This window comes from Rhodococcus sp. IEGM 1307 (assembly GCF_030056915.1).
Classification (GTDB): domain Bacteria; phylum Actinomycetota; class Actinomycetes; order Mycobacteriales; family Mycobacteriaceae; genus Rhodococcus_F; species Rhodococcus_F opacus_D.
In genome coordinates this window covers 251,376-461,356 of sequence record NZ_JASHKW010000004.1, presented here as the reverse complement: position 1 = coordinate 461,356, position 209,981 = coordinate 251,376, and the positions used below count along the sequence as shown (strand labels likewise).

Here is a 209,981-nt window from a genome sequence, read left to right as displayed (position 1 = left end):
GTTGCGGGGTGTTCGGGGCCGCCGGTGCGGTCGAGCAGGTTCCGTTTTTCGTCGGCGTCGAGGAGGTCGAGGTCACCGACCCGACTCCCCGCATCGGCAGAAAGGAAGCGGTCGAGAAAGGACAACAAGCGGTCGTGATGACATTTGAGAATGTCGTCGTCGTACAGGCTCGGGTTGGCTTGGAAGTCGATGTGCGTCGTGGTGCCGCCCACGCTCGGGTAGATGTTCACGAAAAGATCGTCGACGAGCCCGGAGGTCAACACGTGCAGCCGGCCGAGGTGCGGGCCCAGCCGGATCTCTCGGTCGGCCGGCATGATGTTGAGAGTCGGACCAAACGAGCGATTGCGGCTGATGTCCCTGCCGAGATCACGGCAGATGTCCTCACGGCGGTACCGCTGCCGCCGCAGCGCCCCGGTCAACTCGAGCTGGGCGGAGTGGATCAGCGCCCCGATCGTCACGTCCGCGCCCACCTCGAGTTGTAGCGGCACGACATTGGCCAACATCCCACCTGAGCGTCGCAGCGGTGCGGTCGTTCGGGCCGAAACCGGCAGACTGAGAACGATGTCCGATCTTCCTGTCATCCGGCACAGGAAGCCGGCAAGAGTAGCGACCAAGACCGTTGCCGCACTCGAGTTGTGCTTCGTTGCGACCGAATCGAGCATTGAGGCTACGTCGTGTGACAAGGCCGCGCTGGCCACTCGCGGATGCGCCTCGACGGGCGCCGACCGCCCTGCCAGGCTCGCAGGTTCCGGCAGTCCCGAGGTCCGTTCCGCCCAGTACCGCCGATCCGCCTCGAAGCGATCCGAGTTCCGGTAGGCAGCATCGATTTCAACGATCTGTGCGAGGTCCAGCACGCGGAGCGGCGGGTCCTCGACACCGGCAACTGCGGCCGTATACAACTCGGCAATACGCTGCATCAGCGTCATGGCGCCGTAACCGTCGAGGGCGATGTGGTGAACGCGTGAGTACCAGTAGTAGTGCCGGTCGCCGACTCGGAGGATCGCCGAGACTGCGAGCGCATCGTGGAGGAGGTCTATCGGGGTGCTGAACTCGCTGCGCATCCACTGCTGCGCGGCGACGCTCGGGTCGTCCTCCGCGCGAAAGTCGATTCGCCGGATTCCGCTGTCGGAAGAATCGTCGACCAGTTGATACAGCTCGCCGTCGTGATCGACCAGGCGTAAGAACCCGGAACCGAACTCCCTGGCCGCCACGCGACTGGTCGCCTCGAGCAAATCGATATCCAACTCGCCGAAGACCTCGACGTACTGCGCGATCGTGATCGGGAGCTCGCCGGCCAGTTGCTGGGCGAACCAGATTCCCTTTTGTGCGGCCGATAAACGGCATGCCTCCGACGGAAGGGCTCCCGAGCGCATTTCAATTCCTGGAATCGGTGGCGGGACGGCGTCCACGACTCTTCTCCGATCTGCTCTTCGCACCAGGAGGCGTGCAAGGGTTGGGCTCGGGCCCGACCTCGGCGTGCTGGAGTTGCATGGATGTCCGCGCGCACGTGGTGTAGGCCGCTTCTCCCGCCTGATCGAAGTGTGTTGCCACGTTGGCGAAGAACTTGTTCTCGTCGAGTAGTGCGAGCACTGTCGTGGAGCGGTCGGGGCGGTGCTCCACGACGAGGCTGCCGCCCGCGTGCAGGAGCCGTGCCGCCGCAACAATCGTTTGCCGGGCGAGCTTCAGCCCATCTGTGCCGCTGACCAAGGCCCGTCGGCGGTACTCGCCGCACTGTGAGGGAAGGTCTTCGTCGTCGGGAATGCACGGTGGACGGGCGAGGACCAGATCGGCCGTTCCGGCAAGGCCGGACAGCAGATTGGGCATGGAGACGGCGGTTTCGTGAAGCACGATCGGGCTCTCGCCGAGGCGGATCTGACGTTCGATGTTGCGTCGCGCCACGTTCAGGGCTGTCGGATCCGCATCCACGGCATGTACACCGGCATCGGCTCGGGCATGCGCGATTGCCAGGGCGATTGCTCCCGAACCGGTGCACAGATCCACGACCACTGGAGTCGTGACATGTGAAATATCGGCGAGGGCCTCGGCAAGTACAAGTTCGGTGTTGGCCCTGGGTGCCGGCACACCGGGGCAGACCCACACTTCTACACCGCCCAGTTCGGCCCGCGAGGGTCGTCGCCTGGCTCGATCGATGGCGTCACTCGAGGTCTGCGGACCGACGCTGTGGGCGAGGGCGGGGGATCTGCCGGCGCTGATCGTGAGGGCCCTGCGCATGGCGGCCGCCTTGACCAGGGTCTCGGTGAACTCTTCGTCGGGGTCGGATAATGCGACGATGGCGCCCCCGATCCCGAAGCTCACTGTCCCGTGCCGGGACACCATGGTTCGGATGACGATGCTGAGGTCGGCGGTGCCGTTGATGGACAGCCAGCCGAGGGCGCCCGAGTACACGCCTCGCGGCCCCTCCTCCAGCCGATCGATGATTTCCATGGTGCGAATCTTCGGTGCTCCGGTCATCGAGCCACCCGGGAAGCAGGCGCGCACGCACCCGACTGCAGTCGCGTCGCTGCGCAGCGTCCCCCGCACCGTCGACACGAGTTGGTGGACCGGTGCGTAGGTTTCGACGTCGAACAATCGCGGTACGTGCACCGAACCGGGGATGCAGACCCGTGAGAGATCGTTGCGCACGAGGTCGACGATCATGAGGTTCTCGGCCCGGTCCTTCTCGCTCGTCAGCAGGTCCTGGCGGAGCGCGTCGTCCGTCGCAGCGGTTGTTCCCCGCGGCCGGGTGCCCTTGATCGGCTTGGACTCCACTACCCGGTCGGCGTCCACGCGCAGAAACCTCTCGGGGGAGGCGCTGAGTATGTCCGCTGCCTCGAACCTCAGGAGTGCTGCGTAGGGCACTGGAGTGATCGATCGGAGGTAGGCGAAGGTTTCGACGGGGTCTATCTCGACATCGATCTGGGCGTGGTTCGTCAAGCACACTTCGTACGTTTCGCCGACGCGAATGTTCTCCAAACAGGTACGGATCTTGTCGAGGTAGGTTTCACGGTTGTGGCGCAGCGTCATGCGCGGGTCTGCCGCCGACCTGATGAGCGGCCGCGCGGGAAGCGCATCGTCGGTCGTGACGGGCAATCGGTTGATTACCTGGGCCGTACGGCGCATCCAGTCGCGGGTTTCGGGTTCGTGGGCCTGCTCGCTGAGCGCCAGCAGGTAGCAGCTGCCGTCGACGTGGTCGATCACGACTGCGCGGTCGGCGAAGACCAGGGCAGCGTCCGGTGTGTCCGCGGAGTGTTGCGCATTGCCGTCGGCTTCGGCCTTCAACTCGTAGCCCAGGTAGCCCACGTAACCCAGATTGAACGAGAACGGCAGGTCCGGCGATGGCGGCACAGCGCGGGCCCGCAACTGTTCGTCGAGATAGTCGAAGAATCGCACGCGTCGTTTGCCGGCCGGAACGCCGGAACGGTGCACCAGGACGGTGCCGTCCGCGACGTCGTACGTGATGTACTCGGCGCGTGGGCCAGAGGCGTCGCCCATGATGGTGAAGCGGGCGTCCGACTCCACTGTGGAGCTGCCGTCGAGCCAAAAACTGTTGGGGCCGTCTGCGAACAGGCGCTCATACACCGTCTGTGGGTCGACTCGCCGATCTATCCGTCGTGTTTCCACCACGTATGGCGACAAGGTCCGCGGCCGACGTCGAGGCTTCGGGGCGGATCCCTTCCGGCGGGTCGGAGTGAGGTCACGGAAGTTGGCGAGGAGTTCATGTCCATGGTCGGTGCAGACCGACTCCGGATGAAATTGCACCCCCCACAGCGGGTGCTGGCGGTGCCTTACCCCCATGAGAATTCCGTCGGATGTCCACGCAGTTGGCTCCAGCTCATCAGGGAGATCTTCGACGGCGAGAGAGTGGTACCGGACGACCGACAGGGGCGAGGGGAGGCCCGCGAACAATTCTCTTCCGTCGTGGAATACCGCTGAGTTGCGACCGTGCCGCGGCTCTGGTGCCACGACGACATGCGCACCGAACAGGTGGCATAAACCCTGATGGCCGAGGCACACTCCTAGCGTCGGAAGCCCACCCTGCAGAATGGCCCGCGAGCTGATGCCGAAGTCGCGTTCGCTTGCTGGACGACCGGGCCCCGGAGAGATCACGATATTGTCGAACTCGGTCAGTTCGATCGCACGCCAGTCGACGTCGTTGCGCACCACCGTCGGCGGGCACCCGTTGACCTCGCTGAGAAAGCTGTAGAGGTTGTAGGTGAAGGAGTCGTAGTTGTCGATCAACAACGTCTTGGTAAACATCGTTTGCCCGGTTCTCGGCGTGTGAGGGATGCGACACTTCGGTGTCACTCGCCGGTGCATCGACGTGAAGAGGTCCCTCGAACTTATTGCAGGAGCTTTCGTCTGAGCGCGCACCACCCGTGGCGTCCTCCTCCAGCACGGGGAAAGCTGGTGTGGTTCATTGACTGGGGCGGCGAATCGGCCGACGTTGTGGGATGAGGCGCCGAGCCATGAAGTCCGCCCGTGCCGGCGATGGTGCGGATGGTTGCCACCAAGACCTCTCGACGTGTCGCCCCCGTTTGGGAGGCTCCGCCGACCTGAGGAAAACTGACCAGCTGCGCCTGAGTGCCGGCGATGCCCGCTCGTGCATTCTTGGTGACGAGCCGGCCGGGGGACAACTGGGTCCTTGTACCGTCGATACGGTGGGCCTGGTGGACATGATCAATCCTTAGGAGGGCTATTTAGCCTGTCTATCAACGCAACCCGCCCAGGCCCCGACACGCCGCGCGATGCGCGCACTCCACCTTAAGTCACGAAAGTCTGTGGATACAAGGGCACCCATCCGGTAGTAATCCACAGAGCAAATGGTCGGTTCTATTCACGGAGTGTGACAGTGTGGCCTAGAGCCTCTAGCCCACGAAAGTGATTGCGTCTCTTGATCTCAGGGTTGATGTGTCGGGTGTAATGATCACGAGGATGGAACGGCCGACCGCGACGATGGCGCGCGCGTTTCCCCGTTTCGCCGGTTGGGGACGGCGCGCCGGGGATTGCATCGGCATGAAGTTTTCTGTACCTCGTGCGCGGTGGTATCGCCTGGCGGCAACTGCCGATCGAGTTCCCTCAGGTCCGGACGGTGTACGCGGTCTTCGCCCGCTCCAGTCGAGCGGCGTGGACCTGGTGGGGGAGTGGGTGAGGAAGCGCCCCTCGAGGGTGACGAGCCTGCAGAGGGCGAACAGGAGTGGGAAGACGCATAGCTACCCGAGGACGAGGGAGGGGAGCAGAACGAGGAGAGAGACCAGACCCGACGAGAGTGAAGAGGCCGCGCAGCCCGAGCAGGAAGAACCGCCAAGTCGCAGTCCGCGCACCCGCGGACATCGAGCAAGCTTTCCGCGACGCTCATTGATAACCGGGGGGGCCTGTCCAGGCGTGTGAGACCAGCCCGGGACTGCCTCGAGCGCGGTCGAGTTGTGGCGCCCGCCCGGTGCAACTCTCGAGACCGTTGAGAGGCGAGATGTAGTATCTCCCATAATTTGCCGATAACGATTGGTACGTCAACTACCTATCTGAACGTGAACTGTCCCAACAGCTTCCGTTCTCGGCGTTGCGCGAGCGTCTCGATAGCGGTCGGCCCATTTCTTGGCTGTTGCCGGTGAGCACTGGAACCGTTCGGAGGCACGGCGCAGCGGCCGATGTTCGTCGACGACGAGTCGGGCGAGGGCGGTGACCACACCGATACCCGAGGCCCTCGCCTACCTGCCACGCCGTTCACAACCTCCCTGGGAACTACATCTAGCGCAGCCGTTCGATCCCGATGAGTGCCATGCAGTCACGCTAGTGGTGCCCACATTCGTCTGCGCAGGCAAGAAGCCGCCGGCACCTGACGGTGTCAGCGGCTTCGCTTCCTTCCCAGGCGCGCTACGCAATGTAGGTCTGACCCGGTCGGGGGGTGACGGTGCCCGCCAGTGCGCCTCTCGGCAAGTGGTCGCTCGAAGCGACAAGTTTTCAATGTGACACCCGGGGCATTGGGGTCGAACACCGTCGAGTGTGTCAACGGTTCGCGGTGCAGCGGTATTCCCTTCCCTGACGGGCGGCTTCGAGAGGTGCGCTTCGGCTCGTCGGCGCGCAGACTGGAACCAGGAGGTCAGGAGGTTGTCATGCGATTATTGCGGGGCCTGCTCGACGTGGTGCTGGGCATTCTCACGGCTGTGCTCGGCACGGTGCTGGGCATTGTCGCGGCGGTCGTGTGGCTGGTCGGTGGGGTGCTCTGTGTGACGGTCATCCTGCTTCCTCTGGGCTTGCCCGTGGTGAGGCTCGCCCGCCGTCTCTTCACCCTCGCCAGGAAGCTGATGCACTTTCCCTGACGCGCAGCGTAAAGAAGATGAACGGTGCCTCACGGCTGAGCCGATCGAAGTGCTCGGGGGAGCGAGCGCGCACCGCCGCACAGGGTCGTGGCTCCGAAACGCGTTCGACGGTGAATCCTGCTGCGGTGAATGCGTCGAACATGGCGTGCAGCGGCCTGTGCCAGAACTTCATGTGGAAGGTCTCGCCGGACTTCACCCATTCCTCGGTGAACTCGTACGTTCCGAGATAGTCGCCCTCCCCGGCAAGCCTGAAGTCGACGAACGGGTGATGGGTCGAGATGACGCCGCACCCGCCTGGCACGAGTACCCGGCGAAACTCGGTCAACGGTCTCGACCAATCGTGGACGTAGTGCATGACCAACGAGGCGACGACGACATCGAAGGTCGATGACCGGATGGGCAACTGCTGGTTGAGGTCCGCCCGGATCAACGGCACGTCGGGCCGAGGCGCGTCCGGGCGATCGCGAGCAGACCCGTGCTGAGATCGACGCCGGTGACGGCAGCACCAGCGGCGGCGAGTGCGCGTGAGAGCGCACCGCTGCCGCACCCCGCATCCAGTACTTTCCGGCCTCCGACGTCTCCGACCAGCGCCAATGTCGCGGGTCGTTCGTGCAGGGCGTTGTACACGTTGTTCTCGATACCGGCGTCATACGCCGACGCGTACGTGTCGTAGTCGTTGAAGGTTGCCTCGATCTGATCATTGCGGATCGGAGTGGCCGCTGCGCCCCCACCGTCGCGGCAACTCTGGTTCCGCCCGGGCATCTCGCAATTCCAGCGGACTGAGACACTTCGCCAGTCCCATCTCGGCGAACGTGTCCGGACTCGGGCGGGACCTCCCGGAAATCGCTGGAACAGCATTGTATTGAAAACCTGCACGTTCTAGAATTGGGGGTATGGCGACGGTCGACTACGACTCGGCGGAGCCGGGCGGATCCGGGACCCGCCGTTACCGCTCTCCGCTGCGTCGGATGCAGGCAGCTCAGACGCGGGCGGTCGTACTGCAGGCCGCCACCCGGCTGTTCGCCGAGCACGGCTGGGTCGGCACCGGCATGAGGGATGTCGCGCGGGCCTCGGCGGTCTCCGTCGAAACGGTCTACACGACGTTCGGATCCAAAGCCCACCTGTTGAAGGCGGCGCTCGAGGTCGCCATCGTCGGCGACGACGCACAGGTGCCGTTGGCCGACCGGCCCGTCTACACGGCGATCGGTACGGGGCGCACGACCGGCGACCGCATCGAGATGGGATCGCGCATGATCGCCAGGATCAACGAGCGCATCTACCGCCTGGCCGTGGCGATCCGTCAGGGGGCGACGGCGGATGCCACGCTCGCAGCGGTGGCAGCCGACCTGGAGGGGCAGCGCAGGCGTTCGGTCGCCGACGTCGCACACCTCATCACGGGCCATCACGCCGATGCTGGTCAGGTCGACGAACTGTGGGTCCAGACCGGCGACCAGGTCTACGCCCTGCTCGTGGACGAATGCGGTTGGAGTCGCGACCGTTACGAGTCATGGTTGATCGACCGCATCGAAGAAATCCTCGACCGCCCGGTGTGACACACGGGCGCTTTTGTTTGGAGTAGGTCATGACAACCGACACTCTGCCTCCTGCCGACACTCGTATCATGCGCATCGTTCACAGCGCACTGCGCCGCGATATCGCCCGCGCCTCTCAGGTGCTGCGCACAACACCTCCGCCCGCGCGGACCCAGCGGGTCGCACTCGCCGATCACCTCGTGTGGATGATGCATTTCCTGCACCTGCACCACAGCGGCGAGGACCGTGGGCTATGGCCGCTGGTCCGCGAGTTGAACCCGGCCGCCGGAGCACTGCTCGACGTGATGGACGCCGACCATGCGCGAATCGGCCCCGAGATGGAGCGGGTCACCGCCGCGGCAGCCGAATACCGTGCGCATCCGGCTGCCCGAGAAGACCTTTCGCGTTCCCTCACCGTTCTCGAACAGGTTCTGCTGCCGCATCTGCAGCGCGAAGAGGACGAGATGATGCCGATCGTCGCCCGCACCCTGACCCGTCGTCAGTGGGACGACGTGGAGCAGCAGGTGTTCATCGCCTCGAAGACCAAGCGGGCGCTGGGCATCGAAGCTCACTGGATCGTCGACGGTGTCGACCGGGAAGATTACGACGTCACCGTCCGCAAAGTCGATCCGGCCACCCGGTTCATGCTGATCCATGCGTTCAAACGACCATATCGGCGGGCGTGCGCCGCCCGGTGGGGCGCCGACCTCGACGTGAGCCCCCGGCTCCACCAGCCACCCCGCACCGACGGCTCGGCAGAATTGTGGATCGACGCCCCGGCTCGGCAGCTGTACGACGCGGTCGCCGACGTCACCCGAATCAGCGAACGCAGCCCCGAGTGCCGCAGCTGCGCGTGGCTACCGGGACGGCCGCCGGGGACCGTGGGCGCCCGATTCCGGGGGCACAACCGTGCACATCACATGCGCTGGTCCCGGGTCTGCGAGGTGACCGCCGCCGAGCCGGGCAGGATGTTCGCATTCCGCACGGTGTCGGATCGGCGCAACCCGCTGTACCACGACTCGACCACGTGGTCATACATCTTCCGAGCGGATGGCGACGGGACCCGGGTGACGCATTCGTATCGGATCGACGTACTGCCGTACCGCCCGCTGCTCTCGCTCTACTCACGCCTGCAGCCACAGCACCGGGACATGCGGCCGCAGATGCGGGAGAATCTGGAGGCGCTGCGGCGGCAGGCGCGCGCCGGTGCGCTTACCGGGTCGCCGCTGCCCCGAACGGCGTGATCTCCTGTCACGTTGGAGTGCTCGCCATTAGAATCAGCGTCGATGTCAGGTGACCGCAGGAAGCGCTGCATTCGTGGGTAGGGCCCGCACACTCGCTCAGGTGTACCGACACTTCGGTGAGGTCGATGCCGCCGAAAGGTCACCGCTGTACGGGCGCGTCGCCGTCGCACTGAGTGAGTCCGACGAGGCGCTGCGCGCCATCGAGGCGGCCCCGGCGCGCAAGCGACACCCCACGGTGATTCTCGCCGCGCTGCACGACCTCGCCCTCGCCGGTCGCGCTCCGGGGCTTGCCTCGGCCTATGCCGCTACGGACGGCGACGCTGCTGCCGACGCGGCGGTCGACACCCTGCTGCGGATGACCGACTCGGTCGTGGCTCTCGCCGTGCGCCGGAAGACGCGGCCCGACGAGACCGGACGCTCCACCGTGCTGTATCCGGCCATTGCCGAGGCGGCGCGCCGGTTCGGCGCGAATGCGGTGGGGCTGATCGACGTGGGCTGTTCGGCTGGGCTCAACCTCAATGTCGACCGTGTGGGCATCACGTACAGCAACGGACAGTCGTTGGGCGACCCGTCCTCTCCCGTGCAGCTGTCGGCTTCGATCGTGGGAGACCGGCCCGTCCCGGCGCGAGTGATGCCCGAGGTCGTCACCCGGATCGGCGTCGACCTCGATCCCGTCGACGTGACCGACGCGGACGAGGCCCGATGGTTGCGCGCCTGCCTGGGGCCGGATCAGCCCGAGCGGATCGCGAGGCTCGACGCGGAGATGGCGTTGGCGGCGACGGCCCCTCCGCTGCTGCTGCAAGGCGACGCCGTCGAGGTGATGCCCGACGCCGTCGCCCGGGTGCCCGCGGACGCCCTGCCTGTCGTCACCACGACGTGGGCGCTGTCGCGCTTCCGGGGCGAGAGTCGCCTGCGCTTCCTGGACCGCCTCGACGAAGCGGCAGCCGGCCGGCCGGTGGCGTGGGTGTCAGTGGAGGGAGTCGGAGTCGCACCGACGATACCCACGCTCGGCGATCGCCACGCCTCTGGGCACAGCCTCATCGGCCTGGCCGTGTTCGACCGGTCGGCTCGGCCCGCCGAGGCTATCGGCCGCTGTTGGTCGCGGGGCCGCGTGCTGGCGTGGCTGGCAGACTCCTGACGAACCGGACATCCCTTGAAACTGAATGATGTTGCCGCTGTGCGGGATTGTCGGGTGTGGGTCGTTTTCTCCCGAGGCCGGCGAATTCACTCGCTGTGATCTGCAGGTGGGGCGTCGGTTGCGTCAGTGTTGCGGTGAGTCAGGCTGTGGTCGGCCAGGGTCGGGCGGGTGTCGGAGGATGCGGATTTTGTGGTTTCGCCGCTGTCGCAGCTGCGCGCTTCGCCGGAGACTTGTTGCTCCCAGTACGCATCCGATCGTGCCCGTGATGCCCACGGAACTCCCATGCGATGTCCTCTCTGTGCGGGTGGCTGGAGGAGATCGCTCTTCCTGTCACGTAGATCACGCGGATGGCGGCTTGTCTCACCATCGCCGAGCCTCACGGGTGTATTTCCTTTGTACGCCTCGGCAGTGAGGTCTGTCGTACCCGGCGGACCGGGTCGGTGACCTGTGCAGCTCGGGTATCGGGCGAGTGGGAAGCATCAGCCGGCGCGCCCTGGCCCACGTTCGTTGCCTTATCCGGACATACGGGGTAGACCTGAGGTACGGAGCCACGGCAGACCAAGGTCGGACCGGAAGAGAAGATTCCACCTCTCGGTCGTGGCGCCCAGCACGAGTTGTAGGCACCCACGCACAAGCACAGCCCACTATCTGGGCTCAGCGCGGTGGGCTTGCGTCAGGCGGGGGGATGTCTGACGCCGAGGCCACATTTCACCCCGCGCAACCATGCAGCTTGGAAACCAGACGTTCGTGCTCGAGGGCGGCGCCCCCTGATCAGGGACGCCGCCCGACGTGTGTTTGTGGTACGACCTGTTCGGGCGGGCGATCGGGGTGCAGCGGAAGCCTGGAAGAGGTGATTCGATGATGGTCGTCTATTCCCGGAGAAGGAGAGCACATGCTGGTGGCATTCAGCGTCAGCCCGATGGGCGGGGACTCCGACAGCGTCGGTGCCGCGGTCGCCGCGGCCGTGCGGGTGGTCCGCGAATCCGGACTGTCCAACGAGACCACGTCGATGTTCACCACCGTCGAGGGTGAGTGGGACGAGGTGATGGCCGTCGTGAAGCGTGCAACGGACGTTCTGCTGGAACAGTTTCCGCGGGTCAGTCTGGTTCTCAAAGCGGATATCCGGCCGGGTCGAAGCGATCAGCTGCGAGCGAAGGTCGAGACGGTGGAGCGCTACCTGACCGACTGAGGCTCGGTCATCCGCCCTCACCATGTTCGCCGGCATAGTGGTGGGCGAGTTCCGTGCCGATCCGGGCCAGCTCGGCCCGGACCGATCGAGGTTCGAGCACCTCGACCATCGAGCCCCAGCCGGCGAGGTTCCGGGCGATGTCCAACGGGGTCGGTGCGGCGAGACGGACCCGGGCGCGACCGTCGTCGTCCTCACCGTCGCGGTGGCAGTGCCGCCCGAAGTGATCGCGCAGGATCGGCACGAACCTGGCGTCGATGAGCACGGTCGCCCACGTCGTCGAACGCCGCTGTTCCACCTCGCCGACCACCTCTTCCCACGCCGCGGCGAGTGTGAAGTCGTCGGGGCGCTCGGCGGGCTGCTCCGTCGATTCGGCGTGGACGATCCGGTCGACCCGGAAGGTCCGCTGTCCCCGTTCGGTCCCGGCCAGGAGATACCAGATGTCGTCCTTGTCGACGAGACCCCACGGGTCGACGAGCCGCTCGGACCGTTGTCGGGCGCTGTTCGTGTACGTCAGGCGCACTTTCCGGCGCCGGATCACGGCGGCCTGCAGCAGGTCGACCATCTCGGGCCTGCGGCGATCGCGTTCGCCCCACCGGGTGGGATCGATCATGGAGGCAGTGGCGGCGGCCTCGGCATCGGCCCGGAAGGTCTGCGGCAGCGCCCGCACGAGTTTGCGCAGCGCGGCCTTGGCCTCGCCCGAGACGGCGGCCGCGGGGCCGACCAGAAGGAACAGCGCCTGCGCCTCCGTCGCGGACAACCCGCTGAGGTCGGTGCGAGCGCCACCCACGAGCGACCACCCGCCGCCACGCCCGGACTGCGGGTACACCGGGATCCCCGCAGCGGACAGCGCTTCCAGGTCGCGGCGAGCAGTCGCGACGGACACCTCCAGTTCGTCCGCCACCTCGGCGGCGGTCACTCGACCCCGGGACTGCATCAGCAGGAGGGTGGCGACGAGTCTGTCAGCGCGCATGTCCTCAGTTTCCCGCAGAAAGTGCTCAATTGGTGAGCACTTTGGGTTGGAGGATGAATGTTGTCACCGACCGAGGAAGGGAATCACCCATGTTGCGAGGACTCACCACCGTCAACTTCTACGCCGACGACCTCACGGCCGCCCAGGCCTGGTACACCGAACTGCTCGGAGTCGAGCCGTATTTCGTGCGCGCGGTGGCGGGGGCACCCGCCTACATCGAGTTCCGGCTCGGCGACTACCAGCACGAACTCGGCATCATCGACAGCCGATTCGCGACGCCCGACCGGTCACGCGGTGTCGAGAACACGATGACCTACTGGCACGTCGACGATCTGGACGCGAGCGTCGAGCGGCTGCTGTCGCTAGGTGCCACCCTGCACGGAAAGCCGATCGAACACGGGCCCGGATTCGTCACCGCATCCGTGGCCGACCCGTTCGGAAACATCCTCGGCGTGATGTTCAACCAGCACTACCTGGACATTCTGGCTGCGAAGGCAGGCGCGTGATGGACACCCACGACGTGAACACCGTCGTCGCTCGCACGACCGCGCAGTGGCGTGCCTGGCTTTCGGAGAACTGCCGGTCCGAGACGGAGGTCTGGCTGATCATCCACCACAAGGACAGCGGAACGCCGAGCGTGCGCTACCACGAGGCGATCGAGCAGGCCCTGTGCTTCGGGTGGATCGACGGCCTGCACCGCAGACGTGACGCCGACAGTTCTGCACTGCGTTTCACGCCGCGGACCCCGCGCAGCACCTGGAGCCGGGTGAACCGGCAGCGCGCGGCGGAGATGATCGAGCAGGGACTGATGACCGAGCACGGTTACGCCGCCATCGATCTGGCCAAGGCCAAGGGGACCTGGGAGAACACGGCGAACGGGGACAGCGCGACCATCCCTGGCGATCTGCAGGAAGCGTTTGGGCGACACGACGCCGCGCGCGCGAACTTCGACAAGTTTCCGCCGTCTTCGACCCGGTTGATCCTGGAGTGGATAGCGTCAGCCAGGAAGCCGGACACGAGGCAGCGGCGGATCGAGCGGACGGTCACGCTGGCGGCGATGAACCTCCGGGCCAATCATCCGGGGGTCCGGGTCCCGGACGGTGTGCGGTAGCCGTCTCGAGACCGGTGTCCCGATCGGAGACAGGGAGAATCGGAGACAGGACGAGGGGAGACACGACATGGACTGGCCGCGCGAACTCGCCGACCAGCTCGGCTGGCACTGGGAGCAGCAGTTGCGTCCCCGGCTGGAGGGACTGTCCGACGAGGAGTATTTCTGGGAACCCGCGCCGGACGGCTGGAGTGTGCGCCCGCGCGGGCAGTCGCAGGCGCCGGTCCAGGCCGGAAGTGGCGCGTTCACCATCGACTTCGCCTTTCCCGAACCGGACCCGCCACCGGTCACCACCATCGCGTGGCGGCTCGGGCATCTCGTCGTCGGCGTCTTCGGGATGCGGATCGCCAGTCACTTCGGCGGGCCGCCCGTCGACTATCAGACGTTCGAGTACGCCGGCACCGCGGCGGAGGCGCTCGCGCAACTCGACGAGAACTATGCGGCCTGGTCTGCAGGTGTCCGGAGCCTCGGCGTCGAGGGGTTCGCCCGGCCGTGCGGCGCCAGCGAGGGAGCGTTCGCGGACTATCCGATGGCGGCGTTGGTGTTGCACATCAACCGGGAGGTCATCCATCACGGCGCCGAGGTGGCGCTGTTGCGCGATCTCTATCTGCGCCGCCCGATTTCCTGACCGGAATCCCGGCCGGCTCCACGGGTTTCACTCCCGGGGCCGACCGGATCTGCCAAGCTCGGGTATGCCACCGACTCGGCGGGTTCTCCTGTTGACGTGCGTCCTCGCTCTCCTGGCCGCGTGCACTGCGAACACCTCGTCCCCCGATTCCTCCTCCGCGGACGCGAGCAACGGTTCTGCCGTCTCGTCGGCCGATCCGGCGCAGGCCGACGCCGTGATGAAGATCGTGCGCGACACCATGGCGGAGAGTCACCTGAAGGCGGTGATCGTGCGTGTCACCGTCGACGGCAAGGAGATCGTCACCCAGGCGCTCGGCGAGTCGATGACCGGAGTGCCCGCCACCACCGACATGCACTTCCGCAACGGCGCGGTCGCCATCTCCTACGTGTCCACGCTGCTGCTCCAGCTCGTCGACGAGAAGAAGGTGAGTCTCGACGACACGGTGTCGAAGTGGCTGCCCGACATTCCGCACGCCGACCGCGTGACCCTCCGCCAGCTCGCCCAGATGACCTCGGGCTACGTCGACTACGTCATCGGCAACACCGAATTCGACCGCGCCCTCTACGCGGCGCCATTCCGTAACTGGACGCCTGAGGAACTCCTGGCATTCGCCACGCCCAAGCCTCTGCTCTACGAACCCGGGACCAACTGGAACTACGCCCACACCAACTACGTCATCCTCGGGTTGGCTCTCGAGAAGATCACCGGTCAGCCGATGACAGACCTCATGCAGGACAAGGTGCTCGGTCTGCTCGGCCTCGACGACACCACGGATCCGGGGACGGCGGCGATCCCCGAACCCGTCCTGCACGCGTTCTCGTCCGAGCGGCGCGAGGCCCTGCAGATCCCGCCCGGTGCACCGTTCTACGAGGAATCCACGTATTGGAATCCGTCCTGGACCATCACCCACGGCGCCGTCCAGACCACGAACATCTACGACCTCCACGACACGGCCGTCGCCATCGGCACGGGTGAACTACTGTCGGCCGAATCCTACGAGGCCATGGTGTCGACGGACCTGCGCGGCAAGACGACCGCGCTGCCCGGCTGCACCACCTGCTTCCCGCAGTCGGAGGACTACACCTACGGGCTCGGACTGCCGATCGTGGGCAACTGGCTGATGCAGAACCCGCTGTTCAGCGGATCCGCGGCGGTCGAGGCCTATCTGCCTTCGCAGAAGATCGCCGTCGCCGTCGCCGTCACGTACGAGCCGGCCGCCTTCGACGACACGGGGGCCTACAAGAACGAGGCCGACAGGCTGTTCCGGAAGATCGGCGCACAACTCGCTCCGACCGACGCGCCGCCGATGGCGGTCGGCTAGCGTTCACCCGCGACGCGGGCGAGGCGACGGACGAGAGTACGCACCACCGGGCCGTAGGTGACCGCGAGTGCGGAGTCGAGAGGTCCGGGAGCGGACATCGTCATCGTGATCCGCGAGCCGGCACCGTGGGGCTCGACGGCGTGATCGAGCGTCATCGGTCCCACCCGCCAGGTCCAGGAACGTCCCGGTGTCTTGGCCGAGATCGATGCGGGAACAGGCACGATCCAGAGCAGTCGCGCCGCTCCGCGCCGGCCGGCCTGAACCTCGGGGGACCCGAGACCCCACGCGCCGCGGAGGTGTGGCGCCCACTCGGGCCAGCGCGAGGGCCGGGAGACGAGCGCCCACGCGACGTCCACCGAGGCGTCGGAATCAGCTGAGAAGGAATGCGGCACGGGGGAGGAATACCCGGTTTCGACCCCGGCAGACACCGCAGATGCGGCTCGGGAAGTGGTCGGAGGTGAACACCGGGTGAATTGGCCCGTGTCGAGTTGCATGTAACTCGGGGTACTGGCCACGCTGGGAGGGAACGGCGAGGGAGGGAGCCGATCATGCTCGTTCGTCTACCCGGGGTGTATCGGCCCCAGCGTGACACCTGGCTGCTCGCCGAGGTGCTGGCGGCCCGGGATCTCGGACCGGGCTCGCGGGTGCTCGATCTCTGCTGTGGCACGGGGGTGTTGAGCGTCGAGGCCTGCGCGGCGGGGGCGGGGTGGGTGACGGCGGTCGACGTGTCGCGCCGGGCCGCGATCAGTACCTGGCTCAACGCCAAACTGCACCGCCGGACGATCCGCGTCGTGCGGGGCGACCTGGTGGACTCCGTCCGGACTCTTCGCTTCGACGTGGTCGTGGCCAACCCGCCCTACGCGCCTGCGACGAACGACGGCAGACCGGGCCGGGTACTCGCGCGGGCCTGGGATGCGGGCGTCGACGGGCGCGCCGTGCTCGATCGGATCTGCAGCGAAACCCCCGACCTTCTCGCTCCCGGCGGCACCCTGCTCCTCGTCCAGTCGACGCTCAACGGGGTGGACAAGACACGGGCGATGCTGGAGGAGCGGGGACTGCGGGTGGACGTGGTCGCGTCGGAGGACGTGCCGTTCGGTCCCGCCCTCTCGTCCCGCACGAGGATGCTGGAGGCGCGGGAGATGATCCGGCCGGGCCAGCGCACCGAGCGCATCGCGGTGCTCACGGCGACCGACCTCCGGTCTTGCGACCCCCCACGCCGACCCGGACTCTGACCGGCATCGAACTGTTCTTGCCACGGCACTGGTGAGTGGTTCACGTGGTTCGTCGCAACCGGGACACAATTGCCGAGGATCGTGTTGTTCGCGCCGTGGCCGTCCTCAGGAACAGCGAGCTGATCGGGCTCACAACCACATCGCCGAGGCTGGTGAGGGACGGCCGGGTGCCGCGTGTAAAGTTTGCCGTTCGACGACGCCCAGCTTTCGAGGACTGCTGAACCACTACATGGCCAAGATCGATCGCAGCCGCACTGCCGCACTGACCCAAGCGCCGACCCTCCACGAGCCGGATGCCGGCGTCCGGCGCACCGTGCTCCCCGGCGGGCTCCGGGTGGTCACCGAATACGTTCCCGGTGTCCGATCCGCGTCCGTCGGCGTCTGGGTGGGTGTCGGATCACGCGACGAGCAGCCCACCGTCGCCGGGGCGGCGCACTTCCTCGAGCACCTCCTGTTCAAGGCCACGCCGTCGCGCAGCGCCCTCGACATCGCGCAGGTGATGGACGGCGTCGGCGGGGAGCTCAACGCGTTCACGTCCAAGGAACACACCTGCTTCTACGCGCACGTGCTCGACGACGACCTGCCCCTCGCGATCGACCTCGTCAGTGACGTCGTCCTGCGGGGCCGCTGCCGGTCCGCCGACGTCGACGTGGAACGCCAGGTGGTCCTCGAAGAGATCTCGATGCGCGACGACGACCCGGAAGACCTCCTCGGCGACGCGTTCCTGACCGCGCTCTACGGCGACCATCCCGTCGGCAGGCCCGTCATCGGCAGCGTCGAATCCATCGAATCGATGACCCGCACCCAACTCCACTCCTTCCACGTGCGGCGCTACACGCCACCGCGCATGGTGGTGGCCGTCGCCGGCAACGTGGAGCACGAACCGACGGTCGAGCTGGTCCGGCGCGCGTTCGCCGGGCACCTCGACTCGGCGTCCGAACCCGCCCCGCGACGCGCAGGCACCCTGCGCCTGCGGACGGGGCCGACCCTCAGCCTGACCAACAGGGACAGCGAACAGGTCCACCTCTCCCTCGGGGTGCGCGCGTTCGGGCGGCACGAGTCACACCGCTGGGCGCTGTCGGTGCTCAACGCCGCGGTCGGTGGCGGTCTCAGTTCCCGGCTCTTCCAGGAGGTGCGGGAGATCCGCGGCCTGGCGTATTCGGTGTACTCGGGCATCGACACGTTCTCCGATACCGGTGCGTTCTCGATCTACGCCGGGTGCCAGCCCGAGAACCTCGGCGAGGTCACCACGGTGATCCGGGAGGTGCTGTCGAACGTGGCCGCCGAGGGCATCACCGACGCCGAGTGCGCCCGCGCCAAGGGATCGCTGCGGGGCGGACTTGTTCTGGGACTGGAGGATTCGGGATCCCGGATGCACCGCATCGGCCGAAGTGAGCTCAACTACGGCAATCACCGCAGCATCACCGAAACCCTGAGCAAGATCGACGCAGTCACCACCGACGAGGTGCGCGACGTCGCGCGAGTGCTGCTGCAACGCCCGTTCGGCGCCGCCGTCGTCGGACCGTATCGTCGCAAGCGTGACCTGCCGGCCTCGGTGCGCGGCATCGTGCGGTAACGAGGATTCGCCGAAACCAGAGGAGAAGCCCGAGATGAAGATCCGTGGAGCGGTACTCGAGGAGATCGGGAGAACCCGCCCGTTCGCCGAGTCGGCGCCGATCTCGATCTCCGAACTCGACCTCGACGAGCCCGGTGAGGGCGAGATCCTCGTCCAGATCGAGGCGGCGGGCCTATGCCATTCCGACCTGTCCGTCGTCGACGGCAACCGGGTGCGCCCGGTCCCGATGCTGCTCGGGCACGAGGCTGCGGGGCGGATCACGCAACTCGGAGCCGGAGTCGACGACGTCACGGTCGGACAGCGCGTCGTGATGACGTTCCTCCCTCGCTGCGGGGAGTGCGAGGGCTGCGCCACCGACGGCCGGATGCCGTGCGTGCCCGGCACCGGTGCCAACAACGACGGAACCCTGCTCGACGGGGGAGCGCGACTGCACCGCGGCGGCGACACCGTGCACCACCACCTCGGGGTGTCCGGATTCGCAACGCACGCGGTCGTCAACCGCCGCTCGGTCGTTCCCGTCGGCGACGACGTCCCCGCCGATGTGGCGGCCGTGCTCGGATGCGCCGTCCTCACCGGCGGAGGTGCCGTCCTCAACGCGGGCGATCCGCAACCCGGCCAGGCCGTGATGGTCGTCGGGCTCGGTGGAGTGGGGATGGCCGCGATCCTGACGGCGGTCTCCCGGGGTGCCGGCGAGGTCATCGGCGTCGATGCCGTTCCCGAGAAGCTGCAGACCGCACGCGAACTCGGCGCGACGGCCGTCTACACCCCGGCGGAGCTCGAGGAAGCCGGTGTCCGGGCACCCATCGTCATCGAGGCGGCCGGCAACGCGCGCGCATTCGAGTCGGCTGTGCGCGCGACCGCTCCCGGTGGCAAGACGATCACCGTCGGTTTGCCGTCCCCCGACGCGCGGTCGTCGATCTCCCCGCTCACCCTGGTGGCCGAGGCCCGCACCATCATCGGCAGCTACCTCGGGTCGGCGGTGCCGTCGCGGGACATCCCGATCTACGAGGACCTCTGGCGCGCCGGGAAGCTTCCGGTGGAGAAGCTCATCTCCTCCCGCATCACGCTCGACGACATCAACCGCGGCATGGACGAACTCGCCGACGGCAAGGCGATCCGGCAGATCATCGTGTTCGACTGACCCGGCGGGCCGGTCGCGGGCAGAATTCTGCCCATGAGGTTTCGCACCACCATCGAGCTCGGCGGCAAGACCGCGACCGGTTTCCGGATCCCCGAGAACGTCGTCGCGGACCTGGGGTCGGGTAAGCGCCCGGCGGTCCGGGTCACGATCGGCGGTCACACCTACCGCACCACGGTCGCGCCGATGGGTGGCGCGTTCATGATTCCGCTCAGTGCCGAGAACAGGGCAGGTGCGGGCGCCGCGGCAGGCGACGAGGTGGACGTCGACGTCGAACTCGACACCGAACCCAGGGTCGTGACGGTTCCGCCCGACTTCGCCGACGCGCTCGACCGGCAACCGGACGCGAGAAGGGCGTTCGACGCACTGTCGTACAGCAACCAGCGGCGCCACGTGCTCTCGATAGAGGGTGCCAAGACGGACGAGACCCGGCAACGCCGGATCGGCAAGGCCGTGGACGCGCTGCGGCAGGGCTGAGGCCAACCGGCAGCAATTTCCGTCAGGCGGAGTCGGCCGGGCGCCCGGTGATGTCCTCGACCGGCAGAGTCGACAGCGCGATCAGCGCGGACACGAATCCCTTGCGGTCGCGCTCCGGCAACCTGGCCAGGAGCCGCTCCTCGCCTCGCCGGATCGCCGCCTGCGCCGAGTCGCGCACGTCGTGCCCGTCCGGGGTCAGCGACAGCAGGCGGGCCCGGCGGTCCGCGGGATCGCGCTGACGGTCGATCAGACCACGGACCTGCAGGTCGTCCAGCACGCCGATGATCCTGGTCTTGTCGGCGCCGATTGCTTCCGCGAGCGCGGCCTGGGTGCGCAGCGGGTGCTCGTCGAGTGCCAGGAGCACGACGTATCCCCACATGGTGAGTCCGTGCTCCGCGAGCACGGGGAGTTCTGCCGCCACCAGCGAACGGTTCAGAGCGGTCGTCATCGCCGCGAGGTCGGGGCGAGTGCGTTCGTGCTGTCCGCTGGTCGGGTCGAGGCTGGGCATATCGCAGAAAATACACCTTGACCAATCATAGGCTGAGGTAGATGATAAGCGGACGCGTATCAATTCGAGTCGAGGACGAGGTGTCGACGATGGATGTGGACGAGGTCCGGCGCTGGGATGTCCGCGCCGTGCAATCGAGTGTGGAGTTCGTGTCGCAGGTGACCCGCGACGATCTGCAGCGCGCGACCCCGTGTGCGCAGTGGACTCTCGGGGAACTGCTGGCCCATATGACCGTGCAGCACCTGGGATTCGCCGCAGCGGCCGCGGGCGGCGGTCCCGACCCGTCGAACTGGCAGCCGCACACGTCGGCGGATCCCGTTGGCGCGTACCGCTCGGCGGCCCACACCGTCATCGAGGCCTTCACAAGGGATGGCGTCGGGGAGCGACAGTTCTGGTTACCGGAGATCAGCACCGAGTTCCCTTTCCCCGCATCCACGGCCGTCGGGTTCCACTTCCTCGACTACGTCGTGCACTCGTGGGACGTCGCCCGGTCACTCGGGCTCGACTTCGCGCCCGAATCCGGCATGGTGGCTGCGGTTCTCCCGATCGCACGACTCGTCCCGGACGGGGCAGACCGGATGCGCGAGGGAGCCGCGTTCGCGCCCGGCCTGCCGACCGACCCCGACTCCGCCGATTTCGACACCGTGCTGTCGCTGCTCGGCCGATCACCGCACTGGCACCCCGAGTACGAGGCCGGCCGCGTCTGACGACGAGACGCAGGTCTCCCGCCCCGCCCCTGCACACCGGCCGGCACCCGGCGATTGCGTAGGCTTTCGGGCGAATCGTTGTGACTGGACGGAGCGTGGAGAAGTGAGCGCAGCAGCACCCATCAGGGTCGGGGTTCTCGGGGCCAAGGGCAAGGTCGGCCGAGCGATCTGCGAGGCGGTGGAGCAGGCACCGGACCTCGAACTCGTCGCGGAGGTCGATCACGGCGACCGGCTGGAGACGTTCGTCGAGGCCGGCACGCAGGTCGTCGTCGACTTCACCCACCCCGACGTGGTGATGGACAACCTGAAGTTCCTCGTGTCCAACGGTATTCATGCCGTCGTGGGCACGACGGGCTTCGACGACGCCCGGCTCGACACGGTGCGGTCGTGGGTGTCGGAGCGGCCCGAGGTCGGGGTCCTGATCGCCCCGAACTTCGCGATCGGTGCCGTTCTCTCCATGCGTTTCGCCGAGGCGGCGGCACGATTCTTCGATTCCGTCGAGGTCATCGAGTTGCATCACCCCAACAAGGCGGACGCGCCGTCCGGCACCGCCTACCGGACCGCCGCGCTCATCTCGGAGGCACGCCGCAAGGCGGGCGTGGGACCGAGCCCCGACGCCACGACCACCGAACTGGACGGTGCCCGCGGCGCCGACGTGGACGGCGTGCGGGTGCATTCCGTGCGGCTGGCAGGTCTCGTCGCCCATCAGGAGGTCATCCTCGGCACACAGGGCGAGACGCTGACCATCCGGCACGACTCGATCGATCGCAATTCCTTCGCCCCTGGCGTCCTGCTCGGGGTACGGGAGATCGGCTCCCGTCCCGGCCTGACCGTCGGTATCGACCCCCTTCTCGACCTGTGAAGGACGGCTCGACCAAGACCGTCGTCACGATCGGACTGCTGGTCGCGGCGCTGGCGTTCTACTTCGTCCTTCTCGGCCAACGCGGGATCGAGCTGATCCAGGACGGCGGAGCGGCCGCGATCGGCCTGGGTGTCGGCGTCCTGATCCTGCCGTTCCTGGGCGCCTGGATCGTCTACGCCACGCTGCGCGCCGGATTCCAGCATCAGCATCTGTCCCGCCGCATCGCCGACGAGGGGCTCGAACTGGATGTCAGCGATCTGCCGAAGCGCCCCTCGGGCCGCATCGACCGGGATGCCGCCGACGCACTGTTCCAGCAGGTCAAATCCGAATGGGAAGCAGACCCGGACAATTGGCGGAACTCGTACCGCCTCGCCCGCGCCTACGACTACGCCGGCGACCGCGGCAGGGCCCGGGAGACGATGAAACGGGCCGTGGAACTCGAACGCGTCGAACGGGAAGGCGAGCCCGGCCGGTAGGAAACGGGCCCGGTCGTACGCTGACGACTGTGAAGTCACTACTCGTCGTCCACCACACGCCGTCGCCGGTGACCCGTGAGTGCCTCGAAGCCGTGCTGAAAGGCGCGCGGGACCCCGACATCGACGGCGTCGAGGTGAAGTCGATCCCCGCTCTCGGCGCGACCGTGCCCGACGTCCTGGCAGCAGACGGGTTCCTGTTCGGGACGTCCGCCAACTTCGGGTACATGTCCGGTGCGCTGAAGCATTTCTTCGACACCGTCTATTACCCGTGCCTCGACGCGGTCGCCGGCCGCCCCTACGGGCTCTGGGTGCACGGCAACAACGACACCGCCGGGGCCGTGACATCGGTGCAGAAGATCGTGACCGGGTTGGCACTCACGCAGGTGGCCGAGATCCTGGAACTGACCGGATCGCTCGACGCGAGCGCACGGGAGCGGTGCTACGAACTCGGCGCGACGGTCGCGGTGACGCTGGCCGAGGACGCCTGACGGTCGCGGCCGGCAACGTGTCGGTGGTTGATGGCAGGCTGCGGGCATGCGTGAGATGACCGCAGCCGCGGCCCGGAGATCGGCGCTCTGGGCGCAGGGGTTCGCCGACCGGAAACCGGCTGGGGCGCCGACACGCAGGCACGTCCGTTCGGTCCTCGACCGAGTGCGGCTGTTCCAGATCGACTCGGTGTCGGTGGCGGTGCGCGCCCACTACGTCCCGCTGTTCAGCCGTCTCGGTGTCTACGACCGCGGGCTGGTCGATTCGGCGGCGTGGTCGCATTCCGCCCGCGCACCCCGGATGCTGGCGGAGTACTGGGCCCACGAGGCAGCGTTCATCCCCGTCGAGGACTGGCCGCTGATGCGCTGGCGGATGCACCGGTACCGGCACGGTCGCTGGTCCGGCGAATCCCGCGTGCTCGATCGCAATCCCACGCTCGCCGCCGACGTGCTCGACGTGATCGGCGCCGTCGGTGCGTGCAGCGCGAGCGACGTGGAAAAACACCTCGAGGTCGACAAGCCGGACCGCAAGGGGCCGTGGTGGGATCGCAGCGACACCAAAGTGGTGTGCGAGCAACTGTTCGCGTCCGGCGCACTGGCGGTGGACAAGCGGGTCGCCTTCACCCGTCACTACGACCTGAGCGAACGTGTGCTGCCGAAAGCGATACTCGCCGAGGAAGTCTCGGAGGACGATGCCGTCCGTGGCCTCGTGCAGCGGTCCGCGCGGGCCCTAGGTGTGGCCACCGAACCCGACCTCCGTGACTATTACCGACTGTCGCCGGCGCAGACCGCCTCGGCCATCGAGGAACTCGTCGAGGACGGGATCCTGGAACGGGTGGGAGTCCGCGGCTGGGATGCGCCGGCACTCGTTCACCGCGACGTGCGGGTTCCCCGGAAGGTGGAGGGTGCGGCGCTGTTGTGCCCGTTCGATCCGCTGGTCTTCTGCCGTCCCCGGACCGAGCGGATATTCGACTTCCGGTACCGCCTCGAGATCTATACCCCCGCGCACAAACGTGTCCACGGGTACTACGTCTTTCCGTTCCTGCTGAACGGTGAACTGGTCGCGAGGGTCGATCTCAAGGCCGACCGTGCGTCGGGAACGCTCGAGGTGCGATCCGCGTTCGTGGAACCCGACCGGAATCCGGGGCATGTGGTGGAGGCGCTGCTCCCGGAACTGCGAAGAATGGCAACGTGGTTGGGTCTGGACGACGTCCGGGTGGACGATCGCGGCAACCTCGGTGCCCTCCTCGCGGCCGCGGCGGTGCGGCCGCGAGGAGAGTGAGGAACTACAGGCTCTCGACGAACTTCGTCAGACCCTTGCTCGCGGTCTCGAGTGCCGTCTTCTGCGCCTTCTTCACGAGGAACCCGGGCAGCGGGATCTTCGGGTCGACCGTCAACTCGAATGTGACCTTGGTGCCTGCGCCGGACTCGGTGAGGACGTACGAGCCGTCCTGGGCATTCTGCTGGCCGCTCTCGACGAGGTGCCACGACACCGTGTCGTCGCCCTCGAACGTGTAGTCGACGACCTGCTCGTCGCTGATCCCGAGGATGGAGACGCTCATCCGGACTCGATGGGGGCGGCCGTCGTCGTGTGTGCTCTCGATGGTGACCGACTTGTGGGCCGAGGACCACTCGGGCAGGCGATCCACCGCAGCGATCGCGGCCATCACCGTGGCCGGATCGGCCTTGATCTCGAATTCCTTGACGCCGGAAACGGCCATGTTCTTCGCTCCTTCGAGCCCGTGGCGACTCTCACCGTGTGGCTGATGCGACGTAATTACATCACCGCCGCCGACGGGCGCGTGGAGTGAGTACGCCGGTGCTCAGAAATTGTCTCTCCCGCTGCGGCGCATCTGGTCCTTGAGCGCGCCCTGGACCGCCTGCGACACCCAGGAATTGAGCGACACCCCGTTCTGGGAGGCGGCCTCCTCGGCCTTCGACTTGATCTGATCCATCAGACGCAGAGTGACGCGGCTGATGTCACCGGTGACGTCATCGAAGGCGGCACCCAGGTCCTCGGCAGTCGTGGTCCCGTCCCCGTCCGGCCCCGGCGCGGTGGGGGTGCGATGCACGTCGACCGCCACCTCGCTGCCGTTCAGACGCACACCGACGCTGCGATTGCCCAGCTCGGACGACACTTCACCCGCGAAATCGGTGAGCGCCGAGAGCAGAAGGAGCCGGGCGGCGGGTTCAATCGCGGCGGCGAGCGCCGACGCGGTCGCCCGCGTCTGCTCGTCGCCGAGTGCGGCTGCCGCGTTCAGGTCGTCTTGCAGCCGGGAGACGTAGTTGCCGAGGTCCATGACGCCATCATGGCGTCATACTTGACGTCAGTCAAGCAGTCGTGACTTCAGCCGGGCGATGTCGCCCTCGGACAACTTCAGCCCCTCCGACACGTAGGCGTCGAAGCTGCCGTAGGTGGCGACGGCCGTGTCGAACGCGATGTCGAGCCACGCCTGGTCGACGCCGTCCAGTCCAGGATGCTCCGGATCGGCTCCGCGGTAGGTGTTGCTGAGCAGATAGTCCGCGGTCACAGCCTCGCGCGGGACCCCGAGGAGGGTGAGCAGTACGGCCGTCGTCCACCCGGTGCGGTCCTTGCCAGCGCTGCAGTGGGTAGATCACGGCGCCGTCGGACGCCGCGATGTCGTGCAGAACCGCCGAGAACGCCTCGTTCGCACCCGGTCCCGTCACGAAGGCGCGGTAGGCGGCGGGCATGTCGACCAGAGTGGTGATCGGTGACTGCCCGAGCACGTCGTACCAGTTCCCGGCTGCGCCGGCCGGAAGCCGATCCGGTGCGAGCGTCCGCTCGTACGTCGTGCGGAGGTCGTCGACGATCGTGACGTTCGAAGCTTCGAGTTGCGCGAGGTCGCGCAGGGTCAGCCTGTCCAGCGCGTCCGTGCGGAACACCAGACCGGAGCGGACGACGGCGCCGTCTGCCGTCGGGTATCCACCGATGTCACGGGCGTTTCGGACGCCCTCGAGCCCGAGCGAGCGCTGCACGGCCGTGTGTTGTGCCGGACTCTCGGCAACCGACGGTCCCGTCGCGGGCGGTCCGGCGAACGCCGGGGGAGCGGCCCCGAGAACCGCTGTCCCGAGAACTGCGATCACGACGGCGCGGCGAGCGCGGCCTGTCCGGTACTGCACAGGAAGTCTCCCTCGCGAATCTGCGGCACCACCGACAGTGTGGGCGAGACGAGACTGACACGCGCGGGTGAACACACGGGAACCGGGCCGTTGCCGGAACGGGGCACGCCGAGCCCCCGATCAACGCTGCGACTAGGGTCGATGCATTCAGGAGGGACTCCCGACCAGGGAGTTCGGTAGGAGGAACAGCGCAGTGCCGCAGACCGTGCCGCTCAGGGTGCAACTCGTCGCGAAGACGGAGTTCTTTCCGCCGGCGGACATTCCGTGGGAGACCGACGCCGACGGCGGCGAAGCGCTGGCAGAGTTCGCGGGACGGGCGTGCTACCAGAGCTGGTCCAAACCCAACCCCCGCACCGCGACGAACGCCGGATATCTGCGCCATCTGCTCGAGGTCGGGCACGAGTCGGTCCTCGAACACGGCACCGTCAGCTTCTACATCACCGGCATCTCCCGGTCCTGCACCCACGAGTTGATCCGGCACCGCCACTTCTCCTACTCGCAGCTGTCGCAGCGCTTCGTGCGGGAGAACGACGGCAATGTCGTCGTCCCTCCCGCGATCGCGGGCGACCCGGAACTCGAGGAGCTGTTCGCTAAGGCCACCGACGCGAGCCGGGCGGCGTACGGCGAACTCCTCGCGGCCCTCGAAACGAAACTGGCGGACACCTCCAGCGTGCCGCTGCGCAACAAGCAGGCGAGGCAGGCCGCGAGGGCCGTCCTGCCCAACGCCACGGAGACCCGCGTGGTGGTCACCGGCAATTACCGGGCGTGGCGGCACTTCGTCTCGATGCGCGCCACCGAGCACGCCGACGTGGAGATTCGCCGCGTCGCGGTCGAGTGCCTGAGGCAGCTGCAGGCGGCCGCGCCGAATGTCTTCGGCGACTTCGAGGTACTGGTCTGGGGCGACGGCACGGAGGTGGCACGGAGCACGTTTTCCGCCGACGCGTGACGGGTGTGCAAAAGTACCTGGGTCACCGGGTAGCCTTCTGACCATGACCTACGGTGATTCCGCTTCTCCCGTCGAGCGTCCGTTCGGCACCGTGTCCACAGCGATGGTGACGCCGTTCACCTCGGACGGAAAGCTGGACGTCGACGCCGGTGTCCGCCTCGCGGCGTACCTCGTCGACAACGGATGCGACTCCCTCGTCCTCGCCGGGACGACCGGTGAGTCGCCGACGACCACCGAGAACGAGAAGCTCGAGCTGCTCCGGGCAGTGATCGACGCGGTGGGCAACCGCGCGAAGATCATCGCCGGCGCGGGCAGCAACGACACCGCGCACAGCGTCGAACTCGCCCGAGACGCCGCCCGCGCGGGCGCGCAGGGCCTCCTCGTCGTCACCCCCTACTACTCGCGTCCGCCGCAAGCCGGACTGTTCGCCCATTTCACCGCCGTCGCCAACGCCACCGACCTTCCGGTCATGCTCTACGACATTCCACCCCGCTCCGTGGTCCCCATCGAGACCGAGACCATCCGGCGCCTCGCCGAGAACCCGCGCATCGTCGCGGTCAAGGACGCCAAGGGCGACCTCAACGCAGGCGCCGAGCTGATCGGCACGACGGACCTCCAGTTCTACTCGGGTGACGATCCACTCAACCTGCCGTGGCTGTCGGTGGGCGCGACGGGATTCGTCAGCGTCATCGGGCACCTCGTGCCCGGCCGGTTGCGCGAACTGCACACGGCGTTCGCGGCCGGTGACATCGCCCGCGCCCGCGCGATCAACCTCAGCCTGATCCCGGTCATCCGCTCGGTGGCGCGTCTCGGCGGCGTCAGCGCGTCGAAGGCGGGTCTGCGCCTGATCGGCCTGGACGTCGGCGAACCCCGGTTGCCGCAGGTGGCACCCACCCACGATCAGCTCGACCTGTTGGCCGCCGATCTGCACGCTGCGGGGGTGCTCGCGTGACCCGACCGCCTCGTCGTCGCAGTGCCAGCCGCCAGGCCGGTCCCCCTTCCCCCACCGCAAGCGAGCCGCCGAAGTCGGCGCCCCCGGCCACCGAGCCTCCGGTTGTCGCCGAGCCGCCGGTTGTCGCCGAGCCGCCGGTTGTCGCCGAGCCGCCGAAGTCGGCGCCCGTCGTCGCCGACCAGCCGTCGGCTCCGAAGTCGGAGCAGGCCAAGTCCGCGCCCGTGAAGACCTCCTCCACGAAGGGCGGCGCCGCCAACAAGTCGTCGTCCCGCTCCGGCAGGCGCGGCGGCGGCAACAAGCGTCAGGACACGCGGCCGGCGTCGGTCGATCCGACAGCCCGGCTCGGTGCACCGCCGAAGGCTCCGTTCAAGGGTCTGCGGGTGGTGGCGCTCGGCGGTATCGGCGAGATCGGTCGCAACATGACCGTCTTCGAGCACCAGGGCAAGCTGCTCATCGTCGACTGCGGTGTGTTGTTCCCGGAAGACCAGCAGCCGGGTGTCGACCTGATCCTCCCGGACTTCCGGCACATCGAGGACCGGATGGACGACGTCGAGGCCGTGGTCCTCACGCACGGCCACGAGGACCACATCGGCGCCATCCCGTTCCTCCTGCGCCTGCGGCCGGATCTGCCCGTGGTGGGTTCGCGGTTCACGCTGGCGCTCGTCGCGGCCAAGTGCCGTGAGCACCGCCAGCGCCCCAACCTCGTCGAGGTCGTCGAGGGGCAGCGCACCGATCACGGTCCGTTCGAGTGTGAGTACTTCGCCGTCAACCACTCGATCCCCGACGCCATCGCCGTCGCGATCCGGACCGACGCCGGAGTCGTGCTGCACACCGGTGACATCAAGCTCGACCAGCTGCCGCTCGACGGCAGGCTCACCGACCTCGCCGGCTTCTCTCGGCTCGGGGACGAGGGTGTCGACCTGTTCCTCGTCGACTCCACCAACGCCGAGGTGCCAGGCTTCGTCACCCCCGAACGTGAGATCGGGGGAGTGCTCGACAACGTCATCGGCAAGGCTAAACAGCGCGTGATCGTGGCCTCCTTCGCCAGCCACGTACACCGCATCCAGCAGGTGGTCGACGTCGCCCACCGGTACAACCGGCGGGTCGCGTTCGTGGGCCGGTCGATGGTCCGCAACATGCAGATCGCGCAGGATCTCGGATACCTGACCGTGCCGGACGGCCTGGTGGTCGACATCGACACCGCGGCCAACCTGCCCGACGATCGGCTCGTTCTCATCTCCACCGGCTCGCAGGGTGAACCGCTGTCGGCGTTGTCGCGGATGGCCCGCGGTGAGCACCGGCAGATCAACATCCGGGCGAACGATCTCGTCGTGCTGGCGTCCTCGCTGATCCCGGGCAACGAGAACTCCGTGTTCGCCGTCGTCAACGGACTCGCCAAGCGCGGCGCCACCGTCGTCACCCAGCAGAGCGCGAAGGTGCACGTCTCCGGTCACGCGTCGGCGGGCGAGCTCCTGTACCTGTACAACGCGGTCCGGCCCACCAACGCCATGCCGGTTCACGGCGAATGGCGTCACCTGCGCGCCAACGCCGCCCTCGCGAAGGCCACCGGCGTGCCGGAGGACCGGATCGTGCTCGCCGAGGACGGCGTGGTGGTCGACATGGTCGACGGTCTCGCCGAGATCGTCGGGCAGGTTCCCGTCGGGCACGTCTACGTCGACGGACTGTCCGTCGGTGACGTCGGCGACTCCACGCTGTCGGACCGGCTGGTCCTCGGTGAGGGTGGATTCATCGCCATCAACGTCGTCATCGACGACCACACGGGTCGTGCGGTCAGCACCCCCGAGGTGTCCGGGCGCGGATTCTCCGACGACCCCACGGCCCTCAAGGATGCGGCTCAGCTGGTCGAGGCGGAACTCCTGCGATTGGCCACCGAGGGCATCAACGACGCTCACCGCATCGCCCAGGCGATCCGGCGCGTCGTCGGCAAATGGGTGGCGGACAAGTACCGTCGCCGGCCGATGATCGTCCCGACCGTCATCGCGGTGCCGTCGGCCGAGGGCAAGTAGTTCTCCGGCAGGTAGATTCGGTCGGGTGACCTTCGCCCGAGATGAACGCCTCGCCCTCGTCGACTCGATGGCCGAATTCGGTCCCGACGCCCCGACCCTCTGCGGGACGTGGACCAACCGGGACCTGGCTGCCCACCTGATCGTGCGCGAACGACGCCTCGACGCTGCCCCCGGCATCGTCGTGGGTCGGCTCGCCGGCTACACGGAACACGTCCAGAACGAGACGGCGAAACGTCCGTGGAGCCGCCTGCTGGACGAGGTCCGGTCGGGTCCGCCGATGTGGTCGCCGATGTACTGGGTGGACGCGCAGGTGAACCTGGGGGAGATGTTCGTCCATCACGAGGACGTGCGCCGCGCCCACGACGGATGGGAACCGCGGGTCCTGCCGGACAAGCGCCAGGACGCGCTGTGGGGTCTCGCCCGCAAGGTCGGAAAGCTCGGCTACCGGCACTCCCCGGTGACGGTGGTGCTCGAGCGGCCGTCCGGAGAGCAGGCCACCGTGCGCAAGGCCGGCGCCGGCCGGGTGATCCTGCGCGGTGAACCGTCGGAACTCGCCCTGCACGCGTTCGGCCGGGATCAGGTACGGATCGAGGCCGATGGTGAGACTGCCGACATCGAGGCCGTGACCTCCCTCGACCGAGGGTTCTGAGGGCATTTCGCCGCAGGTGTCCCTGTGTTACGGGTGTTGCGGATGGTCCGGAAGGTGCCGTAGCGACTAATCTGGGAGCCATGGCAGGTAAGGCGAGCGCCCGCGGTTCGAGCACGACGACGTCCACGGCGAGGACGGGCGTGCGAGGCGGCTCGACCACGTCCAAGCCGAAGTCCCGCACGACCCGGACGGTCAGCACTCCGCGCAAACCCACCTCGCCGCGGGGTGGCGGCTCCCGCGGCGGCGCCCGGAGGCCCGCCGCGAAGAAGCCGTCCACGTCCGGTCCCCTCAAGTCGGTGGGCAGGGGGATCGGTGCCGGCTGGTCGCTGATGGCCAAGGGCGTCGGGGCCACCACCCGCACGGTCGGCAAGGCTGCCGAGATCGAACAGGGCCACCGGCGCGACGGCATCGCGCTCGGATTGATCGCGATCAGCGTCGTGGTCGCCGGCGGAATCTGGTTCTCCGCGGGCGGTCCGGTGGGCGAGTGGATCGAGACCGGAGTCCGTGCCGTGTTTGGTGGGGCGTCCGGGGTCCTGCCCCTGATCGGCGTCGCCGTCGCGGTGATCCTGATGCGGACCGAGCCGAAACCCGAGATCCGGCCGAGACTGGTCCTGGGGTCGCTGCTGGTCGGTCTGCCCGCTCTCGGGCTCTGGCACATCGCGACCGGTTCGCCCACCGACGCCGAGGGCAGGGCCCGCGGCGCCGGTTTCGTCGGGTACGCGGCGGGAGGCCCACTGACGGACGGCCTGACCGTGTGGCTCGCCGCTCCGCTACTGCTGATGGCGGCACTGTTCGGTGTCCTGTTGCTGACCGGAACCACGGTCCGCGAGGTGCCCGGCAAGCTGCAGTCGTACTTCGGCACGTCGTTCGGCCGCGACCACTACGCCGACTACGACAGCGAGTACTACGAAGACGGCGAATACGACCCCACGCTCTTCGACGCCGACGGCTACCCGGTCGACGACTACAAGACCGGGGGCCGGGGTGCCCCGGCCGACAACTACCCCACCGACGAGTACGACGTCAGCGATACCGCGAAGACGGAGGTGCTCGGGCTGTGGGAGACCGAGCCCGCCACGGAACCCGTCCCGGCGCCTGCGCCGGCGCCGAAACCGGCGCGTGCCAAGGCCAAGCCGGTCGTCGCCCCCAAGCCGGAGCCCGAACCGGAGCCGCTGCCCGACGTCGACAAGTTCGTGACCGACCGGGTGGTCGAGGGCGATTACACGCTGCCCCCGACGTCGCTGCTCATCGAGGGCGATCCGCCGAAGAAGCGCAGTTCCGCCAACGACGCGATGATCGAGGCGATCACCGAGGTCCTCGAGCAGTTCAAGATCGATGCGGCCGTCACCGGATTCACCCGCGGCCCGACCGTCACCCGCTACGAGGTGGAGCTCGGACCGGGTGTGAAGGTCGAGAAGATCACCGCGCTCGCCCGCAACATCGCGTACGCCGTCGCCACCGACAACGTGCGCCTGCTCGCGCCGATCCCCGGCAAGTCCGCGGTCGGCATCGAGGTCCCCAACTCCGACCGCGAGATGGTGCGCCTCGCCGACGTGCTCACCGCCCCGAGCACCCGCAAGGACCACCACCCGCTGGTGATCGGTCTCGGCAAGGACATCGAGGGCAACTTCGTCAGCGCCAACCTCGCGAAGATGCCGCACCTGCTCGTGGCCGGTTCCACGGGTTCCGGTAAGTCGAGCTTCGTGAACTCGATGCTGGTGTCGCTGCTGTCCCGTGCGACACCCGACGAAGTGCGGATGATCCTCATCGACCCCAAGATGGTGGAGTTGACGCCCTACGAGGGTATACCGCACCTCATCACGCCCATCATCACTCAGCCGAAGAAGGCCGCGGCCGCGCTGGCCTGGCTGGTGGAGGAGATGGAACAGCGCTACCAGGACATGCAGGCCAACCGGGTCCGCCACATCGACGACTTCAACTCCAAGGTGAAGTCGGGTGAGATCACCGCGCCGCTCGGCAGCGAACGGGTCTACCGGCCGTATCCGTACATCCTCGCCATCGTCGACGAACTCGCGGACCTCATGATGACCGCGCCGCGCGACGTCGAGGACGCGATCGTGCGGATTACCCAGAAGGCGCGCGCCGCCGGTATCCACCTCGTGCTGGCCACACAGAGGCCGTCGGTGGACGTCGTGACCGGTCTGATCAAGACCAATGTGCCGTCACGACTCGCCTTCGCGACGTCGTCCCTGACCGACTCCCGGGTCATCCTGGACCAGCCCGGCGCCGAGAAGCTGATCGGTATGGGTGACGGGCTGTTCCTGCCGATGGGCGCAGGCAAGCCGACCCGCCTGCAGGGCGCGTTCATCACCGACGAAGAGATCTCCGCGGTCGTCGATTTCAGCAAGAACCAGGCGGAGCCGGAGTACACCGACGGCGTCACCGCCGCCAAGGTCGGGGAGAAGAAGGATGTCGATCCCGACATCGGCGACGACATGGACGTGCTGCTGCAGGCGGTGGAACTCGTCGTCTCCAGCCAGTTCGGGTCCACGTCGATGCTGCAGCGCAAGCTGCGTGTCGGTTTCGCCAAGGCCGGCCGCCTGATGGACCTGATGGAGACCAGGGGAGTGGTGGGCCCCAGTGAGGGCTCGAAAGCCCGCGACGTGCTCATCAAGCCCGAGGAACTCGACGGTCTGTTGTGGTCGATCCGCGGCGGCGACCCGAACGAGGCGCCGTCCGATCAGGAGTAGGGCGCGGTGCGCGTGTCCGAAATGGGCGATTCTCGCGCAGTGTGGTTGAATGGTCACCGAATTGGAGGGGAGTATCCCCACCTCTGTGACAGCATCGTCAACACGATCGGCACCGTTGCCGATCCGGGGCTGTCAGTCGCTCGGACACAAGATTCCGGCGGCGGGAGAGACCTCCGGTACCCGCTAGGTCTACCGGAGGTCTGTGTTCATGCATGTGTCACCGCTGGTCTGGGTCATCACCTGTGTGGTGATTCTCGGACTGTTCGTCTTCGACTTCTTCGCGCACGTGCGCACACCGCACGCCCCCACGTTCCGTGAGTCGGCGTTCTGGTCGTCGGTCTACATCGGTATCGCGATCCTGTTCGGCCTGGTCGTGATGTGGTTGTGGGGAAGTCAGTACGGCGGCGAGTATTTCGCCGGTTACGTCACCGAGAAGGCGTTGTCGGTCGACAACCTCTTCGTGTTCGTCATCATCATGGGAACATTCGCGGTGCCGCGGGAGTACCAGCAGAAGGTACTGCTGATCGGCATCGTGATGGCGCTGGTGATGCGCGGCATCTTCATCGGCGTCGGTGCCGCGGCGATCAACGCCTACAGCTGGGTGTTCTACCTGTTCGGTGCGTTCCTCATCTACACCGCGTACACGCTGGTGCGTGATCACGGGCACGAGAAAGAGGTGGAGGAGGAGCGTGACAGCAAGATCGTCGCCGTCGCGAAGAAGATCCTCCCCACCACGGACACCTACGACGGCGACAAGCTCGTCACGCGGATCAACGGCAAGCGCGTCGTGACGCCGCTACTGCTCGCGCTGGTCGCCATCGGATTCACCGACGTGCTGTTCGCGCTCGACTCGATTCCCGCGATCTACGGGCTCACCCAGGAGCCGTACCTGGTCTTCACGGCCAACGCGTTCGCGTTGATGGGTCTGCGTCAGCTGTACTTCCTCATCGGCGGCCTGCTGGACCGCCTGGTGTACCTGTCGTACGGCCTGTCGATCATTCTCGCGTTCATCGGCGTCAAACTCGTGCTGCACGCCCTGCACGAGAACACGCTGGGCTTCATCAACGGCGGCGAGCACGTGGCCGTACCGGAGGTGTCCACGGTGTTCTCGCTCGCCGTGATCATCGGTGTGCTGGCAGTGACCACCGTCGCCAGCCTTCTCAAGACGCGGAACACGACGCCGGCGCAGTAGTTCCGCCGGGCGTCGTACTCGAGGTGTCCGGTGCTCGGCGAGTCAGGAACTGAATTCGCCGAGTACCGGAACCCATTCCACGATCCGCGAGTCCGCCACGAGTCCGTTGCGGGCGAACGGGTCGTGGGTGAAGAGCAGTTCCACAGTCTCCGCGTCGGCGGCGTCGACGATGATGAATGCGCCGCTGCCGTCGGCGAACGGGCCGGACGACACGACGGTCTTCCGCTCGGCGAGCTCACCGAGCCACTCGCGGTGGGCGGGGCGATGCTCGTCGCGTCCTGCGACGGTGTCGGCCGAATATGTGTACTCCACTACGAACAGGGACATGTTCTCGCTCTCTCGGGACGGGTTCGTCGAACAAAAATGGGATCAGGGCACTTCTGTCTCACGCACTGGGATTTCAGAGGGTGAGAAGCATTCGGGTATTGCCGAGGGTGTTCGGCTTGACGTAGCTCAGATCGAGGAATTCGGCGACACCGGTGTCGTACGAGCGGCACATCTCGGCGTAGACCTCGGCGGTCACGGGTGTGCCGTCGATTTCGACGAATCCGTGCTTGCCGAAGAAGTCGACCTCGAACGTGAGAACGAAGAGACGCTCGAGTTCGAGTTCCCGCGCGACCTCGATCAACTTGGCCACCACGTGGTGTCCCGCACCCTGGCCCTTGGCCGACGGATCGACCGCGATCGTGCGTACCTCGCCGAGGTCGGCCCACAGCACGTGCATTGCGCCACAACCGATCACGTTGCCGTCGCGTTCGGCCACCCAGAACTCCTGGACGGATTCGTACAGGGTCACGAGGTTCTTCTCGAGCAGGATCTTGCCGGAGTAGATGTCGATCAGGCGCTTGATCTCGGGTACGTCGGAGGTTCGTGCTCGCCGCACGATCAGCTGATTGTCGGCGGTGTCCGGCGTCCGAGAAGTCATGTCGTGAACATTAGCCAACGGCCGTACCGATATTCTTAGGCACGTGCCGGTACGACCTACGAATCCTCCCCACTCCCCGCTGCGTCCCGGGGTGCAGTTCGACGCTGCGGTGCTGCGATGAGCACGCAGCGCGAGGGTTGGACGGCCGCCGACAAACCGGCGGCCCCGGATCCGTCGGTGGAACCCGCGAGTGAGACGACCGTACCGCTTCTGAACATCGCGAACATCCTGACGATTCTCCGGATCCTGCTGGTCCCGGTCTTCTTGGTCGTGCTGTTCGTCGGCGACGGACACTCGACGACGTGGCGCCTGATCGCCACCGGTGTGTTCGCGGTCGCGGCCATCACCGACCGGATCGACGGGCAACTCGCCCGCAAGTACGGCCTCGTCACCGATTTCGGCAAGCTCGCCGATCCCATCGCGGACAAGGCGCTGATCGGAGCGGCCCTCGTGGGCCTGTCGATTCTCGGAGACCTGCCCTGGTGGGTGACGGCGGTGATCGCCGTCCGGGAACTGGGCATCACGCTGCTCCGGTTTGCGGTCCTGCGCCATGCCGTCATTCCGGCAGGCAGGGGAGGCAAGCTCAAGACTCTCGTGCAGACGATCGCGATCGGCTATTACCTGCTGCCGCTGCCCGAAGGGTTCGAGGTCGCCGGCTGGATTCTCATGGGTGCTGCCGTGTTGCTGACGGTGGTGACCGGGCTGGACTACGTCGTGCAGGCCGTCCGTCTCCGGGCCGGGGTGCACAAGGTCGAGGCGAACGCGAGCACCGGGGCGTGACCGACCCGCTGGTGGACGGCACGCGGGCCGTTGACCTGGTCGCCGTGCTCACCGCCCGCGGCGAGACGGTGGCCACCGCGGAATCGCTCACCGCGGGACTGCTCACCGCGACGATCGCGGGAGTGCCCGGCGCCAGCAACGTCCTCCGCGGCGGGCTCGTCGTCTACGCCACCGACTTGAAGGCCACCCTCGCCGGGGTCGATCCCACCCGACTGGCGGCGGACGGGCCCGTGGCGGCGTCCACGGCACGCGCACTCGCGGAGGGGGCACGCGCCCGCTGCGGCGCCGACTGGGGCGTCGGCCTGACCGGTGTCGCCGGCCCCGACATGCAGGACGGACACCCGGTCGGCACCGTGTTCCTGAGCATTTCCGGCGCGTCCGGCTCGGCCGTCCGCGAGCTCGGATTGACCGGTGACCGGTGGCAGATTCGCAAATCTGCGGTTTCCGCCGCCGTGTCGGGACTCCTCGATCGTGTGCAGGAAACATCCGCAGGCTAAGGTCGGGAACCAATCGGTCCTGTTCGCGCGTTGAGATAGGCGAGACAGGTGACGGATGAAGGAGGAGCGAGATGGCGCTGCTATTGCGTGAGGCAATCGGTGACAGTCTTCGGCGTACGCGCGTTTCGCAGAGCCGGACCCTGCGTGAGGTCTCCAACAGTGCTCGTGTGAGCCTCGGGTACTTGTCCGAGGTCGAACGAGGGCGCAAGGAAGCCTCGAGTGAGCTCCTGGCGGCGATCTGCGACGCGCTGGAGGTTCCACTCTCCGATGTGCTCGTCGACGTCAGCGAATCGCTGTCCGACGGTTCTTCGGCCAAGCGTGCGGACACCGAGCGGCATGCGGTCGAATCCGCGCCCGCCGAGGCTCCCGCCGCGAGCGCACGACCGGGTTCGACGACCATCGCCCGCGACACCCGGGTGGTCATCCCCGCGCCCGCGCAGGCGCTGGCCGCCGCGTAGCAACACCCGTGCCGAACCGATAGATTTCAGTTGACCGCCGATCTCGTGGGCGGTTGGTCAGACAGGCAGTCGGGGCGCAGCCCTTGTTCCGGTGCGTGACGGTCGCGTATCGGGTCGCGCATCGCGCGGCGCAACAGATGGAGGCAGGATCAACCCATGGCTAATCCTTTCGTCAAGGGATGGAAGTACCTGATGGCGCTCTTCAATTCCAAGATCGATGAGAAGGCTGACCCCAAGGTTCAGATTCAGCAGGCGATCGAGGATGCGCAGCGTCAGCACCAGGCTCTGTCGCAGCAGGCCGCGTCTGTCATCGGCAACCAGCGCCAGCTCGAGATGAAGCTCAGCCGCCAGCTCGACGAGGTGGAGAAGCTCAACGCCAACGCCCGTCAGGCCGTCAACCTGGCCGACCAGGCCCAGACCGCGGGCGACACCGAGAAGGCCATCCAGTACACCAACGCCGCCGAGGCGTTCGCCGCCCAGCTCGTCACCGCCGAGCAGGGGGTCGAGGACCTGAAGGCGCTGCACGACCAGTCCCTGCAGGCCGCCGCACAGGCGAAGAAGGCCGTGGAGCAGAACGCGATGGCTTTGCAGGCCAAGGTCGCGGAGCGCACCAAGCTGCTCAGCCAGCTGGAGCAGGCCAAGATGCAGGAACGCGTCAGCGAGTCGCTGCGCTCGATGGACAGCACCCTCTCGGCTCCCGGCAACACGCCCAGCCTCGACGCCGTGCGCGACAAGATCGAGCGCCGCTACGCCGACGCCCTCGGTTCCGCGGAGCTGGCACAGAACTCGGTATCGGGCCGCATGATGGAAGTCCAGCAGGCGAGCATCCAGATGGCCGGACACAGCAGGCTCGAGCAGATCCGGGCCTCGATGAAGGGCGACGCCCTGCCGTCCGGCGGTGCCGCCAACGCTCCGGCGACCCCCGCCAGCCCGAACCTCGACAAGCAGCCGCCGGCAGCGGGCCAGACCGGCGCCGCACAGTAGCCGAACAGTATTCGCATGAGTTCCACCCGACGTGGCCGACCTGGACGCGCAGTCCGGTCGGCCACTGTCGTGTCCGGGCTCGCGGGGATCCAGGGCGCGCTGCGCGACGCCGGTGAGTCCGTCGCGGACGCGGCGCAGAGGTGGCGTGACCCCCGGGAACGGCTGCTGCGGAAGAAGCGGCGCGCCCGGCGCCGCGCGAAGCGCTACGGCATCGTGTCCGGATCCTCGGCCACCGGCGCCGCGGGTCTCGCCCTGATGGCGGCACCGGAGTGGTCGATGCTGATGGCTGGTGGCGGCGCAGTCGTGTTCGCGGTCCCCGCGGTGCTGGCAGTCAGCCGTTACCGCAAGCTCGACGCCGTGACGTTGCCACCGGGCCTGCCTGCCCGTCGGGTGCTTCCGGGGCCGTCCTCGGCCGCCCGGGAACCGATGGAGCGACTCGTGCACAGCGAACGGGCACTGCACGGCATCCTCGGCGTGCTGTCCCGGTCCGGGAGCATCAGCGGCGAGGACATCGAGGACACCCATTCCACGGCCCGCTCGGCGGCCGCAGCCCTCCAGGCGGTCGCCCTCGACATCACGTCCATGGAGGACGCCGCGCGGGGGAGCCGGGCCGCGGCCGCACCGCTTGACCGGGCGATCGCCTCCGCCGCCGCGCAACTCGACGACGGCGTCGACCAGTTCGAAGAACTGGTGGCCGCGGCCGCCGAGGTCGCCGTTCCCGGAACGACGAGTGCCGTCGGCGAACTGGCGTACGAGCGTGCTGAACTGGTGTCGGCGACGGAAAAGCTCGCCGGCCTCGCGGCGGCTCTCGGCGAGATCGACGACATCGTGCGCCGCTACCGCTGATGTCGTCGATCGACCCGACCGGTGACTTCTGACTTCCGGGACATCGTGTGGGGGAGAACCCTGATCTTTCCCTGATCTTTACGCTGACCTGGTGATTTACCCGCTCCGCCGTGCCACGCTGGTGTGCGTACCCGATAAGTGGGGTCGACCAGATGTCGGGCGCAGAAATCGATCGGGGAGACGTGAGTGGAGGAAATCATGTTCTGGAAGATTGTTCTGGCGGTCGCGGCGATCTGGATTGCATTGGCGGTCGTCGGTGCCCTCGTCAAGGGTCTGTTCTGGATTCTCGTGGTCAGCGCCGTGGTGTTCGGCGTGTACCTGTTGATCAAGGCGATGTCCGGATCCGGCGAGAAATCGGACATCACGCGGAGCTGACAGGCATGCTCTACCCATGGAACCGGTACCCGAGGACTGGCATCGTGGGCTCGTCGTCGTCGCGCACCCCGACGACATCGAATACGGCGCTGCGGCGGCTGTAGCGCGCTGGACCGAGCAGGGCAAGGACATCCGCTACGTGCTCGCCACCAGCGGGGAGGCGGGGATCGCGGGCCTGCACCCCACGGAGTCGGGCCCGCTGCGGGAGGCGGAGGAGCGACGTTCCGCGGCCGTGGTGGGGGTGACCGACGTCGAGTTCCTCGGGTACCCCGACGGCACTCTCGTGGAGAGTCTCGCGCTCCGCCGCGATCTCGCGACGGCGATCCGTCGTCATCGCCCGGATCTCGTGGTGACGGCCAACTTCGCGGACACCTGGGGGCCCGGGCAGCTGAACAGTGCGGACCACCGCGCACTCGGCCGTTCCGTTCTCGACGCCACCGCGGATGCCGCGAACGAGTGGATCTTTCCCGAGCTGGGGGAGTCGGGGCTGCCGCCGTGGCGCGGTGTCCGCTGGGTCGCCGTCAACACGATGACACCCACTCACGCGGTGGACGTCACTCACACGGTGGATCGGGCGGTGCTCTCGCTCGCCGAGCACGTCCGCTACCTCGAGGCGCTGAGCGACGTACCGGTGGGGCAGCAGGCGAGGGCACAGGTCGTGATGGTGACCGGGCCGCAACCGGGATTCGACGCCGAACGCGCGGTGGGATTCGAGCTCTACTTCTTCGGCTGAGGCCGTGAGCGAGAACGATCGTGGCGGCGCTCCGGTCCCTCGCACGAGAATCCGACCCGGACGGAACGCCATAATTATCCGAATCATTGCGTGGTTGCCCTCGGCTTTTCTCCGACGCGCAACCTCTCCCTGTCACCTCGCCCTCCGATCCCGACTGCGCTACTCCCATCCCCGAGGCGGAGGCCGGGGTAGGGGTGGGGCGGGCATCGTGTGGGCCTGGTGATGTGTTTCGAGTGCCGGTTCGGTGCCGGCGGGGGATTCATGCGTTACGGTGTTACACACAATGTCTATTCGTAATTCTTCGTCGCGTGACGACACCTCCGCGAGCGTCGAGGACTCCATTCTCGACGCCGCACGCTCGTGCATCCTCGATTTCGGACTGCGCCGCACCACGCTGGCGGAGGTCGCCCGGCGCGCCGGCGTCAGCAGGCCGACCGTCTATCGCCGCTGGTCGGACACCAGGGCCGTGGTCGCCGATCTCATGACCCGTGAGATCGCTGCGGTGATGCCCGAATTCTCCGCTGAGGAATCGGTCCACCGCCAGCTGGTCGACGCCGTGGTCCACGTGTCCACCGAGGTGCGCGACCATCCGCTGTTCGTGAAGATCCTGCGTTCGGATCAGGAACTGTTCACCACCTACGTCCTCGAGCGGCTCGGTACGAGCCAGCGGGCGATCATCGACCAGGTCGCGTTCGCGGTGTCGACGGGTCAGGACCAAGGCTCGATCCGCGCGGGGGACAGCCGTCAGATCGCCACGATGGTGCTGCTCATCGCACAGTCTGCCGTCCAGTCGGCCGTGATGGTGGCCGAGGAACTTCCCGGCGACGCCCTGACGGAGCAACTCCGGCACGCTGTCGGCGCCTATCTGGCACCGGACGCCGCCGACACCCACCCGACAGATCGAGGAGACCGGTGAACCACCCGAACACGCCGCCCGTGAGCCGCTCGTCGGCTCTGAACGCCGCGCGAAGAGCGCGCGAACTCGACCAGCTGTCGGACGGTGCAGTCGTCGACGTGCTGGTGATCGGCGGCGGAGTGACCGGCGTCGGTGTCGCTCTCGATGCGGCGTCACGCGGCCTCGACGTCGTGCTCGTGGAGAAGCGGGACCTCGCGTTCGGGACCAGCCGGTGGAGTTCAAAACTCGCCCATGGCGGGCTGCGGTACCTGGCATCGGGCAACGTCGGTATCGCTCGCGAGAGCGCGGTCGAACGCGGAATCCTCATGACCCGCACCGCCCCCCACCTCGTCCGGGCTCTCCCGCAGCTCGTGCCCGTCCTCGATTCGACGACGCTGTTCGGCAAGTCCCTCGTCCGCACGGGCTTCCTGGCCGGTGACCTGCTGCGTGCAAGTGCTCGCACACCGTCGTCGGTCCTGCCGCGATCACGGACGGTCCGGGCCGACCGGGTGGTCGAACTCGCCCCCGCGGTGCGGCGGGAAGGCCTGCGCGGCGGCCTGATGGCATACGACGGCCAGCTCATCGACGACGCCAGACTCGTGGTGTCCCTCGCGCGCACCGCCGCGCTCCACGGTGCGAAGGTGCTCACCCGGACGGGCGCGTACGACGTCACCGGGACGTCCGCGACCCTGCGCGACGAGCTGACCGGCTCGGAACAATCGATCAGGGCGCGCGCCGTGGTCAACGCGGCGGGCGTGTGGTCGGGTGAGATCGATCCCGCGATCACGTTGCGGCCCAGTCGCGGCACGCATCTGGTGCTCCCGGCCGAGCGGCTCGGGAACCCGACCGCGGCGCTCACGGTTCCGATCCCCGGTGAGACCAATCGCTTCGTCTTCGCGCTGCCCGCACAGCTCGGCCGCGTGTACCTCGGCTTGACCGACGAGGCCGCGCCGGGACCTGTTCCGGACGTTCCGGTGGCGTCGGAGCAGGAGATCGACTTCCTTCTCGACACGGTCAACACCGCGCTCGAGGTTCCGTTGCAGCGCTCGGACGTCCTGGGGACCTTCGCCGGACTGCGACCGCTCCTCGACACCGGGGACGGATCCACCGCGGACCTCTCGCGCAACCACGCCATCCTGCGCTCGGACACGGGTCTCGTCAGTGTGGTCGGCGGCAAGCTGACCACCTACCGCAAGATGGCGGAGGATGCCGTCGACGCCGCGGTCGAGGTGGCAGGACTGGACGCGGGCCCGTGCCGGACACGGGCCCTGCCGCTCGTCGGTGCCGCGACACCCGAAGCGCTGCGGAAGGTCTCGGTCCCACCGGCGCTGCTCGCCCGCTACGGAACGGAGGCGACGCTGATCGCCGCCGCCGACCCCGAACTGCTGGCGCCGATCGCCGAGGGTGTCGACGTGAGCCGCGCCGAGTTCGAGTTCGCGGTGACCCACGAGGGGGCACTCGACGTCGACGACCTGCTCGACCGGCGCACCCGGATCGGACTCGTGCCCGCCGACCGTGCCCGGGCTCGCGGTGCCGCCGAAGCAGTGTTCGAGAAACGGTGACGCCGACCGTGTGACACCCTGTGGTTCGTGCGAGTCGCCGTGGTCGCCGGGCCTGATCCCGGACATGCCTTTCCCGCCCTTGCGTTGTGCCTCGCTTTCATCGAGGCCGGAGACGATCCCGTCCTGTTCACAGGCTCACGGTGGGTCGAGTCCGCACGGGCGGCCGGTGTGCCTGCCGAGTTGCTGAAAGGTCTCGCGCCCCGCCCGACGGACGACGACCTCGATGCGGGAGCGCGCATTCACGCCCGCGCCGCGCACATCTCCACCGAGTTGCTCCCCGACCTGCGCGCGATGGGACCCGACCTCGTCGTCTCGGACATCCTCACCGCCGGCGGGGGTATGGCCGCGGAGCGGCTGGGGATCCCGTGGGTCGAGCTGTCCCCGCATCCGCTGTACGCCGCGTCCAAGGGGTTGCCGCCCATCGGAAGCGGATTGGCTCCGGGCGTGGGAATTCGGGGCAGGCTCCGTGACACGCTCATGCGCACCGCGACGGCGCGGTCGATCCGGCAGGGTGTGCGGCAACGCTCCGAGGCCAGGGTCGGTGTCGGACTGCCTGCGAAGGACCCGGGACCGGTGCGCCGGCTGATCGCGACGCTCCCCGCGCTCGAGGTGCCGAGGCCGGACTGGCCCGCCGAGGCGCACGTGGTCGGACCGCTGCTGTGGGAACCGACGAACGAGGTGATCGAGGCGCCGGACGGCACAGATCCCCTGATCATGGTGGCTCCGTCGACCGCGTTCACCGGCGCGGAGGGCATGCTCGAGACGACGCTGGCGGGGCTCGACGGGGCCGGTGTCCGTGTGATCGCGTCGATACTGGACGGATCGCCGGCCACGGTTCCGCCCTGGGCGAGGGCAGGTCTCGGCCGTCAGGACGCGATGTTGCGCGAGGCCTCGGCCGTCGTCTGCGGTGGCGGACACGGAATGCTGGCGAAGGCCCTGCTCGCAGGGGTTCCGGCGGTGGTGGTTCCCGGCGGCGGCGATCAGTGGGAGCTCGCGAACCGGGCCGCGCGGCAGGGGAGCGCCGTCGTGGTGCGTCCCCCGAGCGCCGAAGCACTCCGCGCGGCGGTCGAACAGGTGCTCTCGAACGGTGCCCACACGGACGCCGCGCGGCGGGCCGCGCGGAGCATCGCGGACGTCGCCGATCCGGTGGCGGTGTGCCGCGACGCGCTGCGGTAAGAGGGCGGCGCGAGGTTCGGCTAGCGTGGATGTGTGCGACTGACCGAATTTCACCAACTCGTCCGCGAAGAGTTCGGGCAGATGCGCGGCGACGCACTACTCGTCGACCACGTGCTGCTCAGTCTCGGGGGCAAGACCGCCGCCGAAGCCATCGAGGACGGCCGGGAACCCCGCGAGGTGTGGCGTGAACTCTGCGTGGAGTTCGACGTCCCGCCGCAGCGCCGGTAGAAATCCGGCGTGTCGAACGGACCGACCGCACATATCGAACACACGTTCCCCTATGCTGGAGATGTTCGGTGGTCACGGTTCTTGTCGGTACCCGGATCTAACCTGACCGCAGATCACTGATGAGACTCGAGGAATGGGGACGACGATGGCACCACAGGCACACGATCGAGACAAGGCGCTCGACCTCGCGCTGGCGCAGATCGACAAGAACTTCGGCAAGGGCTCGGTGATGCGCCTGGGCGAAGGTGTCCGTCAGCCCATCGCCGTCATCCCGACCGGCTCCATCGCGCTGGACGTCGCCCTCGGCATCGGCGGGCTGCCCCGTGGCCGTGTCGTCGAGATCTACGGCCCGGAGTCCTCGGGTAAGACCACCGTGGCTCTGCACGCTGTCGCCAACGCCCAGGCGGCGGGCGGCATCGCCGCGTTCATCGACGCCGAGCACGCGCTCGACCCCGACTACGCCCAGAAGCTCGGCGTCGACACCGATGCGCTGCTGGTGTCGCAGCCCGACACCGGTGAGCAGGCGCTCGAGATCGCAGACATGCTGATCCGCTCCGGCGCCCTCGACATCCTCGTGGTCGACTCCGTGGCCGCTCTGGTCCCGCGCGCCGAGATCGAGGGTGAGATGGGCGACAGCCACGTGGGTCTGCAGGCCCGTCTGATGAGCCAGGCGCTCCGTAAGATGACCGGTGCGCTCAGCAATTCCGGCACCACCGCGATCTTCATCAACCAGCTGCGCGAGAAGATCGGCGTCATGTTCGGTTCCCCCGAAACCACCACCGGTGGTAAGGCATTGAAGTTCTACTCGTCGGTGCGCCTCGACGTGCGGCGGATCGAGACCCTGAAGGACGGCACCGACGCAGTGGGTAACCGTACCCGCGTCAAGGTGGTCAAGAACAAGGTCGCGCCGCCGTTCAAGCAGGCCGAGTTCGACATCCTCTACGGACTGGGAATCAGCAAGGAAGGCTCGCTGATCGACATGGGTGTCGAACACGGGTTCATCCGCAAGTCGGGCTCCTGGTACACCTACGAAGGCGACCAGCTGGGACAGGGCAAGGAGAACGCCCGCAAGTTCCTGTTGGAGAACACCGACATCCGGGACGAGATCGAGAAGAAGATCAAGGAAAAGCTCGGAATCGGCGCCGACGTCACTGCTGCTACGGATGACGCCGCCCCGGTCGAATTCTAAGGCGCCGCCGTGCGTCCGACGGGCGAAGGTGGAACGGAGACGCAGGCCAAGGATTTGTGCCTGCGTCTCTTGACGGACCGTGCCCGGAGTCGAGCGGAGTTATCGGAGCGTCTGGCGAAGAAGGGCTACTCGGCCGAGATCGCTGAGCGTGTGCTGGATCGCCTCACCGAGGTCGGACTCGTCAACGACGCCGACTTCGCCCAGCAGTGGGTGCATTCGCGGCACACGTACTCCGGCAAGGGGAAACGTGCGCTCGCACTGGAACTGCGCCGCAAGGGCATCGGTCAGGAAGACGCCACCGAGGCGCTCGCTCAGATCGACAGCGAAGACGAACGAGCGCGAGCCACCGAACTGGTCGCGAAGAAACTGCGGACGGTGTCCGCGGACGATCGGGACCGGGCGGTCCGCCGGCTGGTGTCGATGCTCGCGCGCCGCGGTTTTCCCCAGGGCATGGCGTTCGAGGTGGTCAAGGAACAACTCGATCGCGCCGGTGCGGAAACCGACGGCCTGTTCGACGAGACCTGACCCGAGACGACAACAACACTGACGAGACGTCGACAACACTGACGAGACGACAACACTGACGAGACGACAACACTGACGAGACGACAACACTGCGGTCGGACGGGAACAGAGTTCGCGTCCGACCGCAGTGTCACGTCACACCCGCGTCAGATCACAACCGCTTGTCGGTGATGTCCATACCCGGAACCGACACCGCCGGAAGCTCGGGAACGGCCCCCCCGGGGCCTCCGCCCTTCTTGCTGGCCCGTAGTCGCTTCTCCACCTTGGTCGCCACCACGGTGAGCGTGTAGTTGAGGATGATCATGATGATCGCCACCACGATCAGGGCGGGCAGGTAGTTGCCGTAGAACGCACCGAGCTGCTGGCCGGACCGCACCACTTCGACGTAGCCGATGAGGTAACCGAGCGCGGAGTCCTTCAACGCCACCACCATCTGCGAGATGATCGCGGGCAGCATCGCCGTGACGGCCTGCGGAAGCAGGATGGTCCGCATGACCTGGCCCTTGCGCATACCCAGTGCCATGGCGGCCTCGCTCTGCCCCTTGGGGAGCGAGTTGATACCTGCCCTGACGATTTCGGCGATCACCGAGCCGTTGTACAGCGTGAGGCCCACGATGACCGCGGCGAGTGCAAGGTATTTCGACTTGAAGACCTCGTACTCGGCGAACAGCTGGTACGAGAAGATCATCAGGATCAGCACGGGGATGGCGCGGAACAATTCGACGATCCCGCCGGCCACCCATCGCACCGGCCGGTGGTCCGACAGGCGTCCGATGCCGAGGATCGCGCCGAGGATCAGTGCTAACAGGATCGATACGGCGGCCGCCACGAGGGTGCCGCGGATGCCGGGGATCAGATACGTCGTCCACGACGTCGATTCGAGGAACGGATCCCATTTCGCCGCTGTCAGCTGACCTTTGTCGTCGAGCGCAGCGTAGACGAGGTAGCCGATTCCCAGCAGTGCGACAGCGACCACGACCGAGATCAGGCGATAGATGTTCTTCGCCTTCGGGCCCGGTGCGTCGTAGAGGACGGTGGCGGAATTGCTCATCGTGCAACCTCGAATCGCTTGCTCAGGTATCCGAAGAGAAGCCCCATCGGCAGGGTCAGGATCACGAAGCCGAGCGCGAAGATGCCACCGACGACGAAGATGGCGGCCTCGTTCTCGATCATTTCCTTCATCAGCAGCGACGCCTCCGCCACGCCGATCACCGAGGCGATCGTCGTGTTCTTGGTCAAGGCGATCAGCACACTGCCGAGTGGGGCGGTGACCGCGCGGAATGCCTGCGGCAACACGATCAACCGCAGATTCTGCGAGAACGTGAGGCCGAGTGACCGGCCCGCCTCCGCCTGGCCGACGTGCACCGTGTTGATACCGGACCGCAGCGACTCACAGACGAAGGCCGCGGTGTAGACGCTGAGGCCGAGCACGGCGAGCCGGAAGTTGTTCTCCTCGAAGAACGTCGGCGACTGCTCGGGGGCGAGCTTGACGCCCATCGTCTGGAAGAGCCCGAAGGAGCAGAAGATGATGATGAGCGTCAGGGGAGTGTTGCGGAAGATCGTCACGTACGCCGTGCCGACGCCACGCGCGACCGGGATCGGTGACACCCGCATCGCCGCGAGGATGGTGCCGAGTATCAGAGCACCGACAGCCGAGAACGCGGTGAGTTGCACCGTCGTCCAGAATGCGTCGATCAGCTGATCGCTGTATTTGCTCAGTAGGTCCACTTACCGTCTCCCCAGGTCACCGGTGGTTGGTGTCGAACCGGGCCGGACGACTCCACGAATGGGAAGTCGTCCGACCCGGATGAGTGAGTTGCTCAGTACCGATCGACGGTCGGCGGGGCGGGGATCGGGTAACCCGACGCACCGACGGTCTCGTTGAACGCGCGCGCCCACGAGCCGTCCGCGATCATCGCGTCGATGGCGTCGTTGATCTTGGCGCGGGTCTCGTCGTCACCCTTGGCCAGTCCGATGCCGTAGCGCTCTTCGGTGAACGGCTCGCCGACCACCTTCAGCTCGCCCGGGTATTGCGCCGCATAGCCGGCGAGGATGATGTCGTCGGTGGTGACGGCGTCGACCGCACCGTTACGCAGCGCCTCGACGCAGGCGGAGTACGTGTCGAACTCCTGCAGCTGCACGTCCTGCGCGTACGTGTCCTTGACCTTCTGCGCCGGGGTGGACCCGGTCACGGAGCACAGCTTCTTCCCGCCGTTGAGCGAATCGGGGCCGGTGATGTCGGTGTTGTCGGACTTCACCAGGAGCGACTGTCCGGCGATGAAGTACGGCCCGGCGAAGTCGACCTTCTCCTTGCGGGCGTCGGTGATCGAGTAGGTGGCGACGATGTAGTCGACCTCACCGTTCTCGATCAGCGTCTCGCGCTGAGCCGACGGGGACTCCTTGAACTCGATGTTCTCGGGCGCGACACCCAGCTTGCCGGCCACGTATTCGGCCACCTCGACGTCGAAGCCGCTGAAGGACCCGTCGGGGTTGCGCAATCCGAGGCCGGGCTGGTCGTACTTGATTCCGACCGTGAGCTTGCCCTCCGACGCGCTCTGGGAGGCGCTCTTCTCTTCACCTCCGCCACAGGCAGATGCGACGACGGCGAGCGCCATGACGCCGATTCCCACGCGAATCGAGCGATTGATCCTCATCGAGTTCCTCCAATTGAAATGACGGGTGTTGCGTGTCGAGCACGGTCGACGAGAGAGCACCGCAGCGGCGCCCTTTCGAGTCAGTGGCTGAGAATCTTGCCGAGAAAGTCCTTCGCGCGCTCGGATTTGGGAGCGGTGAAGAACGTGGCGGGCTCGGCGTCCTCGACGATCTGGCCGTCGGCCATGAAGAGAACCCGGTGGCCGACCTTGCGGGCGAAGCCCATCTCGTGGGTCACCACGAGCATGGTCATGCCTTCCTTGGCCAGCGAGGTCATGACGTCCAGGACCTCATTGACCATTTCCGGGTCGAGTGCGGACGTCGGCTCGTCGAACAGCATGACCTTGGGGTTCATGGCAAGTGCACGTGCGATCGCGACTCGCTGCTGCTGACCGCCGGACAACTGCGCCGGGTACTTGTCCGCCTGGTTGGCGATGCCGACCCGCTCGAGAAGTTCGTAGGCCTTCGCCTTCGCGTCGGCGCCGCTCTTCTTCCGCACCTTGACCGGTGCGAGCATCACGTTGTCGAGGATCGTCTTGTGGGCGAACAGGTTGAACGACTGGAACACCATGCCCACGTCGGCGCGCAGCGCCGCCAGAGCCTTGCCCTCGGCCGGAAGTACCTTGCCGTCCACCGCGATCTCACCGGAGTCGATGGGCTCGAGGCGGTTGATGGTGCGGCACAGCGTCGACTTACCCGAGCCGGACGGTCCGAGCACGATCACGACCTGTCCGCGAGGGACTTCGAGGTCGATCTCCTGGAGGACGTGGAGGGCGCCGAAGTGTTTGTTCACCGATTTCATCGAGATCATGGACGGGGCCGCGCCCGTGGAGGGTGTCGGCGTCGCGTCGTCGGCTTGCGTCATAGTCGATGACCCTATGTGTTGGGAGCGGGAGCACCTGCCATTTGCTCCGAGAATCCTCGGGATGTCACGGAAACTTTACTGTCCGGCTTCGGGCGTGTGTCCGGGCGCACACCGGCCGCGACGAGGCGATTTGGCGCGGGCCGTACCCTGGCATACGTGGACACGATCGACCAGACCCCTCACCGCAGCTACGAGGTGCGCACGTACGGCTGCCAAATGAACGTGCACGACTCCGAGCGGTTGTCGGGGCTCCTCGAGGACGCCGGCTACACGAAGGCGGCCGCGGGGCAGGCACCCGACCTCGTCGTCTTCAACACCTGCGCGGTGCGGGAGAACGCCGACAACAAGTTGTACGGCAACCTGAGCCACCTCGCGCCTGCGAAGGAACAGAACCCCGACATGCAGATCGCGGTCGGCGGGTGCCTGGCGCAGAAGGACCGCGACGTCGTCGTGAAGAAGGCGCCGTGGGTGGACGTCGTGTTCGGCACCCACAACATCGGTTCGCTCCCCGCGTTGCTGGACCGGGCCCGCCACAACCAGCGGGCCGAGGTCGAGATCCTCGACGCGCTGGAGGCATTCCCGTCGACGCTGCCCGCCAAGCGGGAGTCGGCGTACGCCGGCTGGGTGTCCATCTCGGTGGGATGCAACAACACCTGCACGTTCTGCATCGTGCCCGCGCTGCGCGGCAAGGAGGTCGACCGGCGCCCCGGCGACATCCTGGCCGAGGTGCAGGCTCTGGTGAACGAGGGCGTCGTCGAGGTCACCCTGCTCGGGCAGAACGTCAACGCGTACGGCGTGTCGTTCGCGGATCCGGACCAGCCCCGCGACCGCGGCGCGTTCGCCGCGCTGCTGCGCGCATGCGGAGAGATCGACGGTCTCGAGCGAGTGCGCTTCACGTCTCCGCACCCGGCCGAGTTCACCGACGACGTCATCGAGGCGATGGCCGAGACCCCCAACGTGTGTCCCCAGCTGCACATGCCGCTGCAGTCCGGCTCGGACCGCGTGCTGAAGGCGATGCGCCGCTCCTACCGGAAGTCGCGGTTCCTGGGAATCATCGACAAGGTGCGCACCGCGATGCCGCACGCGGCCATCACCACCGACATCATCGTGGGCTTCCCGGGTGAGACCGAGGAAGACTTCCAGGACACACTCGACGTCGTCCGGCAGGCGCGCTTCACCAGCGCCTACACGTTCCAGTACTCCAAGCGGCCGGGCACCCCGGCCGCGGAGATGGACGAGCAGCTGCCCAAGGTCGTCGTCCAGGAACGGTACGAACGTCTCATCGCGTTGCAGGAACAGATCACCCTCGAGGAGAACCAGAAGCTCGTCGGCGCCGAGGTGGAACTGCTCGTCGCCGCCGGGGAGGGTCGCAAGAATGCGGAGACCGCCCGGATGAGCGGGCGCGCCCGCGACGGCCGGCTCGTCCACTTCCGGCCCGAGGGCAACCTCGACGGGACCGTCCGGCCCGGCGACGTCGTCACCGTCGTCGTCAGTGCCGCCGCCCCGCACCACCTCGTCGCCGACACCCCGGTCCTGACCCACCGCCGCACCCGCGCGGGCGACTCCTTCGAGAAGGGCGTGACCCCGAAGACCCCGCCGATCGGCGTGGGACTCGGACTGCCGCAGATCGGTGCGCCCGCACCACTACCCGCCCAGATGGGATGCAACGCATGACCTCCCCGTTCGACGACAAACGGCACGACGGAAACCGGACCGGCGACAACGGTTCGGGCGCCGAGAACGAGCCGATCGAGAGTTACCTGAAGGATTTCGACGCCGCCGAGAAGAAGGTGGCCGGCGAGATCGATCCCGGCGCGCGTGCGCTCGTCGTCGCGGTCGCGGTGGTCGTGCTCCTCGGCTCGCTGACGTTGCCGCACTCCGGCATCGCCAACGGCTGGGAGGTACTGGTGTACGGGGACGACGCCCGCGCGGAGACGATCGCCCTGCCGTCGCGGCTGTTCGTGTGGTTCGAGGTGGTGTTCGGGGTCGTCGTGTCGATGCTGGCGCTCGTCACCCGCCGCTGGGCCCTCGCGTGGGTGGCCCTCGCCGGGACCGCCGTGTCCATCGTGTTCGGCATGCTCGCCATCTGGTCGCGGCAGACACCGGCGCCCGGGGTCGAGGCGGCCGGACCGGGGATCGGCCTGATCATCGGCTGGCTCACCGTCATCGTGCTCACGTTCCACTGGTTGAAGGTGGTCTGGAGCCGGACCGCCCTGCAACTGGCCGCGGAAGAGGAACGCCGCGCCGCTGCCGCCGAAGCGGAGCGACGCGGCGAGTGGAACGTCGGCTGATCGGACCTACTGCCCGCTGACGGCGCCCTCCGCCGCCTCGGCCCATTCGCGCCACTGCTTGGCCTGCGCGAGGGCGCTCTCGGCGTCCTTCGTCTTGCCCGCCGCGGTCGCCTTGGCGGCCTGTTCCTCGAACTGCGTGACCCGCTCCCGGAACTGCGCGGCCCGGGCGAGGGCCTCCGGGTCGGTGCGGCGCCATTCCTCGTCGGCGGCGTCGCGGACACGCTTCTCGATGGCCCGCAGCTTGCCCTCGAGGTCGTGCATCCGCTCGCGGGGCACCTTCCCGATGGCGTCCCACTTCTCCTGCAGGTCGCGGAGCGCCGCCCTCGCCGCGTCGATGTCCTTGGCCGGATCGATGTGGCCGGCGTTCTTCAGCAACTCTTCCTTGGCGACCGCGTTCTCCTCGAACTCGGCGTCGCGTTCGGAGGACGCGGCGTTGCGGGCGGCGAAGAACACGTCCTGAGCGCCCTTGAAGCGCTTCCACAGGTTGTCGTCGGCTTCCCGCGGTGCGCGGCCGGCGGCCTTCCACTCGGCGAGCAGGTCACGGAAAGCTCCGGCCGTGGGGCCCCAGTCAGTGGAGTCGGACAGCGCCTCGGCCCGTGTGACGAGCTCTTCCTTCTTGGTCTTGGCGGCGGCGCGCTCGCGATCGAGTTCGGCGAAATGGGCGCCGCGGCGACGGTTGAACGCCTCCCGCGCCTTCGAGTACCGCTTCCACAGGGCGTCGTCGACCTTCCGGTCGATCCCGCGGATCGTCTTCCACTCGTCCAGGATCTCGCGCAACCGGTCGCCGGCGGCCTTCCACTGCGTGGATTCGGCACCGATCTGTTCCGCCTCGGCGGCCAGTGCTTCCTTGCGTTCGGTGTGAGCCTGCCGCGACAGTTCCTTCTCGTGCTTGGCGTGGGCCGCAGCCTCGTCGGATCCGGCGATGATGACGTCGAGCCGCGCCGCGAGTGAATCGATGTCACCGATCACCGCGGCGGTCGGCAGGGATTCGGCGAGCGCGAGCGCGGCCGCCTTGGTCTTCTTCGCGTCGCCCGCACCGGAACTGAGCCGGGCCTCGAGGAGTGCCACTTCCGTTGCCAGATCGTCGAAGCGCCGACCGAAGTGCGCCAGACCCTCCGCCGCGTCTCCGGCCTGCCACGACCCGATCTGCCGTTCGCCGTCCGCGGTCTTCACCCAGGCGGTGCCGTCGTCGTCCACGCGGCCGAACTTGCTCGGGTCACTGTGGGCGGGGGCGGCGACGGCGGGGGCGGAGAGGGCGTGTGTCGGTGTGGGGTGGGGCTTGGGCGCGCCCGGTTTCGCGGCGGCACCGGGCTTCGGGACGCTGGACTTCGGTGTGTCGTGCTGCTGAGCGGCAGGCTCCACGGCGGGCTTCGCGTCGCTGCTGTCGGTCATCGGTTCCTCATCTCTGCCGCGCGTCACGGCTGCCTGAACGCAATACTGGCTCCATACGACCCGGGGCGGGTGCTGGCTCCATTCAACCCGGTACGGGCCCTGTGGACTATTGAATCAGGTCGGACGGTCCGCGTTGGTACCGATTGACGGCAGCACCCGAATCGGATGTCGGGTCCCCTCGGACGGTCGACTAGCGTGACTGTGTGTTCACCGCCGCAATCCTTGTGCCGTCCCCACCGCTACTGGTACCCGAACTGACCGGGGCGGCCGCTGCGGAGACGGCGCCGTTGCGGGACGCGGTCCAGACGGCGGCGAAGGCGTTGTCCGCGCTCGCCACCGAGTGGGTGGCGGTCGGAGCGGCACCGGCCGCGGTGGAGGTGCGGGCCGACGCCCAGGGCACCTATCGCGGCTACGGCGTCGACGTGCGGGTCGCGCTGCGGCCCGGTCCGGCAGACGATCCCGACCCCGACCTGCCGCTCGCGGCGCTGACGGCTGGGTGGATTCGGGGGACGTGCGCGCCGGACGCCGTCGTCGACGCGCGGATCCTCTCAGCCGACCTGTCCCCGGAACAGTGCGCCGCGTACGGCGCGGAACTGCGCACGCTTCTCGACCGGGACCCGGAGCCGCGGGGGCTGGTGATCGTCGCGGACGGGGCGAACACCCTCACGGCGAAGGCGCCGGGCGCGTTCGACCCGCGCGCGGAAGGCGTGCAGGCCAGGATCGACGCGGCGCTCGACACCGGCGACCGCGACGCGCTGCTGGCCCTCGAACCCGCGGAGTGCGATTCCCTCGGCATCGGCGGGCGCGTCCCGTGGCAGGTGCTCGCCGGCGTGTTCGACGCGCCGCCCGCATCCTGCCGGACGCTGTACAGCGCGGCACCCTACGGAGTCGGCTACCACGTGGGGGAGTGGCGTCCGTGACGTCACCCGTGCCGATCGCCGTCGTCGGACCGACCGCCACCGGAAAGTCGGATCTCGCACTGGACCTGGCCGAACGTCTCGGCGGCGAAATCGTCAACATCGACGCGATGCAGCTGTACCGGGGCATGGACATCGGCACCGCGAAACTCGCCCCGGCCGAGCGCCGCGGAATCCCGCACCACCAACTCGACGTGCTCGACGTGACGGAGACGGCCACCGTCGCGAACTATCAGCAGGCGGCGGTCCGTGATGTGGAGGCGATCGCCGCGCGCGGCGCCGTGCCGGTCATCGTCGGCGGATCGATGATGTACGTGCAGTCGCTGCTCGACGAGTGGACCTTCCCCGCCACCGATGCGTCGGTGCGGGCGCGGTGGGAAGCCGTCCTCGCCGAGAAGGGCGTCGCGGCCGTCCACGCCGAACTCGGCCGGGTGGACCCCGAGGCCGCGGCGTCGATCCTCCCCACCGACGGCAGACGCCTGGTCCGTGCCCTCGAAGTCGTCGAGATCACCGGGAAACCGTTCGCCGCGTCGGCCCCTCGCATCGGCGAACCGCGCTGGGGCACACACATCGTCGGTGTCGAGCGGGACACCGCCGAACTCGACGACCGGATCCGGCTCCGCACCCGGCTCATGTTCGAACGCGGGCTCGTCGACGAGGTCCGCGGGCTCATAGACCTGGGACTGCGCGAGGGCGTCACCGCCCCCCGGGCCATCGGCTACGCGCAGGTCCTCGCGTGGCTCGACGGCGAATACGACCTCGACGAGGCACAGGAACGCACGTTCATCGGCACTCGGCGCTACGTGCGCAGGCAACGGTCGTGGTTCCGCCGCGACACCCGCATCCACTGGGTCGACGGAAGCGACCCCGACCTCGCGGACACCACGATCCGCACCCTCGGCGAGACCCGAACACTGGGAGAACGATGAGCCGCGCACCGTCCGGACGCAACCGTCCGGCCCCGTCCCTGCTGGTGACCACCCGCAACGCCCGCTTCCAGCAGTGGCAGTCCTACCTCACCAACCGCGCCAAACGAACGAAGGCGGGACGCTTCCTGATCCAGGGCGTCCGCCCCCTCAACCTGGCGCTGGAACACGACTGGCCGATCGAATCGCTGCTGCACCGCATCGACGGCCCGCCACTGTCCGACTGGGCGCGGGAACTGCTCGAGACCCGGTCCGTCGAACAGATCGGTGTCAGTGCCGAACTGATGACCGAACTGGGCGAGAAGACCACCACCACCGCGCCGGAACTGATCGCCATTGCGAAGACGCGAACCCCGCGACTGAAGGACCTGCGACTGCAGTCCGTCCCCCTGATCGTCGTGTTCGACCGGCCCGCCTCACCCGGAAATCTGGGCACCCTCGTCCGTTCCGCCAACGCGTTCGGCGCCGACGCGGTCGTCGTCGTCGGCCACGGCGCAGATCCATTCGACCCCCGGAGTGTCCGCGCCTCCACCGGATCCCTCTTTGCGATGCCCGTCGTCACGGTCTCGTCCGTCGACGAGATCCTCGCCTTCCGCGACGCCCGGCGTGCGTCCGGAACCGACCTGCACATCGTCGGCACCGACGAGACCGGCTCCGTCACCATCGACGCCCACGACTTCGGCGGCGGCACCGTGCTCGTGATCGGCAACGAGACCCGCGGGATGAGCGCCGCGTGGCGCGACGCCTGCGACACGGTGGTCAGCATCCCGATCGGAGGCGCCGCGAGTTCCCTCGGCGCCCCCTCCGCCGGCGCCGTCGCCCTCTACGAAATCGCCCGGCAGCGCAAATGAACCGCACCGCGGTCGCGTAAATGAACCGCACCGCGGTCGCACAGATGAACAGCACCTGCTCGACCGTTGGTTAGAGTGGTGCGCATGGATTTCAGCAAGGGACACGGCACCGAGAACGACTTCGTGGTCCTCCCGGATCCCGATGTCCGCATCGACCTGTCGGCCCCGCGGGTGGCGGCGTTGTGCGATCGCAGGCGCGGGCTCGGCGCCGACGGAATCCTGCGCGTCGCGAAGGCCGGTGCGCTGGCCGGCGCCGGTGTGCTCGCCGAACTCCCCGACGGCACGTCGGAGGACGACTGGTTCATGGACTACCGCAACGCCGACGGGTCGATCGCGGAGATGTGTGGCAACGGCGTCCGCGTCTTCGCCCACTACCTCCGGGCGGCGGGGCTCGAGTCCCGCGACGAGTTCGTGGTGGGCAGCCGGGCCGGCGGCAAACCGGTGATCGTGCACTCGGCCGACGGCGCCTTCGGTGAGGTCACCGTCGACATGGGTGTGGTGCGCGATCTGGGAACCAGTGCCGCGACCATCGACGGCAAGGTGTTCAACGGGATCGGCATCGACGTCGGCAACCCGCACCTGGCGTGTGTCGACGCGCACCTCACGGCGGCGTCCCTGTCGGCCCTCGACCTGACGGCTGCACCCGGGTTCGATCCCGGCTTCTTCCCGCACGGCGTCAACGTGGAGATCCTCACCCGCATCGATTCCGGTGCCGTGGACATGCGGGTGCACGAGCGCGGGGTCGGCGAAACCCGGTCGTGCGGCACCGGCACGGTGGCAGCGGCCACCGCCGCGCTGCGCTTCGAGGGGGCCGACTCCGGTGAGGTGAACGTCCGTATTCCCGGTGGTCAGGTCACTGTCGCGGTGTCCGGCGGCCGGGCGACGTTGCGTGGACCGTCCGTCCTGGTGGCGTCCGGGAACCTCGACGACGGCTGGTGGAACGGACTCGCCTGATCGCCCTGCGCGAAATGCACGTGCACACCCTCGACATTCCGTGGGATCATGAGGGTGTATGACGAAAACACATCGCACAGAAGAATCGCCGATCTCCGACTCCACTGAGTTCGCCTACGACGACGGGCGCCCCTCGGTCGGCGAGATGCAACTCGAGGACCGCAGCGCGCTGCGCCGAGTTGCCGGGCTCTCCACCGAGCTCACAGACGTCACCGAGGTCGAATACCGACAGCTGCGCCTCGAACGCGTGGTGCTCGTCGGTGTCTGGACGCAGGGAACCGCGGCGCAGGCCGAATCCAGCATGGCCGAGCTCGCGGCGCTGGCCGAGACCGCCGGGTCCGAGGTCCTCGAGGGCCTCGTCCAGCGGCGGGACAAACCCGACGCTGCCACCTACATCGGCTCCGGTAAGGCCGAGGAACTCCGTGAGGTCGTCCTCTCGACCGGCGCCGACACCGTCATCTGCGACGGTGAACTCACTCCCGCGCAGTTGACCGCGCTGGAGAAGGTCGTCAAGGTCAAGGTCATCGACCGGACGGCCCTCATCCTCGACATCTTCGCTCAGCATGCGACGTCCAGGGAGGGCAAAGCGCAGGTGGCGCTGGCCCAGATGGAATACATGCTGCCCCGACTGCGTGGCTGGGGTGAATCGATGTCCCGGCAGGCGGGTGGTCGCGCCGGCAGCAACGGCGGCGTGGGTCTGCGTGGTCCCGGTGAGACCAAGATCGAGACGGACCGCCGGCGAATCCGGGAGCGGATGGCGAAGCTGCGCCGCGAGATCAAGGGCATGAAGGCCGCCCGCGACACCAAACGCACCAGGCGTCTGCGCAGCGAGACCCCGTCCATCGCGATCGTCGGCTACACCAACGCAGGCAAGTCGAGCCTGCTCAACGCGCTGACCGGGTCCGGGGTGCTGGTGCAGAACGCGCTGTTCGCCACCCTGGATCCCACCACCCGGCGGGCGGCGCTGGACGACGGCCGCGAGTACGTCCTCACCGACACCGTCGGGTTCGTGCGGCACCTGCCGACGCAGCTGATCGAGGCGTTCCGCTCGACGCTGGAGGAAGTCACGGACGCGGATCTGCTGCTGCACGTCGTCGACGGTTCCGATCCGCTGCCCACGGATCAGATCAGGGCCGTCCACGAGGTGATCACCGAGGTGATCCGGGAGAACGACGCCGCAGCGCCGCCGGAGCTCATCGTGGTGAACAAGATCGACGCGGCCGACCCGGTCACGTTGACCCAGTTGCGCGGCCTGCTGCCGGGTGCGTCGTTCGTCTCCGCCCGGACCGGGGAAGGCATCGCCGAGTTGCGCGCGCATCTCAGCGACGTCCTGATCCGCCCGGAGATCGAGGTCAGCGTGCTCCTCCCGTACAACCGGGGAGATCTGATGGCCCGGATCCACTCGGACGGACAGATCCTCGACTCGTCCCACGAAGAGGACGGCACGCGCGTCCATGCGCGGGTGCCCGAAGCGCTGGCGTCGGCACTGGTTCAGTACAACGGCAGTGCCTGACCGTTCACGGTGGTCGCGCTCACGGTGGTCGCTCCGAGTCGCGGTTGCAGTCCTCGCTGCGTGCACACCGCTCGCGGCGGCGGGCACCGGATCGGCCGAGCCGTTCTTCCGCGATCAGACGGCCGTCGATGCATCGGAATTCGGTCCGCTCTGCACTCCCGACGATTCGGCGGCCGGAACCCCGGACGAGGCCTCGCTGGAAGAGTTGTCGGGGCTCGTGTCGGCCGGGGGACTGCTCTATGCGGTCGGTGACAGCGGTTCCGACCGTGCGGTCGCGGTGATGGACGGGAACTGCGCCGTGCAGCGGTGGCTTCCGCTGCCGGTCGATCCGTACGACGTCGAGGACATGGCGTCCGGCCCCGACGGCCGGCTGTGGCTCGCCGACACCGGCGACAACGGACGCCGCCGCGACACGGTGGCACTGATCGCGATGGACCGCGACACCGGTGCGGGAGAACTGCATCGGCTGACGTATCCGGACGGCCCGCACGACGCGGAGACCGCTCTCGTCCAGCGCGACGGCACCCCACTGATCGTCACGAAGGAAGTGTTCGGGGCGGGCAACGTGTACCGGCCTGCCGGGGGCGCCGTCGTGGGCGACCTCGCGAGCCCCGGCCCGACCCCGCTCGAGAAGGTGGGGACGCTGGACGTCGCGGAGACGAACGGCGCCGACGACGCCACCACCGGGAGCGGCACCACGGCGCCGGCCCTGCATTCGACGATGTTCACCGGCGGCGCCGTGTCCGCCGACGGAACCGTGGCCGCCATCCGCAGCTACTCCGACGTGTTCCTGTTCTCCGCCCCGGACGGCGACCTGGCCGCCGCGTTCGCCGCGGGGCCCGTGGTGCGCGCACACGTGCCGCAGCAGCCGCAGGGGGAGTCGATCGCGTTCACCGAGAACGGCGACCTGCTGATCGCCTCCGAGGCGCGGGAGGGGCCCGTTCCGCCGATTCAGGCGTTGCCCGGGGCGGTGTCGAGGGTGCAGGAGCAGGCCCGCGCGCAGACAGCCGCCGACGAGGCGTCGGCGCAGTCGCCGGGAACGGTGTGGGGAATCGGCGTCGCCGGCGGCGCGGTCGTGCTCGTGGTCGTCGCCGGCTTCCTGATCCGCCGCCGTGCCCGATAGGTCTGTTTTGCGAGAAATGTTGCGAGCCTGATTCTTTCGATGACCGACGCGGTGTGAATACTGGCGGGGTGCAGGCCCACGAGTTGTTGTCGCGTATCGCCCACCTGTCGCTCGAGCACGGTCGCGCCCAGGCCGCATCGACCGTTGCCGTGGTGGTGGGCGTCGTCGTGATGCTCGCGGCGTCGCGTTCCGCAAGGGCGCCGATCCTCCGCGCCGCCGCGGTCGCGGTGCCCGTGACCGCGGTGATCGGGGGAGCGGTGTGGGCGAGGTACCGGCCGCTTCCCAATCAGATACCGCCGGCGGGTTACGCATGGATCTGGCTCGCCGTCGGCACCCTCGTACTCGCAGCCACCATCCTGCTCCGGAAACCCGGTGTCCTCCGCGCCGCGGCGGTCGGGGCGGCAGGTGCCGTGGTCGCGGCCGCGGCGGTGGGGCAGGTCAACGCGGAGGTCGGCGTCTTCCCGACCGTCGGTTCGCTGGTGGGACACCGCCCGCCGACGGTCGTCGAGCCGGTGTCGTTCGGTGACGTCCCCGGGTTCGAGAGCGCCGTGCAGTCCGGGACCCCGGCGGACTCGGTGTGGACACGTCCGGTGCGCACACCCGGCTCCGGTGTGGTGACGGAAGTGGAGATCCCCGGCACCGAATCCGGATTCCCGGCCCGGCCGGCCGTGCTGTATCTGCCGCCGGCGTACCTGACCTCACCCCGCGCCGTGCTCCCCGTCATGGTCATGATCGCGGGACAGCCGGGGCGCCCCCAGGACTGGTTCAGCAGCGGACGACTGGGGTCCACGGTGGATGCGTACGCCGCGCGGCACGACGGCCTCGCACCGGTCGTCGTGGTGGTCGACGCACTGGGGTCGCAGGACGCGAATCCGCTCTGCCTGGATTCGGCGCTGGGGAACGCCGCCACCTACGTCGCTCGTGACGTCCCCGCCTGGATCGAGAAGTCTCTGCAGGTGTCGCACGATCCTGCGCAGTGGGCGATCGGCGGATTCTCCTACGGGGGAACCTGTTCGATCCAGCTGGCCGTGAACTATCCGGCGATCTACCCGACGTTTCTCGACTTCCTCGGTCAGGACGAGCCCTCGCTGGGCGATCACGCGGGGACGGTCGCGGCGACGTTCGCCGGCGACGAGCGGGCGTTCGCGGCGGTCAATCCGGTCGACGTGCTGAGGACGCGGCAGTTCCCGGAATTGACCGGGGTGTTCGTCGCCGGGGCGGCGGACGACGAATACCGCCCGCAGCAGCAGCGGATGTTCGCTGCCGCGCGGGCGGCCGGTCTGCACGTGCGGTACTACGAGCTCCCCGGTGGCCACACAGGGGCCACCTGGGGTGCGGCGCTCGAACGGGAGATGGACTGGACCGGCCGTCAGCTGGGCGTCACCGGCTGACGGCCGGATACCGGTCAGGCGTCGAGGTCGGCCGCCACCAGCTGGGCCACCTTCTCGACGGCGTCGGCGTCGTCGCTGGTGACCGTGACGTCGGTGCCCTTGGTGGCGCCGAGCGTCATGATGAGCAGTGCGGAGCCGGCGTCCACGGGTTCGCCGTCCGCCACGGCCAGCGTGACGGGCACACCGGCGGCGGCAACCGCTTCGGCGATGACGGCGGCGGGACGGGCGTGCAGGCCGATGGACGAACCGACGGCGACTGTGGTGCTGGGCATGGGACTCTCTCCTCTGTCGGTGGGGTTGATGCGGGGCGATCTGTTTCTCTTACGCTGCGACGGTCGCAACGTCGGGGTCGAGTTCGGCGTCGGACGCGCCGGGCTTGATGAATTCTTTGGCGCCGACGACGCACAGTGCGGCGACGACGACACCGGCGGCCAGCGCCACCAGGAACCACAGCAGGTTGCCGATGGCGAAGAAGACGAAGATTCCGCCGTGCGGTGCGCTGAGGGTGACGTCGAACGCCATGATCAGGGCGCCGGTGACGGCGCCGCCGGCCATCATCGAGGGAATGACGCGCAGCGGGTCGGCGGCGGCGAACGGAATGGCACCTTCGGAGATGAACGCCGAGCCGAGAAGCCAGGCCGCCTTGCCGTTCTCGCGTTCCGCCTCGCTGAACAGGCTGGGACGCAGGACGGTCGACGCGAGAGCCATCGCCAGCGGCGGGACCATGCCCGCAGCCATGACGGCAGCCATGATCCGCAGCGAGGCGGGATCGTTGACGTTGAGGCCGGCCACCGCGAACGCGTACGCCGCCTTGTTCACCGGGCCACCGAGGTCGAAGCACATCATCAGGCCGAGGATGATGCCGAGGAAGATGACGGAGCTGCCGGACAGACCGTTGAGCCAGTTCGTCAGGCCCGACGTGATCGCGGCGAGCGGACGGCCCAGGACCAGGAACATGAGGGCGCCGACGATCAGAGTCGCGAACAGCGGAATGATCACCACCGGCATCAGGCCGCGCAACCATTGGGGAACCGGGATCCGGCTGATCCACAGCGCGACCACACCGGCGATCAGACCACCGACGAGGCCACCGATGAATCCGGCGCCGACGAAGACCGCGACGGCACCCGCGGTGAAGCCCGGCGCCAGACCGGGCCGGTCGGCGATGGCGAAGGCGATGTAACCGGCCAGAGCGGGCACGAGGAAGCTGAATGCCAGCGAACCCAGTTGGAACAGCACCGCGCCCAGGTACGTCGCCAGGCCACCGTCGGGGAGTTGGCCGAGGGAGTTGCTGAGGACGATGTCCTCCGCGGGACCGGAGATCTCGTACCCGCCGAGCAGGAAGCCGAGGGCGATCAGCAGACCGCCGGCGGCGACGAAGGGGATCATGTAACTGACACCGGTGAGCAGCACCTGACGCAGGTGGGTGCCCCAGCCGATCGATCCGGCCGGCTCGTCCGCCGCGCTGCCGGCACTACCCGCGTCCACGGTGGCCGCGGACGGGTTCATGCCCGCGCGCAGTGCCTCGGTGATCATGGTGTCGGGCTCGTTGATGGCGCGCTTGACTCCCGACGCCACCACCGGCTTGCCCGCGAAGCGTTCCTTGCCCTTCACCCCGACATCGGTGGCGAAGATGACGGCGGACGCGCCCGCGATCACTCCCGGTGCCAGCGGTGTGCTTCCACTCGAACCCTGCGTCTCCACGTGGACGACGACGCCCGCGCGTTCGCCGGCGGCGACGAGGGAGTCGGCCGCCATGTACGTGTGGGCGATGCCGGTGGGGCAGGCCGTGACCGCGACGATGTGCTTCGGTCCCTCTTCGGGCTCGGGTTCCTTCTCCGGGGTGACCGGTTCGGGCTTCGGAGCCGGGGCCGCGGCAGCCGCCGCGGGGGCTGCCGCGGGGGCTGCCGCGGGGGCTGCCGCAGCGGCAGTCGGTGTGGCGGTGGGTGCGGGTGCCAGGACGTCGTTCACCAGGGTGACGATCTCGGCGGGGGTCTTCGCATCACGCAGGGCGCCGACGAAGGCGGGGCGGACCAGTGCCCGCGCGAGCGAGGAGAGCAGCTTCATGTGCTCCGCGCCCGCGCCTTCGGGTGCGGCGATGAGGAACACCAGATCTGCGGGTCCGTCGGGGGCGCCGAAGTCGACCTTCGGGGCGAGCCGGGCGAATCCGAGGGACGCCGCCACAACAGCTTCGGAACGGCAGTGGGGGATCGCGATCCCACCGGGAAGTCCTGTCGCCGATTGTGATTCACGCGCCAGTGCGGCGTCGCGGAGAGCGTCCGCTTCGGTGGCGCGACCGGCGTCGGCCAGACGCCGGGAGAGCGCGGAGATCACGTCCTCCTTGGAGGCTCCGAGGTCGGTGTCCAGGGAGATCAGATCTTCGCTGATGATCTGCGGCCCCGAATCGCGGTCGGGTGTCGAGTGAGACATGGTGTTTCCTTCTGGTTCAGGCCGGATCGGGGGCGGGGGAGCTGAGGGCGGTGACGGTGACGGCGTCGATGTCGACGTGTTCGGGGGTCGGCAGGGTGGTGCCGGGGAGGGCTGCCGCTGCGCTGCCGTAGGCAACGGCGGATCGGAGGCAGTCCGCGGGCGTTGCACCGGACATGTGCGCTGCCAGGTAACCCGCCAGCGACGAGTCGCCGGCGCCGACGGTGCTGCGGGCGACGATCGGTGGTGGCGTGGCCCACCAGGCGCCGGCCTCGGTCACGAGAACCGCACCCGCGGCGCCGAGCGTGGCGAGGACGGCTTCGACCCCGCGGTCCACGAGTTGCCTGCCGGCATGGGCGGTGGCCGTCGGGTCCCCGCGCAGCGCGGACTCCTCGAGCAGCTGCCCGTCGGCGCCCGTGAGCTGCGCGAGTTCCTCGCTGTTCGGTTTCACGAGGTCGGGAGCGGCCGCGGGGAACCGGTCCGCGAGCGCGAGCAGCGGGGCGTCCGACGTGTCGACGGCGACCCTGCACGGCGCCGAGCGCAAAGCCTCGACGAGCGTGGCGTACCAGTCGGTGGGAATGCCCGGGGGAAGCGACCCGGACAGCACCACCCATTCGGCCCGGGACCCGCGCTCGATGATCTCCGACTGCAGATCGGCGAGGGACTCGGCCGACATCGCGACGCCGGGTTCGTTGACCTTGGTGGTGGTGCCGTCCGGTTCGGTGATGGTGATGTTGGTGCGCGCCGGACCGGACGTCGCCACGGTCACGTGCTCGATCCCGTGCTCGGACAGGGCGGTGAGCAGGGGATCGCCCTCGTTGCCGGGGAGTACGGCGACAGCGGCGACGCCGGCCGAGGTGAGTGCGCGGGCGACGTTGACGCCTTTGCCGCCGGGGTCGCTGTGGGTGGCGGCCGCGCGCAGGACGGTTCCTCGTTCGAGGCGCCCCACCAGGTTGACGGTGCGGTCGATGCTCGGATTGGCGGTCAGCGTGACGATCATGCGATCACCACCTCGATTCCCTGGTCGTGGAAGTGGGCTCGGTCTGCGGAACTGATGTCGGCGTCGGTGACGAGGATGTCGACGCTGTGGATGGGGGCGAAGCTCACGAGGTGCTCGCGGCCGACCTTCGACGAGTCGGCGACCACGACGACGTGGTTGGCGCACCGGACCATCGCGCGCTTGACCGCGGCCTCCTCGGTGTCCGGTGTGGACAGGCCGTGGCCGACGCTGAGCGCGTTGGTGCCGATGAACGCGACGTCGACGCGGAGGACATCGAGGATGCGCAGCGCCTCCTCGCCGACGGCGGCCTGCGTGATGCCGCGCACCCGGCCGCCCAGCATGTGGAGCGTCACCGAATTGAGTCCCGCGAGCCGGGCGGCGATCGGCACCGAGTTGGTGATCACGGTGAGGTCCAGATCGGACGGGAGTTCCGGGATGATGCGCCCCGTCGTGGTTCCCGCGTCGAACAGCACGCTGCCACCGGACGGCGGCAGGTAGGTGGCGGCGCGCTTGGCGATCCGGTCCTTCTGCTCGGCGCGGGTGTGATCGCGCTCCGTCATGCCGGGCTCGGTGACGGTGAGGGACCCCGCGGGCACCGCGCCGCCGTGCACGCGGCGGACGTGGCCGAGACGCTCGAGTAGCGCGAGGTCACGTCGCACGGTCTCGGTGGTGACGCCGAACGTGTCGGAGAGGTCCGCGACCGACATGCGTCCCCGCTGCGAGATCAGCGTGGTGACCGCTTGCTGGCGTTCTTCCGGATACACCGTGACCCCGTTCCTGTTCTCGTCGATGAAGTGTTCGGTGACGCGATTCGTTATGGTCTGCATCACACGAAATGTTGTGTCATGTTGTTTTACGCCCGAGTGTGTTGACATGTCAAGAGTTGAGAGTAATCTCCGTCACATAGTCGATTCGCATTTCCGACTGTGCGAAGACAGAACGAACCGGCCAGGAGGATCCGATGACCGAAAACCGTGAAATCGTGCGAGGTACACCGGTGGTACCGGGCATTGCCTACGCGCCGGTGATCTGGCCGGCTCCGCGGCCGGAGGTCGCGCCCGGTTCGGCCCGGATCGACGAGGTGTCGCGCGACGCGGAGAAGGTCCGATTCGAGGAAGCGGCCGCCGTGGTGTCGCAACGACTCCGCGACCGCGCGGCGAGCGTGTCCGGCGCCGCGGCAGAGGTGCTGCAGGCGAACGCGGCGATGGCCGCCGACCGCGGCTGGCTCGGTGCAGCGCAGAAGCTGATCGCCGGTGGAACCCCGGCCGAGGAAGCGGCGGCCGAGGCCACCGAGCAGTTCGCCACCCTGTTCACCAAGATGGGCGGGCTGATGGCCGAACGGGTGACTGACCTGCGCGACATCCGGGACCGCGTGGTGTCCGAACTCCTCGGTCTGCCCGAACCCGGCATCCCCGTGCCCACGACACCGTCGATCCTGTGTGCCCAGGACCTCGCGCCCGCCGACACCGCCGGTCTCGATCCCGAGCTGATCGTCGGACTCGTGACCGTCCTCGGCGGCCCCACCAGCCACACCGCGATCATCTCGCGGCAGCTGGGCATTCCGTGTGTGGTCGCGGTGCGTGACCTCGAATCCGTCGTCGCGGGCACCCCCGTCCTCCTCGACGGCTCGGCCGGCGAACTCGTCGTCGAACCGGACCCCGTGGAGGCCCGCGCCGCCGTGGAACACGGCCGCGCCGAACGGATCCGCATCCAGTCGTGGGAGGGGCCCGGCCGCACGAGCGACGGACATTCCGTGTCGATTCTGGCCAATGTTCAGGACGGGGCCGGTGCGCGGTCGGCCGCCACGACCGCCGCCGAGGGCGTCGGACTGTTCCGCACCGAGTTGTGCTTCCTGGACCGCGATTCCGAGCCCGGCGTCGACGAGCAGGCCGAGATCTACGGCGAGGTGCTCGACGCGTTCGCCGGCCGGAAAGTGGTGATCCGGACGCTCGACGCGGGTTCGGACAAGCCGCTGCGCTTCGCCAACCACGCCGAAGAGGCGAACCCGGCACTCGGGGTCCGCGGAATCCGGATCGCCGAACAGAATCCGGGCATCCTCAGCAGGCAACTCGACGCCGTCGCCGCCGCGGCGAAGCAGACGCAGTCGCAGCCGTGGGTGATGGCGCCGATGATCTCGACTCCCGCCGAGGCCGAATCCTTCGCGGCGGAGGTCCGGGCTCGCGGACTCGTGCCCGGCGTAATGGTCGAGGTACCGGCCGCCGCGCTCCTGGCCGACCGTCTTCTGCGCCACGTCGACTTCCTGTCCATCGGCACGAACGACCTTGCGCAGTACACGATGGCCGCCGACCGGATGTCCTCCGACCTGGCATCGCTCACCGATCCCTGGCAGCCGGCGGTCCTCGCGCTCGTCGCCCGCACGGCCGCGGCGGGCATCGCGGCAGGCAAACCGGTCGGCGTCTGCGGCGAGGCGGCCGCCGACCCGCTGCTCGCCTGCGTGCTGATCGGACTCGGGGTCACGTCGCTGTCCTGCGCGGGTGCCGCCGTATCCGGTGTGGGTGCGAAGGTGGGATCGGTCTCGCTGGACGACTGCCGTCGTGCCGCCGAGGACGTGCTCGCCACGAGCGATCCTGCGGAGGCGCGTGCCGCGGCGGTCCGGGTGCTGGGCGCGTAGCCCCGGTGTGCTGCGGGATCCGGTCCCGAAGGCGCGAAACTCCCAGATCGTGCCTACTATTGGCGAACTGTGACGAAAAGAGAAACCGACGCCCCCGACGGTCCGGCCGGCGGCTCAGCCGGCCCGTCCACCCCCACACGGGCGTTCGGGTGGACGCTGCACGGTGACGGCAGGCGGATCGGTGAGGGCGAGGTGGTCGCTCCCGGCGAGCGTCTCACCTGGCCGCGCACGGTCGGAATCGGGATGCAGCACGTCATCGCGATGTTCGGCGCCACCCTCCTGGTGCCGACCATCACCGGGTTCCCGGTCACGACGACACTGCTGTTCTCGGGTATCGGGACGGCCCTGTTCCTGCTCATCACCCGTGGCCGCATCCCCAGCTATCTCGGATCGTCGTTCGCGTTCATCGCGCCGCTGACGGCGTCGCAGAGTTCGGGTCCCGCCGCGCAACTCGGCGGTGTCGCCGCCGCGGGTCTGTTGCTGCTCGTGGTGGGCATCGCAGTGAAGCTGGCCGGATCGCGAGTCATCGACGCCGTCATGCCCCCGGTCGTCACCGGCGCCGTGGTCGCGTTGATCGGGCTCAATCTCGCACCCACTGCGGTGGATTCGTTCGAATCGCAACCGCTGATCGCCGGGGTGACCCTGCTGGCGATCCTGCTCGTGACCGTGCTCGGTCCGGGACTGCTGGGCCGTCTCGGCATTCTCGTCGGGGTCGTCGTCGGCTGGGTGTTCGCCGCCGTGATCGGCGGGCTCGCCGAGGAGCGGGTGACGGCGCTGCGGGAGGCGGCCTGGTTCGGCGTGCCCGAACTGCGGGGACCGACGTTCGAATGGTCCGTGATCGCGCTGACCCTGCCGGTGGTCATCGTCCTGATCGCCGAGAACGTCGGCCACGTCAAGGCGGTGTCGGCCATGACGGGTCGGTCGCTCGACGACGTCGCCGGCGACGCCCTCGTCGCGGACGGATTGGCCACCACCCTCGCCGGATTCGGCGGCGGCTCCGGAACCACCACGTACGCCGAGAACATCGGAGTCATGGCCGCGACGCGGGTGTACTCCACCGCCGCCTACTGGGTCGCGGCCGCCACCGCCGTGGTTCTCGCGTTCTCACCGAAGTTCGGTGCCCTCGTGTTCACGGTGCCGAACGGTGTCATCGGCGGCGCCACCCTCGTGCTGTACGGACTGATCGGCGTCCTCGGTGTGCGCATCTGGATGGACGCCGAGGTGGACTTCACCGACCCCGTGAACCTCACCGTGGTCGCTGCGGCGCTCGTCGCCGGCATCGGCGACCTGACGCTGACGATCGGATCCGTGGAACTCGGTGGCATCGCGTGGGGTTCGGTCGGCATCCTCGTCGCCTACCCGGTGATGCGCTCGCTCGCGCGGTTCCGCAAGCCCTGACACGGTGACCGGATGGGTCACGAATCCCGATCACCTGGGTCATTCACCACGGTGTTCCTCGCCTCTACCGTCGAACGAGACGTACCCAGATAGTTGATACGAGGAGTCGGCGTGGAGCGCACCCTGTTCGAACCGGAGCACGAACTGTTCCGGGAGTCGTACCGCAAGTTTCTCGCACAGCACGCCGAGCCGAACCACGCCAAGTGGGAAGAGCAGAACATCGTCGACCGCAGCCTGTGGGTCGAGGCCGGCAAGCAGGGCTTCCTCGGCATGGCCGTACCGGAGGAATTCGGCGGCGGCGGCGTGCGCGACTTCCGGTACAACGCGATAATCACCGAGGAGACCACCCGCGGCGGGTACAGCGGCATCGGCTTCACCTTGCACAATGACGTCGTCGCGCCGTACCTGCTCGAACTGAGCAACGCGGAGCAGAAGCAGCGTTGGCTGCCCGGCTTCGCGTCGGGCGAGCTGATCACCGCCATCGCGATGACCGAACCGGGCACCGGCAGCGACCTGCAGGGCATCAAGACGCGCGCCGTGCGCGACGGCGACGACTGGGTCCTCAACGGTTCCAAGACGTTCATCACCAACGGCATCAACGCCGACCTCGTGATCGTCGTCGCGTGTACCGATCCCGACAAGGGGGCGCAGGGATTCAGCCTCCTGGTCGTCGAACGGGAAATGCCGGGCTTCGAACGCGGCCGCAATCTCGACAAGATCGGGATGAAGGCGCAGGACACCGCGGAGCTCAGCTTCACCGACGTCCGCGTTCCCGCCGCCAACCTCCTCGGTGAGGAGGGGATGGGCTTCCTCTACCTGATGAAGAACCTTCCCCAGGAGCGGCTGTCGATCGCCGTGGTGGCCGCGGCCGCAATGGAATCGGCACTCGACATGACGATCCAGTACTGCCGCGACCGGAAGGCGTTCGGCAAGTCGATCGGCAGCTTCCAGAACACCCGCTTCGTGCTCGCCGAACTCGCCACCGAGGCAACGGCCGTCCGAGTGCTCGTCGACAAGTTCATCGAACTGCTCAACGACGAGAAGCTGTCGGTGCAGGAAGCGGCGATGGCCAAGTGGTGGACCACCGAGGCGCAGGTCCGGCTGATCGACCGGTGCCTGCAGCTGCACGGCGGCTACGGATACATGAAGGAGTACCCGATTGCCAAGGCCTACATGGATTCTCGTGTCCAGACCATCTACGGCGGTACCACCGAGATCATGAAGGAAATCATCGGTCGCGGCCTCAATCTCTGACGAGGCGCGACCTGCGTATCCGGGGTGGATGCGAGAAGGCCCCACGGCAATCGCCGTGGGGCCTCCTCGTGTCTCCGCGCGGCGGTGACTAGATCTTGCGCATGACCGTGACGACCTTGCCCAGAATGACCGCGTCATTGCCGGGGATCGGATCGAACAGCGGATTGTGCGGCATCAGCCACACCTCGTTCTCGGTGCGTTTGAACGTCTTGACGGTTGCTTCGCCGTCGATCATCGCTGCCACGATGTCTCCGTTCTCCGCCACGTTCTGCTGACGGACCACTACCCAGTCGCCGTCGCAGATCGCGGCATCGATCATCGATTCGCCGACGACCTTGAGCAGGAACAGTGAGCCCTGGCCCACCAGTTCGCGGGGGAGCGGGAACACGTCCTCGACTGCTTCCTCGGCGAGGATCGGGCCACCGGCCGCGATCCGGCCGAGGACCGGGACGAACGTGGGTTCCGGCAGGGGTGCGCCGTCGGCGCCGGACTTGACCGCGGCCAACCCGACTGCGGCGCTCGCGTTCGCCGCGGCTCCCGCCGCCACCTCGTCGAGGCCGCGCACGTCCACGGCGCGGGGACGATTGGGATCCCGGCGGAGGAAGCCCTTCCGCTCCAGCGTGCGCAGTTGATGAGCGACGGACGACGTGGAGGTGAGCCCCACGGCGTCGCCGATCTCGCGGATGCTCGGCGGATATCCGCGCTCGTTGACGGACGTGCGAATCACCTCGAGGACACGGCGCTGCCGGTCGGTCAACCCGGCGGCGGAGCCACCGCTCACACGTGGAGTCGAACCGTCGGTCGAGCTGTCGTCCTTCATGGCGAGGTGCCTCCGTCTGTATGTGGATCTTCTCGGTATGGGTCGCATGTGACTGCTGTGCCGCGTGACACGAATCTATCCCGCTTTCCTCGGAGTTTCAAACATCTGTTCGACACGTGTCGCGAGAAGTAGAGACATTGTCGGAGTGCCGTGGTAGAAATCGAACATGTGTTCTTTCGAACGCGTGATCGAACGACCGGAGCGATCAGACACCGACCGGGTCGGTAGCGGATACGACAACGGATCTGACGACAACGGATCTGACAACGGATACGAGCAGCGGAGGTACCGATGAGCAACGCAGTTCTCCATCGGCAGGCAGTGCTGAACCGGCAGGCCCTGGAACGGGGTGTCGTCCGGTCCGGGGCCGCACGGTCGTACCGGACCGAGCCGCGCCGCCGGCGCACCGACGGCGAGCTGCGGCGCCCGTCGTCCGGCGCCGTCGCGTACCGGCCCACCCACACCGGTGTCTCCCGTGCCGATCACGCGCGCGGGGCGAACGACGTCGGCTGGCGGATGGTGCTCGCGAGTGTCGTGATCACGGCGGGTGTGTTGTGCGGGCTCGTCGGGGTGGCTCAGCTGGCCACGACCGACGGTGTGAGCAATTCGGCGGCCACGGAGGTCGTGCAGGTGCAGCAGGGGGAGAGCCTGGCAGCGCTCGCGGCGCGGATCTCCCCGGAATTGCCGGTGGCACAGGTGGTCGAGCGGATCATGGAGCTGAACGCCATGTCCAATTCGGCGCTCCACCCGGGCCAGAGTCTGATCGTCCCGTCGTCCTCTACCCGGTGACGGGGGTGGCTCTGCATGTCTGTCCCCCAGGGCGGCCGAGTAGTCTCGGATGCTGTCAGTCCCACCACTTCGTGTGGTCGCGTCGTGATCGTGCATCCGCTGCGTGAATCCGTTTTCGTCGGTTCGCCATCGGGGGAGGCGAACAGTTGCGGCCACGACGGCTACGACGAAGGAATCGCCATGCACTGCCCGTTTTGCCGGCACCCCGATTCACGTGTGGTCGATTCGCGAGAAGCCGACGAAGGACAGGCCATCCGTCGCCGCCGCTCGTGCCCCGAGTGTGGTCGCCGATTCACCACCGTCGAGACGGCCGTGCTGTCGGTGGTCAAGCGCAGTGGTGTCACCGAACCGTTCAGCCGGGAGAAGGTGGTGCGGGGAGTGCGCCGCGCCTGCCAGGGCCGGCAGGTAGACAACGACGCCCTGAATCTTCTTGCCCAGCAGGTCGAGGACGCGGTCCGGGCGTCGGGTTCTGCGGAGATCCCGAGCAACGAGGTGGGCCTCGCCATTCTCGGTCCGCTTCGTGATCTCGACGAGGTGGCGTACCTGCGCTTCGCGTCCGTGTACCGGTCTTTCAGCTCCGCCGAGGACTTCGCCCGCGAGATCAAAGAGCTACGCGAACACCGCGAATCCCGCGACGACGCCTGAGCCGAGGCGTCACCGCACCTTCTCCATGGCCCTGCGCGTCAGCGCACCTTCTCCATTGCACTGATCACGCGCTTCTCGGACACGGGGATCGGTGTCCCGAGTGTTTGAGCGAACAGGCTGACGCGCAGTTCCTCGATCATCCAGTGAATGGCGTCGACTTCGGGTGTGTGCTGTCGTTCTTCCGGCAGGCCGGCGAGCATGCGTTCGTATCCGGCGTACACCCGGTCGAGAACGTCCATCCCCTTCTGGTCGCGCGGTGCGCTCCCGGGAAGAGCTTCGAGACGGGCCGCCGCGGCGGCGAGGTAGCGGGGCAGTTCACGGAGGCGAGTGGCACCGATGTCGGCGACGAATCCGGGAAACAGCAGCGACTGCCGCTGTTCGCGCACGTCGTCGGCGGCCTCACCGGTCGCACGTTCCAGCACGACGGCGAGCCGATGGTCGGCTTCGAGTACCGGCGACACCAGTCGTAGGAGCACCGCCACGTTCCGGGCCATCTCGGCGCGCGCCGTCGCCACGAGGGCGTCGAACTCCTGAGGGGTGCGCACCGGCGTGCCGTGTGCGGCGATCAACTGGTTCGCGGCGGCGTTGCGGCAGTCGTCGATCAGGGCGTCGAGGCTGCCGTCGGGGTTCTGCCCGAGCGCAAGTCGCTGTGCGTTGCTCAGGCCCGATGTGACCGTCTTCGCCTGGGTGGGAACGGCGGCGAGCAGCAGCCGGCGCGTTCCGGCGCGCATTGCGGATCGTTGCGCCGCCGCGGTGCTGAGCACGCGGACGGCGACACCGTCACCCTCCGGGACCAGGGCGGGGTAGCCGGTGACCTTCTGGCCGCCGAGTTCGCGTGTCACGGTGGCCTCGAGCGAACCGAGGGTGGCAGGGGTCCACGTGAGTGCGGGCGGCCGCTCCGAATTCGACGCCGCCTTCGCCACCTCCACCTGGACGCGGGGAGCGAGCGACTTGCGCAGCGACACGAGATCCTTGTCCCGGCCGAGGACGGCACCTTTCTCGTCCACGGCAGCGAACGTCATGTGCAGATGGTCGGGGAGCGCGGTGACGTCGAAGTCCTGGGGATCGATGCGACAGGCGCCGAGCCGCGACAACTCGCGGGCCATCGCCGTGGTGAGCGGTTCGGAGCGGGGTTTCACGGCGGAAAGCGCGGCGCCCGCGAAGTCCGGTGCCGGAACCACCTGTCGGCGAAGGGTCTTTGGGAGCGTCTTGATCAGGGCGGTGACCAGTTCGACGCGCATGCCGGGGACCAGCCAGTCGAAGCCGACCGGGCGCAGGCCCGCCAGCAGCGCAATCGGGATGCGGGCGGTGACGCCGTCGTCCTCGGTGCCGGGCTCGAACTGGTAGGTGAGGGGGAACTGCATGTCGCCCTGACGCCAGGCGTCGGGGTACTCGCCGCCGAGTACTGCTGCGGACTCGGCGTTGACGACCGTCGCCTGGGTGAACGTGAGCAGGTCGGGGTTCTTGCGGCGGGCGACCTTCCACCAGGAGTCGAAATGCCGGGCGGAGACCGCTTCCGGGCCGACGCGCTGGTCGTAGAAGTCGTAGAGGGTGTCGTCGTCCACGAGGATGTCGCGCCTGCGGGCGCGGTGCTCGAGTTCCTCGACGTCTTCGAGGAGTGCGCGGTTGGCGTGGAAGAACTTGTGCTGCGTCTGCCACTCGCCCTGCACCAGAGCGTGGCGGATGAACAGGTCCCGGGACGTCTCGGGGTCGATGGTGCTGTAGGTGACCGCACGCCGGGCGACGAGCGGGATCCCGTACAGCGTCACGCGTTCGTAGGCCATGGCGGCGCCGCGCTTCGACGACCAGTGCGGCTCGGAGTAGGTGCGTTTCACGAGGTGCGGCGCCAGCTTCTCCGCCCACTCGGGTTCGATCCTGGCCGACATGCGTGCCCACAGCCGGGACGTTTCGACCAGTTCGGCGGCCATGACCCATCGCGGGGGCTTCTTGAACAGGCTCGAGCCGGGGAAGACCGCGAATCGGCTTCCGCGGGCCCCGAGGAAGTCTCGCTTGTCACCCTCGCGGAGTCCGATGTGCGACAGCAGTCCCGCGAGGAGGGACTGGTGGATCGCCGCCTCGCCGGCCGGGGTATCGGTGGTGTCCCAGCCCAGCCCACGGGTGATCTGCCGGAGCTGGCCGTGCAGGTCCTGCCATTCGCGGATGCGCAGCCAGTGCAGGAACTCGTTTCGGCACATCTTGCGGAACTGGTTGGACGACAATTCGTTCCGCTGCTCGCGCAGGTATTTCCACAGTTCGAGGAAGGCGAGGAAGTCGGAGTTCTCCACGGTGAACCGGGCGTGCTTCTCGTCCGCTGCCTGCTGGAATTCGGCGGGACGTTCCCGCACGTCCTGGATCGAGAGGGCCGAGACGATGACCAGCACCTCGGACAGGCAGCCGTTCCGGTGTGCCTCGACGAGCATCCGGGCCATGCGCGGATCGACGGGGATCTGCGCGAGTTCGCGTCCGACCGCGGTGAGGACGGGTTGCTCGTTCTGGGCTTTCCGTTCGATCGCCCCGAGTTCCTCGAGCAGGCCGATGCCGTCGCGGACGGCCCGCGGGTCGGGTGGCTGGACGAACGGGAACGCGGCGATGTCGCCGAGGCCGAGCGCCGTCATCTGCAGGATGACGGACGCGAGGTTGGTGCGCAGGATCTCCGGTTCGGTGAACGCGGGCCGCGCCTCGAAGTCCTCTTCCGAGTAGAGGCGGATGCAGATGCCCTCGGCCACACGGCCGCAACGCCCGGAACGCTGGCGGGCGGACGCTTGCGAGATCGGTTCGATGGGGAGGCGCTGCACCTTGGTGCGCACCGAGTAGCGGGAGATGCGGGCGGTTCCCGGGTCCACGACGTACCGGATGCCGGGCACGGTGAGGGAGGTTTCCGCGACGTTCGTCGACAGCACGACCCTCCGCCCGGTGTGGGGGGTGAACACCTTGTGCTGTTCCGCCGCCGACAGCCGGGCGTACAGGGGCACGATCTCGGTGCCGCGCAGTCTACGGTCGCGGAGCGCGTCGGCGGTGTCGCGGATCTCCCGTTCGCCGGAGAGGAAGACCAGGATGTCGCCGTCGCCCTCGCCGGACAATTCTTCGACCGCCTCGCACACCGCGTCGACGGGGTCGCGGTCGAAGGTCTGGTCGCCCACTTCCACGGTGAGTGGGCGGTAACGCATCTCGACGGGGAAGGTGCGTCCGGACACCTCGACGATCGGTGCGGGCACCCCGTCGTCGGTGGCGAAGTGCTGCGCGAAGCGTTCCGGATCGATGGTGGCCGAGGTGATGATCACTTTCAGATCGGGCCGGCGGGGGAGTAGCTGTCGCAGGTATCCGAGGATGAAGTCGATGTTGAGGCTGCGTTCGTGGGCCTCGTCGATGATGAGCGTGTCGTACCGGCGCAGCATCCGGTCGCGCTGGATCTCGGCGAGCAGGATTCCGTCGGTCATCAGTTTCACCAGCGTGCCGTCCGACACCTGGTCGGTGAATCGCACGGTGTAGCCGACGGTCTCACCGAGTTCGCTGCGGAGTTCCTCGGCGATGCGTTCGGCAACCGTCCGCGCCGCGAGACGGCGGGGCTGGGTGTGTCCGATGAGGCCGCGGACGCCGCGGCCGAGTTCGAGGCAGATCTTCGGGATCTGCGTCGTCTTGCCCGAGCCCGTCTCGCCGGCGACGATGACGACCTGGTTCTCGGCGATCGCCTTCGCGATGTCGTCGCGGCGCTGGCTGACGGGTAGCGCGTCGGGGTAGTCGATGACAGGGACGCTGTCGAGTCTTCGTGCGATGCGTCCGCGCGCGGCGGCGATCTCGTCGGACAGGGACGCGAGTGCGTCGGGTGTGCGCGCACGGTCGAGTCGCCGGCGGAGCCGGTGTTCGTCGCGCAGAGTGAGTTCGCCGAGGCTGTTTTTCAGTTCCCGCCGGCTGGGTGCTGTGGTGGACATGCTGGACCCCAGCCTAGCCAACCCGGTTGATCACCCTGTGCCGCGCCCGCCCGTGTGCGAATATCGGCGGATGGGCGCTGCCGTCGTCACGGACCTGCGAGGTCAGAGGATCGTTCGGGTTCTGCGGGCGGTCTTCGCCGTCTACGGTCTGATCGCGTTGCTGTGGATTCCCCTCCGCAGCGCCGGCAGCGACGACTTCTCCCTGGCCAACTACCTCAGCTACTTCACCATCGAGAGCAACATCCTCGCCGCCGTCGTCCTGCTCGTCGGCGCGATCCGGGATCCGCAGTCGCGGGGCTGGCAGCTGTTCCGCGGCGCGACCACGCTGTACATGGTCATCACCGGAATTGTGTACGCGGTGCTGCTGGCGAACATCGACGTCATGCTGCAGGACGCCTGGATCAACACGGCCCTGCACCGTCTGCTGCCGCTCGTGCTGCTGCTCGACTGGGTGGTGGCCCCGTCCCGGGTGCGGATCTCCGAGGCGCAGAGCCTCGGCTGGCTGGTCTTTCCGGCCGTGTATGGCGCCTATTCCCTGATCCGGGGTCCGATCGTCGACTGGTACCCGTATCCGTTCCTGGGCCCCCGACAGCAGGGGTACCTCCAGCTCGCCGTCACGGCGGTCGTGTTGTTGCTGGCAATGGCGTTGATGGCGCTCGCCGTGAACGCGGTGGGACGTCTCGGTGCGCGCCGGCGGTACGGCGAGGACCGGTAGCGGCGAAGCTGCGCGCAGACGATTCGCGCACCGCGCTATCCTCCACACGACAGGCGTCCGCGCGATCATCCGTGACTTCGGCAACGGCTGGGAGACTATGTTCGACGAGTTCGCAGGCGAGAACTTCGACCTGCTCGGCCGCGACCGCGGCAGTGTCGTCGCCGCCGACGACGGTGTGCCCCTCGCGGTGCGCGAGGTGGGTCCGGCGTTCGCCCCCTTGACGGTGGTGTTCGTCCACGGCTTCTGCAACCGGATGACCGGCTGGCACTTCCAGCGGGTTCAGCTCGAGGAGGCGTGGGGCTCGACGATTCGCATGGTGTTCTTCGACCTGCGGGGGCACGGCGACTCCGGGGTGCCGCGGCGCGCCACCTGCACCATTCCGCATCTCGCACAGGACGTCGACGCCGTGATCCGTGCGCTCGTGCCGGAGGGGCCGATCGTGCTGGTAGGCCATTCGATGGGCGGTATGGCGGTCCTGTCGTACGTCGGGCAGCATCCCGATCTGATCGGGTCCCGCGTCGTCGGGGTGGGCCTGATCGCCACCGCGGCGGAGAAGCTGGGTGACGTGGGGCTCGCGCGGACCCTCAACACGCCGGTGGTTGCCGGATTCAGCACCGCGGCCCGGCACCTGCCCCGGGTCGTCCAGAGCGGTCGCGGCGCGAGCAAGAGGGTGCTGGCGCCGATCCTGAGGTCGGCGTCGTTCGGTGACCGCAGCATCAGCCCGGCGATCATGTGGCACTCCGAGCAGATGATCAACGACACGTCCCTCAAGACCCTCGTCGACTTCCTGCCGTCGTTCAAGAATCACGACGAGACGGCGGCGGTGCCGTTGCTCGCACCCATCGAGACGCTGGTGGTGTGCGGCGATCGCGACCTCCTGACCCCCTTCCGGTACTCGAAGGCGATCGCCGGGCATCTGCCCGACGCGGAACTGGTGAAGGTCCCCGGTGCGGGGCACATGGTGCAGTTGGAGCGCGCAGAACTCGTCTCGGACGCGATCGATCGTCTCCTGACCCGTTCGGTCGAAACCCTGCCCACGCCGAGTGCCTGGAGTGAGTGGGTCCGGGTGGCGACGGATTACGTGGACCACGCACGGCACTGGGTCGCCCACGGCGGGCCCGCCGCCTGGTGGCGAGGGCTACGTGGTCGTCCCGTCGTCGGCCCCACGTTCCGGTAGCACGCAGAATTCGTTGCCCTCGGGGTCTGCGAGGACCACCCAGGGAACGTTCGGGTCGTCGCTCAGCCGGCGTGCGCCGAGCGAGAGGAGCCGCCGGACCTCCTCGTCGCGGGTACCGGACGACGGCGCGATGTCGAGGTGCAGGCGGTTTTTCTCGGACTTCGGGTCGTCGACGGGCTGGAACACCAGTGACGGGGACCCCGGTGCGTTCGCTTCGACGTACTCGAGCCCGTACGAGTCCTTCCATCGGCGGGTCGACGGATAGCCCAGGGCGTCGCACCAGAATCGTGACAGTGTTTCCGCGTCACGACAGTCGACGGCGATGGCGATGATTCGGCTGGTCATGGGCTGCGGATACCCGCGCGACGCTGGTCGCACACTGTCGCGGGAACGGCTCGGGCGCGCCTCCGTGGCGTGTCTGTAACCGGCAAACGCGCGACAACACGTGCCACTCGGGCCACAATGGGTGAACGCGAAACCGGCCCGAGGAGACGGGATCACATGGCATCTGCGAGTTCGTCAGCCGAGCAGGAAACCCTCCCACCAGGTGTTCTCCGTCGCGCGATCGCGGCGTCGGCGATGGGTAACGCCACCGAATGGTTCGACTACGGTGTCTACGCGTTCACCGTGTCGTACATCTCGGCAGCGTTCTTTCCAGGCGACACCGGTTCGGCCACCCTGTACGCCCTGCTCGTGTTCGCGGTGTCGTTCGTCGTGCGACCGCTCGGCGGCCTCGTGTGGGGTCCGCTGGGTGACCGGCTCGGACGCCGCCAGGTTCTGGCACTGACGATCATCCTGATGGCGGGTGCGACGTTCTGCGTGGGCCTCGTGCCGGGATACGACGTCATCGGTTTCTGGGCGCCCCTGCTGCTGGTGCTGCTGCGCATGATCCAGGGCTTCTCGACGGGCGGCGAATACGGCGGCGCGGCAACGTTCATGGCCGAGTACTCGCCGGACCGCAGGCGCGGTTTCTGCGGAAGTTTCCTCGAGTTCGGCACGCTCGGCGGGTATGCGCTGGGTGCGATCGTGGTCCTGGCGGTGGAGTTGTTCTCCAGCGATCCGTTCATGTCCACCTGGGGCTGGCGTATCCCGTTCCTGATCGCCGGACCGATGGGTCTGATCGGCCTCTACCTGCGGACCAAGCTCGAGGAGACCCCCGTGTTCCGGGAACTGGACGCGGAGGGCGAGGTGGAGTCGACGCCGACCCACGAGTTCAAGGATCTGGTGACCGAGTACTGGAAGCCGTTGCTGCTGCTCGGAGGCCTCGTCATCGCGTTGAACGTCACCAATTACACCCTGCTCAGTTACATGCCGACATATCTGGAGACACAGATCGGTCTGACGTCCACCGCGTCGCTGTCCCTGTTCATCGTCGGGCAGCTCGTGATGATGGCAGTCATTCCGTTCGCCGGCGGGTTGTCGGACCGGGTCGGCCGCAAACCGTTGTGGTACGGCTCGCTCGTGGGATTGATCGTGCTCGCCGTCCCGATGTACCTGCTGATGCGTCAGGGTTTCGGATGGGCGATCCTCGCGTTCGCGGTACTCGGGTTGCTGTACGTCCTGCAGCTGTCCACGATTTCGGCGACGTTCCCGGCGATGTTTCCGACCCATGTGCGGTTCGCGGGTTTCGCCATCGCCTACAACGTGTCGACGTCTCTGTTCGGCGGCACCGCCCCCGCGGTCAACGAACTGCTCATCGAATGGACCGGCAACACACTCATGCCGGCGTTCTACATGATGGCCGCGTGCGCGATCGGCCTCGTCGCGCTGTACTTCGTGGCCGAGACGGCGGGCGCGTCCATCCGCGGTCGCGGGATTCCGGGAGTCGACACCGAGCCACACCCCACCGCCCTGGCGGAGAAGTGACGCGGCACGATCCTCTGTGGGGCGTCGTGGCATAGTCGCCTTCGGGCGGGGTTTCACGAAGGGATGAGCATGGCGTCGGCACTGTGGCACGGATTCGCGGACATGGGCGCGGTGGAACAGAAGGGCGCCTTCGTGGTGTCCCGCGGCGAGGGCGCCTACATCTGGGACGATCGCGGCAACCGATACCTGGATGCGACAGCAGGTCTGTGGTTCACCAACGTGGGGCACGGCCGTGCGGAGATCGCGGACGCCGTCGCGCAGCAGTTGCGGACCGTGGCCCATTTCTCGAACTTCGGTGACTTCGTCCCCGAGACGACCGCGGCCCTGGCCGATCGTCTCGCGACCATTGCGCCGGTGCCCGGCAGCAAGATCTTCCTCACGTCCGGTGGTTCGGATTCCGTGGACACGGCGGCCAAGCTCGCCCGCCGCTACTGGCACGAGATGGGCAAGCCGTCCAAGACGATCGTGGTCGGCCGCCAGAAGGCCTATCACGGGATGCATGTGGCGGGCACCGCGCTGGCGGGAATCCCCGCCAACCGCGAGGGCTACGGCGAGTTGATGGCCGACGCCGCCACGGTCGCCTGGAACGACGCCAAGAGCCTGCTCGAACTGATCGAGAAGATCGGCGCCGACACGATCGCCGCGTTCTTCTGCGAGCCCGTCATCGGCGCGGGCGGCGTATACCTGCCGCCGGAGGGCTATCTCGCGGAGGTCCGCGACATCTGCCGCGAGCACGACATCCTGTTCGTCGTCGACGAAGTGGTCACGGGATTCGGCCGCATCGGCGGCGAGTGGTTCGCGTCGACGCGATTCGACCTGCAGCCCGACATGATGACTACGGCGAAGGGCCTCACCTCCGGGTACGTCCCGATGGGTGCGGTGTTCATCGCCCCGCGCGTGGCCGAGCCGTTCTTCGCCGGCGGGGTCTGGTGGCGGCACGGCTACACCTACGGTGGGCATGCGGGTGCCGCCGCGGCGGCACTCGCCAACCTCGACATCATCGAGCGCGAGAATCTGCTGGCGGAGTCGAAGCGGCTCGAGTCGTCACTGCACGAGCACCTCGCGCCTCTCGCCGATCATCCGCGCGTCGAGGAAGTACGCAGCGGTCTCGGTGCGGTCGCGGCGGTGCAGCTGGCCGATCCGGCGGAAGCGCTCCCGTTCGTGAACACGTTGCGCGAACACGGGATCTCGGGGCGCGCGGCCGGTCAGGGTGCCATGCAGATCTCGCCGGCGTTCGTGATGACGGACGGGCAGGTCGCTCAGCTCGCGGACGGAATCCGCCGGGCCCTGGGCTGATCGGTCCCGGTGCCCCGCCTGCGGAGGCGGCGCAGGGCACCGGTGACCCGGTCCCGCCAGGTGGGCGGGGTCAGGTCGATCTCCTTCTGCCCGTCGTGCACCGCGTACGCGCGGGTGTAGCGCTCGTGGAGACGCGCCCGGACCTCGTCGGGCGTGTACGCCTTGCGGTGCCGATCCGCGCGCACAGCGACGACCCCGGTCGCGGCGACACCCACCGCACCCGCGAGTCCGAGTAGTTTCCACCATTGCCTGCCGCGCGGTCGCATCCTTCTAGGCTAGGGTCCATGGACGCGCCACGGCACACGGACGCACGACGACACGGCTCCACCATCGACCTCGACACCGCTGTCGAGGTCACGCGCACCGGCGACATCTGGATCTTCCGCGGAGAGTCTCCGGCCGACCGGGCCATTCAGACGCTGACGAACAGTCCGGTCAACCACGTCGGGATGTCGGTGGTCCTCGAGGACCTGCCGCCGCTGATGTGGCACGCCGAGCTGGGACATTCGCTGCAGGACATGTGGACGGGACGCTTTCAGCGCGGTGTGCAACTCCACGACCTGCGCGCCGCGGTCCAGGTGTGGGGTGCGCGGTACGGGCAGCGGGGATGGCTGCGTCAGCTCGCCGAGCCCGCGACGTCGCAGCAGGAGGACGCGTTGCTGCGGACGATCGCACGGCTCGACGGAACCCCGTTCCCGTCCACCGCGAAACTCGCGTCACGGTGGTTCGGCGGGCGCCTGCCCGGGACGGGGCGCCGGCAGGAGAAGTCGGGCGGCCTCGAAAGTGCCTATTGCGCCGAGGTGGTTGCGCAGACGTACGAGGAGATGGGACTGATCAGTGGGCGCAGGCGCACCAACTGGTACGACCCCGGCAAGTTCTGGAGCGGCGACAGGCTTCCCCTCGCTCCCGGCGTGACGCTGGGCCGGGAGATCGAGGTGACTCTGAGCGAAGCCGACCTCACCGCGGGGCGAGGTCGGCGGCCGTCGTCAGAGGGTGCGTGACTTCTCGGGGTGGACTCGTCCGCCGACCTCGATCCAGCCCGCGGGATCGTAGGTGGTGCGCAGTTCGGATCCCTTGCCCTGGGTGATCAGGAGGGCGTGCCGGAGGTGCGCTGTGATCCGGACGGCCGCGGCTCCGGTGGCCTCGTCCTCGGTGATGCCCATGTCCGGGGCGAACATTCGTGACCGGATCGAGTGCTCGACCTTGTCCGTCCAGGCCCACAGATAGTGGTGTCCGGCACCGAACTTCTTCGGGTCCGCAGACTGAACCTCGCGCACGCTGTTCATGGGGTACAGCGAGAACTCGGGCGCCCACTCCGGCCGGGCCCGCACCCAGGTGAAGGCGCCGGAACGGCGGGTGGCGACCGGGCCCGCGGGCACGTCGAGTGTGGTGACCGCGGCGCCGCGCTCGTGCAGCCACCAGGACAGTCCGACCGTGGGGTGTCCGGCGAAGGGCAGTTCGCTGGTGGGGGTGAAGATCTGGGCGCGCGCGTGCTCGTCGCCGGGTCCGGGCACGTCGACGAAGATCGTCTCGCTGTATCCGAGTGCGGCGGCGACCGACTGCCGGTCCTCGGGCGGGACGGCCGAGGAGTCGACGATGCCGAGCGGATTGCCGTGGCGTCCTTTGTCGTCGGTGAACACCCGGACGACGTCTACGTGGATGGGCATTGACGCACCTTATCGCTCGTCGACCTCGAGGAAGTGCCTCGACGGTGGGAGGGGTCGCCACCTGCCCCGGGTCAAGAGGCAGGGGCGATGGACGACGCTAGACTGATAGGTATGGCTGATCAGAGTTATCAACCCACGCTGTCGCAGCTGCGTGCGTTCGTGGCAGTCGCGGAGTACCGCCATTTCGGTACGGCGGCAGCGCGTTTGAGTGTGAGTCAACCCACACTTTCGCAGTCGCTCGCCGCCCTGGAGAACGGGCTCGGGGTGCAGCTCATCGAGCGCAGCACCCGACGCGTTCTCGTCACCATGGCGGGGGAGCGGCTCCTCGGTCAGGCCAAGGTCATCCTCGAGGCCGCGGACGGTTTCGTCGCGACGGCCGCGGGTGTCGGCGACCGGTTGGCCGGACCGCTGCGTATCGGGCTGATCCCCACCGTGGCCCCCTACGTGCTGCCTGCCCTGTTGCCGGCGCTGCGCGAGGAGATGCCCGCCCTCGAGCCTCAGGTCATCGAGGACCAGACGGCGCGACTCCTGGAGGCGTTGCGTGTGGGTGCGCTCGACGTCGCGGTGCTGGCGTTGCCGAGTGGTGTCAGCGGTCTCGTCGATATTCCTTTGTACACAGAAGATTTCGTGATGGTCGTCCCGGAGGGGCACGCGCTGGCGGGGCGCACCGACGTCTCGCCGCAGATGCTGGACGCGCTTCCCCTCCTGCTGCTCGACGAGGGGCACTGCCTACGCGATCAGACCCTCGATCTGTGCCGCTCGGTCGACGCGCACCCGGTGGCGGGCGACACCCGCGCCACGTCGCTGTCGACGGTGGTGCAGTGCGTCGCCGGCGGACTCGGCGTGACCCTGGTGCCGGAATCCGCCGTTCAGGTGGAGACCGGACGGGGACCGCTCGCGACCGCCCGCTTCGCGGCTCCGGCGCCCGGCCGCACGATCGGCCTCGTGTTCCGCTCGTCCAGTGCCCGTGCGGACGGCTACGGGCAACTCGCCGCCCTGCTCACGAAGACGGCGTCGGTCGCCGCGCCCGCCTGACGGTCGGAGCTACGACCGCCGTCGCGGTTTGCCCTTCTTGCCGCCCTTCGTTCCGGAGCCCGACCGGGACGTCCTGGCACCCGCGGCCGGTTTCTGGCGTGCCGTCGCCGCGGCAGGACGCTTCTTCTTCGGCTGAGCCGGCGTCGGGGTGCGGCCCCGGGAGCTGTTGACGGTCCGGCCCCGGACGATGCCGATGAACTCCTCCACCAGTTCGGTGGTCTCGTCCTCGGGCCACGACAGCGCGATCCGTGACTCCGGGCCGTCCGACACCGTCCGGTAGACGAGGTCCTTGCGGTGGTGGAGCCGGGCGAGCGACTGCGGGACGACGAGCAGCCCGATCCCGGCGGCGACCAGTTCGATCGCGTCGGCCGTCGTGGCCGGGCGGTCCTGGGCGGGCAGTCCCGGCACGCTGTCCCAGACGAGGATGTCATCGAGCGGGTGCAGCACGATCTCGTCGGCCAGATCCGCGATCGACACCTCGTCCACCGCCGCCACCACGTGGTCCTTCGGTGCCACGACCACGGGGATCTCGGTATACAGGGGGATGGCGCTGAGACCGGTCCGGTCGATCGGCAGCCGCACCAGGCCCACGTCCGCGCCGCCGCCGCGCAACTGGTCGGGTGCGTCCGCGGCCGCCACCGGCACGAGGGTGAGCGGGACGTCGGGCAGCCGTTCGTTCCAGATCCGCACCCACTTGGTGGGGGTCACGCCCGGGACATACGCGAGCCGGAACGAAGGGGATGCATCCGCGTCTGTCACCCCGTCAGGCTACCGGCCTTGGTCAACGGCACCGCACACGCTCGTTACTCTTGACACCATGACGTCGCACAAGAGCCCCCAGACTATGAAGCCCGCCACCGCGGCGAAGAAGCTGGGTGTGTACCTCGAGGCCACCCCCGCGGAGTTCCAGGAGGGTCTCGTCTCCCGCGACGAGCTGAGTGCACTGCAGAGCGACCCGCCGGAGTGGCTGCTCGAGCTGCGCCGCAGCGGCCCGCACCCGCGGCCGGTGGTCGCGGCGAAGCTGGGGGTGTCCATCGCGGGCCTCGCCCGGGGCGGCGTCACCGAGGCGCTCACCACCGAGCAGATCGACGCGCTCATGGCGGATCGTCCCGAATGGCTGCAGCAGGAACGCGCCACCCAGGCCGAGGTCCGCAAGGAGACCGTCCGCATCAAGGAGAAGAACGCGGCGCGGCGGGATCAGCCCCGCAGGCCGCGTTCCTGACCGCTACCCCTCGACGATGCTGAGCTCGTCGAAGATCACTTCGCCGGCCGCGTCGGACTCGGGAAGGTCGACGACCGCCGTCAACGCCCACCCGTGATCGCCCTGCGGGTCCTCGAGGACCTGCCGCACCCGCCACAGCTCGGGCGCGGTCTCCACCTGGAACAGCTGGGGGCCGCGTGCCGAGGGGCCGGTGCCGAGGGAGTCGTATTCGTCGAAGTACGGCTGGAGCTGGTCCTCCCACTCGTCGGCGTCGATGCCGTCGTCGAGTCCCTCCAGTTCGGCCCACCGCCGCCGCGACGCGAGTTCGATACGCCGGAACATGGCGTTGCGCACCATCACCCGGAATGCTCGCGTATTCGCCGAGATCGGGCGCGGCACATCGGCGCCGAACGCGACCTGCTGGTCGTCTCCCTCGGCGCCGGGGTCGGTGAGGGATTCCCATTCGTCGAGCAGGCTGGAATCGACCTGGCGGATCAGCTCGCCCAGCCACTCGATGAGGTCGTCCAGCTCCTCCGTCCGGGCCTCGGTCGGAACGGTCTGGCGCAGGGCTCGATACGCGTCCGCGAGATACCGCAGTACGAGCCCCTCCGAACGGGCCAGACCGTAGTGGCTGACCATTTCGGCGAACGTCATCGCCCGCTCGACCATGTCGCGCACGACCGACTTGGGCGACAGCGCGAACTCCGTGATCCACGGGTGCCCACCGCGATACATCTCGAACGCTGGGAACAGCAGGTCTGCGAGAGGCTTGGGCCAGGTGACCTCCTCGAGCAGTTCCATGCGTTCCTCGTACTCGATCCCGTCGGCCTTCATCTGCGCGACCGCCTCACCGCGGGCGAAGTGCTGCTGCGCCATGAGGACCTGCCGCGGGTCGTCGAGGGTCGACTCGATCACCGACACCACATCCAGTGCATAGGAATCGGATTCGACGTCGAGGAGTTCGAGGGCGGCCAGGGCGAACGGGGACAGTGGCTGATTGAGCGCGAAGTCCCGCTGGAGTTCCATCGTCAGCCGGGCCATGCGGCCGTCGGCGTCGGGTTCGTCGAGTCTCTGCACCACCCCGGCGTCGATCAGCCCGCGGTACAACGACAACGCCTTGAGGATGTGCTTGCGCTGTGCGGGCCGCGACTCGTGGTTGTCCTCGAGGAGGTGCCGCATGGATTCGAAGCAGTTGCCCGGTCGCGCGATCACGTTGAGCAGCATGGAGTTCGACACGGAGAACCGGGAGACAAGCGGTTCGGGTGACGCGGCGACGAGGCGATCGAACGTGGCCTCGCTCCACGACACGAAGCCGTCCGGCGCCTTCTTGCGCTGCACCTTCCGGCGCTTCTTCGGGTCGTCTCCCGCCTTGGCGAGTGCACGCAGATTCTCGACCTCGTGTTCGGGGGCCTGCACGACCACGGTGCCCAGGGTGTCGTAGCCGGCGCGTCCCGCGCGTCCCGCGATCTGGTGGAACTCGCGGGCACGGAGGTGCCGCGTGCGGGTGCCGTCGAACTTGGTCAGCCCCGTGAGGAGCACGGTGCGGATGGGCACGTTGATTCCTACACCGAGCGTGTCGGTGCCGCAGATGACCTTCAGCAGACCGTCCTGTGCCAGCTTCTCGATGAGGCGGCGGTACTTCGGCAGCATGCCCGCGTGGTGGACGCCGATACCGTGCCGGACGAGGCGCGAGAGGGTCTTGCCGAATCCGGTGGTGAACCGGAAGCCGCCGAGCGCTTCGGCGATGGCGTCCTTCTCCTCGCGCGAACAAAAGTTGACGCTGGTCAGGGCTTGCGCGCGTTCCAGGGCGGCGGCCTGGGTGAAGTGGACCACGTAGACCGGGGCCTGATTGGTGGTCACCAGTTCCTCGATCGTCTCGCTCACGGGTGTCGTGGCGTACGAGAACATGAGGGGAACGGGACGCTCGGTGCCCGCCACCACGGTGGTGGGCCGGCCGGTCCGGCGGGTGAGGTCGGACGAGAAGAAGTCGACCTCACCGAGGGTGGCCGACATGAGCAGAAACTGGGCGTGGGGGAGTTCGACCAGGGGGACCTGCCACGCCCAGCCCCGGTCGGGCTCGGAGTAGAAGTGGAACTCGTCCATCACGACCTGACCGATGTCGGAGTCGGGGCCCTCGCGCAGTGCGAGGTTCGCGACGATCTCGGCGGTCGCGCAGATGATCGGCGCCCGTGAGTTGACGGCGGCGTCGCCGGTCATCATGCCGACGTTCTCCGCGCCGAATACCTCGCACAGAGCGAAGAACTTTTCGCTGACAAGGGCTTTGATCGGGGCCGTGTAGAAGGTGCGCTTGCCGGTGGCCATGGCGTAGAAGTGGGCGCCGACCGCCACCATCGACTTGCCGGATCCGGTGGGCGTCGCCAGGATCACGTTGGCCCCGGACACCAGCTCCATCACGGATTCTTCCTGGGCGGGGTAGAGCGTCAGACCCCGTTCTTCGGTCCAGGAGGTGAAGGCGTCGAAAACGGAATCGGAATCCGCGTTCTCGGGGAGCAGGTCGGAGAGAAGCACTGCTACAGGCTAGCCGGAACGCGGTGCGCCGCTGCCGGGCCTACGTTGCGCTGCGTTCGTCCGATCCCATCGCGTCCAGAACCGCCATCCGGGTGGACGCGCTGCCGGTGATGGTGCTCTCACCGACGCCGGTGACGAGCATCTGCCGCCACTTCGCTTCGTCGAACTGCAGGGGATGAGTGACGGACAGGAACTTCTCGATGGTGCGCAGGAACCGCATCGGGTCGTCGCGGAACGGGAAATGGCCTGCGCCGCGGAAGATCTCGAGGTGTGATCCGGGCATCGCCGCGTGTGCGAGGTGGGCGTGGCTCACCGGGATGACGGCGTCCTGATCGCCCCAGATGAGCTGCACCGGGAGGTTCTCGGTCAGATAACATCGGTCGAGCATGGTGACGACCTGGCCGCGCCAGTCGACGACCGCGCGCAGGGTGCGCAGATACGCCTCGTAGGCGGTGGGGTCGTACAGCTCCGCGAGCACACGTACCAGGTCGGGTGTGTCGTGCAGCATCGCACCGGGACGCAACCGCGTTCCGTTCAGCTGGCTCAACACGTTGCCCACCAGACGCACGGTGGGCATGGCGCCGGGAATGCGCAGCAGTTTCAGCGCCTCGTTGACCACCGGAACCGACGCGAGCCGGAGCAGCGGGTGAACGTCCTTGGTGACGCCGCCGGCCGAGACCAGGACGAGCCGGTCGACCATCTGCGGGAACTGGTAGGAGAACTGCATCGCGACACCGCCGCCGAGGGAGTGGCCGACGACGGTGACCTTGTCGATGCCCAGGGTGGAGAGCAGGTCGCGCATGCCGTTGGCGTACGCCGCGACCGAGTAATCGGCCCGCGGCTTGTCGGAGCGTCCGTGGCCCAGCAGATCGGGGGCGATGACGGTGTAGTTTTTGGCGAGGTGCGGGATAATTTCGGTCCAGGTGGACGAGTTGTCGCCGATGCCGTGGATCAGCAGAAGTGCGGGACCCTCGCCTGCCATGCGGAACGCGCGGCGGTAGCCGTGGATCGTGCGGAACATCATGCGGGTTTCGGCGTTCGGAACGGGCCTGAGCTTACGAATGCGAGTGTCGCTCATGTCGCCTCCTGAACTAGGTGCACTCCCGAATGTTGACAGCTCAATCATCCGCTTCATCTCGACGCTATTGCACCGCTCTCGGCCGAACAACTGGACCGTGCGGTCGCACAGTGTCCGCGTGGCGACCGCACAACAGCTCCTCGGTCACGCCCCGCCCGGTGATCCCCCCTCCTCGTCGGAGTCGCCGCCCTCGCCGTCCTGCAGGGCCTGTTCGGCGAGGAAACGCTCGAATTCTGCACCGAGTTCGTCACCACTCGGCAGGTCTTCTTCGCTGGCCAGGAGCGTGGACTGCTGTTCTTGAGCCGTTACGTACGCATCGTACTGGCGTTCCAGGGCGTGGACGACGGTTTGTACCTCCTCGTTACCCGCGATGTGCTCGTCGACCTGTTCGCGGACGCGTGCGGCGGCCTCGCCGAGCGCGGCCAGCGGCAGGTCCAGGTCGGTGACGTCACTCACATTCTCGAGGAGGGTCTCGGCGGCGCCCGGATAGTCCGTCTGAGCCAGGTAATGGGGGACGTGAACCGAGAACCCGACCGACTCGTGCCCGTGCTGCGCCATCCGCAACTCGATCAGCGAGGACGCGCTGCCGGGAACCTGCAGTTCGCCGGACCAGCGCTGGTGATCCTTGATCAGGTCCTTGTTGGTGGAATGCGCGGTCACCCCGAGCGGGCGGGTGTGCGGGATGGCCATCGGAATGGCATTGATGCCCACGGTCCGGCGCACACCGAGCTGCTCGGCCAGCAGGCGGACCGCCGTGGTGAACCGCTCCCAGCGCAGGTCGGGCTCCATGCCGGCCAGCAGCAGGAACGGGGTGCCCGCCGTGTCCTTCAGCGCATACAGGTTCAGCTCGGGCTGGTCGTAGTCCGAGAAGTGATCGGCCTTGAACGTCATGGTGGGCCGCCGTGAGCGGTAATCGACGAGTTCGTCGACCGCGAAGGAGGCGACCAGCTCGCTCTCCAGGCTCTCCCGGAGATGCGTCGTGGCGAGTTTGACGGCGTGGCCTGCGTCGGAGAAGCCCTCGAGTCCGTGGATCAGTACAGGTCCCTGGCCGTCCGCGGAGGACAGCTGCGGTGCCGGGAACTCCAGCTCGTACATCTTCGACTGTTCGTCCATTACAGACCTCTTCTCCTTCGTGCCTGGCCTCCAGTGTCCCCTATCGTCTCCGGCATCGATACGTCGGACTTTGCTCTCGGAGGTCCTGCTCTGGGGGAACACGGCGTGGGCGACCGATAATTCCCGCCTGCGGCGTTCCGGTGTTCGCCCACAGCGAGATCCCGCGCACGGTCTGTGGCAATGTGAGGAACGGCACGGTCCCAGACGGACGAGATCCTGGAGGTGCGCGATGTCGGCACGGGTACGAAGATGTGCGGACCGGGTTCGACGATCGGCGGTCGCGTCGTGAGCGTGCGCATCGACCGGGTGGTCACCTCCGGCACCTTCAGTCTCGACGGGGGCACCTGGGACGTCGACAACAATGTGTGGATCGTCGGCGACGACACCGAGGTGGTGGTGATCGACGCCGCCCACACCGCCGCCCCGATCGTCGAGGCTGTCGGCGGCAGGCACGTGAGGGCCATCGTCTGCACACACGGCCACAACGACCACGTCACCGTGGCGCCCGAACTGTCCACGGCGCTGGACGCCCCGATCTACCTCCATGCTGCCGACGACGTGTTGTGGCGGCAGACTCACCCCGCCGTCGCCTACACGCCGATCGAGGACGGGCAGCAGATCGCCGTGGCCGGGACCGACGTCCGCGTGCTCCACACGCCCGGCCACTCGCCCGGCTCCTGCTGCCTGTTTCTGCCGGAGGCGGGGGAGTTGTTCAGTGGCGACACCCTGTTCTCGGGCGGTCCGGGAGCCACCGGGCGCTCCTACTCGGACTTCCCGACGATCATCGGGTCCATCCGCGACCGTTTGTTCGCGTTGCCGCCGTCGACGACGGTCCGCACCGGGCACGGCGACGGAACCACCATCGGGACCGAATCCCCGCACCTGGAGGAGTGGATCGCCCGCGGCAGCTGAGCCGCAGCCTCCCCGCTGTCGGCGCGCCGGCGTGGCAGAGTGGCGGAAAAGGCTCCCCGGGGTGGGAGCACCACACATCCGACACGGGAGGTCGACGGTGAGGTCTCGGCGCACAGCGGTACGGACGGCCATGGTTGTCCCGGTGGTCTCGCTGGCCGCGGTGACGATTCTCTCCGGATGTTCCTCGACGGTCGTCGGTGACGCGCAGCCGAGCACGACGATCGCGGCGGGGTCGCCGTCGGGCAAGGGACTGTCGAAGCTTCTGGTGGATCCGGCCGACTTCCCGGCCCGATACGAGGCGATCGTGCTGCCCGCCCAGGCCGTGTCGATGGCGGCACCCGACCTGACGGGCGTACCGCAGGGCGCGGTGGTCGACCCCGCGGACTGCGCGCCGCCCGCGCAGGACTACGGACCGACCGGCACCGTCATGGCGGTGGGCACGGACAACGCGAGCCGTTCGACGATCTCGGTCGAGCTCACCAGAACCGATACGCTCCTCGACGAACTGGCGGCGCAGACGAAGAAGTGCGGTGAGGTCACCGTGACGGACAGTGGGGCCGAGTCCACCGTCACCACCGAGGTCACACCTGCCCCTCCCGTCCGGGCCGACGACACCCTCGCGCTCCGGCGGACTGTCAAGTCCGGTAACGGGAGCGACAAGGTCACCCAGTCGATGGTCACGTTGATCGCGCAGGTGGGCGACGTGCGGGTGTCTGCGACCTTCATGTCGTTCGGCGACGCGAAGGCCGATACCGTCGCGCTCGACGAGTTGTTCACCGCCGCGGTGCAGAAGGTGCAGAACAGCTGAGCGCGCCCTAGCACAGGGGTCCGACGACTTCTCGGTCGCTCGGCGCGTCCGTGCGGCGCGGCGACCCGGTTGTCCACAACCGACGGCCCATCCACAGCCCTCTGTGTTTCCCCAGTTCGCCCGCCCGCGCCGTCGCGTCGACCCGTCAGAGTCTGGTGCATGACGACACCCGCATTCCCGCACGGTTCCGGATTCTCCGACGATCCCGGCGGGGGACCGCCCCCGCACCAGCACACCGTCACGCTGTCCGCCCCGGGCGACCTTCTCGCCTCGGTGCCCGCACTGCTCGGATTCCGGCCTGCCCGGTCGATCGTGGCGGTGTGCCTGTCCGGGGAGCGCAACCCGTCGGTCGGAGCCGTCATGAGACACGACCTCGTCCTCAGCGGCGGCGACGTGCCGACCCCGCCGATGTACGCGGCATTGGGTCAGTTCGCCACCGTCTGCGAGAGGGAGCAGGCCACCGGGGTGCTCCTGGTGCTCGTCGACGACCGCTTCACCGACCCGGCCTCGATCTCCCTGGACGAGCTGTCCGCGATCGTCGAGGAATTCGAGGAACTCCTCGACTTCACGTCGGCCGAACTTCTCGACGTGTTCGTCACGGCGGAGATCGCCGCCGGCCGCGAATGGTTCAGCCTCCTCGGCGGCGGTGGGTGCGGAGTCCAGTCCGATCCGACGTCGTCGCGGGTCGCGCTCGCGCGGGTCGTCGAGGGCAGGGCCATCCGCTCTTCGCGCGAGGAACTGGAAGCCACGATCGAGGTGGGCCCGGTGCTCGAACGGATGCAGATCGCCGCCCTCATCGAACGTGGTCGTCAATCATCGCTTCTGCGAAGGGAATTGGCTGGACGGTCGGCCACGCCGGAGCGTGGTCACCGTCTCGAGCTCGAACTGGTGCTGACGCACGTCGCGCGGGTGTCGTCCGGGGAGCGGCTCCTCGCGCCGGAGTACGCGGAACTCGCGCTCGCACTGGACAATGTCACCGTCCGGGACAGCGCGCTCGCTCTGGCCGTCGGCCCGTACGCCGACGACGCGGAGCAACTGTGGATTCTCCTCGCCCGCAACCTCCCGGACCCGGAACGCGCGAACGCGGCGGCGCTGCTCGGATACAGCGCTTATCTTCGTGGCGACGGGCCGTTCGCCGGCATCGCGCTGGCCGCCGCACTGGACTCGGAGCCGGGGCACGTACTGGCCACCCTGCTCGACGGTGCACTGCACTCAGGACTCCGGCCGACCGAGGTGCGGGGCCTGGCCGACGTCGGTTACGAGCGAGCCGAAGCGATCGGTGTCGTGCTGCCCCGCTAAATCGCGGACCGCGCCGGCGTCACCGACGTGCCGCGTGCGACCGGTCGCCCAGCTCCTGCAGGTAGGCCCAGGCGTCGGCGACGATCTCGTCGAGGTCGGTGTGCTCCGGCCGCCATCCGAGTTCCGCGATCGCCCGATCACTCGACGCCACCAGCACGGCGGGATCGCCTGCCCGGCGCGGTGCGTCCTCGACCGCGATGGGAAGCCCGGTGACCCGCGCGCACGCCGAGATGACTTCGCGCACACTGAAACCCGCACCGCTGCCGAGATTGTAGATGCGGTGCCTGCCCTCGATCGACGACTCCAGTGCCAGCACGTGCGCCTCGGCGAGGTCGAGCACATGGATGTAGTCGCGGATCGCCGTGCCGTCCGGAGTCGGCCAGTCGGTTCCGAAGATCGAGATCTTCTCCCGCTGACCGAGCGCCACCTGGAGCACGAGAGGAATCAAATGCGTTTCGACGACCCGGTTCTCGCCGGCCGACTTGTACGCTCCCGCGACATTGAAGTACCGCAGGCTGGTCGCCGCGAGCGAATGAGCCACCGAATACGACGTGATGGCATGGTCGATCGCGAGTTTCGTCGCCCCGTACGGATTGGTGGGACGGGTTGGATCGGCCTCCGTGATCGGCGAGTGCTCGGGCTCGCCGTAGGTCGCGGCGGTCGACGAGAACACGAGTTTCCGCGTCCCCGAATGCCGCATGGCCTCCAGAAGTTCGAGCGTGGTGACGACGTTGCCGCGCCAGTACTTCTCCGGGTACTGGACGGACTCGCCGACGAGCGACTGCGCCGCGAAGTGCAGGACGCCGTCGAAGCGGGGTGTGCCGCTCGTGCCGAGCACGTCCGACACCACCTCCGCGACGTCGCCCTCGACGAACTCGGCACCGAGCGGCACCGCGTCGGCGTTACCCGTGGACAGGTCGTCGATGATGACGACCTCGTGCCCGCGTTCGAGCAGGACCGTGCTGCAGACGCTGCCGACATAGCCGGCGCCGCCGGTGACCAGAAGTTTCATCGACTATCCCTGAACCTGCTTCACCTGGACGGCGTGTGCCATCTCCTCGGACAGATCGAACCCGCTGTGGCCGGGCACCGTGATGGTGACCGAACCGGGCTTGGTCTCGACGGTGACGCGCGCGTCCGGGACGACACCCGCCTCGCGCAGCTGTCCGATGACGTCCGGATCAGACTGCACGTGCTCAGCGAGACGCCGGACGACGACAGCGGTCGGCTTGCCGGGCGGCACGTCCGTGAGCCGGATGAGCGTCTCGGGGGCGTCCACCGGGCGGTCCAGCCCGAGCAGCGCGAGCCCCGGAATCGGGTTGCCGTACGGCGAGGTAGTGGGGTTGTTGAGCACCTCTACGAGGCGCCGCTCGACTTCCTCGCTCATGACGTGCTCCCACCGGCACGCCTCCGCATGGACCTCTTCCCATTTGAGGCCGATGACATCGACCAGCAGTCGTTCGGCGAGGCGGTGCTTCCGCATCACCGACACCGCGAGTTCGCGGCCCTTCTCCGTCAGTTCCAGGTGGCGGTCACCGGCGACCAGGAGGAGACCGTCACGCTCCATCCGGGCGACGGTCTGGCTGACCGTCGGACCGCTCTGCTCGAGTCGTTCGGCAATACGTGCTCGAAGTGGGACGACGCCCTCTTCTTCCAAGTCATAGATCGTCCGGAGGTACATCTCCGTGGTGTCGACCAGATCCTTCACACTCACACCCCTTCGTCTCGGTTGATTCTACCGGTGATTGCCCGCCACCGGCGCCGTCCGTCCCCGCAGCGCGTCGGTGCCGGTCGTGCCGGGGTCTGCTCGCACCCTCCGCGGGGGACCAGTAGCGTGAGTTCATGACCGCGTCGTTCAGTTCCGGGGAGGATTCGGCTGCACTGGTATCGCACCGTGCAGTCGTGTGGAGTCCGGACTATCTCAGTTATCGGTGGAGTGCGGACCACCCGATGAATCCCACCCGGCTCGAGCTGACCATGTCGCTCGCCCGCAGCCTCGGGATTCTGGAGGGCGTCGAACTGTTGCGGCCCGCCGCCGCCTCGGACGCGGATCTGTTGCGGATCCACACTCCCGCGTACGTCGAAGCAGTCAAACAGGCCGGGCACTCGGCGACGTCGGGCGTGCTCGGTGCGGACGCCCCGCACGGGCTCGGCACCGAGGACAATCCGGTCTTCCCCCAGATGCACGAGGCGAGCGCGATCCTCGCGGGCGGTTCCCTCGCCGCGGCGCAGGAGATCGCAGCGGGACGCACACGCCGGGCCGTGAGCATCGGCGGCGGCATGCACCACGCGATGCCCGACTGGGCCTCCGGCTTCTGTGTGTACAACGATGTCGCCATTGCGATCTCCTGGCTGCTGGACCACGGGTTCGACCGGATCGCCTACATCGACGTCGACGCGCACCACGGTGACGGGGTGCAGCACGCGTTCGCGCACGACCCACGCGTCCTCACGATCTCGCTCCACCAGCATCCGGCGACGCTCTGGCCCAACACGGGATGGTCGAGCGAGGTCGGCGAGGGATCGGGGGAGGGCACCGCCGTCAACCTCCCCGTGCTCCCCGGGACCGTCGATGCGTTGTGGCTGCGCGGTTTCCACGCCGTCGTGCCGGGCGCCCTCGCGTCGTTCCGGCCACAGATCGTGATCAGTCAGTGCGGTGTCGACAGCCACCGCGAAGATCCGCTGGCCGACCTGGCGCTGACGGTCGACGGCCAGCGGGCCGCGTTCCTCGCCATGCGCGATCTCGCCGACCGCTACGCCGAAGGACGCTGGCTCGCCGTCGGCGGCGGCGGTTACGGCCTCGTCCGGGTGGTCCCGCGCGCGTGGACCCACCTCATCGCCGCGGCGCTCGACCGCGAGATCGACACGGGCCGTGCCGTACCCGAGGCCTGGCAGGAACGCGCGCACGCGCTCGCGCCCAGCGTGGACCTGCCGGACACGATGGGCGACGGCGGCGAGGTCGACTACCTGCCCTGGGACGGTCCCGGTGGCACACCGGAAACCGGGGTCCCGTCGATCGACCGCGCCCTGACGCGGATCGACTCGGCCGTCATCGCCACTCGCCGCGCCTGCTTCCCCCTACTCGGACTCGACCCGGAGGATCCCCGTGACTGAGCCGACGCACGGCAGCGAGACCACCGGCGGCGCCGAGGCGTCGAACAGCGCCGAGACGTCGGGTAGCGCCGGGGCGGCGGTCACGACCGAGGCGAAGGGGACCCCCGACGCAGCGCACAACTACCCGCGGCACTGGGTCGCCGACGTGCTCGCGGCGGACGGCGGGGCAGTGGCGTTGCGGCCGATCGTCCCCGAGGACGCGGACAAACTCGTCGCGTTCCACTCGAAGCTCTCCGAACGCACCCGCTATCTCCGGTATTTCGGCCCCTACCCGACCATGTCGCAACGGGACATCGTTCACTTCACCACGGTCGATCACCACGACCGGGTGGCGTTCGTGGTGCTGCTCGGGGACGAGATCATCGCCGTCGGCCGATACGAGCGACTCATCGGTGAGGGGGACGGCAAGTCCGCCGAGGTGGCGTTCGTCGTCGCGGACGCGCATCAGGGCCGCGGACTCGGGCCCATTCTGCTCGAGCATCTCGCCGCGGCGGCCGCGGAGAACGGCCTGACCATGTTCGTCGCCGAGGTCCTCGCGGAGAACCGGAACATGGTGACGGTCTTCCGTGAGGCGGGCTATCAGGTGAGCCGCAGCTTCGAGGGCGGAGTGCTCAAGCTCGAGTTCGCGATCGACCCCACCGAAGCGATGGTGTCCGTGCGCAATTCCCGCGAGCGGGCCGCCGAGGCGCGCAGCATGCGGAACGTGCTCAGTCCACGGTCGGTCGCGGTGATCGGCGCGTCCACCGACCGCGCGAAGGTCGGCAACGCCGTGCTGACCAACCTGCTGCGGGCGGGATTCACCGGCCCGGTGTATCCGGTCAACGCCGAGCACCGTTCGGTCCACGGTGTGCGCGCGTACCCGTCGGTCCGCGACATCCCCGACGAGGTGGATCTCGCCGTCGTCGCGGTACCCGCTGAATCGATCAATGCCGTCCTCGACGACTGCCTGGTCAAGGGGGTGAAGGCCCTCGTCGTCGTGTCTTCGGGATTCAGTGAAACCGGCATGGACGGACGGCAATCCGAACGTCGCCTCGTCCACGCCGCCCGCGCGCACGGGATGCGGCTGATCGGGCCCAACGCGCTCGGCGTGGCCAACAACGACAGCGAAGTCTCGTTGAACGCCACCCTCGCGCCGGTGCTGCCGAGCCCCGGTAACGTCGGATTCTTCTGCCAGTCCGGCGCACTCGGCATCGCCATCCTCGACGAGGCCGCACGGAGCCGCATCGGATTGTCCGCCTTCGTCTCCGCGGGCAACCGCGCCGACGTCTCCGGTAACGACCTCCTGCAGTACTGGGATTCGGATCCGGCCACCGAGGTGGTGCTGCTGTATCTGGAGAGCTTCGGCAATCCCCGCAAGTTCTCGCGCATCGCGCGCCGGGTGGCGCGGAACAAGCCGATCGTCGCGGTCAAGAGTGGCAGGCACGCCGTCCCGCCCGCATTGGCGGCCAGCGGTGGCGAGATGGACGATTCGATCGTCCGTGCCCTCTTCGAGCAGGCCGGTGTGGTGCAGGTCGGGTCGATCTCCCAGCTGTTCGACTGTGCGCTGCTGTTCGGGTATCAGCCGCTGCCCGCGGGCCCCCGGCTCGCCGTGGTCGGAAACTCCACCGCGCTCGGTGTGCTCGCCGCGGATGCGGCGCGCAGTGAGGGTCTGCAGGTCGGCGACCCCGTCGACCTCGGTCCGCAGGCCGGTCCCGAGGAGTTCGCGGCGGCCGTGCGGACGGCGCTCACGTCCTTCGACGTCGATTCGGTGATCGCCGTGTTCGTCCCGCCGGTCGCCGTTCCGGTCGAACCCTATGCCCAGGCGCTGCGGGAGGCGGTGCGGGAAGCCGACAAGCCCGTCCTCACGACGTTCCTCGCGGCGGAGGGTGTGCCCGACGTCCTGGCGGTCCGGGGTGAGGACGGGCACCCGACACGCGGTTCGGTTCCCTCCTATCCCGGTCCGGAGCGCGCGGCGCTGGCGCTGGCGCGCGCGTGGCGGTACTCGGCGTGGAAGAGTAAACCGTCCTCGAAAGTGGTGCGCCCCAACGGGATCGATCCGGAGCGGGCGAAAGCGATGATCGACGGCTGGCTCGCGGCGTCGTCCGGACGCTGGCTGTCGGACTTCGAGGCATCGCAACTCCTCGCGTGCTACGGCGTGAACGTCGTGGAATTCCGTTCCGCCACCACCGAAGACGAGGCCGTGCAGGCCGCCGAGGAGTTGGGATACCCGGTCGCGGTGAAGGCGACGGGGGAGCAGTGGCGGCACCGGCCGGACCTCGGTGGCGTCCGCCTCGATCTGGTCGGACCCGATTCGGTGCGCTGGGCCTACCGCGACCTCGCCGCCGCGTCCGGTGAACCGCTACTCCACGTGCAGCGGATGGCCACCAAGGGAATCGGCTGTGTGGTGGGCGTGCAGGACGACCCGTCGTTCGGTTCGCTCATCTCGTTCGGACTTGCCGGCGTGATCTCCGACCTCCTCGGCGACCGCGCCTACCGGGTGCTGCCCCTCACCGAAGACGCCGCAACGGAACTGATCGACGCACCGAAAGCGGCGCCGCTGCTGTCCGGCTACCGGAGTGCGGTACCGGTGAACAAATCGGCTCTCGTCGACCTCGTGCAGCGGATCTCCGCCCTCGCCGACGACCTCCCGGAGGTACGGGAACTGGCCTGCGAACCCGTGCTCGCGTCGGCCGAAGGCGCGCAGATCACCGATTCGCGCGTGCGGATCGGCCCGGAACCCAGCGTCGCCGACCTCGGCCCCCGCCGCCTGCGCTGACCGGTCACCCGGTCCCGCAGACAGCGCAACGCCGGTGCCGGTCGCGTACGACCGGCACCGGCGCTGATACCGGGTGGGAGACTCTCGTCAGCTGGCGTAGGAGCGCAACCGCTCGGCGCGGTCGCCCTGACGCAGCTTGCCCATCACTTCGCGCTCGATCTGACGGACACGCTCACGGGAGAGCCCGAAGAGCTTGCCGATCTGGTCGAGAGTGCGCGGCTGACCGTCGTCCAGACCGTAACGGAGGCGGATGACCTGCTGCTCACGCTCGTCGAGGGTGGCCAGCACGCTGCGCACGTCGCTGTGCAGGAGACCCGCGATCACGGCGTTCTCCGCCGACGTGGCCTCGGAATCCTCGATGAAGTCGCCCAGGGGAGCTTCCTCGTCGTTACCGACCGGCATGTCGAGGCTCACCGGGTCGCGGCTGTGGTCGAGGAGATCCGCGATCTTGTGCGCCGGGATGCCCGACTCCTCGGCCAGCTCGTCGTCCGTCGCCTCACGCCCGAGCTGCTGATGCAGCTCACGCTTGATACGGGCCAGCTTGTTGACCTGCTCGACGAGGTGCACTGGGAGCCGGATCGTCCGGCTCTGGTCGGCCATGCCGCGGGTGATCGCCTGACGAATCCACCAGGTGGCATACGTCGAGAACTTGAACCCCTTCGCGTAGTCGAACTTCTCCATCGCGCGGATCAGACCCAGGTTGCCCTCCTGGATGAGGTCCAGCAGCGGCATTCCGCGTCCGGTGTACCGCTTCGCGAGCGAGACGACGAGCCGCAGGTTGGCCTCGAGGAGGTGCGCTCGGGCGGACTGTCCTTCACGGACGACCGTCGCGAGGTCGCGCTTCTTGGCGGGGGAGAGTCGCTTCCCGGTCTCCAGGATGTGCGCGGCGTACAGCCCAGCCTCGATTCGCTTGGACAGTTCTACCTCGTCTGCGGCCGTCAGCAGAGCCGTGCGGCCGATTCCGTTCAGGTAGACGCGGACCAGGTCGGCAGCGGGGCTCTGGGCGTCCAGATCGGCAGCGCTGGGGCGAATGCGAGTAGTGGTGCTGGGGCTTGTCATGACTTGCCTCCTCATCGGTGGTGTCTCATATGGATCAACGCACCGAAGGCCTGGGAAAGTTCCCGGCCGGTAATTTGCGAAGAGGCTGTGACCTGCGGGTTCCTCGATTCGGTCCTGAGAAGTTGCTGAGAACACGTATAAGGGGGACGGATCGGGAACCCGACGGCTACGCGGGAAGCACGAGTCCGTGCCGGACGAGGGCGTGCACGAGTGGCACGGCCGACTGCGCGAGGTCCTCGGCGTCGACGCCGTGGGCGGCGGCGAGAAGCTCGATCAGTTCGCCCAGCACGAGGCCGTCACCGCGCATGCCCGCGACGAGCGACGCGACGAGATCGTCGATCTCGTGCTGCCACGCCGGGCCGTTCCCGCGGTGCAACCGGGCGACCACCTGGGTCCATCCCTCGTCGCCGGGCAGGAACACCCGCTCCAGGGCGGTGCTCTCCTCCACGCGGAAACGTGCGGTGAGCACGTCGTGCTCGCGCAGCCACGCCACCCGCTCGAAGTACGCGAGCGCCTCCGCGCCCAAGGGGTCGCTGAAGCCGTGGGTGAGATCCTCCGCCATCAGATCGGTGGGTGCGTCGGTCCGGCGCAGGTAGACGAACCCGAAGCCGACCCCCTCGACGTTCGCGCTCGCGAGGTGATCCAGCCAGTCCTCGGCAATAGTCGCGGTGGCCGGGTCCCGGGTGTCGAGGCCGCCGTCCCGCATCCAGGTGCCGACGTACAGGGCCGGGTCCGCGACATCCCGCTGAACCACCCACGCGTCGATCCCGTGGGCGGGAAGCCAGGAGGCCACCCGGGCCCGCCAGTCCTCGCCCTCGACGTGGATCCACGACGCCAGCAGCGCCGCCGTGCCGCCGGGCGCGAGGTAGTCCGCCACGCGGGAGATCATCAGTTCACTCGCGCCGTCGAGGTCGAGTCCGGAGTCGCGGTAGGTGTGACCCACCCGGGCGCGGCTGACGACGAACGGCGGATTTGCCACCACCTGATCGAACGTGCGGCCCTCGACCGGCTCGAACCACGAGCCGGCGAGCAGTTCCACCTGCTCCTCGTTGAGCGCCGCGGTGACTGCCGCCAGTTCGACGGCACGGACATTCAGGTCCGTGGCCGTGACCGAGTCGGCGTAGGACGTGCCGTGCAGGGCCTGGATGCCGCAGCCGGTCCCGACGTCGAGCAGTGTCCCGACCGGCGCGGTCGGGGTGGCCTGCAGCAGCGACAGCGACGCGTGTCCGACGCCGATGACATGGTCGACGGGAGTCTCGCGGGGGCGGAGGGAGCCGTCGAGGTCGGAGAGCACCCAGCGGTTGCCCCCGCCGATGTCCATCGGACGGAGGTCGAGGGCCGCGCGGACGACGTCGCCGTCGGATTCGAGCAGGCCTGCTGCCACAGCATCCTCGACCGGGAGCGGGGAGAGCGCCGCGGCCACCTCGCCGACGGGACAGTCGTCGGTGAGCAGGAACAGGCGGATCAGGCTGCCGAGTTCGCCGCAGCCGGCGCTGGCGCGGCGCACCGGGACCGGCTCGTTGCGGCTCAACGCCGCATGGACCTCGGGGCCCAGCGCATCGAGCAGGGTGTCCGTGTCGTACCGGTTGCGGCGGAGGGCCTCACGCAGAGAGGGGCAGATCGACAGCAGCTCGTCACGGTTCACCCGTGCATTGTTGCAGCACGCCCGACTGCGTCAGCCCTCGATCGTGTGGTGCGGCGGCGCGGGCAGGGCGGTGGACGGCGACTCGCGGTGGTCGTACCGGCTGGGCTCGTCCTTGCTGCGCGGCGGGCGGTCGTTGGCGATGAGAACCGCGATCCACGGCAGCGGGATCGACACACCGATGATCGCCATCGAGATCCACGGGTTCTCCCAGATGCCGTACGCCACCGCCGCGAAGATCAGCGCGGGGAACCGGAAGGACATGATGAGCAGGTACTTGCGGACACGGGCGCGATGTTGATCCTCGATGGATCGCGCCGCCTCGGTGATGAGAACCGGATTGCTCGGGGAGCCGGCGTCGTGGGACCCACCGAACCCTGCACTTCGTGCCATGACTCCACTGTTCCACTGTCGGGCGGCAAATGCACACAGGGGGTGGGTTCGTCGGCCGGTTGCGGCATTATTGAGGGGTGAGCACTCAAACCAAGGAACGGCCCGACGTCACCACCGACGAGTCGACCGATGACGACACTCCCAAATTCTTCCACTACGTCAAGAAGAACAAGATCGCGGAGAGCGCCGTCATGGGCACTCACGTCGTCGCGTTGTGCGGCGAAGTGTTTCCGGTGACGAAGTCCGCGAAACCGGGATCGCCGGTCTGCCCCGACTGCAAGAAGATCTACGAAGGATTACGCAAGGGCGACTGAGGCTTCACCGGCGCTCGTCGCACACCCGGTGGCTCGGGGGATTCTCGTACCGGGCCGTCGGGCTCGTCGTCGTTCCCGGGCTCCGGCTCGGCCTCATCCGGACGGGCCCGGTCGCCGACGACCTTGATCGGACCGGTGGCGATGCGACGTGTGAGGCTGGTCACCGGACCCGTCGACGGCGAACTCTCGGCCTGTGCGGCGATCCAATCCCGCATCTGGTCGATGCGCGTCGCGCGGGCGGGCCAGAACTCCTGGACGGTGGCGTTGAACTCGGCACCGAGCACCACCGCGAACCCCAGGAAGAACGTGAACAGCAGGAACGCGATCGGCGTGGCCAGCGCCCCGTATGTGTACCCGGTTCCGGCCACCCAGGAGAGGTAGCGGCGCAGGCAGGTGCTCGCTCCGAGGAAGAACACCCCCGCGACGAGCGCGCCGCCGAGCAGCCGGTGCCAGGGCAGCGACCGGGGGAGCGCCACCTTGTACAGCGTCGTCAGGCCGACGATGAGCAACAGACCCACGCCGGGGTAGTAGAACGTGTCGACGATCTCCGTCCCGATCGTGCGCCACGCCTCCGGGAGCACCCTGCCGACGAGCGTCGGACCCAGCGCGACCAGCGGCAGGGTGAAGACGGCGAGGATCAGGAACATCACGTAGAGCAGCAACGCGAACACGCGCTGCCACACCGGGTGCCGCGCCTCCTGCTGGCCGTGGGCCTCGACGATCGAGTCCACGAACGTGGAAATGGCGGACGAGCCGGCCCACAGGGACAGCAGGAAGCTCAGTGACACGATCTCGGGACGTCCGCGTTCGAGTACGTCGCCGACCGTCGGGCGGATGATCTGTTCGACGACGCTGTCGCTGAACACCGTCCCGCTGAAGTTGATGATCTTCGACTGGATGATGTCGACGGTGTCGGGCCCGAACCAGCCGCCGACGTAGCCGAGCATTCCGAGGAGCCCCAGCAGGAGCGGGGGCAGCGACAGCGTCTGCCAGAACGCCGCCGTGGCCGCCTTTCCGAAGATGGAATCGTCCCAGGCCTTGCTCGCTGTGCGACCGATCACGCTCAGTGTGCGACGTAGCGGATGCCACCCGGACCGGGGTGGGTCACCGCCACTCTGCGGCGTTGTCGAGGGTGTTTCGGTCATGATGTTTCCAGCATCCCTGACGACACGCCCGGTTGCCCACCGCTGCTGTCCTCGTGTCGCGACAAATCTGTCACTATCGGATGTCGCGAATGCGGTTCGCGTCGGATCCGGACGCTAGGCTCCTTGACGGACAGCGCCTTCGGGTGTGGACCCGGACATGTCGATCGAATACCGAGGAGTGCGAGCAAACAGTGCCATGCCAGCGGAGGGCAGCCCGTGAGTGCTGAGACAGTGGGCTCCCAGTCGGCGCCGAGAGTGGAAACCGAGGCCGCGCAGATCGTGGGCACCGAGGCCTACCTCGCACAGACGGAACCGGCCAGACCCGCAGGATCCCTGCGTGCCTGGCAGCGTCGTGCGCTGACGAAGTATCTGTCCACCGGACCGCAGGACTTCCTAGCGGTCGCGACGCCGGGCGCCGGTAAGACCACGTTCGCGCTGCGGGTCGCGTCGGAGTTGCTGCGCGATCGCACCGTCGATCAGGTGACCGTGGTCGCGCCGACCGAGCACCTCAAGCACCAGTGGGCCGAGTCCGCCGCGCGCAACGGCATCGCGCTGGACTCGTACTTCTCGAACTCGACCGGGCAGACGTCCAGCGACTACCAGGGTGTCGTGGTGACGTACGCGCAGGTCGCCTCGCACCCGTTCAAACACCGGGTCCGTACCGAGAGCCGCCGCACGCTGGTCATCCTCGACGAGATCCACCACGGTGGTGACGCGAAGAGCTGGGGTGACGCCATCCGGGAGGCGTTCGGTGACGCCACCCGCCGCCTCGCCCTGACCGGTACGCCGTTCCGCAGCGACGACAGTGCGATCCCGTTCGTGACGTACGAGCCCGATCGCGAGGGTCTGATGCGCTCGAAGGCGGATCACTCCTACGGGTACTCGGACGCCCTCGCCGACGGCGTCGTCCGGCCCGTCGTGTTTCTCGCGTACTCCGGCGAGGCACGCTGGAGGAACAACGCGGGCGAGGAGTTCTCCGCGCGACTCGGTGAGCCGCTCAGCGCGGAACAGACGGCCCGGGCGTGGCGAACGGCCCTGGATCCGTCGGGCGACTGGATTCCCGCGGTCCTGCACGCCGCAGACACCCGGCTCGGCCAGCTGCGCACGGGCGGCATGCCCGACGCCGGAGGTCTGGTCATCGCCACCGACCAGACCGTGGCCCGCGCGTACGCGCAGACCCTGAAGGCGGTCACCGGGGAAGACCCGGTCGTGGTGCTCTCCGACGACCCGACGGCGTCCAAGCGGATCGCCGAGTTCGGGGCGAGCACCCAGAAGTGGATGGTCGCCGTCCGCATGGTGTCGGAAGGCGTCGACGTTCCCCGCCTGGCCGTCGGTGTGTACGCCACCAGTGCGTCCACCCCGCTCTATTTCGCGCAGGCGATCGGGCGTTTCGTGCGGTCCCGCCGCAAGGGCGAGACCGCGAGCGTGTTCCTCCCGTCGGTTCCGGTGCTGCTCGATCTGGCCAGCCAGCTCGAGGCGCAGCGCGACCACGTGCTCGGCAAGCCGCACCGGGAGAAGGACGGCTTCGATGACGATCTTCTCGCCGACGCGAACAAGCAGAAGGACGAGCTCGGCGAGGAGGAGAAGGCGTTCACCTCGCTCGGCGCGGACGCTGAGCTCGATCAGGTGATCTACGACGGTTCGTCCTTCGGGACGGCCACGTTCTCGGGTTCGGACGAGGAGGCCGACTACCTGGGTCTGCCCGGGCTGCTTGACGCCGATCAGATGCGCGCGCTGCTGCGTCAGCGTCAGTCGGAGCAGCTGGACAAGGCGGAGCCGGCACCCGCGCCCGTGCACACGCCCGTGCCCCAGGTCGCGGACCGGGTGGCTGCCGCCGGACAGCTCGCGCAGCTGCGCCGGGAACTGAACAGTCTCGTCGCGATGCACCACCACAGGACGGGCAAGCCGCACGGCACCATCCACGGCGAACTGCGCCGCGTCTGCGGGGGACCGCCCACGGCGATCGCCACCGTCGAGCAGCTCACCGAGCGGATCTCGACCCTGCGACAGTGGTGACCGCCGTCACCCGGTGACGCGAACGTGAAGAGACCGGCGAGTGCATCGCACTCGCCGGTCTCTGTGCTGAAGAGGTGAGCCTGGGACGGGTCACCCGGGCTGACGTATCAGATTGCAGCTTCGGCTTCGGACACGATCGTGGCGTTCATCTCGCGAAGGCGGTCTGCGTGCTCGTTGGCGTGGTGACCGCAGAAGAGCAACTCTCCTCCGGTCGGAAGAACCGCGCGAACGCGGGCTCCCGCACCGCACCGGTCGCACCGGTCGGCTGCGGTCAACGGGGGGCTGGTCAGTGTTCCGGGCATGACTCCTCCGTACTGGCTTCGACTGATGCCGAGTGCCTGGGGCCTTGGTCCGCCGCGTCGGGGGTGGCGCGGTGGATCTACTCTGTCAGACGTTTGGGGTTTACGCGTTGTTCCCGTCGGCGTTTCTCAGTGTTGCATCACACACGAAACCCCCCGGAAACGCCCAGTCAGGGACGTGACGAGCGCAGATGTGAACAGACCGCGCGGTCCGAGTTCGCTGACAGCTGATTCGTTTTCGGGCGTGACGCTAGTCTCACCGTGTGAAATCCGAAGACCAGCTGGTCCACATCTGCAGCCGCGGGGAATGGCGCACCGCGGAACGCGAAGGCAGTCGAGTGCCCGCGACGTTCGCCGCGGACGGTTTCGTGCACCTCTCGACGCCGGCCCAGGTGCATCTGCCCGCCAACAGGTTGTTCGCCGGGCGTACGGACCTCGTCCTGCTGAGGCTCGACCCCGCCGCGCTCGGTGCGCCGGTGAAGTGGGAGCCGGGCGTGCCGGCCGATCCGGCGTCGATGCTGTTCCCACACCTGTACGGGACGCTGCCCGTCACGGCGGTCACCGCGGTCGAGGATTACCGCCCCGACGCCGACGGAACGTTCCCGGCCCGGCACTGACGCGAGCCTTGCGCGGTTGGTCACACCGATCGGTCTACCGTGGAGGCATGAACGTTGAAGTGACGCCACTACCGGGTATCGGGGTGCGTAAGGACTTCGAACTCGCCGCCGGTCGCCGCATCGGTGTCATCACCCATCGCGACGGTCGCACCGATCTGATCGTCTCGAAGGCCGACGATCCCGATGCGTGCGCTGCGTCGGTGCCGCTCACCACCGAGGAGGCGGCAGTCCTCAGCAACCTGCTGGGGGCGCCGCAACTGGTGGCGCAGCTGGAGGAGGAGCACCGGGACCTGCCCGGAATCCGCACCAAGCAGCTGTACATCAAGGAGGACTCCCGGTTCGACGGCCGTCCGCTCGGCGACACGGCGATGCGCACCCGCACCGGGGTCTCGATCGTCGCGGTCATGCGGGCCGGTCAGGTGTACCCGTCACCGAAGCCCGACTTCCTGCTCACCTCGGGCGACCTCCTGGTCGCTGTCGGAACCACAGACGGACTGGACGCGTCGGCCAAGCTCCTGGCCAACGGCTGACATTCCCGTGAACACCACCACGCTCGCGCTCATCGAACTGGGCGCGGTGTTCTTCGCGCTCGGATTGCTGGGCCGCCTGGCAGCTCAGTTCGGCATGTCGCCGATCCCGTTCTATCTCCTCGGCGGACTCTGCTTCGGCAGCGGCGGATTCGTCAACCTCGGCGACATCAGCGAGTTCAGTCACTTGGCGGCCGAGATCGGGGTGGTCCTCCTCCTGCTGCTGCTGGGGCTGGAATACACCGCGTCGGAACTCGTCACCGGGCTGCGACGGTCGTGGATGGCCGGGGTCGTGGACGCCGTTCTCAATGCCGCGCCCGGAGCGGTCGTCGCACTGATGCTGGGGTGGGGACCCACCGGCGCGGTTGTGATGGCCGGCGTCACCTACATCTCGTCGTCGGGCATCATCGCGAAGGTGCTGAGCGACCTGGGTCGGCTCGGTAACCGTGAAACGCCGGTCGTGCTCTCGATTCTCGTGTTCGAGGACCTCGCGATGGCCGTGTATCTGCCCATTCTGACGGCGCTGCTCGCCGGCGTCAGTTTCGCCGGTGGACTCGAGGCGGTGGGCATCTCCCTCGTCGTTATCTCGGTCGTCCTCGTGATCGCACTGCGGTACGGCCGCTACGTGTCCGCCCTGCTGGACAGCCCGGACAGCGAGACGCTGCTCCTGAAACTGCTCGGCGCCGCGCTCCTCGTCGCGGGGATCAGTTCGGCGATGCAGGTGTCGGCCGCCGTGGGGGCGTTCCTGCTGGGGATCGCGATCTCCGGTACGACCGCCCACAACGCGAGCCGCGTCCTCGAACCGCTCCGCGATCTGTTCGCCGCGATGTTCTTCGTGGTGTTCGGACTCAACACCGACCCCCGGGCGATTCCACCGGTTCTCGGCTGGGCCGTCCTGCTCGCCGTGGTCACCGCGCTGACGAAGATGGTCACCGGCGCCTGGGCGGCGAAACAGCAGGGCGTCGGGCGGCTGGGCCGGGCCCGGGCGGGGGTCGCGCTGATCGCGCGCGGCGAGTTCTCCATCGTCATCGCAGGCCTGGCATTGTCGGCCGGAGCGGTGGAGAGCGAACTCGTGGCACTCGCCACCGCGTACGTGCTCCTGATGGCCGTCATCGGCCCGGTGGCGGCACGGGTGGTCGAACCGGTGGCAGGGGCCTGGATCCGGGTCCGCACCAGCGCGTAGCGAGACACAGACGACGATGCCCCCGGACTCGCTCGGAGTCCGGGGGCATCGAGGTGTGTTCGTCAGTCCAGGTAGTCGCGCAGCACCTGCGACCGGGACGGGTGGCGCAGCTTCGACATGGTCTTGGACTCGATCTGACGGATGCGCTCACGCGTCACCCCGTAGACCTGCCCGATCTCGTCGAGGGTGCGGGGCTGACCGTCGGTCAGGCCGAAGCGCAGGCGCACGACGCCCGCTTCACGCTCGGAGAGCGTCTCGAGCACCGACTGCAGCTGATCCTGCAGAAGGGTGAACGACACGGCGTCGACGGCGACGACGGCCTCGGAGTCCTCGATGAAGTCGCCGAGCTGGCTGTCGCCCTCGTCGCCGATCGTCTGGTCGAGGGAGATGGGCTCACGAGCGTACTGCTGGATCTCCAGCACCTTCTCGGGCGTGATGTCCATTTCCTTGGCGAGCTCTTCGGGAGTGGGCTCACGGCCCAGGTCCTGCAGGAGTTCACGCTGGATGCGGCCGAGCTTGTTGATGACCTCGACCATGTGCACCGGGATGCGGATGGTGCGGGCCTGGTCGGCCATCGCGCGGGTGATGGCCTGACGGATCCACCACGTGGCGTAGGTCGAGAACTTGTAGCCCTTGGTGTAGTCGAACTTCTCGACGGCACGGATGAGGCCCAGGTTGCCTTCCTGGATCAGGTCGAGGAAGGCCATGCCGCGGCCGGTGTAGCGCTTGGCGAGCGACACGACGAGGCGGAGGTTCGCCTCGAGGAGGTGGTTCTTGGCGCGGTTTCCGTCGCGGCAGATCCAGCTCATGTCCCGGCGCTGGGCGGCGGGGAGCTTCTCGCCGGAATCGGACAGTTCCTGCATGATCTGGGTCGCGTAGAGCCCGGCCTCGATCCGCTTGGCGAGCTCGACCTCCTCTTCGGCGTTGAGGAGGGCGACCTTGCCGATCTGCTTGAGGTAGGCACGGACCGAGTCGGCGGACGCGGTCAGTTCGGCGTCCTTGCGGGCCTGGCGGAGCGCTTCGGACTCCTCCTCGTCCCACACGAAGTCGCCGGAGGCCTTGTCCTTCTCGGACGGCTCCTCGGTCTCCTCGTCCTCGCCGACTGCGACGACCTCGACGACATCGGACTCGACCTCGGCGAGATCGCCCTCGGTGATGTCGATGTCCTCCATGTCGGCGGAGTCTTCGTCGAGGTCTTCGCCGTCCGCACCCTTACCGGCCGTGGCCTTCTTGCCGCCCGCCTTCTTGGCCGCCGCCTTCTTGGCGGGGGCCTTCTTCGCTGCTGCCTTCTTGGCGGGAGCCTTCTTGGCCGCCGGCTTCTTCGCGGGAGCTTCCTCGGCTGCCGGAGCGGTGCCGGTGGCTGCCGCTCCGACTGGTGCTTCCGGTCCTGACTCCGAAGTCGAATCAGCAGTCTGACGTGTATCGGTGGCTGCCACGTACGCCCTTTCGTGACGGTGTCGTGCGGCGTCACGCCAGAGTGGTCATCCGGCGGAGAGGTCTACTGGTTTCGCCGGCGCGCAGCCGGGCTCTTCCATTGTAACGACCCATCCGAATTAGTTACGGAGCGATGCCCGTTTCCACTGCGAGCGCAGCACCGACGATGCCCGCCGTATTCAGCAGCGCAGCAGGTACGACGGGTGTCCTGTTGGTCAGATGCGGGATCCACTTCTCGTTCTTCCGGCTGATTCCGCCGCCGGCGATGAACAGATCCGGCCACAGGAGGTTCTCGAACCGGGTGAGGACGCGGCTCACTTCGCCGGCCCATTCCTTGTACGACAGGTCCTTCTTCTCCTTGACCGAGGACGCCGCCCGGTGCTCGGCTTCCTTGCCGTCCACCTCCATGTGCCCGAACTCGGTGTTGGGAAGCAGGACGCCGTCGTGGAGGATCGCCGAGCCGATGCCGGTGCCGAACGTGAGGAGGATGACGACCCCCTTCGCGTCCTTGCCTGCGCCGAGCGCGTCCTCCCCTATCCCCGCCGCATCCGCGTCGTTGAGGACGGTAACGAGCCGGCCGCCGAGTGCCTCGGAGAACAGCGCGCGGGCGTCCGTCCCGATCCACTTCTTGTCGATGTTGGCGGCGGATCGCGCCACACCGCCGGTGACGACGCTCGGCAGGGTGATACCGACCGGTCCGTCCCATTCTGCCTGGCGGATGATCTCGGCGACGGTCTCCGCGACCGCCTCCGGCGTGGACGGCTGGGGAGTGAGGAGTTTGATGCGGTCCCCGACCAGCTGGCCCGTCTCGAGATCCACGACGCCACCCTTGACGCCACTGCCTCCGACGTCGACACCGAACCCCGTTTTGGTCATGGCGTGTGCTCCTTCGTGTCGACGACGACGTGTTCTCCGGCGCTCTTCTGCTGCTCGTCACACTAGTGTGTCGACGCGTGTTCGGTGGGCGATGACACCAGCCGCGCGAACCGTCAGCGGTGGTGTGAGGCAGCGAAAGTGTGTTCCGATGGGTGGGTGCATGCACCCCAGAGTTCAGAGTCCGCGCCAGGCCATGTCGGCACCGACCCCAGGCGACTGCTCGAGGTCGCCGTGGCGGTGGCCGAGGAAGCCGCCGCCCACGTCCGGGCGCGACGGCCCGAGGTCTTCGGAATCGTCGGGAAGCGAGCGGGATCCGGAGATTCCGTCGCCTCGAAGAGCACCCCGACCGACCCGGTCACGGTGGTCGACACCGAGAGCGAGCAGGTCATCCGCGACCGGCTCGCGGAGCTTCGCCCCGACGACGCGATCCTCGGCGAAGAAGGTGGGGGAGAGGAGGATTCCGTCGCCGAGGTGCGGTGGATCGTGGATCCGATCGACGGCACCGTGAACTTTCTGTACGGCGTCCCCGCGTACGCGGTCTCCGTGGCGGCCCAGATCGACGGGGTGTCCGTCGCCGGGGCCGTGGTCGACGTGGCGGCCCGATCGACCTACGCGGCGGCACGCGGCGGCGGGGCCACCCTCACCGACGCGGACGGGCGGGTGAGCGACCTCCGGTGCAACCCGGTCACCGACGTGTCGATGGCGTTGCTCGCCACCGGATTCGGGTACGGCGCAGCGCGGCGCAAGGCGCAGGGCGCCCTCATCGCGGACATCCTGCCGAGGGTGCGGGACATCCGCCGGATCGGCTCGGCGGCCCTCGATCTGTGCATGGTCGCGGCCGGCCGTGTCGACGCGCATTTCGAACACGGGCTGAGCCCGTGGGACTGGGCCGCGGGGTCGCTGATCGCGACCGAGGCGGGGGCCCGCGTGCGAATCCCTTCCCCGCAGACGTCGAGTGCGGACGGCGACGTGGTGGTGGCCGCGGCCCCCGGCATCGCCGACGCGCTGGACGCGCTGTTCGCCGAGATCGGGGTGGACGCCCCGATCCCGGAACGGTGACCGCCGGTCAGCAGCGGGCGGTGCGCGCCGCCTTCAGCAGGTCGATGTCGAGGGGGGCGGGCTGGCTGCCGGGCGGCGGATCCTTCAGGGACCGCAGGACCTCTTCGGCGTCCGTGTTCGGCGAGATCTTGCGGAAGTAGGTGCCGAGCGCGAGGTCGACCGTGTCGTCGGTGCGGGTGTCCTGGATGAGTTCGGCGCACGGGGCCACCAGCCAGAGCGCGCTGGCGGCCGCGGCACCGTTGGGACCGAACCGCAGCTGACCCTGGCACTGCATGTTCTGGTCGACGTAGACCGGGTCGTTGCCCGCCTGGACGTCGGGTGCGCTCGCGAACCCGTAGTCACTGAGCTGTGCGGCCACCTGCGCCGCCTGGCCGTGCTCGCCGTTGGCGTTGAACACACGCACCTTCGTGGCGGACAGCGCGGCAGGCTCCACGTCCCGCAGGGTCGAACCGTCGACCTTTTCGCCCAGCGCCTGCTGCGGCGGGGCGGCGGGGTCGACGGGTTGCGCGGCCGGCTGCGGAGGGTTGCAGTCGACCGTGGTGGCCAGATCCTCGTCGTCGCCGAGGACGCCGGCCCACACGACGGCCCCGAGCAGGGCGAGGACCGCGAACACCACGAGGATCGGCAGCGCCCGCCGCCGCCGGAACGGACGACCCTTGTCGTCGAGCGGGCTGCCTTCGGTGATCAGTGAAACCACAGTGTGCCTCGACCTCTCCTACGAACTGCGCTTCGTACGTTGCACCCGTACAGCGCACCGATACAGGGCCCGGCCACACGTCGTGGCGCAGGTTCGGCACCTACCTTAGATCCCGGGCACGTCATAACCCCGAACCCGTCCCCGTTGTGGAATGTCACAGCTTGCTGTGGTGTTGGTGACGATTAGCAGACAATTTGCGCGAACGGTCGATTCGGTTACGACTTTTGTACTTCCTTCGGCTACTGTCTGGCGGCCCCAGTCGTTCAAAGCGTGCAGGACGAGGGTCGGCAGAAGATGACAAATGAGGCGTAGATCATGTTTCCGGAGCCTGGTTCCGGGCACGAACCCATCCGCTGCAGCGTTGTGCAGCCGCAGGGTGTGATCTGCGCCGAGGCGGTTTTCGTGTGGACGGTCGACCAGCAATCGGTTCGACGTACCGCACGGGCCGGGATACACCGAAGAGGATGAGGGGAAGGCGACATGGCAACTGACTACGACGCACCGCGGCGAACAGAGTCCGACGAGGTTTCGGAGGATTCGCTGGAGGAACTGAAGGCGCGACGCAACGAGGCTCAGTCGGCTGTTGTCGACGTGGACGAGTCCGACACCGCGGAATCGTTCGAACTGCCCGGCGCGGATCTGTCCGGTGAAGAGCTCTCGGTGCGGGTCGTGCCGAAGCAGGCCGACGAGTTCACGTGTTCGAGCTGTTTCCTGGTGCACCACCGCAGCCGACTCGCCAGCGACGCGGGCGGAGTACTGGTGTGCAGGGACTGCGCAGCCTGAGCGGCGGCGAGTACGAGAGGCGGACGGTGGGAGGCCCACCGTCCGATCAGTCTCCGTCCGTATGCGGGCGGGCACGGTTGACGGCGGACAGCAATTCGGCCGGCCGTCGTGTGCTGATCAACCAGTAGGGGGTCGGGTCCTCGGGGTCGTCGAGCACGATCAGTGCCATCGGCTTGACCCACACCCGGTGTTGCACGAAGGCGGCGGGGTCGAGCTGACGACCGAGCGCCGCACTCTTCGCCGAACCGGGTACCTCGGCGACCCGCGAGATGACATCGAGCGGCAGGTGCGCCTGTCCGACCCGCAGGTGGACACCGTCCGGTTCCTCGACGACCTCGACGCGGAGACGGCTGAGCCAGACGAGTCCCCACACGGGCAGGGGCAGTAGAAGGACGTACGGCAGCCACGCGCGCAGGCCCGGCGCACCCATGTGCACCTCCGCGGCGAGCAGACCGGCGACGAACAAGCCCACTGCCCACCACCAGACGGGCACCCACAGGCGCTCGGAGTACAGCACGGGCGAGGTGTTATCGGTGGGCGCGACTTCGGGCCGGGACGTTTGTGACACCCGACCAGGATAGTCGGTGTCTGAGAGTAGGCTCGGTGCACGTGAGCGACCTATCTCCCGGCCTTTCTCCCGCCGCGACCCCCGCCCTTCCGCCCGTCGCCCTTCAGCGGCTGGACCCCGACATTCAGGTACCGCAGCGTGCGCACGACGGCGACGCCGGTGTCGACCTGTGCAGCACCGTCGACGTGACCATCGAGCCGGGGCGCCGTGTCCTCGTCGGAACCGGCATCGCGATCGCGCTGCCCCTGGGCACGGTCGGGCTGATCCACCCCCGATCCGGGCTGGCCGCGAAGTCGGGTCTGTCGGTGGTCAACACCCCCGGCACCATCGATGCCGGGTACCGCGGCGAGATCAAGGTGTGCCTGATCAATCACGACCTCGAGACCCCGATCGAGATCCGCCGGGGCGACCGGATCGCCCAACTGCTCGTCCAGCGGGTCGAACTGGTGTCGTTCGTCGAGGTCCCGTCGCTCGACGGCACCACCCGCGGCAGTGACGGACATGGGTCGAGCGGAGGCCACGCGAGCCTCGTCGGCAATGCCAGTGAAGGAGCCTGATCATGTTCGGACGTCGTAAGAAGAAGGAAGCCGAGGACGACCGGCCCGGTTTCTTCGAGGACGCCGAGGCCGGCGACGCCGACGCGGATTACGAGGAGGCGGACTACGAGGACGACTACGACGCCGTGACCGAGGTGGACGGCGGTCCGTACGACGCCGACGACCTCGAGTCGGGCGCCGACCTCACCGTCGGTGAGGTGGGAACCCGCCTCGACCTCGGTTCGGTCCTCGTCCCGATGCCGCAGGGCGCCCAGTTGCAGGTCGAGATGGCGCCCGACGGTTCGCCGCAGGCAGTGCATCTCGTCACCCAGCAGGGGCGCATCACCGTGGCGGCGTATGCCGCCCCGAAGTCGCTGGGCCAGTGGCGGGAAGTCGCGGGCGACCTCGCCGAATCGCTGCGCAACGACAACGCGACGGTGAGCGTCGAGAGCGGACCGTGGGGACGCGAGGTCTTCGCCGTCACCCCGAACGCCGACCTGCGCTTCATCGGCGTCGACGGCTACCGGTGGATGGTGCGCTGCGTGGTCGCGGGACCGAGCGGTGGCAACACGGCCGACTCGGAGCTCGTCGCGACCGCCAGGGCGATCCTGCGCGACACGGTCGTGAAGCGGGGCAACGAACCGAACCCGGTGCGGACACCGCTGCCGGTGGTCCTGCCCGAGGCCCTCGCGCAGCAGCTGGCTGCCGCTCACCAGCAGCAGCTGGCGCAGCAGCAGGGTGCTGCTCCGCAGCAGCCCGCGCCGCAGCAGCCGGCTCCGGCGGGTCCGCAGGGCGAGCCGCAGGCGCCCCCCGCGGAGGCCCCGGCGCAGCCGCAGCAGCGTCGCGGCGAATCGGGTTCGGCGATGCAGCAACTCGGTCGCTGAATCCCGGTCCCGGAGATGTGGCGCTCAGATCGTGTGCAGGACCGAATCGAGCGCATCGAGGCTGGCGTAGCCGAGAATCGCCGGGTCGGCGCCGATCTCGTCCAGCGTCACCGTGACGAGGCCCGCGTGCGGTAGTCGTTCGGACCACTCCCGGGCGACCTCGAGGGGATGCACGGCGTCGTCGGTGGCGGCGGCGATCCCCACCGGCACCGTGATGCGCTCGAGGTCGCCCGCGCCGGGGGCGTGGTACTCGGACGCCTCGTCCAGTGCGGCGGGAAGGTGCGGCCACTGCGATCGCCACGATTTCGCCAGTTCCCGGCCCAGCCACGGCGGGCTGGACGCGATCATCTCGGCGGTGACCTGTTCGAGGCCGTCGGCCCGCAGCCGGGCCGCGGTGTACCGGGCGCTGGCGGCGGCGGGAGCGTCCGCGGCGGTCCCGGTCCACGCGGGCAGCGCCGCGAGGACGCCGGCGACGCGATCCGGGTGTGATCCTGCCCACTGCAGCGCCACGGCGGCCCCGATGGACACCCCTCCGACGAGGATGCGTCCGTGCTGCGCGGCCGCGGCGTCGAGCGCGTCGACGTAGCTTCCGACGACTCGCCGGGGATCGGGTTCGACTGCGGCCGTGCGCACTCCACGGCAGGTCAGAGGCTCGGTGAAGGCGCGGGCCACGAAGTCCGCGTCGGATCCCGTACCCGGGAGCACAACGGCCACGCAAGGCCGACTATCAGAGGGCATGTGATGATCCTGCCTCGTCTGTCGCAGCGCTCTTCCGGTGGTGTGGTTGCCGGGAACCAATGGGTCTACAGTGGCGAATACACAGCCCTACGAGCGGCGCGAAGATCTCGCGTCGCACATGCTCCAGGAGCGCGCAATGGCACCCGCCACGGCAGGATATTTTCGTCGGCTGACTCGCAGGCTCACCGAGGACCTCGAGCAGCTGGACGCCGAGGAAATGGCCGAGACGTCTCAGGCGTCCGGCGCACAACGTGCCTGCGACTGCAGCCGCGGCGAAGAGGTCACCATGCTGGGGCGGCTCCGTAGTGTCGAAGCCTGTCCGAAGTCCGGGAACGCCAGCATCGAAGCCGAGTTCTTCGACGGCACGGAACAGATCAAGCTGGTGTGGATCGGCCGGCGGAGGATTCCGGGCATCGAGCCGGGCAAGACCCTGCTGGTTCGCGGACGTGTCGGCGAACGCGACGGCCAGAAGGTGATCTTCAACCCGTATTACGAGTTGCGCGGCGAATCGTAGCGGCCCTCTCGTGTGGCACTCTCGTTGAGTGACCGAAACGAAGCAACAATCCATACTCGAACAGCTCGGTGGGCTCAGCGGGCTGGTCTATTCGACCCTGCCCATCCTGGTTTTCGTTCCGGTCAACGGTGTGTGGGGCCTGGGTCCGGCTATCTGGGCGGCCCTCGGCGTCGCCGTCGCGATTCTCCTCTGGCGCCTCGTCCGCCGCAGCCCCATCCAGCCCGCGGTGTCCGGGTTCGTCGGCGTCGGCATCTCCGCGTTCATCGCGTACCGCACGGGCGATGCCAAGGGATACTTTCTCTTCGGGATCTACACGAGCCTCGCCTACGGGGCGGTGTTCCTGATCTCGATTCTGGTGCGCTGGCCGATCGTCGGCCTGATCTGGGGTTTCCTCAACGGCCACGGCAACCTCTGGCGGCGCCATCGCGGTGCGGTACGTGCCTATGACGTGGCCACCGCAGCCTGGGCGCTGGTGTTCGCGGCCCGGTACCTCGTGCAGTCGCAACTCTACGATTCGGACCAGACGGGCTGGCTCGCGTTCGCGCGCATCGCGATGGGCTGGCCGTTGGCGGGATTGGCTCTCCTGGTGACGATCTGGGCTGTGCGCCGGGCAGACCGGATCGTCGAACCGGCACCGTCGGACGACGCCGGCGAACCGACGGACGACACGGAAGCGGGCGGCCCCCGCGACGAGCCCGGCCGCACCTGAGTGCAGCCCCACGCCGAGGACCGTGTCGGCCCTGACCGGTTGTGCCGGAGACGAAGTCGCCGACCCGATCAGGCCACGAGGTCCTGGTACTCGGGATGCTTCGACACGAACCTCACGACATACGGGCACACCGGGCGCACCCGCAGCCCACGGCGGCGGAGATCGTCCAGGGCCGCACCCACGAGCGTCCGGGCGAGTCCGAGTCCCTCGTACTGCGGATAGATCTCGGTGTGAACGAAAACGTGTACGTCCCCGTCGACTTCGTACTGCTCGATTCCCGCGAGTTCATCGTCGGCGTGGATCTCGTACCGGCTCTGCTGCGGGCTGTCGGTGACGACGATGCTCTCGGGTGTTGCGGTGGTACCCATCGGATCCTCCCGGGTGTCGATCGGTCCCCGCCGGGTCAGGAGAGCCCGACGGCCGCTCGCAGGTCGTCCTCGACGTCCACGGACGCGACGAACAGCAGTTCGTCACCGCCCTCGAGCGGATCGTCCTGCTGCGGCACGATGACCCGTCCGCCGCGGAGAATGGTGACCAGCGCGGCATCGCGGGGCAATTGCAGCTTGCGGACGGGCTTCCCGGCGAGCGGGGTGTTGTCGGGCAGCGTGACCTCGACGAGGTTGGCCTGCCCCTGGCGAAATGTCATCAGCCGCACGAGATCGCCGACCGACACCGCCTCCTCCACCAGCGAGGCGAGCATCCGGGGGGTGGAGACGGCGACGTCGACTCCCCAGGACTCGTCGAACAACCACTCGTTGCGGGGATCGTTGACGCGGGCGACCACACGACTGACCCCGAACTCGGTCTTCGCGAGGAGGCTGAGGACCAGGTTGGCCTTGTCGTCACCGGTGGCCGCGATCACCACCTCGTAGGTTTCGAGGGATGCGGCCTCGAGGCTGCTCAGCTCGCACGCGTCGGCGTGGACCCAGGTCGCCTCGGGCACCGACTCCTGTTCGACGTGCTCGAGCTTGCGTTCGATCAGCATGACGGCGTGTTCGCTGCGGACCAGTTCGCGCGCGATCGAGCGTCCGACTGCGCCGGCTCCTGCGATTGCGACTCTCATCGATTGCTTCCGTTCGGGTGGTCGATCGTGAACATTCTCACTGCCGTCTCAGTTGTCCGAAGGCGGGGGATTGCCCGCGAGCGCGACGGCCTCGGCCACCGTTCCCGACACGGCCGCGATGTACACCTGGTCGTCGGCCTGGAAGACCGTCTTGCGGTCGGGAAGGACGCCGGTGCCGAAGCGGATGATGAACGCGACACGCGAATTCGTCGCCGCCTCGAGTTCGGCGACCGGCCTGCCGATCCAATCCTCGTGCAGGGACAACTCGGTGACCGCGACGGTTCCGGACGGATCGCGCCACTTGGCGGTCTGGCTGTCGCGGGTGAGGGTGTGCAGGAAGCGGTCCGTGGACCACGGGACGGTGGCGACAGTGGGGATCCCGAGCCGCTCGTACACGGCGGCACGCTTGGCGTCGTAGATCCGGGCGACGACGCGCTCCACGCCGAACGTCTCCCGGGCCACGCGTGCGGAAATGATGTTGGAGTTGTCTCCGGACGACACTGCGGCGAATGCCTCTGCGCGCTCGATACCGGACTTGACCAGCACGTCACGGTCGAATCCCATGCCGACGACGGTGCGTCCGGGGAAGTCGGGTTCGAGACGTAGGAATGCGGCAGGGTCGCGATCGATGACCGCGACCTCATGGCCGATCCGGGTCAGCGAGCCAGCGAGGGATGAGCCGACCCGGCCGCATCCCATGATGACCACATACACCTTGTACTCCGTTCATGGGCTCTTACGTCACGTCTCGAGTACGTGCGTACCGAATCGAACCGTACAGTGCCCAGGCGGAAGAGCAACCGAGACAGAGATCGCAATCCGGACACATTGGTGGGTGAGGGTCCAGGTTTTCTGCGGACGGCTTACGCTTTGGCAGTGTCAAAGCTCTCGACCGCCACAAAGCGGCTACTGCTAGGCAGACCCTTCCGGAGCGACAAGCTCGGGCACACGCTGCTTCCCAAGAGGATCGCCCTCCCGGTCTTCGCCTCCGATGCGATGTCGTCGGTGGCCTACGCCCCCGAGGAAATCTTCCTCGTACTATCGGTGGCGGGCATCTCCGCCTACGCGTACACCCCCTGGATCGGACTTGCCGTCGCCGCCGTGATGGCGGTGGTGGTCGCCAGTTACCGGCAGAACGTGCACGCCTACCCGTCGGGCGGCGGCGACTACGAGGTCGCGACCGTCAATCTCGGTCCCAACGCGGGTCTGACCGTGGGCAGCGCCCTGCTGGTGGACTACGTCCTCACGGTCGCGGTCTCCATCTCGTCGGCCGCGTCCAACATCGGTTCGGCGGTGCCGTTCGTGGCCCAGCACAAGGTGCTGTTCGCGGTCGCGGCCATCGTGCTGCTGACTGCCATCAACTTGCGTGGCATCCGTGAATCCGGTGCAGCCTTCGCGATCCCGACATACGCGTTCATCGCCGGCATGGCCCTGATGCTGCTGTGGGGGTTCTTCCAGATCTTCGTCCTCGGCGACGACCTGCGCGCCGAATCGTCCGGATTCGAACTCGAAGCCGAGGACTCCCACCTGTACGGGATCGCGTTCGCGTTCCTGATCGCTCGGGCCTTCTCCTCCGGCTGTGCGGCACTGACCGGTGTCGAGGCGATCAGCAACGGTGTTCCCGCCTTCCAGAAGCCCAAGTCCCGCAACGCGGCCACCACGCTGCTGCTGCTGGGATCGATTGCCATCGTGCTGCTGATGGGCATCATCATCCTGGCCCAGAAGATCGGGATCGTGTACGCGCACAGCCCGGCCGAACAGCTGATCGGCGCCCCCGCCGGGTATCACCAGAAGACTCTGATCGCGCAGATCGCGGAGACGGTGTTCGGCGGTTTCCCCATCGGCTTCTATTTCATCGCGATCGTGACGGCTCTGATCCTCGTGCTGGCCGCCAACACGGCCTTCAACGGGTTCCCCGTGCTCGGCTCGATCCTCGCGCAGGATCGCTACCTGCCCCGTCAGCTGCACACCCGCGGCGACCGCCTGGCGTTCAGCAACGGCATCCTGTTCCTGTCCGGGGCGGCGATCGCGTTCGTCGTCCTGTTCGGCGCCGAGGTGACCAAGCTGATCCAGCTGTACATCGTCGGCGTGTTCGTCTCGTTCGTGCTGAGCCAGACGGGCATGATCCGGCACTGGACCCGGCACCTGAAGACCGAGAACGACCCGGCTCAGCGCCGGCGGATGCACCGCTCCCGGGTGATCAACTCCATCGGCCTCGCCATGACCGGCGCCGTCCTGATCATCGTGCTCATCACGAAGTTCGCGGCAGGCGCCTGGATCGCGATCGTGGCCATGGTCGCCATCTTCGTCGTGATGAAGATGATCCGGAAGCACTACGACAGCGTCGCGCGGGAGCTCGAGGAACAGGAATGGGACGGGGTGCTGCCCAGCCGGACTCACTCCATCGTCCTCGTCTCCAAGCTGCACATGCCGACGATGCGGGCGCTCGCCTATGCCCGGGCCACACGGCCGGACACACTCGAGGCGATCACGGTGAACGTCGACGAACCCGACACCCGGGCGCTCGTGCGCCAGTGGGAGAAGACCGACATCGCGGTGCCGCTCAAGGTGATCGAGTCGCCGTACCGCGAAATCACCAAACCCGTGCTCGACTACGTGCGGCGCGTCCGGAAGGATTCGCCGCGGGACGTCGTCACCGTGTTCATCCCCGAGTACGTGGTGGGGCACTGGTGGGAGCAGATCCTGCACAACCAGAGTGCGCTGCGGCTCAAGAGCCGCCTGCTGTTCCAGCCAGGTGTGATGGTCACCAGCGTTCCGTGGCAACTGAACTCGTCCGAGAAGGCGAAGACACTGAACATCGAATACACGGCCGGGGCGTCACGCCGCGGCTACGAACCCGACGACAAGTGACGGGCGAGAAGCGTTGAGTGAGAACTGGTCGGACCGCCGCTTCGAACTGCGGCTGGGAAATCCCGGGCACGGCGGTTTCGTCGTCGCCCGCCATGAGGGCCGCGTGGTCTTCGTGCGGCACGGACTGCCCGGCGAGCGGGTGATCGCCCTCGTCACCGAGGATCGCGGCGGGTCCTACTGCCGGGCCGACGCGATCGAGATCCTCGACGCGTCCCCGGAGCGGGTCACCCCGGTGTGCCCGGTGTCGGGTCCGGGCGGCGCGGGGTGTTGCGACTTCTCGCACGCGAGCCTGCACGTGCAGCGGGACATGAAGGCGCAGGTCGTGGCCGAGCAGTTGGCGCGGCTCGCACGTGTGCAGCGGGACGTGGACGTCGAGGAACTGCCCGGCACCGGAGACGGCACCGGCTGGCGCACGCGGGTACGGCTCGCCGTCGACCCGGACGGCCGCCCCGGCTATCACCGGCACCGCAGTTCCGGGATCGTCACGGACCTGGCGTGCCCGCAGATCGAGTCGGCCGCCTACGACGGTGTGAGCGAGCACGATTGGAAGCCCGGCAGCGAGGTGCAGATCGTCCTCGACGGCGCGGGGGAGCGGCACGTGGTCGAGATCGCTCCGCCGAAGGTGTCGCGGACCGGCCGCACGAGTCCCGGGCGCCGCGGTGCCATGGCTCGCCGCGCCGCCAGCGGTGCGCCACGCTCCGAGCGGGTGGTCGTCGGATCGGGTCGCCCGGTGGAGCGGGTGCGCGACCGGGAATGGGCGCTGGCCGCCACCGGGTTCTGGCAGGCGCATCGCGGGGCCGCGGAAACGTATTCGGCAGTGGTCGCCGAATGGGCCGGGATGTCCGCGGGCGAGACCGCATGGGACCTGTACGGGGGAGTGGGTGTGTTCGCCGCCGCCCTCGCCGGCGATGCCGGGCCGTCCGGACACGTGGATTCCGTCGAGTCCTCACGCCAGGCCGTGTCGGACGGGAAGGCCGCGCTCTCCGACCTCCCGCAGGTGCGGTTCCACTCCGACCGGGTAGAGCGCGCCGTCTCCGGGCTCGCCTCCCCGCCGCAGGTCGTGGTGCTCGATCCGCCGCGTGCGGGTGCCGGGCGTGACGTGATCGACGCGGTCGCCGCCGCGGGCGCCGAGCGGGTCGTGCACGTGGGATGCGACCCGGCGTCGTTCGCCCGCGACATCGGTCTGTACCTCGCGCAGGGATATCATGTCGACGAGCTGCGCGCGTTCGATGCGTTCCCTCTCACCCATCACGTGGAGTGCATCGCGTTGCTGACGCGCTGACAGCGGCGCATCGTTACCGAACGCAACAAAACGTTATAGTCGGCCCGCAGGTAGTGGGTGTGTGGGACGGGGACTGGATGTCGGTACAGGCAGATACTGCGCAAGCGCTCGTCGATGCGGTGTTCGCACTCGGGCGGTCGTTGCGGGCGGTCGTCTCCGCGAGCGGCGAGACCCCGATCCCGCCCGCGTTGACGAGCGTGCTCTTCGTGCTCGCCGCCCGGGGGGAGTGCCGCCAGAACGAACTGGCCGCCGACCTGTGCGTCAGTCAGTCCTCGCTGAGCAGGCAGATTTCCGAACTGGTCGACGCGGGATACGTGTCGCGCGCCGCCGACCCCCACGACAAGCGTGCCTCCCGCATTCGGGTGTCGCCGAACGGGATGGACATTCTGCGCGAGACCACCGAGCGCCGGGCCGAACGGCTGCGCGGCATGCTCGAAGGCTGGTCCCAGGAACAAGCACTCGCGGCGGTGACGTCGCTGACTCAGCTCAACGACACGTTCGCCGCGTCGGTCCAGCAGCGGGGCCCGCGGGTCTAGACCAGACGCCACCGCACCCGGACGTCGACGCGCGTCGGCTTCTCGCCGCGTTCGACGGCGATCGGGGAGTCGGCCGCCGCGAACGCCTTCGCGACCGGCCGCGGCGGCACGTCCCCGGTGTCGACTTCCGAGATGTCGAGCACCTCGCCCAGTGCACGACGTGACAGCGAGGCATACTGCTCCGCCTTGGCGAGGGCATCGGCCCAGGCCCGGTCCCGAGCGGACGCCGTCAGCGCGGCAGGGTCGGAGAAGTCGAATTCGAGTCCGCCGAGCCGGATGTCGTCGCCACCCGCGCCGACGCAGGCGGCCACCACCTGCGCCGACGACGACGCGGACGCCCCGGCCTCGCGGACGGTGATCTGCAGCGTCGTCGCGGCGGTGTAGCCGGTCACCTCGCTGCCCCGGCCCTCGGTCCACGTGGTCTCGGAGTGCACGGAAAGGCCGGTGGTCGCGAGGTCGGGCCCCGAGACGCCGTACCCGCGCAGGGTGTCCGTGACCGCCGTGGTGGACCGGGCGACGGCCTCGAACGCATCGGCCACCGCGGGACGTGTCGCGGTCACGGTGACGGTGGCGCGCACGAGATCCGGAATCGCCGACACGATTCCGGATCCGCGTACCGTCACCGATCTCTCGGCGTGATCCGTCGCCACCGTCAGGACTTACGGTTGTACAGGCGCATCGTCAGGGGTCCGAAGATCACCACGAACCCGGCGCACCACCCGAACACGATGGCGAGATCCGCCATCTCCACCGTCCCGGCCATCAGCCCGCGAATGGACGTCACCAGCTTGCTGATCGGGTTGACGCCGACGAAGGCCTGCAGCCAGCCCGGCATCGTTGCGGGGTCGACGAAGATGTTGCTGGCAAATGTCAGCGGGAACAGGATGAACATCGACACCCCCATGACCGCCTGCTCGGTACGCATGAGCATCGCGAACATCGTCCAGATCCAGGACAGGCTGAACGAGAACAGCAGCAGCAGGCCGATCGACGCCACCACACCGACGAGCCCGCCGTCCGGGCGGAACCCCAGGACGAGCCCCAGGAGCAGGACGATGATCGAGGCTATCGTGTAGCGGACGACGTCACCGAGCAACGCGCCCACGAGTGGAGACGGACGCCAGATCGGGAGCGACCGAAACCGGTCGAACACCCCCTTCTCGATGTCCTTGTTGAGCGTCAGGCCGGTGTACATGGTGATCATGACGACCGTCTGCACCAGGATGCCCGGCAGCAGGAACTGGACGTAGGCGCTGGTCGAACCGGCCAGCGCACCCCCGAAGAGGTACGTGAACATCAACGTGAACATGATCGGGAACATCGTCACGTCGAACAGTTGCTCGGGGACGTGCTTGATCTTGAGCAGAGCTCGCCAGCCGAACGAGAGCGAGGTGGACCACGCGGTGGGTCTCGCGGGCCTCGGGCCGGGCATCTTCAGGACGTCGGCGACCGCGGTGGCGGTGTCGGTGGTCCGGTCGGTGGTGGAGGTCATGACGCATGCTCCTCGGTGGGTCGGCCGGTGAGGGAGAGGAAGACTTCGTCGAGGCTCGGTTGCCCCAACGCGAATGTGCTGACGGCGATTCCGGCGTCGTCGAGTGCGGGCAGCGCCCGCGCGACCCGGGCCGGGTCGTCGATACGGGCGGTCAGGGCGGCCGGGTCGGCTTCTTCGACGATCGGCACCTCGAGCACGTCCCGCAGCAGCGCCGCCGCGGCGGGACGGGTGGCGATGTCGGTGACCCGCACGTGCAGGGCCCCGGATCCGACGGAGGCCTTCAGTTCGCCGGTGGTGCCCTCCGCGATGACCTTGCCGTGGTCGATGACGGCCACCCGGTCGGCGAGTTGATCGGCCTCGTCGAGGTACTGCGTGGTCAGCAGCACCGTCGTTCCGCCGGCCACCAGCGCGCGGACGATCTCCCACACCTGATTGCGGCTGCGCGGGTCGAGACCGGTGGTGGGCTCGTCGAGAAAGATCATCTCGGGAGTGACGATGATGCTGGCCGCGATGTCGAGCCTGCGGCGCATACCACCGGAGTAGTTCTTCACCTGCCGGTTGCCCGCCTCGTCGAGCCCGAACGCGGTCAGCAACTGTTCGGACCGGGTGCGGGCCGCCGCGCGGGAGTACCCGTACAACCGGCCGAGCAGCAGCAGGTTCTCGCTGCCCGTCAGATCCTCGTCGAGCGAGGCGAACTGTCCGGTGAGGGAGACCTTGCTGCGCACGGCGTCCGGCTCGCTCGCGACGTCGTGGCCCAGCACGGTGGCCGTTCCACCGTCGAGGGGCAGGAGCGTGGCCAGCATCCGGATCGCGGTGGTCTTGCCCGCGCCGTTCGGTCCGAGGACGCCGTACACGCCGCCGAGGGGGACGGCCAGATCCAGGCCGTCGACAGCGTGGGTGGATCCGAACGTCTTGACGAGTCCCGTCGTCTCGATGGCCAGCTTTGTCGCTGTGAGCATTGCACCCTGCTTTCGATTCGAGCGTCGTCGATTCCGAGCCCCAGCCTGTCCGATTTTTCCGGTTCGGGCAATCGGATTTTCCCGTGGGCGATCCTCGATCAGGGCCGAAGCAGCGACCGCAGAATCACGTCGAGTTGCTCATAGGCGCCGGCAGCCAGTCGTTCGAGAAGGGCGAGTTTGAGTCCGGGCTCCGTCGCGGCCATGTCGGCATACCGATCCGCGGGGAGAACGGCGACGGTGACCTCGGAGTCGGCGCACACGTCATTGAGAAAGCGTAGGTCCAGCAGCATAGTCATCTCGCCGAAGGTCATGCCCGTCGACAGGGTCATGATCCGGTACACGGCGCCCCCGGAATCGGTGACCCTCATGCTGACCCGGCCCGAGAGGATCAGGAACAGCCCGCACGCCCGGTCGCCTCGCTGGATGATCTGCTCGTCGCGAGCGAACGTGCGGATGTCGAGGTCGCGGGTGAGTCGCCGCAACTGTTCCGGTCGCAGCCCGGCCAGCACCGGATGGTGCGCGACGTCGATGGTCGCCGGCTGGCGAAGGGCGGCGCAGTGCCGATCGAGGAGGGTGTCCTCGGACCACTGCAATGCGGCTTCGAGGTCGGCGAACACCCGGCCGCCCGCACCGGTGAGATCCGAATGCGTGTAGCCGAGCAGGGCCGCGGGATCGACGAGGGCGACCGCGCAGCCGCGACGGGTGAGTTCGTCGCGCAGACTCTCGAGCATGCGGCGCGCGATGCTGCCGACGTCGTCCACCCGCCGCACGTCGACCACCACGACCTCGAGCTCGTTCTCGACCCCGCCGATCTCGCGCACCGCGGACTCCGCGCCGGCGAAGAGCAGGTCCCCGTGCAACTCGTAGATCCGGCTGCGCTTGCCGACGTCGTCGAGGGCGGCCCGCTCGGCGGGAGTGCGCCGCATCCGCGACGGACTGTCGACGACGGAGTACGTGGCACGGATCGCCGACCGGGCGGCGCGGGTGACGTGCAGGAAGTGCAGCTCCAGGTCGTTCGACAGGGCCCGGCACGCCTCCACCCCGCGCACGCTGTTCCCGTGCGCGTCGAGGCGCGGCGAGTAGACGGCGATGCCGATCTGGCCCGGCAGGACCGCGACGATGCCGCCGCCGACGCCGCTCTTGGCCGGCAACCCCACCTCGTACACCCACTTGCCTGCGGCGTCGTACATGCCGCACGTCGACATCACGCTCAGGACGCGCTCGACGAGGGCCGGTTCGAGAACGGTGTCCCGGGTGACGGGGTTGACGCCGTTGTTCGCCATCGTCGCGGCCATCAGGCTCAGGTCCCGGCACGTCACGTCGATGGAGCACTGGCGGAAGTAGAGATCGACCGCCTCGTCGGGGTCGCCGGTGATGATGTCGAACGAGCGCAGCATGTGGCCGATCGCCCGGTTGCGGTGCCCGGTCCGTGACTCGGACTCGTACACCGACCGGTTGAACGTCAGGTCCCGTCCGGCGTACCGGGAGTACGCGGCCCGGATCCGTTCGAACCTCGAGTCCAGGTCCGGGCCGGCCACCAGCGACGCGGCGGTGATCGCCCCGGCGTTGATCATCGGATTGCGTGGTCGCTCCGTCCGCGGGTCGAGGCTGATCTCGTTGAACGGTTCCCCGGACGGTTCGACGTCGATCTTCTCGGCGACCGCGTCGGACCCGCGGTCGGCCAGCGCCAGGGCGTACGTGAACGGTTTCGAGATGGACTGGATGGTGAAGGGCAGGCGGGTGTCGCCGACCTCGTACACGTAGCCGTCCACGGTGGCGATGCAGATTCCGAACGAGTCGGGGGCGACGGCGGCGAGTTCGGGAATGTAGTCGGCGAGCTCGCCGCTGCGGTTCCCCCGGGTCGCGGCGAAGACTTTCCCGATCAGCGCGTCCACGACGGTGCTCATGAGTCGACCCTAGAGGCTGTTCACGACGCTGTCGGGTGTTCCGCGGGGCCCGTCCGGCGGCACAATTGTGTGAAGCCGGTCACGGTCGTGGCCGGGATGCCCGAGGACGAGCCCGCGATACCGGGCCGCACCGGCCCCTACCGTGTGTCCCGCACTCCGGCGGCTCCGTAGACTGGTTCCACTGTGACGTGACACGAAGCCACGGCAGAGGCACGCAAGGCCGCGTGCATCACGGAGGGAGCGATCTCGTTGGGTGTTCTTGCCCGTATCCAGACGCCTGACGATCTTCGTCAGCTGAATTCGGCGGAGATGAAGCAGCTCGGCGCGGAGATTCGTGAGTTCCTCGTGCAGAAGGTCGCGGCGACCGGTGGTCATCTCGGCCCCAACCTGGGCGTCGTCGAACTGACCCTCGCGTTGCACCGCATCTTCGAGTCGCCCGCCGACCCGATCATCTTCGACACGGGCCACCAGGCGTACGTCCACAAGATCCTCACCGGTCGCAAGGACGATTTCGACTCGCTCCGCAAGCAGGGTGGCCTGTCCGGGTACCCGTGCCGGGCGGAGAGCGATCACGACTGGGTCGAGTCCTCGCACGCATCGGCGTCGCTGTCGTACGCGGACGGCCTCGCGAAGGCCTTCGAACTGACCGGTCAGGACCGCCACGTCGTCGCCGTCGTGGGTGACGGTGCGCTGACCGGCGGCATGTGCTGGGAGGCCCTGAACAACATCGCGGCAGGCAAGGACCGCTCGGTGGTCATCGTCGTCAACGACAACGGCCGTTCCTACGCACCGACCATCGGTGGTCTCGCCGACCACCTCGCCGCCCTCCGCCTCCAGCCGGGATACGAACGCATCCTCGACAGCGGCCGCCGGATGGTGAAGAAACTTCCCTGGGTGGGTCGCACCGCCTACTCGGTCCTCCACGGCATGAAAGCGGGCCTCAAGGACGCCGTCGCCCCGCAGGTGATGTTCACGGACCTGGGCATCAAGTACCTCGGACCGGTCGACGGACACGACGAGGCCGCGCTCGAATCCGCGCTGCGCCGCGCGAAGGCGTTCGGTGGCCCGGTCATCGTCCACGCCGTCACCCGCAAGGGCATGGGTTACGCGCCCGCCGAGAACCACGTCGCCGATCAGATGCACTCGACCGGCGTGATCGACCCGCTCACCGGTAAGGCGACCGGGTCGGCGTCCGCCGACTGGACGTCGGTGTTCTCGGCCGAGCTGATCGATCAGGCGAGTCACCGGCAGGACATCGTGGCGATCACCGCGGCGATGGCGGGCCCCACCGGTCTCGCCGCGTTCGGCGAGAAATACCCCGACCGGATGTTCGACGTCGGGATCGCCGAGCAGCACGCCGTCACGTCGGCGGCCGGCCTCGCCCTGGGCGGCCTGCACCCGGTGGTCGCGGTCTACTCGACGTTCCTCAACCGCGCGTTCGATCAGCTGCTGATGGACGTGGCGTTGCTGAAGCTTCCCGTCACCCTCGTTCTCGACCGCGCGGGTATCACCGGCAACGACGGCGCCAGCCACAACGGCATGTGGGACATGTCGCTGCTCGGCATCGTCCCCGGAATGAAGGTCGCGGCTCCCCGCGACACCGCCACCCTGCGGGAGGAACTGGACGAGGCGCTGGCCGTCGACGACGGTCCGACCGCGCTCCGGTTCCCGAAGGGCACCGTCGGCGACGACGTACCCGCGGTGAGCCGCCTCGACGGCGTCGTCGACATCCTTCGTGCCCCCTCCGGGCGGAACGACGTGCTCGTCGTGTCGGTCGGCGCGTTCGCCGGTCTCGCGCTCGCCGCGGCGGAACGCCTGGAACAGCAGGGCATCTCGGCGACTGTCGTCGACCCGCGGTGGGTCCTGCCGGTCCCGGAGTCGCTGGTGAAGCTCGCCGAGGACTACACGATGGTCGTCACCGTCGAGGACAGCGGACTGCACGGCGGTGTCGGTTCCACCGTGTCCGCCGCGCTGCGGGCGGCGGGGGTCGACGTCCCCTGTCGTGATCTCGGTGTTCCGCAACAGTTCCTCGACCACGCGTCGCGCGCGCAGATCCACGCCGAGCTGGGCCTCACCGCGCAGGACGTCGCCCGGCAGATCACCGGATGGTTCGCCGGCCTCGGGAACCTGCGCCCCGAGCAGCAGAACGGCGTCGTCGCCGACCTCGATGCGCAGCGCGCGGAGAAGCAGCAGGGCTGAGCCGTTGCACAGAAATCCGGCCGAATCACAGTGTGATTCGGCCGGATCCGTATGTGCCTGGGTCAGGTGTGCATCTCCTCGAGCTCCATCCCCTTCGTCTCCCGGACCTTCGACCGGACGAAGAAGAACGACAGCAACGCGAAGAACGCGAACAGCCCGTACAGGAACCACAGCCCCACCGAGCGGGTGAGCGGCGGGAATGCCAGCGTGACCGTGAAGTTCGCGATCCAGTTCGCCGCCGTGCTGATGCCGAGTGCGTAGGCGCGCATGTTGTTGGGGAACATCTCGCCCAGCATCACCCACATGACCGGGCCCCAGGTGGAGGCGAAGAAGATCACGAACAGGTTGGCGCCGATCAGGGCGACCGCCCCCCACGGGCTGGGGAGCACGACGTCGTCGCCGCTGCCCGTCGCCTGGGAGAAGGCGATTGCGGCCATGAGCAGGCTCACGAACATGCCGAGCGAGCCGACCATGAGCAGGATGCGCCTGCCGATCCGGTCGACGAACAGGATGGCGACGAACGTCATGCCCACGTTGATGATCGACGTGATCACCGACGTGGTGAACGACTCGTTCTCGGTGAAGCCCACCGACTTCCAGAGCGTGGTGGAGTAGTAGAAGATCGCGTTGATACCCACGAACTGCTGGAAGATGGCCATGAAGATGCCGACCCAGACGATGGGCTGCAGCCCGAACTTCGGGCCGCGAATGTCGTCGAACGACGCCGTCGATTCGTGGCGGAGGGTCAGCCGGATCTCGGAGACACGCTCGTGCGGGTCGACTTCGCCGGTGATGTTCGCGAGGATGTCGGCCGCTTCCTGATCGAGGTGCTTGCCGACCAGGTAGCGGGGTGACTCGGGAATGAGCAGGGCGAGAATGCCGTACACGACCGCGGGGACCACACCGACGATGAACATCCAGCGCCAGGCCTCGAGGTTCAGCCACAACTCGTTGGAGGCGCCGCCCGCGGCGTTCTGCAGCACCGCGTCCGACAGCAGCGCGGCGAAGATGCCGAGAGTAATGGCCAACTGCTGCAGCGACGCCAACGCGCCGCGGTAGCGGGCCGGCGCGATCTCCGAGATGTACGTGGGCGCAATGACCGACGCGATACCGATGCCGAGACCGCCGAGGACGCGCCACAGCATCAGGTCGGGGACGCTGAACGCGAGACCCGCTCCGAGCGAGGACACGACGAACAGCACCGAACCGAGCAGCATCACTTTCTTGCGGCCCCAGCGGTCCGCGAGGCGACCCGCAAACCATGCGCCCACAGCACATCCGAGCAGTGCGATCGCCACGGCGAAGCCCGTGAAGAACGATCCGAGTTCGAAGTGGCCCTGGATGGAGTCGACGGCACCGTTGATGACCGAGCTGTCGAAACCGAAGAGAAATCCACCGACCGCGGCGGCGACGGTGACGCCGATGACCTTCGCGGTGTGTCTTTCGGACATCTGCGTCATCGCATACCTGCTTTCGGCGAGCGTTCCTGATGCGGGCACAGCGGAAATTTGTGTCTCGAATCACGCTACGCCCGACACCGCCTGTCAGGCGGGAGTTCAGGCACCCGCTTTCGTGGCGGCCTCGCTCAGCTGAGGTGTCAGCTTGTCCAGAACCCACGGGGTCGCGAGAACGCTGGTCTGGCTGAGCCCCGAGATGATCTTCGTGTCCGACAGCGCGACCGCGGTTCCACGCCCGATGGCACCGAGATTCGCGTAGGCCGGGTTCGCGGCCACGGTCGTGTTCTCCGGGACGAACGCGACCACGACGTCGGCGTCGACATCGGAGATGTTCTCCACGGAGATGTCGGCGAAGAACTTGTCCGGATCATTGGCAGCGGCCAGCTTCTGCACACCGGGAGACACGGTGAACCCGAGCTGGGTCAGCACCTGGACGCGGGGATCGGAGGGCATGTAGACGTTGACCGTTGCGGCGTCGGTGTCGAAGTTGATCACCGAGATCGTCTTGCCGGCGAACTCGGGGTGCGCGGCGGCGGTCTGAGCGAGGGTGTCGTCGAGCCCGGCCACCAGCTGCTCCGCCTCGGCGCTCTTGCCGAGTGCCTGTCCGACCAGCGTGGTCTGGTCCTGCCACGTGGTCTGCCACGCCTTGTCCGGGTACGCCACCGTGGGGGCGATTCCCGACAGCTTCTCGTACGTCGCCTGGTCGAAACCTTCGTACGGGGCGAGCACGACATCGGGGGCCAGCGAGGCGACGCCCTCGATGGGGGTGGACGTGGCCGTGTCGAGCAACGTGGTCCGGGACGGATCGAATCGGTCCTGCAGCCAGGGCATCACACCGTTCGCCTCGGCGCCGTACGTGTACTTCGGCATGCCGACCGGTGTCTCGCCGAGCGCGTAGACGACGTCCTGGGCGTTCCATCCGAGCGTGACGATACGTTCGGGTGCCGCGTCGAGGGTGGTCGATCCGAACGTGTTCTCGATGGTGACCGGAAACCCTTCACCGGACGCTTCCGTGGTTCCTCCGTTGTCGCCGGACGAGCACGCGGCGAGGAAGAGGGACGAACTTGCCACGGCGAGTGCGACTGCGATCTGACGTCTGGCGGTGGGTGCGAACACGGCAACGACTCCTTCGGGACGAAAACAGAAGGTAAGCCTAACCTAGACTGGAGTGCTCCCCGGGCGGACGTCGCGACTTCGAATCACCCTGATTGAAACTTCCCGGCCCGGCCCGGCCTGGCGCATTTCCGGGTCGTTGCCGGGTTTTGGCTGGTGAGGCGGCTCGGGCCCGGCGCGGGCCCGGCCGATTCGCGGGGGCGCCCCGAGCGGCGGTTCGCGGCGACTCCGGGCCCCGCCGACTGCCGTTAGCGTTTGTCTTCGTCCAGCTCACACGCACTATCGACGAAGGAAACCATGGTGGTGAATCCGACTCCCCTCCCGACGGCGTCGCGCAGTTCCCGCGCGGACCATGCGCGCAGATTCGCCGACCTGCTCCGGCAGCAGATCCATGCGGACTCCTTCGCCGAGCGCGGATTGCCGTCGGAATCGGAGCTGGCCGCCGAGTTCGGTGTGTCGCGCAATGCGGTACGCGACGGACTGGCACTGCTCAAGCAGGAGGGGCTCATCGACCGGGCCCCGCGGGTGGGAACCCACGTGGCGCAGCGCAAGTACGACCACGGTCTCGACGCCCTCCTCGGGCTGAAGGAGACTCTGAAGGGGCACGGCGACGTCCGCAACGACGTCCGCGCCGCCCTGGAGATCAGCCCGCCACCTGCCGTCGCCCGCCGCCTGCAGCTGGAGCCGGGCGAACCCGCCGTCTACATCGAACGGGTGCGGTACCTCGGCGACCTGCCGCTCAGCCTGGACCTCACCTACCTCGTCCCCGACATCGGAGCCGAAATCCTCGGTCACGACCTCGAAACCAACGACGTGTTCGCGCTGATCGAGGAAGTCTGCGGTCAGCCCCTCGGCTCCGCCGATCTGGCGATCGAATCCGTGAACGCCGACGCCCATTCCGCCGCGAACCTCCAGACGCCCGAGGGTGCGGCGCTCCTGTTGCTCGAACGCCTCACCCGGCTCGTCGACGGACGTCCCGTCGACCTCGAATACATCCGCATGCGCGGTGACCGAATCACCATGCGCAGCAGCCTCGTCCGCCGACCCGACATCACGAACTGGGAGCTCACCTCATGACCTTGGTCAATCAACGAGCAGACGTACCCGTCACCATCGACGAGTCGCTGTGCATCGAGGGCTGCACCCTGTGCGTCGAGATCTGCCCGCTTGATTCGCTGGCCATCAACCCGGAGAACGGCAAGGCCTTCATGCACGTCGACGAATGCTGGTACTGCGGTCCCTGCGCGGCCCGCTGCCCGACCGGCGCGGTCACCGTGAACATGCCGTACCTCCTCCGCTGAGCGAAAGACCACCCAGATGAAGCGACGCTCTTCCACGCTCGCGATCGCCGCCGCGGCACTGACCCTCGTGGCCACGAGTTGCTCCCTCGAACCGTCGGCCGACAACGGTGACGCGGTCACGCTCGTGATCGGGTACCAGTCCAAGACGATCAACACCGTCACCGCCGGAACGCTGCTGCGCGCACAGGGATACCTCGAACAACGCCTGCAGGACGTGACGGAGCAGACCGGGACGAAGTACGCCGTCGAGTGGCAGGACTACGACACCGGTGCGCCGATCACCGCCCAGATGGTGGCCGAGAAGATCGACATCGGATCGATGGGCGACTACCCGATGCTGATCAACGGCTCCCGCACCCAGGCGAACCCGCGCTCGAAGACGGAGATCGTCTCGGTCACCGGCTACAACCCGAACGGCGCACTGAACATGGTGGTGGTGCCGCCGAATTCACCGGCCACCACACTCGGCGACCTGGCCGGCACGAAGGTGTCCGCGAGCGTCGGCTCCGCAGGCCACGGCACCCTCGTCCAGGCCCTCGACCGCGCCGGAATCGACCCGGGCACCGGCGTCGAGGTGCTCAATCAGCAGCCGCAGGTCGGATCCTCGGCCCTGGAATCCGGTCAGGTGGCGGCGCTGTCGCAGTTCGTCGCCTGGCCAGGGCTTCTCGTTTTCCAGGACAAGGCCAAGCTGCTGTACGACGGCGCCGAACTCCGAACCCCGACCCTGCACGGTGTGGTGGCCCGTGAGGCGTACGCGGACGAACACCCCGAGGTTCTCGACGCGTTCCTCCGGGCACAGCTCGACGCCACGCGGTTCGTCCAGACGCAACCGCTCGAGGCGTCGCGGATCGTGGCCGACGCGAGCGGCCTGCCCCAGGAGGTCGTGTACCTGTACAACGGTCCGGGCGGCACCTCGTTCGACACCACGCTCAAGCCGGGCCTGATCGGTGCGCTGAAGAACGATGTGCCGTACCTGAAGTCGATCGGCGACTTCGCCGACCTCGACGTCGACGGCTTCGTGAACGACGCTCCGCTCCGGTCCGCGTTCGAGGCCGACGGGCAGGACTACGACGCCGCGCTTGCGTCCACGGCCAACCCGACGTCGGTCACCGGCACCGATCCCGTGTGCGCCACCGCCCCGGGCGATCCGGCGCTGGCCGGGGAGGTCTGGTTCGACGGCGCCACCGAGACGCAACCGGCCGCGAACCCGACGTGCCTGCTCCGGGCGGTGAAACAGGCCCGGGCCGAGGGCCGCACCGTCCGCGCCGCGTACGTCCCCGACGCCGAACTGGGCACCCGGTGGTTCGCCGACAAATCGGTGTGGGTGCGCGACGGCGACAACTTCCTGCCCTTCACCACCGGTGCCGCGGCAGACCGGTACCTGCGCGCACACCCCACGGGCGCCGTGATCACGTACGACCGCGCGGTCGAGGAGGTGCGGCAGTGACCACACTGCACCAGCCGACGGTCCTGGTCGACACCGAAGTCGCTGCCGAAGAACACGATCCGGCATCGACGCGCCGACGAACCTCGCCGTGGCGGTCACGCCTCGTGCGGATCACGTCCGTGATCGTGGCGATCGTCGCATGGCAGGTGCTGACCGCCAACGACGTGCGGGTGTGGTTGCGGTTCGACACGCTCCCCACCGTCACCGACGTCGTGTCCGCGTTCGGTACCCAGCTGCAGAGCGACCTGTTCTACCTCGACCTCGGGCAGTCGCTGATTCGCATCCTCAGCGGATTCGGACTCGCGACGGTGGTCGGTGTGGCCACCGGAATCGCCCTCGGCAGATCGGAACTGTTCGCCGACGTCCTCGGTCCGCTGACGGAGCTCGCACGTCCGATCCCTGCCATCGCGGTGGTGCCCGTCGCGATCTTGCTGTTCCCCAGCGACGAGGCCGGCATCGTGTTCATCACGTTCGTCGCCGCGTTCTTCCCGATCATGGTGAGCACCCGGCACGCCGTCCGGGCCCTCCCGACATTGTGGGAGGACTCCGTGCGCACGCTCGGGGGCGGACGCTGGGACGTGCTGTCCCGAGTCGTGCTGCCCGGAATCCTGCCGGGCGTCTTCGGTGGACTGTCCGTCGGGATCGGGGTGGCGTGGATCTGTGTGATCTCCGCCGAGATGATCTCCGGCAGGCTCGGAGTCGGGTACCGCACCTGGCAGGCGTACACGATCGTCGACTATCCCGGCGTCTTCGTCGGCATGATCACCATCGGCATCCTCGGATTCGCGACCTCCGGCGCAGTCGAACTGCTCGGCAGGCGCGTCACCCGCTGGCTGCCACGAGGGGAGCGCGCATGACCGCCACCGCAGCAGCGTCCGTGGCCGCCGGCATGGCGCTGGTCCTCGACGACGTCACCCTGTCCTACACGGGGAACCCCGTCATCCGTTCGCTGTCGCTGACCGTGGTTCCCGGCGAGATCCTCGTGCTCACCGGACCTTCGGGGTGCGGCAAGTCCACCGTGCTGCGCGCACTGGCCGGTCTGCTGCCGCCCGATTCGGGCCGCGTCGTCGCCGACGGCGCGGCGGTGGAGTCGACGTCCCGGGACCGGGCCGTCGTCTTCCAGGACAACGCGCTACTCCCGTGGCGCACGGTGCGCTCGAACATCGAGTTGGCCCTCGCACTCCGCGGCGAACCCCGCAAGGGACGCCGTGAGACCGCCGATCGCTGGATCGCGGAGGTGGGTCTGACCGGGTTCGGCGACTTCCTGCCCAAGAACCTGTCCGGCGGCATGCGCCAGCGAGTGCAGTTGGCGCGCGGCCTCGCCGGGGCGCCGCGGGCCGTGATGATGGACGAGCCGTTCGGCGCCCTCGACACCCAGACCCGCGGCGTCATGCAGCGACTGCTCGTCGACACGTGGAGCACCCACCCGACGACCGTGGTGTTCGTGACCCACGACGTGGATGAGGCGGTGCTGCTCGGCGACCGCGTCGCGGTGCTCGGCCGGGCCGGTGAGCCGCTGCGGGCGCTCGTCGACATCCCGCACCCCCGGGACCGCGACCACCTCGACCACCCCGACACCCGTGCCGCGCGCGCCGACGTGCTCGCCGCACTGAACCACACTTCGGAGACCTGATGGACATCCCCGACCTCGCCGACACCGTCCGTCTCGATTGCGACGTGCTCGTGATCGGTGGCGGCACCGCCGGCACGATGGCGGCGCTGACCGCCGCCGAGAACGGCGCGAACGTGCTCCTGCTCGAGAAGGCACACGTGCGCCATTCCGGCGCGCTCGCAATGGGAATGGACGGCGTCAACAACGCCGTCATCCCCGGCAAGGCCGAACCCGAGGACTACGTCGCCGAGATCACCAGAGCCAACGACGGAATCGTCAACCAGCGGACCGTGTACCAGACGGCGACCCGCGGATTCGCGATGGTGCAGCGCCTCGAGAAGTACGGCGTGAAGTTCGAGAAGGACGAGTACGGCGAGTACGCGGTACGCCGGGTGCACCGCTCCGGCTCGTACGTGCTGCCGATGCCCGAGGGCAAGGACGTGAAGAAGGCCCTCTACCGGGTGCTGCGGCAGCGGAAGATGCGGGAGAAGATCCGCATCGAGAACCGCCTGATGCCCGTCCGGGTGCTGACGGAGAACGGCCGTGCCGTCGGGGCCGCGGCACTGAACACCCGCACCGGCGAGTTCGTCGCGGTCGGGGCGAAGGCGGTGATCCTCGCGACCGGTCCGTGTGGCCGGCTCGGGCTCCCTGCGTCGGGGTACCTCTACGGCACGTACGAGAACCCGACCAACGCCGGTGACGGTTACTCGATGGCCTATCACGCGGGAGCCGAACTGAGCGGCATCGAATGCTTCCAGATCAACCCGCTGATCAAGGACTACAACGGTCCGGCGTGCGCGTACGTCGCGAACCCGTTCGGCGGCTACCAGGTGAACGCCGAGGGGGAGCGGTTCGTCGACTCCGACTACTGGTCGGGGCAGATGATGAGCGAGGTCAAGAGCGAGATCGAATCCGCCCGCGGTCCCATCTATCTGAAGGTCAGCCACCTCCCGGAGGAAACCCTCGACACGCTCGAATCGATCCTGCACACCACCGAACGCCCCACCCGCGGCACGTTCCACGCGAACCGCGGCCACGACTACCGCAGCCACGACATCGAGATGCACATCTCCGAGATCGGCTTGTGCAGCGGACATTCCGCGTCCGGGGTGTGGGTGGACGAGCACGGCGCGACCACCGTCCCCGGCCTGTACGCGGCAGGCGACCTCGCGTGCGTCCCCCACAACTACATGATCGGCGCCTTCGTCTACGGCGACCTCGCCGGAGCGCACGCAACCGGCACCCTGCCCGGCGTCGAGGCGCCGACCGCGCTGCCCGCGGAGCAACTGGCCGCCGCGCACGAGCTGATCTACCGGCCGCTGCGCAACCCGGACGGGCCGCCGCAGCCGCAGGTCGAGTACAAGCTGCGCCGCTTCGTCAACGACTATGTCGCGCCGCCGAAGACGGCGACGAAGCTGTCGATCGCCGTCGAGACGTTCGACCGGATGGCGGGGGAGATCGCCGGGATGGGCGCGACCACCCCGCACGAGCTGATGCGCTGCGCGGAGGTCACGTTCATCCGGGACTGCGCGGAAATGGCGTCCCGCAGCTCCCTCACCAGGACCGAAAGTCGATGGGGGCTCTACCACGAACGGGCGGATCTCCCGGAGCAGCGGGACGACGAATGGGGATACCACCTGAATCTGCGGCGCGGCGAGAACGGCGACATGGAATTCCTCAAGCGCCCCGTGGAGCCGTACTTCGTGCCGGTGCCCGGACTCGATTCCCTTCCGCCGGTGGACCGGACGGTCGTACCCGTCGCGCAGCCGCCGCTGGTCGGGGGGCGTGCCCCGGTGGAGGAGCGCTCGCGCATCGCGTCGCCGGTCCGGCAGGAGCCGTCGTCACCGGCCATCGTCGCGGTCCTCGGACTCGACGCGCCGAGTGTCGCCGAACTCGCACCGTATCTGGCCGACGCCGACCCGCAGGTCCGCGTCACGGCCCTCTCGGTGCTGACGGAAGGAACCCCCGACGGATTCGGGGCGGCACTCGTCGACGCCCTCGGTGACGGTGCGGTGACGGTGCGCCGCGCTGCCGCCGACGGCCTGCGCGAACTCGTCGAGGTGCTGCCGTCCGCGGACGGACTGGCCGACCACCTGGGGTCGGGTGACGCCGTGGTCCGGGCCGCCGTGGTCGACGTATTACGCGCGCTGCACGCCGGTTCGGCGGAGCAGTTCCTGACGGCGCTGTCCGACGGCGATCACCACGTCCGGATCGAAGCGGTGCGGGCGCTGGTCTCGCTGGACCGGTGGGAATCGGTGGCAGCGGGGGCACACGACGAGAACCGCGAAGTGCGGATCACCGTCGCGCACGGCCTGGCCACCATCGGGATCGGTGGTGTCGACACCGTGCGCGCACTGGCCGGCGACCGCGACCCGCTGGTGCGCGCTGCCGCGCTCACGGCGTTCGCGAGTCTGGGCTGCGACGGTGACGACGTGACCGTTGCGACGGCGGCGCTACGGGAGTCGGCCTGGCAGATCCGGCAGGGAGCCGCACGGGCACTCGCCGGAGCGGACCCCGAACTCGCGGTGCCCGCGCTGGCGGACGCCCTGACGGATGCGCACCTCGACGTGCGCAAAGCCGCCGTCCTCGCGCTCGGCCGGTGGTCCGGCGACCGCGCCGCCGTCGGCGCGCTGACCACGGCCCTCGAGGACACGGACGCCGACGTGCGGGCGTACGCCCGCCAGGCGCTCGTCGCCGCCCCCTGAACAGGTGAGTGGCAATGTGTGCCGGGGCACACATTGCCACTCACCTCCGGGTCAGACGCTCGCGACGCCCGGCGCCAGGAACCGCTTGCCGTTGACGGCCTCGGACGTGCCGGTGCGGTCCAGGTACGGCGTGATGCCACCGTTCCAGAAGCCGAATCCGCCGCCCAGGATCAGGCAGAGGTCGATGTCCTCGGCCGCGGCGACGACACCCTCGTCGAGCATGATCTGGATCTCTTCGGCGAACGCGCGACGCGTGCGCTCCAGAACCTCTTCGGACGTGGACGCTTTGTCGCCCTGCTTCCACAGTTCGGCGACCTCGGGGTCGACGACCTGCTTGCCGTCGGCACCGTAACTCCACACCGCCGACTTCTTGGCCTCGACCAGCGCCTCGAGTCCGGGGGAGTTGTGGAAGCGCTCGGGGTACGCCTCGGCGAGGGTCTCGCCGGTGTGCAGCGCGACCGCAGGCCCGACGAGGGCCAGCAGGGTGAAGGGGGTCATCGGCATGCCGAGTTCGGCGATGGCGTTGTCGGCCACCTCGAACGGGGTGCCCTCGTCAACCGCGTTCATGACCTCACCGAGGGTGCGGATCAGGAGCCGGTTGAAGACGAACCCGGGCAGGTCGGCGGAGCCGACGGCCGACTTCTTGAGCGCCTTGGCGGTGGCGAATGCCGTTGCCAGGGTGGCGTCGTCGGTCTTCTCGCCCTTGATGACCTCGAGCAGCGGCAGCACGGCGACCGGGTTGAAGAAGTGGAAGCCGACCACCCGCTCTGGGTGCTTCAGGTCCGCGGCCATCTTGGTGATCGACAGCGAGGACGTGTTGGTCGCCAGGATCGTCTCCGGGGCGATGTGCTCCTCGAGTTCCGCGAAGATCTTCTTCTTCAAATCGAGGTTCTCGAACACGGCCTCGATCACGAAGTCGGTCTTCGCGAACGCGGCCTTGTCCAGCGAGCCGGACACGAGACCCTTGAGACGGTTCGCCGCGTCCGGGGACAACCGGCCCTTGCCCTGCAGCTTGTCGATCTCGCCGTGGACGTAGCCCACACCCTTGTCAATGCGTTCCTGGTCGATGTCGGTGAGGATGACCGGCACCTTGAGCTGGCGGACGAACAGCATCGCGAGCTGGCTGGCCATCAGACCGGCACCGACGATGCCGACGCCGGTGACCTTGCGGGCGAGGGACTTGTCCGGTGCGCCTGCGGGACGCTTGGCACGCTTGTTGACCAGGTCGAACGCGTACAGGCCCGCGCGGAGCTCGTCGGCGAGCAGCAGGTCGGCGAGCGCCTCGTCCTCGGCGGCGAAGCCCTTGTCGAGCGACGCGGGATCGGTGAGATCGGTGGTCCGGGCCAGCTCGAGGAGCTCGACGGCCTTGACCGGTCCGGGGGCGTTGTTCTTGGTCTTGCCCTCGACGATCGCCTTCGCGCGGGCGATCGCGTCGTCCCAGCCCTTGCCCCGGTCGATCTCGGGACGCGCCGGGGTGATCTCGCCGGCCAGGACCTGCGCGGCCCAGGCGAACGACTGCTCGAGGAAGTCGGCCGAACCGAACACCGCGTCGACCACGCCGAGTTCGAGGGCCTTCTTCGGGTTGAGCGTCTTGTTCTGGTTCAGCGCGTTCTCGAGCACGACGGTGACGGCGTTCGAGGGGCCGATGAGGTTGGGCAGCAACTGCGTTCCGCCCCAGCCCGGAACCAGTCCGAGGAACGTCTCGGGCAGACCCAGTGCGCCCGCGCTCTCGGATGCGGTGCGGTAGTGGCTGTGCAGCGCGACCTCGAGCCCGCCGCCGAGTGCGACGCCGTTGACGAACGCGAACGTCGGCACCGACGATTCGCGCAGCCGGCGGAACACCTTGTGCCCGAGCCGGCCGAGTTCGAGCGCCTGGTCACGGTTCGTGATGCTCGGAACACCCTTGAGGTCCGCGCCTGCGGCGAAGATGAAGGGCTTACCGGTGATCGCGATCGCGACGGGGTGGGCGGCGAACGCCTCGTCCAGTGCGGCGTCGAGGGCCTTCAGGCCGCCCGGGCCGAACGACGACGGCTTGGTGTGGTCGAAACCGTTGTCGAGGGTGATCAGCGCGACCGGGCCCTCGATGCCGGGTACGGCGACGATCTTGGTGTACGCGTTGGTCACGACCTCGTCGGCGAATGCCGTTGCAATGTCGGTCATCTACTTGACTCCATCGAAGTTCGGGTTCTCCCAGATCACGGTTCCGCCCATGCCCAGACCGATGCACATCGTGGTCAGGCCGTAGCGGACGTCGGGGCGCTGGGCGAATTGGCGGGACAGCTGGGTCATCAGGCGGACACCGGAGGACGCGAGGGGGTGGCCGCACGCGATGGCGCCGCCCCACTGGTTGACTCGCGGATCGTCGTCGGCGATGCCGTAGTGCTCGAGGAACGCGAGGACCTGAACGGCGAAGGCCTCGTTGATCTCGAACAGGCCGATGTCCTCGATCTTCAGGCCGGTACGGGCCAGCAGCTTCTCGGTGGCCGGCACCGGGCCGATGCCCATGACGGCGGGGTCGACGCCCTGGAACGCGAATCCGACCATGCGCATGCCGATCGGCAGTCCGAGTTCGAGCGCGGTGTCCTCACCGGCGAGGAGGGCGGCGGTCGCGCCGTCGTTCAGACCGGCCGCGTTGCCCGCGGTGATGCGGCCCGCGGGACGGAACGGCGTCTTCAGCTTGGCGAGGTCCTCGAGCGTGGTGCCCGGACGCGGCGGCTCGTCCTCGGTGGCCAGGCCCCAGCCCGCGGCGGAGCGGGTGGCGACGGGCACGAGGGTGTCGGCGATGAAGCCGGCCTTGCGGGCGGCCTCGTACTTGTTCTGGCTCGCGACGGCGTACGCGTCGGTGCGGTCCTTGGTGATGGTCGGGAACCGGTCGTGCAGGTTCTCGGCCGTGTTGCCCATGACGAGCGCGCTGGGGTCGACGAGGCGGTCGGCGAGGAACCGGGGGTTCGGGTCTGCGCCCTCGCCCATCGGGTGGCGGCCCATGTGCTCGACGCCGCCCGCGATCACCACGTCGTACTGGCCGAAGCCGATGCCCGACGCGGTGGTGGTGACGGACGTCATGGCGCCGGCGCACATGCGGTCGATCGCGAAACCGGGGACGGTCTCGGGGAGCCCGGCCAGGATCGCGGAGGTGCGGCCGATGGTGAGACCCTGATCGCCCGTCTGCGTGGTCGCGGCGATGGCGACCTCGTCGATACGCGCGGGGTCGAGCTGCGGATTACGGCGAAGCAGCTCGCGGATGGTCTTGACGACGAGGTCGTCCGCGCGGGTCTCCGCGTAGATGCCCTTGGGGCCGGCCTTGCCGAACGGAGTGCGGATGCCGTCGACGAACACGACGTTGCGTTGGGTTGTGGTGGATGGAGCCACGCGAATTCCTCCTGATGGAGCAGTTTGGTTCCGGATCACGGCCAGGCGTCCGGCCTCCAGACCAGCGTACCCCTACCGTTACTCGCGGGTAACTTAATGGGTACCTCATCGGGAATTCACGCGCTCACCGCGCGCGTCGGTGCAGTCGATCAGTCGCCGGAACCCTTCTGCTCGGCGGCGGAGAGCAGCGCGCTCGCCAGCACGGGCACCGTCAGCATCCGCTGCCAGGGGCGGGCACCGCCCGCGGCGAGCACCCGGTCGATCGCCGACTCGACGTCGCCGCCCTCGGGGGCCGACCAGTCCCAGCACAACCTGCGGACGAGTTCCGGGGTCACCAGGTTCTCCACCGGCACCGACACCTCCTCGCCGAGAGCGGCCAGCGCGGCGCGGGCCGCCGTCAGCCGCTCGGCGGCGTCGGGGTCGTGCCGCGCCCACCGGCTCGCCGGCGGCGGTCCCGTGAACGGCGGGGTCTTCGGTGGCAGTTCGGTGTCCGGCAGCGCCCGGGCATCCTCGAGCGCCTGCAGCCAGATCCGGGAGTGCCGCCGCTGACGGGGACCGCCGAAGACGGGCAGCGCCCGGAGTGCCTCGATGCTCCGCGGGTCCTTCGTCGCAGCGTCGATGATCGCCGCATCCGGCAGGACCCGGCTGGGGGAGACGTCGCGTTTGCGGGCGAGGTCCTCGCGGGCCTGCCACAGCGAGCGGGCGGCGGCGAGTTGCCGCTGCGTCTTCAGCGACGTGATGTGCGACGTCCGCCGCCAGCGGTCGGCCTTGGGCTTCGGGGGCCCCGCGAGCCGGATGTGCTCGAATTCCTGTGCAGCCCACTCGCTCTTGCCCTGCCCGTCGAGTTCCGCGGCCATCACGTTCCGCAACTCGACGAGAACCTCGACGTCGAGGGCCGCATAGTTCAACCAGGAATCGGGCAGCGGCCGCTTCGACCAGTCGGCGGCGCCGTGACCCTTCCGCAGTTCGAGGCCCAGCGTCCGCTCGACGATCGCGGCGAGACCGACCCGTTCGAACCCGGCGAGGCGCCCCGCAAGTTCGGTGTCGAACAGTGTCGCCGGAGCCAGACCGATCTCCGCGAGCCCCGGCAGATCCTGGTCCGCGGAGTGCAGGATCCACTCCAGCGGGTTGATCACCTCCGCCAGCGGGGCGAGATCGGCGGCGGTGGGGATCGGGTCGAGGAGCACCGTCCCCGCACCCTCCCGGCGCAACTGCACGAGATACGCCCGCGCCGAATAGCGGAAGCCGGACGCCCGCTCGGCGTCGACGGCCAGCGGCCCGGTGCCCTCGCTCAGCGCGGCCGCGGCCTTCGCGACACCCTCCGCCGTGGTCACGACGTCGGGCACGCCGTCCCGGGGTGCGAGCAGGGGAACGATCTGCCGGCCGGGCTCTTCGGCGGGGCCGGGTGACGAGGCGTCGTCGGTGACTTCGGACATGACAGCTGACTCTACGTCGCTTCGGGATTCCCGCAGCGCACCGGCGGGTTCACGACCGGTTCCCCGCTGCCTCGACGAGCTCGTCCAACGCCGCGGGAAACGCGTCGACGAGGTCCCAGAGGTGGGGTGCGAGTTCCGGGCAGCTCATCAGGCCGACGTCGAGCTGACCGTTCAGCGACATCACCGTGACGTTGAGCCCGGCGCCGTGGAAGATCGGGCCCAGCGGATACATCGCCTTGATCAGCGCACCCAGAAAATACAGCGGGACCGACGGCCCGGGCACGTTGGAGATCACCAGGTTGTGGACCACCGGATGCCGTTCCGCCAGGCCGAGGGTCGAGTAGAGGCGCATGGCGGTGCCGAACACGGCCTGCCCGGCGAACTGGGACCAGTCCTGCAGCAGGCTCGCGCCGAGGGTCTCGTTGTGTTCCTTCGATGTCGAGTTGTGCTCGCCGATCGCGAGCAGGCGTTCGGCCGGATCCTCGATCTGGGTGCCGAGTTGAGTGAACATGCCGGACACCTGGTTGGTGCCCGGCCGGTCCGACTTTCCGTGGACCGAGACCGGGACGATGGCGACCAGCGACTTGTCGGGCAGCTCCCGGCGGTTCTGCAGGTACTTGCGCAGTGCGCCCGAGCACAGTGCGAGCACCACGTCGTTGACCTTGACGTCGAACGCGTCCTTGACCGTCTTGACCTTCTCGAGGTCGAGCTGGGTGAACGCGAGATTGCGGTGACTGGTCAACGTGCCGTTCAGGGACGTGCGCGGCGCGGTGAACGGCGCGGGCATGGCGGCGCCGCGGCGGGCCCGGCCGATCCAGCGGGGCAGCAGTGTCAGGCTCTGCGGGACGATCCTCAGCAGTTTCGCGGGCCGGGACGCGACGGCGAGCAGCCCGCCGACGGCGATGTCGAGTGTGCTGGCCTGCCCCGCGCTCTCGGCGGAGTCGTCGGGGCCGGGGCGTGGTGCGTCCGGTTCGAGGCCGCACAGCTGGGCCATCATGTTGGCGCCGGTGATGCCATCAACCCCGGCGTGGTGCATCTTCGACATGACGGCGACGGAGCCGTCCTCGAGACCCTCGATCACCCACATCTCCCACAGCGGCCGGGCGCGGTCGAGGGGAATGCCTGCGATGTCACCGCACAGCTCGGCCAGCTCGTCGCGGCCGCCGGGCGCGGGGAGCGCGACGCGATGGCAGTGCCGGTCGATGTCGAAGTCGGTGTCCTCGACCCACACGGGGTGGTCGAGGTTGAACTTCGAGTCCTGCAGCTTGCGCCGGAACGAGGGAATCGCCTCGGTGCGCGCGCCGAGTTCCGCCTTGAGCTGGGCGAACGTGTAGCCGCCCGGAACCGTCGACGCGTCGAGGATGATGACTCCGCAGACGTGGAGGAGTTGCGTCGACGTTTCGAGGTAGAGGAAGGACGCGTCGAGACCGCTGAGTCGCTGCATGCACCCGATACTAGAACACGTTCTAGATTGTGGTCCATTGAATCGTGAAAGTGCGAGGTCGACGCCGTGGCCTGACCTACGATTGGCGGCTCCGTCTCGTTCTCGATCCGGCGTCCGCCGGCTGGGGTGGGCGACCGATCGATTAGAACATGTTCTACGGTTGGGGGTATGACCCGAGGCTTCGTTCTCCGGCAGGCCGTCGGCGCCGCACTCGCCGCCAACGCCCTGCGTCCCCTGCCCGGTGCGCCCACGTCGGTGGTCGCGTTCTTCTCGGGGTGGCTCACCACCGAACTCGCGCCGCACCTGCTCGCCGTGACCGCGGCCGACGCCGCCCAGCACGCCGCGCGTCACGGAACACGAACCCGAAGCGACCGTGTCGGCCTCGCGCTGGCCGCCGCATCCGCCGCCGGGCTCGCCGCCGTGATCGCCACCGGCCGGGGCGCCGGAGCGGAAGCCGAATCCGCTCTCGTCGACACGCTCGGCGAGAACTACACCGACCGCGACGCAGCCATCGAACACCCCGGGCGACCGGTGTGGCGCCAACTCCTCAACCCGTTCTGGATGCGCAACAAGGCGGTCACCCGGGTCCGCAACCTCGCGTACGGGCCGGGCGGGCGGCGGGCCCGCCTCGACATCTATCACCGGCAGGATCTGCCGTCGAAGAGCCCGGTCCTCCTGCAGATCCACGGCGGGGGATGGGTGATCGGGAACAAGGATCAACAGGGTCTGCCGCTCATGCTCGAGATGGCCTCGCGGGGGTGGGTGTGCGCGGCCGTCAACTACCCGCTGTCGCCGAAGGCGAAATGGCCCGAACACCTGATCGCGATCAAGCAGGCGCTGGCCTGGCTCCGGGAGCACGTCGAGGAATACGGCGGCAACCCCGACTTCATCGCCGTCACAGGTGGTTCCGCGGGTGGCCACCTCGCCGCCATGGTGGCACTCACCGCGAACGACAGTCACCTGCAGCCGGGCTTCGAGGACGTCGACACATCGGTTCAGGCGTGTGTGCCGTACTACGGGGTCTACGACATCGCCGGCGATACCGGAATCAAGGCCGTCCTCCAGCGCGTGCACTCCGGACTGATGCCGATGGTGCTCGGCAAGCACGCCACGTTCCCCGACGACTACCGGGCCGCGTCCCCGCTCGCGCACCTCCGGGCGGACGCACCGCCGTTCTTCGTGATCCACGGCACGAGCGATTCGCTGATCCCCGTCGCCGAGGCGCGGATCTTCGTCGACGAACTCCGGCAGGTGTCCGACAACCCCGTCGTCTACGCCGAACTGAAGGGCGCGCAGCACGCGTTCGACGTGTTCCCCTCGATCCGCAGCATCTCCGTCACGCAGGCGGTCGGGCGATTCCTGGAATGGTCGCGCAGCGCCACCACCGACGTGCCCGCGGCGGGCACGGAATCGGCCTGACTATTTGCCGCCCAGCGTCCGCAGCTGCGACACCCCGGCGGGCGGCAGACCGGCCGCATACGCCAGAACCTCGCAGAACGCCTCGACGTGCGTCGCCAGTTCGACCGATGTCGCCGTCCACGACGCGCGCAGTTCCAGCTGATGCGCATGCGGGGGACCGGCGATGTCGCCGTAGCGCACCGACGTCGTCGCCGTCACCGTCCCGCCGAGCGCGTTGAGAGGTTCGTGGCGCGACTCGAGTGCGTCGACGAGCCAACTCCACGCCACTTCGGGAAGCAGCGGGTCGGACGCCACGGCGGCGTCGAGATCGGCCTGAATGTAGGCGACCAGCCGCATCGTGCCGTTCCAGGCCTCGTCACCCTCGGGGTCGAACAGGAGGATCAGCCTGCCGAACGCGTCACCCTCGCTCTGTTCGGCGACGACCCCGGTGTCCTCGTGCACGACCTCTGCGCCGACGGCGTAGCTGTACGGCGCGAGCCGTTGCGGGGGCCGGATGGGGCCCAGCTCGATGTCCGCGCGAACCTGCGCGGAATTCATCGCTTCGACCGCGGCGCGGAACTCGGCCGGTTCGGCGGGCGATCCCGAAGTCGTCACAGCTCGGGACGTTAGACCCGGACCCACACATCTCGTCGGAGGCGCGCCGAGCAGGGCCGATCGGCGGCGGAGTCCCGGCATGGCAGCATGAGAGCTGCCGAAATTCGAGCAGGCAGAGAGCGCGAGGACCGATGAGCGGGTTGGAAAGCACCAATGCAGGCATGAGCGAACGGGCGACGTACGCCGCGAGGCGGGTGCTCCCCGACGCGCCCCTCCTGGCGGCCGCGGAAGGCCGTACCCCCGGTCGTCGCCCGGTGTGGTTCATGCGGCAGGCGGGCCGCTCGCTTCCCGAGTACCGCGAGATCCGATCGGGGATCGGGATGCTCGAGTCGTGCTTCGATCCGGCACTCGTCTGCGAGATCACCATGCAGCCGGTGCGCAGGCACGGCGTCGACGCCGCGATCCTGTTCTCCGACATCGTGGTGCCGCTCAAGGCCGCCGGGATCGATCTCGACATCGTCGCCGGCACCGGTCCCGTCGTCGCGAACCCGGTCCGGTCGATCGCCGACGTCGCCGCCCTGCCGCGCCTCGTGCCGGAAGAGGTCGGCGCCGTCGCGCAGGCCGTGCAGCTGCTCACCGCGGAACTCGGCTCGACGCCGCTGATCGGCTTCGCCGGAGCCCCGTTCACCCTCGCCTCGTACCTGGTCGAGGGCGGTCCGAGCCGCAATCACGAGCGCACGAAGGCGCTGATGCACTCCGACCCCCGGACGTGGCACGCGCTGCTCGGCACCCTCGCCGACACCACCATCACCTTCCTGCAGACCCAGCTGCGCGCCGGCGTCGACGCGATCCAGCTGTTCGACTCGTGGGCCGGCGCGCTGTCCCTCGCCGAGTACCGGGAATTCGTGCTGCCCCACTCCGAGCGGGTGTTCGCGGAGGTGGAGAGCGCGAAGGTGCCGCGCATCCATTTCGGTGTCGGAACCGGTGAACTGCTCGGCGCGATGGGCGAAGCGGGCGCCGACGTGGTGGGTGTCGACTGGCGCATCCCCCTGGACGTGGCGGCGCGCCGGGTCGGCCCGGGCAAGGCGCTCCAGGGCAACCTCGACCCCGCGGTGCTGTTCGCGGGACCGGCGGCCGTCGAGAAGCAGGTCCGCCGCATCACCGCGGAAGCGGACGCCGCCCTCGCCGCCGGCGCCACGGGACACATCTTCAACCTCGGGCACGGCGTGCTGCCCGACACCGACCCGGGCGCGCTGACCGCGCTGGTCGAGCTGGTGCACTCCCTGTGACCGGGTCGTCGCCGAACGTTCTCGTCGTCGGCGGCGGCATCTCCGGGCTCGTCGCCGCGTACCGGCTGCGGCAACGGCTCGGCGCCGATGCCCGGATCGTCCTCGCCGACGGCGCGGAGCGGCTCGGCGGCAAGCTGCGCACGGTGGACCTGGCGGGGGAACCCGTCGACGTCGGGGCGGAAGCCTTCATCGCGCGGCGACCGGAACTCCCGGCCCTGCTCGGCGAACTCGGCCTCTCCGACCAGCTGGTGTATCCGGCGGGACTGCGGCCGCTCATCTGGTCCGAGGACGCGCTGCACCCGCTGCCGACCGACACCCTCATGGGGATCCCGGCGGACGGAAACAGCCTGCGCGGTCTTGTCGACGACCGGACGCTCGCGCGCATGGCGGGGGAGCGGACGGTGCCCTTCGACTGGACACCGGGCGCGGACATCGCCGTCGGTGCACTGGTCGGCGACCGGTTCGGCGCGCAGGTGGTCCAGCGGTCGGTGGATCCGCTTCTCGGAGGGGTCTATTCGGGTCTCGCGGACACCATCGGCGTGCGCGCCGCCCTGCCCACTCTCGCGGCGGCGCTCGACCGCGGCGCCACGAGCCTGTCCGCGGCCGTGGCGGACGCCCTCCCTGCCCCGAGCCCCGGGCCCGTGTTCGGGGCGCTGCGCGACGGCTACGGCGTCCTGCTGCGCGCCCTGACGGAGGCCGCGTCGGCGGAGATCGTGCACGAGCGGATCCGGACACTCGGCCGGGACGGCGACGGCTGGTCGGCAGAACCTGTGGGCCGCGTCGACGGGGTCGTCCTCGCCGTGCCCGCCCCGCAACTCGCCGACCTGCTCGCCGGCATCGCCCCCCGCGCGTCGGCGGCCGCCGCGGACATTCCACTGGCCTCCTCGGCGGTCGTCGCGCTGGCGCTGCCGATCCGGGTCGACCTCCCGCAGAACTCCGGGATCCTCGTCGCCACCGACGCCGCGCTCGGCGCGAAAGCGTTCACCCTGTCGAGCCGCAAGTGGCCGCACCTCGCCGAGCGGGAGGTGACTCTCGTCCGGGCCTCGTTCGGACGGTTCGGCGACGCCGCCGTCGTCGACGCACCCGACGACGAGTTGATCGCCGCCGCCCGGCAGGATCTCGCGACCGTCACGGCGGTGACCGCGGAGCCCGTCGCGGTACACGTCCAGCGCTGGCACGGCGGCCTGCCGCAGTACGGTCCCGGCCATCTCGACCGGGTGGCGGTGATCGAGCAGGAAGTCGCAGGTCTGGACGGTCTCGAGGTGTCCGGGGCACTCCTCCACGGGGTCGGTGTTCCCGCGTGTGTGGCCGCTGCGACGACGGCGGCTGCACGGCTCGCCGGGCGAGTGGCACGATAGACCCATGGCACGCCTCGACTTCGACGCATTGAACTCTGAAATCCGCTACCTCATGTTCTCGGTGTTCCAGGTGGAACCCGGTGTACTCGGGGACGACCGGGAAGCTGTGATCAAGGAGGCGCGGATCTTCTTCGAAGGTCAGGCCGACAAGGGTGTCGTGGTGCGCGGGCTCTACGACGTGGCCGGTCTGCGAGCCGACGCCGACTTCATGATCTGGACGCACTCGGCGAGCATCGAAGCCCTCCAGGCCACCTACGCCGACTTCCGCCGCACCACCGCACTGGGCCGCGCGAGCAAGCCTGTGTGGAGCAACGTCGCGTGCCACCGTCCCGCCGAATTCAACAAGAGCCACATTCCGGCGTTCCTGGCCGGTGAGGACCCGGGCAACTACATCTGCGTGTACCCGTTCGTCCGCTCCTACGAGTGGTACCTGCTGCCCGACGAGGAGCGGCGCAAGATGCTCGCCGACCACGGTATGGCGGCCCGCACGTACAAGGACGTCCGCGCCAACACCGTGCCCTCGTTCGCGCTCGGCGACTACGAGTGGATTCTCGCGTTCGAGGCGCCCGAGCTGTACCGCATCGTCGACCTGATGCGCGATCTGCGCGCCACCGAGGCCCGTCTGCACGTCCGCGAGGAGGTGCCCTTCTTCACCGGCCCGCGGGTGGATGTGGAGAAGCTCATCACCGCTCTGCCGTGATCTGACACAGCACAGATGAATGACGCCGACGGAGCGCGCACCGCGCCCCGCTACCAGCACATGTCGCACTGGGGCATGTTCGAGGCCGAGGTCGCCGACGGCGACGTCGTCGCCGCCCACCCGTACACCGGTGACGCGAATCCGTCACCGGTGCTGGGCAACATCGCCGGGTCGGTCCGCAGCAAGGCGCGGATCACCGGCCCGGTGGTGCGCCGCGGGTGGCTCGAGAACGGCCCGGGACCCAGCAGTTCCCGAGGGTCCGACGAGTTCGTGTCGGTCGACTGGGAGGAGCTGACCCAGCGGCTGGCGAACGAACTGCGCAGGGTCGTCGACACGCACGGCAACAGCGCGATCTACGGCGGTTCGTACGGCTGGGCCAGCGCCGGACGGTTCCATCACGCCCAGAGCCAGGTCCACCGGTTCCTGAACACGCTCGGTGGCTACACCCGATCGGTGCACAGCTACTCGCTCGGCGCGACGGGCGTCATCATGCCCCGGGTGGTGGGCACACACTGGAAGATGTTCGCCCGCTCCACGTCCTGGAAGATCATCGCCGAGCACACCGATCTCATGGTGTGCTTCGGCGGCGTCCCCCTCAAGAACACCGGCGTCAATCACGGCGGGACCAGCGACCACCCCACCCGCGACGCACTCGACGCCCTCCGGCGCCGCGGCGGATCCATCGTGTCGTTCAGTCCGCTGCACGACGACGTGCACGGCGCCGCCGAACGACACGCCCCGGTGCCCGGCACCGATGTCGCGATCATGCTCGCCCTGGCATACGTCCTCGCGACGGAAGACCTGCACGACACGGCATTCCTGGGCAGCCACTGCGTCGGCTACGACCGCTTCGAGGACTACCTCCTCGGCCGCTCCGACGGCGTCCCGAAGTCGCCCGCGTGGGCCGAGCAGATCTCGGGTATCGCCGCAGCGGACCTCGTCGCCCTCGCCCGGCGGATGGCGGCGGGCAGGACGATGGTGACCGTCACCTGGTCGCTGCAGAGGGTGCGGCACGGTGAGCAGGCCCCGTGGATGGGGGTCACTCTCGCCGCGATGCTGGGCCAGATCGGCCTACCCGGTGGCGGTTTCGGCCACGGCTACGGTTCCATGAACGAACCCGGGCTGGCCCCCGTCCCGTACCCGCTGCCCACGCTTCCCCAGGGGCTGAACCCCGTCCGCGACTTCATCCCCGTGGCCGCGATCTCGGACATGCTCCTGAACCCGGGCGCACCGTTCGACTACGACGGTCAGCGGCTGACGTACCCGGACATCAAGATGCTGTACTGGGCGGGCGGCAACCCGTTCCACCACCATCAGGACATTCCCCGTCTGCGCCGGGCGCTGGCCCGGCCCGACACGATCGTCGTCCACGACCCCTACTGGACGCCGATGGCCCGGCACGCGGACATCGTCGTCCCATCCACCACGTCGCTCGAGCGGGCCGACCTCAGCTGCACCCGCAACGACCCGCTGCTCGTCGCCATGCACGCCGCCGTCGGGCCCTACGCCGACGCGCGGGACGACTACGACACGTTCGCCGCCGTCGCCCGGAAACTGGGTGTCGGGGAGAAGTTCACCGAGGGCCGCTCGTCCGAGCAGTGGCTCGAGCACCTGTACGGGCAGTGGCGAGACTTCGTCCGCGCGGACGGCGGTCCCGCCCCGAGTTTCGACGACTTCTGGACGCAGGGCCACGTGCGGATGCGGACCGAGGACGACCTGATCCTGTTCGGCGACTTCCGGACCGATCCGGTGAAATTCCCCCTCGCCACCCCGAGCGGGCGGATCGAGATCTTCTCCGCCGACATCGACGGATTCGGCTACGACGACTGTGCCGGACACCCCCGCTGGTACGAGCCCGAGGAATGGCTGGGCGGCCGGCGGGCACGGCAGTTCCCGCTGCACCTGATCGCCAACCAGCCGCGCACCCGCCTGCACAGCCAACTCGACCACGGCGGCACCAGCCAGAAATCGAAGATCCGGGGCCGCGAACCGCTCCGAATCCATCCGGACGACGCCGCCGACCGCGGACTCACCGCCGGCGACGTCGTCCGCGTGTTCAACGACCGCGGCGCCTGCCTCGCCGGTGTGGTGGTGGACGAGGGCGTCCGGCGCGGTGTGGTCCAGCTGTCGACGGGAGCCTGGTACGACCCGCTCGACGCGACCGACCCGGATTCCCTCTGCGTGCACGGGAACCCCAACGTGCTGACCCCGGACGTGGGCACGTCGTCACTGGCCCACGGCTGCACCGGCCAGCACGTGCTCGTCGAGATCGAACGCTACGAGGGTGCGCTTCCGCCTATCCGGGCGTTCGATCCACCGACGATCATTCGCCGGTCGGTTCCAGGGTCAGCGAGATCGAATTGATGCAGTACCGCTGATCGGTGGGGGTGGGGTAGCCCTCGCCCTCGAAGACGTGGCCCAGGTGGCTGTGGCACGTCCCGCACACCACCTCGACGCGGCGCATCCCCAGCGACGTGTCCTCGCGGAGGATGACGGCGTCCGAGTCGGCCGGATCGAAGAACGACGGCCACCCGCAGTGCGATTCGAACTTCTCCGTGCTGCGGAACAGCTCGGCGCCACAGGCCCGGCAGTGGTAGACGCCTTCGGTCTTCGTGTCGGTGTACTCGCCGACGAAGGGGCGTTCGGTACCGGCCTGGCGCAGCACGGCGTACTCCTCGGGAGTCAGTTTCTCGCGCCACTCGCTGTCGGAGAGAGCAACCTTCGGGGCGGATTGCGTGGGATCCTGCTGCTGCGAACTCATGGCTCCACGCTAATACGTTTCGCCGATTCCGGCCGCGACGCCCGCGCGGGACGGGGGCCTACGTCTTGGCGGTGGCCGACTCGACCTGCGGCTGCTCGTCCGGTTCCGGTTCCCGCGGCGGGGTGCCGGAAGCCTTCTCGTGCGGTTCGAGGAGGAACGCCGGGTCGATGCCGCGGTCGAGTCGCCCCTCGCGCCGCGCCGAGACGTAGCGGACGGTCAGCACACCGAAGACGACGAGGAGCATCAGGCTCCACCCCAGCGTGGTCTTCATGTACTCGGCTGTCCGGCCGGCCTCGATGAACCGGCTCGACAGCCAGCTGTCGTAACTCATGAACCCGTACACGGCCAGCCACGCCGGCCAGTTCCGCATCACCGAATTCTTCAGCACCACCGACATCAGGAGCGGGAACAGCATCATCGAGTAGTACATCTGGCCCAGCGAGCCGAGGAGCCACGACGCCGTCAGCAGAACCCCCGACGTGGTGACGACGAAGAACAGCTCGTCGTGGCGGTAGTAGCGGTAGAGCAGCCACAGGGAGCTGAGCACGATGGCGGTGAAGACACCGCGCAGGGCCCAGATCAGGGCGGTGGGGAGGCCGTAGTACTTGCCGTTGCCGACGATCGCGCTGTTGAAGTAGTCGCGCGACTCCATCAGATACGGCACCGTGTGGCGCACGAAGTCCATCGGGTCCGCGGACAGCGGCCACGCCACGGCGGTGAGGATCAGGGGAATGCCGATCGCGGTGACGAACACCTTCCACTGGCCGCGCGCCAGAGGCAGCAGCAGGAGTGGGGCGAGGATCGGTTTCACCGCGAACGTCAGCCCGATGGCGACACCGGACCACATGTCCTTGCGCTTCATCAGCAACACGAGGAACGCGATCTCGCCGAGCAGGACCAGACCGTTGATGTTGGTGAAGACGAGGGTGTTGGTGACGGTCTCGGAGGAGAACGTGGCGAGCAGCAGGATCGGGGCCGCGATGGAGTTCAATCCCAGGCCGAACAGCCGCAGGAGCAGGTACAACGCGATCACGATGGCGATCGCGTTGGCGATGATGAACAACCACCGGGACTTCTCGGGGTCGATCACCGCGATCGGCGCCATCAGCAGCGTGCCGGACGGCGGATACAGGTAATGCGGATCGACCCAGTTGAAGTTGGCGGTGTAGACGGGCCGCCCGTTGAGGAAGGCCAGCGCAGCGTTGTAGACCGGCCGGAAGTCGTCGGTGATGTACCCGTTGACCGCCTTGACGACCACTCGATGCAGCACTGTCATGACGGCGATCGGCCACAGCGCGAAGTTGATTACCTCGTTGGCAGTCCGCCCGGTGCGCGGTTCGAGTTGTCGAAGGAACACCACGGCACGGTACACCGAGAAGCTCTGACGTGCGGTCACGCACCCCCTGTGGGTGTCGGGCGGAACACGTCGGCTAGGCGGGGCAGGCGCTGCCGTCCGGGGGCAGCGCGCCGTCCGCGACGTAGGTGGCGATCGACTTCTGCGCGCAGTCCGAATGGGTGGCGGGGTGGCCGCTGCCGTGCCACGTCAGGGTCGCCGTCGCGGCGCCTGCGCTCGACACGGCACCCGTCACCGTCCCCACCCCGGCGTTCCCGACGACCGGGTCGGCGGTGCCGCTCAGCACCAGGACCGGGAGTGTCAGCTCGCCGGGCAGGGCGGGCGGCGCGGTCGCGGGCCAGGAGGTGCACGCCAGCAGTCCGACGGCGGCGTTCGGTCCGAACAGCGGGAACCGCTCGCCCCACAGCTTCTGCAGTTCGCGAACGCGGTCGGGTGCGGGCCACTGCTGGCCGTCGGTGCAGCGGGTGATGAACTGGCCGTCGCCCTCGTAGGCCGCCTCGGCCTGCGCGATCGCCGCCAGGATCGGCGCCGTGTTTCCGGCGAGGGCGGCGGACACCGCATCGGACAGGGCGCGGACGCGGCCCTGCTGGTCGCCGCCCGCTGCGGCGAGCGACCCGGACACCGCGGTGAGGAGGGCGTTCGCGGAGACCCGCGGGATCTGGCCGTTCGCGGCGCGGGTGACGGCGTCGGTCATCGCGGCGCGGGGATCGGCGCCCAGGGAGCAGTTCAGGGCGGTGCACTGGCGGGCGAACGAGTCGAACGCCGCCTCCTGACCCGCGACCTGCTGTTCGGTGGCGGTTGCGGCATCCACCGTGGTGACGGCGGGGGAGTCGAGGACGAGTCGGCCGACTCGATCGGGGTACTTGGCGGCGTAGCTGAGCGCGACGGCACTGCCGTTGCCGGTGGCGAGGATCCCGAGCGCATCGACGTCCCAGGTGCGGCGCAGTTCTTCGATGTCGTCGGCGGCGTGGGTGCTGTCGAACGCGAGTTCTTGCGGTTGCAGGTAGTCGGTGCACGCGATGGTGGCGTCGCGGCCCAGCGCGGTGACCTTGTCGACCTGGTCGCCCGTCCCCGGATCGAACTGCCCGAGATTCGCGAGGCTGCTGCGGAGCTCCGGGGTGAGGCATTCGATCTCCTGCGAGGAGGCGATGCCGCGGCGGTCCACCGCGACCACCGGTCGCGTCGACAGCAGGGACGTGAGACCGCCGGTGCTCAGCGCGGCGAGCGTTGCGGTCGACGACCGGTCCGATCCCGACGTGAGCACCAGCGGGGCCGCGTTCTCGGGGGTGTCGGCGAGGCGTGCCCGCATCGCACCCATCGTGAAGGAGCCGGGCAGGGTGCCGCTCTCGTCGACGGCTGACTCGTACGAGCCGCATTCGAAGATCAACCCGGCGGGCGGCGTCGTTCCCGGGCCCAGGGCGCCGAGGGTGCTCTGCGTGCAGTCGGTCCACGCCAGATCGTTCTTCGGGGTCTGCAACACGGGTGGGGGAGCGTCGGCGTTCTCGGTCTCGGTCGCGGTGGGTTCGCTGCCGCCGCCCTCGCGTTCGACCGCCACGTGCGGCCGGTTGGACGGTCCGGCTCCGCACGCGCTGCACACCACGAGAACCATTGCGAGCAACACCGATCTGCGCATGGCGACCACCCTGCCAGGTTCCCCTACGGCCGGGGCAGCCGCACCCATCTGGTGAGGACGGTGCCGTCGGTGTCGGTGAGGATGTGCGCGGGAGTCATCGCGGTGATCCGGGCCCCCGGCGCGGTGGCGACGCGACCCGCGGTTCCGCCGACGAGGACGGGTGCCGTGGTCAGGCAGACCTCGTCGACGGCGTCGTCCGCGGTCAGCTGCCCGAACAGGCTCGGGCCACCCTCGCAGAGCACACGGCGCAGTCCGAGATGCTCGAGGGCGGCGATCAGCCCGTCGCCGGTGACCTGCCCGTCGCCGGCCGTCACGATCCGCGCACCCGCGTCGGCGAGAGCACGGACCCGCGCCGGGTCGGCGTCTGTGCACGTGACGACGATCGGGGCCACCTCGGTGTCGGTGAACAGGCGTGAATGCGGGTCGAGGTGGGCGCGCGCCGACACGACGGCGATCGGCGGGACCTCCGGCATCCCCGACGCCACCCGGCGTCGCCTGCCCTCGGTGTCGATGCGCGCCCCGCCGTAGTTCTCCGCCCGGACGGTTCCGGCCCCGACCAGCACGACGTCGGCCAACTCCCGCAGGGTCTCGAAGACCAGCCTGTCCGCAGGTGTGCCGAGCGCCCCGCTGACCCCGTCGACGGAGACGGCGCCGTCGATGCTGCTCACGAAGTTGACCCGGACCCACGGCCGCGGGGTCTCCGCCGGGTACGCGTACAGGTCGCGCAGCGCGTTCGCGGTCGATTCACTGGACTCCTCGCGGGCAGGCGGGCTGTCCGGTGTGAAAAATGTCGCAATATGTACACGGTGCATGTTGGTGATCACAACACGTGGATACCCTGCTTGTATGCATGCACGTCTTGTCGATCGCAGCCCCGTGGTACCGGCTGATCAGTTGGTAGCTCAGATGGTGCCCCCGGCCATGTTCGACGAGGTGAGCTTCGCGTCGTACATCCCCGATCCCGCAGAACCCAGCCAGGCCGCCGCGGTCCGGACGGCCGAGGAGTTCGCGAAGAAGGTCGTAAAGATCCGCAGCGGCGGACGACGCGGCCTGTTCGGGAAGAAGACGCAGGCCACCGGCGCCGGTCTCTACCTCGACGGCGGCTTCGGCGTCGGCAAGACCCACCTTCTGGCCTCGATCTTCCACAGCGTCCCGTCGCCCAAGGCGTTCGGCACGTTCGTGGAGCTGACGCACGTCGTCGGTGCCCTCGGTTTCAACAAGGCCGTCGAGCAGCTGTCCGACCACAGCGTTCTCTGCATCGACGAATTCGAACTCGACGACCCGGGCGACACCATGCTGGTGTCCCGCCTGCTGTCGGAACTGTCGGCGCGCGGCGTGTCCATCGTGGCGACGTCGAACACCCTGCCCGGCCAGCTCGGTGAAGGACGATTCGCTGCACAGGACTTCCTGCGCGAGATCAAGAAGCTCGGCTCGATCTTCGAGACGATCCGCGTCGACGGCCCCGACTACCGGCACCGCGACCTGCCGCCGGCCCCGGACCCGATCTCCTCGGCGGAGCTCGCCGAGCGCGCCGACAGCATCCCCGGCGCCACGCTCGACGACTTCGACGCGCTGTGCAAGCACCTCAGCACGCTGCACCCGTCCCGCTACAACAAGCTGGTCGAGGGCATCCCGGCCGTCTTCCTGGACGGCGTGCACCCTGCCGAGGACCAGTCGGTCGCGCTGCGCCTGGTGGTCCTCGCCGACCGCCTGTACGACGCGAGCATCCCGGTCACCGTGGCCGGGGCCAAGCTCGACGCGATCTTCACTCCGGAGATGCTGGCCGGTGGGTACCGGAAGAAGTACCTGCGTGCCACGTCGCGCCTGCTCGCGCTGTCGCGCTTCGAGGTCGCCGCGAGCTGACCCAGCTCGTCACAGCGCCCGCTGCATCACGAAATCGTGGTGCAGTTGGGTGCCGACGAGAAAGGTTTTCGTTCCGACCTGCGTGAATCCGTGCTTCGCGTAGAAGCGCTGGGCGCGCACATTCTCCTGGTTGACGCCGAGCCACAGCCCGGCGCACCCGGCGGCGACGGCGCGTTCGACGATGGCGTCCATCAGCGCGGACGCGACCCCGGTCCCGTGATTACCGGGTAGCACGTACAGCTTGCTGATCTCGGTGGTCGGCCGAAGCGTCACGGCCCTGCCGACATCCGGGTCTGCGGGTTCACCGTCGATCAGCATCGCGTAGCCGACGATCGCCCCGCCGTGGGTGACCTTCAGGACGGTGCGGTTCGGGTCGGTGAGGTACTCCGAGAACCGTTCGGCCGACAGCACGTCGTCGATGAAGGCGGCGATGTCGTCCTGCGTCGCGCCGGGCGGGCACGCAAGAGGGAACGTTGCCGCGGCGACGTCGGCGATCGCCTCGGAATCCCAGATCCCCGCCGGGTCTATCTCGACAGTCACAGCTGATCCACCGCGTCCTTCGCTTCCCGAAGTGTCATTCCCGTACTGTCCCGCAGCAGGGTGATTGCCGCAACGGTCTTGATCGACTCGTTCGTCCTGGGGTGTGCGAGCCGCCACGAGCGGACCGTGCCGAGACCGGAACCGCGACGTAGACGATCGCCGCGGTGATCACGAACCATCCCCGAGTCGGCATGTCCTAAGTAGAACATCTGCCGTCAGTCGCGATCCGGGGTCCACGCGGATTGCCTGTCGCGGTCCCGGTCCGGGGCGAATGCGGGGGCGAGCAGGACGAGCCCCACCGCGAACAGGAGCGGGACCACGAACCCGATCCGCAGGCTGGTCGCGGCGGCGACGCCGCCGACGATCGCCCCGCCCACGAGCGTGCCCACGTAATTGAACAGGTTGATCCGCGCCACGACGTCGTCCACCTGGCCGGTGGGTGCCAGCCGGCCGGCGGCGCTGAAACACAGGGGAGCGACGACCGGCACGCCGAGGCCAACGACGAGGAATCCGGCGATCGCGACGGCCGGGGACGGGGCCAGCACGACGACCGTCAATCCGGCGACACCGACCGCCGAACCCGCACGGACGACGGCGATCTCGCCGTACTTCGCCACCCAGAAGTCGCCGGTCAGACGCGACACCAGAGCCGCGCACTGGTATGCGGCCAGCGCCAGGGCGGCCGTGCCGGCGTCCGCGAGCAGAACGTTCCGGACGTACAGGGCGGACCAGTTGCCGACACCGAAATCGATGGCGTAGAACAACGCCATCGCGGTGCCGAGCGCGAGCAGCGGCCGAATCGGAACCGGCACGGACACAGGGCCGGTCGCAGGCGGGGCGCTGCTCACCGGCTCCTGACGGGCGAGGAGCCGGGGGCCGCAGACGGCGAGACCGACGGCCACGACGAGCGCCGCCACCAGTTGCGCGCCGGCCACGCTGACGTCGAGGGCGGAGGTGGCGGCGACGAAGAGTGCACCCGCAATCGCGCCGACGCTCCACACCGCATGGAACGACGACAGGATGAAACGGCCGTACGCGTGCTGGATCGACACCGCCTGCATGTTGGCGGCGGCGTCGACGATGCCCAGCCCGGCGCCGTACACGGACAGGCAGACGAAGAACGCCGCGGTGTTCGGGCTGAAACCGAGGGCGCCACCGGCGACCGCGATGGTCGCGAGCCCGAGCTGCAGCGCCGATCTGCTGGAGAATCGGCGGGCCAGGTGCTCGGCGAGGACGCTTCCCGCCCCGGCGATGAGGGACACCGTCACGACCGCGACCACGATGACCGTGTCGTCGAACCCGAATCGGTCCTGGTACTGCGGCAGTTGTGTGAGGACGGCCGCGAGGAGAAAACCCTGCAGGCCGAATGCGCCCGCCGCGGCGATCCGTGCCGGGCGGTGGTCCGCGGGCACGTCTGCGCGTGGTGAATCCGTCATGGGAGTCGGCCTTCGGTAGAGGACATCCGATCGATTGGGCGAGTGTCCAATACTTTGCGGGGATGTGCAGCGTTCTCCGAGGCGGCGGGCGAAATGTCCGAAAGTGGGGGTGCGTGAGGGGCCCGGAACAAGACTGAGCCCCAGCCTTGGATGGGGGGTCATGGCTGGGGCTCATTGCCATCGGGGGGGTGGATGGCAAGTTCGACGATACATGAGGAATTCCTCACGTTCCAGATGCAGTGGTAACGATTTCGTCACCCGCCCGTCACCGGTGGTCGGCGCGACACCGTGAACCGGGGTTGTCTCTGCGGACGGTTGTCGCTTACAGTGTCATCCATGCAGCGCATTCTCGTAGTTCTCCGCCGTAGCGGGGTCTGATACGGACCGACCCCTCGCTGCGGGTCGTTGAGCTACGCGTTGGTCCTCCCTTCTTTCAGGAAGACCACGAGAATGAGTACCAACACTTCTTTCGCTTCATCCTTCCCCTCGTCGACACCGGCCGCCGATCCGTTCGCCGCGCGCCACGGAAAGTCGCTGCCACGGGAACTCCGCACCGAATCCGCCGGAATGGCGTGGTCCGCGTTCGAGGCCGTCTACGCGCCGTCCACCGGACCGTTCCGTCTGGGCAGTTGGTCGGAAACGAAGACCGGCCCCGGGATGTGGGATTTCGAAGCGACACTCGGTATCGGCGAATCGATCTGCAAGACCGCTGCGAGCGCGCCCGGCCCGGTGGCCGCCATGACCTCGATGCTGTACGACGCGGGGTGTGCGATGGAGATCCTGTCTTTTCATCAGCACGAGATCGGGCACCGCACCGCGACATTTCTGCTCTGCGAGCGCGACGGCATCCGGCGCTGGGCGATGGGAATCGGTGAATCCCACACGGAATCGACTCTGCGCGCGATGATCTCCGGCGCCAACCGGCTCCAGCCCGCCTGACACCCGGACAACAGTTCAGCCCCGGTCGAGGGACCGGGGCTGAAGTGTCGTGAACTGTTCGGTTGAAAGTGAACTGGTGCGCGATACTGGGATTGAACCAGTGACCTCTTCCGTGTCAGGGAAGCGCTCTCCCGCTGAGCTAATCGCGCGGGATGGAGAAAAGAGAGCGGACGACGGGATTCGAACCCGCGACCCCAACCTTGGCAAGGTTGTGCGCTACCAGCTGCGCCACGTCCGCATTCGTGAAAGCCCCCGGGCTGGGGGCCGTCACTGGTCGAGCAAGTAAAACAGTCGTGCATCTATCATCTATCTCGGTGCGCGATACTGGGATTGAACCAGTGACCTCTTCCGTGTCAGGGAAGCGCTCTCCCGCTGAGCTAATCGCGCGAGGTGGAGACGGGAATCGAACCCGTGTGCACGGCTTTGCAGGCCGTTGCCTCACCACTCGGCCACTCCACCGTGAAGGTTGAGTCCAACCTCTCGAGCGGACGACGGGATTCGAACCCGCGACCCCAACCTTGGCAAGGTTGTGCGCTACCAGCTGCGCCACGTCCGCATGCACCGTGTAACTCGCGGAGAATGTTCTCCGTGGTGCGGTTGAGAACATTAGCCGACCATCCGCGATAGTTACAAATCTGCAGGTCAAGGCGTCAGACGGCGAACTACGCATGAACGACGCCGGGTCGCGGACGTGCCGCGGGCAGGGGTCGACACGAATCCCAACGACGTGATTTTCGTTCGGCCGCTCGGTCGTGTTAATGTTCCAACTCGTTCGAGCGCGAGTGTTTGGCGCGCTTCGGTCCCGTGGCTCAGTGGAAGAGCGTCCCGTTCACACCGGGGAGGTCGCTGGTTCGATCCCAGCCGGGACCACAGAGAAGAAGAGGGCGTTTCCGAAATCGGAAACGCCCTCTTCTTTTTCGTGTGCGCACCCGAATAACGTTTGTTCCGGCTCTGCGGCGCGGCGGACAATGAACTCAGGCGGCCGAAATTCCCCGGGTGATCCGCGATCGAAGGACTGAGTCCCATGTTCCCCGTGAGGCTGGAAGGCACCACCGCGCCCACCTTGATGTGGGCGGAAGAGTGGACCATCGAGCAGGCAGCGTTGCAGCAGCTGCGGAACATGGCCGACCTGCCGTGGGTGCACGGTGTGCGGGTCATGCCCGACGTCCATGTCGGCAAGGGGGCGACGGTCGGTTCCGTCATCGCGATGCGGGCGGCGGTCGCCCCGGCGGCGGTCGGCGTCGACATCGGGTGCGGGATGACGGCGGTCCGGACGGATGTGACCGCGAGCGATCTGCCCGACAGCCTGCGCTCGATGCGCTCGCGCATCGAGCGTGCGGTGCCGGTCGGGTTCGCCATGCACGAGCGTTCGGTGAACGTCGGCGCACTGGACGTCACGGACGCCGGGGGAGTGAAGGAGGGTTGGCACCGCTTCTGGCAGGAATTCGGTGACCTGCATTCGGGTGTCCAGTCCCGCGAATCCAAGGCGATGAAGCAGATCGGGACGCTCGGCGGCGGCAACCACTTCATCGAGGTGTGCCTGTCGGACGCCGACGAGGTCTGGCTGATGCTCCACTCCGGGTCGCGCAACATCGGCAAGGAGCTGGCGGAGCGGCACATCGCGGTGGCGCGGGCGTTGCCGCACAACCAGCGGCTGGTCGATCGCGATCTCGCGGTGTTCCTCGCAGGCAGCGAGGAGATGGACGCGTACCGCCACGACCTGACGTGGGCGCAGGAGTACGCGGCCCGTAACCGTGCCGTCATGCTCACGTTGGTGATGCAGGCATTCCGGCAGGCCCTGCCCGGCAGGCCGGTCCGATTCGACGAGCCGATCTCCTGCCACCACAACTATGTGTCGGAGGAGATCATCGACGGCGAGCCGATGCTCGTCACCCGCAAGGGCGCGATCCGGGCCGGCCGGGGTGATCTCGGACTCATCCCCGGATCCATGGGCACCGGTTCCTACGTGGTGCGTGGCCTGGGCTCCGAGTTGTCCTTCAATTCGGCATCGCACGGGGCGGGACGGACGATGAGCCGTACGAAGGCGAAGAAGCGCTTCACCGTCGACGACCTCGTGCGGCAGACGTCCGGAGTCGAATCGCGTAAGGACGTGGGCGTGATCGACGAGATCCCCGGCGCCTACAAGGACATCGAGCAGGTGATCGAAGCGCAGGCCGACCTCGTCGAGGTCGTTGCCCACCTGCGGCAGGTCGTCTGTGTGAAGGGATGACCCGCGGGCGGTGCGGCGGTGCGACGACGCGCCGCCGCAGGTCGCGGTCGGTAGGCTGGAGCGGTGACTAGCGGAGAAGCTCGGCCGGGACCCGCGCCCGAGAGCGTGGACGTGGACGACTCGGATCTGTCCCCGTTCCAGGAAGCGGAGAGCCGGTGGCATCGGTGGCGCGCGCACATCGCCGCGCGGCCGAGCCTCAACCTGGCGTACCGCATCGCGGTGGGGGTGATCGGCGCTCTGGTGCTGGCCGCCGGCATCCTCGCGATTCCCTATCCGGGCCCCGGCTGGCTGATCGTGTTCGCGGGACTCGGGATCCTCGCATCCGAGTTCGCGTGGGCCCACCGGCTGCTGCACTACGCGCGGCAGCGCTACGACAAGTTCATGCACTGGTTCTCGCGGCAGTCGCTGGTGGTCAAGGGGGCGGGCGCGCTGCTGACATGTGTCGTCGTCCTCGCCACGCTGTGGTTGCTCGGGACGTTCGGTCTCGTCGGAACGTGGATCGGCCTCGACTACCCGTGGCTGGAGAGCCCGCTCTAGCCGGACGCATGGTTGGGTGTGACTGCTGGGCCGATAACATGGGCTGGCACATTCACCATGTCTGCACCGCACACCTCACCTAGGAGAACATCGCCGTGAGCACCCCCGCATCCGCCGCCCCAGCCGCCCTCGTCCGGGTGCCCGCGGGGACTACGGCCGGTACAGCGGTTCGGGAGGCCGGCTACCCGAGCAGGGGTCCGGACGTCGTCGTCGTGGTCCGTGACGCCGAGGGCCAGCTCAAGGACCTGTCCTGGGTGCCCGACACCGACGTCGAGGTCGAGCCGGTCGCGTCGAACACCGACGACGGCCGCAGCGTCATCCGTCACTCCGCCGCCCACGTGCTTGCGCAGGCCGTCCAGCAGGAATTCCCCGAGGCGAAGCTGGGCATCGGCCCGCCGATCAAGGACGGCTTCTACTACGACTTCGCCGTCGATCGCCCGTTCACCCCCGAGGACCTCGCGAGCCTCGAGAAGCGGATGAAGAAGATCATCAAGGGGTCGCAGCGGTTCTCCCGCCGCGTCGTCGAGTCGCTCGAGGACGCGCGCGCCGAGCTGGCGAAGGAGCCCTTCAAGCTCGAACTCATCGACGACAAGTCGGGAATCGACGATCCGGAGATCATGGAGGTGGGCGGCAACGAGCTGACCATCTACGACAACCTGGACCCGCGGACCGGCGAGAAGGTATGGGGAGACCTGTGCCGCGGCCCGCACATCCCCACCACCAAGCACATCCCGGCGTTCAAGCTCACCCGCAGCTCGGCGGCGTACTGGCGCGGTAATCAGGACAACGCCGATCTCCAGCGCATCTACGGCACCGCGTGGGAGTCGGCGGAGGCGCAGGACCACCACCTGGAACTGCTCGCCGAGGCGGAACGTCGCGACCACCGCAAGCTGGGGTCCGAACTCGACCTGTTCAGCTTCCCCGACGAACTCGGCTCCGGACTGCCCGTGTTCCATCCGCGGGGCGGAATCATCCGCACCGAGATGGAGGACTACTCCCGCAAGCGGCACGTCGAGGAGGGGTACGAGTTCGTCAACACCCCCCACATCACCAAGGGGCACCTCTACGAGGTGTCAGGTCACCTGGACTGGTACCGCGACGGCATGTTCCCGGCGATGCACATCGACGAGGAGCTGAACGAGGACGGCACCGTGCGCAAGCCGGGCCAGGACTACTACCTCAAGCCGATGAACTGCCCGATGCACAACCTGATCTTCCGCTCCCGCGGCCGGTCGTACCGCGAGCTGCCGTTGCGGCTCTTCGAGTTCGGTTCCGTGTACCGGTACGAGAAGTCGGGTGTCGTCCACGGACTCACCCGCGTGCGCGGCATGACCCAGGACGACGCGCACATCTACTGCACCCGAGAGCAGATGCGTGACGAACTGGCGACCACCCTGCAGTTCGTGCTCGGCCTGCTGAAGGACTACGGACTCGACGACTTCTACCTCGAGCTGTCCACCAAGAACCCGGACAAGTTCGTCGGCGACGACGCCGTGTGGGACGAAGCGACGGCGACGCTCGCCGAGGTCGCGGAGTCGTCGGGGCTGAACCTCGTTCCCGATCCGGGCGGCGCCGCGTTCTACGGACCGAAGATCTCGGTGCAGGTGCAGGACGCCCTGGGCCGCACCTGGCAGATGTCGACCATTCAGCTCGACTTCAACCTGCCGGAGCGTTTCGACCTCGAGTACACGGCCAACGACGGCACCAAGCAGCGTCCGGTCATGATCCACCGGGCCCTGTTCGGTTCCATCGAACGGTTCTTCGGTGTGCTCACCGAGCACTACGCGGGTGCGTTCCCGGCGTGGCTGGCGCCCGTCCAGGTGGTCGGCATCCCGGTCGCCGAGACGTTCGCCGACCACCTCTTCGACGTGGTGAAGCGGCTGAAGGCGGCCGGTATCCGCGCCGAGGTCGACGCGAGCGACGACCGCATGCAAAAGAAGATCTTCAACAACACGGCGCAGAAGGTGCCGTTCATGTTGCTGGCGGGTGCGCGCGACGTCGAGGCGGGCGCCGTCAGCTTCCGATTCCGGGACGGCACCCAGGTCAACGGGGTGCCCGTGGACGACGCCGTGCGCATCGTCACCGAGTGGATCGGCCGCCGCGAGAATGCCTCGCCGACGGCGGAACTGCTGCAACCCGGTAAGGAAGGGTGACGCACATGACCGGAGGTGACGACGTGACGGCCGACGAGATGCTCGGCGGCCCCGGCCGCCTCGTGGACCGCGGCCCCGGCGAACCCGATCACCTCCAGCGGATCTGGTCGCCGCACCGCATGTCGTACATCGCCGAGGCGCCGAAGTCGCGGGACACCCCGAACGAGCCGTTCATCGACATCCCGAAGATGGACGACGAGGACGGGTTGATCGTCGCCCGGGGTGAGCACGTCTACGCGGTGCTCAACCTGTACCCGTACAACCCGGGGCACCTGATGGTCGTTCCCTACCGCAAGGTCGCGGCGCTCGAAGACCTGACGGAGGAGGAAAGCGCCGAGTTGATGTCGTTCACGCAGCAGGCTCTGCGCGTGATCAAGCGGGTGTCGCGGCCGGACGGTTTCAACGTCGGTCTCAATCTCGGTGCGGCGGCAGGCGGTTCGCTCGCCGAGCACCTGCATCAGCACATCGTTCCGCGCTGGGGCGGGGACGCGAACTTCATCACGGTCCTCGCCGGGGTCAAGGTCATGCCGCAGTTGCTGCGCGAGACCCGGGGGCTGCTGGCGAAGGCCTGGAATGAATGACGCGATAGATGAATGACGCGGGAGTCGCTGGCTCACGCGTGCGGGGTTCCTGGCAGGAAGTGAAGAACGGGGTGGAGAGGTGCTGAGCTTCTTCGGACGGGCATCCGTGTCCAAGGTGACGGCACCATTGGGGAAGGCTCTGGTCAAGACCGGGCTCACCCCCGATTCCGTCACCGTCATCGGCACCGTGGCGACCGTGGCCGGCGCGGTCACACTGTTTCCCAGCGGACATCTGTTCTGGGGAGCGATGTTCATCTGGCTGTTCGTCATGTTCGACATGCTCGACGGTGCCATGGCCCGCGCCCGCGGCGGCGGAACCCGGTACGGTGCCGTTCTCGACGCCACCTGCGACCGGGTGGCCGACGGTGCGATCTTCGCCGGTCTCGCCTGGTGGGCGGTCTATCACGAGAACAGCAAGCCGCTGCTGATCGCGACTCTGCTGTGCCTCGTCACCTCGCAGGTGATCTCGTACGCCAAGGCGCGCGCCGAGGCCAGTGGACTGTCCGCCGACGGTGGACTCATCGAACGACCCGATCGGCTGGTCATCGTGCTGGTCGGTGCCGGCGTGACCGGGCTCGGAGTTCCATGGGCCATTCACGTCGCGATGTGGTTGCTGTCGGCGGGCAGCGTCATCACCGTGTTCCAGCGGGTACTGGCCGTTCGCCGGTCGCCGGGCGCCCGGGACGTGCTGCCCCTCCCGCCTGCGGACACGACGCCGGAAGACGGACAGGCGAGCGCGCAGTGAGCGGCCTGTCGGAACGCATCAGCGACCTGGGGTACGCGACCGGCTGGCGGCTGGTCCGTGCGCTGCCGGAGAAGGCCGCGGTCGCCCTGTTCGACAGGGGAGCCGATTTCGCCGTCCGGAACGGCGGCCCGGAACAGTTGCGCCGCAATCTCGCCCGTGTGCTCGGTGTACCCGCGGCCGAGGTGCCGGACACCCTGATGCAGGCGTCGATGCGGTCCTACGCGCGCTACTGGCGGGAGGCTTTCCGGCTGCCGTCGATGGACCTCGTGAAGACGGGCGCCGCCCTCGACGAGCTGATCGAAGGCCAGAAGCACCTCGACGCCGCGAAAGAAGCCGGCCGGGGCGCGGTCATGGCACTGCCGCACAGCGGCAACTGGGACATGGCGGGTGTGTGGTGCGCCCAGCACTGGGGCGGGCTGTCCACGGTCGCCGAGCGATTGAAGCCGGAGTCGCTGTACCGGCGGTTCGTCGACTACCGCGAAGGGCTCGGCTTCGAGATCTTCCCGCTCAGCGGAGGAGAGAACCCCCCGTTCGTGGAACTGTCGGCGCGACTGCGCGGCAACGGGATCGTGTGCCTCCTCGGTGAACGCGACCTGGCGAAGAAGGGCGTCCCGGTGACGTTCTTCGGGGAACCGACGCGCATGCCCGCCGGCCCCGCGAAGCTGGCGATCGACACCGGCGCGCCGCTCCTACCGGTGCACTGCTGGTTCACAGACGGCGGGTGGGGTTTCCGCATCGACCCGCCGATCGACACCACCGCGGGGGTTGCCGCGGCGACTCAGGCCCTGGCGGACCGGTTCGAAGCCAACATCGCGGCACATCCCGAGGACTGGCACATGCTTCAGCCGCTGTGGCTCTCCGACCTGTCCCAGTCGAGGCTCTCCCGCATGGAGAACTCGTGAAGATCGGAATGGTCTGCCCGTACTCGTTCGACGTCCCGGGCGGAGTGCAGGCTCACGTCGTCGACCTCGCGGAGGTTCTGATCGAGCGCGGGCACAAGGTGAGCGTCCTCGCGCCGGCGTCCGACGACGTCGACCTGCCCGACTTCGTCGTCTCCGCGGGACGCGCCCTCGCCATTCCCTACAACGGCTCGGTGGCCCGGCTGAGTTTCGGCCCCGCCGCGAGCGCCCGCGTGCGGCGGTGGATCTCGGACAACAACTTCGACGTCCTGCACATCCACGAGCCGAACGCGCCGAGCTTGTCGATGCTCGCCATGCGCGTGGCCGAGGGGCCCATCGTGGCCACCTTCCACACGTCGACCACGAAGTCGTTGGTGCTGAGCACATTTCAGGGTGTACTCCAGCCCTACCTGGAGAAGATCAGCGGCCGCATCGCGGTGTCGGAACTCGCGCGACGCTGGCAGGTGGAATCACTGGGCTCCGATGCGGTCGAGATCCCCAACGGGGTCGACGTCCAGGCGTTCGCGAACGCCGAGCCGCTGCCCGGCTACCCGCGTCCCGGAAGGACCATCCTCTTCCTCGGCCGCTACGACGAGCCCCGCAAGGGCATGGCGGTGCTTCTCAAGGCGCTACCCGCCCTGGTGGAGAAGTATCCCGACCTCGAGGTGCTGGTGGTCGGCCGCGGCGACGAGGACAAACTGCGCCGCGAGGCCGGCCCGGTCTTCGGGCACCTGCGTCTGCTCGGCCAGGTCGACGATGCCGACAAGGCATCGGCACTGCGGAGCGCCGACGTGTACTGCGCACCCAACCTCGGTGGTGAGAGCTTCGGCATCGTGCTGGTGGAGGCGATGGCCGCGGGAGCCGCCGTCGTGGCGAGCGAACTGGACGCGTTCCGCCGGGTCCTGCGGGACGGGCAAGCCGGCGTGCTGGTGCCGGTCGGGGATGCGGCGGCGCTCGCTGCCGGGATCGACTCGGTGCTCGGCGACCCCGAGCGCAGCGCCGCACTCACCGATGTCGGCCGAACGGTGGTCACCGAATACGACTGGCCGGTGGTGGCCGAACAGATCCTGCGGGTCTACGAGACGGTCACCGTCGGCCGCGACGGCGTCCGGGAGGTCGGATCATGACGTTCTCCGCCCTCACGATCCTGGTCCTCGCCCTGGTCGCAGCCGTTGTCCTGGCGATCGGCTTGTGGGCGTACGGAACGGCCAACCGCCTCGACCGCCTGCACGTCCGCTCCGACCTGTCCTGGCAGGCCCTCGACGCGGCCCTCGCCCGCCGGGCGGTGGTCGTGCGGGCGGCGGCCGCGGCGATGGACCCACCCGAAGGCAGGTCGCTGGCCGCGCTGGCGGCCCGGGCCGAACGGTCGGACCGGGCCGACCGGGAGATCGCCGAGAACGCGCTGTCCAGTGCGCTCTCGGCCCTCGACCCGGAGACCCTGCGCCCCCAGTTGGTGGCGGAACTCGCCGATGCCGAGGCGCGGGTGCTGATCGCCCGCCGATTCCACAACGACGCCGTCCGCGACACCCTCGCACTCCGCACCCGGCGTCCGGTCCGATGGCTGCACCTCGGGGGCACGGCCCCGCTGCCGACGTACTTCGAGATCACCGAACGCTCGTCCGCCGCTGCGTTCACCGAGGGTCTGTCCCTCGACTCCGTCCGGACATCCGCCCGGGTGGTGCTGCTCGACGGTGAGGGCCGGGTCCTGCTGCTCCGGGGTCACGACCCCACCGTCCCCGACATCTACTACTGGTTCACGATCGGCGGCGCCGTCGAGAAGGGGGAGAACCTGCGGGCCGCCGCGGTCCGGGAGATCGCCGAGGAGACGGGGCACACCGCGTCGCCCGAATCGCTGCGCGGACCCATGTGGCGGCGGGTTGCCATCTTCTCCTGGAACGGGCAGCTGATCCGCTCCGAGGAACTGTTCTTCGCGCTGCGCACCGACGGATTCGAGCCGCACCACGGGGGCTTCACCGAACTCGAGAACCGCACCATCACCGGTCACCGGTGGTGCACCGCGGACACGGTTCGTGAACTGGCGGCAGCAGGCGAAGCCGTGTACCCGCACGACCTCGCGGATCTCCTCGACGAGGCAGGCGCGGTGGCCTCGGCCCCGGACGAACCCGAGGTGCGCGCGATCACCTGAGCCGCCCCGGGCGTCCGGAGAAAGCCAGCAATCGCGGACTGGCTACGGAAGTGGACCGCCCCTCGTCCTAGAATCGGGTACTGCAGCGTGAACGTCGTCGCTCACGCATGCCGCTATCGAAGTCAATCCACGCCACAACCCAGGAGTTCGCTGTGAGCACCCCCGACACCACCCCCACCACCGGTACGGCACGCGTCAAGCGTGGCATGGCCGAGATGTTGAAGGGCGGGGTCATCATGGACGTCGTCACCCCCGATCAGGCGAAGATCGCCGAGGATGCCGGGGCGGTCGCGGTGATGGCGCTCGAGCGGGTGCCCGCGGACATCCGGGCGCAGGGTGGGGTGTCCCGGATGAGTGATCCGGACATGATCGACGGCATCATCTCCGCGGTGTCGATCCCGGTGATGGCCAAGGCCCGGATCGGGCACTTCGTGGAGGCGCAGATCCTGCAGTCCCTGGGGGTCGACTACGTCGACGAGTCGGAGGTGCTGACCCCGGCCGACTACGCCAATCACATCGACAAGTGGCAGTTCACCGTCCCGTTCGTGTGTGGTGCCACCAATCTGGGTGAGGCGCTGCGGCGGATCACCGAGGGTGCGGCGATGATCCGGTCCAAGGGTGAGGCCGGTACCGGTGACGTGTCGAACGCGACCACGCACATGCGGACGATCGGTGGGGAGATCCGCCGGTTGACCTCGCTGAGTGAGGACGAGCTGTATGTGGCGGCGAAGGAGTTGCAGGCCCCGTACGATCTGGTCGTCGAGGTCGCCAAGGCCGGGAAGTTGCCGGTCACGATGTTCACCGCCGGTGGCATCGCCACCCCGGCGGATGCGGCGATGATGATGCAGCTCGGTGCGGAGGGTGTGTTCGTCGGGTCGGGGATCTTCAAGTCGGGTAACCCGGCGGAGCGGGCCGCGGCGATCGTGAAGGCGACCACGTTCTTCGACGATCCGGACGTGCTGGCGAAGGTCTCCCGTGGGCTGGGTGAGGCGATGGTCGGGATCAACGTCGACGACATCCCCGTCCCGCACCGGCTCGCCGAACGCGGCTGGTGATCTCCGCGATCGATCGGTGATCGATCGCGGCGCTCCCGGCGCCGCGCTGTTATCGTTCGCACCGCACGAGGCCCCGACCCGGGCCTCGTGCGGTGCGGTGCGCCGGTGCCCGGGACCCGTGTGAGAGTGTCAGCGGACGAGCATCGGAAGGGGCGTTGGATGGCGACGATCGAAGAGATCCTGGAAGTGGAACGCCTCGAGGAGAACATCTTCCGAGGCATAGCGACCGAGACCATGCTTCCCCGCACGTTCGGTGGGCAGGTGGCCGGTCAGGCGCTGGTGGCGGCGGTCCGCACCGTCGACCCCCGTTTCATGGTGCATTCGCTGCACGGCTACTTCCTGCGTCCCGGAAACCCCACGATGCCGATCGTGTACCTGGTGGACCGCATCCGGGACGGTCGGTCGTTCGTCACCCGGCGGGTCAGTGCCGTCCAGGACGGTCAGGCGATCTTCACGATGTCGGCGTCGTTCCAGGTCGAGGACGAGGGCATCGAGCACCAGGACGAGATGCCCGTGGTCCCGCCGCCCGATATGCTGCCGTTCGCCAGTGACTCCGACGACCCGGAGATCGCCTGGCTCGCCCAGGAGTGGTCCGACTGGGACATCCGGATGGTCGGCCACGGCGAGGTCGACCGTCGGCGCGGTGCGGCCGCTCAGCAGCAGGCGTGGTTCCGGTCCCGCAAGACGCTGCCCGACGACCCAGTCTTCCACGTCTGCGCACTGGCCTACATGAGCGACATGACGCTGATCGGTTCCGCCATGACCTCACACCCCGGTGTCGAGATCAACGGTGCCTCACTCGATCACGCGCTGTGGTTCCTGCGCCCGTTCCGGGCCGACGAGTGGCTGCTGTACGACCAGACGTCACCGTCCGCCGGATTCGGCCGGGCGCTCGCGCAGGGCCGGATCTTCGACCGGAAGGGCAACCTGGTCGCGGCCGTCGTGCAGGAAGGGCTGACCCGGTTCCTGCGCACGACGTGAGCGGCCTCAGCGGCCCGCCCGGACTGCGGGCCTCGGCGGATGGTCGTACCGCACCATCAGGTCGGGTTCCTCCGTGACGTCGGCAGCACGGCGCAGCAGTGCGGGGACGGTCCATTGTTGATCGGCCGGGGTTCGGCGCATCAGGGCGCCTTCGCCCAGATGGAGTTGCACGGTGACGTCGAAGTCGAGATCCCGGCCCAGCAGCATCGGGCCCGCGACGAGAAGCACCTGACCGTCGGCCGCGGGAACGCGGGCGCAGCGGGCGGAGCGATCCTCGGCCTCGTCCCACAGGCGCGGCAACCACCGGCGGTCGGTGCGGACCGACCGCACCACCTCCCGGTTCAGGGCGTCGTAGTCGAACCAGAGGGTGCGGTAGCTGAGTTCGTCGTCGCGCCCGTGCTCGAACCGCAGGGAGGCGGGCCGGACGTAGTCGTGGAGCGACACGACGTCACACGGGCGGCCCCGCTCCCGCAGCGACGCGCACACCGCGTCCGCGAGGGGCAGGGGGTGCGCGCCGTCGGGAGCGTCGATCGCGACGACGGCGGTGCCGTGAACGGCGAGGCAGCGTTCGGAGACGAGGGCGACGAGACCGTCAGGGCTCGTCGGTGTGAACATCGTCATGGCACCCATGGTGCCTCGAGCCCGAACCGGGCGGATAACCTTGACCAGGCACAGAAGGAGGGCTCATGGCGAGCATCGAGGACGTTCTCGAACTCGAAGCGCTGGAGAAGGACATCTTCCGCGGCGCGGTTCATCCGTCTGTTCTGAAGAGGACGTTCGGCGGGCAGGTCGCGGGTCAGTCACTGGTGTCCGCGGTCCGTACCGTCGACGAGGCGTTCAAGGTCCACTCCCTGCACGGGTACTTCCTGCGCCCCGGAAATCCGGCGAAACCCACCGTCTACCTGGTCGACCGGATCCGGGACGGCAGATCCTTCTGCACGAGGCGCGTCACCGGAATCCAGGACGGCAAGGCGATCTTCACCATGTCGGCGTCGTTCCACACCGAGGACGAGGGCATCGAGCATCAGGACACGATGCCGTCCGTCCCCGCGCCCGAGGAACTGGTCGACGCACAGACCCTCGAGGAGTTCGCCGCCACCGATCTCTACCGGGAGTGGAAGGAATGGGACGTCCGTATCGTTCCGGCCGGCTCCACCGGGAAGACTCCCGGAATCGCCGCGCAGCAACGGGTGTGGATGCGGTACCGCAGCAAGCTGCCGGACGATCAGGTCTTCCACATCTGCACCCTCGCCTACCTCAGTGACATGACGCTCCTCGGTGCGTCGAAGGTCCCGCACCCCGGAGTGGTCACGCAGACGGCGTCGCTCGATCACGCCATGTGGTTCATGCGCCCGTTCCGCGCCGACGAGTGGCTGCTCTACGACCAGACCTCACCCTCCGCCGGCTTCGGCCGCGCCCTCACCCAGGGCCGCATGTTCGACCGGAACGGCACCATGGTCGCCGCCGTCGTCCAGGAGGGGTTGACCCGTATCCAGCGCGATCAGGACAAGCGCGACATCGAGACAGGAAACATGGCATGACCCGTCCCCTCGTCGGAGTACTCGCCCTGCAGGGCGACGTCCGTGAACACCTCGCCGCACTGAACGATTCGGGTGCGGACGCCGTCGGCATCCGCCGCCCGGAGGAGCTCGAGAAGATCGACGGCCTCGTCATCCCGGGCGGCGAGTCGACGACGATGAGCAAGCTGCTGCAGATCTTCGAACTGCTCGAACCCCTGAAGGCGCGCCTGCGCGACGGGTTGCCCGCCTACGGGTCCTGCGCCGGGATGATCCTCCTCGCGAGCGAGATCCTCGACACGAGACCTGACGCGCAGCACCTCGGTGCGATCGACATGACGGTGCGCCGCAACGCCTTCGGTCGTCAGGTCGACTCCTTCGAGTCCGACCTCGAATTCGAGGGCATCGTCGGCGACCCGATGCGGGCCGTGTTCATCCGGGCTCCGTGGGTGGAGCGCGTCGGCGACGACGTCCAGGTCCTTGCCCGCGTGCCCGAGTCGGGTGGCGCGGCCGCCGGACGGATCGTGGCCGTCCGGCAGGGTTCCGTGGTGGCCACGTCGTTCCACCCGGAAGTGACGGGCGACCGGCGGGTGCACGAGTTGTTCGTCGACATCGTCCGCGGGGTCTAACTCGCCGGGCGGGGCGCGACGAGTGTGTTGAGGAGCGCCGCACCCTGCGCGGCGCCGTCCACGGTTACCGCGAACGGGCGGCCGCCGGTGCGGGTCACCACGATGCCCTCGCCGGCGCGGATCACGACCGCGGTCCCGCGCGGCGTGAAGCGGTAGCCCCAGCCGCCCCATTCCGCGGGGCGGATCTCGGTGACCCGGGCCTCGTCGATCGAGTCGAGCGGGATCTTCCGCCAGCGCACGTTCCACGACGAGAGGGTCAGTCCCGTGCGGTCGATCTGCACGGTCACCGAGGCGAAGCCGCCGCCGGCGATCGTCAGGCCGAGGAACAGGACGGCGAGCCAGAGCGCTCCCACCAGCGCGGAGACGACGGCGGCCACGGCCATGGCGAGAGCGAGCACGCCCGCCCACCGTCCGCGGGCATATCCGGTCCAGGCTGCCCGCTCGCCGGGCGTCAGGGGGACGGGCAGCGTCGGCGCTGCACCGTTCTCTGCGGAGTGCGACGTCCGGGGGAGCAGGGCGAACGTGGCGATCGCCCACACGATTCCCAAGAGGGGAACGACGATCCACCAGCCCAGCGTCGCCGCTTCGGGCGAGCCCGCCTCGATCGTGGCGGCGACGCTGACGATCCAGGCCGTGGCCACCGTCCACCCGACGAGAACGGTGGCGGGAAGCCAGAGCGCGGCGTCGGTGCGGACCCGCGCCGCCACGACGCCCGCGATCACGGCGGCGGCCGCGCAGACGGCCAGAGCGATCCAGAAGTAGGTGGTCGTGTCGCTGAATCGGTCGGGTTCGGTGCCGGACCAGTGGCTGGCCACCACCGGCGGCAGTTGCCCGCTCCAGGCGAGTCTCGCGATCACGACGGCGAGGAGGGGCACAGCGGAGGTCGCGGCGAGGAGGCGCGTTCGGGAGGTCGTCATTGTCTGGTGGTCTCCTTGATCACGTCGAGCATCTGTTCGGTGTCGAGTCCGAGGCGTCGTGCCTCGGACACGAAAGCCTTTGCGGCTTCGGTCAATCCGGTGTGTACCGGGTCCGTGTCGGCGCGGACGACCGCGCCCCGGCCCCGGCGGAGGTCGATCAGGCCCTCGTCGCGCAGCGCGGCGTACGCGCGCAGCACGGTGTGGAGGTTGACGTCGATGGATTCGGCCAGCGCCCGGGCGGAGGGGAGCCGATCGCCCGCGCCGATCTCGCCGCGCAGGAACGCGCCGCGCACGTTGGCCGCGATCTGTTCCCCCAGTGGGGTGGTGGAGCTGTGGTCGACCCGCATCAACATGTTTGCATTCTATGCAAACAATGGCGACTTATGCGAGTTGTTACCCCGGGAACGCGCAGGGGCGGCCGGGCTGCGGGTAACATCGTCAAAGCTGAAACCGCGCATTCGGCGTGCCAAAGGCAGCAGGAAAGGGGCTTGAATCGCATGAGCGGCCACTCCAAATGGGCCACCACCAAGCACAAGAAGGCTGTGATCGATGCCAAGCGTGGCAAAGCCTTCGCGAAGCTGATCAAGAACATCGAGGTGGCGGCCCGTACCGGCGGTGGCGATCCTGCGGGAAACCCCACCCTGTACGACGCCATCCAGAAGGCCAAGAAGACGTCGGTCCCCAACGACAACATCGAGCGCGCCCGCAAGCGCGGCGCCGGTGAAGAAGCGGGTGGCGCCGACTGGCAGACCATCATGTACGAGGGTTACGGACCCAACGGTGTCGCCGTCCTCATCGAGTGCCTAACCGACAACCGCAACCGTGCGGCCGGCGAGGTGCGCACCGCGATGACCCGCAACGGCGGCAACATGGCCGACCCGGGTTCCGTGTCCTACCTGTTCACGCGCAAGGGTGTCGTCACCCTCGAGAAGGGTGACCAGAGCGAGGACGACGTGCTGATGGCGGTCCTCGATGCGGGTGCCGAAGAGGTCACCGACCTCGGCGACACCTTCGAGATCGTGAGCGAGCCCACCGACCTCGTCGCCGTCCGCAGCGCACTGCAGGAGGCGGGAATCGACTACGACTCCGCCGAGGCCGACTTCCGTGCGTCCGTCGAGGTTCCGGTCGACGCCGACGGAGCCCGCAAGGTGTTCAAGCTCGTCGACGCGCTCGAGGAGTCCGACGACGTGCAGAACGTCTACACCAACGTCGACCTGTCCGACGAGGTACTGGCGGAGCTCGACGACTGATCGCACGACGCACGGCACGGGGCGGGGGAGCGGTGCTCGCCCGCCCCGGCTCGTCCTGCGTGTTGATGCGCCGACTCGTCCGACCCCACGGCTAAGCTATCGAACAGCTGTTCGGCGTGGGAGAGGTGGCTTTGCGTGCGTGTGCTGGGTGTGGATCCCGGTCTGACCCGGTGCGGATTCGGCGTGGTGGACGGCGGTAGCGGCCGCACCGTCACCCCGATCGCCGTCGACGTGGTCCGGACCCCGGCAGACCTCGAGTTGTCGTCCAGGCTGCTGCGGATCTCCGAAGCGGCCGAATCGTGGATCGATCTGCACAGGCCCGAGGTCGTGGCGATCGAGCGGGTATTCTCCCAGCACAACGTGCGCACCGCGATGGGCACCGCGCAGGCGGGTGGCGTCGTCGCCCTCGCCGCCGCGCGCCGCGGCATCCCCGTGTGTTTCCATACCCCCAGTGAGGTCAAGGCCGCCGTCACCGGGAGTGGCTCGGCAGACAAAGCTCAGGTGACGGCAATGGTGACGCGCATCCTCAAACTTGCGGCCGCACCCAAACCGGCCGACGCGGCGGACGCGCTGGCACTGGCGATCTGCCATTGCTGGCGGGCGCCGATGATCGAACGCATGGCCCGCGCCGAAGCCGCGGCCGCCGAACAGAAACGTCGCTACCAGGCCCGACTGGCCGAAGTGAAGAAGGCAGGTACACGATGATCGCGTCCGTCCGCGGCGAGGTGCTCGAGATCGCCCTCGACCATGCGGTGATCGAATCCGCCGGAGTGGGCTACCGCGTGAACGCGACGCCGGCCACCCTCGGCGGACTGCAACGGGGATCCGAGGCCCGGCTGGTCACGGCGATGATCGTCCGCGAGGACTCGATGACGCTGTACGGGTTCCCCGACTCGGAGTCCAAGGAGTTGTTCGGGCTGCTCCAGACGGTGTCGGGAGTCGGTCCCCGGCTGGCGATGGCCACCCTCGCCGTCCTCGAACCCGACGCGCTGCGGGCGGCCCTGGCCGAGGGCAACGTCACGGCACTCACGCGGGTGCCGGGCATCGGCAAACGCGGGGCGGAGCGGATGGTCGTCGAACTGCGCGACAAGGTCGACGCCGTCGCGTCCACGTCCGGGGCGGTGCCGATCGGTGCGGGCGGCGGCGGATCGGTCCGCGACCAGATCGTCGAAGCCCTCGTCGGCCTCGGATTCCCGGCCAAGCAGGCCGAGCAGGCCACCGACTCCGTCCTCGCCGAGGCACCCGAGTCGACCACCTCGACGGCGCTGCGCTCCGCCCTCTCCCTGCTCGGGAAGACCAGATGAATCCCGAACTCGGGGGCGACTACGACGAGGAGTCCCCGGTCTCGGCCGATCTCGTCGCCGGCGACGGCGACATCGAGGCCAGCCTGCGCCCGAAGAACCTTCACGACTTCATCGGGCAACCGCGGGTCCGGGAGCAGTTGCAGCTCGTCCTGACCGGCGCGAAGATGCGCGGCGGCACCCCCGACCACATCCTCCTCTCGGGCCCGCCCGGGCTGGGGAAGACCAGCATGGCGATGATCATCGCCGGCGAACTGGGCTCCTCGCTGAGGCTGACGTCGGGTCCGGCGCTGGAACGGGCCGGCGACCTGGCCGCCATGCTGAGCAACCTCGTCGAGGGCGACGTGCTGTTCATCGACGAGATCCACCGCATCGCCCGGCCGGCCGAAGAGATGCTCTATCTCGCGATGGAGGACTTCCGGGTCGACGTCGTGGTCGGCAAGGGTCCCGGCGCCACGTCCATTCCCCTGGAGGTCGCACCGTTCACCCTGGTAGGGGCCACCACTCGCTCGGGGGCGCTCACCGGGCCGCTGCGCGACCGGTTCGGGTTCACCGCCCACATGGACTTCTACGAACCCGCGGAACTGCAGCAGATCCTCATGCGGTCGGCGGGCATTCTCGGCGTGCAACTCGGCGAGGAGGCCGGCGCCGAGATCGCGAGCAGGTCCCGGGGCACGCCCCGCATCGCGAACCGCCTCCTGCGCCGTGTCCGCGATTACGCCGAGGTCCGGGCTGACGGCGTCGTCACCCGCGACATCGCCCACGCCGCTCTCGCCGTCTACGACGTCGACCAGCTGGGACTTGACCGCCTCGACCGGTCCGTCCTCAGCGCCCTCGTGCGCAGCTTCGGCGGCGGCCCGGTCGGAGTGTCCACCCTGGCCGTCGCGGTGGGTGAGGAACCCGCCACCGTCGAGGAGGTGTGTGAGCCCTTCCTCGTCCGTGCCGGAATGATCGCCCGGACACCCCGCGGCCGTGTCGCCACGGCCGCCGCGTGGACGCAACTGGGCCTGACCCCGCCGCCGGACGCTGTGACCGGCGGAATCGAGGTCCGTGTCAACGAACCGCAGGCCTCCCTGTTCGATCCGCAAGACCCCTGATCGACCCCCGGCGAAACGCCCGCCTCGTGCCGAGCGAACCGGTGTCCGGGCCGGTGATGGCACACTGGTGTATTGCATCGGTCCAACCGGGACCAGTGCTTCGGACCGTGCGACATACCTCGAGGTTGACTTTCAGATGGATTTTCTCTTCCCGCTCCTGATTCTGGCGCTGCTCGTCCCCATGTTCCTGGGGATCCGCCGACAGAAGAAGGAGGCGGCCAAGGTGACCGCTCTGCAGGACTCGATCTCGGTCGGCGACCGCGTCCTCACGACTGCCGGTCTGCACGGCACCGTCGTCGCACTCGGCGACGAGACGATCGACCTCGAGATCGCTCCCGGCGTGGTCACCACGTGGTCGCGTCTCGTCGTCCGCGAGCAGATCGTCGACGCCCCGCTGCAGGGTGACGGTTCCCTCGACCACGAGTCGATCGACGCCGAGGCCCCCGCCACCGACATCGTGCGCGAGGATCGTGAGAACGGCGGCGACAGCACGCCGCGGCTGAACAAGGATTGATCGACGCTTCCGCGGCGTATTTCCGCAGCCGTCGCGTCGCAGGCGCCCCGGGCGCGGCAACCGGGGCACAGCCCTGCGTCTGCCGGCCCGGTGCGCTGTGAACGTTCCCACCCGAACTGCACGTACTGAGGAGACATAGAGATCGTGGCACCTTCCACAGGATCGGTGCATCCCGTCCGCTACCTCACCGTTTTCGCGGTGCTCGTGGCGGTTCTGTATGCCCTGGTGTTCTTCACCGGCGACAAGTCCGCGACACCCAAGCTGGGCATCGACCTGCAAGGTGGGACCCGAGTCACCCTCACCGCACGCACCCCGGACGGCAGCAAGCCGACGCCGGACAGCCTGCGGCAGGCCCAGGAGATCATCGAGACCCGTGTGAACGGACTCGGCGTGTCCGGCTCCGAGGTGGTCATCGACGGCGACAACCTCGTCATCACCGTCCCCGGCGACGACAGCGCACAGGCGCGTTCGCTCGGCCAGACGGCGCGCTTGTACGTTCGTCCCGTCCAGACGTCCCAGGCCGCGGCCCCTGCCGGCACGCAGGCACCTGCCGCCGGTGAGACGCCGTCCCAGACTCCCGCCGGAACCGAGACTCCCGCACCCCAGAACCGGCCGTTCCCGGCTCAGGATCCGTCCACCTCTCCCGAGCCGACTCCGGCGCCGGCCGACGGGTCCGGCACCGAGACCGCCGAGGCGGCCGACGAGATCGCAGCAGCGCGAGCCACCCGTCAGAGCACCGACCCGGCCGTGCAGCAGCAGGCCATGGCGACACTCGACTGCAGCGTGCCCGACCCGCTGCGCGGCAACGACGACCCGGCCCTGCCTCTCGTCGCGTGCTCCACCGACGGTCAGGCCGTGTACCTGCTCGAACCGGCGATCATCGACGGACAGGAGATCGCCGACGCGACGTCCGGCTACAACTCCCAGCAGTCGCGGCACGAGGTGAGCCTGACGTTCAAGTCCGAGGGCAGCAACACCTGGGCCACGTTCACGTCGCAGAACATCGGCAAGCAGGCCGCGTTCACGCTCGACTCCAAGGTGGTGAGCGCACCGGTCGTCCAGGGCGCGACACCCGCAGGCAGTTCGACGTCGATCACCGGCTCGTTCACCGCGGAAAGCGCGAAGGAACTCGCGAACACCCTGAAGTACGGCTCGCTGCCGCTGTCGTTCGCGGCGTCGGAGGCGGAGACCGTGTCGGCGACGCTGGGTCTCGCCTCGCTGGAGGCCGGTCTCATCGCCGGACTGGTGGGTCTGGTCCTGGTGCTGCTCTACTGCCTGCTCTACTACCGCATGCTCGGCGTGCTGACGGCGCTGTCGCTGGTGCTGTCCGGTGTGATGGTCTACGCGATCATGGTGCTGCTCGGCCGGTACATCAATTTCACCCTCGACCTCGCGGGCATCGCCGGTCTGATCATCGGTATCGGTATGACCGCCGACTCGTTCGTGGTGTTCTTCGAGAGAATCAAGGACGAGATGCGGGAGGGACGCAGTTTCCGGTCCGCGGTTCCGCGCGGCTGGGCCCGTGCGCGCCGGACCATCCTGTCCGGTAACGCGGTCAGCTTCATCGCCGCCGCGGTGCTGTACATCCTCGCGGTCGGGCAGGTGCGCGGCTTCGCGTTCACCCTCGGCCTGACCACCATCCTCGATGTCGTCGTGGTGTTCCTGGTGACGTGGCCGCTGGTCCACCTGGCCTCGAAGTCGCCGTTCTGGTCGAAGCCCGGCGTCAACGGGCTGGGTGCCGTGCAGCAGATCGCCAAGGAACGCAAGGCTGCCGCAGCGTCGGCGAAGGAGTCACGAGTATGAGCGAATCGACCACGTCCCAGTCTGCGTCGCAGACGGACCCCGAGTCTTCGCTGTCCGATTCGGGCGTCAACCAGTCGTCGATGCCCCAGCACAGCCTGCTGTCGCGGCTGTACACCGGAACCGGCGCCTTCGAGGTCGTCGGGCGTCGCCGCTTCTACTACATCCTGACCGGCACGATCGTGCTGATCTCGTTGCTGAGCATCCTCGTCCGCGGGTTCACGCTCGGTATCGACTTCGAGGGTGGCTCGCGGATCCAGTTCCCCGCCGGCGACGGGGTGGAGACCGCACAGGTGGAGGAGGTCTACTCCGAGGCGCTCGGCATGGACCCCGTCTCGGTGCAGACGGTGGGCTCGGGGTCGAGCGAGACCGTGCAGATCCGCTCCGAGGCACTCGACGCGGCGCAGGTGGTGACGCTTCAGGACGCGTTGTACGACGAGTTCCAGCCGAAGGACAGTGACGGCAACGTCAGCAAGAACGTGATCAGCGTCGCCGACGTCAGCGAGACGTGGGGCGGGCAGATCACCCAGAAGGCGCTGATCGCGCTACTTGTGTTCCTGGTGATCGTGAGCGTGTACATCGCCGTCCGGTTCGAGCGGGACATGGCCATCGCCGCGATCGTCGCGCTGTTCTTCGACATCGCGGTCACCGCCGGCGTGTATTCGCTGGTCGGCTTCGAGGTGACCCCGGCGACCGTCATCGGCCTGCTGACGATTCTCGGTTTCTCGCTCTACGACTCGGTGGTGGTGTTCGACAAGGTCGAGGAGAACACGCGCGGGATTCTGCACCTGACCCGTCGCACCTACGCCGAGCAGGCGAACCTGGCGATCAACCAGACGCTGATGCGGTCCATCAACACCACCCTGATCAGCGTGTTGCCGGTGCTCGCGCTGATGGTGGTCGCGGTCTGGATGCTCGGTGTCGGAACGCTGAAGGACCTGGCGCTGGTGCAGCTCGTGGGCATCATCGTCGGCGCCTACTCGTCGATCTTCTTCGCGACGCCCCTGCTGGTCACGCTGAAGGAGCGGTGGGGTCCGGTCGCCGCGCACACGCGCAAGGTCCTCGCTCGCCGCGCGACCCTGGCACAGGGCAGTGCGCAGAAGGCCGGTACCCCGGCCGCCGAGGTCGCCGCGTCCACGGCGGACACCGCCGTCCCGCGCCGCCGGTCGGCGGCGACCGCACCCACACCGGGCTCACGTCCCACCGGGAAGCGCAACAAGAAGAGGCACTGACATGCCCGCATCGCACAGCACCCGGCGCGGTGCGCAGACCCGACACGGCCGTACGGCGGCCGTGTCGGGTGCCGGCCTCCTCGCGACCGTGCTCCTCGCCGGCTCGCTCGCCGGATGTTCCGAGGAAGGTGAGCAGATCCCGTCGATCGGGTACGCCATCGACAACACCGTCACCACCTACAACGCCAACAGCGTCGCGGGTGCGGTGTCGGGGGCGCGTCAGGCGTTCGCCCGGGTGCTGCCCGGGTTCAACTACACCGGACCGGAAGGCGGACCGGTGGCCGACACGGACATCGGCACCGCCAACGCGATGCCCGGGGACGCCCTGACGATCCAGTACAAGCTCAATCCCAACTCCGTCTACTCCGACGGTGTGCCGATGTCCTGCGACGATCTGGTGCTGACGTGGGCGGCGAACAGTGGCCGTTTCCCGATGTTCGATGCGGCGAGTACGGCCGGCTACTCGGACATCGACCGGATCGACTGCCAGATCGGCGCGAAGGATGCCGTCGTCACGTTCAAGGCGGGACGCAATGTCACCGACTGGAAGTCGCTGTTCGGCGCGACGTCGATGATGCCGGCACACGTGGTCGCCGGCGCTGCCGGCGTGCCCGACGTCGTGGCCGCCGTGCAGAATTCGGACGCGGATGCATTGACGCGCGTCGCGGACTTCTGGAACAACGGATGGACGATGGCACCCGGCGACCTCGACCTCGCCAAGTTCCCCGCGTCCGGCCCCTACAAGGTCGAATCGTTCTCCGAGGACGAGGGCCTCGTGCTGGTGGCCAACGACCGGTGGTGGGGGAATCGTCCCGCCACCTCGCGGATCGTGGTGTGGCCCAAGTCTTCCGACGTGAGCGCGCGGATCGGTGACGGTTCGGTCGAGGTGGTCGACGTCGCCGCGGGATCGGCGCCCGATCTGGACCTCGGCGGGTTCGACGTGACGGAGGTGCCGTCGCGCAGCGTCGAGCAGTTCGTCCTGTCCACCTCGGGCCTGTTCGAGAACGCAGCCGGACGGCGGGCGTTCGCAGCGTGCCTGCCCCGGGAGGAGCTGGCGTCGAAGTTCGGGATCGCCGCGGAGTCGGACGAGGCAGGTGCGGCGTCCGGTGGTCCGGTCGACACCCGGGTCACCGCCCCTGACAGCCTCGTTCACCAGTCGGTGGCCGGTGCCGTCGGCGGCCGGTACGAGACGGCGGACACCGCAGCGGCGGCGGACGCACTGGCCGACACCGGCAACACGTCCGCGACGGTTCGCGTCGGATATCTGGGACCGAACCCGCGCCGCGCCGAGATCGTGGCGGCCGTGGCGGCGGCGTGTGCCCCGGCCGGTATCACCGTGCAGGACGTCGCGTCGCCCGAGTTCACCCCGACCATGCTGCGCGACGGGCAGGTGGACGTGGTCCTCGCGGGCACGGCCTCCGCTCCCGGCGCCGCGGGCACCGCGGCGGCCACGACCGCGATGTACGCCCTCCGCAGCGGAATCCGATCGAACTTCGGGGACTACAGCAACGGCCGCGTCGACCAGATCGTCGACCAACTCGCGGTCGACAGCTCCACCGCCACCCAGCTGTCGCTGTCGACCGAGGCCGAGAACATCCTGTGGTCGGACGTGCCCACGGTGCCGCTGTTCGATCAGCCGCGGACCGTCGCGTTCGCAACAGGTTTGCAGGCGGGAGCAGTCAATCCGACGCGATCGGGCGCCGGCTGGAACATGGACAGGTGGGTTCTGCGCAGGTGATCGACCATTCTCCGGCCCGTGACGCCGTCACCCGGCTCACCCGATGGGCCGACGACTTTCCGCAACCCGGGGTGCGGTTCGCCGACCTGACGCCGGTCTTCTCCGACGCGGACGGTTTCCGTGTCGTCGTCGACGCGCTCGCCGCCTGCGCCCCGGAGGCGGATGTGATTGCCGCCGTCGACGCACGAGGGTTCCTCCTCGGTGGCGGCGTCGCCCGGGAACTGGGCTCCGGTGTGGTGGCCGTGCGGAAGTCGGGCAAATTGCCGCCGCCGGTGCTGTCGCAGTCGTACACCCTCGAGTACGGAACGGCCACGCTGGAGATTCCGGCCGGCTCGATCGGTCTGGACGGGCGCTCCGTGCTCGTCGTCGACGACGTCCTGGCCACCGGTGGAACCCTCGACGCCACGGCGCGACTGGTGGAATCCGCAGGTGCCCGGGTGATCGGTGTCGCCGTGGTCCTGGAGATCGCCGCGCTGGGCGGCCGAGAGCGGCTCGGAAAGTACCCGCTCACGTCCCTCGTCACGGTCTGAGTACTAAAGTTGTGCCTGGTGGTCGTCACGGCCACCGGGGCGCATGCCCGAGACCAACCAGGGCCGCACGGCCCGAGCCATTTCAGTGGTAGGAGGTGACGGCATGACTTCGAATCTTGATCGGTCGCAGAACACGGGATCAACCTCGTCTGCGCAATCCGATGCCGAGTCACCTGCAGCGAACCCGGCTTCCGGTAACAACCGTGGAGCACAGGGATTCGCCGTTCCGGCGTCCGCATCGCGCCGGGTACGAGCGCGACTCGCCCGGCGCATCACGGGTCAGCGGAACACGACCATCCGGCCGGTTCTCGAACCCCTCGTCAGCCTGCATCGCGAGCTGTATCCCAAGGCGGACCTGGCGCTTCTGCAGCGCGCCTACGACGTCGCGGAGGAGCGGCACGCCAGCCAGCGCCGCAAGTCGGGCGACCCGTACATCACGCATCCGCTCGCCGTCGCCAGCATCCTCGCGGAACTGGGAATGGACACGACCACGCTCGTGGCGGCCCTGCTCCACGACACCGTCGAAGACACCGGGTACTCCCTCGAGCAGTTGACCGACGAGTTCGGCGAAGAGGTAGCCCACCTCGTCGACGGCGTCACCAAACTCGACAAGGTGGTCCTCGGCAACGCCGCCGAGGGCGAGACCATCCGCAAGATGATCATCGCGATGGCCCGCGACCCCCGCGTACTGGTGATCAAGGTGGCCGACCGGCTCCACAACATGCGGACCATGCGGTTCCTGCCGCCCGAGAAGCAGGCCCGCAAGGCCCGCGAAACCCTCGAGGTGATCGCGCCCCTGGCCCACCGGCTGGGCATGGCGACCGTGAAGTGGGAACTCGAGGACCTGTCCTTCGCGATCCTGCATCCCAAGAAGTACGACGAGATCGTGCGGCTCGTTGCCGACCGGGCGCCGTCCCGCGACACCTACCTCGCGAAGGTGCGTGCCGAGATCAACGCGACCCTGACGGCGTCCCGCATCAACGCCGTCGTCGAGGGCAGACCCAAGCACTACTGGTCGATCTACCAGAAGATGATCGTCAAGGGCCGCGACTTCGACGACATCCACGACCTGGTCGGCGTGCGGATTTTGTGCGACGAGGTCCGGGACTGTTACGCGGCCGTCGGCGTCGTCCACTCGCTGTGGCAGCCGATGGCGGGCCGGTTCAAGGACTACATCGCGCAGCCGCGTTACGGCGTGTACCAGTCGCTGCACACCACCGTGGTCGGACCGGAGGGCAAACCCCTCGAGGTGCAGATCCGCACCCACGACATGCACCGGACCGCCGAGTTCGGTATCGCCGCGCACTGGCGGTACAAGGAGACCAAGGGCAGGCACTCCGGTGACGTCGCCGAGGTCGACGACATGGCGTGGATGCGTCAGCTCCTCGACTGGCAGCGTGAGGCCGCCGACCCGGGGGAGTTCCTCGAGTCGCTCCGCTACGACCTCGCGGTCAAGGAGATCTTCGTCTTCACCCCCAAGGGCGACGTGGTGACGCTGCCCGCCGGGTCGACACCCGTCGACTTCGCGTACGCCGTGCACACGGAGGTCGGGCACCGATGTATCGGCGCCCGGGTCAACGGCAGGCTGGTGGCGCTCGAACGCAAGCTCGAGAACGGCGAGGTGGTGGAGGTCTTCACCTCCAAGGCCGTCAACGCCGGCCCGAGCCGCGACTGGCAGACGTTCGTCGTCTCCCCGCGCGCCAAGACGAAGATCCGGCAATGGTTCGCCAAGGAACGCCGTGAAGAGGCGCTCGAGACGGGCAAGGACGCCATCGCGAAGGAGGTGCGCCGGGTCGGCCTGCCGCTGCAGCGCCTGATGAACGCCGAATCGATGGCGTCCATCGCGCACGAACTGCACTACACCGACGTGTCGATGCTGTACACGGCCGTCGGCGAGAGCCACGTGTCGGCGCAGCACGTCGTCCAGCGTCTGGTGGCACATCTGGGCGGCGTCGGCGACGTCGAGGAGGAGCTGGCCGAGCGGTCGACTCCGTCCACGATGCCGATGCGGCCGAGGAGCACCGGCGACGCAGGTGTGCTCGTTCCCGGCGCGGAGGGCACGGTCGCCAAGCTGGCCAAATGCTGCACACCCGTTCCCGGCGACGAGATCATGGGCTTCGTGACCCGGGGCGGCGCGGTCAGCGTGCACCGCACCGACTGCACCAACGCGGGCTCCCTGCAGGAGCAGTCCGAGCGCATCATCGAGGTCAAGTGGGCGCCGTCGCCGTCGTCGGTGTTCCTGGTGGCCATCCAGATCGAGGCGCTCGATCGGCACCGGCTGCTGTCGGACGTGACGAAGGCGCTCGCGGACGAGAAGGTCAACATCCTGTCGGCGTCCGTGACGACGTCCGGTGACCGGGTGGCGATCAGCAAGTTCACGTTCGAGATGGGCGACCCGAAGCACCTCGGGCACGTGCTGAACGTGGTCCGCAACGTCGAGGGTGTGTACGACGTGTACCGGGTGACGTCCGCCGCGTAGCACCGACGAACGGGACGGTCGTTCGATCTGTTCGAACGACCGTCCCGTTCGTATAGCCGGGTGAGTGAGGTCAGCCGACCTTCGCGGTCTCGATCTGCACCGGGGTGTTGGGCTTGCCGCCGCCCGCGGACATGGATCCGTCGTCGCCGTCCGCCGCGATCTTCTCGACGGTCGCGAGGCCTTCCTCGGAGATCGTCCCGAACACGGTGTAGTTGGGCGGGAGCACCGAGTCGGCGTACACGAGGAAGAACTGGCTGCCGTTACTGCCGGGTGTCCCGCTGTTCGCCATCGCGACCGTGCCGCGGGGGTAGACCACCGGATTCGCGAGTGCCGGATCGTTCGGCGCGAACGCGGTCTCCGGGTACTCGGTGGTGAAGCCGTAGCCCGGTCCGCCGGTGCCCTTCCCGCTGGGATCGCCGCACTGCAGGACCTGCAGACCCAGCTCCGTCGTCAGCCGGTGGCAGGGTGTGTCGTCGAAGTAGCCCTGCTGGGCCAGGCTCGTGAAGCTGTTGACCGTGCACGGGGCCTCGGCGCGGTCGAGGACCAGGCCGATCGGTCCGGCGCTCGTCTGGAGGTCGACCGGGACGGTGCCCTCGGTGGAGACCCCGGACGTGGGCGGTGGGGTGACGTCCTTGGCAGCGGGCTGCCCTGCCGGATAGGTGCAGTCCACGGTCGCCGCGGCCGGTGCGGGGACCGGCGGCAGCGTGCCGAATTTGGACAGATCGAGCGACTGTTCCGCCGCGCTCGTGGGGGCCGCCTTCGACGAGGTGCCGGTCGACGAGCCGCCGGAGTCGGACGAATCCGAACAGCCGGCGAGGAGGACCGCGAGGCTCACGCCTGCGACGAGGATCGAGGTGCGTTTCATCGGTCCATCCTCACACGAGACCTCAGTCCATCCGGACGGATGTGATGTCGATGGGCAGGTTGGGCTTGCCGCCGCCCGCCTGCATCGATCCGTCGTCGCCGGCCGCCGCCACCTTCTCGATGGTCGCCAGGCCCGTCTCGTCGACCTTCCCGAACGCGGTGTACTGCGGGGGCAGCTGCGAATCGGCGTAGACGAGGAAGAACTGGCTGCCGTTGCTGTCGGGCTGGCCGCTGTTGGCCATCGCGATGGTGCCGCGCGGGTATGTCACCGGCACCTGCAGCGACGGATCCGACGCCTCGTACTGGTCGGTGGGGAATTCGTTCGCGAATCCGTAACCGGGGCCGCCGGTGCCAGCGCCCGTGGGATCACCGCACTGCAGGACCTTCAACCCCTCGGACGTGACCAGCCGGTGGCATGGGGTGTTGTCGAAGTAGTTCTGGCTCGCCAGGCTCAGGAAGTTGTTGACGGTGCACGGGGAGTCGGCGTTGTCCAGGATCAGGCCGATGTTGCCCTGCGTCGTCTGCATGCTGACGCTGACTTCCTGGAGCGTGGTGTCGATGTCGTCGGTGCGCGGCGGGTTCACCTGCTTCGCCGGCGGCTGAGTGCTGGGGGTGTACGTGCAGGACACCTTCTCGGGCAGCGGTTCGGACCGGCCCGCCGGCATCACACCGGGCGACTGCGGCGACGCCGACACCGACTCGGCCGCCGACGCTTCCGTCGCGTCGTCGTCGCCGCTGGTGAGGGCGAAGACGACGGCGCCCGCCGCCACCACGAGCACGACACCGAGCACCGAACCGGCGATCGTCAGCTGCTTACGCTTGCGTGCTCTGTCGGCGCGGCGTTCGAGCTGACGCTCGAGCTTTCGTTTGGCTGCTTCCCGGCGCTGCTCGTTGCTCGGCACTGCGGTGGTCCTCCCGTATCGGTCTGTCTGGCAGTCGGTCGATATAGCAGTTGGTCGGTGCGAACTACCCCCGGCACACGACCTCCAGAGTCTGCCATCCGAACCTGAGAACATCCTGGCGGGGCGGCGGCTTAGGCTGTAGCGACTGCAATGTCCACTCGAACAGGAGCCTCACAGGTGCTCGTCACAGGATTCCCGGCCGGGATGTTTCAGACCAACTGCTACATCCTCGCGCAGGATGATGCCCAGGAATGCGTCGTCGTCGACCCAGGACAGGACGCCGCCGAACCGCTGTTCGAGTTCCTGGACCAGTCGAATCTCACGCCGACCGCGGTGCTCCTGACCCACGGTCACCTCGACCACGTCTGGAACGCCTACGACGTCTGCGAGAAGTTCGGGATCCCCGCGTACATCCATCCCGAGGACCGGTACATGCTGTCGGATCCCGGCCGCGGCATCGGCCCGACGATGAAGCCGTTCATCGAGGGCATGACGTTCGTCGAGCCCGGCGAGGTGATCGCGCTGGCCGACGGCGACGTGATCGAGCAGGCCGGGATGTCGTTCGCCGTCGACCACACCCCGGGCCACACACAGGGGTCCGTGGTCTTCCGGACCCGGGTCGCCACCGAGAACGGTCCCGTCGAGATCGCCCTCACCGGTGACACCCTGTTCCAGGGGTCGATCGGCCGCAGCGACCTGCCCGGCGGCAACCACGAACAGCTGTTGCAGTCCATCGCCGACAAGCTTCTGATCCTCGCCGACGACACGGCGGTCCTCCCCGGGCACGGCGGGTCGAGCACCGTCGGCGCCGAACGTGGGTCGAACCCGTTCCTCGTTGGACTCTCGGGATCGAAATAAGGAAAAGTAACGACAGTGAGCAAAGCCAGCACCTTCTCCGCCCCCAAGGGCGTCCCCGATTACGTCCCGCCGCAGTCGTCCGAGTTCGTCGCGGTCCGTGACGGACTCACGCGCGCTGCGCGACTGGCCGGATACGGCCACATCGAACTTCCCATCTTCGAGGACACCGGGCTGTTCGCCCGCGGTGTCGGCGAGTCCACCGACGTCGTCAGCAAGGAGATGTACACGTTCGCCGACCGCGGTGATCGTTCGGTGACCCTGCGGCCCGAGGGCACGGCGGGCGTCATGCGGGCCGTGATCGAACACGGACTGGACCGCGGCCAGTTGCCGGTGAAACTGAGCTACGCCGGACCGTTCTTCCGCTACGAGCGACCGCAGGCCGGTCGTTACCGCCAGCTGCAGCAAGTCGGGGTGGAGGCCATCGGCGTCGACGACCCCGCCCTCGACGCCGAGGTCATCGCTGTCGCCGACGCCGGTTTCCGCGGCCTCGGCCTCGACGGGTTCCGGTTGGAGATCACCTCCCTCGGTGACGACACGTGCCGGCCGCAGTACCGGGAACGGTTGCAGGAGTTCCTGTTCGCCCTTCCCCTCGACGAAGAGACGCGCCGGCGGGCGGAGATCAACCCGCTGCGGGTTCTCGACGACAAGCGCAAGGAGGTGCGCGAGATGACGGCGGACGCACCGCTCATGCTCGACCACCTCTCGGACACGGCGAAGGCGCACTTCGACGAGGTCCTCGCACACCTCGACGCACTGGGTGTGCCGTACGTGGTGAACCCGCGAATGGTCCGCGGCCTCGACTACTACACGAAGACGACGTTCGAATTCGTCCACGACGGTCTCGGCGCGCAGTCGGGTATCGGCGGCGGCGGACGGTACGACGGTCTGATGGCGCAGCTCGGCGGTCAGCCGTTGTCCGGCATCGGTTTCGGGCTCGGTGTCGACCGGACCGTCCTGGCGCTCGCTGCCGAGGGCAAGACTGCAGGCTCGACCGCCCGCTGTGAGGTCTTCGGCGTTCCGCTGGGCGACGAGGCGAAGGCGAAGCTGGTGGTGATCGCTCAGCAGTTGCGCGCCCAGGGGATTCGAGTCGACCTCGCGTACGGCAACCGCGGGGTGAAGGGCGCGATGAAGGCCGCGGACCGATCCGGCGCCGCGCTGGCACTCGTGCTCGGCGACCGCGACATCGCCGACGGGACGGTGGGAATCAAGAATCTCGCCACCGGAGACCAGGAATCGGTCTCCTCGGCGGATGTCGTCGCACGCGTCGGAGCCATCCTTGGCGCGTGACGACACCGCGCCGGTGTCACTCGACCTCGTTCCGATCGAGTTGATCGCACCGCGGCTCAAGCGGGTCGCGGCGATCGCCGTGCTGATCGGTGTGGTGGTCGGCGTCATCGTCGGGTTCTTCGGTCCCGTGTGGGTCGGTGCGACGGTCGGGGCCGTGATCGCGGTCCCGACCGCCGCCTCGGCGCTCCTCACGTTGCGGCGACGAATCGCACTGCAGACCGGGCGAATCCGGTCGACGGGGGGACTGCGCAGCAGGCACGTCGACGTCACGAGGGCGGTCGCGGCGGAATTGGTGGTCCGTTCGGCTCGCGTCAGCGAGGTGAGCGTCCGGATCACGGACCCCGACGGGAGCCTCGCGATACCGCTCGCCCTCTACACGACCGACGGCGGCCGTGAACTCGAGATCCTCGGGCTCCGGAGGCTGGCCGACGCCCTGACGACGAGCGAACTGGTGCCGGCCGCCGCGATCGCGTCGGTGCTCATCGAGCAGCTACGTGCGGAGGCCCGCGGCGCGGCCCTTCCCGAACGCCCCCTGTTCCGGGCCGTGGAACTGGTGCGTTCGGAAGGCCGCGTGCCCACCACCACGCTCACCGATCACGAGGTGGCAGCGCTCCTCGACTGAGCGATCAGCTCTGGTCGCCGAACGGAGTGTCGTCGAGATCCTCGCCGCCGATCACGGCGGGCGCGACCATCGGGAGGTCGCCGGCGAACGCGTTGTTCTCGCCGGCGTTGACGAGGTAGCTGGGTGTGGACCGGCCGCTCAGCTGGTCGTCGCCCCCGCGCCCGGCACCCGCCATCCCGGCACCCGCCATCCCGGCACCCGCCATCCCGGCGCCGCCCATCCCGCCCATCCCGCCCATGGCTCCGCCGGGTGCGAGAGGGGACGAGGCAGCGGCCGGAGCGGCGCCGGGTGTGGGAGTGGTCCCCGGTGTCGCCGGGGGAACCACCGGCCCGGTGACCGTTCCGCGGGGTACGGAACCGCTACCCGCGGAGACGCTTCCGCCCGCGCCGCCGCCGTACATGCCGATGCCCGCGCCGCCGGCGATGCCCACCGCACCCGGAACTCCGCCCGATGCCCCGTGTGCGGGGGTGACGGGGGATTTCGCCGACAGGGCGTCGGCAGGCAGATCGGACGAGGAGACGCTCGCCGCCTGGGTGCTCGCCGACACCAGGTCGCCGACACTGTCGGTGACGGTGGAGATCATTGGTTTGCCCACACCCTCGATCACGGTGGACGCGATGGCGAACGGTGACGCCGGTGCGGCTCCCGCCACGGCCCCGGGCGCCGGGGGCGGCGGCACCGGAACCGGGGCGGCCAGACCGTTCATCGTGAGGGTCTGTTCGTTGAGTTCGGTGCGCGTCTGCGTCACGACCCCGATGGCCGCCTTCAGGTGCTCGGCGGCGGACGCGAGCAGCATCGCCTGCCCGGGCGGCGTCATCACCATCGGCGCGGCAGCGACCGCGGTCGCCGCGAACGACTCCGAAATCGTCATGAGGTTCGCGTTGCCCCGCGCCACGGACGCCGCGGCGGTCTGCGTGGTCGCCGAGATCTCCGTGCCGCGTTCGCTCAGTTCCGTGCCGCTCGTCTGAGCCTGCAGGCCCTGCGACTGCGCTGCCTGCGCTGCCTGGCTCTGCCAGATCTGGTCGAGCACCTTCAGCCCCGACAGGCTCATCGACATCGCCTGGTCGATCATGCCCGAGGACATGTCGAGCAGCGATGTCGGATCGAACGAGCCGAACGTGCCGGTGCCGAAACTCCCGGCGAGATCGGTGAGCGGCTTGAACAATTCGTCCACACCCGGCAGTCCGGGCAGCCCGTGCCCCTGCAGCAGCGCCTCCACCGGGTTCGGCTGCAGTGGAGGCAGCGGCGGAAGGGCCGGTAGCGGCGGCAGGTCACCGAGCGGCGCTTCGAGGAACGGGCCGAGCGGAGAGTTCTGCAGGGCCTCGAGCGGAGTGCTCGGCAGTGGCGTCGCGAGGGCGTCGCCGACGGGCGTTCCCTGGATCAGGTCGAGGATCGATCCGTGCTCCACAGGGTGCCCGGCGGGTTCGGGGGACGTCATGCGAGGCCCCCGATTCCGTCGCCGACGCCGCCGAGCGCAGCGCCGTTGGCGCCGTCGACGGAGTCGTAGGAATCGGCGGTGGCATGCGCCGCGATCGCGGTCTGCGCGTAGTGAGACGCGAGTTCGGCGACCGACCTGGCGTGATTTGCCTGTGCGGCGGCGAACGACGCGAGGAAGTCGGCGCCGATCGGGCCGAACACGGGCGCGAGTGCCGCGAGATTCGCGCCGAGATCGAGTGCGGCGGCGCTGCTGATCTGTTCGGCGGCCTGCGCAGCGGTGGCGCCGTAATTCCTGATGCCGTCCGTGACGACAAAGACATCGCTCAAGATAACCCCCCAGTGATAAGCGTTCGCCAGACTTTATCTCACGGGCCCGACGTGCACGGCTAGAGGCGAAGGGGTGTTCCGCCCGCCGTCTCGGCGAGCAGTGCCCGCGACTTCGCCCGGATTTCGTCCATCGGCTTCGTCCATCCGAGGGCGCGGAGGCAGGCGTCGGCGAGGAGTCCGGCGGCACCCTCGTTCTCGGGCCCGGGAAGCAGTCCGCGTTCGATGTCGGCGCGGGTTGCGATGGCGCTCTCGACTATTCGGAACGGCAGGTCGGTCAGGGCGGGGGAGGTGTCACCTGAATCGTCGGTGATTTCCGTGAGGGCCTGGTCCGCCAGCTGCCGGTAGTGCCGGCGCAGCAGGGTTCGCTGGGCGCGGAACGGCTCGAATCGATCGGTCAGCAGTTCCGGAAGAAGATACAGCGCACCGAGGTTCCATGTGGTGGTGGTGAGTTGCGTGACGTCGTAGGTGGCCAGCGCGTGCAGGCGCACCGTGGCGGGCGCGGCGGCGTCGGCGAGCCGCCCCGCCGCGGCGAGCGCGGGGGACACCGTCTCCTCGAGGAGCGCCACCAGGATCTCCTCCTTGTTGGGGAAGTGGTGGTAGAGCGATGCCTGCCGGATACCGACCATCTCGGCGATCTGCCGGGTCGAGGTGGCCGCGAAACCCTTGGTGGTGAACAACTCTCCGGCGGCGTCGAGTATCTCCTCGGGAGTGGTCTGCCCTGGTCTGCGCTGACTGGTCAGTCGGGGTCGTCCCGGCCCTGTGGTCACCGCTCCATGATGTCAGGTCGCTCTCGGGATCGACGGTCTCCACCCGCAGTGAGGGTTTCGTCATGCTCCCGAAACGTAGGCAACGATGCTGTTACGGCCGGCGGCGATCTGGATACGCGGGCGTCACCCATCGAGGCCCTTCCGCGAGAAAACTATCGAGCGACAGATATTGCTCTCGCCGAAGGAGTAAGCCCTTGAGTACACCCACAAGGATTGCGCAAGTGCTGACCGCGCCGGCCGCACCTCCCCGCCCGTCCGGCGGAACCGGCGTCGACGACACGGGCGACCTCGGCGAATTCGGCTACGAGCAGCAACTTCACCGTTCCCTGGGTAAGTTCGCGTCGTTCGCCGCCGGCTTCTCGTTCGTCTCCATCCTCACCACCATCTTCCAGCTCTTCGGGCTCGGATTCGGATTCGCCGGACCCGCCTTCTTCTGGACGTGGCCGGTGGTGTTCGTCGGCCAGTTCATGGTGGCGCTGAACTTCGCCGAACTGGCCGCCAGGTACCCCATCTCGGGGGCGATCTACCAGTGGTCACGCCGGATGGGCGGTGAGGTGGTCGGCTGGTTCGCCGGATGGTTCATGATCCTCGCGCAGATGGTGACGGCATCCGCCGCGGCCATCGCGCTGCAGGTCGTGCTCCCGAATGTGTGGAGCGGATTTCAGATCATCGGTGAGGACAGCACGCTGACGTCCGCGAGTGGCGCCGCCAACGCGGTGCTGCTGGGTTCCGTCCTCCTCGTGGTGACCACGTTCATCAACTGCATCGGCGTCAACTGGATGTCCAGGATCAACAACATCGGCGTGACCTGCGAGATCGTCGGTGTCATCGCGGTGATCGGCATGTTCCTCACCCACGCCCAGCGCGGACCGGAGGTCGTGTTCGACACCGGCACCGCCGGGGCGTCACCCGGGTACGGATGGGCGTGGATCGTGTCGGGTCTGATGGCGGCCTACGTCATGGTCGGATTCGGCTCCGCGGGCGAACTCGCCGAGGAGACACGCAACCCGCGCCGGGTCGCGCCGCGCACGATCCGCCTCGCGCTGTCCGTGTCGGCGCTCGGCGGTGGGCTGATGATCATCGGCGCGCTGATGGCTGCACCGAGCCTGACCGACGGCCGGCTCGCCGCCGAGGGCCTGCCGTACGTGCTCTCGTCGATCCTCAGCTCACCCTGGGGCACACTCCTGCTCGTCGACGTCGCGATCGCCGTGTTCGTCTGCACGCTGGCCATCCAGACGGCGGCGTCGAGGCTGGTGTTCTCGATGGCCCGCGACGGACGGCTGCCCGCCTCGCAGATCCTGTCGACGGTGAACACCCGCACCGGAACGCCCATCGCGCCCTCCGTCCTGATCGGCCTGGTCTGCATCGGCATCCTCGCTGTCAACGTCGGGAACTCCGCCATCTTCGCGACCCTCTCGAGTGTCTGCATCATCCTGATCTACCTCGCCTACCTGATGGTCACGGTGCCGCTCCTGCTGCGCAGGCTGAAAGGCTGGCCGCGCGGAGGACCGCAGGTCGACGCGGACGGACGGAAGCTGTACTCGCTCGGACGGTTCGGCCTTCCCGTCAACATCCTGGCCGTCGGCTACGGCGCGCTGATGGTCGTCAACCTGTCCTGGCCGCGCGCGGAGATCTTCGACCCCAGCGGCGACTACCCCCTCCTGCGGTGGGCCGCCCCCGTCACCGTCGCCGCCGTGGTCGCGCTCGGGGTCGCGTGCTTCCCGCGCGGCCGCACGACCCCCAACCCCGTCACGATCGGAGCCTGACATGACCTCAGTGGACACCTCGACCACCAGTGCCGCGAAGGAACACGCGCGTGCCCAGTCGGGAGTGGTCACCGACTCGATGCCGGTGGTCCCGGCGTCGTCCTGGCCCACCCCACCGTCCGACATCGATCCGGCACTGCTCACGTGGGCGGAGACGGTTCCCGGTGGCCGGTACACCACGAAGGTGCTGGGCCGCGGCACGCGACTGCGACTGCGTGACGTCGACGGCCGGGCCTGCGCCCACCTGCTGCTGTACCGGGCGGACGCGCCGTGGGAGCGGCTCAACGTCGCCGACACCGTCAAGGTGCCGTGGCAGGCGTACCTGGGGGCGGGACATCCGCTGCTCTCCGATCAGGGGCGGGTGCTCGCGACGCTCGTGTCGGACGGGTCCGGGCGGCACGACGCCCTCTGCGGCACCACGTCGCTCGCCTCGAACACCGCGAAATACGGTGACGGCAGCCTGCATTCGGCATCCCCCGCCGGCCGTGAACTCTTCACGGTGGCGGCGGCGAAGCAAGGACTCGAGCGGCGCGACCTGCCGCCGTCACTGTCGTTCTTCCACGGGGTGCGGGTGGGGGAGGACGGGTCGCTGAGCAGCATCGGGTCCGCCGGCGCGGACACCGCGGTCGACCTCGTGATCCACCTCCCGGTGATCGTCCTGATCGCCAACACGGCGCACCCGCTCGATCCGTCGCCGACGTACGGCACGACCTCGCTCGAAGTGCTCGCCTGGACCGGCGTCGACGTGGCCGAGCCTGTCGACGCCGACCCGGAGTACCACCGAGCCTTTCTCAACACCGAAGACGTCTGGGCTGCAGCGCAGCGCCAGGGACGGGAGCAGGCATGACCACCACCATCGAGACCGCACCGCTGGTACCGGGAACGGTGATCCTGGACGAGGAAGTCGGCGCCCGCGGCCCCTGGTCTGCCGTCGTCCTGGCCGGTGACGTCCTGACCATCGTCGACCTGTGCGGCAACCAGGCCGTGGACACCCTGATCTACGCGGCCGACGACCACCGGCAGCGCTACTCGGCCGCCGCCACGGTGTCGGCGCAGCGAAACCTGTTCCTGACCACGGGAAGTGTCCTCCGCACCGACGATCACGACGCCCTGATGACGCTCGTCGCCGACGAGGTCGGCTCGCACGACACGGTGGGCGGCGCCTGCTCGCAGGAGTCGAACACCCTGCGGTACGGCCACCACACCAAGCACCAGCACGCCTGCGTCGAGAACTTCCTCGCCGAAGGATCCCGGTGGGGGATCGGCAAGCGCGACCTGGTGTCGAACATCAACTTCTTCATGAACGTTCCCGTCGACGCCGACGGCACGCTCGGCATCGTCGACGGCCTGTCCGCGCCGGGCCGCCGCCTGGCGCTCCGCGCGGAGCGCGACGTTCTGGTACTGGTGTCCAATTGCCCGCAGATCAACAACCCCTGCAACGGTTTCGACCCGACCGCGGTGCGGATGATCGTGACCCGGCCGACGGGAGCGCAGGCATGAGCGCCAAGATCACCGTGCACCGGCCCGGCATGCTCACCACGGTGCAGGACTTCCCCGGACGGACCGGGTACTGGCACGTCGGTGTGCCGCCGTCGGGGCCGATGGACGACCTGTCGTTCCGGCTCGGCAACATCGCGCTCGGCAACGACGAGGGCGCCGCCGGAATCGAATGCGCCATGTCCGGTCCCGCACTGCAGTTCGACGAGGACACGGTGGTGTGTGTGACGGGCGCGCCCGCACCGGTCACGGTCGACGGAGTGCTGCAGGCGCAGTGGCGTCCGGTCCGGGTGCCGGCAGGCGCAGTCCTGGACGTCGGCGCGGTGGCAGGACCCGGCCTCCGCATCTACGTACTCGTCCAGGGCGGGCTCGACGTCGACGACTTCCTCGGCAGCGCCTCGACGTTCACGCTCGGCAAGTTCGGCGGGCATCAGGGCCGCACGCTGCGGCAGGGCGATGTTCTCGCGGTCGGCGAGCACACCGGCGCCCGCACGGCCGCCGTCCCCGCCGAATACGTTCCGGCCCTGTGCCGTCGCTGGGAGATCGCGGTCACCGAGGGCCCGCACGGCGCACCCGAATTCTTCACCCGCGCCGACATCGACACGCTGTACCGGACCGACTACGAGGTGCACTTCAACTCGGACCGCACCGGGGTGCGGTTGATCGGACCCAAGCCCGACTGGGCCCGCACGGACGGCGGCGAGGCGGGACTGCATCCGTCCAACATTCACGACAACGCGTATTCGGTCGGCGCCCTGGACTTCACAGGGGACACCCCGATTCTGCTGGGCCCGGATGGACCGAGCCTCGGTGGGTTCGTGTGCCCCGTCACCGTCGTCGCGGCGGAACGCTGGAAGCTCGGACAACTGGCGCCCGGCGATGCGGTGCGCTTCGTGCCGATCAGGGCCGACCGGGCCGCATCCACGCGGGCACTGGGGCCCGCGCGGCGGGCGGCGCACTCGACGGTCTTCTCCACCACCGGTGACCGCGACGACGGCGTGATCGCCCGGCGCGACGGCGAGACCGCCGTGACGTACCGGCGGTCCGGCGACGACAACGTCCTGGTCGAATACGGCGACATGACCCTCGATCTCGCACTGCGGGCCCGCGCCCACGCGTTGCACCAGCGACTCGAGGTCGAGAAGCCGGCCGGGCTCCTCGACCTGACACCGGGCATCCGCTCGTTGCAGGTCCGGGTCGACCCCGACGTGCTGCCGATCCCGAAGCTCATGGGGCTGCTCGGCGAGGCGGAGGACGCACTGCCCGCGGCGAACGAACTCGTGGTGCCGAGCCGGTCCGTGCGGATGCCGCTGTCGTGGGACGACCCCTCGACTCGTGAGGCGATCCAGCGCTACATGCACGGTGTCCGTTCCGACGCACCGTGGTGCCCCTGGAACATCGAGTTCATCCGCCGCATGAACGGGCTCGGCAGCGTCGACGACGTCTTCGACACGGTCTTCGGAGCGGAGTACATGGTGCTCGGGCTCGGTGACGTCTACCTCGGCGCACCCGTCGCGACACCGCTCGACCCGCGGCATCGGCTGGTCACCACGAAGTACAACCCGGCCCGAACGTGGACGCCGGAGAACGCGGTCGGTATCGGTGGCGCGTACCTGTGCATCTACGGAATGGAGGGCCCGGGCGGCTACCAGTTCGTCGGCCGAACCACCCAGGTGTGGAACCATCGGCATCCCGAGAAGTCGGGACCGTTCGAGGACGGCACCCCCTGGCTGCTGCGCTTCTTCGACCGGATCTCCTGGTACCCCGTCGAACCGGACGAGCTGATGGACGTGCGATCCGAGGTCGCAGCCGGCCGCGGCGGCGGTATCGACATCACCGAGGGCACGTTCTCGCTCGCCGAGCACCAGCAGTTCCTCACGGCAAATGCCGATTCGATCGGCGACTTCCGAGCCGAGCAGGCCGTCGCGTTCGCCGCCGAGCGGCAACGATGGTCCGCGGCAGGGGAGTTCGCGACGGTGGGCTGACCGTGTTTACGCGAGCATGTCGGTGAAGCTGTCCGGCCTGAGTGCGGCCGCTCGTTCCCGGGGCACCTAACGCACTTCGACGACCCCGTTGCCGTACGACTCGGTGCCCACCAGTTCGAGGTCACGCTGGTCGGAGATCTCCGAGAACCAGGAGGCGCCCGGTGACACGACCGGAGAGACGAAGAGATAGAACTCGTCCACCAGACCCAGCGCGAGGACCGATCGCGCAAAGGACGATCCGCCGGACAGGTGAATGTCCGTGTCCGGCTGTCTCTTCAGCTCCTCGAGGTGGGTTGCGAGCTCATTGTCGGTGGCCACGATGACCTGTTCGTTGTCGGCCTCCTCCGTTACGCCTGTCGCTCGGCCATCTTGGCGAGCTGCTCCGTGACGGTGCCCCAGCCGTCGTAGAAGCCCATTTCCTCGTGCGTGTTGCGGTCGGCGTTGTCCTTGTGCATCACGTGGGCGACGTACTCCGTGCCCGTCGGATGGTCGTTCAACGTGATGATCGCGGTCATGAACGGCTGTTCGGCGGGTCGCCAGCCGCCGACCAGCGAGTTGGTGAACACGATGCGTTCGAGTTCGTCGACGGCGAGGAAGCAGCCACTGATGTGTGGTGCGAATTCACCCCCGTCCTCACTGATCTGGGTCGTGAACGCCCCGCCCGGGCGTAGTTCCATGTCGACGACCCGGCACCGAGACGGCGCGGGGACCCACCATTGCTCGAAGCTGGCGGGGTCGGTCCAGGCGCGCCACACGACCGGACGGGGTGCCCGGATGATGCGCGAAATCGTGAGGTCGAGATCGGGTCTCGCAGTGTCGGTCATTGCGGTGTGTCCTTTGCGGGTGTCGTGACGGTGTGTTCGGTGGCGAATTGTTCGAGTCGGTCGGTGCGGCTCTCCCACAGTTCCTGTTGCTCCGCGAGCCACGCCTCGACGGCCGTGAACGGTTCCTTCTCGATCGCGCACGTCCGTACGCGGCCCTCCTTGTGCGTCCGGATCCATCCGCTGTCCTCGAGGAAGTGGATGTGCTTCATGAAGGAGGGCAGGGCCATGTCGAACGGTTTCGCCAGTTCGCTGACCGTCGCCGGGCCCCGGCTCAGGCGGCCCAGCACGGCCCGCCGCGTGGGGTCGGCGAGCGCTTGGAAGATGCCGTTCAGCTGCTCCGGATACTGAGCCATAAGGCAAAGTATTCACAGTAACAATGGTTAGCGCAAGAGCTAACTGATGTGGGGGGTGTCAGCCGAGCTTGCCGTGACCGGGGGTGAGCGGGACGTCCAGGGCGTCGTAGAGCCCCGGCGCGGCCGTCCGCAGCCACGGGATCGCGTTGACCAGGCGCCCCACCGCGGTGGCGTTGCCGCCGGCCGCTCGATTGCCGCCCTCGTCGGTAGCCTCCACGTTCACCTCGATGCGCGGCCGGCCCTCGATGATCACCTTGTGCGCGCCGTCCCCGCCGTCCGGCGGCACGGGCCAGTCCGGGGCGCACGACGGGTGGATCCGCGTGACGTGCTCGATGACGATCAGAGGCTCGCCGCCCACGATGCCCTGCACCTCGAAACGCAGCGCCCCCTGGGTGCCGGCCTCGAACTCGCCCATGAGATCGGTGGTGATCGTCTCGTCCAGCGGCCGGCGCAGCAGCGTCTCCCGGATCTCGTCGAGCTCCACACCGAGGGCCCGGGCGACGAGCCGAATTTGGCCGCCCCACACCATCGTCGGCACGGTCGCCGCGACCATCGGCGGTTCGTAGTCCATCGGCTGGCCCATGCCGACGAGGTATCGCACGGAATCGTGCTGGTCGTAGGTGGTGTAGTCGAAGATCTCCTGGCAACGGATCTGATCGATCGTGCCGGCCAGGCCCGTCATCAGGATCGGCAGGACGTCGTTGCCCCATCCCGGATCCACGCCCGACACGAACAGGGCGCCGCCGCCGGACTTCGCGGCCGCCTCGATCGGGTCGCGCAACTCGGCCGGCGCGTTGCGCTGGTCGTAGAGCGCATAGATCGACGGGGTCACGACGACGGCCCCGGCGGAGAGTGCGCGGATGATGTCCGCCGCCGCATCGTCCGGGCGAATTTCGCCCGACGCGGCGTAGACGACAGCGCCGGGGGAGGTCGCGAGCACGGCATCGGCGTCGTCCGTTGCGGCCACCCCCAGCGAGCGGCCCAGGCGGGCCAGGTCGCCGGCATCGCGTCCCACCTTCTCCGGGTTGGCCACGATCACCGCCGTCAGCTCGAGTCCGGGGTGTGCATCGATCGCGCGGATCGCGGCCCGCCCCACATTCCCGGTGCCCCACACCACGGTCCGGATCTTCCCCTGGTCAGCCATGGAATCGGACCCTACCCAGTGCGCGAGGTGGGTAGTGCCCGAATGGGGCAACATCGGGCCGTGGAACCTCCACGCGAGGGGCGGCGATCGTGGGCGGGCACGATTTCTCGACGAACTGGTGGGTCGTCAGCTGTGCGGGAGTCGGTAGACCTCTGCGAGTTCGTCGATGAACAGGGGTGCGAAAAGGCAATTCTCGAGTATTCGCCAGAGTGCCTCGACGAAGCGGTCCGTGGACATTCCGAATCTGACGAAGACCTCTTCGTCGGGTGCTCCGCCGTAGGGTGCCCAGACATGTGCGAACTCGATGACCGCGTCGGTGTCACTGTGCCCGGAATGCCAGTCGTGGGTTCGTCGGCGAAGGCGTTGGCTGCGTTGTCGCAGTTGCCGGTATCGGGATACGTCTTCGTCTGGTGCGCGCGGTGGTTGGGTTGCCCCTGGCGTGGGTGTGCGGCCGTGCAGTGGAGGGAACTGGTGCGCGGGGTGCTCAGTCATGCGTGATCACTCAATCGTCGGGGTTGCCGGGGCTGAATGCAGTGGCGGTGTTCGGGTGATGCCTCGCCGTTCCTGCGCGGCGGAACGAACCTCCTGTGGCTTGTACAGTACAGTCCATACCACTGAGGGGTTGACTTCGCAGCAGGTTGCTGTGCAGCAGAACGTTCGGAGGGCAGTGTGGCAAATACGGTGGAGGGTTCAGCGGCGGCCGAGCCCGAGACGACCGGCAAGATCCTCGACGCCGCGCAGGCGCTTTTCTTGCGGGACGGATACGCGGGGGTCAACCTCGATCGGATCGCGAAGTCGGCGGGAGTGGCGCGGCAGACGTTGTACAACCGCTTCGGCAGCAAGGAATCCGTCTTCCGCTCGATGCTGGATCGGCACTGGTCGAAGTTGTTGCAGACCGGGCGCATCGACGATCTGGTGGACGGTGCGCCGCAGTCGGCGGAAGCAGTACTGAGGCGCTTCGCTCAGGCGATCCTCGCGTTCGTGGCCGAGACCGACCAAGTGAGCTTCATCCGCCTGGTGGTGGCCGAATCTCGGCGGCTGCCGTGGATAGCCGAGGAGTTCTACCGGGCCGGCAAGGAGCCTCTGCTGAAGGCGCTGGTCGGCCAACTCGACCGATTGGTCACCGACGGACACATCGAATGCCGCTCGACCGAGTTGGCCGCCCACCAGTTCTTCGGGCTACTCCAGGAAGTGACGTTGTGGCCTCAGGTCATGGGCATCGTCGAGTTCGTCACGGATCTCCCGCCCGCCGACGAGATTGTCGAGGAGTCGGTCGCCACCTTCATGGCGCGGTACGCGCCCGCTGCGGGATAACTGCCGCCGACGCGTCACCGGGCGAGATCTCCTCGAGGGTCCGCCCGGTGGTGGCAACACCGAACCCCACGGTGACGACCGCAGCAACCGCCAGGGCTGCGGCGACGAGGGTGAATACCGCTCCGGCACCGCTGTGTTCGAGCATGGGGATCAGATAGAGCGGCGCGGCGGCGGTCGACAGGCGTCCCAGTGAATAGAGCCGGCCCGTGGCGGTGGTCCGGATGGCGGTCGGGTATTGCTCGAGCTGATACACGTGGGTGACATTCGACATCAGGTTCGCGATCACCGTGAACGTGAAACCCCACAGCACGATCCACACCGGTGTGACGGCATTTCCGTAGGCCAGGCCGAGCGCGGCCATCACGATCAGCGAGCCACCGAGAAGCCATTTGCGCTCGAACCTGTCCATGACGAGCATCGAGAGCAGTGAGCCGACCGGGTATCCGACGAAGGCGAGCGAGACATACAGCAGGGAATTGGTGACACTGATTCCCTTCCCCGTCAATACGAGCGTCGCAACGCTACTGAATCCGTGGTACCCGACGACGGCCAGAATCCAGACGATCGCCATCGTGATGGTGCGGCGCAACAGCGGCTTCCGCAGCATCGCGGACGCGCTCACCGGTCCGGTGCTCACGGGAGAGATTGCCTCGTCCTCGGCCGGGGCGGCCCAGCCCTCCGTACGTGCGGCATCCTCGAGTTCGCGGGTGACGGCTTCGGCTTCGTCTGTCCGGCCGACGGATTCGAGCCAGCGCGGCGACTCGGGTAGGTGCCGCCGCAGGACGAAGGTGATCAGGGCGCCGAGCGCACCCAGGGCGAACATCCATCGCCAGCCGTCGATCCCGAGCGGGCTGGCATCGACAACGATCATGCCGACGAACCCGACGACGGGGACCGCAGTGTACGAAAGCGTGAAGGCCCACGCCACGAAGTAGCCGCGTCGTTTCGACGGCAGGATGTCGCCGAGGAAGGAGTCGGTGACGGGCAGTTCGCCGCCGAGTCCGACGCCCGCGATGAAGCGACACAGCACCAGCATCCACAGATCGGTGGAGAAGGCGGCTAACAGCGTGAACACCGAGTACAAGCCAAGGGTGATCATGTACGCGCGCCGGCGGCCGAGACGATCAGCGATCCGGCCGATCAGGACGGCGCCGACGAAGGCGCCGACGAACGCCGAGGCCAGCACCAGCGACAGGTCGAAGCCGGTGAGCGCGAACTTGGTCTTCAAGGTGGCCGCCAGTACACCGGCGAGGAACAGTTCGTAGATCTCGAAGAAGTTGCCCAACGCAATGATGGCGATGATCTTCTTGTGCCGCCGGGTGACCGGGAGGCGATTCAGCCGGGCGGCGATGGTCAAGGGAACGCCGGGGCTGGGGGTATGTGTATCCATGGCTCCTCGATGGGGTTCGTGCGGAAACGTCAGCGATTGGCCATTGCCGGCCTGGGCTCTGGCGACCGCTACCGATAGGGGTGTACTGTACAGTCCAATCTAACTTTGGTCGAGGCTTGACAGCGTTATGGAGGACGAGGGCGACATGGAGTACTCCTGGGAGAAGATGACCGCGGAGCAATTGCGAGAGCGGGCGGGACTGGACGGTCTGGTGCTGCTCCCGGTCGGATCGATCGAGCAGCACGGCCCGCACCTGCCCACCGGGGTGGACGCGCTGCTCGCCACCGAGGCGGCGAACAGAGTCGCAGCCCAACTGGCGGAGAGCCTTTCCGTCGTCGTCGCACCGACACTGTGGTGGGGTCTGGCGGAACACCACATGCGTTTCGGCGGCACGCTGACCCTGAGCCTGCCCACCTACCACGCCGTGCTCCGGGACGTCTGCCGGTCGATCATGCGCGCCGGGTTCACCCGGATCGCGATAGTGAACGGGCACGGCGGGAACATCTCGGCGCTCAATGCCATCGTCAACGAACTGACCGCGGAACTGCCCGTCACCATCGCCGTGACGACGTACCTGACCGCGGCGGCGGACGACGTCGCGGACATCCTGGAGGGGCAGAGCGGCGTGATGCACGCGTGTGAGGGGGAGACGTCGATGATGCTCGCCGCGCACCCCGAGCTCGTGGTCCTGGGCCGCCTCTCCGACGCACACGGCCCCGAATGCGGACTGCAATCCGACAACGTCCCCGTGTACCTCTGGCGCTCGTTCGAGGAGATCACCGAATCCGGTGTGGCCGGCGACGCACGACTCGCCACGGCCGACAAGGGCGAGAAACTGTTGGCGGTGTGCGCACAGCGACTCGCTGATCTGCTCGCGGCGCCGGAAACCTGGCACCGGAACGCCACCATCGACCGCCAGGCTGCCGCAACGAGCGTAGGGAGCTGATCGTGTCCGGAACATCAGCGCACTGGACGGTAGGGGACGCGACCATCGGTCGCGTCGACGAAGTCGTACTCGAAGGGCAGGGCCGTTGGCTCCTGCCCGACGCGACAGCCGAACTCGTTGCCGGCCAACCGTGGCTGGACCCGTCGGCCACCGACGACGGCGGTGACATCCGCCTGTCGGTGCACAGTTTCGTCGTGGACATCGCCGGAACCCGCATCGTCATCGACACCGGTGTCGGTAACGGCAAGGTCCGGGACAACCCGGCGTGGAACAACCTCGACGGCGACTACCTGCCGCGACTGGGCGACGCCGGGTTCGACCCGGATTCGGTCGACCTCGTGATCAACACGCACATCCACCGCGATCACGTCGGGTGGAACACCACCTTGCGAGAGGGGGTGTGGGAGCCGACCTTCCCGAATGCCCGCTACCTCGTCGCCCGCACCGAATGGGACTTATGGTCGGCGGCAGCGTTGAGCGAAGACCAGCAGCGAATGTTCGCCGATTCGATCACCCCGATCCGCCAGGCCGGTCAATACGAACTCGTCGACGCCGAGACACCCGTCGAGGTCGCCGACGGAGTCGAACTGCTCCCCACTCCCGGGCACACCCCGGGGCACGTATCGGTCCGGATCAGCTCCGCGGGCGAGACCGCACTGGTGACCGGGGACTTCCTCCACCACCCCATCCAGCTCGCCCACCCGCGCCTGTGCTGCGGAGTGGACATCGACCCGGCTGTGTCGGAACGCACACGAGAGACGATCCTGTCGACTATCGCCGACACCGAAACACTCTTGCTCGGTAGCCATTTCACCCACCCCACCGCCGGACGCGTGCGCAGCACCGCAACAGGTTTCGTGCTCGTTTCGGCCGCCGCGATCCCGTAGGCATTTCACCCACAACCAAGGACTTCGCCGTGACCACACATTCCGGACACCGAAATCGCGAGCACGCCGCAGCCGTGGCGGCCACCGTCATGGGCATCCGCGGTGTCCTGAGCGCTCTCGACGGCGTCGAATACGCGGAGACTCCGCCGGCGTTTTCCTTCGTCGCGCTTACCCACCCGCAGAACGGAACACCCGATGCAACCGCATGAATTGGACCTCACCGCCGCTGCCGACGCCATCTTCCGCCGAGAGTTGTCACCGGTCGAACTGATCGACTCCGCGCTCGATCACCTCGACCGCGTCGATCCGCACCTGTCTGCCTTCGTGACTGTGACGGCCGGCGCGGCGCGGGAGGAGGCGGCGATCGCCGAATCGGACATCGCCGCAGGCCGATATCGCGGTCCGCTGCACGGCATTCCGATCGCGATCAAAGATCTCTTCGATACTGCCGGTGTTCTCACCACGTCCAGTTCTGCGGTGCGGGCAACTCACGTTCCCGACCGCGACGCGACCGCAGTGCGGAAGTTGCAGTCGGCAGGCGCGATCTCGCTGGGCAAAACCCACACGCACGAGTTCGCCTTCGGAACGATCACACCGCAGAGCAGGAATCCGTGGGCTGTCGACCGCGTGCCCGGTGGCTCGAGCGGCGGATCTGCGATTGCGGTCAGCGCGGGGATCGTGGGTATCGCGCTCGGCAGTGACACCGGAGGTTCGATCCGGATTCCGTCCGCGCTCTGCGGGGTTGTCGGGCTCAAGCCCACATTCGGCTTGGTCTCCCGCGCAGGCGTCACCCCACTGTCGTGGTCGTTGGATCATGTCGGCCCGATCGCCGGCACCGTGCGTGACGCGGCGGTCGCACTCGATGCACTCGTCGGATACGACGACAAAGACCCCGCCAGCTTGCGGCACAACGAGGGGAGCTACGTTCCCGATTCCGGGAGGGACTTGACGAACGTCCGAGTAGGCGTTCCGACGAACTACTACTTCGCCAACGTCGAACCCGAGGTGCAAGCGCGCGTTCTGGAGGCGATCGACGTACTCGCCGGGCTCGGTGCCACGCTCGTCGAGGTGGAAGTCCCGCTCACCCACCTCGTGCACGCCACGCAATGGGGTCTGATGGTTCCGGAAGCCACGACCTACCATCAGGATTCCCTGAACAGCCACCCCGAGCTGTATTCGGACGACGTCCGTCTCCTCCTCGAAGCCGGGCAGCACCTGCTTGCTACCGACTATCTCCGGGCGCAACGGTCCCGCGCGCTGATCCGCCAGGCCTGGGCGAACTTGTTCGACGACATCGACGTGCTCGCCGCACCGACTGTGACATCGGTAGCCGCACGGGCGGGTCAGGAGACCATCGACTGGCCCGACGGGAGCAGTGAAGGTATCAGTGACACCTACGTCCGTCTCTCGGCTCCGGCGAACCTCACCGGTCTGCCGGCGTTGTCCGTGCCGGTCCGCGTGTCGTCCGATGGGCTGCCGATCGGAATGCAACTCATCGGACGGCCACTGTCCGAGGCAACACTGCTTCAGGTAGGCGCGTCCTACGAGCTCGTCCGCGGGCAAGTGAGAAAGCCGGGATGGAGCTGGCTCCCCACCGGCGTCTGAAGTGGTGGGGCTGTCTGCTGATCGACTCGTGGGAGAACAAAGTTTCGGCGACGAACGACCGGGCGTCGGGCGATCCGCTGTGCTCGTTCCACGGCTGAAGGCGGCCGCGTCGTCGGGCCATCGTTCGGCAACAATGTTGCTCCTATCGGCCGACAGGAGTCGGCCCGCCCGGGCGAGGGTGCTTCGCACGGGCGGGCCATCCCCCGACACGCACCGGTCGACGGTGCGTCCTTGGGGTGCAGCACTGGTCCCTCATAAGGGGGCGCAAGTTGCCTGTCTGCGCGGGGTGTGCTGCCTGCGTGATTGCGAGTGAAGTTGTGGGTCGGAAGCTTTGTCCGGCGGCCTCCTTGCTGTGGGTCGGCGTATCGGGTTGGTCACAATTGTGGGTTGACCTGCGAGCTTGCGCATGGGTCGTTCGGCGTATGTGGGTACCTGTCTTCTCGGGTTGCCTCCAGGTGCGGTCACGTTGAGGTGGACAATGGGAACATGCACCCGCACGGGACGCTGCCCGGCTCGGGAAAAGGTCTGAGCAGAGCCGAACTGCTGGCCGCGGTATCGCTGGCGATCGATCTCGGTCTGGGTCAACCGATGGAACACATGCTTCGGTCGTCCTTGATCGCGACACGGATAGCGGAGCGGATGGGACTCGACCCCCAGCAGCGAGCGACCGTGTACTACGCCAATCTGGTCGGGTGGATCGGCTGTCACGCGGACTCCCACGAACTCTCGGCGCTCTTCGGCGACGACATCGCCTTCCGGGCCGACACCTACGCGGTGGACATGACCGGTCTGCCGTTTCTGCGGCTGATGACGAGTCACGTGGGACGCGGCCTGCCGGGCTGGGAGCGCGGCATCCGGGCCGCTGTTTTTCTGGTCGCAGCGCGTAGCCAGGTCGCCACGCTGATCCATTCGCATTGCAGTTCCGCCGGGGTTCTGTCCGATCGGATGGGCTTGGACGGGCAGGTCGGAAAGGCGCTCGCCTACGTCTTCGAGCGTTGGGACGGCCGGGGGTTGCCCAACGGTTGTCGCGGAGAGGGTATCCCGGTCGAGATCCACATCTCCCACGTGGCGGACGTCGCCGAGGTGCACCTGCGGACGGGTGGGCTGGGGCACGCGAAGGACGTTCTCCGTTCCCGGCGTGGCAGTCAGTTCAGCCCGGCAGTGGTGGAGGTGTTCGAACGTGACGCGGCGTCGATCGTGGACGGTTTGTTCGAAACGGACGTCTGGGTCGCAGCGTTGGCTCGGGCTCCGGATCGCGACCGAACCCTGAGGGCCGAGGAGAGCGACGAGTTACTCGGGGCCATGGCTGATTTCGTCGATCTCAAGTCTCCGTTCACCCTGGGGCATTCGCGGGGCGTCGCGAATCTGGCGGCCGGGGCGGCCCGGCGCCTGGGCATGTCGCCGTCGGACATCACTCATCTCTACCGCGCAGGCCTCGTGCACAGCCTCGGCAAAATGGGGGTGTCCAACCAGATCTGGGAGAAGAAGGGTCCGCTCACCACGGCTGAATGGGAACGGGTGCGAATGTATCCGGATCTGACCGGCCGGATACTGAGCCGAGTCAACGGCTTGGAGTCGGTGGTGTCCGTCGCAATGAAGCACCGGGAACGGATCGACGGGTCCGGCTTTCCCCGGGGGATCGCCGGCGCGGAGTTGACCGCGCAGGATCGGCTGCTTGCCGCGGCGGATGCCTATCAGCGACTGCTCGAGCCGCGTCCGCACCGGCCGGCGCTCGATCCTCGCGGCGCTGCCGATCGGTTGAAAGAGGAGGCGCGCACCGGACGCCTCGACGCCGAGTCGGTGGCGGCCGTGCTGGCGGCGGCGGGGCAACGGGTGTCGCGGCGGACGCCCTGGCCCGCCGGGCTGACCGACCGCGAGGTGGAGATCCTGCGTCTCGTCGCGCAGGGCTGGTCGAACCGAGAAATCGCCGCCGACCTGTTCATCGCCGAGAAAACGGCACGCAACCACGTCGAGCGTGTCTACGCCAAGCTCGGGGTGAACAACCGCACGCAGGCCAGTCTCGCCGCGATCGACCGGGGTCTGGTGGGCTTCCCGGTCAATGCGGTCGTGGGGAAGTGAAGCATCCGCCTTCTGGCGGGACCGGCCGTGCGGGCGGTCATCGACGGGATGCGCCGGGCCGGGACCGCCGGTCCAGTACCCACACGGTGGCCAGCATGAGAGCGACGGCAAATGAGGCCAGCGCGATGAGACTGGCACCGGTGCCTCCGCGGAAGGTGTCGCCGTAGGCGGACATGGCCGGCAGAGTGGCGCTGTACCGGTCGAGATCCAGGTCGCGACCCAAGGCTTCGAATGCGTGGCGGTTGGACAGGCCGAGGCTCATCAGGCGTCCCGGGAGGGCCATCTCGTCAACCGGGACGATGGCTCCGCCGAACAGAACCTGAGGGAAGCAGAGCATCGGCAGGGCGAGGGCGGCCTGCGCGGCGTTGGAGACCGCGGCCGAGGCGAGCAAGCCGAGGGCCAGCGCCGAGGTCGCCTCGATCACGATCGTCACGAACAGGACGGCTGACACGTCCCATCCGACGGCGGGGAGCCGACCGAGCGCCCGCAACACACCGAGCAGCAGCGCGCTCACTCCAGCCAGCACCGGAAGCAGCGCTGTCATCTTGGAGGCCACGTAGGCGCCGACACGGAGCCCGGCCAGGCGCTCCTGCCGGAAGACGGCCATCTCCCCGACGATCTGGAGCAGGCCGTACGTGAGGCCGAAGAAGAAGCCTGCGAATGCGATCCAGAAGACGATCTGGGCGGGGCCGAGGTCGGCCGCGCCATGCGGATCGAACGCGCCGCGCTGGAACAGCGTCGCCATCATCGC

General features: G+C 68.3%; 200 protein-coding genes, 6 tRNA genes and 2 pseudogenes (1 of these 208 only partly in view). 127 read left to right on the top strand and 81 right to left on the bottom strand.

What is annotated here, in order from left to right; translation table 11 throughout:
• Positions 1–1,373: condensation domain-containing protein (locus tag QM841_RS10875; protein WP_283331958.1), on the bottom strand; the 1,373-nt coding region annotated here is incomplete at its 3' end.
• A 1-nt stretch (position 1,374) separates the two neighbouring features.
• A complete protein-coding gene (gene pabB / locus QM841_RS10870) occupies positions 1,375–4,257 on the bottom strand; it encodes an aminodeoxychorismate synthase component I (RefSeq protein WP_283331957.1) in 2,883 nt (960 codons plus the stop codon).
• Between the two features lie 1,853 nt (positions 4,258–6,110).
• Here pabB and QM841_RS10865 point away from each other — a divergent pair.
• Positions 6,111–6,317, top strand: a complete 207-nt coding sequence (locus QM841_RS10865) for a hypothetical protein (protein WP_105414514.1) — start codon at positions 6,111–6,113, stop codon at positions 6,315–6,317.
• Here QM841_RS10865 and QM841_RS10860 read toward each other — a convergent pair.
• A pseudogene (locus QM841_RS10860) lies at positions 6,283–7,079 on the bottom strand (class I SAM-dependent methyltransferase). The gene QM841_RS10865 and the pseudogene QM841_RS10860 overlap by 35 nt on opposite strands.
• Before the next feature lie 131 nt (positions 7,080–7,210).
• Between QM841_RS10860 and QM841_RS10850 the strand changes: the two are divergent.
• The 4 genes from QM841_RS10850 (at position 7,211) to QM841_RS10835 (ending at position 11,420) form a co-directional block, all read left to right on the top strand.
• On the top strand, positions 7,211–7,870 hold the full coding sequence (locus QM841_RS10850) for a TetR/AcrR family transcriptional regulator (RefSeq protein ID WP_105414516.1): 660 nt from the start codon (positions 7,211–7,213) through the stop codon (positions 7,868–7,870).
• Positions 7,871–7,899: 29 nt separating this feature from the next.
• A complete protein-coding gene (locus QM841_RS10845) occupies positions 7,900–9,093 on the top strand; it encodes a hemerythrin domain-containing protein (protein ID WP_317567504.1) in 1,194 nt (397 codons plus the stop codon).
• Between the two features lie 100 nt (positions 9,094–9,193).
• Positions 9,194–10,231, top strand: a complete 1,038-nt coding sequence (locus tag QM841_RS10840; RefSeq protein WP_283331954.1) for a DUF2332 domain-containing protein — start codon at positions 9,194–9,196, stop codon at positions 10,229–10,231.
• 892 nt (positions 10,232–11,123) lie between these two features.
• Positions 11,124–11,420 carry an MTH1187 family thiamine-binding protein gene (locus tag QM841_RS10835; protein ID WP_009479982.1) on the top strand — a complete coding sequence of 99 codons (297 nt, stop codon included), beginning with the start codon at positions 11,124–11,126 and terminating at the stop codon, positions 11,418–11,420.
• A gap of 7 nt (positions 11,421–11,427) precedes the next feature.
• Here the strand turns inward: QM841_RS10835 and QM841_RS10830 are convergent, their stop codons facing one another.
• Positions 11,428–12,390, bottom strand: a complete 963-nt coding sequence (locus QM841_RS10830) for a helix-turn-helix transcriptional regulator (protein WP_271209931.1) — start codon at positions 12,388–12,390, stop codon at positions 11,428–11,430.
• An 89-nt stretch (positions 12,391–12,479) separates the two neighbouring features.
• Between QM841_RS10830 and QM841_RS10825 the strand changes: the two genes are divergently transcribed.
• From QM841_RS10825 to QM841_RS10810, 4 genes are all read left to right on the top strand, one after another.
• A complete protein-coding gene (locus tag QM841_RS10825; RefSeq protein ID WP_105414520.1) occupies positions 12,480–12,896 on the top strand; it encodes a VOC family protein in 417 nt (138 codons plus the stop codon).
• Positions 12,896–13,501 (top strand): YdeI/OmpD-associated family protein, encoded by a 606-nt coding sequence (locus tag QM841_RS10820; protein ID WP_283331972.1) that lies wholly within the window; start codon positions 12,896–12,898, stop codon positions 13,499–13,501. The genes QM841_RS10825 and QM841_RS10820 overlap by 1 nt, the downstream gene beginning before the upstream one ends.
• Positions 13,502–13,568: 67 nt before the next feature.
• Positions 13,569–14,126, top strand: coding sequence for a DinB family protein (locus tag QM841_RS10815; RefSeq protein ID WP_105414522.1), 558 nt, complete (start codon positions 13,569–13,571; stop codon positions 14,124–14,126).
• 64 nt (positions 14,127–14,190) lie between these two features.
• Entirely contained in the window at positions 14,191–15,447 is a 1,257-nt protein-coding gene (locus QM841_RS10810; protein WP_283331953.1) for a serine hydrolase domain-containing protein, read from the top strand.
• Here the strand turns inward: QM841_RS10810 and QM841_RS10805 are convergent.
• Complete coding sequence (locus QM841_RS10805; protein WP_280783255.1) at positions 15,444–15,839, bottom strand: SRPBCC family protein; 396 nt, start codon at positions 15,837–15,839, stop codon at positions 15,444–15,446. The genes QM841_RS10810 and QM841_RS10805 overlap by 4 nt on opposite strands.
• A gap of 156 nt (positions 15,840–15,995) precedes the next feature.
• Here QM841_RS10805 and QM841_RS10800 point away from each other — a divergent pair, with 156 nt between their 5' ends.
• From QM841_RS10800 to QM841_RS10785, 4 genes are all read left to right on the top strand, one after another.
• A complete protein-coding gene (locus QM841_RS10800; protein ID WP_280783256.1) occupies positions 15,996–16,679 on the top strand; it encodes a HemK2/MTQ2 family protein methyltransferase in 684 nt (227 codons plus the stop codon).
• A 229-nt stretch (positions 16,680–16,908) separates the two neighbouring features.
• Positions 16,909–18,255, top strand: coding sequence for a M16 family metallopeptidase (locus tag QM841_RS10795; protein ID WP_283331952.1), 1,347 nt, complete (start codon positions 16,909–16,911; stop codon positions 18,253–18,255).
• Positions 18,256–18,289: 34 nt separating this feature from the next.
• The gene (locus QM841_RS10790) at positions 18,290–19,396 is read left to right on the top strand and encodes a zinc-binding dehydrogenase (protein WP_280783258.1); all 1,107 of its coding nucleotides are present in this window, start codon (positions 18,290–18,292) and stop codon (positions 19,394–19,396) included.
• Positions 19,397–19,429: 33 nt separating this feature from the next.
• The gene (locus QM841_RS10785) at positions 19,430–19,870 is read left to right on the top strand and encodes a YdeI/OmpD-associated family protein (RefSeq protein ID WP_283331951.1); all 441 of its coding nucleotides are present in this window, start codon (positions 19,430–19,432) and stop codon (positions 19,868–19,870) included.
• Between the two features lie 22 nt (positions 19,871–19,892).
• Here the strand turns inward: QM841_RS10785 and QM841_RS10780 are convergent, their stop codons facing one another.
• Positions 19,893–20,378: a MarR family winged helix-turn-helix transcriptional regulator gene (locus QM841_RS10780; protein ID WP_280783260.1), complete on the bottom strand. Its 486-nt coding sequence runs from the start codon at positions 20,376–20,378 to the stop codon at positions 19,893–19,895.
• A gap of 89 nt (positions 20,379–20,467) precedes the next feature.
• Between QM841_RS10780 and QM841_RS10775 the strand changes: the two genes are divergently transcribed.
• From QM841_RS10775 to QM841_RS10755, 5 genes are all read left to right on the top strand, one after another.
• Entirely contained in the window at positions 20,468–21,085 is a 618-nt protein-coding gene (locus QM841_RS10775; protein WP_280783261.1) for a TIGR03086 family metal-binding protein, read from the top strand.
• Positions 21,086–21,188: 103 nt separating this feature from the next.
• Positions 21,189–21,947, top strand: coding sequence for a 4-hydroxy-tetrahydrodipicolinate reductase (gene dapB, locus QM841_RS10770; protein ID WP_061701336.1), 759 nt, complete (start codon positions 21,189–21,191; stop codon positions 21,945–21,947).
• Entirely contained in the window at positions 21,944–22,423 is a 480-nt protein-coding gene (locus QM841_RS10765) for a hypothetical protein (protein ID WP_105414531.1), read from the top strand. Before dapB ends, QM841_RS10765 begins: the two co-directional genes overlap by 4 nt.
• 29 nt (positions 22,424–22,452) lie before the next feature.
• Positions 22,453–22,911: a flavodoxin family protein gene (locus QM841_RS10760; RefSeq protein WP_009479998.1), complete on the top strand. Its 459-nt coding sequence runs from the start codon at positions 22,453–22,455 to the stop codon at positions 22,909–22,911.
• A 46-nt stretch (positions 22,912–22,957) separates the two neighbouring features.
• A complete protein-coding gene (locus tag QM841_RS10755) occupies positions 22,958–24,190 on the top strand; it encodes a winged helix-turn-helix domain-containing protein (RefSeq protein WP_283331950.1) in 1,233 nt (410 codons plus the stop codon).
• Between the two features lie 4 nt (positions 24,191–24,194).
• Here QM841_RS10755 and QM841_RS10750 read toward each other — a convergent pair whose 3' ends face one another.
• The 4 genes and pseudogenes from QM841_RS10750 to QM841_RS10735 form a co-directional block, all read right to left on the bottom strand.
• Positions 24,195–24,629, bottom strand: a complete 435-nt coding sequence (locus tag QM841_RS10750; RefSeq protein ID WP_005240727.1) for an SRPBCC family protein — start codon at positions 24,627–24,629, stop codon at positions 24,195–24,197.
• A gap of 102 nt (positions 24,630–24,731) precedes the next feature.
• Complete coding sequence (locus tag QM841_RS10745; RefSeq protein ID WP_283331949.1) at positions 24,732–25,208, bottom strand: toxin-antitoxin system HicB family antitoxin; 477 nt, start codon at positions 25,206–25,208, stop codon at positions 24,732–24,734.
• A 27-nt stretch (positions 25,209–25,235) separates the two neighbouring features.
• On the bottom strand, positions 25,236–25,472 hold the full coding sequence (locus QM841_RS10740; protein WP_283331971.1) for a tyrosine-protein phosphatase: 237 nt from the start codon (positions 25,470–25,472) through the stop codon (positions 25,236–25,238).
• Between the two features lie 109 nt (positions 25,473–25,581).
• Positions 25,582–25,905: pseudogene (locus tag QM841_RS10735) on the bottom strand (tyrosine-protein phosphatase); the annotation flags it as partial.
• Between the two features lie 337 nt (positions 25,906–26,242).
• On the opposite strand from QM841_RS10735, the gene thyX reads away from it, so the two are divergent.
• The 6 genes from thyX to QM841_RS10705 all read left to right on the top strand — a co-directional run bounded on the left by thyX (position 26,243) and on the right by QM841_RS10705 (position 34,526).
• Entirely contained in the window at positions 26,243–26,995 is a 753-nt protein-coding gene (thyX, locus tag QM841_RS10730; protein ID WP_283331948.1) for an FAD-dependent thymidylate synthase, read from the top strand.
• 43 nt (positions 26,996–27,038) lie between these two features.
• Positions 27,039–27,947, top strand: coding sequence for a 4-hydroxy-tetrahydrodipicolinate synthase (gene dapA, locus QM841_RS10725; protein WP_005261164.1), 909 nt, complete (start codon positions 27,039–27,041; stop codon positions 27,945–27,947).
• Positions 27,944–29,974 carry a ribonuclease J gene (locus QM841_RS10720; protein ID WP_283331947.1) on the top strand — a complete coding sequence of 677 codons (2,031 nt, stop codon included), beginning with the start codon at positions 27,944–27,946 and terminating at the stop codon, positions 29,972–29,974. The genes dapA and QM841_RS10720 overlap by 4 nt, the downstream gene beginning before the upstream one ends.
• Before the next feature lie 25 nt (positions 29,975–29,999).
• The gene (locus QM841_RS10715; RefSeq protein WP_283331946.1) at positions 30,000–30,623 is read left to right on the top strand and encodes a TIGR03085 family metal-binding protein; all 624 of its coding nucleotides are present in this window, start codon (positions 30,000–30,002) and stop codon (positions 30,621–30,623) included.
• Between the two features lie 80 nt (positions 30,624–30,703).
• Complete coding sequence (locus QM841_RS10710) at positions 30,704–33,334, top strand: DNA translocase FtsK (RefSeq protein ID WP_283331945.1); 2,631 nt, start codon at positions 30,704–30,706, stop codon at positions 33,332–33,334.
• A gap of 208 nt (positions 33,335–33,542) precedes the next feature.
• Positions 33,543–34,526: a TerC family protein gene (locus tag QM841_RS10705; protein ID WP_283331944.1), complete on the top strand. Its 984-nt coding sequence runs from the start codon at positions 33,543–33,545 to the stop codon at positions 34,524–34,526.
• Positions 34,527–34,568: 42 nt separating this feature from the next.
• Here QM841_RS10705 and QM841_RS10700 read toward each other — a convergent pair whose 3' ends face one another.
• Both QM841_RS10700 and QM841_RS10695 read right to left on the bottom strand, forming a co-directional pair.
• Positions 34,569–34,853 carry a YciI family protein gene (locus QM841_RS10700; RefSeq protein ID WP_105414538.1) on the bottom strand — a complete coding sequence of 95 codons (285 nt, stop codon included), beginning with the start codon at positions 34,851–34,853 and terminating at the stop codon, positions 34,569–34,571.
• 73 nt (positions 34,854–34,926) lie between these two features.
• Positions 34,927–35,451 (bottom strand): amino-acid N-acetyltransferase, encoded by a 525-nt coding sequence (locus QM841_RS10695; protein ID WP_005240737.1) that lies wholly within the window; start codon positions 35,449–35,451, stop codon positions 34,927–34,929.
• Between the two features lie 117 nt (positions 35,452–35,568).
• Between QM841_RS10695 and pgsA (QM841_RS10690) the strand changes: the two genes are divergently transcribed.
• The 13 genes from pgsA (QM841_RS10690) (at position 35,569) to recX (ending at position 45,699) form a co-directional block, all read left to right on the top strand.
• Positions 35,569–36,231, top strand: coding sequence for a CDP-diacylglycerol--glycerol-3-phosphate 3-phosphatidyltransferase (pgsA, locus tag QM841_RS10690; protein ID WP_105414539.1), 663 nt, complete (start codon positions 35,569–35,571; stop codon positions 36,229–36,231).
• A complete protein-coding gene (locus QM841_RS10685; RefSeq protein WP_283331943.1) occupies positions 36,228–36,728 on the top strand; it encodes a CinA family protein in 501 nt (166 codons plus the stop codon). Before pgsA (QM841_RS10690) ends, QM841_RS10685 begins: the two co-directional genes overlap by 4 nt.
• 71 nt (positions 36,729–36,799) lie before the next feature.
• Positions 36,800–37,186 (top strand): helix-turn-helix domain-containing protein, encoded by a 387-nt coding sequence (locus QM841_RS10680; protein ID WP_005240740.1) that lies wholly within the window; start codon positions 36,800–36,802, stop codon positions 37,184–37,186.
• Positions 37,187–37,342: 156 nt separating this feature from the next.
• Positions 37,343–38,170 (top strand): PspA/IM30 family protein, encoded by an 828-nt coding sequence (locus tag QM841_RS10675; RefSeq protein WP_105414541.1) that lies wholly within the window; start codon positions 37,343–37,345, stop codon positions 38,168–38,170.
• A gap of 15 nt (positions 38,171–38,185) precedes the next feature.
• A complete protein-coding gene (gene pspM, locus QM841_RS10670; protein ID WP_241961905.1) occupies positions 38,186–39,016 on the top strand; it encodes a phage shock envelope stress response protein PspM in 831 nt (276 codons plus the stop codon).
• 198 nt (positions 39,017–39,214) lie between these two features.
• A complete protein-coding gene (locus tag QM841_RS10665; protein ID WP_007296377.1) occupies positions 39,215–39,391 on the top strand; it encodes a hypothetical protein in 177 nt (58 codons plus the stop codon).
• Positions 39,392–39,407: 16 nt separating this feature from the next.
• Positions 39,408–40,124, top strand: a complete 717-nt coding sequence (locus QM841_RS10660; RefSeq protein ID WP_283331942.1) for a PIG-L deacetylase family protein — start codon at positions 39,408–39,410, stop codon at positions 40,122–40,124.
• A 283-nt stretch (positions 40,125–40,407) separates the two neighbouring features.
• Complete coding sequence (locus QM841_RS10655; protein WP_283331941.1) at positions 40,408–41,040, top strand: TetR/AcrR family transcriptional regulator; 633 nt, start codon at positions 40,408–40,410, stop codon at positions 41,038–41,040.
• Positions 41,037–42,581 carry a glycerol-3-phosphate dehydrogenase/oxidase gene (locus QM841_RS10650; protein WP_283331940.1) on the top strand — a complete coding sequence of 515 codons (1,545 nt, stop codon included), beginning with the start codon at positions 41,037–41,039 and terminating at the stop codon, positions 42,579–42,581. Before QM841_RS10655 ends, QM841_RS10650 begins: the two co-directional genes overlap by 4 nt.
• A 27-nt stretch (positions 42,582–42,608) precedes the next feature.
• On the top strand, positions 42,609–43,757 hold the full coding sequence (locus QM841_RS10645; protein ID WP_283331939.1) for a glycosyltransferase: 1,149 nt from the start codon (positions 42,609–42,611) through the stop codon (positions 43,755–43,757).
• A 33-nt stretch (positions 43,758–43,790) separates the two neighbouring features.
• Complete coding sequence (locus QM841_RS10640; RefSeq protein WP_005240748.1) at positions 43,791–43,985, top strand: DUF3046 domain-containing protein; 195 nt, start codon at positions 43,791–43,793, stop codon at positions 43,983–43,985.
• A 145-nt stretch (positions 43,986–44,130) separates the two neighbouring features.
• Positions 44,131–45,174 (top strand): recombinase RecA, encoded by a 1,044-nt coding sequence (recA, locus tag QM841_RS10635; protein ID WP_005240749.1) that lies wholly within the window; start codon positions 44,131–44,133, stop codon positions 45,172–45,174.
• A 9-nt stretch (positions 45,175–45,183) separates the two neighbouring features.
• Positions 45,184–45,699 (top strand): recombination regulator RecX, encoded by a 516-nt coding sequence (recX, locus tag QM841_RS10630; RefSeq protein ID WP_105414547.1) that lies wholly within the window; start codon positions 45,184–45,186, stop codon positions 45,697–45,699.
• 151 nt (positions 45,700–45,850) lie between these two features.
• Here the strand turns inward: recX and QM841_RS10625 are convergent, their stop codons facing one another.
• The 4 genes from QM841_RS10625 to QM841_RS10610 form a co-directional block, all read right to left on the bottom strand.
• Complete coding sequence (locus tag QM841_RS10625; RefSeq protein WP_009480022.1) at positions 45,851–46,750, bottom strand: amino acid ABC transporter permease; 900 nt, start codon at positions 46,748–46,750, stop codon at positions 45,851–45,853.
• Positions 46,747–47,427 (bottom strand): amino acid ABC transporter permease, encoded by a 681-nt coding sequence (locus tag QM841_RS10620; RefSeq protein ID WP_005261143.1) that lies wholly within the window; start codon positions 47,425–47,427, stop codon positions 46,747–46,749. The genes QM841_RS10625 and QM841_RS10620 overlap by 4 nt, the downstream gene beginning before the upstream one ends.
• Positions 47,428–47,519: 92 nt before the next feature.
• Positions 47,520–48,353 (bottom strand): glutamate ABC transporter substrate-binding protein, encoded by an 834-nt coding sequence (locus QM841_RS10615; RefSeq protein WP_105414549.1) that lies wholly within the window; start codon positions 48,351–48,353, stop codon positions 47,520–47,522.
• An 80-nt stretch (positions 48,354–48,433) separates the two neighbouring features.
• Positions 48,434–49,162 carry an amino acid ABC transporter ATP-binding protein gene (locus tag QM841_RS10610; RefSeq protein WP_105414634.1) on the bottom strand — a complete coding sequence of 243 codons (729 nt, stop codon included), beginning with the start codon at positions 49,160–49,162 and terminating at the stop codon, positions 48,434–48,436.
• A gap of 210 nt (positions 49,163–49,372) precedes the next feature.
• On the opposite strand from QM841_RS10610, the gene miaB reads away from it, so the two are divergent.
• Entirely contained in the window at positions 49,373–50,890 is a 1,518-nt protein-coding gene (gene miaB, locus QM841_RS10605) for a tRNA (N6-isopentenyl adenosine(37)-C2)-methylthiotransferase MiaB (protein WP_283331938.1), read from the top strand.
• Positions 50,887–51,507, top strand: a complete 621-nt coding sequence (locus QM841_RS10600; protein ID WP_283331937.1) for an Rv2732c family membrane protein — start codon at positions 50,887–50,889, stop codon at positions 51,505–51,507. The genes miaB and QM841_RS10600 overlap by 4 nt, the downstream gene beginning before the upstream one ends.
• A 6-nt stretch (positions 51,508–51,513) precedes the next feature.
• Here the strand turns inward: QM841_RS10600 and QM841_RS10595 are convergent, their stop codons facing one another.
• Positions 51,514–52,899, bottom strand: a complete 1,386-nt coding sequence (locus QM841_RS10595) for a DUF349 domain-containing protein (RefSeq protein WP_280783278.1) — start codon at positions 52,897–52,899, stop codon at positions 51,514–51,516.
• Between the two features lie 203 nt (positions 52,900–53,102).
• Here QM841_RS10595 and QM841_RS10590 point away from each other — a divergent pair, with 203 nt between their 5' ends.
• From QM841_RS10590 to QM841_RS10560, 7 genes are all read left to right on the top strand, one after another.
• Positions 53,103–53,819, top strand: a complete 717-nt coding sequence (locus QM841_RS10590) for a class III extradiol dioxygenase subunit B-like domain-containing protein (RefSeq protein WP_283331936.1) — start codon at positions 53,103–53,105, stop codon at positions 53,817–53,819.
• Positions 53,816–54,745: a tRNA (adenosine(37)-N6)-dimethylallyltransferase MiaA gene (gene miaA, locus QM841_RS10585; protein ID WP_283331935.1), complete on the top strand. Its 930-nt coding sequence runs from the start codon at positions 53,816–53,818 to the stop codon at positions 54,743–54,745. Before QM841_RS10590 ends, miaA begins: the two co-directional genes overlap by 4 nt.
• Positions 54,742–55,593, top strand: coding sequence for a TrmH family RNA methyltransferase (locus tag QM841_RS10580; RefSeq protein ID WP_283331934.1), 852 nt, complete (start codon positions 54,742–54,744; stop codon positions 55,591–55,593). Before miaA ends, QM841_RS10580 begins: the two co-directional genes overlap by 4 nt.
• A gap of 84 nt (positions 55,594–55,677) precedes the next feature.
• Positions 55,678–56,547: a diaminopimelate epimerase gene (dapF, locus tag QM841_RS10575; RefSeq protein ID WP_280783282.1), complete on the top strand. Its 870-nt coding sequence runs from the start codon at positions 55,678–55,680 to the stop codon at positions 56,545–56,547.
• 58 nt (positions 56,548–56,605) lie between these two features.
• Complete coding sequence (gene hflX, locus QM841_RS10570) at positions 56,606–58,060, top strand: GTPase HflX (RefSeq protein ID WP_011598570.1); 1,455 nt, start codon at positions 56,606–56,608, stop codon at positions 58,058–58,060.
• Positions 58,053–59,183: a hypothetical protein gene (locus tag QM841_RS10565; protein WP_283331933.1), complete on the top strand. Its 1,131-nt coding sequence runs from the start codon at positions 58,053–58,055 to the stop codon at positions 59,181–59,183. Before hflX ends, QM841_RS10565 begins: the two co-directional genes overlap by 8 nt.
• Positions 59,184–59,251: 68 nt before the next feature.
• Positions 59,252–60,574 carry an alpha/beta hydrolase gene (locus tag QM841_RS10560; RefSeq protein ID WP_283331932.1) on the top strand — a complete coding sequence of 441 codons (1,323 nt, stop codon included), beginning with the start codon at positions 59,252–59,254 and terminating at the stop codon, positions 60,572–60,574.
• Between the two features lie 14 nt (positions 60,575–60,588).
• On the opposite strand, the gene QM841_RS10555 is transcribed toward QM841_RS10560, so the two are convergent.
• From QM841_RS10555 to QM841_RS10540, 4 genes are read right to left on the bottom strand one after another with little or no spacing between them, the layout of a single operon-like run.
• The gene (locus QM841_RS10555) at positions 60,589–60,846 is read right to left on the bottom strand and encodes an HPr family phosphocarrier protein (RefSeq protein WP_005261132.1); all 258 of its coding nucleotides are present in this window, start codon (positions 60,844–60,846) and stop codon (positions 60,589–60,591) included.
• A gap of 49 nt (positions 60,847–60,895) precedes the next feature.
• Positions 60,896–63,004 (bottom strand): PTS fructose transporter subunit IIABC, encoded by a 2,109-nt coding sequence (locus QM841_RS10550; RefSeq protein ID WP_283331931.1) that lies wholly within the window; start codon positions 63,002–63,004, stop codon positions 60,896–60,898.
• A 16-nt stretch (positions 63,005–63,020) separates the two neighbouring features.
• Positions 63,021–64,001: a 1-phosphofructokinase gene (gene pfkB, locus QM841_RS10545; RefSeq protein ID WP_011598574.1), complete on the bottom strand. Its 981-nt coding sequence runs from the start codon at positions 63,999–64,001 to the stop codon at positions 63,021–63,023.
• Positions 63,998–64,765 carry a DeoR/GlpR family DNA-binding transcription regulator gene (locus tag QM841_RS10540; protein ID WP_105414635.1) on the bottom strand — a complete coding sequence of 256 codons (768 nt, stop codon included), beginning with the start codon at positions 64,763–64,765 and terminating at the stop codon, positions 63,998–64,000. Before QM841_RS10540 ends, pfkB begins: the two co-directional genes overlap by 4 nt.
• Before the next feature lie 197 nt (positions 64,766–64,962).
• Here QM841_RS10540 and ptsP point away from each other — a divergent pair, with 197 nt between their 5' ends.
• From ptsP to QM841_RS10525, 3 genes are all read left to right on the top strand, one after another.
• The gene (gene ptsP / locus QM841_RS10535) at positions 64,963–66,633 is read left to right on the top strand and encodes a phosphoenolpyruvate--protein phosphotransferase (RefSeq protein WP_105414561.1); all 1,671 of its coding nucleotides are present in this window, start codon (positions 64,963–64,965) and stop codon (positions 66,631–66,633) included.
• 69 nt (positions 66,634–66,702) lie between these two features.
• Positions 66,703–68,031, top strand: a complete 1,329-nt coding sequence (locus QM841_RS10530) for a uracil-xanthine permease family protein (RefSeq protein ID WP_065490622.1) — start codon at positions 66,703–66,705, stop codon at positions 68,029–68,031.
• Positions 68,032–68,142: 111 nt separating this feature from the next.
• Positions 68,143–69,285, top strand: coding sequence for an acyl-CoA dehydrogenase family protein (locus tag QM841_RS10525; RefSeq protein WP_283331930.1), 1,143 nt, complete (start codon positions 68,143–68,145; stop codon positions 69,283–69,285).
• Between the two features lie 88 nt (positions 69,286–69,373).
• On the opposite strand, the gene lexA is transcribed toward QM841_RS10525, so the two are convergent.
• Positions 69,374–70,105, bottom strand: a complete 732-nt coding sequence (lexA, locus tag QM841_RS10520) for a transcriptional repressor LexA (RefSeq protein ID WP_009480043.1) — start codon at positions 70,103–70,105, stop codon at positions 69,374–69,376.
• A gap of 291 nt (positions 70,106–70,396) precedes the next feature.
• Here lexA and QM841_RS10515 point away from each other — a divergent pair, with 291 nt between their 5' ends.
• Together QM841_RS10515 and nrdR are read left to right on the top strand one after the other, a co-directional pair.
• Positions 70,397–70,894 carry a LysM peptidoglycan-binding domain-containing protein gene (locus QM841_RS10515; protein ID WP_283331929.1) on the top strand — a complete coding sequence of 166 codons (498 nt, stop codon included), beginning with the start codon at positions 70,397–70,399 and terminating at the stop codon, positions 70,892–70,894.
• 180 nt (positions 70,895–71,074) lie between these two features.
• The gene (nrdR, locus tag QM841_RS10510) at positions 71,075–71,539 is read left to right on the top strand and encodes a transcriptional regulator NrdR (protein WP_015890458.1); all 465 of its coding nucleotides are present in this window, start codon (positions 71,075–71,077) and stop codon (positions 71,537–71,539) included.
• A 38-nt stretch (positions 71,540–71,577) separates the two neighbouring features.
• Here nrdR and hrpA read toward each other — a convergent pair whose 3' ends face one another.
• A complete protein-coding gene (gene hrpA, locus QM841_RS10505; protein ID WP_283331928.1) occupies positions 71,578–75,468 on the bottom strand; it encodes an ATP-dependent RNA helicase HrpA in 3,891 nt (1,296 codons plus the stop codon).
• A 70-nt stretch (positions 75,469–75,538) separates the two neighbouring features.
• On the opposite strand from hrpA, the gene QM841_RS10500 reads away from it, so the two are divergent.
• On the top strand, positions 75,539–76,183 hold the full coding sequence (locus QM841_RS10500; protein WP_283331927.1) for a Pr6Pr family membrane protein: 645 nt from the start codon (positions 75,539–75,541) through the stop codon (positions 76,181–76,183).
• Positions 76,184–76,280: 97 nt separating this feature from the next.
• Positions 76,281–77,360, top strand: coding sequence for an alpha/beta fold hydrolase (locus QM841_RS10495; protein ID WP_283331926.1), 1,080 nt, complete (start codon positions 76,281–76,283; stop codon positions 77,358–77,360).
• Here the strand turns inward: QM841_RS10495 and QM841_RS10490 are convergent.
• Positions 77,322–77,705: a VOC family protein gene (locus QM841_RS10490; RefSeq protein WP_283331925.1), complete on the bottom strand. Its 384-nt coding sequence runs from the start codon at positions 77,703–77,705 to the stop codon at positions 77,322–77,324. The genes QM841_RS10495 and QM841_RS10490 overlap by 39 nt on opposite strands.
• A 156-nt stretch (positions 77,706–77,861) precedes the next feature.
• Between QM841_RS10490 and QM841_RS10485 the strand changes: the two genes are divergently transcribed.
• Both QM841_RS10485 and QM841_RS10480 read left to right on the top strand, forming a co-directional pair.
• Positions 77,862–79,226: an MFS transporter gene (locus tag QM841_RS10485; RefSeq protein WP_283331924.1), complete on the top strand. Its 1,365-nt coding sequence runs from the start codon at positions 77,862–77,864 to the stop codon at positions 79,224–79,226.
• A gap of 63 nt (positions 79,227–79,289) precedes the next feature.
• Positions 79,290–80,522, top strand: coding sequence for an aminotransferase family protein (locus tag QM841_RS10480; RefSeq protein ID WP_283331923.1), 1,233 nt, complete (start codon positions 79,290–79,292; stop codon positions 80,520–80,522).
• Here the strand turns inward: QM841_RS10480 and QM841_RS10475 are convergent.
• Complete coding sequence (locus QM841_RS10475; RefSeq protein WP_283331922.1) at positions 80,486–80,788, bottom strand: hypothetical protein; 303 nt, start codon at positions 80,786–80,788, stop codon at positions 80,486–80,488. The two genes, QM841_RS10480 and QM841_RS10475, sit on opposite strands and share 37 nt — an antisense overlap.
• 18 nt (positions 80,789–80,806) lie before the next feature.
• On the opposite strand from QM841_RS10475, the gene QM841_RS10470 reads away from it, so the two are divergent.
• Positions 80,807–81,523: a hypothetical protein gene (locus QM841_RS10470; RefSeq protein ID WP_283331921.1), complete on the top strand. Its 717-nt coding sequence runs from the start codon at positions 80,807–80,809 to the stop codon at positions 81,521–81,523.
• On the opposite strand, the gene QM841_RS10465 is transcribed toward QM841_RS10470, so the two are convergent.
• The gene (locus QM841_RS10465; protein WP_283331920.1) at positions 81,509–82,189 is read right to left on the bottom strand and encodes a PhzF family phenazine biosynthesis protein; all 681 of its coding nucleotides are present in this window, start codon (positions 82,187–82,189) and stop codon (positions 81,509–81,511) included. The genes QM841_RS10470 and QM841_RS10465 overlap by 15 nt on opposite strands.
• 111 nt (positions 82,190–82,300) lie before the next feature.
• Here QM841_RS10465 and QM841_RS10460 point away from each other — a divergent pair, with 111 nt between their 5' ends.
• On the top strand, positions 82,301–83,224 hold the full coding sequence (locus QM841_RS10460; RefSeq protein WP_283331919.1) for a hydrogen peroxide-inducible genes activator: 924 nt from the start codon (positions 82,301–82,303) through the stop codon (positions 83,222–83,224).
• Positions 83,225–83,233: 9 nt separating this feature from the next.
• Here QM841_RS10460 and QM841_RS10455 read toward each other — a convergent pair whose 3' ends face one another.
• Positions 83,234–83,983 (bottom strand): LysR family substrate-binding domain-containing protein, encoded by a 750-nt coding sequence (locus QM841_RS10455; protein WP_283331918.1) that lies wholly within the window; start codon positions 83,981–83,983, stop codon positions 83,234–83,236.
• Positions 83,984–84,041: 58 nt separating this feature from the next.
• On the opposite strand from QM841_RS10455, the gene QM841_RS10450 reads away from it, so the two are divergent.
• A complete protein-coding gene (locus QM841_RS10450) occupies positions 84,042–84,446 on the top strand; it encodes a DUF5997 family protein (protein WP_283331917.1) in 405 nt (134 codons plus the stop codon).
• Between the two features lie 3 nt (positions 84,447–84,449).
• Here the strand turns inward: QM841_RS10450 and QM841_RS10445 are convergent, their stop codons facing one another.
• From QM841_RS10445 to QM841_RS10435, 3 genes are all read right to left on the bottom strand, one after another.
• Positions 84,450–86,954, bottom strand: a complete 2,505-nt coding sequence (locus QM841_RS10445) for a DEAD/DEAH box helicase (RefSeq protein WP_283331916.1) — start codon at positions 86,952–86,954, stop codon at positions 84,450–84,452.
• A 40-nt stretch (positions 86,955–86,994) separates the two neighbouring features.
• The gene (locus QM841_RS10440; RefSeq protein WP_005240793.1) at positions 86,995–88,032 is read right to left on the bottom strand and encodes an alpha/beta fold hydrolase; all 1,038 of its coding nucleotides are present in this window, start codon (positions 88,030–88,032) and stop codon (positions 86,995–86,997) included.
• A 144-nt stretch (positions 88,033–88,176) separates the two neighbouring features.
• Positions 88,177–89,145: a proteasome assembly chaperone family protein gene (locus QM841_RS10435; RefSeq protein ID WP_105414577.1), complete on the bottom strand. Its 969-nt coding sequence runs from the start codon at positions 89,143–89,145 to the stop codon at positions 88,177–88,179.
• A gap of 285 nt (positions 89,146–89,430) precedes the next feature.
• On the opposite strand from QM841_RS10435, the gene QM841_RS10430 reads away from it, so the two are divergent.
• The 3 genes from QM841_RS10430 to QM841_RS10420 all read left to right on the top strand — a co-directional run bounded on the left by QM841_RS10430 (position 89,431) and on the right by QM841_RS10420 (position 92,164).
• Complete coding sequence (locus QM841_RS10430) at positions 89,431–90,057, top strand: MBL fold metallo-hydrolase (RefSeq protein WP_283331915.1); 627 nt, start codon at positions 89,431–89,433, stop codon at positions 90,055–90,057.
• A 142-nt stretch (positions 90,058–90,199) separates the two neighbouring features.
• Complete coding sequence (locus QM841_RS10425; protein WP_283331970.1) at positions 90,200–90,865, top strand: DUF5642 family protein; 666 nt, start codon at positions 90,200–90,202, stop codon at positions 90,863–90,865.
• A gap of 159 nt (positions 90,866–91,024) precedes the next feature.
• Positions 91,025–92,164 (top strand): DUF4192 domain-containing protein, encoded by a 1,140-nt coding sequence (locus tag QM841_RS10420; protein WP_283331914.1) that lies wholly within the window; start codon positions 91,025–91,027, stop codon positions 92,162–92,164.
• 19 nt (positions 92,165–92,183) lie between these two features.
• Here QM841_RS10420 and galE read toward each other — a convergent pair whose 3' ends face one another.
• A complete protein-coding gene (gene galE / locus QM841_RS10415; RefSeq protein ID WP_005261105.1) occupies positions 92,184–93,176 on the bottom strand; it encodes a UDP-glucose 4-epimerase GalE in 993 nt (330 codons plus the stop codon).
• A 3-nt stretch (positions 93,177–93,179) separates the two neighbouring features.
• Positions 93,180–93,872, bottom strand: coding sequence for an iron-dependent transcriptional repressor DtxR (locus QM841_RS10410; protein ID WP_005240804.1), 693 nt, complete (start codon positions 93,870–93,872; stop codon positions 93,180–93,182).
• A gap of 134 nt (positions 93,873–94,006) precedes the next feature.
• On the opposite strand from QM841_RS10410, the gene QM841_RS10405 reads away from it, so the two are divergent.
• The gene (locus tag QM841_RS10405) at positions 94,007–95,278 is read left to right on the top strand and encodes an acetoin utilization protein AcuC (RefSeq protein ID WP_280783307.1); all 1,272 of its coding nucleotides are present in this window, start codon (positions 94,007–94,009) and stop codon (positions 95,276–95,278) included.
• Positions 95,271–98,033, top strand: a complete 2,763-nt coding sequence (locus QM841_RS10400) for a bifunctional acetate--CoA ligase family protein/GNAT family N-acetyltransferase (RefSeq protein WP_280783308.1) — start codon at positions 95,271–95,273, stop codon at positions 98,031–98,033. The genes QM841_RS10405 and QM841_RS10400 overlap by 8 nt, the downstream gene beginning before the upstream one ends.
• A gap of 87 nt (positions 98,034–98,120) precedes the next feature.
• Here QM841_RS10400 and QM841_RS10395 read toward each other — a convergent pair whose 3' ends face one another.
• From QM841_RS10395 to QM841_RS10385, 3 genes are all read right to left on the bottom strand, one after another.
• Complete coding sequence (locus QM841_RS10395) at positions 98,121–99,092, bottom strand: sigma-70 family RNA polymerase sigma factor (RefSeq protein ID WP_005261102.1); 972 nt, start codon at positions 99,090–99,092, stop codon at positions 98,121–98,123.
• A 166-nt stretch (positions 99,093–99,258) separates the two neighbouring features.
• Positions 99,259–100,737: a DUF7782 domain-containing protein gene (locus QM841_RS10390; RefSeq protein WP_283331913.1), complete on the bottom strand. Its 1,479-nt coding sequence runs from the start codon at positions 100,735–100,737 to the stop codon at positions 99,259–99,261.
• A gap of 30 nt (positions 100,738–100,767) precedes the next feature.
• A complete protein-coding gene (locus QM841_RS10385) occupies positions 100,768–101,127 on the bottom strand; it encodes a DUF3099 domain-containing protein (RefSeq protein WP_009480070.1) in 360 nt (119 codons plus the stop codon).
• A 77-nt stretch (positions 101,128–101,204) separates the two neighbouring features.
• On the opposite strand from QM841_RS10385, the gene QM841_RS10380 reads away from it, so the two are divergent.
• The gene (locus tag QM841_RS10380; protein ID WP_005240826.1) at positions 101,205–101,441 is read left to right on the top strand and encodes a DUF3039 domain-containing protein; all 237 of its coding nucleotides are present in this window, start codon (positions 101,205–101,207) and stop codon (positions 101,439–101,441) included.
• On the opposite strand, the gene QM841_RS10375 is transcribed toward QM841_RS10380, so the two are convergent.
• Positions 101,414–102,586 carry a YihY/virulence factor BrkB family protein gene (locus QM841_RS10375; protein WP_283331912.1) on the bottom strand — a complete coding sequence of 391 codons (1,173 nt, stop codon included), beginning with the start codon at positions 102,584–102,586 and terminating at the stop codon, positions 101,414–101,416. The two genes, QM841_RS10380 and QM841_RS10375, sit on opposite strands and share 28 nt — an antisense overlap.
• Before the next feature lie 255 nt (positions 102,587–102,841).
• Between QM841_RS10375 and QM841_RS10370 the strand changes: the two genes are divergently transcribed.
• Positions 102,842–104,602: a DEAD/DEAH box helicase gene (locus QM841_RS10370; protein WP_009480072.1), complete on the top strand. Its 1,761-nt coding sequence runs from the start codon at positions 102,842–102,844 to the stop codon at positions 104,600–104,602.
• A gap of 107 nt (positions 104,603–104,709) precedes the next feature.
• Here QM841_RS10370 and QM841_RS10365 read toward each other — a convergent pair whose 3' ends face one another.
• On the bottom strand, positions 104,710–104,904 hold the full coding sequence (locus QM841_RS10365; RefSeq protein ID WP_005240831.1) for a DUF7455 domain-containing protein: 195 nt from the start codon (positions 104,902–104,904) through the stop codon (positions 104,710–104,712).
• Between the two features lie 260 nt (positions 104,905–105,164).
• On the opposite strand from QM841_RS10365, the gene QM841_RS10360 reads away from it, so the two are divergent.
• The 3 genes from QM841_RS10360 to QM841_RS10350 are packed head-to-tail and all read left to right on the top strand — an operon-like array spanning position 105,165 to position 107,228.
• On the top strand, positions 105,165–105,518 hold the full coding sequence (locus QM841_RS10360) for a DUF952 domain-containing protein (RefSeq protein ID WP_283331911.1): 354 nt from the start codon (positions 105,165–105,167) through the stop codon (positions 105,516–105,518).
• A gap of 47 nt (positions 105,519–105,565) precedes the next feature.
• Positions 105,566–106,048 carry a cation:proton antiporter regulatory subunit gene (locus QM841_RS10355; protein ID WP_005240833.1) on the top strand — a complete coding sequence of 161 codons (483 nt, stop codon included), beginning with the start codon at positions 105,566–105,568 and terminating at the stop codon, positions 106,046–106,048.
• 7 nt (positions 106,049–106,055) lie between these two features.
• Positions 106,056–107,228 carry a cation:proton antiporter gene (locus tag QM841_RS10350; protein ID WP_005261095.1) on the top strand — a complete coding sequence of 391 codons (1,173 nt, stop codon included), beginning with the start codon at positions 106,056–106,058 and terminating at the stop codon, positions 107,226–107,228.
• Between the two features lie 62 nt (positions 107,229–107,290).
• On the opposite strand, the gene QM841_RS10345 is transcribed toward QM841_RS10350, so the two are convergent.
• Together QM841_RS10345 and ppgK are read right to left on the bottom strand one after the other, a co-directional pair.
• On the bottom strand, positions 107,291–108,664 hold the full coding sequence (locus QM841_RS10345) for an RNA polymerase sigma factor (RefSeq protein ID WP_105414588.1): 1,374 nt from the start codon (positions 108,662–108,664) through the stop codon (positions 107,291–107,293).
• 121 nt (positions 108,665–108,785) lie between these two features.
• Positions 108,786–109,538 (bottom strand): polyphosphate--glucose phosphotransferase, encoded by a 753-nt coding sequence (gene ppgK, locus QM841_RS10340; protein ID WP_283331910.1) that lies wholly within the window; start codon positions 109,536–109,538, stop codon positions 108,786–108,788.
• A gap of 156 nt (positions 109,539–109,694) precedes the next feature.
• Here ppgK and QM841_RS10335 point away from each other — a divergent pair, with 156 nt between their 5' ends.
• On the top strand, positions 109,695–110,597 hold the full coding sequence (locus QM841_RS10335) for an inositol monophosphatase family protein (protein ID WP_283331909.1): 903 nt from the start codon (positions 109,695–109,697) through the stop codon (positions 110,595–110,597).
• 7 nt (positions 110,598–110,604) lie between these two features.
• Here the strand turns inward: QM841_RS10335 and cei are convergent, their stop codons facing one another.
• Positions 110,605–111,294 carry an envelope integrity protein Cei gene (cei, locus tag QM841_RS10330; RefSeq protein ID WP_105414591.1) on the bottom strand — a complete coding sequence of 230 codons (690 nt, stop codon included), beginning with the start codon at positions 111,292–111,294 and terminating at the stop codon, positions 110,605–110,607.
• Positions 111,295–111,774: 480 nt separating this feature from the next.
• On the opposite strand from cei, the gene QM841_RS10325 reads away from it, so the two are divergent.
• Positions 111,775–112,077, top strand: a complete 303-nt coding sequence (locus tag QM841_RS10325) for a DUF4193 domain-containing protein (protein ID WP_005240850.1) — start codon at positions 111,775–111,777, stop codon at positions 112,075–112,077.
• A gap of 46 nt (positions 112,078–112,123) precedes the next feature.
• Here the strand turns inward: QM841_RS10325 and QM841_RS10320 are convergent, their stop codons facing one another.
• Entirely contained in the window at positions 112,124–112,594 is a 471-nt protein-coding gene (locus tag QM841_RS10320) for a DUF3093 domain-containing protein (RefSeq protein ID WP_283331969.1), read from the bottom strand.
• An 86-nt stretch (positions 112,595–112,680) separates the two neighbouring features.
• On the opposite strand from QM841_RS10320, the gene dut reads away from it, so the two are divergent.
• Together dut and QM841_RS10310 are read left to right on the top strand one after the other, a co-directional pair.
• On the top strand, positions 112,681–113,202 hold the full coding sequence (dut, locus tag QM841_RS10315) for a dUTP diphosphatase (RefSeq protein WP_283331908.1): 522 nt from the start codon (positions 112,681–112,683) through the stop codon (positions 113,200–113,202).
• Between the two features lie 2 nt (positions 113,203–113,204).
• A complete protein-coding gene (locus tag QM841_RS10310; RefSeq protein ID WP_283331907.1) occupies positions 113,205–114,065 on the top strand; it encodes a DUF3710 domain-containing protein in 861 nt (286 codons plus the stop codon).
• A gap of 24 nt (positions 114,066–114,089) precedes the next feature.
• Here the strand turns inward: QM841_RS10310 and QM841_RS10305 are convergent, their stop codons facing one another.
• Positions 114,090–114,803, bottom strand: a complete 714-nt coding sequence (locus tag QM841_RS10305) for an alpha/beta fold hydrolase (RefSeq protein ID WP_283331906.1) — start codon at positions 114,801–114,803, stop codon at positions 114,090–114,092.
• Positions 114,804–114,939: 136 nt separating this feature from the next.
• Here QM841_RS10305 and QM841_RS10300 point away from each other — a divergent pair, with 136 nt between their 5' ends.
• Together QM841_RS10300 and QM841_RS10295 are read left to right on the top strand one after the other, a co-directional pair.
• Positions 114,940–115,317, top strand: coding sequence for an OB-fold nucleic acid binding domain-containing protein (locus QM841_RS10300; RefSeq protein ID WP_005240856.1), 378 nt, complete (start codon positions 114,940–114,942; stop codon positions 115,315–115,317).
• A gap of 28 nt (positions 115,318–115,345) precedes the next feature.
• Positions 115,346–116,026: a DUF3159 domain-containing protein gene (locus QM841_RS10295; RefSeq protein ID WP_283331905.1), complete on the top strand. Its 681-nt coding sequence runs from the start codon at positions 115,346–115,348 to the stop codon at positions 116,024–116,026.
• Between the two features lie 68 nt (positions 116,027–116,094).
• On the opposite strand, the gene QM841_RS10290 is transcribed toward QM841_RS10295, so the two are convergent.
• Genes QM841_RS10290 through QM841_RS10280 form a run of 3 tightly spaced genes read right to left on the bottom strand, consistent with a single transcriptional unit; the run spans position 116,095 to position 117,803 of the window.
• On the bottom strand, positions 116,095–116,394 hold the full coding sequence (locus QM841_RS10290; protein WP_105414639.1) for a GNAT family N-acetyltransferase: 300 nt from the start codon (positions 116,392–116,394) through the stop codon (positions 116,095–116,097).
• A gap of 35 nt (positions 116,395–116,429) precedes the next feature.
• Positions 116,430–117,089 carry a potassium channel family protein gene (locus QM841_RS10285; protein WP_283331904.1) on the bottom strand — a complete coding sequence of 220 codons (660 nt, stop codon included), beginning with the start codon at positions 117,087–117,089 and terminating at the stop codon, positions 116,430–116,432.
• A 48-nt stretch (positions 117,090–117,137) separates the two neighbouring features.
• Positions 117,138–117,803, bottom strand: a complete 666-nt coding sequence (locus tag QM841_RS10280; RefSeq protein ID WP_005240869.1) for a potassium channel family protein — start codon at positions 117,801–117,803, stop codon at positions 117,138–117,140.
• A 162-nt stretch (positions 117,804–117,965) separates the two neighbouring features.
• Here QM841_RS10280 and QM841_RS10275 point away from each other — a divergent pair, with 162 nt between their 5' ends.
• The 3 genes from QM841_RS10275 to QM841_RS10265 all read left to right on the top strand — a co-directional run bounded on the left by QM841_RS10275 (position 117,966) and on the right by QM841_RS10265 (position 121,778).
• Positions 117,966–119,960: an APC family permease gene (locus QM841_RS10275; RefSeq protein ID WP_025432406.1), complete on the top strand. Its 1,995-nt coding sequence runs from the start codon at positions 117,966–117,968 to the stop codon at positions 119,958–119,960.
• Between the two features lie 13 nt (positions 119,961–119,973).
• Positions 119,974–121,242 carry a class I SAM-dependent RNA methyltransferase gene (locus tag QM841_RS10270; RefSeq protein ID WP_283331903.1) on the top strand — a complete coding sequence of 423 codons (1,269 nt, stop codon included), beginning with the start codon at positions 119,974–119,976 and terminating at the stop codon, positions 121,240–121,242.
• A 77-nt stretch (positions 121,243–121,319) separates the two neighbouring features.
• On the top strand, positions 121,320–121,778 hold the full coding sequence (locus tag QM841_RS10265) for a MarR family winged helix-turn-helix transcriptional regulator (protein WP_005240874.1): 459 nt from the start codon (positions 121,320–121,322) through the stop codon (positions 121,776–121,778).
• Here QM841_RS10265 and QM841_RS10260 read toward each other — a convergent pair.
• The 4 genes from QM841_RS10260 to glsA all read right to left on the bottom strand — a co-directional run bounded on the left by QM841_RS10260 (position 121,775) and on the right by glsA (position 126,136).
• Positions 121,775–122,434 (bottom strand): SIMPL domain-containing protein, encoded by a 660-nt coding sequence (locus QM841_RS10260; protein WP_317567526.1) that lies wholly within the window; start codon positions 122,432–122,434, stop codon positions 121,775–121,777. The two genes, QM841_RS10265 and QM841_RS10260, sit on opposite strands and share 4 nt — an antisense overlap.
• Positions 122,431–123,270, bottom strand: coding sequence for an ABC transporter permease (locus tag QM841_RS10255; RefSeq protein ID WP_280783319.1), 840 nt, complete (start codon positions 123,268–123,270; stop codon positions 122,431–122,433). The genes QM841_RS10260 and QM841_RS10255 overlap by 4 nt, the downstream gene beginning before the upstream one ends.
• Entirely contained in the window at positions 123,267–124,229 is a 963-nt protein-coding gene (locus QM841_RS10250; RefSeq protein ID WP_283331901.1) for an ATP-binding cassette domain-containing protein, read from the bottom strand. Before QM841_RS10250 ends, QM841_RS10255 begins: the two co-directional genes overlap by 4 nt.
• 98 nt (positions 124,230–124,327) lie before the next feature.
• Complete coding sequence (glsA, locus tag QM841_RS10245; RefSeq protein ID WP_283331900.1) at positions 124,328–126,136, bottom strand: glutaminase A; 1,809 nt, start codon at positions 126,134–126,136, stop codon at positions 124,328–124,330.
• A 249-nt stretch (positions 126,137–126,385) separates the two neighbouring features.
• On the opposite strand from glsA, the gene dxs reads away from it, so the two are divergent.
• Positions 126,386–128,335, top strand: a complete 1,950-nt coding sequence (gene dxs / locus QM841_RS10240) for a 1-deoxy-D-xylulose-5-phosphate synthase (RefSeq protein WP_283331899.1) — start codon at positions 126,386–126,388, stop codon at positions 128,333–128,335.
• Positions 128,336–128,397: 62 nt separating this feature from the next.
• On the opposite strand, the gene QM841_RS10235 is transcribed toward dxs, so the two are convergent.
• A complete protein-coding gene (locus tag QM841_RS10235; protein WP_280783323.1) occupies positions 128,398–129,795 on the bottom strand; it encodes a sugar porter family MFS transporter in 1,398 nt (465 codons plus the stop codon).
• 96 nt (positions 129,796–129,891) lie between these two features.
• Positions 129,892–130,908: an iron-siderophore ABC transporter substrate-binding protein gene (locus tag QM841_RS10230; RefSeq protein ID WP_283331898.1), complete on the bottom strand. Its 1,017-nt coding sequence runs from the start codon at positions 130,906–130,908 to the stop codon at positions 129,892–129,894.
• 294 nt (positions 130,909–131,202) lie between these two features.
• On the opposite strand from QM841_RS10230, the gene QM841_RS10225 reads away from it, so the two are divergent.
• The 6 genes from QM841_RS10225 to QM841_RS10200 are packed head-to-tail and all read left to right on the top strand — an operon-like array spanning position 131,203 to position 137,970.
• Positions 131,203–131,982: a GntR family transcriptional regulator gene (locus tag QM841_RS10225; protein ID WP_283331897.1), complete on the top strand. Its 780-nt coding sequence runs from the start codon at positions 131,203–131,205 to the stop codon at positions 131,980–131,982.
• Positions 131,979–132,206: a 4Fe-4S dicluster domain-containing protein gene (locus QM841_RS10220; RefSeq protein WP_005240903.1), complete on the top strand. Its 228-nt coding sequence runs from the start codon at positions 131,979–131,981 to the stop codon at positions 132,204–132,206. The genes QM841_RS10225 and QM841_RS10220 overlap by 4 nt, the downstream gene beginning before the upstream one ends.
• A 16-nt stretch (positions 132,207–132,222) precedes the next feature.
• Positions 132,223–133,653: an ABC transporter substrate-binding protein gene (locus tag QM841_RS10215; RefSeq protein WP_283331896.1), complete on the top strand. Its 1,431-nt coding sequence runs from the start codon at positions 132,223–132,225 to the stop codon at positions 133,651–133,653.
• The gene (locus QM841_RS10210) at positions 133,650–134,510 is read left to right on the top strand and encodes an ABC transporter permease (RefSeq protein WP_280783328.1); all 861 of its coding nucleotides are present in this window, start codon (positions 133,650–133,652) and stop codon (positions 134,508–134,510) included. The genes QM841_RS10215 and QM841_RS10210 overlap by 4 nt, the downstream gene beginning before the upstream one ends.
• A complete protein-coding gene (locus QM841_RS10205) occupies positions 134,507–135,286 on the top strand; it encodes an ABC transporter ATP-binding protein (protein WP_283331895.1) in 780 nt (259 codons plus the stop codon). Before QM841_RS10210 ends, QM841_RS10205 begins: the two co-directional genes overlap by 4 nt.
• Positions 135,286–137,970 (top strand): fumarate reductase/succinate dehydrogenase flavoprotein subunit, encoded by a 2,685-nt coding sequence (locus tag QM841_RS10200; RefSeq protein WP_283331894.1) that lies wholly within the window; start codon positions 135,286–135,288, stop codon positions 137,968–137,970. The genes QM841_RS10205 and QM841_RS10200 overlap by 1 nt, the downstream gene beginning before the upstream one ends.
• A 51-nt stretch (positions 137,971–138,021) precedes the next feature.
• Here QM841_RS10200 and QM841_RS10195 read toward each other — a convergent pair whose 3' ends face one another.
• The 4 genes from QM841_RS10195 to QM841_RS10180 form a co-directional block, all read right to left on the bottom strand.
• On the bottom strand, positions 138,022–140,130 hold the full coding sequence (locus QM841_RS10195) for a 3-hydroxyacyl-CoA dehydrogenase NAD-binding domain-containing protein (RefSeq protein WP_011598614.1): 2,109 nt from the start codon (positions 140,128–140,130) through the stop codon (positions 138,022–138,024).
• Positions 140,131–141,339 (bottom strand): thiolase family protein, encoded by a 1,209-nt coding sequence (locus tag QM841_RS10190; RefSeq protein ID WP_283331893.1) that lies wholly within the window; start codon positions 141,337–141,339, stop codon positions 140,131–140,133.
• Between the two features lie 149 nt (positions 141,340–141,488).
• Positions 141,489–142,775, bottom strand: a complete 1,287-nt coding sequence (locus QM841_RS10185; RefSeq protein ID WP_283331892.1) for a ribonuclease D — start codon at positions 142,773–142,775, stop codon at positions 141,489–141,491.
• 49 nt (positions 142,776–142,824) lie between these two features.
• Complete coding sequence (locus tag QM841_RS10180) at positions 142,825–144,219, bottom strand: WS/DGAT/MGAT family O-acyltransferase (protein ID WP_283331891.1); 1,395 nt, start codon at positions 144,217–144,219, stop codon at positions 142,825–142,827.
• A 168-nt stretch (positions 144,220–144,387) separates the two neighbouring features.
• On the opposite strand from QM841_RS10180, the gene QM841_RS10175 reads away from it, so the two are divergent.
• Positions 144,388–145,638 (top strand): alpha/beta hydrolase, encoded by a 1,251-nt coding sequence (locus tag QM841_RS10175; RefSeq protein ID WP_283331890.1) that lies wholly within the window; start codon positions 144,388–144,390, stop codon positions 145,636–145,638.
• Here the strand turns inward: QM841_RS10175 and QM841_RS10170 are convergent, their stop codons facing one another.
• Positions 145,639–146,232: a DUF3000 domain-containing protein gene (locus QM841_RS10170; protein ID WP_037240540.1), complete on the bottom strand. Its 594-nt coding sequence runs from the start codon at positions 146,230–146,232 to the stop codon at positions 145,639–145,641.
• A 161-nt stretch (positions 146,233–146,393) separates the two neighbouring features.
• Here QM841_RS10170 and hemE point away from each other — a divergent pair, with 161 nt between their 5' ends.
• From hemE to QM841_RS10150, 4 genes are read left to right on the top strand one after another with little or no spacing between them, the layout of a single operon-like run.
• Positions 146,394–147,461, top strand: coding sequence for a uroporphyrinogen decarboxylase (gene hemE / locus QM841_RS10165; protein ID WP_005263993.1), 1,068 nt, complete (start codon positions 146,394–146,396; stop codon positions 147,459–147,461).
• Positions 147,458–148,819: a protoporphyrinogen oxidase gene (locus QM841_RS10160; RefSeq protein ID WP_283331889.1), complete on the top strand. Its 1,362-nt coding sequence runs from the start codon at positions 147,458–147,460 to the stop codon at positions 148,817–148,819. Before hemE ends, QM841_RS10160 begins: the two co-directional genes overlap by 4 nt.
• Before the next feature lie 4 nt (positions 148,820–148,823).
• Entirely contained in the window at positions 148,824–149,519 is a 696-nt protein-coding gene (gene hemQ, locus QM841_RS10155; protein WP_105414618.1) for a hydrogen peroxide-dependent heme synthase, read from the top strand.
• A 15-nt stretch (positions 149,520–149,534) separates the two neighbouring features.
• Positions 149,535–151,883 carry a molybdopterin guanine dinucleotide-containing S/N-oxide reductase gene (locus QM841_RS10150; RefSeq protein WP_283331888.1) on the top strand — a complete coding sequence of 783 codons (2,349 nt, stop codon included), beginning with the start codon at positions 149,535–149,537 and terminating at the stop codon, positions 151,881–151,883.
• Here QM841_RS10150 and msrB read toward each other — a convergent pair.
• Genes msrB through QM841_RS10130 form a run of 4 tightly spaced genes read right to left on the bottom strand, consistent with a single transcriptional unit; the run spans position 151,843 to position 156,079 of the window.
• Positions 151,843–152,280, bottom strand: a complete 438-nt coding sequence (gene msrB, locus QM841_RS10145; RefSeq protein ID WP_009480111.1) for a peptide-methionine (R)-S-oxide reductase MsrB — start codon at positions 152,278–152,280, stop codon at positions 151,843–151,845. The two genes, QM841_RS10150 and msrB, sit on opposite strands and share 41 nt — an antisense overlap.
• Positions 152,281–152,338: 58 nt before the next feature.
• Positions 152,339–153,676 carry a glycosyltransferase family 87 protein gene (locus QM841_RS10140; RefSeq protein ID WP_283331887.1) on the bottom strand — a complete coding sequence of 446 codons (1,338 nt, stop codon included), beginning with the start codon at positions 153,674–153,676 and terminating at the stop codon, positions 152,339–152,341.
• 34 nt (positions 153,677–153,710) lie between these two features.
• Complete coding sequence (locus QM841_RS10135) at positions 153,711–155,276, bottom strand: alpha/beta fold hydrolase (RefSeq protein WP_283331886.1); 1,566 nt, start codon at positions 155,274–155,276, stop codon at positions 153,711–153,713.
• A gap of 14 nt (positions 155,277–155,290) precedes the next feature.
• Positions 155,291–156,079 (bottom strand): pyrimidine reductase family protein, encoded by a 789-nt coding sequence (locus QM841_RS10130; protein WP_283331885.1) that lies wholly within the window; start codon positions 156,077–156,079, stop codon positions 155,291–155,293.
• A 34-nt stretch (positions 156,080–156,113) separates the two neighbouring features.
• Between QM841_RS10130 and zapE the strand changes: the two genes are divergently transcribed.
• Entirely contained in the window at positions 156,114–157,130 is a 1,017-nt protein-coding gene (zapE, locus tag QM841_RS10125) for a cell division protein ZapE (protein ID WP_283331884.1), read from the top strand.
• Between the two features lie 9 nt (positions 157,131–157,139).
• On the opposite strand, the gene QM841_RS10120 is transcribed toward zapE, so the two are convergent.
• Positions 157,140–157,670 carry a GNAT family N-acetyltransferase gene (locus tag QM841_RS10120; RefSeq protein ID WP_005240947.1) on the bottom strand — a complete coding sequence of 177 codons (531 nt, stop codon included), beginning with the start codon at positions 157,668–157,670 and terminating at the stop codon, positions 157,140–157,142.
• Between the two features lie 215 nt (positions 157,671–157,885).
• Positions 157,886–159,106 carry an MFS transporter gene (locus tag QM841_RS10115; RefSeq protein WP_283331883.1) on the bottom strand — a complete coding sequence of 407 codons (1,221 nt, stop codon included), beginning with the start codon at positions 159,104–159,106 and terminating at the stop codon, positions 157,886–157,888.
• A 450-nt stretch (positions 159,107–159,556) separates the two neighbouring features.
• Between QM841_RS10115 and QM841_RS10110 the strand changes: the two genes are divergently transcribed.
• Positions 159,557–160,045: a 2-isopropylmalate synthase gene (locus tag QM841_RS10110; protein ID WP_283331882.1), complete on the top strand. Its 489-nt coding sequence runs from the start codon at positions 159,557–159,559 to the stop codon at positions 160,043–160,045.
• 74 nt (positions 160,046–160,119) lie between these two features.
• Here the strand turns inward: QM841_RS10110 and QM841_RS10105 are convergent.
• From QM841_RS10105 to QM841_RS10085, 5 genes are all read right to left on the bottom strand, one after another.
• A tRNA-Val gene (locus QM841_RS10105) sits at positions 160,120–160,194 on the bottom strand.
• Between the two features lie 16 nt (positions 160,195–160,210).
• A tRNA-Gly gene (locus tag QM841_RS10100) sits at positions 160,211–160,283 on the bottom strand.
• 77 nt (positions 160,284–160,360) lie between these two features.
• Positions 160,361–160,432, bottom strand: a tRNA-Val gene (locus QM841_RS10095).
• A gap of 1 nt (position 160,433) precedes the next feature.
• A tRNA-Cys gene (locus QM841_RS10090) sits at positions 160,434–160,504 on the bottom strand.
• A 24-nt stretch (positions 160,505–160,528) separates the two neighbouring features.
• Positions 160,529–160,601, bottom strand: a tRNA-Gly gene (locus tag QM841_RS10085).
• 242 nt (positions 160,602–160,843) lie between these two features.
• Here QM841_RS10085 and QM841_RS10080 point away from each other — a divergent pair.
• From QM841_RS10080 to QM841_RS10030, 11 genes are all read left to right on the top strand, one after another.
• A tRNA-Val gene (locus QM841_RS10080) sits at positions 160,844–160,915 on the top strand.
• 154 nt (positions 160,916–161,069) lie between these two features.
• Positions 161,070–162,275, top strand: a complete 1,206-nt coding sequence (locus QM841_RS10075; protein ID WP_283331881.1) for an RtcB family protein — start codon at positions 161,070–161,072, stop codon at positions 162,273–162,275.
• 111 nt (positions 162,276–162,386) lie between these two features.
• Complete coding sequence (locus QM841_RS10070; RefSeq protein ID WP_283331968.1) at positions 162,387–162,812, top strand: TIGR02611 family protein; 426 nt, start codon at positions 162,387–162,389, stop codon at positions 162,810–162,812.
• Positions 162,813–162,907: 95 nt separating this feature from the next.
• Positions 162,908–164,965, top strand: a complete 2,058-nt coding sequence (thrS, locus tag QM841_RS10065; protein WP_283331880.1) for a threonine--tRNA ligase — start codon at positions 162,908–162,910, stop codon at positions 164,963–164,965.
• A 5-nt stretch (positions 164,966–164,970) separates the two neighbouring features.
• Positions 164,971–165,546: an ATP adenylyltransferase gene (locus QM841_RS10060; RefSeq protein WP_005240964.1), complete on the top strand. Its 576-nt coding sequence runs from the start codon at positions 164,971–164,973 to the stop codon at positions 165,544–165,546.
• A 79-nt stretch (positions 165,547–165,625) separates the two neighbouring features.
• Complete coding sequence (gene pgsA, locus QM841_RS10055; RefSeq protein WP_283331879.1) at positions 165,626–166,291, top strand: phosphatidylinositol phosphate synthase; 666 nt, start codon at positions 165,626–165,628, stop codon at positions 166,289–166,291.
• Entirely contained in the window at positions 166,288–167,193 is a 906-nt protein-coding gene (locus tag QM841_RS10050; RefSeq protein ID WP_283331878.1) for a phosphatidylinositol mannoside acyltransferase, read from the top strand. Before pgsA (QM841_RS10055) ends, QM841_RS10050 begins: the two co-directional genes overlap by 4 nt.
• Positions 167,190–168,317, top strand: coding sequence for a glycosyltransferase family 4 protein (locus QM841_RS10045; RefSeq protein WP_283331877.1), 1,128 nt, complete (start codon positions 167,190–167,192; stop codon positions 168,315–168,317). The genes QM841_RS10050 and QM841_RS10045 overlap by 4 nt, the downstream gene beginning before the upstream one ends.
• Positions 168,314–169,336 carry an NUDIX hydrolase gene (locus tag QM841_RS10040; RefSeq protein ID WP_283331876.1) on the top strand — a complete coding sequence of 341 codons (1,023 nt, stop codon included), beginning with the start codon at positions 168,314–168,316 and terminating at the stop codon, positions 169,334–169,336. Before QM841_RS10045 ends, QM841_RS10040 begins: the two co-directional genes overlap by 4 nt.
• Positions 169,337–169,488: 152 nt before the next feature.
• Positions 169,489–170,391: a pyridoxal 5'-phosphate synthase lyase subunit PdxS gene (gene pdxS / locus QM841_RS10035; RefSeq protein WP_011598631.1), complete on the top strand. Its 903-nt coding sequence runs from the start codon at positions 169,489–169,491 to the stop codon at positions 170,389–170,391.
• A gap of 159 nt (positions 170,392–170,550) precedes the next feature.
• Positions 170,551–171,372, top strand: a complete 822-nt coding sequence (locus tag QM841_RS10030; protein WP_283331875.1) for an acyl-CoA thioesterase — start codon at positions 170,551–170,553, stop codon at positions 171,370–171,372.
• Between the two features lie 6 nt (positions 171,373–171,378).
• On the opposite strand, the gene QM841_RS10025 is transcribed toward QM841_RS10030, so the two are convergent.
• Complete coding sequence (locus QM841_RS10025) at positions 171,379–172,002, bottom strand: nucleoside/nucleotide kinase family protein (protein WP_283331874.1); 624 nt, start codon at positions 172,000–172,002, stop codon at positions 171,379–171,381.
• Between the two features lie 56 nt (positions 172,003–172,058).
• Between QM841_RS10025 and QM841_RS10020 the strand changes: the two genes are divergently transcribed.
• Together QM841_RS10020 and pdxT are read left to right on the top strand one after the other, a co-directional pair.
• Complete coding sequence (locus tag QM841_RS10020; protein WP_009480130.1) at positions 172,059–172,913, top strand: acyl-CoA thioesterase; 855 nt, start codon at positions 172,059–172,061, stop codon at positions 172,911–172,913.
• Positions 172,910–173,518 carry a pyridoxal 5'-phosphate synthase glutaminase subunit PdxT gene (gene pdxT, locus QM841_RS10015; protein ID WP_087555886.1) on the top strand — a complete coding sequence of 203 codons (609 nt, stop codon included), beginning with the start codon at positions 172,910–172,912 and terminating at the stop codon, positions 173,516–173,518. Before QM841_RS10020 ends, pdxT begins: the two co-directional genes overlap by 4 nt.
• Here the strand turns inward: pdxT and QM841_RS10010 are convergent.
• Together QM841_RS10010 and QM841_RS10005 are read right to left on the bottom strand one after the other, a co-directional pair.
• Entirely contained in the window at positions 173,515–174,435 is a 921-nt protein-coding gene (locus QM841_RS10010) for a hypothetical protein (RefSeq protein ID WP_283331873.1), read from the bottom strand. The two genes, pdxT and QM841_RS10010, sit on opposite strands and share 4 nt — an antisense overlap.
• Positions 174,432–174,788 (bottom strand): GntR family transcriptional regulator, encoded by a 357-nt coding sequence (locus tag QM841_RS10005; RefSeq protein WP_280783827.1) that lies wholly within the window; start codon positions 174,786–174,788, stop codon positions 174,432–174,434. Before QM841_RS10005 ends, QM841_RS10010 begins: the two co-directional genes overlap by 4 nt.
• A 144-nt stretch (positions 174,789–174,932) precedes the next feature.
• Between QM841_RS10005 and QM841_RS10000 the strand changes: the two genes are divergently transcribed.
• From QM841_RS10000 to QM841_RS09955, 10 genes are all read left to right on the top strand, one after another.
• Positions 174,933–175,685, top strand: a complete 753-nt coding sequence (locus QM841_RS10000) for a YebC/PmpR family DNA-binding transcriptional regulator (RefSeq protein ID WP_011598635.1) — start codon at positions 174,933–174,935, stop codon at positions 175,683–175,685.
• A gap of 135 nt (positions 175,686–175,820) precedes the next feature.
• Positions 175,821–176,390, top strand: coding sequence for a crossover junction endodeoxyribonuclease RuvC (ruvC, locus tag QM841_RS09995; protein WP_037239920.1), 570 nt, complete (start codon positions 175,821–175,823; stop codon positions 176,388–176,390).
• The gene (ruvA, locus tag QM841_RS09990; RefSeq protein ID WP_280783826.1) at positions 176,387–176,989 is read left to right on the top strand and encodes a Holliday junction branch migration protein RuvA; all 603 of its coding nucleotides are present in this window, start codon (positions 176,387–176,389) and stop codon (positions 176,987–176,989) included. Before ruvC ends, ruvA begins: the two co-directional genes overlap by 4 nt.
• Positions 176,986–178,083, top strand: a complete 1,098-nt coding sequence (gene ruvB / locus QM841_RS09985; protein ID WP_283331872.1) for a Holliday junction branch migration DNA helicase RuvB — start codon at positions 176,986–176,988, stop codon at positions 178,081–178,083. Before ruvA ends, ruvB begins: the two co-directional genes overlap by 4 nt.
• Positions 178,084–178,219: 136 nt before the next feature.
• Positions 178,220–178,597 (top strand): preprotein translocase subunit YajC, encoded by a 378-nt coding sequence (gene yajC / locus QM841_RS09980; protein ID WP_061045219.1) that lies wholly within the window; start codon positions 178,220–178,222, stop codon positions 178,595–178,597.
• A gap of 144 nt (positions 178,598–178,741) precedes the next feature.
• Positions 178,742–180,400, top strand: coding sequence for a protein translocase subunit SecD (secD, locus tag QM841_RS09975; protein WP_280783824.1), 1,659 nt, complete (start codon positions 178,742–178,744; stop codon positions 180,398–180,400).
• Positions 180,397–181,629, top strand: coding sequence for a protein translocase subunit SecF (secF, locus tag QM841_RS09970; protein ID WP_283331871.1), 1,233 nt, complete (start codon positions 180,397–180,399; stop codon positions 181,627–181,629). The genes secD and secF overlap by 4 nt, the downstream gene beginning before the upstream one ends.
• A 1-nt stretch (position 181,630) precedes the next feature.
• Entirely contained in the window at positions 181,631–183,367 is a 1,737-nt protein-coding gene (locus QM841_RS09965) for an ABC transporter substrate-binding protein (protein WP_283331870.1), read from the top strand.
• A complete protein-coding gene (locus tag QM841_RS09960) occupies positions 183,364–183,897 on the top strand; it encodes an adenine phosphoribosyltransferase (RefSeq protein WP_105419926.1) in 534 nt (177 codons plus the stop codon). Before QM841_RS09965 ends, QM841_RS09960 begins: the two co-directional genes overlap by 4 nt.
• 103 nt (positions 183,898–184,000) lie before the next feature.
• A complete protein-coding gene (locus QM841_RS09955) occupies positions 184,001–186,376 on the top strand; it encodes a RelA/SpoT family protein (RefSeq protein WP_280783821.1) in 2,376 nt (791 codons plus the stop codon).
• Between the two features lie 70 nt (positions 186,377–186,446).
• Here QM841_RS09955 and QM841_RS09950 read toward each other — a convergent pair whose 3' ends face one another.
• Both QM841_RS09950 and QM841_RS09945 read right to left on the bottom strand, forming a co-directional pair.
• Entirely contained in the window at positions 186,447–187,241 is a 795-nt protein-coding gene (locus QM841_RS09950; protein ID WP_247253442.1) for a peptidylprolyl isomerase, read from the bottom strand.
• A 22-nt stretch (positions 187,242–187,263) separates the two neighbouring features.
• Positions 187,264–188,142: a peptidylprolyl isomerase gene (locus QM841_RS09945; protein ID WP_283331869.1), complete on the bottom strand. Its 879-nt coding sequence runs from the start codon at positions 188,140–188,142 to the stop codon at positions 187,264–187,266.
• Positions 188,143–188,319: 177 nt separating this feature from the next.
• On the opposite strand from QM841_RS09945, the gene QM841_RS09940 reads away from it, so the two are divergent.
• The 3 genes from QM841_RS09940 to QM841_RS09930 are packed head-to-tail and all read left to right on the top strand — an operon-like array spanning position 188,320 to position 190,909.
• On the top strand, positions 188,320–189,000 hold the full coding sequence (locus QM841_RS09940; protein ID WP_005566972.1) for an MBL fold metallo-hydrolase: 681 nt from the start codon (positions 188,320–188,322) through the stop codon (positions 188,998–189,000).
• Between the two features lie 15 nt (positions 189,001–189,015).
• Positions 189,016–190,287, top strand: a complete 1,272-nt coding sequence (gene hisS, locus QM841_RS09935) for a histidine--tRNA ligase (RefSeq protein ID WP_105419836.1) — start codon at positions 189,016–189,018, stop codon at positions 190,285–190,287.
• Positions 190,250–190,909, top strand: a complete 660-nt coding sequence (locus tag QM841_RS09930; protein ID WP_283331868.1) for a hypothetical protein — start codon at positions 190,250–190,252, stop codon at positions 190,907–190,909. The genes hisS and QM841_RS09930 overlap by 38 nt, the downstream gene beginning before the upstream one ends.
• Before the next feature lie 4 nt (positions 190,910–190,913).
• On the opposite strand, the gene QM841_RS09925 is transcribed toward QM841_RS09930, so the two are convergent.
• Genes QM841_RS09925 through QM841_RS09915 form a run of 3 tightly spaced genes read right to left on the bottom strand, consistent with a single transcriptional unit; the run spans position 190,914 to position 193,440 of the window.
• Complete coding sequence (locus QM841_RS09925; protein WP_283331867.1) at positions 190,914–192,347, bottom strand: hypothetical protein; 1,434 nt, start codon at positions 192,345–192,347, stop codon at positions 190,914–190,916.
• Positions 192,344–192,673, bottom strand: coding sequence for a type VII secretion target (locus tag QM841_RS09920; RefSeq protein WP_105419840.1), 330 nt, complete (start codon positions 192,671–192,673; stop codon positions 192,344–192,346). Before QM841_RS09920 ends, QM841_RS09925 begins: the two co-directional genes overlap by 4 nt.
• A gap of 59 nt (positions 192,674–192,732) precedes the next feature.
• On the bottom strand, positions 192,733–193,440 hold the full coding sequence (locus QM841_RS09915; protein ID WP_280783815.1) for a TetR/AcrR family transcriptional regulator: 708 nt from the start codon (positions 193,438–193,440) through the stop codon (positions 192,733–192,735).
• Between the two features lie 221 nt (positions 193,441–193,661).
• Between QM841_RS09915 and QM841_RS09910 the strand changes: the two genes are divergently transcribed.
• From QM841_RS09910 to QM841_RS09895, 4 genes are read left to right on the top strand one after another with little or no spacing between them, the layout of a single operon-like run.
• The gene (locus QM841_RS09910; protein WP_283331967.1) at positions 193,662–195,206 is read left to right on the top strand and encodes an amino acid permease; all 1,545 of its coding nucleotides are present in this window, start codon (positions 193,662–193,664) and stop codon (positions 195,204–195,206) included.
• A gap of 1 nt (position 195,207) precedes the next feature.
• Positions 195,208–196,053, top strand: coding sequence for an urea amidolyase associated protein UAAP1 (locus tag QM841_RS09905; RefSeq protein WP_283331866.1), 846 nt, complete (start codon positions 195,208–195,210; stop codon positions 196,051–196,053).
• Entirely contained in the window at positions 196,050–196,706 is a 657-nt protein-coding gene (locus QM841_RS09900) for an urea amidolyase associated protein UAAP2 (protein ID WP_283331865.1), read from the top strand. Before QM841_RS09905 ends, QM841_RS09900 begins: the two co-directional genes overlap by 4 nt.
• Entirely contained in the window at positions 196,703–198,688 is a 1,986-nt protein-coding gene (locus tag QM841_RS09895) for a 5-oxoprolinase/urea amidolyase family protein (RefSeq protein ID WP_283331864.1), read from the top strand. The genes QM841_RS09900 and QM841_RS09895 overlap by 4 nt, the downstream gene beginning before the upstream one ends.
• Before the next feature lie 66 nt (positions 198,689–198,754).
• Here QM841_RS09895 and QM841_RS09890 read toward each other — a convergent pair whose 3' ends face one another.
• Genes QM841_RS09890 through QM841_RS09875 form a run of 4 tightly spaced genes read right to left on the bottom strand, consistent with a single transcriptional unit; the run spans position 198,755 to position 201,009 of the window.
• Positions 198,755–199,006, bottom strand: coding sequence for a dihydrofolate reductase family protein (locus tag QM841_RS09890; RefSeq protein ID WP_283331863.1), 252 nt, complete (start codon positions 199,004–199,006; stop codon positions 198,755–198,757).
• Positions 199,007–199,035: 29 nt separating this feature from the next.
• The gene (locus QM841_RS09885; protein ID WP_283331862.1) at positions 199,036–199,512 is read right to left on the bottom strand and encodes an SRPBCC family protein; all 477 of its coding nucleotides are present in this window, start codon (positions 199,510–199,512) and stop codon (positions 199,036–199,038) included.
• Positions 199,509–199,865, bottom strand: coding sequence for an ArsR/SmtB family transcription factor (locus tag QM841_RS09880; protein WP_280783810.1), 357 nt, complete (start codon positions 199,863–199,865; stop codon positions 199,509–199,511). The genes QM841_RS09885 and QM841_RS09880 overlap by 4 nt, the downstream gene beginning before the upstream one ends.
• A gap of 58 nt (positions 199,866–199,923) precedes the next feature.
• On the bottom strand, positions 199,924–201,009 hold the full coding sequence (locus QM841_RS09875; protein ID WP_283331861.1) for an NAD(P)H-dependent amine dehydrogenase family protein: 1,086 nt from the start codon (positions 201,007–201,009) through the stop codon (positions 199,924–199,926).
• 669 nt (positions 201,010–201,678) lie between these two features.
• On the opposite strand from QM841_RS09875, the gene QM841_RS09870 reads away from it, so the two are divergent.
• Positions 201,679–202,323 carry a TetR/AcrR family transcriptional regulator gene (locus QM841_RS09870; RefSeq protein WP_280783808.1) on the top strand — a complete coding sequence of 215 codons (645 nt, stop codon included), beginning with the start codon at positions 201,679–201,681 and terminating at the stop codon, positions 202,321–202,323.
• On the opposite strand, the gene QM841_RS09865 is transcribed toward QM841_RS09870, so the two are convergent.
• Positions 202,292–203,713 (bottom strand): MFS transporter, encoded by a 1,422-nt coding sequence (locus tag QM841_RS09865; protein WP_283331860.1) that lies wholly within the window; start codon positions 203,711–203,713, stop codon positions 202,292–202,294. The two genes, QM841_RS09870 and QM841_RS09865, sit on opposite strands and share 32 nt — an antisense overlap.
• Before the next feature lie 145 nt (positions 203,714–203,858).
• Here QM841_RS09865 and QM841_RS09860 point away from each other — a divergent pair, with 145 nt between their 5' ends.
• From QM841_RS09860 to QM841_RS09840, 5 genes are all read left to right on the top strand, one after another.
• Positions 203,859–204,659 (top strand): creatininase family protein, encoded by an 801-nt coding sequence (locus tag QM841_RS09860; protein ID WP_283331859.1) that lies wholly within the window; start codon positions 203,859–203,861, stop codon positions 204,657–204,659.
• Positions 204,660–204,661: 2 nt separating this feature from the next.
• On the top strand, positions 204,662–205,546 hold the full coding sequence (locus tag QM841_RS09855; RefSeq protein WP_283331858.1) for an MBL fold metallo-hydrolase: 885 nt from the start codon (positions 204,662–204,664) through the stop codon (positions 205,544–205,546).
• A gap of 29 nt (positions 205,547–205,575) precedes the next feature.
• Positions 205,576–205,755 (top strand): hypothetical protein, encoded by a 180-nt coding sequence (locus QM841_RS09850; protein WP_283331857.1) that lies wholly within the window; start codon positions 205,576–205,578, stop codon positions 205,753–205,755.
• The gene (locus QM841_RS09845; protein WP_283331856.1) at positions 205,742–207,151 is read left to right on the top strand and encodes an amidase; all 1,410 of its coding nucleotides are present in this window, start codon (positions 205,742–205,744) and stop codon (positions 207,149–207,151) included. Before QM841_RS09850 ends, QM841_RS09845 begins: the two co-directional genes overlap by 14 nt.
• Positions 207,152–207,637: 486 nt before the next feature.
• The gene (locus QM841_RS09840; protein ID WP_283331855.1) at positions 207,638–209,230 is read left to right on the top strand and encodes an HD domain-containing phosphohydrolase; all 1,593 of its coding nucleotides are present in this window, start codon (positions 207,638–207,640) and stop codon (positions 209,228–209,230) included.
• Positions 209,231–209,267: 37 nt separating this feature from the next.
• Here the strand turns inward: QM841_RS09840 and QM841_RS09835 are convergent, their stop codons facing one another.
• Positions 209,268–209,981, bottom strand: partial view of an ABC transporter ATP-binding protein/permease gene (locus tag QM841_RS09835; RefSeq protein WP_283331854.1) — the end only. Its footprint extends 1,014 nt past the window's final position; 714 of the gene's 1,728 nt are visible here — the last part of the coding sequence; its start codon lies off the right edge, out of view; it ends in the stop codon at positions 209,268–209,270.

Excerpts from the sequence above, each read along its gene's own strand:
- pabB (WP_283331957.1), bottom strand. The coding sequence starts at position 4,257 with ATGTTTACCAAGACGTTGTTGATCGACAACTACGACTCCTTCACCTAC.
- QM841_RS10865 (WP_105414514.1), top strand. The coding sequence starts at position 6,111 with ATGCGATTATTGCGGGGCCTGCTCGACGTGGTGCTGGGCATTCTCACG.
- QM841_RS10850 (WP_105414516.1), top strand. The coding sequence starts at position 7,211 with ATGGCGACGGTCGACTACGACTCGGCGGAGCCGGGCGGATCCGGGACC.
- QM841_RS10845 (WP_317567504.1), top strand. The coding sequence starts at position 7,900 with ATGACAACCGACACTCTGCCTCCTGCCGACACTCGTATCATGCGCATC.
- QM841_RS10835 (WP_009479982.1), top strand. The coding sequence starts at position 11,124 with ATGCTGGTGGCATTCAGCGTCAGCCCGATGGGCGGGGACTCCGACAGC.
- QM841_RS10830 (WP_271209931.1), bottom strand. The coding sequence starts at position 12,390 with ATGCGCGCTGACAGACTCGTCGCCACCCTCCTGCTGATGCAGTCCCGG.
- QM841_RS10825 (WP_105414520.1), top strand. The coding sequence starts at position 12,480 with ATGTTGCGAGGACTCACCACCGTCAACTTCTACGCCGACGACCTCACG.
- QM841_RS10820 (WP_283331972.1), top strand. The coding sequence starts at position 12,896 with ATGGACACCCACGACGTGAACACCGTCGTCGCTCGCACGACCGCGCAG.
- QM841_RS10815 (WP_105414522.1), top strand. The coding sequence starts at position 13,569 with ATGGACTGGCCGCGCGAACTCGCCGACCAGCTCGGCTGGCACTGGGAG.
- QM841_RS10810 (WP_283331953.1), top strand. The coding sequence starts at position 14,191 with ATGCCACCGACTCGGCGGGTTCTCCTGTTGACGTGCGTCCTCGCTCTC.
- QM841_RS10800 (WP_280783256.1), top strand. The coding sequence starts at position 15,996 with ATGCTCGTTCGTCTACCCGGGGTGTATCGGCCCCAGCGTGACACCTGG.
- QM841_RS10795 (WP_283331952.1), top strand. The coding sequence starts at position 16,909 with ATGGCCAAGATCGATCGCAGCCGCACTGCCGCACTGACCCAAGCGCCG.
- QM841_RS10790 (WP_280783258.1), top strand. The coding sequence starts at position 18,290 with ATGAAGATCCGTGGAGCGGTACTCGAGGAGATCGGGAGAACCCGCCCG.
- QM841_RS10785 (WP_283331951.1), top strand. The coding sequence starts at position 19,430 with ATGAGGTTTCGCACCACCATCGAGCTCGGCGGCAAGACCGCGACCGGT.
- QM841_RS10780 (WP_280783260.1), bottom strand. The coding sequence starts at position 20,378 with ATGCCCAGCCTCGACCCGACCAGCGGACAGCACGAACGCACTCGCCCC.
- QM841_RS10775 (WP_280783261.1), top strand. The coding sequence starts at position 20,468 with ATGGATGTGGACGAGGTCCGGCGCTGGGATGTCCGCGCCGTGCAATCG.
- QM841_RS10755 (WP_283331950.1), top strand. The coding sequence starts at position 22,958 with ATGCGTGAGATGACCGCAGCCGCGGCCCGGAGATCGGCGCTCTGGGCG.
- QM841_RS10750 (WP_005240727.1), bottom strand. The coding sequence starts at position 24,629 with ATGGCCGTTTCCGGCGTCAAGGAATTCGAGATCAAGGCCGATCCGGCC.
- QM841_RS10745 (WP_283331949.1), bottom strand. The coding sequence starts at position 25,208 with ATGGACCTCGGCAACTACGTCTCCCGGCTGCAAGACGACCTGAACGCG.
- dapA (WP_005261164.1), top strand. The coding sequence starts at position 27,039 with ATGACCTACGGTGATTCCGCTTCTCCCGTCGAGCGTCCGTTCGGCACC.
- QM841_RS10710 (WP_283331945.1), top strand. The coding sequence starts at position 30,704 with ATGGCAGGTAAGGCGAGCGCCCGCGGTTCGAGCACGACGACGTCCACG.
- QM841_RS10705 (WP_283331944.1), top strand. The coding sequence starts at position 33,543 with ATGCATGTGTCACCGCTGGTCTGGGTCATCACCTGTGTGGTGATTCTC.
- QM841_RS10700 (WP_105414538.1), bottom strand. The coding sequence starts at position 34,853 with ATGTCCCTGTTCGTAGTGGAGTACACATATTCGGCCGACACCGTCGCA.
- QM841_RS10695 (WP_005240737.1), bottom strand. The coding sequence starts at position 35,451 with ATGACTTCTCGGACGCCGGACACCGCCGACAATCAGCTGATCGTGCGG.
- pgsA (WP_105414539.1), top strand. The coding sequence starts at position 35,569 with ATGAGCACGCAGCGCGAGGGTTGGACGGCCGCCGACAAACCGGCGGCC.
- QM841_RS10680 (WP_005240740.1), top strand. The coding sequence starts at position 36,800 with ATGGCGCTGCTATTGCGTGAGGCAATCGGTGACAGTCTTCGGCGTACG.
- QM841_RS10675 (WP_105414541.1), top strand. The coding sequence starts at position 37,343 with ATGGCTAATCCTTTCGTCAAGGGATGGAAGTACCTGATGGCGCTCTTC.
- pspM (WP_241961905.1), top strand. The coding sequence starts at position 38,186 with ATGAGTTCCACCCGACGTGGCCGACCTGGACGCGCAGTCCGGTCGGCC.
- QM841_RS10665 (WP_007296377.1), top strand. The coding sequence starts at position 39,215 with ATGTTCTGGAAGATTGTTCTGGCGGTCGCGGCGATCTGGATTGCATTG.
- QM841_RS10660 (WP_283331942.1), top strand. The coding sequence starts at position 39,408 with ATGGAACCGGTACCCGAGGACTGGCATCGTGGGCTCGTCGTCGTCGCG.
- QM841_RS10655 (WP_283331941.1), top strand. The coding sequence starts at position 40,408 with ATGTCTATTCGTAATTCTTCGTCGCGTGACGACACCTCCGCGAGCGTC.
- recA (WP_005240749.1), top strand. The coding sequence starts at position 44,131 with ATGGCACCACAGGCACACGATCGAGACAAGGCGCTCGACCTCGCGCTG.
- QM841_RS10625 (WP_009480022.1), bottom strand. The coding sequence starts at position 46,750 with ATGAGCAATTCCGCCACCGTCCTCTACGACGCACCGGGCCCGAAGGCG.
- QM841_RS10615 (WP_105414549.1), bottom strand. The coding sequence starts at position 48,353 with ATGAGGATCAATCGCTCGATTCGCGTGGGAATCGGCGTCATGGCGCTC.
- QM841_RS10610 (WP_105414634.1), bottom strand. The coding sequence starts at position 49,162 with ATGATCTCGATGAAATCGGTGAACAAACACTTCGGCGCCCTCCACGTC.
- QM841_RS10600 (WP_283331937.1), top strand. The coding sequence starts at position 50,887 with ATGACCTCCCCGTTCGACGACAAACGGCACGACGGAAACCGGACCGGC.
- QM841_RS10595 (WP_280783278.1), bottom strand. The coding sequence starts at position 52,899 with ATGACCGACAGCAGCGACGCGAAGCCCGCCGTGGAGCCTGCCGCTCAG.
- QM841_RS10580 (WP_283331934.1), top strand. The coding sequence starts at position 54,742 with ATGAGCCGCGCACCGTCCGGACGCAACCGTCCGGCCCCGTCCCTGCTG.
- dapF (WP_280783282.1), top strand. The coding sequence starts at position 55,678 with ATGGATTTCAGCAAGGGACACGGCACCGAGAACGACTTCGTGGTCCTC.
- hflX (WP_011598570.1), top strand. The coding sequence starts at position 56,606 with ATGACGAAAACACATCGCACAGAAGAATCGCCGATCTCCGACTCCACT.
- QM841_RS10555 (WP_005261132.1), bottom strand. The coding sequence starts at position 60,846 with ATGCCCAGCACCACAGTCGCCGTCGGTTCGTCCATCGGCCTGCACGCC.
- QM841_RS10550 (WP_283331931.1), bottom strand. The coding sequence starts at position 63,004 with ATGTCTCACTCGACACCCGACCGCGATTCGGGGCCGCAGATCATCAGC.
- pfkB (WP_011598574.1), bottom strand. The coding sequence starts at position 64,001 with ATGATCGTCACGCTGACCGCCAATCCGAGCATCGACCGCACCGTCAAC.
- ptsP (WP_105414561.1), top strand. The coding sequence starts at position 64,963 with ATGACCGAAAACCGTGAAATCGTGCGAGGTACACCGGTGGTACCGGGC.
- lexA (WP_009480043.1), bottom strand. The coding sequence starts at position 70,105 with ATGAAGGACGACAGCTCGACCGACGGTTCGACTCCACGTGTGAGCGGT.
- QM841_RS10515 (WP_283331929.1), top strand. The coding sequence starts at position 70,397 with ATGAGCAACGCAGTTCTCCATCGGCAGGCAGTGCTGAACCGGCAGGCC.
- nrdR (WP_015890458.1), top strand. The coding sequence starts at position 71,075 with ATGCACTGCCCGTTTTGCCGGCACCCCGATTCACGTGTGGTCGATTCG.
- hrpA (WP_283331928.1), bottom strand. The coding sequence starts at position 75,468 with ATGTCCACCACAGCACCCAGCCGGCGGGAACTGAAAAACAGCCTCGGC.
- QM841_RS10500 (WP_283331927.1), top strand. The coding sequence starts at position 75,539 with ATGGGCGCTGCCGTCGTCACGGACCTGCGAGGTCAGAGGATCGTTCGG.
- QM841_RS10495 (WP_283331926.1), top strand. The coding sequence starts at position 76,281 with ATGTTCGACGAGTTCGCAGGCGAGAACTTCGACCTGCTCGGCCGCGAC.
- QM841_RS10490 (WP_283331925.1), bottom strand. The coding sequence starts at position 77,705 with ATGACCAGCCGAATCATCGCCATCGCCGTCGACTGTCGTGACGCGGAA.
- QM841_RS10485 (WP_283331924.1), top strand. The coding sequence starts at position 77,862 with ATGGCATCTGCGAGTTCGTCAGCCGAGCAGGAAACCCTCCCACCAGGT.
- QM841_RS10480 (WP_283331923.1), top strand. The coding sequence starts at position 79,290 with ATGAGCATGGCGTCGGCACTGTGGCACGGATTCGCGGACATGGGCGCG.
- QM841_RS10475 (WP_283331922.1), bottom strand. The coding sequence starts at position 80,788 with ATGCGACCGCGCGGCAGGCAATGGTGGAAACTACTCGGACTCGCGGGT.
- QM841_RS10470 (WP_283331921.1), top strand. The coding sequence starts at position 80,807 with ATGGACGCGCCACGGCACACGGACGCACGACGACACGGCTCCACCATC.
- QM841_RS10465 (WP_283331920.1), bottom strand. The coding sequence starts at position 82,189 with ATGCCCATCCACGTAGACGTCGTCCGGGTGTTCACCGACGACAAAGGA.
- QM841_RS10460 (WP_283331919.1), top strand. The coding sequence starts at position 82,301 with ATGGCTGATCAGAGTTATCAACCCACGCTGTCGCAGCTGCGTGCGTTC.
- QM841_RS10450 (WP_283331917.1), top strand. The coding sequence starts at position 84,042 with ATGACGTCGCACAAGAGCCCCCAGACTATGAAGCCCGCCACCGCGGCG.
- QM841_RS10440 (WP_005240793.1), bottom strand. The coding sequence starts at position 88,032 with ATGAGCGACACTCGCATTCGTAAGCTCAGGCCCGTTCCGAACGCCGAA.
- QM841_RS10435 (WP_105414577.1), bottom strand. The coding sequence starts at position 89,145 with ATGGACGAACAGTCGAAGATGTACGAGCTGGAGTTCCCGGCACCGCAG.
- QM841_RS10420 (WP_283331914.1), top strand. The coding sequence starts at position 91,025 with ATGACGACACCCGCATTCCCGCACGGTTCCGGATTCTCCGACGATCCC.
- galE (WP_005261105.1), bottom strand. The coding sequence starts at position 93,176 with ATGAAACTTCTGGTCACCGGCGGCGCCGGCTATGTCGGCAGCGTCTGC.
- QM841_RS10405 (WP_280783307.1), top strand. The coding sequence starts at position 94,007 with ATGACCGCGTCGTTCAGTTCCGGGGAGGATTCGGCTGCACTGGTATCG.
- QM841_RS10395 (WP_005261102.1), bottom strand. The coding sequence starts at position 99,092 with ATGACAAGCCCCAGCACCACTACTCGCATTCGCCCCAGCGCTGCCGAT.
- QM841_RS10385 (WP_009480070.1), bottom strand. The coding sequence starts at position 101,127 with ATGGCACGAAGTGCAGGGTTCGGTGGGTCCCACGACGCCGGCTCCCCG.
- QM841_RS10375 (WP_283331912.1), bottom strand. The coding sequence starts at position 102,586 with ATGACCGAAACACCCTCGACAACGCCGCAGAGTGGCGGTGACCCACCC.
- QM841_RS10365 (WP_005240831.1), bottom strand. The coding sequence starts at position 104,904 with ATGCCCGGAACACTGACCAGCCCCCCGTTGACCGCAGCCGACCGGTGC.
- QM841_RS10355 (WP_005240833.1), top strand. The coding sequence starts at position 105,566 with ATGAACGTTGAAGTGACGCCACTACCGGGTATCGGGGTGCGTAAGGAC.
- ppgK (WP_283331910.1), bottom strand. The coding sequence starts at position 109,538 with ATGACCAAAACGGGGTTCGGTGTCGACGTCGGAGGCAGTGGCGTCAAG.
- QM841_RS10325 (WP_005240850.1), top strand. The coding sequence starts at position 111,775 with ATGGCAACTGACTACGACGCACCGCGGCGAACAGAGTCCGACGAGGTT.
- QM841_RS10310 (WP_283331907.1), top strand. The coding sequence starts at position 113,205 with ATGTTCGGACGTCGTAAGAAGAAGGAAGCCGAGGACGACCGGCCCGGT.
- QM841_RS10305 (WP_283331906.1), bottom strand. The coding sequence starts at position 114,803 with ATGCCCTCTGATAGTCGGCCTTGCGTGGCCGTTGTGCTCCCGGGTACG.
- QM841_RS10300 (WP_005240856.1), top strand. The coding sequence starts at position 114,940 with ATGGCACCCGCCACGGCAGGATATTTTCGTCGGCTGACTCGCAGGCTC.
- QM841_RS10290 (WP_105414639.1), bottom strand. The coding sequence starts at position 116,394 with ATGGGTACCACCGCAACACCCGAGAGCATCGTCGTCACCGACAGCCCG.
- QM841_RS10285 (WP_283331904.1), bottom strand. The coding sequence starts at position 117,089 with ATGAGAGTCGCAATCGCAGGAGCCGGCGCAGTCGGACGCTCGATCGCG.
- QM841_RS10265 (WP_005240874.1), top strand. The coding sequence starts at position 121,320 with ATGTCGGTACAGGCAGATACTGCGCAAGCGCTCGTCGATGCGGTGTTC.
- QM841_RS10255 (WP_280783319.1), bottom strand. The coding sequence starts at position 123,270 with ATGACCTCCACCACCGACCGGACCACCGACACCGCCACCGCGGTCGCC.
- QM841_RS10250 (WP_283331901.1), bottom strand. The coding sequence starts at position 124,229 with ATGCTCACAGCGACAAAGCTGGCCATCGAGACGACGGGACTCGTCAAG.
- glsA (WP_283331900.1), bottom strand. The coding sequence starts at position 126,136 with ATGAGCACCGTCGTGGACGCGCTGATCGGGAAAGTCTTCGCCGCGACC.
- QM841_RS10235 (WP_280783323.1), bottom strand. The coding sequence starts at position 129,795 with ATGACGCAGATGTCCGAAAGACACACCGCGAAGGTCATCGGCGTCACC.
- QM841_RS10225 (WP_283331897.1), top strand. The coding sequence starts at position 131,203 with ATGGTGGTGAATCCGACTCCCCTCCCGACGGCGTCGCGCAGTTCCCGC.
- QM841_RS10220 (WP_005240903.1), top strand. The coding sequence starts at position 131,979 with ATGACCTTGGTCAATCAACGAGCAGACGTACCCGTCACCATCGACGAG.
- QM841_RS10215 (WP_283331896.1), top strand. The coding sequence starts at position 132,223 with ATGAAGCGACGCTCTTCCACGCTCGCGATCGCCGCCGCGGCACTGACC.
- QM841_RS10205 (WP_283331895.1), top strand. The coding sequence starts at position 134,507 with ATGACCGCCACCGCAGCAGCGTCCGTGGCCGCCGGCATGGCGCTGGTC.
- QM841_RS10200 (WP_283331894.1), top strand. The coding sequence starts at position 135,286 with ATGGACATCCCCGACCTCGCCGACACCGTCCGTCTCGATTGCGACGTG.
- QM841_RS10195 (WP_011598614.1), bottom strand. The coding sequence starts at position 140,130 with ATGACCGACATTGCAACGGCATTCGCCGACGAGGTCGTGACCAACGCG.
- QM841_RS10185 (WP_283331892.1), bottom strand. The coding sequence starts at position 142,775 with ATGTCCGAAGTCACCGACGACGCCTCGTCACCCGGCCCCGCCGAAGAG.
- QM841_RS10180 (WP_283331891.1), bottom strand. The coding sequence starts at position 144,219 with ATGCAGCGACTCAGCGGTCTCGACGCGTCCTTCCTCTACCTCGAAACG.
- QM841_RS10175 (WP_283331890.1), top strand. The coding sequence starts at position 144,388 with ATGACCCGAGGCTTCGTTCTCCGGCAGGCCGTCGGCGCCGCACTCGCC.
- hemE (WP_005263993.1), top strand. The coding sequence starts at position 146,394 with ATGAGCGAACGGGCGACGTACGCCGCGAGGCGGGTGCTCCCCGACGCG.
- hemQ (WP_105414618.1), top strand. The coding sequence starts at position 148,824 with ATGGCACGCCTCGACTTCGACGCATTGAACTCTGAAATCCGCTACCTC.
- QM841_RS10150 (WP_283331888.1), top strand. The coding sequence starts at position 149,535 with ATGAATGACGCCGACGGAGCGCGCACCGCGCCCCGCTACCAGCACATG.
- msrB (WP_009480111.1), bottom strand. The coding sequence starts at position 152,280 with ATGAGTTCGCAGCAGCAGGATCCCACGCAATCCGCCCCGAAGGTTGCT.
- QM841_RS10130 (WP_283331885.1), bottom strand. The coding sequence starts at position 156,079 with ATGCACCGTGTACATATTGCGACATTTTTCACACCGGACAGCCCGCCT.
- zapE (WP_283331884.1), top strand. The coding sequence starts at position 156,114 with ATGCATGCACGTCTTGTCGATCGCAGCCCCGTGGTACCGGCTGATCAG.
- QM841_RS10115 (WP_283331883.1), bottom strand. The coding sequence starts at position 159,106 with ATGACGGATTCACCACGCGCAGACGTGCCCGCGGACCACCGCCCGGCA.
- QM841_RS10110 (WP_283331882.1), top strand. The coding sequence starts at position 159,557 with ATGAGTACCAACACTTCTTTCGCTTCATCCTTCCCCTCGTCGACACCG.
- QM841_RS10075 (WP_283331881.1), top strand. The coding sequence starts at position 161,070 with ATGTTCCCCGTGAGGCTGGAAGGCACCACCGCGCCCACCTTGATGTGG.
- QM841_RS10060 (WP_005240964.1), top strand. The coding sequence starts at position 164,971 with ATGACCGGAGGTGACGACGTGACGGCCGACGAGATGCTCGGCGGCCCC.
- QM841_RS10040 (WP_283331876.1), top strand. The coding sequence starts at position 168,314 with ATGACGTTCTCCGCCCTCACGATCCTGGTCCTCGCCCTGGTCGCAGCC.
- QM841_RS10030 (WP_283331875.1), top strand. The coding sequence starts at position 170,551 with ATGGCGACGATCGAAGAGATCCTGGAAGTGGAACGCCTCGAGGAGAAC.
- QM841_RS10025 (WP_283331874.1), bottom strand. The coding sequence starts at position 172,002 with ATGGGTGCCATGACGATGTTCACACCGACGAGCCCTGACGGTCTCGTC.
- QM841_RS10020 (WP_009480130.1), top strand. The coding sequence starts at position 172,059 with ATGGCGAGCATCGAGGACGTTCTCGAACTCGAAGCGCTGGAGAAGGAC.
- pdxT (WP_087555886.1), top strand. The coding sequence starts at position 172,910 with ATGACCCGTCCCCTCGTCGGAGTACTCGCCCTGCAGGGCGACGTCCGT.
- QM841_RS10010 (WP_283331873.1), bottom strand. The coding sequence starts at position 174,435 with ATGACGACCTCCCGAACGCGCCTCCTCGCCGCGACCTCCGCTGTGCCC.
- QM841_RS10005 (WP_280783827.1), bottom strand. The coding sequence starts at position 174,788 with ATGTTGATGCGGGTCGACCACAGCTCCACCACCCCACTGGGGGAACAG.
- QM841_RS10000 (WP_011598635.1), top strand. The coding sequence starts at position 174,933 with ATGAGCGGCCACTCCAAATGGGCCACCACCAAGCACAAGAAGGCTGTG.
- ruvA (WP_280783826.1), top strand. The coding sequence starts at position 176,387 with ATGATCGCGTCCGTCCGCGGCGAGGTGCTCGAGATCGCCCTCGACCAT.
- ruvB (WP_283331872.1), top strand. The coding sequence starts at position 176,986 with ATGAATCCCGAACTCGGGGGCGACTACGACGAGGAGTCCCCGGTCTCG.
- yajC (WP_061045219.1), top strand. The coding sequence starts at position 178,220 with ATGGATTTTCTCTTCCCGCTCCTGATTCTGGCGCTGCTCGTCCCCATG.
- secF (WP_283331871.1), top strand. The coding sequence starts at position 180,397 with ATGAGCGAATCGACCACGTCCCAGTCTGCGTCGCAGACGGACCCCGAG.
- QM841_RS09965 (WP_283331870.1), top strand. The coding sequence starts at position 181,631 with ATGCCCGCATCGCACAGCACCCGGCGCGGTGCGCAGACCCGACACGGC.
- QM841_RS09955 (WP_280783821.1), top strand. The coding sequence starts at position 184,001 with ATGACTTCGAATCTTGATCGGTCGCAGAACACGGGATCAACCTCGTCT.
- QM841_RS09950 (WP_247253442.1), bottom strand. The coding sequence starts at position 187,241 with ATGAAACGCACCTCGATCCTCGTCGCAGGCGTGAGCCTCGCGGTCCTC.
- QM841_RS09930 (WP_283331868.1), top strand. The coding sequence starts at position 190,250 with ATGTCGTCGCACGCGTCGGAGCCATCCTTGGCGCGTGACGACACCGCG.
- QM841_RS09925 (WP_283331867.1), bottom strand. The coding sequence starts at position 192,347 with ATGACGTCCCCCGAACCCGCCGGGCACCCTGTGGAGCACGGATCGATC.
- QM841_RS09905 (WP_283331866.1), top strand. The coding sequence starts at position 195,208 with ATGACCTCAGTGGACACCTCGACCACCAGTGCCGCGAAGGAACACGCG.
- QM841_RS09900 (WP_283331865.1), top strand. The coding sequence starts at position 196,050 with ATGACCACCACCATCGAGACCGCACCGCTGGTACCGGGAACGGTGATC.
- QM841_RS09895 (WP_283331864.1), top strand. The coding sequence starts at position 196,703 with ATGAGCGCCAAGATCACCGTGCACCGGCCCGGCATGCTCACCACGGTG.
- QM841_RS09885 (WP_283331862.1), bottom strand. The coding sequence starts at position 199,512 with ATGACCGACACTGCGAGACCCGATCTCGACCTCACGATTTCGCGCATC.
- QM841_RS09880 (WP_280783810.1), bottom strand. The coding sequence starts at position 199,865 with ATGGCTCAGTATCCGGAGCAGCTGAACGGCATCTTCCAAGCGCTCGCC.
- QM841_RS09875 (WP_283331861.1), bottom strand. The coding sequence starts at position 201,009 with ATGGCTGACCAGGGGAAGATCCGGACCGTGGTGTGGGGCACCGGGAAT.
- QM841_RS09865 (WP_283331860.1), bottom strand. The coding sequence starts at position 203,713 with ATGGATACACATACCCCCAGCCCCGGCGTTCCCTTGACCATCGCCGCC.
- QM841_RS09860 (WP_283331859.1), top strand. The coding sequence starts at position 203,859 with ATGGAGTACTCCTGGGAGAAGATGACCGCGGAGCAATTGCGAGAGCGG.
- QM841_RS09845 (WP_283331856.1), top strand. The coding sequence starts at position 205,742 with ATGCAACCGCATGAATTGGACCTCACCGCCGCTGCCGACGCCATCTTC.
- QM841_RS09840 (WP_283331855.1), top strand. The coding sequence starts at position 207,638 with ATGCACCCGCACGGGACGCTGCCCGGCTCGGGAAAAGGTCTGAGCAGA.